This window comes from Polaromonas sp. LjRoot131, assembly GCF_964252805.1.
GTDB lineage: Bacteria > Pseudomonadota > Gammaproteobacteria > Burkholderiales > Burkholderiaceae_C > Polaromonas.
On record NZ_CAXUPF020000001.1, the window covers coordinates 167,855 to 389,484 of the forward strand.

General features: G+C 64.9%; 222 protein-coding genes (2 of these 222 running past the window's edge). 109 read left to right on the top strand and 113 right to left on the bottom strand.

The window, feature by feature from the left end:
• On the top strand, positions 1–396 hold the final stretch of the coding sequence (locus tag ACSQ27_RS00755) for a heme biosynthesis HemY N-terminal domain-containing protein (protein WP_436153573.1). 894 nt of this gene lie to the left of the window's left edge; 396 of the gene's 1,290 nt are visible here — the last part of the coding sequence; its start codon lies beyond the left edge, outside the window; its stop codon occupies positions 394–396.
• Positions 397–430: 34 nt separating this feature from the next.
• On the opposite strand, the gene ACSQ27_RS00760 is transcribed toward ACSQ27_RS00755, so the two are convergent.
• The 10 genes from ACSQ27_RS00760 to ACSQ27_RS00805 form a co-directional block, all read right to left on the bottom strand.
• A complete protein-coding gene (locus tag ACSQ27_RS00760; protein WP_436153574.1) occupies positions 431–973 on the bottom strand; it encodes a DUF805 domain-containing protein in 543 nt (180 codons plus the stop codon).
• 75 nt (positions 974–1,048) lie between these two features.
• The gene (locus ACSQ27_RS00765; protein WP_436153575.1) at positions 1,049–2,416 is read right to left on the bottom strand and encodes a DUF58 domain-containing protein; all 1,368 of its coding nucleotides are present in this window, start codon (positions 2,414–2,416) and stop codon (positions 1,049–1,051) included.
• A 12-nt stretch (positions 2,417–2,428) separates the two neighbouring features.
• The gene (locus ACSQ27_RS00770) at positions 2,429–3,424 is read right to left on the bottom strand and encodes an AAA family ATPase (RefSeq protein WP_436153576.1); all 996 of its coding nucleotides are present in this window, start codon (positions 3,422–3,424) and stop codon (positions 2,429–2,431) included.
• 15 nt (positions 3,425–3,439) lie between these two features.
• Complete coding sequence (locus tag ACSQ27_RS00775; protein ID WP_436153577.1) at positions 3,440–4,654, bottom strand: DUF4350 domain-containing protein; 1,215 nt, start codon at positions 4,652–4,654, stop codon at positions 3,440–3,442.
• Complete coding sequence (locus ACSQ27_RS00780; RefSeq protein ID WP_436153578.1) at positions 4,651–5,418, bottom strand: DUF4129 domain-containing protein; 768 nt, start codon at positions 5,416–5,418, stop codon at positions 4,651–4,653. Before ACSQ27_RS00780 ends, ACSQ27_RS00775 begins: the two co-directional genes overlap by 4 nt.
• On the bottom strand, positions 5,415–6,170 hold the full coding sequence (locus tag ACSQ27_RS00785) for a hypothetical protein (protein ID WP_436153579.1): 756 nt from the start codon (positions 6,168–6,170) through the stop codon (positions 5,415–5,417). The genes ACSQ27_RS00780 and ACSQ27_RS00785 overlap by 4 nt, the downstream gene beginning before the upstream one ends.
• The gene (locus ACSQ27_RS00790; RefSeq protein WP_436153580.1) at positions 6,160–7,158 is read right to left on the bottom strand and encodes a stage II sporulation protein M; all 999 of its coding nucleotides are present in this window, start codon (positions 7,156–7,158) and stop codon (positions 6,160–6,162) included. The genes ACSQ27_RS00785 and ACSQ27_RS00790 overlap by 11 nt, the downstream gene beginning before the upstream one ends.
• The gene (locus ACSQ27_RS00795) at positions 7,155–7,871 is read right to left on the bottom strand and encodes an RDD family protein (protein WP_436153581.1); all 717 of its coding nucleotides are present in this window, start codon (positions 7,869–7,871) and stop codon (positions 7,155–7,157) included. Before ACSQ27_RS00795 ends, ACSQ27_RS00790 begins: the two co-directional genes overlap by 4 nt.
• A gap of 11 nt (positions 7,872–7,882) precedes the next feature.
• The gene (locus ACSQ27_RS00800; protein ID WP_436153582.1) at positions 7,883–8,392 is read right to left on the bottom strand and encodes an RDD family protein; all 510 of its coding nucleotides are present in this window, start codon (positions 8,390–8,392) and stop codon (positions 7,883–7,885) included.
• Between the two features lie 113 nt (positions 8,393–8,505).
• The gene (locus ACSQ27_RS00805) at positions 8,506–11,649 is read right to left on the bottom strand and encodes an Rne/Rng family ribonuclease (protein ID WP_436153583.1); all 3,144 of its coding nucleotides are present in this window, start codon (positions 11,647–11,649) and stop codon (positions 8,506–8,508) included.
• 625 nt (positions 11,650–12,274) lie between these two features.
• On the opposite strand from ACSQ27_RS00805, the gene ACSQ27_RS00810 reads away from it, so the two are divergent.
• The 5 genes from ACSQ27_RS00810 (at position 12,275) to ACSQ27_RS00830 (ending at position 16,230) form a co-directional block, all read left to right on the top strand.
• Complete coding sequence (locus tag ACSQ27_RS00810; RefSeq protein ID WP_436153584.1) at positions 12,275–13,432, top strand: RluA family pseudouridine synthase; 1,158 nt, start codon at positions 12,275–12,277, stop codon at positions 13,430–13,432.
• On the top strand, positions 13,429–14,043 hold the full coding sequence (locus tag ACSQ27_RS00815; protein WP_436153585.1) for a hypothetical protein: 615 nt from the start codon (positions 13,429–13,431) through the stop codon (positions 14,041–14,043). Before ACSQ27_RS00810 ends, ACSQ27_RS00815 begins: the two co-directional genes overlap by 4 nt.
• A gap of 64 nt (positions 14,044–14,107) precedes the next feature.
• Positions 14,108–14,767, top strand: a complete 660-nt coding sequence (locus ACSQ27_RS00820) for an HAD family hydrolase (protein WP_436153586.1) — start codon at positions 14,108–14,110, stop codon at positions 14,765–14,767.
• Positions 14,768–14,784: 17 nt separating this feature from the next.
• Positions 14,785–15,150 carry a Rieske (2Fe-2S) protein gene (locus tag ACSQ27_RS00825; protein WP_436153587.1) on the top strand — a complete coding sequence of 122 codons (366 nt, stop codon included), beginning with the start codon at positions 14,785–14,787 and terminating at the stop codon, positions 15,148–15,150.
• Positions 15,151–15,171: 21 nt separating this feature from the next.
• Complete coding sequence (locus ACSQ27_RS00830; RefSeq protein ID WP_436153588.1) at positions 15,172–16,230, top strand: S49 family peptidase; 1,059 nt, start codon at positions 15,172–15,174, stop codon at positions 16,228–16,230.
• Positions 16,231–16,289: 59 nt separating this feature from the next.
• On the opposite strand, the gene ACSQ27_RS00835 is transcribed toward ACSQ27_RS00830, so the two are convergent.
• Positions 16,290–17,057 (bottom strand): SAM-dependent methyltransferase, encoded by a 768-nt coding sequence (locus ACSQ27_RS00835; protein ID WP_436153589.1) that lies wholly within the window; start codon positions 17,055–17,057, stop codon positions 16,290–16,292.
• The gene (locus ACSQ27_RS00840; RefSeq protein WP_436153590.1) at positions 17,054–17,677 is read right to left on the bottom strand and encodes a Maf family nucleotide pyrophosphatase; all 624 of its coding nucleotides are present in this window, start codon (positions 17,675–17,677) and stop codon (positions 17,054–17,056) included. Before ACSQ27_RS00840 ends, ACSQ27_RS00835 begins: the two co-directional genes overlap by 4 nt.
• A 26-nt stretch (positions 17,678–17,703) precedes the next feature.
• Here ACSQ27_RS00840 and ACSQ27_RS00845 point away from each other — a divergent pair, with 26 nt between their 5' ends.
• The 24 genes from ACSQ27_RS00845 (at position 17,704) to nagZ (ending at position 39,717) form a co-directional block, all read left to right on the top strand.
• Complete coding sequence (locus tag ACSQ27_RS00845) at positions 17,704–18,255, top strand: YceD family protein (RefSeq protein ID WP_436153591.1); 552 nt, start codon at positions 17,704–17,706, stop codon at positions 18,253–18,255.
• A gap of 239 nt (positions 18,256–18,494) precedes the next feature.
• On the top strand, positions 18,495–18,677 hold the full coding sequence (gene rpmF, locus ACSQ27_RS00850) for a 50S ribosomal protein L32 (protein ID WP_007873878.1): 183 nt from the start codon (positions 18,495–18,497) through the stop codon (positions 18,675–18,677).
• An 85-nt stretch (positions 18,678–18,762) separates the two neighbouring features.
• On the top strand, positions 18,763–19,878 hold the full coding sequence (gene plsX, locus ACSQ27_RS00855) for a phosphate acyltransferase PlsX (protein ID WP_436153592.1): 1,116 nt from the start codon (positions 18,763–18,765) through the stop codon (positions 19,876–19,878).
• Positions 19,878–20,855 carry a beta-ketoacyl-ACP synthase III gene (locus ACSQ27_RS00860; RefSeq protein WP_436153593.1) on the top strand — a complete coding sequence of 326 codons (978 nt, stop codon included), beginning with the start codon at positions 19,878–19,880 and terminating at the stop codon, positions 20,853–20,855. Before plsX ends, ACSQ27_RS00860 begins: the two co-directional genes overlap by 1 nt.
• A gap of 45 nt (positions 20,856–20,900) precedes the next feature.
• Positions 20,901–22,247 (top strand): sialidase family protein, encoded by a 1,347-nt coding sequence (locus tag ACSQ27_RS00865; protein ID WP_436153594.1) that lies wholly within the window; start codon positions 20,901–20,903, stop codon positions 22,245–22,247.
• Positions 22,228–22,869, top strand: coding sequence for a hypothetical protein (locus ACSQ27_RS00870; protein WP_436153595.1), 642 nt, complete (start codon positions 22,228–22,230; stop codon positions 22,867–22,869). The genes ACSQ27_RS00865 and ACSQ27_RS00870 overlap by 20 nt, the downstream gene beginning before the upstream one ends.
• A gap of 92 nt (positions 22,870–22,961) precedes the next feature.
• Positions 22,962–23,912: an ACP S-malonyltransferase gene (fabD, locus tag ACSQ27_RS00875; protein WP_436153596.1), complete on the top strand. Its 951-nt coding sequence runs from the start codon at positions 22,962–22,964 to the stop codon at positions 23,910–23,912.
• Positions 23,909–24,655, top strand: a complete 747-nt coding sequence (gene fabG, locus ACSQ27_RS00880) for a 3-oxoacyl-ACP reductase FabG (protein WP_436153597.1) — start codon at positions 23,909–23,911, stop codon at positions 24,653–24,655. Before fabD ends, fabG begins: the two co-directional genes overlap by 4 nt.
• A gap of 159 nt (positions 24,656–24,814) precedes the next feature.
• Positions 24,815–25,054, top strand: coding sequence for an acyl carrier protein (gene acpP, locus ACSQ27_RS00885; RefSeq protein ID WP_007873885.1), 240 nt, complete (start codon positions 24,815–24,817; stop codon positions 25,052–25,054).
• Positions 25,055–25,138: 84 nt separating this feature from the next.
• Positions 25,139–26,383 carry a beta-ketoacyl-ACP synthase II gene (gene fabF / locus ACSQ27_RS00890; RefSeq protein ID WP_436153598.1) on the top strand — a complete coding sequence of 415 codons (1,245 nt, stop codon included), beginning with the start codon at positions 25,139–25,141 and terminating at the stop codon, positions 26,381–26,383.
• 35 nt (positions 26,384–26,418) lie between these two features.
• Entirely contained in the window at positions 26,419–26,961 is a 543-nt protein-coding gene (locus tag ACSQ27_RS00895; protein ID WP_436153599.1) for a hypothetical protein, read from the top strand.
• Entirely contained in the window at positions 26,958–27,602 is a 645-nt protein-coding gene (gene rpoE / locus ACSQ27_RS00900; protein WP_436153600.1) for an RNA polymerase sigma factor RpoE, read from the top strand. Before ACSQ27_RS00895 ends, rpoE begins: the two co-directional genes overlap by 4 nt.
• Before the next feature lie 103 nt (positions 27,603–27,705).
• Positions 27,706–28,320, top strand: coding sequence for a sigma-E factor negative regulatory protein (locus ACSQ27_RS00905; RefSeq protein ID WP_436153601.1), 615 nt, complete (start codon positions 27,706–27,708; stop codon positions 28,318–28,320).
• A gap of 36 nt (positions 28,321–28,356) precedes the next feature.
• On the top strand, positions 28,357–29,367 hold the full coding sequence (locus ACSQ27_RS00910) for a MucB/RseB C-terminal domain-containing protein (protein WP_436153602.1): 1,011 nt from the start codon (positions 28,357–28,359) through the stop codon (positions 29,365–29,367).
• Positions 29,368–29,449: 82 nt separating this feature from the next.
• Positions 29,450–30,907 carry a DegQ family serine endoprotease gene (locus ACSQ27_RS00915; RefSeq protein ID WP_436155377.1) on the top strand — a complete coding sequence of 486 codons (1,458 nt, stop codon included), beginning with the start codon at positions 29,450–29,452 and terminating at the stop codon, positions 30,905–30,907.
• Positions 30,908–31,481: 574 nt separating this feature from the next.
• Positions 31,482–33,293, top strand: a complete 1,812-nt coding sequence (lepA, locus tag ACSQ27_RS00920; protein ID WP_436153603.1) for a translation elongation factor 4 — start codon at positions 31,482–31,484, stop codon at positions 33,291–33,293.
• An 11-nt stretch (positions 33,294–33,304) separates the two neighbouring features.
• Positions 33,305–34,279 carry a signal peptidase I gene (lepB, locus tag ACSQ27_RS00925; protein ID WP_436153604.1) on the top strand — a complete coding sequence of 325 codons (975 nt, stop codon included), beginning with the start codon at positions 33,305–33,307 and terminating at the stop codon, positions 34,277–34,279.
• 66 nt (positions 34,280–34,345) lie between these two features.
• Positions 34,346–34,687: a DUF4845 domain-containing protein gene (locus tag ACSQ27_RS00930; protein ID WP_436153605.1), complete on the top strand. Its 342-nt coding sequence runs from the start codon at positions 34,346–34,348 to the stop codon at positions 34,685–34,687.
• Positions 34,688–35,389 (top strand): ribonuclease III, encoded by a 702-nt coding sequence (rnc, locus tag ACSQ27_RS00935; RefSeq protein WP_436153606.1) that lies wholly within the window; start codon positions 34,688–34,690, stop codon positions 35,387–35,389.
• A 173-nt stretch (positions 35,390–35,562) separates the two neighbouring features.
• The gene (gene era / locus ACSQ27_RS00940) at positions 35,563–36,522 is read left to right on the top strand and encodes a GTPase Era (protein ID WP_436155378.1); all 960 of its coding nucleotides are present in this window, start codon (positions 35,563–35,565) and stop codon (positions 36,520–36,522) included.
• A 153-nt stretch (positions 36,523–36,675) separates the two neighbouring features.
• Positions 36,676–37,425, top strand: coding sequence for a DNA repair protein RecO (gene recO / locus ACSQ27_RS00945; protein ID WP_436153607.1), 750 nt, complete (start codon positions 36,676–36,678; stop codon positions 37,423–37,425).
• Positions 37,426–37,437: 12 nt separating this feature from the next.
• Complete coding sequence (locus ACSQ27_RS00950; RefSeq protein WP_436153608.1) at positions 37,438–38,244, top strand: pyridoxine 5'-phosphate synthase; 807 nt, start codon at positions 37,438–37,440, stop codon at positions 38,242–38,244.
• Positions 38,241–38,636, top strand: a complete 396-nt coding sequence (gene acpS / locus ACSQ27_RS00955) for a holo-ACP synthase (RefSeq protein WP_436153609.1) — start codon at positions 38,241–38,243, stop codon at positions 38,634–38,636. Before ACSQ27_RS00950 ends, acpS begins: the two co-directional genes overlap by 4 nt.
• 22 nt (positions 38,637–38,658) lie before the next feature.
• Positions 38,659–39,717, top strand: a complete 1,059-nt coding sequence (gene nagZ / locus ACSQ27_RS00960; RefSeq protein WP_436153610.1) for a beta-N-acetylhexosaminidase — start codon at positions 38,659–38,661, stop codon at positions 39,715–39,717.
• Between the two features lie 629 nt (positions 39,718–40,346).
• On the opposite strand, the gene ACSQ27_RS00965 is transcribed toward nagZ, so the two are convergent.
• The 22 genes from ACSQ27_RS00965 to ACSQ27_RS01070 form a co-directional block, all read right to left on the bottom strand.
• Positions 40,347–40,859, bottom strand: a complete 513-nt coding sequence (locus tag ACSQ27_RS00965) for a YgjP-like metallopeptidase domain-containing protein (protein ID WP_436153611.1) — start codon at positions 40,857–40,859, stop codon at positions 40,347–40,349.
• Positions 40,860–40,989: 130 nt separating this feature from the next.
• Positions 40,990–42,537 carry a lysine--tRNA ligase gene (lysS, locus tag ACSQ27_RS00970; protein WP_436153612.1) on the bottom strand — a complete coding sequence of 516 codons (1,548 nt, stop codon included), beginning with the start codon at positions 42,535–42,537 and terminating at the stop codon, positions 40,990–40,992.
• A 152-nt stretch (positions 42,538–42,689) separates the two neighbouring features.
• Positions 42,690–43,358, bottom strand: a complete 669-nt coding sequence (locus ACSQ27_RS00975) for an LON peptidase substrate-binding domain-containing protein (protein ID WP_436153613.1) — start codon at positions 43,356–43,358, stop codon at positions 42,690–42,692.
• Between the two features lie 123 nt (positions 43,359–43,481).
• Entirely contained in the window at positions 43,482–44,354 is an 873-nt protein-coding gene (gene accD, locus ACSQ27_RS00980) for an acetyl-CoA carboxylase, carboxyltransferase subunit beta (RefSeq protein ID WP_436153614.1), read from the bottom strand.
• Positions 44,355–44,462: 108 nt separating this feature from the next.
• On the bottom strand, positions 44,463–45,281 hold the full coding sequence (gene trpA, locus ACSQ27_RS00985) for a tryptophan synthase subunit alpha (protein WP_436153615.1): 819 nt from the start codon (positions 45,279–45,281) through the stop codon (positions 44,463–44,465).
• The gene (gene trpB, locus ACSQ27_RS00990; RefSeq protein WP_436153616.1) at positions 45,278–46,579 is read right to left on the bottom strand and encodes a tryptophan synthase subunit beta; all 1,302 of its coding nucleotides are present in this window, start codon (positions 46,577–46,579) and stop codon (positions 45,278–45,280) included. The genes trpA and trpB overlap by 4 nt, the downstream gene beginning before the upstream one ends.
• On the bottom strand, positions 46,557–47,288 hold the full coding sequence (locus tag ACSQ27_RS00995; RefSeq protein ID WP_436153617.1) for a phosphoribosylanthranilate isomerase: 732 nt from the start codon (positions 47,286–47,288) through the stop codon (positions 46,557–46,559). The genes trpB and ACSQ27_RS00995 overlap by 23 nt, the downstream gene beginning before the upstream one ends.
• Positions 47,285–48,079: a tRNA pseudouridine(38-40) synthase TruA gene (gene truA / locus ACSQ27_RS01000; protein WP_436153618.1), complete on the bottom strand. Its 795-nt coding sequence runs from the start codon at positions 48,077–48,079 to the stop codon at positions 47,285–47,287. The genes ACSQ27_RS00995 and truA overlap by 4 nt, the downstream gene beginning before the upstream one ends.
• Positions 48,080–48,118: 39 nt before the next feature.
• Positions 48,119–50,857, bottom strand: a complete 2,739-nt coding sequence (locus ACSQ27_RS01005; RefSeq protein ID WP_436153619.1) for a FimV/HubP family polar landmark protein — start codon at positions 50,855–50,857, stop codon at positions 48,119–48,121.
• 253 nt (positions 50,858–51,110) lie between these two features.
• The gene (gene asd, locus ACSQ27_RS01010) at positions 51,111–52,250 is read right to left on the bottom strand and encodes an aspartate-semialdehyde dehydrogenase (RefSeq protein ID WP_436153620.1); all 1,140 of its coding nucleotides are present in this window, start codon (positions 52,248–52,250) and stop codon (positions 51,111–51,113) included.
• Between the two features lie 276 nt (positions 52,251–52,526).
• Positions 52,527–53,597, bottom strand: a complete 1,071-nt coding sequence (gene leuB, locus ACSQ27_RS01015) for a 3-isopropylmalate dehydrogenase (RefSeq protein WP_436153621.1) — start codon at positions 53,595–53,597, stop codon at positions 52,527–52,529.
• A gap of 66 nt (positions 53,598–53,663) precedes the next feature.
• Positions 53,664–54,314, bottom strand: coding sequence for a 3-isopropylmalate dehydratase small subunit (gene leuD, locus ACSQ27_RS01020; protein ID WP_436153622.1), 651 nt, complete (start codon positions 54,312–54,314; stop codon positions 53,664–53,666).
• The gene (locus ACSQ27_RS01025; RefSeq protein ID WP_436153623.1) at positions 54,315–54,452 is read right to left on the bottom strand and encodes an entericidin A/B family lipoprotein; all 138 of its coding nucleotides are present in this window, start codon (positions 54,450–54,452) and stop codon (positions 54,315–54,317) included.
• A gap of 24 nt (positions 54,453–54,476) precedes the next feature.
• The gene (leuC, locus tag ACSQ27_RS01030) at positions 54,477–55,898 is read right to left on the bottom strand and encodes a 3-isopropylmalate dehydratase large subunit (RefSeq protein WP_436153624.1); all 1,422 of its coding nucleotides are present in this window, start codon (positions 55,896–55,898) and stop codon (positions 54,477–54,479) included.
• A 45-nt stretch (positions 55,899–55,943) separates the two neighbouring features.
• Complete coding sequence (locus tag ACSQ27_RS01035) at positions 55,944–56,918, bottom strand: LysR family transcriptional regulator (RefSeq protein WP_436153625.1); 975 nt, start codon at positions 56,916–56,918, stop codon at positions 55,944–55,946.
• A gap of 185 nt (positions 56,919–57,103) precedes the next feature.
• The gene (gene gltA / locus ACSQ27_RS01040; protein WP_436153626.1) at positions 57,104–58,414 is read right to left on the bottom strand and encodes a citrate synthase; all 1,311 of its coding nucleotides are present in this window, start codon (positions 58,412–58,414) and stop codon (positions 57,104–57,106) included.
• Positions 58,415–58,463: 49 nt separating this feature from the next.
• On the bottom strand, positions 58,464–58,772 hold the full coding sequence (locus ACSQ27_RS01045) for a succinate dehydrogenase assembly factor 2 (protein WP_436153627.1): 309 nt from the start codon (positions 58,770–58,772) through the stop codon (positions 58,464–58,466).
• A gap of 19 nt (positions 58,773–58,791) precedes the next feature.
• Positions 58,792–59,496: a succinate dehydrogenase iron-sulfur subunit gene (locus ACSQ27_RS01050; RefSeq protein ID WP_436153628.1), complete on the bottom strand. Its 705-nt coding sequence runs from the start codon at positions 59,494–59,496 to the stop codon at positions 58,792–58,794.
• A 57-nt stretch (positions 59,497–59,553) separates the two neighbouring features.
• On the bottom strand, positions 59,554–61,347 hold the full coding sequence (gene sdhA / locus ACSQ27_RS01055; protein ID WP_436153629.1) for a succinate dehydrogenase flavoprotein subunit: 1,794 nt from the start codon (positions 61,345–61,347) through the stop codon (positions 59,554–59,556).
• Positions 61,348–61,399: 52 nt separating this feature from the next.
• A complete protein-coding gene (sdhD, locus tag ACSQ27_RS01060) occupies positions 61,400–61,765 on the bottom strand; it encodes a succinate dehydrogenase, hydrophobic membrane anchor protein (RefSeq protein WP_436153630.1) in 366 nt (121 codons plus the stop codon).
• A gap of 18 nt (positions 61,766–61,783) precedes the next feature.
• A complete protein-coding gene (gene sdhC / locus ACSQ27_RS01065) occupies positions 61,784–62,230 on the bottom strand; it encodes a succinate dehydrogenase, cytochrome b556 subunit (RefSeq protein WP_436153631.1) in 447 nt (148 codons plus the stop codon).
• Between the two features lie 121 nt (positions 62,231–62,351).
• The gene (locus ACSQ27_RS01070) at positions 62,352–63,149 is read right to left on the bottom strand and encodes a GntR family transcriptional regulator (protein WP_436153632.1); all 798 of its coding nucleotides are present in this window, start codon (positions 63,147–63,149) and stop codon (positions 62,352–62,354) included.
• Positions 63,150–63,475: 326 nt separating this feature from the next.
• Here ACSQ27_RS01070 and ACSQ27_RS01075 point away from each other — a divergent pair, with 326 nt between their 5' ends.
• The 6 genes from ACSQ27_RS01075 to ACSQ27_RS01100 all read left to right on the top strand — a co-directional run bounded on the left by ACSQ27_RS01075 (position 63,476) and on the right by ACSQ27_RS01100 (position 70,314).
• A complete protein-coding gene (locus tag ACSQ27_RS01075) occupies positions 63,476–64,462 on the top strand; it encodes a malate dehydrogenase (protein ID WP_436153633.1) in 987 nt (328 codons plus the stop codon).
• Between the two features lie 55 nt (positions 64,463–64,517).
• Complete coding sequence (gene tam / locus ACSQ27_RS01080) at positions 64,518–65,297, top strand: trans-aconitate 2-methyltransferase (protein WP_436153634.1); 780 nt, start codon at positions 64,518–64,520, stop codon at positions 65,295–65,297.
• A gap of 106 nt (positions 65,298–65,403) precedes the next feature.
• On the top strand, positions 65,404–66,390 hold the full coding sequence (locus ACSQ27_RS01085) for an HpcH/HpaI aldolase/citrate lyase family protein (protein ID WP_436153635.1): 987 nt from the start codon (positions 65,404–65,406) through the stop codon (positions 66,388–66,390).
• 42 nt (positions 66,391–66,432) lie between these two features.
• On the top strand, positions 66,433–67,089 hold the full coding sequence (locus ACSQ27_RS01090; RefSeq protein ID WP_436153636.1) for a hypothetical protein: 657 nt from the start codon (positions 66,433–66,435) through the stop codon (positions 67,087–67,089).
• Positions 67,090–67,142: 53 nt separating this feature from the next.
• Complete coding sequence (gene acnB / locus ACSQ27_RS01095; protein WP_436153637.1) at positions 67,143–69,758, top strand: bifunctional aconitate hydratase 2/2-methylisocitrate dehydratase; 2,616 nt, start codon at positions 67,143–67,145, stop codon at positions 69,756–69,758.
• A gap of 55 nt (positions 69,759–69,813) precedes the next feature.
• Positions 69,814–70,314 (top strand): BON domain-containing protein, encoded by a 501-nt coding sequence (locus ACSQ27_RS01100; protein ID WP_436153638.1) that lies wholly within the window; start codon positions 69,814–69,816, stop codon positions 70,312–70,314.
• A 64-nt stretch (positions 70,315–70,378) separates the two neighbouring features.
• Here ACSQ27_RS01100 and ACSQ27_RS01105 read toward each other — a convergent pair whose 3' ends face one another.
• Entirely contained in the window at positions 70,379–70,762 is a 384-nt protein-coding gene (locus ACSQ27_RS01105; protein WP_436153639.1) for a hypothetical protein, read from the bottom strand.
• An 18-nt stretch (positions 70,763–70,780) separates the two neighbouring features.
• Entirely contained in the window at positions 70,781–71,284 is a 504-nt protein-coding gene (locus tag ACSQ27_RS01110; protein ID WP_436153640.1) for a pyridoxamine 5'-phosphate oxidase family protein, read from the bottom strand.
• A 264-nt stretch (positions 71,285–71,548) separates the two neighbouring features.
• On the opposite strand from ACSQ27_RS01110, the gene ACSQ27_RS01115 reads away from it, so the two are divergent.
• From ACSQ27_RS01115 to ACSQ27_RS01130, 4 genes are all read left to right on the top strand, one after another.
• Positions 71,549–72,574 (top strand): iron ABC transporter substrate-binding protein, encoded by a 1,026-nt coding sequence (locus tag ACSQ27_RS01115; RefSeq protein ID WP_436153641.1) that lies wholly within the window; start codon positions 71,549–71,551, stop codon positions 72,572–72,574.
• Positions 72,575–72,648: 74 nt separating this feature from the next.
• Entirely contained in the window at positions 72,649–74,250 is a 1,602-nt protein-coding gene (locus ACSQ27_RS01120) for an ABC transporter permease (RefSeq protein WP_436153642.1), read from the top strand.
• A gap of 4 nt (positions 74,251–74,254) precedes the next feature.
• Positions 74,255–75,355: an ABC transporter ATP-binding protein gene (locus tag ACSQ27_RS01125; protein ID WP_436153643.1), complete on the top strand. Its 1,101-nt coding sequence runs from the start codon at positions 74,255–74,257 to the stop codon at positions 75,353–75,355.
• A gap of 197 nt (positions 75,356–75,552) precedes the next feature.
• Entirely contained in the window at positions 75,553–75,915 is a 363-nt protein-coding gene (locus ACSQ27_RS01130; RefSeq protein WP_436153644.1) for a DUF1428 domain-containing protein, read from the top strand.
• 13 nt (positions 75,916–75,928) lie between these two features.
• Here the strand turns inward: ACSQ27_RS01130 and ACSQ27_RS01135 are convergent, their stop codons facing one another.
• Positions 75,929–76,765 (bottom strand): helix-turn-helix domain-containing protein, encoded by an 837-nt coding sequence (locus ACSQ27_RS01135; RefSeq protein ID WP_436153645.1) that lies wholly within the window; start codon positions 76,763–76,765, stop codon positions 75,929–75,931.
• 155 nt (positions 76,766–76,920) lie between these two features.
• Between ACSQ27_RS01135 and ACSQ27_RS01140 the strand changes: the two genes are divergently transcribed.
• From ACSQ27_RS01140 to ACSQ27_RS01150, 3 genes are all read left to right on the top strand, one after another.
• On the top strand, positions 76,921–77,334 hold the full coding sequence (locus ACSQ27_RS01140; RefSeq protein ID WP_436153646.1) for a hypothetical protein: 414 nt from the start codon (positions 76,921–76,923) through the stop codon (positions 77,332–77,334).
• Positions 77,335–77,439: 105 nt separating this feature from the next.
• On the top strand, positions 77,440–80,331 hold the full coding sequence (locus ACSQ27_RS01145; RefSeq protein ID WP_436153647.1) for an aconitate hydratase: 2,892 nt from the start codon (positions 77,440–77,442) through the stop codon (positions 80,329–80,331).
• 70 nt (positions 80,332–80,401) lie between these two features.
• Positions 80,402–81,592 (top strand): FAD-dependent monooxygenase, encoded by a 1,191-nt coding sequence (locus tag ACSQ27_RS01150; protein WP_436153648.1) that lies wholly within the window; start codon positions 80,402–80,404, stop codon positions 81,590–81,592.
• A 640-nt stretch (positions 81,593–82,232) separates the two neighbouring features.
• On the opposite strand, the gene ACSQ27_RS01155 is transcribed toward ACSQ27_RS01150, so the two are convergent.
• From ACSQ27_RS01155 to kynB, 7 genes are all read right to left on the bottom strand, one after another.
• The gene (locus tag ACSQ27_RS01155; RefSeq protein ID WP_436153649.1) at positions 82,233–83,948 is read right to left on the bottom strand and encodes a flotillin family protein; all 1,716 of its coding nucleotides are present in this window, start codon (positions 83,946–83,948) and stop codon (positions 82,233–82,235) included.
• Positions 83,949–84,038: 90 nt separating this feature from the next.
• Positions 84,039–84,659, bottom strand: a complete 621-nt coding sequence (locus tag ACSQ27_RS01160) for a YqiJ family protein (protein ID WP_436153650.1) — start codon at positions 84,657–84,659, stop codon at positions 84,039–84,041.
• Between the two features lie 10 nt (positions 84,660–84,669).
• Positions 84,670–85,335: a PspA/IM30 family protein gene (locus ACSQ27_RS01165; protein WP_436153651.1), complete on the bottom strand. Its 666-nt coding sequence runs from the start codon at positions 85,333–85,335 to the stop codon at positions 84,670–84,672.
• A 13-nt stretch (positions 85,336–85,348) separates the two neighbouring features.
• A complete protein-coding gene (locus ACSQ27_RS01170) occupies positions 85,349–85,825 on the bottom strand; it encodes a hypothetical protein (protein WP_436153652.1) in 477 nt (158 codons plus the stop codon).
• Positions 85,826–85,893: 68 nt separating this feature from the next.
• Complete coding sequence (gene kynA / locus ACSQ27_RS01175; RefSeq protein WP_436153653.1) at positions 85,894–86,757, bottom strand: tryptophan 2,3-dioxygenase; 864 nt, start codon at positions 86,755–86,757, stop codon at positions 85,894–85,896.
• Complete coding sequence (gene kynU / locus ACSQ27_RS01180; protein ID WP_436153654.1) at positions 86,757–88,037, bottom strand: kynureninase; 1,281 nt, start codon at positions 88,035–88,037, stop codon at positions 86,757–86,759. Before kynU ends, kynA begins: the two co-directional genes overlap by 1 nt.
• Positions 88,038–88,047: 10 nt before the next feature.
• Complete coding sequence (kynB, locus tag ACSQ27_RS01185; protein WP_436153655.1) at positions 88,048–88,707, bottom strand: arylformamidase; 660 nt, start codon at positions 88,705–88,707, stop codon at positions 88,048–88,050.
• A 225-nt stretch (positions 88,708–88,932) separates the two neighbouring features.
• Between kynB and ACSQ27_RS01190 the strand changes: the two genes are divergently transcribed.
• Positions 88,933–89,697: an SDR family oxidoreductase gene (locus tag ACSQ27_RS01190; RefSeq protein WP_436153656.1), complete on the top strand. Its 765-nt coding sequence runs from the start codon at positions 88,933–88,935 to the stop codon at positions 89,695–89,697.
• 24 nt (positions 89,698–89,721) lie between these two features.
• On the top strand, positions 89,722–90,354 hold the full coding sequence (locus ACSQ27_RS01195) for a hypothetical protein (RefSeq protein WP_436153657.1): 633 nt from the start codon (positions 89,722–89,724) through the stop codon (positions 90,352–90,354).
• A 130-nt stretch (positions 90,355–90,484) separates the two neighbouring features.
• Here the strand turns inward: ACSQ27_RS01195 and argF are convergent, their stop codons facing one another.
• Together argF and ACSQ27_RS01205 are read right to left on the bottom strand one after the other, a co-directional pair.
• Positions 90,485–91,429: an ornithine carbamoyltransferase gene (gene argF / locus ACSQ27_RS01200; RefSeq protein ID WP_436153658.1), complete on the bottom strand. Its 945-nt coding sequence runs from the start codon at positions 91,427–91,429 to the stop codon at positions 90,485–90,487.
• Positions 91,426–92,643 (bottom strand): aspartate aminotransferase family protein, encoded by a 1,218-nt coding sequence (locus ACSQ27_RS01205; RefSeq protein ID WP_436153659.1) that lies wholly within the window; start codon positions 92,641–92,643, stop codon positions 91,426–91,428. The genes argF and ACSQ27_RS01205 overlap by 4 nt, the downstream gene beginning before the upstream one ends.
• Positions 92,644–92,925: 282 nt before the next feature.
• Here ACSQ27_RS01205 and ACSQ27_RS01210 point away from each other — a divergent pair, with 282 nt between their 5' ends.
• Positions 92,926–93,237, top strand: coding sequence for a DUF3579 domain-containing protein (locus tag ACSQ27_RS01210; protein ID WP_436153660.1), 312 nt, complete (start codon positions 92,926–92,928; stop codon positions 93,235–93,237).
• 258 nt (positions 93,238–93,495) lie between these two features.
• On the opposite strand, the gene rpsT is transcribed toward ACSQ27_RS01210, so the two are convergent.
• A complete protein-coding gene (gene rpsT, locus ACSQ27_RS01215) occupies positions 93,496–93,807 on the bottom strand; it encodes a 30S ribosomal protein S20 (RefSeq protein WP_007864125.1) in 312 nt (103 codons plus the stop codon).
• A 223-nt stretch (positions 93,808–94,030) separates the two neighbouring features.
• Between rpsT and murJ the strand changes: the two genes are divergently transcribed.
• Together murJ and ACSQ27_RS01225 are read left to right on the top strand one after the other, a co-directional pair.
• The gene (gene murJ, locus ACSQ27_RS01220; RefSeq protein ID WP_436153661.1) at positions 94,031–95,590 is read left to right on the top strand and encodes a murein biosynthesis integral membrane protein MurJ; all 1,560 of its coding nucleotides are present in this window, start codon (positions 94,031–94,033) and stop codon (positions 95,588–95,590) included.
• Between the two features lie 75 nt (positions 95,591–95,665).
• Positions 95,666–96,520 (top strand): SirB1 family protein, encoded by an 855-nt coding sequence (locus ACSQ27_RS01225; RefSeq protein WP_436153662.1) that lies wholly within the window; start codon positions 95,666–95,668, stop codon positions 96,518–96,520.
• Between the two features lie 30 nt (positions 96,521–96,550).
• Here ACSQ27_RS01225 and ACSQ27_RS01230 read toward each other — a convergent pair whose 3' ends face one another.
• Entirely contained in the window at positions 96,551–97,474 is a 924-nt protein-coding gene (locus tag ACSQ27_RS01230) for a LysR substrate-binding domain-containing protein (RefSeq protein ID WP_436153663.1), read from the bottom strand.
• Between the two features lie 122 nt (positions 97,475–97,596).
• Here ACSQ27_RS01230 and metE point away from each other — a divergent pair, with 122 nt between their 5' ends.
• Positions 97,597–99,948: a 5-methyltetrahydropteroyltriglutamate--homocysteine S-methyltransferase gene (gene metE, locus ACSQ27_RS01235; protein ID WP_436153664.1), complete on the top strand. Its 2,352-nt coding sequence runs from the start codon at positions 97,597–97,599 to the stop codon at positions 99,946–99,948.
• Positions 99,949–99,958: 10 nt separating this feature from the next.
• Here metE and ACSQ27_RS01240 read toward each other — a convergent pair whose 3' ends face one another.
• Positions 99,959–100,939 carry a division plane positioning ATPase MipZ gene (locus tag ACSQ27_RS01240; protein ID WP_436153665.1) on the bottom strand — a complete coding sequence of 327 codons (981 nt, stop codon included), beginning with the start codon at positions 100,937–100,939 and terminating at the stop codon, positions 99,959–99,961.
• A gap of 86 nt (positions 100,940–101,025) precedes the next feature.
• On the bottom strand, positions 101,026–101,952 hold the full coding sequence (locus ACSQ27_RS01245; RefSeq protein ID WP_436153666.1) for a LysR family transcriptional regulator: 927 nt from the start codon (positions 101,950–101,952) through the stop codon (positions 101,026–101,028).
• A 119-nt stretch (positions 101,953–102,071) separates the two neighbouring features.
• Between ACSQ27_RS01245 and ACSQ27_RS01250 the strand changes: the two genes are divergently transcribed.
• Together ACSQ27_RS01250 and ACSQ27_RS01255 are read left to right on the top strand one after the other, a co-directional pair.
• On the top strand, positions 102,072–102,587 hold the full coding sequence (locus ACSQ27_RS01250; RefSeq protein ID WP_436153667.1) for a hypothetical protein: 516 nt from the start codon (positions 102,072–102,074) through the stop codon (positions 102,585–102,587).
• Positions 102,584–103,453 carry a DMT family transporter gene (locus tag ACSQ27_RS01255; protein WP_436153668.1) on the top strand — a complete coding sequence of 290 codons (870 nt, stop codon included), beginning with the start codon at positions 102,584–102,586 and terminating at the stop codon, positions 103,451–103,453. The genes ACSQ27_RS01250 and ACSQ27_RS01255 overlap by 4 nt, the downstream gene beginning before the upstream one ends.
• 4 nt (positions 103,454–103,457) lie before the next feature.
• Here the strand turns inward: ACSQ27_RS01255 and purM are convergent, their stop codons facing one another.
• Positions 103,458–104,498, bottom strand: coding sequence for a phosphoribosylformylglycinamidine cyclo-ligase (purM, locus tag ACSQ27_RS01260; RefSeq protein WP_436153669.1), 1,041 nt, complete (start codon positions 104,496–104,498; stop codon positions 103,458–103,460).
• 192 nt (positions 104,499–104,690) lie between these two features.
• Here purM and ACSQ27_RS01265 point away from each other — a divergent pair, with 192 nt between their 5' ends.
• From ACSQ27_RS01265 to ACSQ27_RS01290, 6 genes are read left to right on the top strand one after another with little or no spacing between them, the layout of a single operon-like run.
• The gene (locus ACSQ27_RS01265; RefSeq protein ID WP_436153670.1) at positions 104,691–105,764 is read left to right on the top strand and encodes an AI-2E family transporter; all 1,074 of its coding nucleotides are present in this window, start codon (positions 104,691–104,693) and stop codon (positions 105,762–105,764) included.
• Between the two features lie 33 nt (positions 105,765–105,797).
• Positions 105,798–106,484, top strand: coding sequence for a DnaA regulatory inactivator Hda (gene hda / locus ACSQ27_RS01270; RefSeq protein WP_436155379.1), 687 nt, complete (start codon positions 105,798–105,800; stop codon positions 106,482–106,484).
• Positions 106,481–107,158: an HAD family hydrolase gene (locus ACSQ27_RS01275; protein ID WP_436153671.1), complete on the top strand. Its 678-nt coding sequence runs from the start codon at positions 106,481–106,483 to the stop codon at positions 107,156–107,158. Before hda ends, ACSQ27_RS01275 begins: the two co-directional genes overlap by 4 nt.
• A gap of 6 nt (positions 107,159–107,164) precedes the next feature.
• Complete coding sequence (gene pcnB / locus ACSQ27_RS01280; RefSeq protein ID WP_436153672.1) at positions 107,165–108,784, top strand: polynucleotide adenylyltransferase PcnB; 1,620 nt, start codon at positions 107,165–107,167, stop codon at positions 108,782–108,784.
• Positions 108,785–108,792: 8 nt separating this feature from the next.
• On the top strand, positions 108,793–109,290 hold the full coding sequence (folK, locus tag ACSQ27_RS01285; RefSeq protein WP_436153673.1) for a 2-amino-4-hydroxy-6-hydroxymethyldihydropteridine diphosphokinase: 498 nt from the start codon (positions 108,793–108,795) through the stop codon (positions 109,288–109,290).
• A gap of 9 nt (positions 109,291–109,299) precedes the next feature.
• Positions 109,300–109,788 (top strand): hypothetical protein, encoded by a 489-nt coding sequence (locus ACSQ27_RS01290; protein WP_436153674.1) that lies wholly within the window; start codon positions 109,300–109,302, stop codon positions 109,786–109,788.
• 544 nt (positions 109,789–110,332) lie between these two features.
• Here ACSQ27_RS01290 and pdxH read toward each other — a convergent pair.
• Entirely contained in the window at positions 110,333–110,983 is a 651-nt protein-coding gene (gene pdxH, locus ACSQ27_RS01295; protein ID WP_436153675.1) for a pyridoxamine 5'-phosphate oxidase, read from the bottom strand.
• Positions 110,984–111,106: 123 nt separating this feature from the next.
• On the opposite strand from pdxH, the gene ACSQ27_RS01300 reads away from it, so the two are divergent.
• The 4 genes from ACSQ27_RS01300 to ACSQ27_RS01315 all read left to right on the top strand — a co-directional run bounded on the left by ACSQ27_RS01300 (position 111,107) and on the right by ACSQ27_RS01315 (position 115,171).
• Entirely contained in the window at positions 111,107–111,679 is a 573-nt protein-coding gene (locus tag ACSQ27_RS01300; protein ID WP_436153676.1) for a TetR/AcrR family transcriptional regulator, read from the top strand.
• A 179-nt stretch (positions 111,680–111,858) separates the two neighbouring features.
• On the top strand, positions 111,859–112,317 hold the full coding sequence (locus ACSQ27_RS01305) for a (2Fe-2S)-binding protein (RefSeq protein WP_436153677.1): 459 nt from the start codon (positions 111,859–111,861) through the stop codon (positions 112,315–112,317).
• Positions 112,318–112,328: 11 nt separating this feature from the next.
• Positions 112,329–114,623 carry a molybdopterin cofactor-binding domain-containing protein gene (locus tag ACSQ27_RS01310; RefSeq protein ID WP_436153678.1) on the top strand — a complete coding sequence of 765 codons (2,295 nt, stop codon included), beginning with the start codon at positions 112,329–112,331 and terminating at the stop codon, positions 114,621–114,623.
• Entirely contained in the window at positions 114,623–115,171 is a 549-nt protein-coding gene (locus tag ACSQ27_RS01315; protein ID WP_436153679.1) for a nucleotidyltransferase family protein, read from the top strand. The genes ACSQ27_RS01310 and ACSQ27_RS01315 overlap by 1 nt, the downstream gene beginning before the upstream one ends.
• On the opposite strand, the gene ACSQ27_RS01320 is transcribed toward ACSQ27_RS01315, so the two are convergent.
• Complete coding sequence (locus ACSQ27_RS01320; RefSeq protein ID WP_436153680.1) at positions 115,168–115,683, bottom strand: superoxide dismutase family protein; 516 nt, start codon at positions 115,681–115,683, stop codon at positions 115,168–115,170. The genes ACSQ27_RS01315 and ACSQ27_RS01320 overlap by 4 nt on opposite strands.
• A gap of 193 nt (positions 115,684–115,876) precedes the next feature.
• A complete protein-coding gene (locus ACSQ27_RS01325; RefSeq protein WP_436153681.1) occupies positions 115,877–116,425 on the bottom strand; it encodes a gamma-glutamylcyclotransferase in 549 nt (182 codons plus the stop codon).
• Positions 116,426–116,534: 109 nt separating this feature from the next.
• Here ACSQ27_RS01325 and ACSQ27_RS01330 point away from each other — a divergent pair, with 109 nt between their 5' ends.
• From ACSQ27_RS01330 to ACSQ27_RS01345, 4 genes are all read left to right on the top strand, one after another.
• Entirely contained in the window at positions 116,535–117,131 is a 597-nt protein-coding gene (locus ACSQ27_RS01330; RefSeq protein WP_436153682.1) for an OmpA family protein, read from the top strand.
• Positions 117,132–117,348: 217 nt separating this feature from the next.
• Complete coding sequence (edd, locus tag ACSQ27_RS01335; protein ID WP_436153683.1) at positions 117,349–119,166, top strand: phosphogluconate dehydratase; 1,818 nt, start codon at positions 117,349–117,351, stop codon at positions 119,164–119,166.
• A complete protein-coding gene (gene eda, locus ACSQ27_RS01340) occupies positions 119,157–119,819 on the top strand; it encodes a bifunctional 4-hydroxy-2-oxoglutarate aldolase/2-dehydro-3-deoxy-phosphogluconate aldolase (RefSeq protein WP_436153684.1) in 663 nt (220 codons plus the stop codon). Before edd ends, eda begins: the two co-directional genes overlap by 10 nt.
• 102 nt (positions 119,820–119,921) lie before the next feature.
• A complete protein-coding gene (locus ACSQ27_RS01345) occupies positions 119,922–125,690 on the top strand; it encodes an MG2 domain-containing protein (RefSeq protein ID WP_436153685.1) in 5,769 nt (1,922 codons plus the stop codon).
• Positions 125,691–125,727: 37 nt separating this feature from the next.
• Here ACSQ27_RS01345 and gloA read toward each other — a convergent pair whose 3' ends face one another.
• From gloA to ACSQ27_RS01370, 5 genes are all read right to left on the bottom strand, one after another.
• Positions 125,728–126,138 carry a lactoylglutathione lyase gene (gene gloA / locus ACSQ27_RS01350; protein ID WP_436153686.1) on the bottom strand — a complete coding sequence of 137 codons (411 nt, stop codon included), beginning with the start codon at positions 126,136–126,138 and terminating at the stop codon, positions 125,728–125,730.
• Between the two features lie 142 nt (positions 126,139–126,280).
• Entirely contained in the window at positions 126,281–127,996 is a 1,716-nt protein-coding gene (locus ACSQ27_RS01355) for a hybrid sensor histidine kinase/response regulator (protein WP_436153687.1), read from the bottom strand.
• 99 nt (positions 127,997–128,095) lie between these two features.
• Positions 128,096–128,506 carry an N-acyl amino acid synthase FeeM domain-containing protein gene (locus ACSQ27_RS01360; RefSeq protein WP_436153688.1) on the bottom strand — a complete coding sequence of 137 codons (411 nt, stop codon included), beginning with the start codon at positions 128,504–128,506 and terminating at the stop codon, positions 128,096–128,098.
• Positions 128,467–128,766, bottom strand: a complete 300-nt coding sequence (locus ACSQ27_RS01365) for a hypothetical protein (RefSeq protein ID WP_436153689.1) — start codon at positions 128,764–128,766, stop codon at positions 128,467–128,469. The genes ACSQ27_RS01360 and ACSQ27_RS01365 overlap by 40 nt, the downstream gene beginning before the upstream one ends.
• 359 nt (positions 128,767–129,125) lie before the next feature.
• Positions 129,126–129,674 (bottom strand): PaaI family thioesterase, encoded by a 549-nt coding sequence (locus tag ACSQ27_RS01370; protein WP_436153690.1) that lies wholly within the window; start codon positions 129,672–129,674, stop codon positions 129,126–129,128.
• 48 nt (positions 129,675–129,722) lie between these two features.
• On the opposite strand from ACSQ27_RS01370, the gene ACSQ27_RS01375 reads away from it, so the two are divergent.
• From ACSQ27_RS01375 to ACSQ27_RS01390, 4 genes are all read left to right on the top strand, one after another.
• Positions 129,723–130,202 carry a MarR family winged helix-turn-helix transcriptional regulator gene (locus tag ACSQ27_RS01375; RefSeq protein WP_436153691.1) on the top strand — a complete coding sequence of 160 codons (480 nt, stop codon included), beginning with the start codon at positions 129,723–129,725 and terminating at the stop codon, positions 130,200–130,202.
• Positions 130,195–131,472, top strand: coding sequence for an MFS transporter (locus tag ACSQ27_RS01380; RefSeq protein WP_436153692.1), 1,278 nt, complete (start codon positions 130,195–130,197; stop codon positions 131,470–131,472). The genes ACSQ27_RS01375 and ACSQ27_RS01380 overlap by 8 nt, the downstream gene beginning before the upstream one ends.
• 28 nt (positions 131,473–131,500) lie before the next feature.
• The gene (locus ACSQ27_RS01385) at positions 131,501–131,977 is read left to right on the top strand and encodes a MaoC family dehydratase (protein WP_436153693.1); all 477 of its coding nucleotides are present in this window, start codon (positions 131,501–131,503) and stop codon (positions 131,975–131,977) included.
• A 189-nt stretch (positions 131,978–132,166) separates the two neighbouring features.
• A complete protein-coding gene (locus ACSQ27_RS01390; RefSeq protein WP_436153694.1) occupies positions 132,167–133,141 on the top strand; it encodes a magnesium and cobalt transport protein CorA in 975 nt (324 codons plus the stop codon).
• Position 133,142: 1 nt separating this feature from the next.
• Here the strand turns inward: ACSQ27_RS01390 and ACSQ27_RS01395 are convergent, their stop codons facing one another.
• Positions 133,143–133,823 carry a DNA-3-methyladenine glycosylase I gene (locus ACSQ27_RS01395; RefSeq protein ID WP_436153695.1) on the bottom strand — a complete coding sequence of 227 codons (681 nt, stop codon included), beginning with the start codon at positions 133,821–133,823 and terminating at the stop codon, positions 133,143–133,145.
• Positions 133,824–133,912: 89 nt separating this feature from the next.
• On the opposite strand from ACSQ27_RS01395, the gene ACSQ27_RS01400 reads away from it, so the two are divergent.
• Entirely contained in the window at positions 133,913–134,539 is a 627-nt protein-coding gene (locus ACSQ27_RS01400; protein WP_436153696.1) for a LysE family translocator, read from the top strand.
• Between the two features lie 660 nt (positions 134,540–135,199).
• On the opposite strand, the gene ACSQ27_RS01405 is transcribed toward ACSQ27_RS01400, so the two are convergent.
• The 6 genes from ACSQ27_RS01405 to ACSQ27_RS01430 form a co-directional block, all read right to left on the bottom strand.
• Positions 135,200–135,613 (bottom strand): SRPBCC family protein, encoded by a 414-nt coding sequence (locus tag ACSQ27_RS01405; protein ID WP_436153697.1) that lies wholly within the window; start codon positions 135,611–135,613, stop codon positions 135,200–135,202.
• Positions 135,614–135,695: 82 nt separating this feature from the next.
• Positions 135,696–136,487: an SDR family NAD(P)-dependent oxidoreductase gene (locus ACSQ27_RS01410; protein WP_436153698.1), complete on the bottom strand. Its 792-nt coding sequence runs from the start codon at positions 136,485–136,487 to the stop codon at positions 135,696–135,698.
• Complete coding sequence (locus ACSQ27_RS01415; RefSeq protein WP_436153699.1) at positions 136,484–137,125, bottom strand: 2-dehydro-3-deoxy-6-phosphogalactonate aldolase; 642 nt, start codon at positions 137,123–137,125, stop codon at positions 136,484–136,486. Before ACSQ27_RS01415 ends, ACSQ27_RS01410 begins: the two co-directional genes overlap by 4 nt.
• Before the next feature lie 26 nt (positions 137,126–137,151).
• Positions 137,152–138,033: a 2-dehydro-3-deoxygalactonokinase gene (locus tag ACSQ27_RS01420; protein WP_436153700.1), complete on the bottom strand. Its 882-nt coding sequence runs from the start codon at positions 138,031–138,033 to the stop codon at positions 137,152–137,154.
• On the bottom strand, positions 138,030–138,962 hold the full coding sequence (locus tag ACSQ27_RS01425) for a sugar kinase (protein ID WP_436153701.1): 933 nt from the start codon (positions 138,960–138,962) through the stop codon (positions 138,030–138,032). The genes ACSQ27_RS01420 and ACSQ27_RS01425 overlap by 4 nt, the downstream gene beginning before the upstream one ends.
• A gap of 136 nt (positions 138,963–139,098) precedes the next feature.
• Complete coding sequence (locus ACSQ27_RS01430) at positions 139,099–140,838, bottom strand: IlvD/Edd family dehydratase (protein WP_436153702.1); 1,740 nt, start codon at positions 140,836–140,838, stop codon at positions 139,099–139,101.
• A 90-nt stretch (positions 140,839–140,928) separates the two neighbouring features.
• Here ACSQ27_RS01430 and ACSQ27_RS01435 point away from each other — a divergent pair, with 90 nt between their 5' ends.
• The 9 genes from ACSQ27_RS01435 to ACSQ27_RS01475 all read left to right on the top strand — a co-directional run bounded on the left by ACSQ27_RS01435 (position 140,929) and on the right by ACSQ27_RS01475 (position 149,321).
• Positions 140,929–141,891, top strand: a complete 963-nt coding sequence (locus ACSQ27_RS01435; RefSeq protein WP_436153703.1) for a 2-hydroxyacid dehydrogenase — start codon at positions 140,929–140,931, stop codon at positions 141,889–141,891.
• 131 nt (positions 141,892–142,022) lie between these two features.
• Positions 142,023–143,399: an ABC transporter substrate-binding protein gene (locus ACSQ27_RS01440; protein ID WP_436153704.1), complete on the top strand. Its 1,377-nt coding sequence runs from the start codon at positions 142,023–142,025 to the stop codon at positions 143,397–143,399.
• Between the two features lie 74 nt (positions 143,400–143,473).
• On the top strand, positions 143,474–144,346 hold the full coding sequence (locus ACSQ27_RS01445) for a carbohydrate ABC transporter permease (protein ID WP_436153705.1): 873 nt from the start codon (positions 143,474–143,476) through the stop codon (positions 144,344–144,346).
• Entirely contained in the window at positions 144,343–145,194 is an 852-nt protein-coding gene (locus tag ACSQ27_RS01450) for a carbohydrate ABC transporter permease (RefSeq protein ID WP_436153706.1), read from the top strand. Before ACSQ27_RS01445 ends, ACSQ27_RS01450 begins: the two co-directional genes overlap by 4 nt.
• An 18-nt stretch (positions 145,195–145,212) precedes the next feature.
• Positions 145,213–146,283 carry an ABC transporter ATP-binding protein gene (locus ACSQ27_RS01455; protein WP_436153707.1) on the top strand — a complete coding sequence of 357 codons (1,071 nt, stop codon included), beginning with the start codon at positions 145,213–145,215 and terminating at the stop codon, positions 146,281–146,283.
• An 8-nt stretch (positions 146,284–146,291) separates the two neighbouring features.
• The gene (locus tag ACSQ27_RS01460; RefSeq protein ID WP_436153708.1) at positions 146,292–147,059 is read left to right on the top strand and encodes an SDR family oxidoreductase; all 768 of its coding nucleotides are present in this window, start codon (positions 146,292–146,294) and stop codon (positions 147,057–147,059) included.
• A gap of 35 nt (positions 147,060–147,094) precedes the next feature.
• A complete protein-coding gene (locus ACSQ27_RS01465) occupies positions 147,095–148,138 on the top strand; it encodes an L-idonate 5-dehydrogenase (RefSeq protein WP_436153709.1) in 1,044 nt (347 codons plus the stop codon).
• Positions 148,139–148,178: 40 nt separating this feature from the next.
• The gene (locus ACSQ27_RS01470; RefSeq protein WP_436153710.1) at positions 148,179–148,562 is read left to right on the top strand and encodes a hypothetical protein; all 384 of its coding nucleotides are present in this window, start codon (positions 148,179–148,181) and stop codon (positions 148,560–148,562) included.
• A gap of 9 nt (positions 148,563–148,571) precedes the next feature.
• Positions 148,572–149,321 (top strand): FadR/GntR family transcriptional regulator, encoded by a 750-nt coding sequence (locus ACSQ27_RS01475; RefSeq protein ID WP_436153711.1) that lies wholly within the window; start codon positions 148,572–148,574, stop codon positions 149,319–149,321.
• Between the two features lie 64 nt (positions 149,322–149,385).
• On the opposite strand, the gene ACSQ27_RS01480 is transcribed toward ACSQ27_RS01475, so the two are convergent.
• The gene (locus ACSQ27_RS01480; RefSeq protein ID WP_436153712.1) at positions 149,386–151,116 is read right to left on the bottom strand and encodes a DEAD/DEAH box helicase; all 1,731 of its coding nucleotides are present in this window, start codon (positions 151,114–151,116) and stop codon (positions 149,386–149,388) included.
• Between the two features lie 367 nt (positions 151,117–151,483).
• Here ACSQ27_RS01480 and ettA point away from each other — a divergent pair, with 367 nt between their 5' ends.
• Together ettA and ACSQ27_RS01490 are read left to right on the top strand one after the other, a co-directional pair.
• Positions 151,484–153,145, top strand: a complete 1,662-nt coding sequence (gene ettA, locus ACSQ27_RS01485; RefSeq protein WP_436153713.1) for an energy-dependent translational throttle protein EttA — start codon at positions 151,484–151,486, stop codon at positions 153,143–153,145.
• A gap of 186 nt (positions 153,146–153,331) precedes the next feature.
• A complete protein-coding gene (locus tag ACSQ27_RS01490) occupies positions 153,332–153,868 on the top strand; it encodes a DUF1415 domain-containing protein (RefSeq protein WP_436153714.1) in 537 nt (178 codons plus the stop codon).
• Between the two features lie 15 nt (positions 153,869–153,883).
• Here ACSQ27_RS01490 and ACSQ27_RS01495 read toward each other — a convergent pair whose 3' ends face one another.
• The 18 genes from ACSQ27_RS01495 to ACSQ27_RS01580 all read right to left on the bottom strand — a co-directional run bounded on the left by ACSQ27_RS01495 (position 153,884) and on the right by ACSQ27_RS01580 (position 171,363).
• Positions 153,884–154,249 (bottom strand): response regulator, encoded by a 366-nt coding sequence (locus tag ACSQ27_RS01495; protein WP_436153715.1) that lies wholly within the window; start codon positions 154,247–154,249, stop codon positions 153,884–153,886.
• Between the two features lie 129 nt (positions 154,250–154,378).
• Positions 154,379–156,142, bottom strand: coding sequence for an ATP-binding protein (locus tag ACSQ27_RS01500; RefSeq protein WP_436153716.1), 1,764 nt, complete (start codon positions 156,140–156,142; stop codon positions 154,379–154,381).
• Between the two features lie 47 nt (positions 156,143–156,189).
• Positions 156,190–157,287: a M14 family metallopeptidase gene (locus ACSQ27_RS01505; protein ID WP_436153717.1), complete on the bottom strand. Its 1,098-nt coding sequence runs from the start codon at positions 157,285–157,287 to the stop codon at positions 156,190–156,192.
• 16 nt (positions 157,288–157,303) lie between these two features.
• Positions 157,304–158,518 carry a M20 aminoacylase family protein gene (locus ACSQ27_RS01510; protein WP_436153718.1) on the bottom strand — a complete coding sequence of 405 codons (1,215 nt, stop codon included), beginning with the start codon at positions 158,516–158,518 and terminating at the stop codon, positions 157,304–157,306.
• Between the two features lie 79 nt (positions 158,519–158,597).
• The gene (locus ACSQ27_RS01515) at positions 158,598–159,629 is read right to left on the bottom strand and encodes an ABC transporter ATP-binding protein (protein ID WP_436153719.1); all 1,032 of its coding nucleotides are present in this window, start codon (positions 159,627–159,629) and stop codon (positions 158,598–158,600) included.
• Entirely contained in the window at positions 159,626–160,603 is a 978-nt protein-coding gene (locus ACSQ27_RS01520) for an ABC transporter ATP-binding protein (RefSeq protein WP_436153720.1), read from the bottom strand. Before ACSQ27_RS01520 ends, ACSQ27_RS01515 begins: the two co-directional genes overlap by 4 nt.
• A gap of 14 nt (positions 160,604–160,617) precedes the next feature.
• Positions 160,618–161,535: an ABC transporter permease gene (locus ACSQ27_RS01525; RefSeq protein ID WP_436153721.1), complete on the bottom strand. Its 918-nt coding sequence runs from the start codon at positions 161,533–161,535 to the stop codon at positions 160,618–160,620.
• Positions 161,536–161,683: 148 nt separating this feature from the next.
• Positions 161,684–163,267: an ABC transporter substrate-binding protein gene (locus ACSQ27_RS01530; protein WP_436153722.1), complete on the bottom strand. Its 1,584-nt coding sequence runs from the start codon at positions 163,265–163,267 to the stop codon at positions 161,684–161,686.
• Positions 163,268–163,350: 83 nt separating this feature from the next.
• Positions 163,351–164,331, bottom strand: a complete 981-nt coding sequence (locus ACSQ27_RS01535) for an ABC transporter permease (protein WP_436153723.1) — start codon at positions 164,329–164,331, stop codon at positions 163,351–163,353.
• Positions 164,332–164,495: 164 nt separating this feature from the next.
• Positions 164,496–165,896: a TAXI family TRAP transporter solute-binding subunit gene (locus ACSQ27_RS01540; protein WP_436153724.1), complete on the bottom strand. Its 1,401-nt coding sequence runs from the start codon at positions 165,894–165,896 to the stop codon at positions 164,496–164,498.
• 33 nt (positions 165,897–165,929) lie between these two features.
• Positions 165,930–166,232: a copper-binding protein gene (locus tag ACSQ27_RS01545; RefSeq protein WP_436153725.1), complete on the bottom strand. Its 303-nt coding sequence runs from the start codon at positions 166,230–166,232 to the stop codon at positions 165,930–165,932.
• A 12-nt stretch (positions 166,233–166,244) separates the two neighbouring features.
• Complete coding sequence (locus tag ACSQ27_RS01550; RefSeq protein WP_436153726.1) at positions 166,245–166,721, bottom strand: DUF411 domain-containing protein; 477 nt, start codon at positions 166,719–166,721, stop codon at positions 166,245–166,247.
• A 42-nt stretch (positions 166,722–166,763) separates the two neighbouring features.
• Complete coding sequence (locus ACSQ27_RS01555; protein WP_436153727.1) at positions 166,764–167,267, bottom strand: cupredoxin domain-containing protein; 504 nt, start codon at positions 167,265–167,267, stop codon at positions 166,764–166,766.
• A 25-nt stretch (positions 167,268–167,292) separates the two neighbouring features.
• The gene (locus ACSQ27_RS01560; RefSeq protein WP_436153728.1) at positions 167,293–167,886 is read right to left on the bottom strand and encodes a hypothetical protein; all 594 of its coding nucleotides are present in this window, start codon (positions 167,884–167,886) and stop codon (positions 167,293–167,295) included.
• Between the two features lie 12 nt (positions 167,887–167,898).
• Positions 167,899–169,305, bottom strand: a complete 1,407-nt coding sequence (locus ACSQ27_RS01565; protein WP_436153729.1) for a multicopper oxidase family protein — start codon at positions 169,303–169,305, stop codon at positions 167,899–167,901.
• A gap of 35 nt (positions 169,306–169,340) precedes the next feature.
• Positions 169,341–170,501, bottom strand: coding sequence for a TolC family protein (locus ACSQ27_RS01570; protein WP_436153730.1), 1,161 nt, complete (start codon positions 170,499–170,501; stop codon positions 169,341–169,343).
• An 8-nt stretch (positions 170,502–170,509) separates the two neighbouring features.
• Entirely contained in the window at positions 170,510–170,839 is a 330-nt protein-coding gene (locus ACSQ27_RS01575) for a hypothetical protein (RefSeq protein WP_436153731.1), read from the bottom strand.
• A gap of 113 nt (positions 170,840–170,952) precedes the next feature.
• Positions 170,953–171,363, bottom strand: coding sequence for a hypothetical protein (locus ACSQ27_RS01580; RefSeq protein WP_436153732.1), 411 nt, complete (start codon positions 171,361–171,363; stop codon positions 170,953–170,955).
• Positions 171,364–171,528: 165 nt separating this feature from the next.
• On the opposite strand from ACSQ27_RS01580, the gene ACSQ27_RS01585 reads away from it, so the two are divergent.
• Positions 171,529–172,599: an EamA family transporter gene (locus ACSQ27_RS01585; RefSeq protein ID WP_436153733.1), complete on the top strand. Its 1,071-nt coding sequence runs from the start codon at positions 171,529–171,531 to the stop codon at positions 172,597–172,599.
• 27 nt (positions 172,600–172,626) lie between these two features.
• On the opposite strand, the gene ACSQ27_RS01590 is transcribed toward ACSQ27_RS01585, so the two are convergent.
• The 9 genes from ACSQ27_RS01590 to ACSQ27_RS01630 form a co-directional block, all read right to left on the bottom strand.
• Positions 172,627–172,905, bottom strand: a complete 279-nt coding sequence (locus tag ACSQ27_RS01590) for a hypothetical protein (RefSeq protein ID WP_436153734.1) — start codon at positions 172,903–172,905, stop codon at positions 172,627–172,629.
• Positions 172,906–172,921: 16 nt separating this feature from the next.
• Complete coding sequence (locus tag ACSQ27_RS01595; protein ID WP_436153735.1) at positions 172,922–174,088, bottom strand: MFS transporter; 1,167 nt, start codon at positions 174,086–174,088, stop codon at positions 172,922–172,924.
• A 142-nt stretch (positions 174,089–174,230) separates the two neighbouring features.
• Positions 174,231–174,899, bottom strand: coding sequence for a DUF1989 domain-containing protein (locus ACSQ27_RS01600; protein ID WP_436153736.1), 669 nt, complete (start codon positions 174,897–174,899; stop codon positions 174,231–174,233).
• Positions 174,900–174,903: 4 nt separating this feature from the next.
• Positions 174,904–175,647 carry an amino acid ABC transporter ATP-binding protein gene (locus ACSQ27_RS01605; RefSeq protein WP_436153737.1) on the bottom strand — a complete coding sequence of 248 codons (744 nt, stop codon included), beginning with the start codon at positions 175,645–175,647 and terminating at the stop codon, positions 174,904–174,906.
• Positions 175,648–175,747: 100 nt separating this feature from the next.
• On the bottom strand, positions 175,748–176,428 hold the full coding sequence (locus ACSQ27_RS01610; RefSeq protein WP_436153738.1) for an amino acid ABC transporter permease: 681 nt from the start codon (positions 176,426–176,428) through the stop codon (positions 175,748–175,750).
• A 151-nt stretch (positions 176,429–176,579) separates the two neighbouring features.
• The gene (locus ACSQ27_RS01615; RefSeq protein ID WP_436153739.1) at positions 176,580–177,242 is read right to left on the bottom strand and encodes an amino acid ABC transporter permease; all 663 of its coding nucleotides are present in this window, start codon (positions 177,240–177,242) and stop codon (positions 176,580–176,582) included.
• A gap of 149 nt (positions 177,243–177,391) precedes the next feature.
• Entirely contained in the window at positions 177,392–178,180 is a 789-nt protein-coding gene (locus ACSQ27_RS01620) for a transporter substrate-binding domain-containing protein (protein WP_436153740.1), read from the bottom strand.
• The gene (locus ACSQ27_RS01625; protein WP_436153741.1) at positions 178,177–178,962 is read right to left on the bottom strand and encodes a GntR family transcriptional regulator; all 786 of its coding nucleotides are present in this window, start codon (positions 178,960–178,962) and stop codon (positions 178,177–178,179) included. The genes ACSQ27_RS01620 and ACSQ27_RS01625 overlap by 4 nt, the downstream gene beginning before the upstream one ends.
• A gap of 154 nt (positions 178,963–179,116) precedes the next feature.
• Positions 179,117–180,022, bottom strand: a complete 906-nt coding sequence (locus ACSQ27_RS01630) for a Bug family tripartite tricarboxylate transporter substrate binding protein (RefSeq protein WP_436155380.1) — start codon at positions 180,020–180,022, stop codon at positions 179,117–179,119.
• 239 nt (positions 180,023–180,261) lie between these two features.
• Here ACSQ27_RS01630 and ACSQ27_RS01635 point away from each other — a divergent pair, with 239 nt between their 5' ends.
• From ACSQ27_RS01635 to ACSQ27_RS01645, 3 genes are read left to right on the top strand one after another with little or no spacing between them, the layout of a single operon-like run.
• Positions 180,262–182,004, top strand: a complete 1,743-nt coding sequence (locus ACSQ27_RS01635) for a long-chain fatty acid--CoA ligase (RefSeq protein ID WP_436153742.1) — start codon at positions 180,262–180,264, stop codon at positions 182,002–182,004.
• A 38-nt stretch (positions 182,005–182,042) separates the two neighbouring features.
• Positions 182,043–183,155, top strand: a complete 1,113-nt coding sequence (locus tag ACSQ27_RS01640; protein WP_436153743.1) for a mandelate racemase/muconate lactonizing enzyme family protein — start codon at positions 182,043–182,045, stop codon at positions 183,153–183,155.
• 18 nt (positions 183,156–183,173) lie between these two features.
• Positions 183,174–184,094 (top strand): ion transporter, encoded by a 921-nt coding sequence (locus ACSQ27_RS01645; protein WP_436153744.1) that lies wholly within the window; start codon positions 183,174–183,176, stop codon positions 184,092–184,094.
• A gap of 3 nt (positions 184,095–184,097) precedes the next feature.
• Here the strand turns inward: ACSQ27_RS01645 and ACSQ27_RS01650 are convergent, their stop codons facing one another.
• A complete protein-coding gene (locus ACSQ27_RS01650) occupies positions 184,098–184,655 on the bottom strand; it encodes a YaeQ family protein (protein WP_436153745.1) in 558 nt (185 codons plus the stop codon).
• 109 nt (positions 184,656–184,764) lie between these two features.
• Here ACSQ27_RS01650 and ACSQ27_RS01655 point away from each other — a divergent pair, with 109 nt between their 5' ends.
• On the top strand, positions 184,765–185,763 hold the full coding sequence (locus ACSQ27_RS01655; RefSeq protein ID WP_436155381.1) for an LLM class flavin-dependent oxidoreductase: 999 nt from the start codon (positions 184,765–184,767) through the stop codon (positions 185,761–185,763).
• A 54-nt stretch (positions 185,764–185,817) separates the two neighbouring features.
• Complete coding sequence (locus tag ACSQ27_RS01660) at positions 185,818–186,861, top strand: methionine synthase (protein WP_436153746.1); 1,044 nt, start codon at positions 185,818–185,820, stop codon at positions 186,859–186,861.
• A 3-nt stretch (positions 186,862–186,864) separates the two neighbouring features.
• Here the strand turns inward: ACSQ27_RS01660 and ACSQ27_RS01665 are convergent, their stop codons facing one another.
• Entirely contained in the window at positions 186,865–187,512 is a 648-nt protein-coding gene (locus ACSQ27_RS01665) for a TetR/AcrR family transcriptional regulator (RefSeq protein WP_436153747.1), read from the bottom strand.
• 47 nt (positions 187,513–187,559) lie between these two features.
• Between ACSQ27_RS01665 and ACSQ27_RS01670 the strand changes: the two genes are divergently transcribed.
• From ACSQ27_RS01670 to ppk2, 9 genes are all read left to right on the top strand, one after another.
• Entirely contained in the window at positions 187,560–188,663 is a 1,104-nt protein-coding gene (locus ACSQ27_RS01670) for a DUF2855 family protein (protein WP_436153748.1), read from the top strand.
• Between the two features lie 28 nt (positions 188,664–188,691).
• Positions 188,692–189,246 carry a cupin domain-containing protein gene (locus tag ACSQ27_RS01675; RefSeq protein WP_436153749.1) on the top strand — a complete coding sequence of 185 codons (555 nt, stop codon included), beginning with the start codon at positions 188,692–188,694 and terminating at the stop codon, positions 189,244–189,246.
• Positions 189,247–189,412: 166 nt separating this feature from the next.
• A complete protein-coding gene (locus tag ACSQ27_RS01680) occupies positions 189,413–190,057 on the top strand; it encodes a glycine zipper 2TM domain-containing protein (RefSeq protein ID WP_436153750.1) in 645 nt (214 codons plus the stop codon).
• A gap of 293 nt (positions 190,058–190,350) precedes the next feature.
• A complete protein-coding gene (locus tag ACSQ27_RS01685) occupies positions 190,351–190,632 on the top strand; it encodes a DUF427 domain-containing protein (RefSeq protein WP_092127063.1) in 282 nt (93 codons plus the stop codon).
• A gap of 156 nt (positions 190,633–190,788) precedes the next feature.
• Positions 190,789–191,505 (top strand): class II aldolase/adducin family protein, encoded by a 717-nt coding sequence (locus tag ACSQ27_RS01690; RefSeq protein ID WP_436153751.1) that lies wholly within the window; start codon positions 190,789–190,791, stop codon positions 191,503–191,505.
• Between the two features lie 31 nt (positions 191,506–191,536).
• On the top strand, positions 191,537–192,511 hold the full coding sequence (locus ACSQ27_RS01695; protein WP_436153752.1) for a Bug family tripartite tricarboxylate transporter substrate binding protein: 975 nt from the start codon (positions 191,537–191,539) through the stop codon (positions 192,509–192,511).
• A 159-nt stretch (positions 192,512–192,670) separates the two neighbouring features.
• Entirely contained in the window at positions 192,671–193,108 is a 438-nt protein-coding gene (locus ACSQ27_RS01700; RefSeq protein ID WP_436153753.1) for a universal stress protein, read from the top strand.
• A gap of 62 nt (positions 193,109–193,170) precedes the next feature.
• The gene (locus ACSQ27_RS01705; protein ID WP_436153754.1) at positions 193,171–193,410 is read left to right on the top strand and encodes a YdcH family protein; all 240 of its coding nucleotides are present in this window, start codon (positions 193,171–193,173) and stop codon (positions 193,408–193,410) included.
• A gap of 134 nt (positions 193,411–193,544) precedes the next feature.
• A complete protein-coding gene (gene ppk2 / locus ACSQ27_RS01710; protein ID WP_436155382.1) occupies positions 193,545–194,447 on the top strand; it encodes a polyphosphate kinase 2 in 903 nt (300 codons plus the stop codon).
• A 130-nt stretch (positions 194,448–194,577) separates the two neighbouring features.
• On the opposite strand, the gene ACSQ27_RS01715 is transcribed toward ppk2, so the two are convergent.
• Together ACSQ27_RS01715 and ACSQ27_RS01720 are read right to left on the bottom strand one after the other, a co-directional pair.
• Complete coding sequence (locus ACSQ27_RS01715; protein ID WP_436153755.1) at positions 194,578–195,333, bottom strand: SDR family NAD(P)-dependent oxidoreductase; 756 nt, start codon at positions 195,331–195,333, stop codon at positions 194,578–194,580.
• A 51-nt stretch (positions 195,334–195,384) separates the two neighbouring features.
• The gene (locus tag ACSQ27_RS01720) at positions 195,385–196,083 is read right to left on the bottom strand and encodes a pseudouridine synthase (RefSeq protein WP_436153756.1); all 699 of its coding nucleotides are present in this window, start codon (positions 196,081–196,083) and stop codon (positions 195,385–195,387) included.
• Positions 196,084–196,124: 41 nt separating this feature from the next.
• Between ACSQ27_RS01720 and atpE the strand changes: the two genes are divergently transcribed.
• Complete coding sequence (gene atpE / locus ACSQ27_RS01725) at positions 196,125–196,361, top strand: F0F1 ATP synthase subunit C (protein WP_436153757.1); 237 nt, start codon at positions 196,125–196,127, stop codon at positions 196,359–196,361.
• Here the strand turns inward: atpE and ACSQ27_RS01730 are convergent.
• The 3 genes from ACSQ27_RS01730 to ACSQ27_RS01740 are packed head-to-tail and all read right to left on the bottom strand — an operon-like array spanning position 196,358 to position 198,191.
• Positions 196,358–196,678, bottom strand: a complete 321-nt coding sequence (locus ACSQ27_RS01730) for a VF530 family DNA-binding protein (RefSeq protein ID WP_436155383.1) — start codon at positions 196,676–196,678, stop codon at positions 196,358–196,360. The genes atpE and ACSQ27_RS01730 overlap by 4 nt on opposite strands.
• A 6-nt stretch (positions 196,679–196,684) precedes the next feature.
• Positions 196,685–196,828, bottom strand: coding sequence for a hypothetical protein (locus ACSQ27_RS01735; RefSeq protein ID WP_164483755.1), 144 nt, complete (start codon positions 196,826–196,828; stop codon positions 196,685–196,687).
• 40 nt (positions 196,829–196,868) lie between these two features.
• The gene (locus ACSQ27_RS01740; protein ID WP_436153758.1) at positions 196,869–198,191 is read right to left on the bottom strand and encodes an NAD(P)/FAD-dependent oxidoreductase; all 1,323 of its coding nucleotides are present in this window, start codon (positions 198,189–198,191) and stop codon (positions 196,869–196,871) included.
• 257 nt (positions 198,192–198,448) lie between these two features.
• Between ACSQ27_RS01740 and ACSQ27_RS01745 the strand changes: the two genes are divergently transcribed.
• Positions 198,449–199,684, top strand: a complete 1,236-nt coding sequence (locus ACSQ27_RS01745) for an MFS transporter (protein WP_436153759.1) — start codon at positions 198,449–198,451, stop codon at positions 199,682–199,684.
• A gap of 81 nt (positions 199,685–199,765) precedes the next feature.
• On the opposite strand, the gene ACSQ27_RS01750 is transcribed toward ACSQ27_RS01745, so the two are convergent.
• The 3 genes from ACSQ27_RS01750 to ACSQ27_RS01760 all read right to left on the bottom strand — a co-directional run bounded on the left by ACSQ27_RS01750 (position 199,766) and on the right by ACSQ27_RS01760 (position 202,369).
• Complete coding sequence (locus tag ACSQ27_RS01750) at positions 199,766–200,188, bottom strand: lysozyme inhibitor LprI family protein (RefSeq protein WP_436153760.1); 423 nt, start codon at positions 200,186–200,188, stop codon at positions 199,766–199,768.
• Between the two features lie 41 nt (positions 200,189–200,229).
• Entirely contained in the window at positions 200,230–201,516 is a 1,287-nt protein-coding gene (locus ACSQ27_RS01755; protein ID WP_436153761.1) for a c-type cytochrome, read from the bottom strand.
• 79 nt (positions 201,517–201,595) lie between these two features.
• On the bottom strand, positions 201,596–202,369 hold the full coding sequence (locus ACSQ27_RS01760) for a c-type cytochrome (RefSeq protein ID WP_436153762.1): 774 nt from the start codon (positions 202,367–202,369) through the stop codon (positions 201,596–201,598).
• Positions 202,370–202,477: 108 nt separating this feature from the next.
• Here ACSQ27_RS01760 and ACSQ27_RS01765 point away from each other — a divergent pair, with 108 nt between their 5' ends.
• Complete coding sequence (locus ACSQ27_RS01765; RefSeq protein WP_436153763.1) at positions 202,478–203,926, top strand: PLP-dependent aminotransferase family protein; 1,449 nt, start codon at positions 202,478–202,480, stop codon at positions 203,924–203,926.
• Between the two features lie 7 nt (positions 203,927–203,933).
• On the opposite strand, the gene ACSQ27_RS01770 is transcribed toward ACSQ27_RS01765, so the two are convergent.
• The 4 genes from ACSQ27_RS01770 to ACSQ27_RS01785 all read right to left on the bottom strand — a co-directional run bounded on the left by ACSQ27_RS01770 (position 203,934) and on the right by ACSQ27_RS01785 (position 207,288).
• Positions 203,934–204,332 carry a hypothetical protein gene (locus ACSQ27_RS01770; RefSeq protein WP_436153764.1) on the bottom strand — a complete coding sequence of 133 codons (399 nt, stop codon included), beginning with the start codon at positions 204,330–204,332 and terminating at the stop codon, positions 203,934–203,936.
• A 127-nt stretch (positions 204,333–204,459) separates the two neighbouring features.
• Positions 204,460–205,221 (bottom strand): alpha/beta fold hydrolase, encoded by a 762-nt coding sequence (locus tag ACSQ27_RS01775; protein WP_436153765.1) that lies wholly within the window; start codon positions 205,219–205,221, stop codon positions 204,460–204,462.
• A complete protein-coding gene (locus ACSQ27_RS01780) occupies positions 205,221–206,318 on the bottom strand; it encodes a M14 family zinc carboxypeptidase (protein WP_436153766.1) in 1,098 nt (365 codons plus the stop codon). Before ACSQ27_RS01780 ends, ACSQ27_RS01775 begins: the two co-directional genes overlap by 1 nt.
• An 85-nt stretch (positions 206,319–206,403) precedes the next feature.
• Entirely contained in the window at positions 206,404–207,288 is an 885-nt protein-coding gene (locus tag ACSQ27_RS01785) for a LysR family transcriptional regulator (protein ID WP_436153767.1), read from the bottom strand.
• 49 nt (positions 207,289–207,337) lie between these two features.
• On the opposite strand from ACSQ27_RS01785, the gene ACSQ27_RS01790 reads away from it, so the two are divergent.
• Entirely contained in the window at positions 207,338–207,952 is a 615-nt protein-coding gene (locus ACSQ27_RS01790; protein WP_436153768.1) for an N-acetyltransferase family protein, read from the top strand.
• On the opposite strand, the gene ACSQ27_RS01795 is transcribed toward ACSQ27_RS01790, so the two are convergent.
• Positions 207,949–208,260, bottom strand: a complete 312-nt coding sequence (locus ACSQ27_RS01795; RefSeq protein WP_436153769.1) for a 2Fe-2S iron-sulfur cluster-binding protein — start codon at positions 208,258–208,260, stop codon at positions 207,949–207,951. The genes ACSQ27_RS01790 and ACSQ27_RS01795 overlap by 4 nt on opposite strands.
• A gap of 29 nt (positions 208,261–208,289) precedes the next feature.
• On the bottom strand, positions 208,290–208,886 hold the full coding sequence (locus tag ACSQ27_RS01800; protein ID WP_436153770.1) for a hypothetical protein: 597 nt from the start codon (positions 208,884–208,886) through the stop codon (positions 208,290–208,292).
• 184 nt (positions 208,887–209,070) lie between these two features.
• On the opposite strand from ACSQ27_RS01800, the gene ACSQ27_RS01805 reads away from it, so the two are divergent.
• Positions 209,071–209,592, top strand: coding sequence for an N-acetyltransferase family protein (locus ACSQ27_RS01805; RefSeq protein ID WP_436153771.1), 522 nt, complete (start codon positions 209,071–209,073; stop codon positions 209,590–209,592).
• A gap of 639 nt (positions 209,593–210,231) precedes the next feature.
• On the opposite strand, the gene ACSQ27_RS01810 is transcribed toward ACSQ27_RS01805, so the two are convergent.
• Positions 210,232–211,221, bottom strand: a complete 990-nt coding sequence (locus ACSQ27_RS01810; RefSeq protein WP_436153772.1) for an LLM class flavin-dependent oxidoreductase — start codon at positions 211,219–211,221, stop codon at positions 210,232–210,234.
• A gap of 435 nt (positions 211,222–211,656) precedes the next feature.
• Between ACSQ27_RS01810 and ACSQ27_RS01815 the strand changes: the two genes are divergently transcribed.
• Complete coding sequence (locus ACSQ27_RS01815; protein WP_436153773.1) at positions 211,657–212,532, top strand: alpha/beta fold hydrolase; 876 nt, start codon at positions 211,657–211,659, stop codon at positions 212,530–212,532.
• A 3-nt stretch (positions 212,533–212,535) separates the two neighbouring features.
• Here the strand turns inward: ACSQ27_RS01815 and ACSQ27_RS01820 are convergent, their stop codons facing one another.
• A complete protein-coding gene (locus ACSQ27_RS01820; RefSeq protein WP_436153774.1) occupies positions 212,536–212,946 on the bottom strand; it encodes an FKBP-type peptidyl-prolyl cis-trans isomerase in 411 nt (136 codons plus the stop codon).
• 230 nt (positions 212,947–213,176) lie between these two features.
• On the opposite strand from ACSQ27_RS01820, the gene ACSQ27_RS01825 reads away from it, so the two are divergent.
• The 7 genes from ACSQ27_RS01825 to ACSQ27_RS01855 all read left to right on the top strand — a co-directional run bounded on the left by ACSQ27_RS01825 (position 213,177) and on the right by ACSQ27_RS01855 (position 221,214).
• Entirely contained in the window at positions 213,177–213,884 is a 708-nt protein-coding gene (locus tag ACSQ27_RS01825) for a FadR/GntR family transcriptional regulator (RefSeq protein WP_436153775.1), read from the top strand.
• A 497-nt stretch (positions 213,885–214,381) separates the two neighbouring features.
• The gene (locus tag ACSQ27_RS01830; protein WP_436155384.1) at positions 214,382–215,956 is read left to right on the top strand and encodes a sugar ABC transporter ATP-binding protein; all 1,575 of its coding nucleotides are present in this window, start codon (positions 214,382–214,384) and stop codon (positions 215,954–215,956) included.
• A 31-nt stretch (positions 215,957–215,987) separates the two neighbouring features.
• Positions 215,988–216,971: an ABC transporter permease gene (locus tag ACSQ27_RS01835; RefSeq protein WP_436153776.1), complete on the top strand. Its 984-nt coding sequence runs from the start codon at positions 215,988–215,990 to the stop codon at positions 216,969–216,971.
• Between the two features lie 67 nt (positions 216,972–217,038).
• Entirely contained in the window at positions 217,039–217,983 is a 945-nt protein-coding gene (locus ACSQ27_RS01840) for an ABC transporter substrate-binding protein (protein ID WP_436153777.1), read from the top strand.
• A gap of 50 nt (positions 217,984–218,033) precedes the next feature.
• Positions 218,034–219,044: a zinc-binding alcohol dehydrogenase family protein gene (locus ACSQ27_RS01845; protein ID WP_436153778.1), complete on the top strand. Its 1,011-nt coding sequence runs from the start codon at positions 218,034–218,036 to the stop codon at positions 219,042–219,044.
• Between the two features lie 13 nt (positions 219,045–219,057).
• Positions 219,058–220,170 (top strand): mannitol dehydrogenase family protein, encoded by a 1,113-nt coding sequence (locus ACSQ27_RS01850; protein WP_436153779.1) that lies wholly within the window; start codon positions 219,058–219,060, stop codon positions 220,168–220,170.
• 273 nt (positions 220,171–220,443) lie between these two features.
• Complete coding sequence (locus ACSQ27_RS01855) at positions 220,444–221,214, top strand: transglutaminase-like domain-containing protein (protein ID WP_436153780.1); 771 nt, start codon at positions 220,444–220,446, stop codon at positions 221,212–221,214.
• Between the two features lie 15 nt (positions 221,215–221,229).
• On the opposite strand, the gene ACSQ27_RS01860 is transcribed toward ACSQ27_RS01855, so the two are convergent.
• On the bottom strand, positions 221,230–221,630 hold the 3' portion of the coding sequence (locus tag ACSQ27_RS01860) for a sulfite exporter TauE/SafE family protein (RefSeq protein WP_436153781.1). 355 nt of this gene lie beyond the right edge of the window; the window shows 401 of its 756 coding nt (coding positions 356–756); its start codon lies off the right edge, out of view; the stop codon is at positions 221,230–221,232.

Genomic DNA, 221,630 nt, shown 5'->3' on the forward strand with positions numbered 1-221,630 from the left:
GCGCTGCACGGCGAGCCGGAACTGGCGCGCGCCTGGCTGCTGCAGGTCTGGGACAGCATGATGCAGCCGCGCTCGGACATCGGCGACAACCTGCGCATCAAGCTGATCAGCGTGCTCGAAACCGGCCTGGATTCGCTGGACGCGGCCTGGCTGGCGCGCATAGAGGCGGCGCAACTGAGCCGCCCGCGCGACGCCAACCTGCAGTACCTGGCGGGCATGGCCTGCCTGAACCGCCAGCTCTGGGGCAAGGCCCGCCAACTGCTGTCGCAGGCGGCCCCGGCCCTGCAGGACGTCACGCTGCACCGCAATGCCTGGCGCGCGCTGGCCTTGCTGGCCGAGCAGCGCGAGGACGAAGCCGCCGCAGCGCAGGCCTACAAGCGCGCCGCGCAGATCTGAAAAACAGTTTCCGCGGCGCGCGCTTGCGGCAGGTTTAAGGCTTGACCACCTGGGCCGCCTTGGCCCGTTTCGTGTAGTCCTGGTAAGCCGGCAGGGCGATGGCGGCGATGATGCCGACGACTGCGATGCCGGGAATAATCAGCGCGCCAATCTTGACCATCGTGGTGTTCGGCGGCGGAGGCCCGCCGAAGCGGTTGCCGCCCTTGGTTCCAGGGTTCAAAAGCCAGACCAGCCCGACCAGGGGGATGAAGGCCAGGATCGCCGTCCATCCGGTCCATCCCATGTCGTGGCTGCGCTGTATGGTCAGCAGCACAATGAAGATGAGGTAGGGAATGACCGCCAGCACGCCGATCACGCCGGCCGCCTTGCCGAAACCGATGGCGCCGGCGATAAAGCCCAGCACGGCGGCTGCCACTGCCATGAGCAGGTAGCCGCCCACGTTGTAAGACAGGTAGCGCAGCCGGCCGACCCGCCCTTTGGCCGAAAACAGCTTGACGGGCTGCACGCCCGCTTCATCGTCATAAACGTCGGCCACCACGGCCTTGGGCGCTGCATACGGATTCACTGCTTCAGTCATCTCATCCCTCCTGTTGTTGAGAACCGAAGGATAACCGTTGCCGGGGCCTGTGTGGAGCCCCCTTGGAGCGTGTTCTTAAAGCAGCCCGGCGCGCTTGACCGCGTGGTAGCGGTTGACCAGCGAGACGGCCAGTTGCGCCGGCTCCACGTCCATCGAAAGCGGGTCCTGGCCGACCACACGCGCGAAGGCGTCGCGCCGCGACTGCGCGAACAGGTGGGCGGCCGCCACGTCCACCGCATCCGCGGGGGTGGACAGGGCCTGGCCGGCGATGCGGCCCAGCACGCGCTCGCGCAGGCTGGCCACCAGCACCAGGTGCTGGCGGCGCAGCAGCTTGATGGCGGGGCGCAGCTCGGCCGAATCTTCGTCGCGAAAGTTGGTGAGCACTATCACCAGCGCGCGACGGCGCTGCACGCGCAGGAGGTCCTGCGCGGCCAGCAGGTAGTCCGAATGCATGGCGCCGGGCTGGATGTCGTGCAGCCGGTTCATCAGGGCATTGAGCGTGGCTGCGCCCTTGCGCGGCGCGAAGTCGCGGCGCTGCCCGGGCACGCCGCCGAAGGTCATGGCGCCGACCTCGTCGCCTTCCTTGAGGGCAACGTAGCTCAGCAGCATCAGCGCGTTGAGGGCCTCGTCGAAATGGCTGCTGCCCTGGCCGTCCTGGTCGGGCCCGCCTTCATCGGCGCGCATGCGGCGGCCGCAGTCGAGCAGGAAGAACACGCACTGGTCGCGATCGTCCTGGAACTCGCGCACGATGGGCCGCTGGTGGCGCAGCGTGGCTTTCCAGTCGATGTGGCGCAGCGAATCGCCGGTCTTGTAGTCGGCGAGCTGGCGAAAATCCGTGCCCAGCCCGCGCTGCACGTAGGTCTTGATGCCGATCTGGGCCAGCCGCCGGTCGCCGGATAGCCAGGCGTAGCGCGCCAGCGCGGCGAAGTTGGGGTACACGCGCAGCTTGCCGGGCTGGCCCAGCGGCTGCTGCACTTCAAAGCAGCCGCCGCGGCTGCGCCAGCGCAACTGGGTGATGCCGAAAAGGGCCACGCCGCGCTCGCGCGCGGTCACCGTGTAGCGCAGTTCCGCGCGCGAAGCCGGCGGCACGCTCAGGGATTGCGGCAGGCCTTCAAAGGCAAAGCGCGGGTCGACCTCGTCAAACACGGTGACGGCCCAGGCCCGCGGGCTTTCGTTGACCAACACCAGCGTGAGCACGGTCGGCACGCCCAGCGAAAAAGCGCCGGGCAAGGTGCGTTCGATGCGCAGGGGCGCCTGCCGCCACAGGCGCAGGCTGCGCCAGAGGTCGAACAGCGCCCAGGCCAGCGCCGGCAGCAGCACGGCGCCGGCCAGCAGGGCCACCGTCTCCACCGGCAGGCCGGCGAGCAGGGCCAGGGAAGCGGCCAGGGCCATGCCGGCCAGTGCCTGGACCGTGCCTGCCGTGGGAATCACCAGCCAGCGCATGCGGTGCGGCCTTTAGAGGCGGGGCGCCTGCACGCTGCCCTGGGCGCTGCGCAGCAGGTCGTCCACGCTGAGGCCTTCGAGCTGCGCGTCGGGGGAAATCATCACGCGGTGGCGCAGCGCCGGCAGGGTCTGGCGCGCCACGTCGTCGGGGGTGATGAAGTCGCGCCCGTCCATCAGCGCGCCGGCGCGCGCGGCGCGCACCAGCGCCATGGTGCCGCGCGGGCCGGCGCCGGACGAGAGGCCGGGCCAGTCGCGCGTGGCGCGGGCGATGCGCACCGCGTAGTCGATCACCTGTTCATGCGCCTGCACCAGGCTGGCCAGGCGCTGCAGTTCCAGCACCTGGGTGTCGTCCAGGCAGGGCCTGACGGCGTCCAGCGGCAGCTGGTTCCCGGCGCGCTGGCCGGTGGTGAGCTGCACCACGGCTTTTTCTTCGGCATGGCTGGGGAAGGCGATGTTGATCTTGAGCAGGAAGCGGTCCAGCTGCGCCTCGGGCAGGGGGTAGGTGCCTTCGGTGTCTATCGGGTTCTGCGTGGCCATCACCATGAAGGGGCGCGGCAGCGGCATGGCCCGGCCTTCCAGCGTGACCTGGTATTCCTGCATCACCTCGAGCAGCGCGCTCTGGGTCTTGGCCGGCGCGCGGTTGATTTCATCGGCCAGCAGCAAGTGGGTGAAGACCGGCCCCTGGTGCACGCGCAGCGTGCCTATGCCGGACTCGCCGCGGGTCGACGGGTCCAGCACCGAGTGGCCGGTGATGTCCGAGGGCATCAGGTCGGGCGTGAACTGCACGCGCGCATAACGCAGGCTCATGGCCTGCGCCAGCGCGCGCGCCAGCAGCGTCTTGCCGAGCCCGGGCACGCCCTCGATCAGCACGTGGCCGGACGCGACCAGCGCCACCAGGGTCTGGTCGACGGCTTCCTTCTGGCCGACCACGGCCTTGCCGACTTCGTGGCGCAGGGTCTGCAGCCATTCGGCCGCGCGTATCAGTTCTTCGTTGGGAATTGATGACATGGTGGTTTCTCGGGTTCAGGGTGAAGAGGCGGATGAAGGAGCCGGTGACGCGGCGGGTTCGCGCGCATCGAGCCGCCGGCGGGCGGTTTCTATCAGTTCGAGGTCGGCGGCCAGCGCGCCGCGGTTGCGCGCCTTGTCGGCCTGCGCGCGTTCGAGCACGCGCGTATCCAGGCCAGTGGCGCGCGCGATCTCCTGGGTGCGGCGTGCCGGGTCCAGCTGCGAAAAGCGCGGCAACTGCCGTGCGGCCGAGGCGTGCAGCGCGCGAAGCTGGGCCGTGTGCAGGGCTTTGGGCCCGTGCATGTGCAGGAAGCGCGCGGTGCCGCGCACCTGCTCGGCCATGGAGCGCCGGTGGGCGGGGGCGGACGGTGCCAGCGGCCCGAAGCGCACGCCGGCGCGCCACAGGGCCAGCGCCAGGGCCAGCAGGCCCAGCAGCAGCGCCGCCCAGGCCTGGTGCCAGAGCCAGGGCGCGAAGGGCTCCCGGGCCTCTTCGGCGACAAACCAGAACTCGGCGCCGGCGCGCGCCTGCAGCGCCGCGGCCGCCAGCAGGGCGTTGTCGGCGCGCAGCAGGTTGCTGTTGTTCAGCAGGCCCCAGCCGCCGAGCACGGTGACCGTGCCCTGGCCGACCTGCACGCGCACGGCCTCGGTGCCGGCCGTGCCCTGCAGCGCCCATAGCGGCGCGGCCTGCCGGTTCACCGGCAGGTACTGGGAGCTGAAGTACGCGCCGCAGGCGCGAAACACCCGGCTGTCGCCGTAACTGGGCGTGACGTCGGCGGGTTCCTCCAGCGCGCGGCAATCCATGTCCTTGGCGGGCTTGCCTAGGAGGCGCGGCGGGATCGCGGGCGGCTCGAACTTGAGGGGGCGTTGCTCCGTAACGGGCAGCCAGCCCTTCAGCGATTCGTGGCCGGCCAGGAAGCCGGGGATGACCAGGTGCCCGCCCTGCGCCACCCAGGCGCGCAGGCGTTGCTTGCGCTCGGGGAACAGGTCCCAGTTGCGCGAGACCAGCACCAGACGCGCCTGCGGTGGCGGCATGGCGTCCAGGCTTTTGTGGCGCACGACTTTCGCCCCCAGGGCGCCCAGCAGTTTTTCGGTCGCGTACAGCGGGTTGGTGAGGGCCTCGCCCTTGGCCGGCGTGGGGACGTCGACGTCGACCCATTCGGTGGCCGACACCAGCCAGGCGCCGCCGGCCAGCAGCAGCACCGCGAGCAGGATGAGGAAGAGCCGGTCCCTCATGGCGACGCCTTTGCCGGCCCGGCCGGCGCGCCCAGCCGCGCGTCAAATTCGTCGCACAGTGCCAGCACGCCGGCCGTGGGCGGCAGGCGCCCGCCGTAGGCCGCCAGCTGCCACGCGGCCACCAGCCGCGAAAAGAATTCCAGCGACATGGGCGCCAGCCGGCCCTGGCTGAGCGCCACGCATTCGCCTTCGGTGCTGGCATGGCGGATGGGCACCTCGTGCAGGTGCACCAGGCGCGACAGCGCGCCGCGGTACAGCAGCGACAGCGCGGGCCGGCGCTGGCCGCGCTGCCAGAGCGAGGCGACGGCGGAGCCCACGTCGTCGGGCAGGCTTTCGGGGCGTATGTCCAGGCTGCCGATGTGGCTGGGCAGCGGCGCCATGCGGTGGCGGCCGCCGCCGGCCCGCACCTTCACCCAGCGCCGTATGCCCACCACCAGCCAGGCCACGGCCAGCGCGCCCAGCGCCCACACCAGCAGGCGCGCGCCTTCGGACACCCGGGTCACAAAATCCTTGAGCCAGCCGAAGCTGTCGCGCTCCTTCTTTTTGTCCTCGGGCTTTTTTTCCTGGTCCTTGAAGCTCAGGGATTTTTCGCTCTTGCTGCCGGGCAGGTTGGGGTCGGCGCGAACCCGCTCGGCGGCCGACTGCACCTGCTGGCGCGAGGGCGCTTCGCCCGGCGCGGCGGCGGCCGGGTTGGCCCACAAGGGCATGCCCATCGCACAGGCAGCCAGCAGGATGCAGGCCGCGGCAGCGTGGCGCGCCGTCATGGGCTGCTCCTGGCCGGCACGGGCTTGAAGGCGCGGCGGAATTCCTGCTCGATGTCCCAGGCTTCGAGTTCGACGCGGCGGTTCAGGTACATCGCGAAGCCGGCCGCCACGAAGAAGGGCTCGACCAGGCCGACGGCGAAGGCGTAGACCAGGGCCAGGCAGAGGCTTTGCAGCGTGGATTCGGAAGCGATCAGCCAACGCCAGAGTTCCGAGAGGGTGCCGTCGGGCGCGAACCAGAACAGGATGGACAGGATGGCGAATTCCAGCGCGATCTCGACATTGGAAAAAATCAGCTGCATGCCGGCGCCCGCGCCGCGCCGCCCGCGCAGCAGCTGGTCGCGCCGCTTGCGCCGGGCGCCGCCGCGCTGGCCTTCGAGCTGGTCGACGGCCTGCGTGTAGGAGCGCCAGGGCGACAGCCGCCGCCACAGCAGGGTGCGCAGCAGCTGCCCGCCCCACACCTGGGCGCGATGCTCCCAGAGGTCTTTCCAGCGCGTGGACTGGCCGAACACCGCGCGCGACAGGATGAACAGCAGGCTGCGGTCAAACCAGGGCTTGAGGCAGAAAATCAGCAGGCCGGGCAGCCAGTAGGCGAACTCGATGGTGCACAGCACCAGCGCGATGACCACCACATACAGGGGCAGGAAGGTGCGCCAGATGGAGCCGGCATGGCGGCGCACCAGCGCGACGCCCAGGTCGGCGGCCTCGGCCATGGGCCGCGGCCGCAGCGCGACGGCCAGCGCATCAACCTGCATGGCGCTGCCCTTCGCCCGTGGGCGCGGCGCCGGCACGCGGCCGGCCCTGCCAGCCCAGGTAGGCGAACACCAGGGCCCAGCAGGCCGCGCCGGCGCCGTATTTCACGGCCGGGGTGACCCAGCGCGCCGAGGACCAGAAGGCTTCGACGGCGGCGGCGATCAGCAGCAGGCCGATGACGCCGTAGACCACCACGATGGCGTGGCGTGCCGCCAGCCGCAGCGCCTCCAGCCGCGTGTGCCGGCCGGGCGCGATCAGCGCGTAGCCCAGGCGCAGCCCCGCCGCGCCGGCGAGCACGATGGCGGTCAACTCGAAGGCGCCGTGGGTGATGACGAAAGAGCAGAAATTCTGTCCGTGGCCGGAGGCGATCAGGTAGCCGCCGACGGCGCCTATCTGTACGCCGTTGAACAGCAGCACGGCCGCGCTGCCGATGCCGCCGAAGATGCCGGCCGCGAAGCAGCGAAAACCGATGCCGATGTTGTGCATGACGTAAAAGCCAAACATCTGCCAGTCGCCGCTGGCGTCGCGGTTGCGCCCGAAGGACTTGGCGCTGTCGCTGTACATGCTGTCGAAGTTCTGCACCTGGGCCGCGTCCAGCAGGTGCAGGATGAAGCCCGGGTCGCGGTAGGTGGCAAGGCCCGCGGCCAGCAGCGGCACCACGAACAACAGGGCCGACACCAGCAGGTAGGCGCGGTGCGCGCGCACCGCCTGCGGAAAGTCGACCAGCACCAGCCAGCCCAGGCGCGCCAGGCCGTAGTCGTGGCGCCGGTAGATCAGCCGGTGGGCGCTTTGCGTCAGGGTCTCCAGCCGCTGCGTCAGGTGCACCGGGTAGGCGCGGGCCTGCGCCAGCGCCAGGTGTTCGCAGACGCGGCGGTACAGCGTGGCCAGCCGCGCGCCGTCGAACTTGCGCTCGGTCTCGGCGATGCCGATGACGGTTTCGAGTTCGGTCCAGAGCGGCGCGTAGGCCGCTTCAAATTGCAGGGGTGTCATCGCCGCGCTTCCCCTTCGCGCCGGCCCATCAGCCACTGCGCCACGCCCAGCAGGCGCTGCGTGGCGCTGCTGCCGGGCACGCCTGTGCCCAGCACCGGCTCGGCCAGGGCGGCGAGTTCGCCGAGGCGTTCGGGCGTCAGCCGCGTGGCCCGGCCGGCCCAGGCCAGCACCGAGGCCTGCTCGGCGGCGGACAGCGGCCGCGCGGGCGCTTGCGGCGTCGCCAGCGGTACCTCGCCATGCAGCTTGACGGCATCGGTGAAGACCACCAGCGTGCCGGCGGCCAGGTCGCCCAGGCGTTTGCTGTCGTCGCGCCAGAGCATGGACACCAGGCCGGCGCCGAACAGCGCGGGCATGAAATCGGCGGCGCGCAGCAGGTTGCGGGTCAGCGAGGCTGCGGGCGTCACCGGCAGGCCGGAATCCATCACCACGCGCAGGCCCAGGGCCCGCTTGCCGGGGGTGGCGGCCGAGCGGGTCAGCTCGAACACCACGGGATAAAACCATTCGAGGGCGAAATACGCCAGCAGCAGCACGGCCACGCCGGCCTTGCCCATCACGCCGACCGCGATGGCCACGGCGATGAACAGGCAGCCGCGTATGGCCAGGTCTATCAGGTAGGCCAGCCCGCGCGCGACGATGCCGGCGGGCCGCAGGGACAGGGTGATGCCTTCCGGCGTTTCGGCCGTGTACAGCGTGTCAAGGCGCGTGGTGGCCACAGGCTGGGGTCTCAGGCCTTGACGACGATGGTGTCGGCGATCTCGTCGTGCAGGGTGCGGCGGGATTTGCGAAAGATCATCAGGCAGTCGATCAGCGAATACACCCAGACCACGGCCATGACGAGGCCGGCCACAAAGCCCGCGCCGTAGCGCAAGGCCAGGCGCGTGGGGGAAACGGCTTCGCCCGAGGGCCGGACAATGCGTATCTTGAGCAGGACCTTGCCGATGGTCTGGCCCCGCGTCGCGAGCAGGTAGCCGTTGAGCAGGATGAAGATCAAGGCGCCGATGGCCATGCTCAACGGGTTGAAGGACCATGGGCCGCCTGCTTGCGGGACCCAGGGGTTGTAGGGGGTCACCAGCGACACCAGCCAGAGCACCAGGCTCTGGAAGACCGTGTCGAGGATCACGGCGCCAAGCCGTTCGACGCGGCCGGCCAGCTGCGGGCCCTGGTTCGCGTCGGCCACGTCTTCCACAACGGCCTGCGGCGGCGCGTAGCGCGCATCGTGCGTTGGATTGTCCATCGTCATCCCCCCTTGTCCTGTTTTGTTGGCCTGATTCTAGGGCCAGTTTTCAAGGCATAAAAAAAGCCCGCAGATGCGGGCTTTTCAGGGGGCGGCGGCCGAGGCCGGGGCGTTTACTGGCCCGCCGACTTCTCAAAGGGCAGGGACATCGCGCCCAGGTCGCGCTTGGTTTCAACCAGCACCAGCGGGCCTTCGTCGGCCACGACCAGCGGCGGGCGCTCGCGCGGCACGTGCATGGGCTTGGTTTCGGCGGCGATGGCGGCCTTGACCTCGGCGATCTTGGCTGCGTCGGAATTCACCCACTGCAGGCCGGAAGACTGGGCCACCTGGGCCAGCTCATCGAGGGGCAGTGCATAGGACTGGACCTTGGGCAGGCTGATGCCCACGGCCGGTGCCGCGGCCTGGACCGGCGCGGGCGCCGGGGCTGCCACGACAGGTGCTGGCGCGGGCGCCGGTGCGGCAACGGCCACGGGTGCCGTGTAGGCGGGGGCAGGGGCAGGTGCCGCATAGTCGGCGACTGCCGGGGCGCGCTCTTCAGGGGCTTGCGGCTGCTGGCGCGGCTCGGCAAAACCGGCCGGGGCTGCGTCCACGCCGCCTTCGGCGGGCTGCTGCTCGGTGCGCTCGCCGTTTTCACCGCGTTCGCGGCGATCACGGTCACGGCCGTAGCGGTCGCGGCTGCGGCGCTCGCGTGGCTGGCGCTGTTCGTCGCCCTGGCCGTTGGCCGTGGGGGCGATCACATTGCCGGCTTCGTCGAGCACAGGTGCTGCTGCGGGAGCGTCGGGGTTGAAGCCCACCGCGCCTTCGGCGGGGGCGTTCTGGCCTTCGACGCCTTCAGGGCGGTCTGCACCGCGGCGGTCGCCACGGCGGCCGTTGCGGTCACCGCGTTCACGGCGGCCTTCACCGCGTTCTCCGCGGTCAGCACGCGGTTCACGGTTGCCCTGGCGGTCGCCGTCCTGGGGTGCGCGTTCCTGGCGTGCTTCGCCGGTGTCACCGCCCATGGCAGCTGCCATGGCGGCCAGGTTGGCCAGTGCGAGGTCCTGCTCGACGGCGTCGCGCTGGATGCGTTCACCGCGCTCACCACGTTCTCCGCTGCGTTCACCACCGCGCTCGCCGCGTTCACGGCGGTTGCGGCCGCCTTCGCGGCCTTCACGGTTGGGGGTGTCGCTGCGCGGCTGGTCGGCTGCGCCCTCGGCGCGGGCTTCACCGGCCGGACGCTCCTGGCGGCCTTCGGCATTGCGTTCTCGGCGTTCGCCGCCGCGGCCTTCACCACGTTCACCACGGCCTTCGGGGCGCGCTTCGCTACGGCCTTCAGCGCCGCGGCCCTCGCCACGTCCTTCGCTGCGGCCGCGGCCACCGCGCCGGCCGTCACGGCCGCCGCGCTCGCCACCACGGTCCGAACGCTCGCCGCGCTCGCCGCCGCGGCCTTCAGCGCCACGGCCGTCACGCCGGCCTTCGCCGCGCTCGTCTTTTTTCACTTCCCTGGCGGCAGGTGCCGGGGCCGGCGCTTCGGCGCCACCGAACAGGCCCTTGATCCAGCCGAAGAAACCTTTTTCAGCAGCGGGTGCAGCTGCAGCAGCCACGGGTGCGGGGCGGGCGGCAGCCTTGGGCGCCACGTGCGGCACGACTTCGGGCTTGGGCGGGGCCACGGGGGCGGGCGCATCGGGCAGCACGCCCTTGATGATGGGCTCCTGCTTGTTGTGCTTTTCCTGGCTGCGGCGCGTGACGGTGGTCGGGTCCTCGATTTCGTCGGCCATCTTGTAGCTGGCGGCGATGTTGTCCAGGCGCGGGTCGTCGTGCTTCAGGCGTTCCAGGCGGTAGTTGGGGGTTTCCAGCGTCTTGTTGGGCACCAGCAGCACGTTGATGCGCTGCTTGACCTCGATCTTGGCGATTTCGGAGCGCTTTTCATTGAGCAGGAAGGAGGCCACGTCGACCGGGACCTGGCACAGCACGGAGGCCGTGCTGTCCTTGAGGGATTCTTCCTGGATGATGCGCAGGATCTGCAGCGCCGAGCTTTCGGTGTCGCGGATGTGGCCGGAGCCGCCGCAACGCGGGCAGGGGATCGATGCGCCTTCGGACAGAGCCGGGCGCAGGCGCTGGCGGCTCATTTCCATGAGGCCGAACTTGCTGATGGTGCCGAACTGCACGCGGGCGCGGTCCTGGCGCAGCGCGTCGCGCAGGCGGTTTTCGACGTCGCGGCGGTTGCGCGACTCTTCCATGTCGATAAAGTCGATGACGATCAGGCCGCCGAGGTCGCGCAAGCGCATCTGGCGCGCGACTTCGTCGGCGGCTTCCAGGTTGGTGCGGGTGGCGGTTTCCTCGATGTCGCCGCCTTTGATGGCGCGGGCCGAGTTGACGTCGACCGACACCAGGGCTTCGGTGTGGTCGATCACGATGGCGCCGCCGGAAGGCAGCTGCACGGTGCGGGCATAGGCCGACTCGATCTGGTGCTCGATCTGGAAGCGGCTGAACAGCGGCGCGTCGTCGCGGTAGCGCTTGACGCGGTGCTCATGCTCGGGCATCACGTGGGCCATGAACTGCTTGGCCTGCTCGTAGACGTCGTCGGTGTCGAACAGGATGTCGCCGATGTCGCTGTTGAAGTAATCGCGGATGGCGCGGATCACGAGGCTGGATTCCTGGTAAATCAGGTAAGCGCCCTTGCCGCCCTTGCCGGCGCCGTCGATGGCGGTCCAGAGCTTGAGCAGGTAGTTCAGGTCCCACTGGAGCTCGGGCGCGCTGCGGCCGATGCCGGCGGTGCGGGCGATGATGCTCATGCCGTTGGGGTACTCGAGCTGGTCCATCGCTTCTTTGAGCTCGGCCCGGTCGTCGCCCTCGATGCGCCGGCTCACGCCGCCGCCGCGCGGGTTGTTGGGCATCAGGACCACGTAGCGGCCGGCCAGGGAAACGAAGGTGGTGAGGGCCGCGCCCTTGTTGCCGCGTTCTTCCTTCTCGACCTGGACCAGCAGTTCCTGGCCTTCCTTGATGACGTCGTTGATGCGTGCCTGGCTGACCGGCACGCCCTGGGCGAAGTACTGCTTGGAGATTTCCTTGAACGGCAGGAAGCCGTGGCGGTCTTCGCCGTAGTCGACGAAGCAGGCTTCCAGCGAGGGCTCGACGCGCGTGACGACGGCCTTGTAGATGTTGCCCTTGCGCTGTTCGCGCCCTTCGATTTCAATTTCGTAGTCGAGGAGTTTTTGTCCGTCGACGATCGCCAGGCGGCGTTCTTCAGCCTGAGTGGCGTTTACCAGCATCCGTTTCATGGGTAGCCTTCCTTATCGTTCTTCGTTTTGATGTCATGTCAGAAACATCAATCACATGCCCAAAATGGGCCAACGACGCCGGAGGGACGCAGTGCGAACGTGGAGGAATTGCCGGAGAGCTTTTGACGGCGCGCGGCCGACCGAAATGAATCGGTCAGCGACGTGGTCTGGGCGTAGGCGCGTGGATGGAGCGAGCAGGGGTCAAACGGGTGGGTGCCGCGCAAAGCGAGGCTGCTTGCGCCCACTGGACAAGGGCCGGCGGCTGATTCATGCCGAATGCGGGGCCCACGAATGTCGTGAAGCGCCGCAGGCATATATAAATCAGACTGACCAGTGTTGTCATCAGAGGGCTACCCGTTAAAGGACTTGTTCTCGGCTGGATCCGCGTGCAGCCTGTTGTTCGTGACTTGGGCTGCACACATGGTATTCCGTAGTTGTGTTCGCAAAACGTCGACTCGTCTACCGTGCAAAGACGCTCGCCGCGAGGTGCCTGGCACTCGTCGCTTGCGGGCAATTGCCGGCGTGGGCATCGACCTTCCAGCGAGGCTGCTTGCTTGCCTTTTCAGGGCCGGGGACTTGCGTGGACTAAACTCCAGGCAAATCAACCACTTACAGCGCATCGCTAGTGAAACACATTATAGGGTCAGCAAAGGGCTTGGCAAGGAAACCCGGGAAAACACCGGTATGGGCGTCCGCGGCCGTGTCTGCACCTGCCACCCCGGCGGCGCCCATTCCCCAGGCGGCAGCCCCCGCAGTGCCCCAGGCCACGCTGGTGACGGTGGATGAAGACTACGCCGGCCAGCGGCTGGACAACTTCCTGATCCGCCAGCTCAAGGGCGTGCCCAAAACCCATGTTTACCGCATCATCCGCAGCGGCGAGGTCCGGGTGAACAAGGGCAGGGCGCAGGCCGACACGCGCGTGGAGGCCGGCGACATCGTTCGCCTGCCGCCGGTGCGTACTTCGGAGCGGGCCGGGCAGAAGGCCGAGGCCATGGCGCAGGAAATCGCCCGACACGGCGCCACTTCCACCACGGGCGGCTATGCGCCGTCCCGCGAATTCCCCATCCTGTTTGAAGACGACTTCGTGCTGGCCATCGACAAACCGGCCGGCGTGGCGGTGCACGGCGGCAGCGGCGTAAGTTTCGGCGTGATCGAGCAGCTGCGCATGGCGCGGCCGGAGGCCGACTTCCTGGAGCTGGTGCACCGGCTGGACCGCGAAACCAGCGGCATTCTGCTGATCGCCAAGCGGCGCATGGCCCTCAAGCTGCTGCAGGAACAGTTCCGCGAGCGCGAAACCGACAAGGTCTACCTGGCGCTGGCCGGCGGCGCATGGCCCGCCAACCACCGCGTGATCGACAAGGCACTGCACAAATACCTGCTGCCCGACGGCGAGCGGCGCGTGAAGGTGGTGGACAACGACCATCCCGACGGCATGCGCTCGGTGACGCTGGTCAAGGTCAAGGCGGCGGTTCCGGCCAGCCCGCTGGCCCCGGCCACGCCCTTCACCTTGCTGGAAGTGACCATCAAGACCGGCCGCACGCACCAGATCCGCGTGCACCTGGCCAACGAAGGCCACCCGATCGCCGGCGACGACAAATACGGCGATTTCGAGCTGAACCGGGCGCTGCAGAAAACCGCGGCCGGCGCGGTGCCGCTCAAACGCATGTTCCTGCATGCCTGGAGCCTGAAGTTCAACCATCCCAAGCTGCGTAAAGTGGTGCACCTTCAGGCACCCCTGCCGCCCGAGCTGCAGCAGTTTTTGCCGGCGTCGGTTTCCTCATGATTCACGATGCTCCTGAAGCGCTTGGTTCAAAGAGTGCGGCCAGGCTTACAAAGGGGAAGTTCAGCGGTCTGGCCGGGACGCTGCTGATGTTCGTCCTTGCCGGTCCCGCTCTGTACGGTGTGGCCTACTACCTGGTGACGGGTGGCCTGGAGCGCGGCGAATTCCGTTGGGGTGAGGCGCCCTCGCTGATGTTCTGGCCGCTTCTGATGGAATTCCTGTTCTGGGTGTCGTTCGGGAATCTTGAATCCTTGTTCCAGGTTCCGCTCCCTACTGTGCTGGCCGCCGTGGCTTTCTGGCTGCTGAACAAGAAGCTGATGCCTTCCTTGAACGCCATGTCCGCCTTCCGTTTTGTGTTGTCCAGCTCGGCCGCCTGCCTGGTGGTGTGTGTGTGCGCTTTTGTGGTCTTGAATCCGTCGACAGTGACGCAAGGGTGGGACGCGCTGTATTTTTACAACCCCCGTATCCGGTCTCCGTACGAAGACTCGGAATGGGGATTTCTTGACAGCTTTGGGCCGCTCTTCCACCTGACGCTGCTCAGCCTGGCAGCTGCCTTGCTCGGCGCGATTCACGGGCTCGGGTCCTGGTACTTCCGCAAAAGCGGGGACAACTGAGGCCTGCGCTTCGACTTTTGCCCATGTGCGCGCACAGGCCGGCCTTCCCTAAGACAATATCCCCATGCAAACCCGAAATTTCGACCTGATCGCCTTTGACTGGGACGGCACGCTGTTTGATTCGACCAGCATCATCGTGCGCTGCATCCAGGCCGCGGTGCGCGACGTGGGCGGCACGGTGCCGACCGACAAGGAGGCCGGTTACGTCATAGGCCTGGGCCTGATGCAGGCCCTGGCCCATGCCGCGCCCGACGTGCCGCCTGAAAAATACCCGCAGCTCGGCGAGCGCTACCGCCACCACTACGCCGCGCACTACGACGACCTGAGCCTGTTTGCCGGTGTGCTGCCCCTGCTCGACGCGTTGAAGGCGCGCGGCCACCTGCTCGCGGTGGCCACCGGCAAGTCGCGCCGCGGCCTCGACGAGGTGCTGCGCACAGTGGAACTCAAGGGCATGTTCGACGGCTCGCGCACGGCCGACGAGACTGCCGGTAAACCCGACCCGCTGATGCTGCACGAACTGATGGCAGAGTTCGGCGTCGCGCCCGAGCGCGTGCTGATGGTGGGCGACACCACCCACGACCTGCAGATGGCGCTCAATGCCGGCTGCCCCAGCGTGGGCGTGAGCTACGGCGCGCACGAGCCCGACACCTTCGCGGTGCTGGCGCCGCGCCATGTGGCGCATTCGGTGCCGGAGCTGCACGACTGGCTGCTGGTCCATGGTTGATTTCAGGCGTTAAGGCCATGGACGAACGGCTCGCCCTGTGCAACAGCCGGGACCTGCTCGAAGGCGGGCTGGCGGTTCCCTTCGACGTGGTCTACGCGGGGCAGACCTGCCGCGCCTTCGCCGTGCGTTTTGAAGGCGTGGTCCATGCCTACCTCAATCGTTGCAGCCACGTCGCGATGGAGCTGGACTGGCAGCCCAACCGGGTGTTCGACGACCAGGGCCAGTGGCTGCTGTGCGCCAGCCACGGCGCCGCCTACCGTCCCGACACCGGCCAATGCGCGGGCGGGCCCTGCCAGGGCGGCCTGATCAAAATCCAGCTTTCCGAAGCGCAGGGGGTTGTTTATTGGCATTCTGCTTACAACCTTAAACCGTTACAGTTCTAATACCTCTCTAAACTAACGCCCATGAACGACCCCCATCGCCCCGACCCTCCCATGGACTCTGATTCGCTGCGCGAATCGGATTTCCGGCCCCACCAGCCGGATTCCATTCCACCCCAGGCTTCAATGAAAAAATCCGCAGTAGACGCGTCCAGCAGCCCCGGCTGGGAGCGCGCCACACTGGAAAAATTGGCTTTCGCCGCGCTCAACGAGCAAAAGGCCACGCGGCGCTGGAAGACTTTTGTGCGCCTGGCCTGGCTGGCCTTTTTTGTCGCGCTGGTCTGGATGGCGCTGCACCGCGGCACGCCCGCCAGCGACGCGACGGTTCCGCACACGGCCGTGGTGGAAATCAAGGGCGAGATCGCCGCGGGCGCCGACGCCAGCGCCGAGTTCGTCAATGCGGCCCTGCGCGCGGCCTTTGAAGACGAGGGCGCCAAGGCCGTCGTGTTGCTGATCAACTCCCCCGGCGGCAGCCCTGTGCAGGCCGGCATGATGAACGACGAGATCCTGCGCCTGAAGGCCAAGCACAAGAAGCCGGTCTACGCCGTGGTCGAAGAAACCTGTGCTTCCGCCGCTTATTACATTGCCGTCTCGGCCGACAAGATTTACGTCGACAAGGCCAGCATCGTCGGCAGCATAGGCGTGCTGATGGACGGCTTCGGCTTCACCGGCCTGATGGACAAGCTGGGCGTGGAGCGCCGCTTGCTGACCGCCGGCGAGAACAAGGGTTTCCTGGACCCGTTCAGCCCGCAAAATGAAAAGCAGCGCGTGTTTGCCCAAGCCATGCTGGACCAGATTCACCAGCAGTTCATCGCGGTGGTGAAAGCCGGCCGCGGCAAGCGCCTGAAAGAAACGCCCGAAATGTTCAGCGGCCTGTTCTGGAGCGGCCAGCAGGCCGTGGAACTGGGCCTGGCCGACCAGCTCGGCAACCTCGACTATGTCGCGCGCGAAGTGGTCAAGACCGACGAGATCATCGACTACACGCGCCGCGACAACGTCGCCGAGCGCCTGGCCAAGAAGTTCGGCGCCGCCATGGGCGAGGGCGCGATGAAGGCCTTCAAGGCGATTCCCGCGCTGCGCTGAGCTATCGAGACCCCGTAAAAAGCCCGCACATGCGGGCTTTTTTATGGGCGCGGGGCTTTTTAACGGCCTATGGCGAACACGGTCGGCAAATCCAGCGGCGCCTGGGGTTTGTCGCGTTTCCAGGTGCTGACCTGCGCGCTGCGCGACCAGCCGGCGCCCAGGGTCAGGCCGCAGCTCAGTGCCAGCCGGGTGTTGCTCTGCAAAGTTTGCAGCAACGCCTGGAGCAGCGCGGCGTTGCGATAAGGCGTCTCGATGAAGAGCTGGGTCTGGCCGGATTTCAGGGCCAGCGATTCCAGCTCACGTATGCGTTGCACGCGCTCGGCCGGCGTTTGCGGTACGTAGCCGGCAAAGGCGAAGCTCTGGCCGTTGAGTCCGCTGGCGGCCAGCGCCAGCATCAGCGACATCGGGCCCGTGAGTGGCACGACTTCCAGCCCCAGGTCATGCGCGGCGCGCACCACCGACGAGCCCGGGTCGGCGATGGCCGGCATGCCGGCTTCGCTGACCAGGCCCATGTCGCGGCCTTCCAGGGCAGCCGCCAGCAGTGGGCGCGCGTCGAAGTTGCCGCCGTGGTCGCCTTTTTTATGGACCTCGCGCGGCAGTTCCTGGATCTGCTGCGACTGCAGCGGCGCGCTGAGCGGATGCAGCGCGTCGATGCGCTTGAGGTAGGCTCGCGTGCTTTTGGCGTTCTCGCAGATCCAGCAGGTCAGTTGAGACGCTGTCTGCAGCGTCTGCAGCGGCATGACGTCCTGCAGCGGCGCCTGTATGTCGCAGCCGAAATCGAGCGGCGCGGGCACCAGGTAGAGCTTGCCCTTTGCGGCGGCGCTCATGGCCGGGCTCCCGACAGCAGCAGCTTGACGCCGGCTGCCTGGATCATCCGGCAGGTGCGTATCAGCGGCAGGCCGACCAGGGCCGTCGGGTCGTCGTTGTCGATGGACTCCAGCAGCGCGATGCCCAGGCCTTCGCTTTTGGCGCTGCCCGCGCAGTCGTAGGGTTGTTCGATGCGCAGGTAGTTTTCGATCTCGTCGTCACTGAGATCGCGGAATTTGACTTTTACAGGGGCCAGGCTTTGTGCCTCATAGCCGCTTTCGAGGCAAACCACGGCCACGGCGGTCTGGAAGATCACGGTGTGCCCGCGCATGCGGCGCAGCTGCGCGACGGCGTTTTCGTGGGTCCCCGGTTTGCCCAGCGGCTCGCCGGCCAGGTCGGCCACCTGGTCGGAGCCGATGACGACGGCGCCCGGGAAGGCCGCGGCCACCGCGCGGGCTTTGGCCAAGGCCAGGCGCTCGGCCAGCGCGCGCGGCGCTTCGCCGGGCCTTGGGGTTTCGTCCACGTCCGGCGCGGCGACTTCAAACGGGATGTGTAGCCGTTCCAGCAATTCGCGGCGGTAGCGTGAGGTGGAACCGAGGACGAGAGGGCGGTTTGTGGCGGGAGCGGAGGCAAGGGTCATGCCCCCGATTCTCTTACACTGCATCCATGTCCAGATCCCTTCAGCCCAGCCGGCTCAACATGAAAGCGTTTGCCCAGGAGGGCGTGGCGCTCGCTGAAACCACTCCGCTACAAAATATGGAGCGCCTTGCCGAAGAAACGCAAGGGCTGCAGGCCGATTCGACGGTGCAATGGCAGGCGCTAGGCGAATTGCGCCCACGCACCGGCGCCGACGACGAGGTGTGGCTGCACCTGCAGGCCCAGGCTACCGTCCCGCTGACCTGCCAACGCTGCATGGGCGTAGTGGAGACGCCGGTGGAGGTCGACCAGTGGTACCGTTTTGTCGCCAGCGAAGAGATCGCCATGGCCGAAGACGACCAGTCCGAAGAGGATTTGCTGGTGATGGAGCCCCAGTTCAACCTGCTCGCCGTGCTGGAAGACGAATTGTTGATGGCCTTGCCCCTGGTGCCCATGCATGAGGAATGCCCGGTCGCGCCAAAGCTACAGGCGGGTGATATTTCGGAGCCGGATGAAGCGGGCGAGCCCGGGGAAAAACCCAACCCGTTTGCCGTGCTGGCACAGCTTAAAACCAAAAAATAGTAATTTGGTATTACATATCCGAGCGATAAAACCCTTGAATAGGCCGACATTTCACACGCAACAAGGTGGCGTAGTGAAAATGACGCCGCATCAAGCTATAATCAAAGGCTTCGCGTACCAATGCGGTGAATACGGTGACATGGCGCCCAGGCTGCCATCGGCCGATATTCAGGTCCAGCTGTCTGAACTCGGAATTTGGTGCGTAATTTACCAACCTTACACCCCATCAGGAGCGGATCATGGCCGTCCAGCAGAACAAAAAGTCACCTTCCAAGCGCGGTATGCACCGCTCGCACAACGCACTCACCGTGCCAGGCATTGCCGTGGAATCCACCACCGGCGAAACCCACCTGCGCCACCACATCAGCCCCACCGGTTTCTACCGTGGCCGCAAGGTGCTGAAAACCAAATCCGAAGCGTAACTCCACGCTTTGAGCATGGGCCCGCACTCATCCTGCGGGCCTTTCTTTTGCCTGAATTCCACCTCTTGACTGCACCGGTCGCCCCATGATCAGGATCGCTGTCGATGCCATGGGCGGCGATATCGGCCCCGCCGTGACGCTGCCGGCCAGCCTGGCGTTTCTGGACGGCCACCCGGACTCCGCCGTGGTGCTGGTGGGCCAGCCCGAAACACTGGCGGCGCACCCGCTGCACGCACGGCTCCTGGCCCATCCACGCTGCCAGATCGTCCCGGCCAGCGAGATCGTCACCATGGACGATCCCATCGAAATCGCCCTGCGGCGCAAGAAGAATTCCTCGATGCGGGTCGCGATCAACGAGGTCAAGGACGGCGTGGCCCAGGCGGCCGTGTCGGCCGGCAATACCGGCGCCCTGATGGCGATTGCCCGCTATGTCCTCAAAACCCTTGAAGGCATAGACCGCCCGGCCATCGCCACCCAGCTGCCCAATGCCCTGGGCGGCGCTACCACGGTGCTGGACCTGGGCGCCAATGTCGACTGCACCGAAGACCACCTGCTGCAGTTTGCCGTGATGGGTTCTGCCCTGGTGGCCGCCATCACCACCAACCCCACGCCCAGCGTCGGGCTGCTCAATATCGGCGAAGAGGCGATAAAGGGCAGTGAAATGATCAAAAAAGCTGGTGAATTGCTGCGATCCGCTTCTAATTCCGGCGATCTGAATTTTTATGGAAATGTCGAGGGAAACGATATTTTCAAGGGAACGACGGACATCGTCGTCTGTGACGGTTTTGTGGGAAATGTGGCGCTCAAGGCCAGTGAAGGCTTGGCCAGCATGATTGGCGGCTTTATGAAGGCCGAGTTCTCTCGCAATATCTTCACGAAAATTTCCGCCATCATTGCCTATCCGGTGCTAAATGCATTTAAAAATCGGGTTGACCACAGACGGTACAACGGTGCGGCACTGCTGGGCCTGCAAGGCCTCGTCTTCAAGAGCCACGGCTCAGCGGACGCCTTCGCGTTCGAGAGGGCGCTGAATCGGGCTTATGATGCGGCTCGGAACAATTTGCTTGAGAGAGTCCGCGAACGTATTGCCCATGCGGCCCCTTTGCTGGTTGCGGCGCAGGTGGCACCTTCCGCCGATACGCCGACCGAGGCCTTCTCAATGCCAGTTGACTCAGCAGTTTCAACACCGGCCACTCATTAATGACCCGTTACTCACGCATCACCGGCACCGGTAGCTATTTGCCGCCGCGCCGACTGACCAACGCCGAACTGGCCGCCGACCTGGCCACCCGAGGCGTGGAAACTTCCGACGAATGGATTGTGGAGCGCACCGGCATCCGGGCCCGCCACTTTGCCGCACCCGACGTGACCAGCAGCGACCTGGGCGTGGAAGCGGCCAAAAATGCTTTGCAGGCCGCGGGCCTTCAGGCCTCCGACATCGACCTCATCATCGTGGCGACTTCGACGCCCGACATGGTGTTTCCGTCCGCCGCCTGCATTTTGCAGAACAAGCTCGGTATCGCCGGCTGCGCGGCCTTTGACGTGCAGGCCGTCTGCAGCGGCTTCGTCTATGCGCTGACCGTGGCCGACGCCATGATACGCACCGGTTCGGCCAGCAAGGCCCTGGTGATAGGCGCGGAAGTGTTCTCGCGCATCCTGGACTTTTCGGACCGCACCACCTGCGTGCTGTTCGGCGACGGCGCCGGCGCCGTGGTGCTTGAAGCATCCGACACGCCCGGCATTCTGGCCAGCGACCTGCATGCCGACGGCAAGCACGTCGGCATCCTCTGCGTGCCCGGCAATGTTTCGGGTGGCCAGATTCTCGGCGACCCCCTGCTCAAGATGGACGGCCAGGCGGTGTTCAAGCTCGCCGTGGGCGTGCTCGAAAGCGCCGCGCGCGCCACGCTGGCCAAGGCCAACATGACCGACGCCGACATCGACTGGCTGATCCCGCACCAGGCCAATATCCGCATCATGCAGAGCACGGCCAAAAAACTGAAGATGCCGCTCGAGAAGCTGGTCGTCACCGTCGACCAGCACGGCAACACCTCCGCCGCCTCCATCCCGCTCGCGCTGGATGTGGCCGTGCGCAGCGGCAAGATCCAAAAAGGCGACACCCTCATGCTCGAAGGCGTGGGCGGTGGCTTTACCTGGGGTGCGGTGCTTCTCAACTACTGAGCGGCTCCCCACCCATCCGCCAGGCTTTCACAGACAGGTGGGCAATTGAATTTCAAACCGTCCGGTGCATTGGAGCGCCTTGCAGCTGCCTTGCTGGTGCTGGCCTTCGCCCTGGCCGGATGGAAAATCCTGCAGCGACCGCCGGCTTCGCCGTTCTTGTCGGCCCAGGCGATCCAACCCCTGCCACGCACAGTCCCGCCGGCGCAGCAACGCTCGCCGGACGGCCGCTTCCGTTTTGATGCGCAGTTCGTTTCCTCTTCCCCCGGCCAGGCCGTGCATGCGGCTTCCCTGGTGGAACTGCGCGACGGGCGCTTGCGGGCGGTCTGGTTCTCGGGCTCGCGCGAGGGCGCCGGGGACGTCACCGTCCAGAGCGCCGTCACGGACGCCACCGGTTTGCGCTGGAGCGCGGAAAGCACCCTGTTCGACCGGCAAACCCTCCAGCAAGGCCTGTGGCGCTACGTCAAGAAGCTGGGCAACCCGGTGATCGCCCGCGCGCCCGACGGCTCGCTCATGTTGTGGATGGTCAATGTCTCGCTGGGCGGGTGGGCCGGCAGCTCCATCACCTGGGCGCGCTCCACTGACGAAGGCGCAAGTTGGAGCGTGCCGCGCCGTCTGGTGACCTCGCCCTTCCTGAACATCAGCACGCTGGTCAAGGGCGCGCCCGTCAGCTTCGAGAACGGCGAAACCGGTTTGCCGGTGTATCACGAGTTCATCACCAAATTCGGCGAAGTCCTGCGTGTCAACACCATGGGGCAAGTGATCGACAAAATTCGCATTCCCGGCAGCCGCACCAGCCTGCAGCCGGTTGTCCTGGTTTCAGGGCCGCAAAACGCCCAGGTCTATATGCGTTCAGGCAATGCCAGGGCGCTGATGGCTTCAGACACCACCGATGCCGGCAAGACCTGGTCACCGACCCATGCCAGCGCCTGGCCCAATCCTGACTCCGCGTTGGCTGGCGCCGTGACGAACACCGGAACGCAATGGCTGGCCTTGAACCCGGCGCCCCGGAATCGCGAAATCCTGGCCTTGCTGCAAACGGGGACGGGTGGCTCGTTTGACGGCGTGGCGCCATGGGTCGTGGAGTCATCCGCCAATCCGCAGGTTCGCACGTCTATCGGTGACTACGAGCGCCTGCTGACACAGGAGCTTAAGGCCCGCGGCGCCCGTGACGATGAAGCCCAAGCCTATGTGGCCAGCGCCCGGCGCCAGCTGTGCGGCGGCCAAAGCTGCTCCCAGGAGTTTTCCTATCCTTACCTGCTGCAAAGCCGCGACGGCTACCTGCACCTGGTCTACACCTGGCACCGCACGCGCATCAAGCATGTGCGGCTGGACCCCCTGCAAACCCTTGAGGCCGCGCAAGCGGCGCCCGGCCATGTTCCCTCCGGCAAATGATTTGATCGCCATGCTCGGCATCAACCTGGTGCTCAGTGCCGCTTGCCTGCGCCTGCTGAGCTGGCGGTGCGGCGTCACGCCGTGGACCAAAGTTGTGACCGCCGCGGTGTTTGTGCTGCTGTGGTGCCCGGTGGGCGCCGCCCGTTTGCCGCTCGTGGCCTATGTGCGCGGCATCAGTTCGGACCTGAGCATTTCCCTCGTGGCCATCGCCTGCCTGGGTATGTACCAGCGCCTGCGCGGCCTCCCGCTGGTGGCGCAGCGTGAGCGCACGTCGGTGAACCTGGCCTTCGCGGTCGGCGCCTTGTTCCTGTATCCGCTGGCCCTGGGCTGGGGTGACTGGGATGCCTACCGGCTAGGCTGGGGTTCGTGGGCGCTCTGGGTGGTGCTTCTGGTACTGTCGCTGGCTTGCTGGGCCAAGGGTTTCCGGCTGTTGCCCGCCTTGCTGGCCCTGGCTTTGCTGGCCTGGGTGGCGGGCGCGCTGGAGTCGACCAACCTGTGGGATTACCTTATCGACCCCTGGTTGGCCATTGCAGCGATTTACCAATGCATCAAATCGCTGGTCGGCTGGGGGCTGGCGCGGCTGCGGGGCACACACCATGGCGCCATGCCATCCTCGGCCTGACGGGCCGCGCTTTAAAAAATGGCTGTTCATCTTCTTAAAATGCAGGCGGGTGCTTTTCAGCGATCCAAGAATTCGACCCATGGAGTAATCATTTGAAATCGTTTGCTATTGTTTTTCCCGGCCAGGGCTCGCAGTCGGTCGGCATGCTGGACGCCTGGGGCGATCATCCGGTGGTCGCGCAGACGCTGGCCGAAGCCTCCGAGGCACTCGGCGAGGACGTCGGCCGCCTGATCAAGGAAGGCCCCAAGGAGGCGCTGGCGCTGACCACCAACACGCAGCCCGTGATGCTGGTTGCCGGTGTGGCGGCTTACCGCGCCTGGATGGCCGAGACCGGCGCCGCGCCGGCCGCCGTGGCGGGCCACTCGCTGGGCGAATACTCCGCCCTGGTGGCTTCCGGCGTGCTGACGCTCGCGCAGGCCGCGCCGCTGGTGCGCTTTCGCGCGCAGGCCATGCAGGACGCCGTGCCGGTTGGCGTGGGCGCGATGGCGGCCATCCTGGGCATGGAAGCCTCCAAGGTGATCGAAGGCTGCGCCGAAGCCGCGCGCAGCTTCGGCGCCAACACCTCCGAGGTGGTGGAAGCCGTCAATTTCAACGACCCGATGCAAACCGTCATCGCGGGCAGCAAGGCCGGGGTCGAAAAAGCCTGCGAAGTGCTCAAGGCCAACGGCGCCAAGCGCGCCTTGCCCCTGCCGGTGTCGGCACCCTTTCACTCCAGCCTGATGAAGCCCGCGGCCGAGAAACTGCGAGAAAAGCTGGCCGCCGTCGATTTCGCGGCGCCGCAAATTCCGGTCATCAACAACATCGAAGTGACCGTCGAGACCGACGCGGACCGCATACGCGCGGCGCTCTACGGCCAGGCCTTCGGCCCGGTGCGTTGGGTGGAGTGTGTCCAGGCCATCAAGGCGCGTGGCCTTACGACGCTGGTCGAGTGCGGGCCGGGCAAAGTGCTGGCCGGCATGGCCAAAAGAATCGACCCCGAATTGACCGGCGTCGCCCTGTTTGATCCCGCCTCGCTGGCGGAAGTGAAGGAGTTACTGGCATGAGCGAAGTCAAGTTTGAAGGCCAGGTCGCGCTGGTCACGGGGGCCTCGCGCGGAATCGGCGCGGCCATCGCACTCGAATTGGCCCAGAAGGGCCTCAAGGTCATCGGCACCGCGACCAGCGACGAAGGCGCGGCCAAGATCGGCCAAGCCCTCGCGGCTTTCCCCGGCTGCGGCGGCAAAAACCTGAACGTGAACGATGTCACCGCCGCCGAAGCGCTGATCGAGGCCATCGTCAAGGAGCACGGCGGCCTGCAGGTGCTGGTCAACAACGCCGGCATCACGCGCGACATGCTGGCCATGCGTCTCAAGGACGACGACTGGGATGCGGTGCTGGACACCAACCTCAAGGCTGTGTTTCGCATGAGTCGCGCGGTCATGCGCACCATGATGAAGCAGCGCTACGGCCGCATCATCAGCATCACCTCGGTGGTTGGCGCCTCGGGCAACGCGGGCCAGTCCAATTACGCGGCCGCCAAGGCCGGCGTGGCCGGCATGACGCGCGCGCTGGCGCGCGAACTCGGTTCGCGCAACATCACGGTCAATTGTGTGGCGCCCGGCTTTATCGAGACCGACATGACGGCGGGTTTGCCCGAAGAGCAGCAAAAAGCGTTGCTGGGGCAGATTCCGCTGGGCCATCTCGGCAAGCCGCAAGACATTGCGCACGCTGTGGCCTTTGTGGCCAGCCCGCAGGCGGCTTACATTACCGGCCAGGAGATTCACGTCAACGGCGGCATGTATATGTAGGCCTTGAGGCCGTCAACCTGGGGTTTCATGAAAACCGCGGGTTGACAGTGGTAAAACACGGGAAATCGAAGCCGGTTTTTATCCGTCCGGCGCGGTGCTTAGGGAAACGACTCTAACGCGGTAAAATCACGGATTAATTTACAACCCTCAGAGGGAACTATGAGCGATATCGAAGCACGTGTTAAGAAAATCATTGCCGAACAACTCGGCGTGGAAGAAGGCCAGGTCACCAATGAAAAAGCCTTTGTGGCCGATCTGGGCGCTGACTCCCTTGACACCGTAGAACTGGTTATGGCTCTGGAAGACGAGTTCGGCATTGAGATTCCCGACGAAGACGCCGAGAAGATCACCACCGTCCAGAACGCGATTGACTACGCGAACACCCATCAAAAGGCCTGAGGCCGCAGGTTTTCGCCTGTGACTCTGCCGTCATCAAGCCTGAAAAGCCACAGGGCCTTTTCAGGTTCTTTTCAGGATTTCTGAATGAGCCGTCGTCGTGTCGTCGTGACAGGTCTGGGTTGCGTCAGCCCGGTAGGTAATACCGTGGCCGAGTCCTGGGCCAATCTTCTTGCCGGCAATCCCGGCATTGATCTGGTCACCGGGTTTGATGCCAGCAACCTCGCCTGCAAATTCGCCGGCGAGGTCAAGGGTTTCAACATCGCGGACTACATCCCCGAAAAAGAAGCCCGGCACATGGACCGCTTCATCCACCTGGGTCTGGCTGCGGCCTTCCAGGCGGTGGCCGACAGCGGTTTGCCGACCGGCGAGGCGCTGGGCGACGAAATGGCCACGCGCATCGGCTGCAATATCGGCTCGGGCATTGGCGGTCTGCCCATGATCGAGCAGATGCATACCGAGCTGGTCAATCGCGGCCCGCGCCGGATTTCACCGTTTTTTGTCCCTGCCTCGATCATCAACATGATCTCCGGGCATGTGTCCATCAAATTCGGCTTCAAGGGCCCCAACATCGCGGTCGTCACGGCCTGCACCACTGGTCTCCACGCGATCGGCCTGTCGGCCCGCATGATCGAGTACGGTGATTGCGACGTCATGGTGGCCGGCGGTGCGGAGTCCTGCGTGTCTCCCCTGGGCATAGGCGGTTTCGCGGCCGCCCGCGCCTTGTCCACCCGCAACGAAGACCCGAAAACAGCCTCACGCCCCTGGGACAAAGACCGTGATGGTTTTGTGCTGGGTGAGGGCGGCGGCGTGCTGGTGCTCGAAGAGTATGAACACGCCAAGGCGCGCGGCGCCAGAATTTACGCCGAGCTGACCGGCTTCGGCATGAGCGCCGACGCGTACCACATGACCGCCCCCGACGTCGACGGCCCGCGCCGCTCGATGGTGATGGCCCTGAAGAACGCCGGCGTCAACGCCGATGAGGTCCAGTACCTCAACGCGCATGGCACGTCCACGCCGCTGGGTGACCTGAACGAAACCAATGCGATCAAGGCAGCCTTCGGCGGCCACGCCAAGGACCTGGTGGTCAGCTCCACCAAGTCCATGACCGGCCACCTGCTGGGCGGGGCGGGCGGCATCGAATCGGTGTTCACCGTGCTCTCGCTGTATCACCAGAAGATTCCGCCGACCATCAATATCTTCAACCAGGATCCCGAGTGCGATCTCGACTACTGCGCCAATACCGCGCGTGACGCCAAAATCGAGCTCGCCGTCAAAAACAACTTCGGTTTTGGCGGCACCAACGGCACGTTGGTTTTCAAGCGCGCCTGATTTTTGCCCGCACGCCTCGCAAGCCAAGCAAACCCTTGACCACACACAACGCCCCTCCGGTTGTTTATCCGTTGGGGCGTTCGCGTTTCCTGGGTGCGCTTTTGCTGTGCCTGTGGCTTTGCGGCCTGCTGCTGGCGCTGGCCTGGTTTTTCCTGGGGGCCGGGCAGCTCGATTGGCGCATTGCGTTGGCGCTCGCCTGTGTGCTTGGCGCCGGCGCCGCGGCCTATGCCGGCTGGCGCAACGCCCCGGCAGGCCAACTCGCCTGGGACGGCGAGGTCTGGCGCTGGGAAAGCCCCGGCTACCAGGCCGGTGTCGCCGAATACGGGCTGTCGGTCCTCGCTGACTTCCAGCATGCGCTGCTGCTGCGGCTCGAAAACCAGGCCCATGCCTGTTTGTGGCTCTGGATGGAGCGGCGCAGCATGCCCGAGCGCTGGCTGGACTTGCGCAGGGCGGTTTTTTCGCCGCACAAGGCGGCCGCCATGCCATGGCAGCACGATTCGCTGCGCATGGATGGGGCGCCGGCTGTGGCAGTATCGGGGGCTATGCACCCCAATGACGGCACGCCAAACCCTCCATGAGCGCTGACTTGCCACCACTGCCGGCTGAAAAAGCCACCGACAGCGATGCCATGCTGGTTGAGCGCACCGTTGCGGGTGACCAGAAAGCCTATGAGCTTCTGGTCATCAAGTACCAGCGGCGTATCCAGCGCCTGATAGGCCGCATGGTTCGCGACGTGGACCTGGTGGAAGACATCGCCCAGGAGACGTTTATCCGGGCCTACCGGGCCCTGGCGCAATTCAGGGGCGAGGCCCAGTTCTACACCTGGCTGTACCGGATCGCCGTGAATACCGCGAAAAAAGCCCTGATGGACCTCAAACGGGACCCGACCGTTTCCGAAAACGCCTTCAAATCGGGCCAAAGCGAGGAAAACGATGAAACTTCCCCGCTGGAAAACGAACTAACAAGCTCGGAAACGCCGGATGCCGTGCTGGCCAGCAAGGAAATCGCGGAAATCATCAACGCCGCCATGGAAGCCTTGCCGGAGGAGCTCCGCCAGGCCATCACCCTGCGTGAAATCGAAGGCTTGAGCTATGAAGAGATCTCGGAGGCCATGGATTGCCCCATAGGCACGGTGCGGTCCCGGATTTTCAGGGCGCGTGAAGCGATTTCGCAGAAGGTGAAACCCCTGCTGGAAAACCAGAGCGGCAAGCGCTGGTGAGGCCGCAGCACCCAGGAGCCACCATGAAGCCACGAATCAGTATTTTCAACCTCCCGCCACGGCAGTCCCCCTATCCGCGAACACCACGAGCAGCACGAACATCATGAAACCGTCTATGCAAACCAGCGAACTCATGTCCGCCCTGGCCGATGGCCAGCTGGACGGGGAAGATTTTGCGGCCGCACTCCACGCCAGCCGGCACGATGATTCGGCCCTTGCGTGCTGGGACACTTATCATCTGATCGGCGATGCGCTGCGGTCCCCTGCGCAGGGCGCGCACGGCGCGGATACGGCATTTCTGAGCCGCCTGAACCAGCGCCTGGCGCAGGAAGCCTCGCCGGGTGCGCCGTCCCGCCCCGCCCAGCCCGCTGTCCAGGATGTGCCCCTTGCCCTGCCTCCCCACCGCAGCCAGGCGTCCAACGACGGCGAATTCCGCTGGAAGCTGGTGGCGGGTTTCGCCTCGCTCGCGGCGGTGTCGGCCATTGCGTGGAACGCCGCCAGCCTGCTGTCACCCGCCGCCGCGCCGCAACTGGCCCAGGCACCAGCCTCCCCCCAGCAGGTGGTGGTCGCTTCGCCGCAAGGCCCCATGGTGCGCGATGCGCGGCTTGAGGAGCTGCTGGCCGCGCACAAGCAGCTGGGCGGCACCTCGGCCCTGCAGGAGCCCTCGGGTTTTCTGCGCAATGCCACTTTCGAGACCCCTCGCAATGCAGGGCGCTAAGTGCGCGCTGCGCCGCGACCGGGCATTGGCGACACCATGAACCTCAAGCTTCTCCGTCTTCTCGCGCTGGCTGGATGCACGCTGCCGGCCATGGGCTATGTGGCGGCGCAGGCCACGCCTGCCGCGGCATCGGCCGTGGAGTCCCGCGGCATCAACGACTGGCTGATGCGCATGCACGAGGCCTCCCGCAAGCGCTCCTATATCGGCACCTTCGTGGTCTCGTCGGGCGGTGCCATGTCCAGCGCCAAGATCTGGCATGTCTGCGAGGGCGACCAGCAGATGGAACGGGTCGAAACGCTCACCGGCGCGCCGCGCTCCATCTTCCGGCACAACGACCAGGTGGTCACCTTCATGCCCGACCACAAGGTGGTCCGCAGTGAAAAACGCGAGTCGCTGGGCATGTTCCCGCAACTGCTGCAATCGACCGACGGCCGCATCGCCGATTTCTACAAGGTCAAACAGGAGGGTACCGATCGCGTGGCCGGCGTTGAAGCCGACATCGTGCTGCTGGTGCCCAAGGACAGCATGCGCTTCGGCTACCGCGTCTGGACCGAGCAGAAAAAAGGCCTGGTCGTGAAGCTGCAGACGCTGGACACCGACGGCAAGGTGCTGGAGCAGGCGGCATTCTCTGAACTGCAACTCGATGCCCCCGTCAAGATGGACAAGCTGCTGCAGATGATGGGCAAGGTCGAGGGCTACCGCGTGGAAAAACCGGTCCTGGTGAAGACCACCGCGAGCGCCGAAGGCTGGGTGCTGAAGGCGCCGGTGGCCGGCTTCAAGCCCATGAGCTGCTACAAGCGGCCGGTGACGGCCAACCCGGCGCCCGGCGAGGAGCCCCTGCAGTGGATTTTTTCCGACGGCCTGGCTTCGGTGTCCATCTTTGTGGAGCCCTTCGACCGGCAGCGCCATGAGCGGGAATCCAGCCTGTCGATGGGTGCCACGCAGACCATCACCCGGCAACTGGACGCCTACTGGGTCACCGTCATGGGCGAAGTCCCCATGGCCACGCTGAAGCTCTTTGCCAACGGCCTGGAGCGCAGGAAATAATATGCCCCTGGCGCTCCGGCGGCCGGCGCTTTCCGGCGGCGGCCTGGGTGGCCTGATGACCAAATTTTTGACGAGGCTGACGATGCTTGAACTGAACTGGAAACCCCTGCGCTCCTGCCTGACCGCCGGCCTGATGGCCGCCACTGCCGTCGCCACGCTGGTGCCGGCAGCGCCTGCCTGGGCGCAAAACCGCACATTGCCCGACTTCACCGATCTGGTGGAGCAGGTGGGCCCGTCGGTGGTCAACATCCGCACCCTGGAAAAAGCCAAACCCTCCGCCGGCGGAAGCGCCGACGAGCAGATGCTGGAGTTCTTCAAGCGCTTCGGCATCCCGGTTCCGCCCAACATGCCGCGCGCCCCCCGGCCCGACCGCGGCCAGCCCGACGAAGACCAGCCGCGCGGCGTGGGCTCCGGTTTCATCCTGACGGCGGACGGCTTCGTCATGACCAATGCCCACGTGGTGGAGGGCGCCGACGAGGTCCTCGTCACCCTGACGGACAAGCGCGAATTCAAGGCCAAGATCATCGGCGCCGACAAGCGCAGCGACGTCGCCGTGGTCAAGATCGAGGCGACGGGCCTGCCGGCCGTCAAGATCGGCGACATCAACCGTCTCAAGGTGGGCGAATGGGTGATGGCCATCGGCTCGCCCTTCGGCCTTGAAAACACCGTGACCGCCGGCATCGTGAGCGCCAAGCAGCGCGACACCGGCGACTACCTACCCTTCATCCAGACCGACGTGGCCATCAACCCCGGCAATTCGGGCGGGCCCCTTATCAACATGCGCGGCGAGGTCGTCGGCATCAACAGCCAGATCTACTCGCGCTCCGGCGGCTTCCAGGGCATTTCCTTTTCGATCCCCATCGACGAGGCCGCGCGTGTGTCCGACCAGCTGCGCAGCACCGGCAAGGTGACGCGGGGCCGTATCGGTGTGCAGATCGACCAGGTCACCAAGGAGGTGGCGGAATCCATAGGCCTGGGCAAGGCGCAGGGCGCCTTGGTCCGCGGTGTCGAAAGCGGTGCGCCGGCGGAAAAAGCCGGCATCGAGGCCGGCGACATCATCATCAAGTTCGACGGCAAGGCCATCGAGAAATCCAGCGACCTGCCGCGCATGGTCGGCAACGTGAAGCCCGGCACCAAGGCCGTGGTGACCGTCTTCCGGCGCGGCGCCAGCAAGGACCTCTCGGTCACCATCGGCGAAGTCGAGCCTGAAAAGCCGGCGCGAAAAGCATCGGGCCCCGAGCCCAAGCCGCCTGTCGCCGGCGCCGCCCAGGCGCTGGGCCTGGTGGTCAGCGAAGTGAGCGACGCGCAGAAGAAAGAACTGAAGATCAAGGGCGGCGTCAAGGTGGACACGGCCGAAGCCGCGGCCTCACGCGCCGGACTGAAGGAGGGGGACGTGATCGTGGCGATTGCCAATTCCGAAGTCACCAGCGTCAAGGAGTTTGAGGCTGCGCTCGCGAAAATTGACAAGACCAAGGCCATCAACGTGCTGTTCCGCCGCGGTGAATGGGCGCAGTACGCCTTGATCCGGCCCTCACGCTAAACCGCAAAACAAGCCCGGGTGAGGCCCCGGCATGGGTGTCGGGGGAGGCCGGGACGGGCCTTCAAGGCCCCCATACCCTGCTGGGGTTTGTGGGTTTTGCCGGGGTTCAGGCCTTTTTTGGCCCCCTGAAAAATATATTTTTGGGAGGCCTCCCACCTGCCTTTTGTTGGTGACCACTAACAACGAAATGGGTCAAGGACGGTTTTCGGTAGAATACCGGCTTGCCTCTGCGTCTTTTGGATATATCGGGAAGCCCAAAGTCCCACTTTCGATCTTAATTTTGGGTAATACCCATCGCTCCACAGATCACCCACAAGTTGTCCAGAGACAAGCAGTTTAAAATTGTGAATAAGTTGTGTATAAGATTCCTGTTGCTAGCCTGCAACGACAAAAATATGGCAATTTCGGGACTGTTCGGCTCTGGCTTTTTGCCTACAATGAAGTTCCAACTATCGCAGTTGCCATAGATTGTTGGTTCAGGGCGCGTCGCAATCGACGCGCCCTTTTTTATGGCCCCTCGCGAATTGAGTTCAATCTCTTCGCAATACTTTCAAGTACTTAGGCGTTCTCGTTGATGAATCACATCAGAAATTTTTCGATCATTGCGCACATCGATCACGGCAAGTCCACCTTGGCCGACCGACTCATCCAGCGCTGCGGTGGTTTGCAGGACCGCGAGATGAGCGCGCAGGTTCTGGATTCGATGGACATCGAAAAAGAGCGTGGGATAACCATCAAGGCACAGACCGCCGCGCTCAAATACAAGGCACTCAACGGCGAGGTTTACAACCTCAACCTGATCGACACGCCGGGCCACGTCGACTTCTCATATGAAGTGAGCCGCTCGCTGTCCGCATGCGAGGGCGCGCTGCTGGTGGTGGACGCGAGCCAGGGCGTGGAAGCGCAGACCGTCGCCAACTGCTACACCGCGCTGGACCTCGGCGTCGAAGTCGTGCCGGTGCTCAACAAGATGGACTTGCCGCAGGCCGACCCCGAGAACGCCAAGCAGGAAATCGAGGAAGTGATCGGCATCGACGCGACCAACGCGATCCCCTGCAGCGCCAAGACCGGCATGGGCATCGATGAAATCCTGGAGGCCGTCGTCGCCAGGATTCCGCCGCCCAAGGGCAACCCCGACGGCCCGCTGCGCGCCATGATCATCGACAGCTGGTACGACGCCTACGTGGGCGTGGTTATGCTGGTGCGCGTGGTGGACGGCCGGCTTGCCAAGGGCGACCGCATCAAGCTGATGGCCAGCGAGGCGATGTACAACGCCGAGCAACTGGGGGTCTTCACCCCGCACACCGAGCCGCGCCAGGCGCTCGAGCCCGGCGAAGTGGGCTTCGTGATTGCCGGCATCAAGGAGTTGCAGGCCGCCCGCGTGGGCGACACCGTGACCCTGATCAAGCCCGGCACCGGCGGCGCGGCTTTCACCGCCACCGAGGCGTTGCCCGGCTTCAAGGAAATCCAGCCCGCCGTCTTTGCCGGCCTCTACCCCTCCGAGGCCAGCGAGTACGAGTCCCTGCGCGACGCGCTGGAAAAGCTCAAGCTCAACGACGCCTCCCTGCACTATGAGCCGGAAGTCAGCGAAGCCCTGGGTTTCGGCTTTCGCTGCGGCTTTCTGGGCCTGCTGCACATGGAGATCGTCCAGGAGCGGCTGGAGCGCGAATTCGACCAGGACCTGATCACGACGGCGCCCAGCGTGGTCTATGAGGTGCTCAGGTCCGACGGCGAGACCATCAAGGTCGAGAACCCGTCCAAAATCCCGGACGCCGGGAAAGTCAACGAGATCCGCGAACCCATCGTCACCGTGCACTTATATATGCCGCAGGACTATGTGGGCGCCGTCATGACGCTGGCCAACCAGAAACGCGGCATCCAGCTGAACATGGCCTACCACGGCAAGCAGGTCATGCTGACCTACGAAATGCCGCTGGGCGAGATCGTCCTGGACTTTTTCGACAAGCTGAAATCCGTCTCCCGCGGCTACGCGTCCATGGACTACGAATTCAAGGAATTCCGGGCTTCCGACGTGGTGAAGGTCGACATCCTGCTCAACGGCGAGAAGGTGGACGCGCTGTCCATCATCGTCCACCGCAGCCAGTCTGCCTACCGCGGGCGGGCGGTGGTGGCCAAGATGCGCGAGATCATTTCTCGCCAGCAATTCGACGTCGCGATCCAGGCCGCCATCGGGGCCAATATTATTGCGCGTGAGACAATCAAGGCGCTGCGCAAAAACGTGATCGCCAAATGCTACGGCGGCGATATTTCACGCAAGCGCAAGCTCCTAGAGAAACAAAAAGCGGGTAAAAAACGCATGAAACAAATCGGTTCCGTTGAAGTACCCCAGGAGGCCTTCCTGGCCATTTTGCAGGTGGAAGACTGATGCGCGGCGCAATGAGCACGATCACCGCCGTGGTGCTGGCGGCCTTTGTGGGCTACGGCGCCGCCTGGTACTTCGGCGCGGTCGAAGGCAACTTCTCCCTGCTGCTGTTCCTGGCCTCCGTGGTCACCGGCATTTACTGGCTGGCCGAACGCTTTTATTTCCTGCCGCAGCGCTACAAGGCCGCCGCGGCGCTTGAGGAAAGCGCCGCCAGCCGGCAGGCCGAACTGGCCAAAAAAGGCATCACCCAGGTCGACAACATCAACTTCGGCGAAGCCCGGGCCCGGCTCATCATGCAGCCTTGGTGGCTGGACTGGACGGCGGGCCTTTTCCCGGTAATCGTGGTGGTCTTCCTGCTGCGCTCCTTCCTGTTCGAGCCCTTCAAGATCCCCTCAGGCTCGATGATCCCGACCCTGCTCGTCAACGACCTGATCCTGGTCAACAAATTCCACTACGGCGTACGCCTGCCGGTGCTGAACATCAAGGTCATCAACAACCAGAGCCCGCAGCGCGGCGACGTGATGGTGTTCCGCTACCCGCCCAAACCCAGCCTGGACTACATCAAGCGCGTGGTCGGCGTGCCGGGGGACGAGGTGGCCTACCTCAACAAGAAGCTGACCATCAACGGCAAGCCCTTGCCCAAGACGCCGCTGCCGGATTTCTTCGACGAGGACGTGCTGCGCTACGCCAAGCAGTTCGAGGAGGTCAACGGCGCCCGCAAGTACCGCCTGCTGAATGACGACACACGGCGCGCCGGGCTGGATGAGCGTGAGGTCATGGACTTTCCTTTCAAGCAAAATTGCCGTTACAGTAGCGAGGGCATGGTCTGCAAGGTGCCTGAGGGGCAGTACTTCATGATGGGCGACAACCGCGATAATTCGCAGGATTCGCGCTATTGGGGCTTTGTCCCGGAGGCCAATATCGTGGGCAAGGCCTTTTTTGTCTGGATGAATTTCGGCAACCTCAAACGTATCGGCTCTTTCGAATAAGGTCACGGGCGGCGTCGCTGTCCCGATGGTGAGCCGGAAGATTTTTTTAGTCGGAGCGGAGAAAAAATGAAACATCAGCAACGCGGCATTTCCTTCATCGGCCTTCTGTTTTTCTGCGTCATCCTGGTCTGCGCGGGCATCCTGGCCGCCCAGGTGTTCCCGACGCTGGTGGAGCTCCAGGCCATCAACAAGGCCGTCAACAAGGCCAGGGACGGCAATACCGTTGTCGAAGTCCGGACCATCTTCGACAAGGCGGCCCAGATTGACGACATCAAATCGATCGCCGGCAAGGACCTGGAAGTGACCAAGGACGGCGATAAAATCGTCGTGGCTTTCGCCTACACCAAGGAAATCCACATGGCCGGCCCCGCCTTCTTGCTGCTCAAGTACAACGGCAAATCCAAATAAGTGCGAGCCAGCGCCACATCGAGCCCGGGCCTGCCGGCGCTGCAAAAGCGCCTGGAGCATGAGTTCTCCAATCCCAAACTGCTGCTGCAGGCGCTGACGCACCGCAGTTTTTCGTCCGACCACAACGAGCGCATCGAATTCCTGGGCGATTCCGTCCTGAACCTGGCGGTGGCCGGCCTGCTCTATGAGCAGTTGAGCGAGCTTCCCGAAGGCGACCTGTCCCGCGTGCGCGCCAACCTGGTCAAACAGGACACCCTGCACAAGCTGGCGGTGGTGCTGGGCCTGCCCGACCTGGTGCGCCTGGGCGAGGGCGAGGCCAAGTCCGGCGGCCACAAGCGGCCCTCCATCCTCGCCGACGCGCTGGAGGCCGTGATCGGCGCGGTCTACCTGGATGCGGGCTTTGAAACCGCCAACCAGCTGGTGCGCCGCCTTTTCAAGGATGTCGAGATCAATCCCCAGATGCAGGCCATCGGCAAGGATCCCAAGACCGAATTGCAGGAGTGGCTGCAAGGGCGCAAAATGAACCTGCCCATCTACCGCGTGGTGGGCACCATGGGCGCCGCCCACAAGCAGACATTTGACGTCGAATGTGAAATCGCCGAATTCGGGCGGGCCGAGCGCGGCATAGGCGGTTCCCGCCGCGCCGGGGAGCAGGCTGCCGCCGCGGCCATGCTGATGTTTGTCAAGACGCTGGAATCCTGACTCCGCGCCCGCGGCCGCCCAGAGGCGCTGGCCAACACACCAAGATTATGAGTACAGGTAAAAAAGAAGCCAAAAAACCCGCGACCGCCTCGGCTGTCGCCCCGGCCGCCAAGCCCAAAGCGAGGCAGGCCAAAGCCCTGGAGGCCGTGCAGCCGCCCGATGCGCTCGAAGCCATGCTGGCGCAGGCTTTGTCCTCGCGCGGCGCGGCTGTGCCCGCCCCCGCCCCCGACGCCGCACCCGCGCCGCCCGCCGGCGAGCAGCGCTGCGGCCTGATCGCCATTGTCGGCAAGCCCAATGTGGGCAAGTCCACCCTGCTCAATGCCCTCGTAGGGCAAAAAATCAGCATCACCTCCCGCAAGGCCCAGACCACGCGCCACCGCATCACCGGCATGCGCACGGTCAAGGGAACGCAGTACGTGTTCGTGGACACGCCGGGCTTCCAGACCCGGCACGGCAACGCGCTGAACCGCTCGCTGAACCGCACCGTGGTCGGCGCGGTCAACGACGTGGACCTGATCGTTTTTGTGGTCGAGGCCGGGCAGTTCAACCAGGCCGACGCCAAGGTGCTGGCCCTGCTGCCTGAAAAAACGCCCGCGATCCTGCTGGCCAATAAATTCGACCTGATACACCGGCGTGCCGAGATCGCCCCCTGGCTCAAGGAGATGCAGGAGCGGCACAATTTCGCCGAATTCGTGCCCATGTCGGCCAACAACGCCAAGGACATCGAGCGCCTGTTCGGCATCTGCGAAAAATACCTGCCGGTCCAGCCCTGGATGTACGGCGCCGACGAGCTGACCGACCGCAGCGACCGCTTCATGGCCGCCGAGATCATTCGCGAAAAGCTGTTCCGCCTGACCGGCGACGAGCTGCCCTACACCTCCACCGTCATCATCGACCAGTATGAGGAGGAGGGTGCCCTGCGCAAGATCGCTGCCACCATCGTGGTCGAGCGCGACGGCCACAAGGGCATGATCATTGGCGAGAAGGGCGAAAAGCTCAAACGCATAGGTACAGAAGCCCGGCATGAGCTTGAGACCCTTACGGGCGGAAAAGTCTTCCTGGAGATCTGGGTCAAGGTCCGCTCGGGCTGGGCGGACGACGAAGCCCGGGTCAAAACGTTCGGCTACGAGTAAATGGAGTTGCGGTGCGCCTAGAAATTCGATGGCCGGGATGCAGGGCAAGGCGCACGGAGCGCAGGACACCGGAATGCACTTGGGTGCATGAGGATTCCGAGCACCGTGCAACGCCGCCATGCGCCCGGCCTTCGGATTTATAGGTGCACCGCCATGGCTACCAAACGCATAGGTGATGAGCCGGCCTACGTCCTGCACCGCTACGACTGGAGCGAGTCCAGCCTGATCCTGGAGGTGTTCACCCGCAAGTACGGCCGCGTGGCGCTGGTGGCGCGGGGGGCGAAAAAGCCGAGTTCCAGTTTCCGGCCGATCTTGCTGCCTTTGCAGCCGCTGCACATCGCTTTCGGCGGCGATGCCGAAATCCGCACCCTCAAGAGCGCCGAATGGCAGGGCGGCCACGTGATGCCGACCGGCGATGCGCTGCTGTCGGGTTATTACCTCAACGAACTGCTGATGCGCCTGATGGCCCGTGACGACCCGCATCCCGTGCTGTTTGACGCCTATGCGGCCACGGTGCAACTGATCGCCGCGCAGAGCGCCGAAACCCTGCAGCTGGCGCTGCGCGCCTTCGAGTTGCGGCTGCTGCGCGACATCGGCCTGTTGCCCCTGCTGGATCTTGAGACCGCCACGCTGGCGCCGCTGGAGCCGGACACCCGCTACGTGCTGGTGCCCGAGGCGGGCCTGCGCCAGGCGCACGACGACGACCGCGTCAGCCTGCCCGGCGGGCAGTGGCAGGCGCTGCAGCAGGCGCTGGGCGACGAGGCCTTGTTCTCGGACACCGTGCGGGCCTGTATCCCCGGCTTCAATGAGCTTAAAACCCAGTTGCGCGCCTTGCTGCACTACCATTGCGGCGTGAAGGTCCTGAAAACCCGGCAAATGATGATGGACCTGCAAGCTTTTTAACGAGCCACCGCCATGAAACTCCTTTCGCCTGTTCCTGTCGTTTCCCATGCCTATGGCAAGACCGCACTGTCGGTCAACGTCAACAAGGTCGCGCTGCTGCGCAACACCCGCCACCTGGACATCCCCAGCGTGCGCCGCGCCGCCGAACTGTGCCTGGAGGCCGGTGCCCAGGGCATCACGGTGCACCCGCGGCCCGACGAGCGCCACATCCGCCCGGACGACGTCTTTGAGCTCGCGGCACTCATGAAGGACTGGCCCGACCGCGAATTCAATATTGAAGGCAATCCCTTCCAGAACCTCATGGGTTTTGTGCACGACCTGGCCGCCCGGGGCCTGCCGCTGCACCAGTGCACCTTTGTGCCCGACAGCGAAGACCAGTTCACCAGCGACCACGGCTGGAATTTCCCCGAAGACGCCGCGCGCCTGCAGCCTTTGATCCAGCAGGTGCATGACCGCCGCGTGCGCGTCAGCCTCTTCATGGACCCGGTGCCGGAAGCCATGGCAGCCGCCAAAGCCGTGGGCGCCGACCGCGTGGAGTTCTATACGGAAACCTATGCGCGCGCCTGGGGAGGTCCCGAAAAAGCACAAGTCCTGGCCCGCTTCACCGAGGCCGGGAAGGCGGCCGCCGCCGCCGGCCTGGGCATCAACGCCGGCCACGACCTGAACCGCGACAACCTCACGGAGTTTGTGCGTGAGGTGCCCGGCGTGCTGGAGGTGTCCATAGGCCACGCCCTGGTCGCCGACGCGCTGGAGCTGGGTTACGCCGCCACCGTCAGGAGCTACCTGGCCTGCATAGACCGGGCGTTTGCACCGGCATGATCTACGGGATCGGTACTGATATTTGTGACGTGCGCCGCATCCGCGCCAGCCTGGAAAAGCACGGCGAGCGCTTTGCCAAAAAAATCCTGGCCGACGGTGAGCTGGCCACCTGGAAAGAGCGCAGCGCCCGCTGGCCGGACCGCGGCGTCAGCTACCTGGCCACGCGTTTTTCCGCCAAGGAGGCCTTCAGCAAGGCCATCGGCATGGGCATGCGCATGCCCATGACCTGGCGCTCCTGCGAAATCGCCAAGGCCGCCAGCGGCAAACCCGAAATCGTGCTGCACGGGGCCCTCAAAACATGGTTCGATGCACGCCAGCTCACGGCCCACGTTACCGTGACCGACGAGACCGACTACGCCGCCAGCTTTTGCGTGGTGGAAAAACGCGCCTGACCCCAACCTCCCGGACTTCCTTATGACCCAGCACGCCCCCCTCATCATCGACATCGACGGTTTGTCGCTCACCAAAGCCGATCGCCGGCGCCTCAAACACCCGCTGACCGGCGGCATCATTTTGTTTGCCCGCAACTGGAAAGACCGCCGGCAGCTGTCCGACCTGTGCACCGAGATCAAGGACATCCGTGAGGATTTGCTGATCTGCGTCGACCACGAAGGCGGCCGCGTGCAGCGCTTCAAGACCGACGGCTTCACCCACCTGCCGCCCATGCGCGAGCTGGGCCTGCTGTGGATGAAAGACCAACTGGTCGCCACCAATGCCGCGACCGCTTGCGGTTATGTGCTGGGCGCTGAACTGCGCGCCTGCGGCGTCGACTTCAGTTTCACGCCGGTGCTCGACCTGGACTATGGTGAAAGCAGCGTGATCGGCGACCGCGCCTTCGGCCGCGACCCGCGCGTCGTCACGCTGCTGGCCAAAAGCCTGATGCACGGCCTGCTGCAGGCCGGCGTCGCCAACTGCGGCAAACACTTCCCCGGCCATGGTTTCGTCAAGGCCGACTCCCACACCGACATCCCGGTCGACAAGCGCAGCCTCAAAGCCATCCTGGCCGACGACGCCGCGCCTTACGGCTGGCTCAACACCACGCTCAGCAGCGTGATGCCCGCCCATGTGATCTACCCCAAGGTCGACGCCAGGCCTGCCGGCTTCTCCAGCCAGTGGCTGAACTTCATCCTGCGCAGCCAGCTGGGTTTCGGCGGTGCGATTTTCAGCGACGACCTCAGCATGGCCGGCGCCCGCCTGATAGACGGCAAAGAGGTGAGCTACACCGAAGCCGCGGTGACGGCGCTCAACGCCGGCTGCGACATGGTGCTGCTGTGCAACCAGTCCGTGGGAGAGGGTCAGCCCGTTGATGAACTCCTCGACGGCATGGCCGAAGCCCTGCTCAAGGGCCAGTGGGAAGCCATGGAGGCCAGCGAGTTGCGGCGGCTGGCGCTGCTGCCGCAGGGGAAGGGGTTTGGGTGGGATGAGTTGATGGTGCAGCCGGCGTATATGCATGCTTTGGGGTTGATTCCTTAAGTCGGTTCTTGTTCCGACGGGCGCTTTCTTTGCTGAGGGCGGTTGGCCGGGGGTTGCCCGGCAGCAAGTAACTTTCTTTTGCTTCGCCAAAAGAAAGTCACCAAAGAAAAGGCGACCCGCAGTCTGGGTCCCTCCGCTTCGCTGCGGGCAACCTGCGGTGCTCGACTACGGCGGGGTCTCGCGCAAACTCGCTTCGCTCAGACAAGCGCGATCCCTGATCCGCCTACGTCTGCGCTCCTCGGCCCAGCCAGGACGGGGCAAGCGGGAGCGGGGACAAAACACAAAGAACAAACCAAGACAAACAAGGACTCGCCACGGCGAGTCCTTGTTTCGTCAAGTATTTGGTATTTGGATTTGGTACTCCTTCCCCACCCCTTGTGGATGCGCCGAGGAGCGCAGGTTCAGACGGATCAGGGCTGGCGTTGTCTGAGCGAAGCGAGTTTAGCCAGACCCCGTCTGGACCGAGCACCGCAGGTTGCCCGCAGCGAAGCGGAGGGACGCAGCAACCAGGGTCGCCTTTTCTTTTGCTTACTTTTCTTTTGGCGAAGCAAAAGAAAAGTGAGTAGCCGCCGGGCTACCCCCGGCCAGCAGAACCAGAAGAGCGCACACCGCCGGAGCAAGAACCGGCCCTAACTCCCTGGCCAGGCCAGCTTCCCCACCAGCTCCAGGTGGGTGAGATAAACCCGCAAATCAAACTCATACTGGTGATACTGCGGTTCCATATGCGTGCACAACTGGTAGAACGCCTTGTCATGGGCTCTCTCCTTGATGTGAGCCAACTCATGCACAGTGATCATGCGCAAAAACTCCGCGGGCACATCCTTGAACAGCGTGGCGACGCGGATCTCGCGTTTGGCTTTGAGCTTGTTGCCCTGCACGCGTGACACGGTGGTGTGGGTGCCCAGCGCGTGCGCGATGACATGGAGCTTGCTGTCGAAGGCCACCTTGGACAGCGGCTCGGAACTGCGCAGGAAATCGTTCTTGAGATCCATCACGTAGTCGTAGAGCGCCTTGTCAGTCCGCACGCCGTGGCCCTGGGGGTACTTGGTGAGCAGCACCTCGCCCAGCCGGCCCTGATCCAGCAATTGCTGCACCTGGACCTGCAGGTTTTCGGGATAACCGGCGAGATATTTCAAGGACATAGGTTCGCCCCCGTCCAGGCTCACTGCGTGTAGCCTGTTCCCCCCTCGAGGGGGCGGCGCCTGCGGTCTGGCAAAGCCAGTCCCGCGGCCCCTGCTGGTGTTGAATCGGGTATGACGGCTGACGTTTGGGCTAGACCTCGCGTCGCAGCGCGGGGAAGAGAATGACGTCGCGAATGCTGGGGCTGTCGGTCAGCAGCATCATGAGGCGGTCAATCCCCACGCCGCAGCCACCGGTGGGGGGCATGCCGTACTCGAGGGCGCGCACGAAGTCGTGGTCGAAGAACATCGCTTCGTCGTCGCCGCTGTCCTTGGCCGCGACCTGGGCGTTGAAGCGGGCGGCCTGTTCTTCGGCGTCGTTGAGTTCGCTGAAGCCGTTGCCGAATTCGCGGCCGGTGATGTAGAGCTCAAAACGCTCGGTGACCTCGGGCCGGCTGTCGTTGGCGCGTGCCAGCGGCGAGATTTCCGTCGGGTGCTCCATGATGAAGGTCGGCTGCCAGAGTTTTTCTTCGACCAGTTCCTCGAAGTACAGCACCTGCAGGCTGGCCAGCGAGCGGGTCGAGAGGCGGTCTTTTTCCTCGTTCATGCCCAGCTTCTTGAGGGCGTTGGTCAGCCACACGGTGTCGTCCACGTGCTCGCCGGCTTCGGTGTGCTTGAGGATGGCTTCGCGAATGGTCAGGCGTTCAAAGGGTTTGGCCAGGTCGACTTTTTCCTCCTTGCCGCCGTAGCTCAGCTGCAGTGTGCCCGCAGCCTTCTGCGCCGCGTCGCGAATCAGCGCCTCGGTGAAATCCATCAGGTCGTTGTAGTCCCAGTAGGCCGCATAGAACTCCATCATGGTGAATTCGGGGTTGTGCCGCACCGAGATGCCCTCGTTGCGGTAGCTACGGTTGATCTCGAAGACGCGGTCAAAGCCGCCGACGATCAGGCGCTTGAGGTAAAGCTCGGGGGCGATGCGCAGGAACATCTCCTGGTCCAGCGCATTGTGGTGCGTCTTGAAAGGCCTGGCATTGGCGCCGCCTGGAATAGGGTGCAGCATCGGGGTCTCGACCTCGAGGAAGTCGTGGCTGACCATGAATTCGCGGATCGAACTGACGGCCTTGCTGCGCGCGGTGAAACGCTTGCGTGCCTGTTCGTCGGTGATCAGGTCCACATAACGCTGGCGGTATTTCTGTTCCTGGTCGGCCATGCCGTAAAAATCGCCGGGCAAGGGCCGCAGGCTCTTGGTCAGCAGGCGCACCCTGGTGGCATGGATGGACAGCTCGCCGGTTTTGGTCTTGAAGACCTTGCCTTCCGCCGCCACGATGTCACCGAGGTCCCAGTGCTTGAAGGCGGCATAAAGCTCTTCGCCGATCTCGTCGCGCGTGAGGAAAATCTGGATACGCCCGGTGCTGTCCTGCAGGGTGGCAAAGCTCGCCTTGCCCATCACGCGCTTGAGCATCATGCGGCCGGCGATCTTGGCGGGAATCGCCTCGGCGGCCAGTGCCTCGCCATCCTTGCTTCCGTGCGCGGCGTGGAGCTTGCCGGCATGGTCGGACGGCTTGAAGTCGTTCGGGAAGGCCACGCCTTTGCCGTCCGCCTGGTCTTTGCGCAAGGCCTTGAGCTTTTCGCGGCGCTCGACGATCAACTTGTTGTCGTCTTGCGGGGCGGGGGCGGCGGTGGGCGTGTTCGGCTGGTTGGACATAAGGTCAAGGTTCCGGAAAGAGGTCGAAAAGTGTCGGGCGCCCTGCCTTCAGGAGAAGAAGGCCCGAAAAGCGCCGAATTGTCGATTTTAAGTTTTAACAGGGGCGTTTTGGCACGGCCGCCTGAAAAGGCGTTGAGATCGTCAACAGGTCCTTAAAGCGCGATGCCGGTGCGCTCCAGGATGTCGCTCACCAGCTCCAGCCGCATCAAGGGATTGTCCAACTGCATCAGGCGCTGTTTGAGCTCCAGCGGTATCGGCAGCAGCTCGCACCAGCGGTTGGAGACCCAGCCGCAATCGTCCAGCTGGTAGGGCGACTGCAGCGGCATCTGGGCCTGCGGCACCTCGCGCTCCTGCAGGCTTTTGATCAGCTTGCCGAGTGCGTCGGCCGTGCCTTGCAGGTCAGGCGGGACTTGCACGGCCTGGTCGTCTTCCAGCCGGGTGACGTCTGCAATCCACAGGCCGTGCTTGAGTTTTTCACGGCGCGAGATTTCAAAGCGCTGCGCGCCCACGCAGCGTATGACCATGAGGCCCGGTTGCGGGATGGAAAATTCGGTGATGGTGGCCAGGGTGCCGACGGCGCTGAAGGTCTCGTGCGCGAAACCGTCGCCGCCGGGGCCGCTGGATCCGGTATCGGCGGGACGCCGCACTTCCGAGCCTTCGATCAGCGACACCACGCCAAACGGGGCGCCTGCCTTGTGGCATTTACCGATCATGTCCAGGTAGCGCACTTCAAAGATGCGCAGCGGCAAGACACCGCCCGGAAACAGCACCGCGCCCAGCGGAAACAGGGGAAGGGAGCTCAGCGTCAGGGCTTCGGACATGGTCTCATCGTGCTTTGGATTGCAGTGAGCCACATCATCCCACGCTCCCCCGGGGTCGCGAACTTTTCATGCGTCTAACACGCCGGGCTCAAGGGGCTTTGCAGGAGGCCGGGCCGGCCGGTCTCAGCTGACGGCGTCGGCCGGCTGCCTGAGCAGCATGGCCAGCGAACTGGCCACGGTCTTGCGCAGTTCGCGGCGGTCGCAGATGAAGTCGATCGCGCCTTTGGTCTGCAGGAATTCGGCGCGCTGGAAGCCTTCCGGCAAGGTCACGCGCACGGTGGATTCAATCACGCGCGGGCCGGCAAAACCGATCAGGGCCTTGGGCTCGGCGATGACCACATCACCAACAAAAGCGAAGCCGGCGCTCACCCCGCCCATGGTCGGGTCGGTCAGCACGCTGATGTAGGGCAGGCCTTTTTTGGCCAGGCGGGTCAGCGCAGCATTGGTTTTGGCCATCTGCATGAGGCTCAAAAGCCCTTCCTGCATGCGCGCGCCGCCGGTGGCGGTAAAGCAGATGAAGGGTACTTTCTGCTCGATGGCGGCGTGCACGCCGCGCACAAAACGCTCGCCCACCACGCTGCCCATGCTGCCGCCCATGAAGTCGAACTCAAAGCAGGCCACCACCACGCCTATGCTGTGCACCGCGCCGCCCATGACGACGAGCGCATCGGTTTCCTGGGTGTTTTCCAGCGCTTCTTTCAGGCGTTCGGGGTATTTGCGGCTGTCTTTGAACTTGAGGGCGTCGACCGGCAGCACTTCCTGGCCCAGTTCGTAGCGGCCCTCCGGGTCCAGAAAGGCGTCCAGCCGGGCGCGGGCGCCTATGCGGTGGTGGTGGCTGCATTGCGGGCAGACGTTCTGGTTTTTTTCCAGGTCGGTCTTGTAGAGCACCGCTTCACAGCTGGGGCATTTGATCCACAGGCCCTCGGGCACCTGGCGGCGTTCCGTCGGGTCGGTGGGGCTGATTTTGGGGGGAAGCAGTTTTTCTAGCCAAGACATGAAGTCAGTCCTTGTGGTGTCGGGCGGGGCCTGGGGCCCTGCCGGGCGAAAAGCGCAATTATGCGCCGGTTTGCCCGGGCTTCAACCCGGTACCGGCCGGCGCAAAAGTCAGTCCAAAGCGGTACGGATTTCCGTCAAAAATGCCTGTGCGACGGCCGCCACCTTGTCGCGCGGCTGGTTTTCGATCAGCTGGATGATCTTGCTGCCGATGACCACGGCGTCGGCCACCTTGCCGATGGCCTTGGCCGTGGCCGCGTCGCGGATGCCGAAGCCCACGCCCACGGGCACGTTCACATGTTTGCGTATGCGCGGCAGCATGGCCTCGACGGCGTCCACGTCCAGCGTGCCGGCACCGGTCACGCCCTTGAGCGAGACGTAGTAGACATAACCGCTGGCGACTTCGGCCACCTGGGCCATGCGTGCGTCCGTGCTGGTGGGTGCCAGCAGAAAGATCAGGTCCATGCCATGCGCGCGCAGCCGGGCGGCGAACTCCACGCATTCCTCGGGCGGGTAGTCGACGATCAGCACGCCGTCCACGCCGGCCTGGGCGGCATCGCGGATGAAGGCGCTTTCGGTTTTGCTGCCGCCGTGCTTGATGTCGTAGCGCTCCACCGGGTTGGCGTAGCCCATCAGGACCACCGGCGTTGTGCCGTCCTTGGCGCGGAACTGGCGCACCATGTCCAGCACCTGGGCCAGGCCGGTGCCGAAGGACAGGGCCTTGTCGCCGGCTTTCTGGATCACGGGGCCGTCGGCGCTGGGGTCGGAAAAGGGCACGCCCAGCTCGATCACGTCGGCGCCGCCGGCCACCATGGCGTGCATCAGCTCGGGCGTGACGTCGGCAAACGGGAAACCCGCGGTGACATAGGGGATCAAGGCCTTGCGGCCCTGGCTTTTCAGCGTGGAGAAGGTGGAGGCAATGCGGCTCATGACTGCACCCCGCTTCCCTTGGCGCCGCTGGCGTCGAAAGACACCGGCGAAGCCGCGCCGCCCTTGACGGACAGGCCGCGCATGGACGGCCGGTCGTAGAAGTCGGCCCCCGAGAGGTCGGCCACCGTGCCGATGTCCTTGTCGCCCCGGCCCGAGAGGCAGACGAGCAGGCTCTGGTCGCTGCGCATGCTGCGGGCCATTTTCATGGCGCAGGCCACGGCATGGCTGGATTCGAGCGCCGGAATGATGCCTTCGGTGCGGCACAGGTAGTGGAAGGCCTCCAGGGCTTCCTTGTCGGTGATGCCGACGTATTCGGCGCGGCCTATGTCCTTGAGGAAGGCGTGTTCAGGGCCCACGCCGGGGTAGTCGAGCCCGGCGCTGATGCTGTGGGTTTCGGTGACCTGGCCGTCCTCGTTTTGCAGCACATAGGTGCGGTTGCCGTGCAGCACGCCCGGCAGGCCGCGCTGCAGCGAGGCCGAGTGCTTGCCGCTTTCCAGGCCTTCGCCGGCCGCTTCCACGCCGATCAGGCGGGTTTTGGCGTGCTGGATGTAGGGGTGGAAGATGCCCATGGCATTGCTGCCGCCGCCCACGCAGGCGATCACCGCGTCGGGCTGTTTGTTGCCGATGAATTCCGGCATCTGCTGCAGGCATTCGGCGCCGATCACGCTCTGGAAATCGCGGACCATCATGGGGTAGGGATGCGGGCCCGCCACCGTGCCGATGATGTAGAAGGTGTTGTCGACGTTGGCGACCCAGTCGCGCATGGCCTCGTTGAGCGCGTCTTTCAGCGTCTTGCTGCCGCTTTCGACCGGCACCACCGTGGCGCCCAGCAAATTCATGCGGTAGACGTTCGGGCTCTGGCGCTTGACGTCCTCGCTGCCCATGTAGACCACGCATTCCAGGCCGTAGCGCGCGCAGATCGTGGCGGTGGCCACGCCGTGCTGGCCGGCGCCGGTTTCGGCGATGACGCGCGGCTTGCCCATGCGGCGCGCCAGCATGGCCTGGCCTATGGTGTTGTTGATCTTGTGCGCGCCGGTGTGGTTGAGGTCTTCGCGCTTGAGGTAGATTTGCGCGCCGCCCTGTTCGCGGCTCATGCGCGCGGCGTGGTAGATCGGGGAGGGGCGGCCCACGAAATGCGCCAGCTCGTACTGGAATTCGGCGATGAACTCCGGGTCGTGCTGGTATTTCGCGTAAGCGTCTTTCAGCTCGTTGATCGCGTGGGTCAGCGTTTCCGAAACGAAACTGCCGCCGTAAATTCCGAAATGGCCTGAAACGTCAGGCTGGTGGTACTCGTACATGATGGGGACTCTTTGCAAGTAATTCGTCGGCGGCGCGCACGGCCGCGACGAACTGGTTGATTTTGTCGGCGCTTTTGATTCCCTTGGAAATCTCGACGCCGGAACTGACATCAACGGCCAGCGTTGTGCAACGCGGCCTGACTTGCGAAATGCCATCGATCACGTTTGCAGGCGTCAATCCACCAGACAAAACGAGGTGAGCGCTGACGTTTGGAGGAAGAAGTGACCAATTGAATGTTTTCCCGCCGCCGCCATAACCTTCGACATGAGCGTCGAGGAGGATGGCTTGTGCGGCCTTGAAGTCCTGGGCGTATTTTACGAGATCAAAGCCGCCTGGGAAACCCGGGGTGTTTTCGGCTGATTTTTCGCCCAATGGAATGCGTGCCGCACGCATGAAGGGCCGGCCGGCCTGCAGGCAGGCTTCAGGCGTCTCGTCTCCATGGAATTGCAGAAAGGCCGTGGGGATGAGGGCGCAGGCGGCGCTGATTTGGGCCGTGGGCGCGTTGACGAAGAGCAGCACCGGCGTGATGAAGGGCGGCAGGCGGCGGGCCAGTTCGGCGGCACGTTCGGCCGTCACGTAACGCGGGCTGGCCTCGTACATCACAAAACCGACCGCATCCGCGCCGGCCGCCACGGCGGCATCCACGTCTTCTTCGCGGGTCAGGCCGCATATCTTGATGCGGGTACGGGTGCTGGGTGCGGGCGTCATGGCAACCAATCATAGGCTGGTGCGCGCGCCGGGAGGCCGTAGTGGTCTTCATAGACCGGCCCCAGAAAGTACAAGCCGTCCGGCGAAAACGTCGGCGCGGCGGCATCGCGGCTACGTGCGGCCATCACCTCGGCCAGCCAGCCGGGCGGGTAGTTGCCTTGTCCAATGGCGACCAGGCAGCCCATGATGTTGCGGATCATGTGGTGCAAAAAGGCGTTGGCCTCGAACTCGAAGCGCCAATACCGGGCACCTGGATCACCGCGGTGCGAAATCTCGATGCGGCTGATGGTTTTGACGGGGGACTTGGCCTGGCATTGGGCGGCCCGGAAGGAGCTGAAGTCGTGTTCGCCGACCAGGTAGGTGGTGGCCTGCCGCATGGCCGACTCATCCAGCGGCCGGTAGACCCAGCCGACGCGCCCGGCTTCCACGCTGGGACGCACCGGCGACTCCAGCACCACATAGGCGTAGCGGCGCGCGATGGCGCTGCCGCGGCAATGGAATTGGTCGGGGACTTCGCGCGCCCACTGCACCGCGATGTCGGACGGCAAAAAGGCGTTGGTGCCGCGCACCCAGGAGGCGATGTCGCGCTGCAGGGGAGTGTCGAAGTGCACGACCTGCATCAGGCCGTGCACGCCGGCATCGGTGCGGCCGGCGCACAGGGTGCGGATGGGCTGGGCGGCGAACTTGCCCAGCGCCAGTTCCAGCTTGTCCTGCACCGTGTTGCCCGAAAGCTGGCTTTGCCAGCCTTCGTAGCCGCTGCCGCTGTAGCTGACGCCGAGTGCAATCCTCACGGAAAGGGACGCAGTGAACGCAGCGCGTTCAGGCTGCGCTCACGACAGGGCGTTCAGGAAGGCCTGTGCCTTGACCTTCAGCGGGCCCTTGGCTTCGGCCATCACCTCTTCGGCCAGGGACCTTGCGCCATCCGAATCGCCCAGCGAACGGAATTCTTCGGCCAGCAGGAATTTGGTTTCCAGCGGGTCGTCGGACGTGACTTCCATCGGGTGGGCCGGGCTTTCCGTCGTCGGGCCGTTCAGGTCCAGTGACAGCGATCCGAGGTCGAACTCCAGCATGCCGTTGTCAGCCGCCGGCGCCGGCGCCGGGGCCGGGGCTGCCGCCGCTTTGGCGGGGGCTGGCGCCGGTTTGGGCGGCGGTGTGAACGGTTCGGGCGTGAAGTTCAGGCCTTCGTCGAGGAAAGATACTTCGGGCGCGGCCTCGGCGGGTTTGGCGGCCGGCGCCGGTGGCTTGGCCGTGGGCAGGGCCACCGTGGCGCTGCTGAAATCCATGTTCAGCGGGGCCGGTTCCTGCGGTTTCATGGCCACTGTGGGCTCAACACGAACGGGAGCGGGCGGCGGAGGAGGCGAGGCCGAGATCACGGCCGGCGTGGTGGCCGCAATGGGTTCGTCATCGAGCGAAAAGTCCAGGTCAAGGTCGACATCCATCGAAGGCGCGGGTGCCGGAACATGCACCGGCTGCGCCACCATGGCCACGGTGCCGCCTGGGCTGAACGCCGAGGTGCCGCCGGCATGGGCGCTGCCCGCGGGCTGGCCGCCCGGTTGGTACATCGGGTTGGCGGGGTCCAGTTCACGGCCCATCTCGGTGATGTAGGCCCATTCAGGGCCGCTGCCGTGGGTCAGGTTGAAGGCCTCGATGGCGACGGTTTCAAAGGCCTTGCTGTCGCGGCGCTTGGCGTAGATTTCCATCAGCTTGGCATGGATGGCGACGCGCATCGGGCTGGTGCGCATGGCTTCTTTGAGGATTTCCTCGGCCTGCAGGTCGCGTCCATAGGCCAGGTACACATCGGCTTCGGCTACCGGGTCGACGTCGCCAGCGGCATCCAATTGACTGGGCGAATACACCAGGGACGAACCCGTGGCGTTGCCTTCATTCGTGTCAATTCTTTGGCCGCCGCTGGCGCCGAAAAAAGAATCTGGCTGCAGCCTGCTCTCTAGGAAGGAACTGTCGACCTGGGCCGCGCCGCCACGCTGGCGGTAGCGGTAAAAACCGAAACCGGCCAGCAGCAGCAGCAAGCCGCCGGCGATGGGCAGGATCAGCGGGTTGTCGAGGATTTCGTCGACCAGACTGGGTTCAGGCGGGGGCGGTGGTACGGCCACGGGCTTTTTGGTGACGGTCGCAGGCGGGGTGACCGCGGCACTGGCGGCTGGTGCGGGCTCGGAGGCCGCAGCCACTGGAGCCGTACTGGTGGCCGCCTCGGATGTTGCCGCTGCGGGAGCGGAGGCGGCCGCAGCCGGCGCGCTGCTGGCGGTGGCCGGCGATGGCGTGACAGGGGCAACGGCCGGGGCCGGAGCAGGCGTTACGCCCGGGGCGGCTACCGAAGATGCCGCCGGGGCTGGCGTAGCGGCCGGGGCGGGTGGCGCCAGGCTTGGCACGCTGGCGGGCGCGGGAACGGCGACACCAGGGGCTTTTGCCGCGCTGGCTGCAGGTGCCGCCGCAGGGGCACCGCCCAGCTTGTTCAACTCGCTGATGTTCTTGGACAGTTCGGCCACCCGTGTGGAGGCTTCCTTGGCCTGGCGTTCCTTGGCGATCTTGTCTTCGGCCGCCGTGGGGGCTGCCTTGCCCTGGACTGCGCCCTTGGAGAGGGTCAGCTTGTCGGGTGTGCTGCTGGCGGGCGCGCGGTCTTCGACCTTGGCCTGCACCTTGCCGCCGGCCTGGCGGTCGGCGCTGGCCATCTGGGTGGCCGGCACGCCTTCGGCGAGCTTGCGGCGGAAGCTGTTGAAGTCCTTGCTTTGCGCGACGATGGTCTGGGTGGCTTCACCGGCGGAAATCGCGCTGGCGGTTTCGGCGCTCGGGATGTCCAGCACGGCGCCCGACTTGACGCGGTTCACGTTGCCGCCGATGAAGGCGTCCGGGTTGCTGCGCAGCAGGGCGACCAGCATCTGGTCCAGCGACACGCTGGCGGGCTTGTTCTGGGCGGCGATCTTGCCGGCGGTGTCACCGGCTTTGACGGTGACCTGTTTGTCGCCGCCGGCGGGCACTTTTTCGAGGGGGGCGGCAGGGGCCTTGGCGACCGGTGCGGACCGGCTGCTGGGGCCTGCCGGTGCTGAATAAGGAATGGCGGCTATGCCCTTGGCGGAAGGCGCCGCGGGGCGGGAAGACAGCACGGGGGCCGTGGGCGCGACCGCTGTGCCCGAGCGCAGGGCCGGCGGGTCGAACAGCATGGTGTAGTCGCGCGTGATGCGGCCGTTGGCCCAGCTGGCTTCCAGGATCAGGTCGACAAAAGGCTCGGTGACGGGGCGGTTGCTGCTCAGGCGCAGAAAGGAGCGCCCGTCCGCGCGGCGCTGCAGGGTGACTTCGACGCCCGAGACCACGCTGCCATATTCAAGCCCGGCGGCCTTGAAGGTGTCGGGTGGCGCCACACCGGCCTTGAGGCTGGAGGCTTCCTCGGGTTTGATGTCGGGAATCTCGATTTCGGCGCGCAGGGGCTCACCCAATGCCGATTGAACCGTGATACGGCCCAGCGCGAGCGCGTGGGCTTCCAGACTTGCCAGGCTGCCCAGCAGTGCAATGGCACTTGCCAGGGCGCCGATACGCCAACGACCGCGATTATTCATGGGGTTGTGAGCCTCCAGTGCTCGGTCTGCATGTAACTTTATTCTGCTTAAGCGCACAAAAACCTCGATGCGAATTTTCGAAAAACAACCTTAACATCAAGGCATTAGGCTGACAAGCTAAGACACCACTTAAGTTTTGACACAGCGAGTTAGCAGCAACTTACAAGTTTCGGATGTTGTCTGACGACAACGTCCTGTGACATGTAGTTACGGATGGGCGGCCGTATGTTGGCAGCCGCTCACCTCAATTAATTCAGGCCTGCAGCAGGATCCGCAGCATGCGGCGCAGCGGTTCGGCGGCACCCCACAGCAGCTGGTCGCCCACGGTGAAGGCGCCCAGGTAGTCGGGGCCCATGGCCAGCTTGCGCAGGCGGCCCACCGGGATCTGCATGGTGCCGGTGACGGCCACAGGCGTGAGGTCCTTGATGGAGGCTTCGCGCGTGTTGGGCACAACTTTGACCCACTCGTTGTCGGCCGCGATCATGGCCTCGATGTCGGCCAGCGGCACGTCCTTCTTGAGCTTGAAGGTCAGCGCCTGGCTGTGGCAGCGCATCGCGCCTATGCGCACGCAGAAGCCGTCGACCGGGGTTTCGGCGGTGCCGAAGCTCGCGCCCTGGCCGAGGATCTTGTTGGTCTCGGCGCCGCCCTTCCACTCTTCCTTGCTCATGCCGTTGCCCAGGTCCTTGTCGATCCAGGGGATCAGCGAGCCGCCCAGCGGCACGCCGAAGTTGGCGGTTTCAGCGGCGCCCAGGCCCTGCTGCTTGGCCAGGATGCGGCGGTCGATTTCGAGGATGGCGGACTTGGGGTCGTCCAGCAGCGTGCGGACTTCGCTGTTGAGCGTGCCGAACTGCGTCAGCAGCTCGCGCATGTGCTGCGCGCCGCCGCCGGAGGCCGCCTGGTAGGTCATGCTGGTCATCCACTCGACCAGGCCGGCCTTGTAGAGGGCACCCACGCCCATCAGCATGCAGCTGACCGTGCAGTTGCCGCCTATCCAGTTGGTACCGCCCTTGGCCAGGGCGTTCTGGATGACGGGCAGGTTGACCGGGTCCAGGATGATGACGGCGTCGTCGTTCATGCGCAGCGTGGAGGCCGCGTCGATCCAGTGGCCCTTCCAGCCGGCCGCGCGCAGCTTGGGGAAGACCTCGGAGGTGTAGTCGCCGCCCTGGGCCGTGATGATGACGTCGCACTTCTTGAGCGCTTCAATGTCAAAGGCGTTTTTCAGCGTGGTCTCGTTCTTCGCCTGGGCGGGGGCTTTGCCGCCCGCGTTGGAGGTCGAGAAGAACACCGGCTCGATCAGCTCGAAGTCGCCTTCGGCCTGCATGCGATCGATCAGGACCGAGCCGACCATGCCGCGCCAGCCGACGAGTCCGGTGAGATTGCCTTTGAGTTTCATTGGAACTGCCCCTTCAAAAAGTACATAAAAATGGCTTTTTGGCCCGGCTCATCGAGCCGGCAGGGCACGACGAACCAGGCTTGCTAGCCTTTAATGGTGGTCGTTTTGGTGATCTGGGCAAAAACCGGCGCCGCACGTCCCGCGCGCAGGGCGGCGGGGCAGTGGGTGAAAGCGGGGTTTTTGCGCATAGGTGTCGATTGTAGCCAGGCTTGGCTTTGCCGAGGCTGACAGCCGCCGCAAACCAGCGGTAAAGCGCTGGTTTGCGGCGAAAAAACGTCAGGCCAAGGCTTTTACGACCGCGTCGCCCATCTCCACCGTGCCGACCTTCGTCGTGCCTTCGCTGTAGATGTCGGGCGTGCGCAGGCCCTGGCTCAGCACGGCATCCACGGCTTTTTCGATGCGGGCGGCGGCTTCGGGCTGGTTCAGGCTGAAGCGCAGCATCATGGCCGCGCTCAAGATCGTTGCCAACGGATTCGCCACGCCCTTGCCGGCGATGTCGGGTGCGCTGCCGTGGCTGGGCTCGTAGAGGCCCTGGTTCTTGTCGTTCAGGCTGGCCGAAGGCAGCATGCCGATGGAGCCGGTCAGCATGGCGGCGGCGTCGCTCAGGATGTCGCCGAACATATTGCCGGTGACGACCACGTCAAACTTCTTGGGCGCCTTGACCAACTGCATGGCCGCGTTGTCCACGTACATGTGGTCCAGCGCGACGTCGGGGTACTCCTTGCCGACCTCGGTGACCACGTCTTTCCAGAGCTGGAAGGTTTCCAGCACGTTGGCCTTGTCGACGCTGGTCACACGTTTGTCGCGTTTGCGGGCCGCCTGGAAGGCGACGTGGGCGATGCGTTCGATTTCGGGGCGCGAATAGCGCATGGTGTCGAAGGCTTCTTCAGAGCCGGGGAAGTGGCCGTCGGGCGAGACGCGGCGGCCGCGCGGCTGGCCGAAGTAGATGTCGCCGGTCAGCTCGCGGATGATGAGGATGTCCAGGCCGGACACCAGTTCGCGCTTGAGGCTGGAGGCGTCCACCAGTTGGGCGTAGCAGATCGCGGGGCGGAAGTTGGCGAACAGGCCCAGGTTCTTGCGCAGGCCCAGGATGGCCTGCTCGGGGCGCAGCGGCCGGTCAAGCTTGTCGTATTTCCAGTCGCCGACGGCGCCGAACAGCACGGCGTCGGCGTCCTTGGCCAGCTTGAGCGTGGCTTCGGGCAGCGGATGGCCGTGGGCCTCATAGGCGGCGCCGCCGACCAGCGCGCTTTCGGTCTCAAATTTCAGGTCCAGCGCCTTCAGGACTTTGACGGCTTCCGCGACGATTTCGGTGCCGATGCCGTCACCCGGCAGGATTGCGATTTTCATTTGCTGTCTTTGTGATGGCCGCGCGCGCCCTTGGGGCGGCCCGCGGTGGATTCTTGGGAAAGGTGTTCAGCCCGCGGCAGTGTGGTTCAACCACGGCTTGGTCGCCAGGCGCTCGGCTTCAAAGGCCTTGATCTTGTCGCTCTGGCGCAAGGTCAGGCCGATGTCGTCCAGGCCGTTGAGCAGGCAGTACTTGCGGAAGGCCTGCACCTCGAAGGGGAGCTCCTCGCCTTGCGGCTTGACGACGACCTGGCGCTCCAGGTCCACCGTGAGCTGGTAGCCGGGGAAGGCCAGCGCTTCGTCGAACAGCTGGGCCACCTGCGCCTCGGGCAGTACGATGGGCAGCAGGCCGTTCTTGAAGCTGTTGTTGAAAAAGATATCGGCGTAGCTGGGCGCGATGATGGCGCGAAAGCCGTACTGGTCCAGCGCCCAGGGCGCGTGTTCGCGCGAGGAGCCGCAGCCGAAGTTCTTGCGCGCCAGCAGGACGGACGCGCCGGCGTAGCGCGGCTGGTTCAGCACGAAGTCGGGGTTGGGTTTGCGCGTGGCCGGATCCTGGCCGGGAAAGCCCGCGTCCAGGTAGCGCCATTCGTCAAACAGGTTGGGCCCGAAGCCGGTCTTGCGGATGGATTTGAGGAACTGCTTGGGGATGATGGCGTCGGTGTCGACGTTCTCGCGGTCCATCGGGGCCACGAGGCCCTTGTGTACGGTGAATTTTTTCATTTACTTCTTTGCGGCGTTTTCGATTTTTTCGCCGACCTTCTGGACGTCTTGCCCGACACCCCGGAAGGTGTTGCAGCCGGCCAGCAGGACGGCCGCGCAGGCCAGTGACAGCGCAAGCAGGGTTTTGATTTTTTTCATGGAAGTTCCTCCTGGGGCTGGTGGTTAGACAAATTTCCGGATATCGACAAAGTGGCCGTGCACGGCCGCCGCCGCCGCCATCGCGGGGCTGACCAGGTGGGTGCGCCCGCCGGCGCCCTGGCGGCCTTCGAAGTTGCGGTTGCTGGTGGAGGCGCAGCGCTCGCCCGGTTCCAGCCGGTCGGCGTTCATGGCCAGGCACATGGAGCAGCCCGGTTCGCGCCATTCAAAGCCGGCGGCCACAAAAATCTTGTCCAGGCCTTCGCGCTCGGCCTGTTCCTTGACCAGGCCGGAGCCCGGCACCACCAGCGCGAGCTTCACATTTTTGGCAACCTTCTGGCCAATCTTCTTGATCACGGCCGCGGCTTCGCGCATGTCCTCGATGCGGCTGTTGGTGCAGGAGCCGATGAATACCTTGTCGACGTAGAGGTCGTTCAGCGCCTTGCCGGGCTCCAGGCCCATGTATTTCAGGGCGCGCTCGATGGCATCGCGCTTGTTGGCGTCTTTTTCCTTGTCGGGGTCGGGCACGCGGTCGTCGATGGACAGCACCATTTCGGGCGAGGTGCCCCAGGTGACCTGGGGCAGGATCTGGCTGGCGTCAAGCTCGACCACGGCGTCGAACTTCGCGTCGGGATCGGAGTGCAGCGTGTTCCAGTATTTGGCGGCCATGTCCCATTCGACGCCGGTGGGCGAGAGCAGGCGGCCTTTGACGTAATCGATGGTCTTCTGGTCCACCGCCACCAGGCCGGCGCGCGCGCCGGCTTCAATCGCCATGTTGCAGACCGTCATGCGGCCTTCCATGCTGAGCGCGCGTATCGCCGAGCCGGCGAATTCGATCGTGTAGCCGGTGCCTCCTGCTGTTCCGATCTTTCCAATGATCGCCAGCACGATGTCCTTGCCGGTCAGGCCGGGCGCGAGCTTGCCCTCGACCTTCACGAGCATGTTCTTGGCCTTCTTGGCCAGCAGGGTCTGCGTGGCCATCACGTGCTCGACTTCGCTGGTGCCTATGCCGTGCGCCAGCGCGCCGAAGGCGCCGTGGGTGGAGGTGTGCGAGTCGCCGCAGACCACCGTCATGCCGGGCAGGGTGGCGCCGCTTTCGGGGCCGATCACATGCACGATGCCCTGGCGCTTGGACAGAAAGGGGAAGAAGGCGGCTGCGCCGAATTCCTTGATGTTGCTGTCCAGCGTGGTGATCTGTTCCTTGCTGACCAGGTCGGTGATGCCGTCGTAGCCCAGCTCCCAGCCGGTGGTGGGCGTGTTGTGGTCGGCGGTGGCGACGATGGAGCTGATGCGCCAGACCTTGCGGCCGGCCTCGCGCAGGCCTTCAAAGGCCTGCGGGCTGGTGACTTCGTGCACCAGGTGGCGGTCGATGTAGAGGATGGCCGTGCCGTCTTCTTCGGTATGGACGACGTGTTCGTCCCAGATCTTGTCGTAGAGGGTGCGTCCCATGGGTTTCCTTCGTGGTCTCTTGTTGTCGTCTGTCGTTGAGTGATTTTAGGCGGCTGCGTGAGCCGGGGCTGCCGCGTTTTTCGCGGCTTTCAGGCTGCCGTGTTGGGGCGCGGGCAGCGTCAGGTGGTCCACCAGCAGCCGCGCCGTCAGCGGCAGCGTGGAAAAGTCGCGCGCCACCAGCTGGATCTGGCGCTCCGCCCAGCTGTCCAGCAGCGGGATGGATTCAAGTTCGCCGACGCCGTGCGTCAGTTCAAAGGCGCGCTGCGGCATCACGCCCACGCCCAGGCCGTTGTGGATCATGCGGCACATGGCGTCCAGGCCGGTCACGTGGATGCGCAGCTTGATGGTGCGCCCGAGCCGCGCGGCAGCCTCGCGCATGGCCAGGTAGATCGAGCTGTTGGAATGCAGGCCGACCTGGTCGTAGTCCAGCGCGGTTTCGAAGCGGATGGCACCCTGCGCGCACAGCGGGTGGCCGCGCGGGACGATGAGCACGAGTCTGTCGGTGCGGTAGGGCAGGGTCTGCAGGTCCCCCGTGCCGTCGGCGGTGTTGCAGATGCCCAGGTCGGCCGCGCCCTCCTGCACGGCGCGGACGACTTCGGTGCTCAGGTGCTCTTCGAGGTCGATCTTGATGCCCGAATGCTCGCGCGTGAAAGCGCCCAGGTCCTCGGGCAAAAACTGCACGATGGCCGAGATGCTGGCATGCACGCGCACATGGCCGCGCACGCCGTCGGCGTATTCGCTGAGTTCGCTCTGCATTTTCTCGAGGCTGAACAGCACCGAGCGCGCATGGTGCAGCAGGCTTTCACCGGCCGGCGTCAGGTCGACGCCGCGGGTGTGGCGGTACAGCAGCGGGGTGTCCAGCGTGGCCTCGAGATCGGAGAGGCGCTTGCTGACGGCGGAGGCCGCGATGAATTCGCGTTCGGCCGCCTTGCCGATGCTGCCCAGCTCGCACACGGCCACAAAGAGCTGAAGCGAGGTCAGGTCGATGCGGCGGGCAAAGTTGCGTTCTGAGCTTTTCATGGGGGCTTGTCGCGTGACGTCATCGCGTTCGACGACGGTGGATCGCTATTTTGCCGCTAAGAACCGTGTTTTGTCATCGTAATACGCGATGACCCGCTTGCCGATGGGCGTTTTCCTCTGATTCGGGCGTAAAAAAGCCCGCCGATGCTGCCATCAGGCGGGCTTTGCGCCAGGGCGCGGGCGGCTTAGCGCTTGGCCAGCGGCAGGACCTGGCGGGTCGTGGAGCCGGTGAACAGCTGGCGTGGGCGGCCGATCTTGTACTCGGGGTCGCCGATCATTTCATTGAGCTGGGCGATCCAGCCGACCGTGCGGGCCAGGGCGAAGACAGCGGTGAACAGCGGCACGGGGATGCCGATGGCGCGCTGCACGATGCCGGAGTAGAAGTCGACGTTGGGGTAGAGCTTGCGCGAGACGAAGTAGTCGTCTTCGAGGGCGATCTTTTCCAGGGCCATGGCCAGCTTGAACAGCGGGTCGTTTTCCAGGCCCATTTCTTTCAGGACTTCCTTGCAGGTTTCCTGCATGAGCTTGGCGCGCGGGTCGTAGTTTTTGTAAACGCGGTGGCCGAAGCCCATCAGCTTGACGCCGGAGCTCTTGTCCTTGACCTGCTTGATGAATTCGCCGATCTTCTCGACGCCGCCCTGCTTCTGGATGTCGCCCAGCATGTTGAGGGCCGCTTCGTTGGCGCCGCCGTGGGCCGGTCCCCAGAGGCAGGCCACGCCGGCCGCGATGGCGGCAAACGGGTTGGTGCCGGAGGAGCCGCACAGGCGCACGGTGGAGGTCGAGGCATTCTGCTCGTGGTCGGCGTGCAGGATGAAGATGCGGTCCAGCGCGCGTTCAAGCACCGGGTTGACCTTGTACTCTTCGCACGGCGTGGCGAACATCATGTGCAGGAAGTTGCCGGCGTAGCTCAGGTTGTTCTTGGGGTACATGTAGGGCTGGCCCACGGTGTACTTGTAGGCCATGGAGACCAGGGTCGGCATCTTGGCGATCAGGCGGATGGCCGAGATGTCGCGGTGTTCCGGGTTGGTGATGTCGGTGCTGTCGTGGTAGAAGGCCGACAGGGCGCCGACCAGGCCGGTCATGATGGCCATCGGGTGCGCGTCGCGGCGGAAACCGCGCAGGAAGAACTGCATCTGCTCGTTGACCATGGTGTGGTTGGTCACGCGGTGCACGAAGTCGGTCTTCTGCGCCACGTTGGGCAGCTCTCCGTACAGCAGCAGGTGGCAGGTTTCCATGTAGTCGCAGTTGGTGGCCAGCTGCTCGATGGGGTAGCCGCGGTACAGCAATTCGCCTTTGTCGCCGTCGATGTAGGTGATGGCCGACTGGCAGGACGCGGTGGAAAGGAAACCGGGGTCATAGGTGAACATGCCGGTCTGCGCGTACAGCTTGCGGATGTCGACGACGTCCGGGCCGACATTGCCCTGGTACACCGGCAACTCGATGCTGGGGCTGCCGTTGCTGAAGGACAGGGTGGCTTTGTTGTCAGCTAGCTTCATTTCTTGCTTCTTTCTTTCGTATCAGTGTCAATGAGGGACGGGCGGGTAATCAGGGGGCCGGCGCCGCGGGCTGCAGCAACTTTAAAACCTCGTGGGCTTCAGAAGTAGAGGCGCTTGCCTTGGCGGCTTCATCGGGCAGCTGGCCGGCTTCTTTTCGTTTTAACAGCAGGTCCAGCAAATCGTTGTCGGACAACTCCATTAAATCATTCAACCCTTTAGCCTGCCTGACGGTGAGGGTGGCCTCGTGGCCCTGGAAGAAGCGCTCTATCAACAGGTCGTTTTCGAGCAGGCCGCGCCGGCAGCGCCACTTGAGCTTGCTCAGGGCGCGCTCGTCTAGCAGGGCGTCGGCGGTTTCCATATTTTCGGCCAGCGGACGGTCAAACTGTCCTCATCACCATCATTTCCTTGATCTTGCCGATGGCTTTCGTCGGGTTCAGGCCCTTGGGGCAGACGTCGACGCAGTTCATGATGGTGTGGCAGCGGAACAGGCGGTAGGGATCTTCAAGGTTGTCCAGGCGCTCGGCGGTGGCTTCATCGCGGCTGTCGGCGATGAAACGGTAGGCCTGCAGCAGGCCGGCCGGGCCGACGAACTTGTCGGGGTTCCACCAGAAGCTGGGGCAGGAGGTCGAGCAGCTGGCGCACAGGATGCACTCGTAGAGGCCGTTGAGCTCTTCGCGCTCTTCGGGGCTCTGCAGGCGCTCTTTCTCGGGCGGCACGTTGTCGTTGATCAGGTAGGGCTTGATCGAGTTGTACTGCTTGAAGAACTGCGTCATGTCGACGATCAGGTCACGCACCACGGGCAGGCCCGGCAGCGGCTTGAGGATGATGACCTCGGGCAGCGTGCGCATGTTGGTCAGGCAGGCCAGGCCGTTCTTGCCGTTGATGTTCATCGCGTCCGAGCCGCAGACGCCTTCGCGGCAGGAGCGGCGAAAGCTGATGGACGGATCCTGCGCCTTGAGTTTCATCAGCGCGTCCAGCAGCATGCGCTCATGGCCGTCGAGTTCCACCTCGATGGTCTGCATGTAGGGCTTGGCATCGGTGTCCGGGTCGTAGCGGTAGATCTTGAAGGTGCGTTTGGTCATGGGGTTCTCGCTTCTTGTGGGGTCGCAGGCCGTCTGTCGTGTGTCGTGTCTGTTCTATTAGAACGTGCGCGTCTTCAGCGGCACGGACTCGACGGTCAGGGGCTTCATCTGCACCGGCTTGTAGGCCAGGCGGCTGCCTTCGCTGTACCACAGCGTGTGCTTGTGCCATTCGGTGTCGTTGCGGCCGTTCGGGTGTTCGGGCGTGTCGCCGTAGTCATCAACCGAATGCGCACCGCGGCTTTCCCGGCGGGCGGCGGCCGACACGATGGTGGCTTGCGCGGCCTCGATCAGGTTCTCGACTTCCAGCGCCTCGATGCGCGCGGTGTTGAAGATCTTGGACTTGTCTTTCAGGCCGATGCTGTTGACGCGGTCGCGCAGGGCGGCGATCTTGGTCACGCCTTCGTCCATGATGGCCTGGGTGCGGAACACGCCGGCGTGCTGCTGCATGGCGGCGCGCAGGTCGTTGGCCACGTCCTGGGCGTATTCGCCGTCGGTCGCGTTGTCCAGGCGCGCAATGCGGGCCAGCGTCTTGTCGGCGGCGTCGGCCGGCAGCGGCTTGTGCGTGGTGGTCTTGGCGAACTCGACGATGTGGTTGCCGGCGGCCTTGCCGAAGACCAGCAGGTCCAGCAGCGAGTTGGTGCCCAGGCGGTTGGCGCCGTGCACGCTGACGCAGGAGCATTCGCCCACCGCGTAGAGGCCGTTGACGACCTGGCTCTGGTTGTTGGCGTCCTGGGTGACGACCTGGCCGTGGATGTTGGTCGGGATGCCGCCCATCTGGTAGTGGATGGTGGGCACCACGGGAATCGGTTCCTTGGTGATGTCGACGTTGGCGAAGTTGTGGCCGATCTCGAACACCGAGGGCAGGCGCTTCATGATGGCATCCACGCCCAGGTGGGTCATGTCCAGCAGGATGTAGTCCTTGTTGGGGCCGCAGCCGCGGCCCTCCTTGATTTCCTGGTCCATGGAGCGCGAGACGAAGTCGCGCGGCGCCAGGTCTTTCAGCGTGGGCGCGTAGCGCTCCATGAAACGCTCGCCGTTGCTGTTGCGCAAGATCGCGCCTTCCCCGCGACAGCCTTCGGTCAGCAGCACGCCGGCACCGGCCACGCCGGTCGGGTGGAACTGCCAGAACTCCATGTCTTCCAGCGGGATGCCGGCGCGTGCCGCCATGCCCAGGCCGTCGCCGGTGTTGATGAAGGCGTTGGTCGACGCGGCAAAGATGCGGCCGGCGCCGCCGGTGGCCAGCAGCGTGGTCTTGGCTTCAAAAATGTGGACGTCGCCGGTTTCCATTTCGAGGGCGGTTACGCCCACCACGTCGCCCGCGGCATCGCGGATCAGGTCCAGCGCCATCCACTCGACGAAGAAACTGGTCTTTTCCTTGACGTTTTGCTGGTACAGCGTGTGCAGCATGGCGTGGCCGGTACGGTCGGCCGCGGCGCAGGCGCGCTGCACCGGTTTTTCGCCGTAGTTGGCGGTGTGGCCGCCGAAGGGACGCTGGTAAATCGTGCCGTCGGGATTGCGGTCGAAAGGCATGCCCATGTGCTCGAGGTCGTAGACGACCTTGGGCGCTTCGCGGCACATGTATTCGATCGCGTCCTGGTCGCCGAGCCAATCGGAACCCTTGACGGTGTCGTAGAAGTGGTAGTGCCAGTTGTCTTCGCTCATGTTGCCGAGCGAGGCGCCGATGCCGCCCTGGGCCGCGACGGTGTGCGAGCGCGTGGGGAACACTTTGGAAAGCACGGCGACGTTGAGGCCGGCGCGCGCCAGCTGCAGCGAGGCGCGCATGCCAGAGCCGCCGGCACCGACGATGACGACGTCAAATTTGCGCTTGGGGAGTTTGGAGGTTGCTGTCATGATTTTTGTGGGGTGTCGGTCTTCTTGTCGGGTCTGCGGGGTCGGTGGCGGCTCAGAGGCGCCACAGGACCTGGATGCCCCAGCCGGCGCAGGCCACCAGCCAGACGATGGTGAACACATTCAGCACGAGCTTGAGGGACGCCGCCTTGAGGTAGTCCATCCCGATCTCGCGCATGCCGACCCACACGTGGTAGAGCAGGGCGATGATGACCGTGAAGGTCAGCACTTTCATCCACTGCGCCGAGAAAATGCCGGCCCATTTGTCGTAGCCGATGGGGCCTTTGCTGAAGATGACCTGGGCCAGCAGCAGCACGGTGAAGAGGGCCATCAGGACGGCCGTGACGCGTTGCGCGAGCCAGTCGCGCAAGCCGTAGTGGGCACCGACAACGATGCGTTTGGAGCCGTAGTTAACTGCCATTTTTTGTGCTCCTTGTGATCAGTAGAGGCCGAACAGCTTGGCGCCGAGGGCCAGTGTCAGGGCGATGCTCACGACCAGCGTGAAGATGGCGGAGGACTTGCCGAACTCCTTGCTCACGGCGGCGTGGCTGACGTCCATCCAGAGATGGCGCAGGCCGGCGATGAAGTGGTGCAGGTAGGCCCAGATCAGGGCCAGCGCCACGAGCTTCCAGATGATGCCGGGCAGGCCCAGCATGCCGATGTTGAAAGCCGCCTTGAATTTCTCGAACGAAATCTCGGAGGAAATCGAGGTGTCGAACATCCAGATGATGAAAGGCAGCAGCAGGAACATGATGCCCCCGCTGATGCGGTGCAGGATGGAAATGATGCTTGCGACGGGGAAGCGGTAGGTGGGGAGGTCGGTGAGCGCGTTGATGTTGCGGAACTCGGGCCGCTTGGGACGCTGTTTGGAGGCCAGCTCTGTCATTTTTAGGCTTTCGTGGGTGTAACTGGGTGGTAACCGGGTCTGCAATTACAGCTAAACAGCCGAATTCTATTGCAACGCAACAATCAGCTTACAAACGTTTGCAGCTTCCTGAGGGTTCCCGTCAACTAAGGTCGTTTTTGTAGTGATGGGTGTCGGTGCGGTACAGGCCCCGGCGCAATTCCATGGGCAGGTCGTTGTAGGTATAGGCGGTGCGCTCCACGCTGAGCAGCGGCGCGCCCACCGGCACGCTGAGCAGCGCGGCGGAGGCTTCATCGGCCGCGACGGCGCGGATTTTTTCCTCGGCGCGCACCATGCGCACGCCGAACTCGGTTTCAAACAGCGCGTACATGGGGCCGCGGTGCGTGGCCAGCCGCTCAGCGGTCAAGCCCTTGAACGGGCCGCCCGGCAACCAGACGTCTTCGAGAATGGTCGGCGTGCCCTGGAAGGCCAGCACGCGGCGCAACTGCAGCACGGCGTCGCCGGTGCGCAGCGAGAGCGGGCGCGCGATGTCGGCCGGTGCGCGCAGGCGCTTGCAATCGATGATCTGCCGCTCGGCCGGGCCTTCGCTGGTGGTGTCGCCGCTGTCGGGCATGAGGCGCAGGAAGCGGTACTGCACATGCTGCTCGGCATGTGTGGCCACGAAAGTGCCCTTGCCCTGGCGGCGCACCACGAGGTTCTCGGCCGCCAGTTCGTCGATCGCCTTGCGCACCGTGCCCTGGCTCACGCGAAAACGCGCGGCGAGGTCCATCTCGCTGGGAATGGCCTCGCCCGGCTTCCATTCGCCGGCCTGCAGGCTTTGCAGGATCAGCACCTTGATCTGCTGGTACAGGGGGCTGAAGGCCGGTGCCACGCCGGTAACCACGCCGGCATCGCCGGCGAGAGCGGCGGAATCGGTCAATGAGGACGGGTTGATGGCCATGGGGCAGCAGGTTAGCAGCAGTAAGTGGCGGTTGGCGGCGGGTTAAAGCGGCTTGTGGGGGAGGCCGCAACAGGCACGCGGCAATCCCGGAAATAAAGTCCGAAACAAGGCTGAATCATATCTTATATAAGACATAAGACAAATTGACGCCCGTCACTTTTCAAGCGTAAAATCTTGGGCTGAGCCAGTGCATGGCCTGCCATTTTGCGGTGATTTTGAGGGGCGAAAACCCTGAACAAGCATCCCCGAATATCCCAGGCTCGCGCCAGACATCTCACGTCACATCCTCATTCAACCGATTCTTAACTTTCCTGGAGCCCTCGATCATGAGCAAAAAACCCGTCCGTGTTGCAGTCACCGGTGCAGCTGGCCAAATCGGTTACGCATTGCTGTTTCGCATTGCCTCCGGCGAGATGCTCGGCAAGGACCAGCCCGTCATTCTGCAACTGCTCGAAGTGCCTGTTGAGGGCCCGCAGAAGGCGCTCAAGGGCGTGATGATGGAACTCGACGACTGCGCCTTCCCGCTGCTGGTCGGCATGGAGGCCTATGACGACCCCATGAAAGCCTTCAAGGACGCCGACTACGCGCTGCTGGTTGGCTCGCGCCCGCGCGGCCCCGGCATGGAACGCGCCGAACTGCTGGCCGTCAACGGCGCCATCTTCACGGCGCAGGGCAAGGCGCTCAACGCCGTCGCCAGCCGCAACGTCAAGGTGCTGGTGGTCGGCAATCCCGCCAATACCAACGCCTACATTGCCATGAAGAGCGCTCCCGACCTGCCGCGCAAGAACTTCACCGCCATGCTGCGCCTGGACCACAACCGCGCCGCCAGCCAGATCGCCGCCAAGACCGGCAAGGCCGTGGCCGACATCGAAAAGCTCACCGTCTGGGGCAACCACTCGCCCACGATGTACGCCGACTACCGTTTCGCCACCATCAAGGGCGAAAGCGTCGCCAAGATGATCAACGACCAGGAATGGAACGCCAACGTGTTCCTGCCCACCGTCGGCAAGCGCGGCGCCGCCATCATTGAAGCGCGCGGCCTGTCCTCGGCAGCATCGGCCGCCAACGCCGCTATCGACCACATGCGCGACTGGGCGCTGGGCACCAACGGCAAGTGGGTCACCATGGGCATCCCGTCGGACGGCCAGTACGGCATCCCCAAGGACGTCATGTTCGGTTTCCCCGTGACCTGCGAAAACGGCGAGTACAAACTCGTCGAAGGCCTGGAAATCGACGCCTTCAGCCAGGAACGCATCAACAAGACGCTGGACGAGCTCAAGGGTGAGCAGGACGGCGTCAAGCACCTCCTGTAAATTAGTACGCAGTACGAGGCCGCCAGCACTTGCCCGCACACCGCCGCCCTCATCCATGAGCGACTGGAATCCCGCACTCTACAGCCGCTATGAGGATGAGCGCACGCGCCCGGCCCAGGAGCTGCTGGCGCGGGTTCCGCTGGCGCAGGCGGCCCGGGTGTTCGACCTCGGCTGCGGGCCGGGCAACTCCACCGAGTTGCTGGTCCGCCGCTTTCCGGGCGCCGTGGTCACGGGCACCGACAATTCCGAAGCCATGCTGGCCAGTGCGCGCAAGCGCCTGCCGGCCGCGCATTTCGAACTGAGCGACATCGCCGATTGGCAGGCCGCATCCGGCGATGCCGCACCCCAGCTCATTTACGCGAATGCGGCCCTGCAATGGGTGCCCGACCACGCCAGGCTGGTCCCGCGGCTGTTCGCCGCGCTGGCGCCCGGCGGCGTGCTGGCCATCCAGATGCCCGACAACCGCGACGAGCCTACGCATCGCCTGATGCGCGAGCTGGCTTCCGAGGCGCCGTGGACCGAAGCGATCGGCGATTATTCAAAGCTGCGCACCGAGCTGTTTTCCATAGACCGCTATTACGACCTACTGGCCGCCGAGGCGGCGCATGTCGATGTCTGGCGCACGGCCTACCAGCATCCCATGGCTTCGGCCGCCGCGATCGTGGAATGGGTGCGCGCGACAGGCCTCAAACCTTTCGTGGACCGCCTCCCGCCGGATTTACAAGCGAGTTACCTCGCCGAATACGAGCGGCGCGTCGATAAAGCCTATACGCCGCGCAGTGATGGAAAACGGCTGCTGGCCTTTCCCCGCATGTTTATCGTCGCCCAAAAATGAGCCCCCACGCTTGTCACTCCGTGTACTGCGCTGCCCCCCGAGGGGGCGCTGCGCCTGCGGCCCGGCAAAGCCGGTTCCGCGGCCCCTGCTTGAGAGGGACGTGCGCATGAACCCGCGTGAAGTACTTCTGGGTGCACAAGCCGGTGCGATTGTGTTGCCGGTCTGCGACCACTACAGCGGCGTCGAAGCGCGCATGCGCAAAAGCCTGCAGCTGCAGGCCGAGATGACCGAGGAGTTCGGTGCCTGCGTGTTTGACGTGACGCTGGACTGCGAAGACGGCGCGCCTGTGGGCGGCGAGGCCGAGCATGCGGCCATGGTGGTGGCGCTGGCGGCACTGGCCGGTGACAAGGCCCGCGTCGCCGTGCGCGTGCACGCGGTGGACCATCCGGCTTTTGATGCCGACATGGCGGTGATCGCCGGCAAGCTGGCACGCCATCTCTCGCACATCATGGTGCCCAAGGTCGAATCGCTGGCCGACGTGCTGCGCGCCGAGCAGGCGCTGCTGGCCGCTACCGCCGGTGATTTGCCGCTGCACGTGCTGATCGAATCGCCGCTCGCGGTGCGCAACGCCTTTGAGATCGCGGCGCACCCGCGCGTGCAGTCGCTGAGCTTCGGGCTCATGGATTTTGTGTCGGCCCATGCGGGCGCGATTCCCGCCGACGGCATGAGCAGCCGCGGCCAGTTCACGCACCCGCTGGTGCTGCGCGCCAAGCTTGAGATCGCCTCGGCCTGCCACGCCCACGGCAAGGTGCCTTCACATTGTGTTGTCACGGAATTCAGCGACATTGAGGCCATGACCGCCGCCGCACGCCATGCCGCCCGCGAACTGGGTTACACCCGGATGTGGAGCATCCACCCGAACCAGATCCGCCCCATCCTGGAGGCTTTCGCACCCGGCGAAGGCGAGATTGAGGACGCCACCAAAATAATCACCGCCGCCGCCCTTGCCGACTGGGCGCCCATCAACTTTGAAGGAAAGCTGCACGACCGCGCGAGCTACCGCTACTTCTGGCAGGTTCTGGAGCGCGCGCACCAGACCGGCCGGGCGCTTCCCCCCGAGGCGCAAGCTTATTTCAAGACCGCGTTCCATTGAGCGCCCACCTCCCATCACAACACATCACTGCACGAAAGCCCCATGAAAAAACTCCACACCCCTTGCGTTGTCAATGCACTGGCCGCCGCTGTCTTGCTGGCCGCTTCCGGCCTGGCCATGGCCCAGACGGCGCCTGCCGCCAAGCCCGTGGCAAAACCCGCCGCCAAGAAGCAGCCCGTCGTCAACCCGTCGAACCGCACCAATCTCAAAAGCGCGGCCAAGAACGTGGCCGCCGGCATTGAGGCCGCCGAAGCCGCGCTGACGCCGGCCGAGCTGGCCATCGCCGAGCGCGTGCACGTGGGCAAGCTGCCCTGCGAACTGGGCGCCGCGGTCGACCTGGCGCCCGATGCCAAGGCGCCCGGCTATTTCAACGTGAGCGGCAAGAACTTCAAGTACCGCATGTTCCCGGTGGCCACCACCACCGGCGCGATCCGCCTGGAGGACCAGAGGGCCGGCGCCGTCTGGCTGCAGCTGGCCAACAAGTCCATGCTGATGAACCAGAAGCTGGGCATACGCCTGGCCGACGAATGCATGAGCCCGGCGCAGATGGCGGTGGCCGAAGCCATCAAGCTGAACCCGCCCGTCAGCGTGCTGGATGCGCCCAAGCCCGCCGTGGCCGTAGCCCCTGTCGCCGCCGCACCGGTGGCCTCCGACGCGCAGCCCGCCGCAGCAGCACAGCCCGCCTCGGCCGCCAAATAAGCAAAAACCGCTTTCTTTTACACACCACGATTTCGATTACAGGAGAAACCAGCATGTCGTCCGAGTTCTTGCAAACCTACCGCGCCCACGTCGCCGAGCGCGCCGTCACCGGCATCCCGCCGCTGCCGCTGTCCGCCAAGCAGACCGGCGAAGTCATCGAACTGCTGAAGAACCCGCCCAAGGGCGAGGAAGCCTTCCTGGTCGAACTCATCACCCACCGCGTTCCGGCCGGCGTTGACGACGCCGCCAAGGTCAAGGCCAGCTACCTGGCGGCCGTGGCCCACGGCACGGAAAAATGCGCGCTGATCTCGCGTGAAAAAGCCACGCAGCTGCTGGGCACCATGCTGGGCGGCTACAACATCAGCCCCATGGTCGCGCTGCTCGACGACGCGGAAGACAGCGTCGCCACGCAGGCCGCCAGCGGCCTGAAAAATACCCTGCTGATGTTCGACCAGTTCCACGACGTCCAGGAAAAGGCCGACAAGGGCAACAAGTACGCCAAGGCCGTGCTGCAAAGCTGGGCCGATGCCGAGTGGTTCACCAGCCGGCCCGAAGTGCCCGAGTCCATCAAGCTGACGGTCTTCAAGGTGGCCGGTGAAATCAACACCGATGACCTCTCGCCCGCGCCCGACGCCTGGAGCCGCCCCGACATCCCGCTGCATGCCATCGCCATGCACAAGAACGCGCGCCCCGGCGTTACGCCCGAGGAAGACGGCAAGCGCGGCCCGGTCAAGTTCATTGAAGAGCTCAAGGCCAAGGGCAATCTCGTGGCCTATGTGGGCGACGTGGTCGGCACCGGTTCCTCGCGCAAGTCGGCTACCAACTCGGTGCTGTGGTGGACGGGCCAGGACATTCCCTTTGTGCCCAACAAGCGCTTCGGCGGCGTCTGCCTGGGCGGCAAGATCGCCCCGATTTTTTACAACACCATGGAAGACTCCGGCGCGCTGCCGATCGAACTCGACGTGAGCCAGATGGCCATGGGCGACGTGATCGAGCTGCGTCCCTACGAAGGCAAGGCGCTCAAGGACGGCAAGGTGATCGCCGAGTTCAAGCTCAAGAGCGACGTGCTGTTCGACGAAGTGCGCGCCGGCGGCCGGATTCCGCTGATCGTCGGCCGCGGCCTCACGGCCAAGGCACGCTTCGCGCTGGGCCTGCCCGTGTCCACCCAGTTCCGCCTGCCGCAGAACCCGGCCGACAACGGCCGCGGCTTCACGCTGGCGCAAAAAATGGTCGGCCGCGCGGTCGGCCTGCCGGAAGGCCAGGGCGTGCGCCCCGGCACCTATTGCGAACCCAAGATGACCTCGGTCGGCTCGCAGGACACCACCGGCCCGATGACGCGCGACGAACTGAAAGACCTGGCCTGCCTGGGTTTCAGCTCCGACCTGGTCATGCAGTCCTTCTGCCACACGGCGGCTTATCCCAAGCCCGTCGACGTGAAGATGCACCACGAACTGCCTGACTTCATCAGCACGCGCGGCGGCATCTCGCTGCGTCCCGGCGACGGCATCATCCACAGCTGGCTCAACCGCATGCTGCTGCCCGACACCGTCGGCACCGGCGGCGACAGCCACACGCGTTTCCCCATCGGCATCAGCTTCCCCGCGGGCTCCGGCCTGGTGGCTTTCGGCGCCGCCACCGGCGTGATGCCGCTGGACATGCCTGAGTCGGTGCTGGTGCGTTTCAAGGGCGAAATGCAGCCCGGCATCACGCTGCGCGACTTGGTCAATGCGATCCCGCTGTACGCCATCAAGGCCGGCCTGCTGACGGTCGCCAAGCAGGGCAAGAAGAACATCTTCTCGGGTCGCATCCTGGAAATCGAAGGCCTGCCCGACCTCAAGGTGGAACAGGCGTTCGAACTCTCCGATGCCTCCGCCGAGCGTTCCGCCGGCGGTTGCACGGTGCACCTGAACAAGGAACCCATCATCGAGTACATCAACAGCAACATCACGATGCTGAAGTGGATGATCGCGACGGGCTACTCGGACGTGCGCACCATCAAGCGCCGCATCGCCGCCATGGAAGCCTGGCTGGCCGACCCGCAGTTGCTCAAGGGCGATGCGGATGCCGAATACGCCGCCGTCATCGAAATCGATCTGGCCGACATCCACGAGCCCATCGTGGCCTGCCCGAACGACCCCGACGACGTGAAAACGCTCAGCGAAGTGGCCGGCAGCAAGATCGACGAAGTCTTCATCGGCAGCTGCATGACCAACATCGGCCATTTCCGCGCGGCTTCCAAGCTGCTCGAAAACAAGCGCGACATCCCCGTCAAGCTGTGGATGGCGCCGCCGACCAAGATGGACGCCAAGCAGCTCACGGAAGAAGGCCACTACGGCGTGCTCGGCTCGGCCGGCGCGCGCATGGAAATGCCGGGCTGCAGCCTGTGCATGGGCAACCAGGCGCAGGTGAAAGAGGGCGCGACGGTGTTCTCCACCTCCACCCGCAACTTCCCGAACCGCCTGGGCAAGAACTCCAACGTCTACCTCGGCTCGGCCGAGCTGGCCGCGATCTGCTCCAAGCTGGGCCGCATCCCCACCAAGGCCGAATACATGGCCGACATGGGCGTGCTGACGGCTGCCAGCGACACGGTTTACCAGTACCTCAACTTCGACAAGGTCAAGGACTACACCGACATGGCCGACACCGTGAAGGACGGCGTGCCCGCCTAAGTGGACACCCTGCCGGCGGCTTGACAGCCGCAAGGTGAAATGGAAGGATGAAGTGATGAAGAAACCATCACTTCTTTCCTTCCTTTTTTTTGTCCTTTTTTCAGCCACCGGTGCAGGCGCCCAGGAAGCGCGCAGCAACGCCTTCAACGACCCCTTCCTCCAGGTCACCTCGGCGATCACCCAATGCCCGGTTCCTGAAGGGCCGCTATACACCGAGCAGGAAGTGCGCGACGTGGCCCATGTGCGGGCGCAGCACGGTGGCAGCTGTTATCGCGTGGGGCGCTGCCGGCTGGCCAACTCCTACCTGTACGACGCCGAAATCATTCCGCGCGTCTCGCAGTACATCAAGCTGGACGGCCGCTTCGACGACACCAGTGTCTGGGTGCAGGGCGAGCGCCGGCTGGTGTTTCTCAAAGGCTGCGTCAAGACGCGTGAGCAATCCGAGGCGCTGGAAAAAGCCGTCTGGCTGGTCGACGACGTGATGGGCGTGGTGAACTACCTGCGTGTGGGCGATGAGCCTGTGCGTTATGTGCCTGCTCAACCGGCCTCGAAGTAAAGCCGTTTTTAATAAAAAAGCCCTGCTGTTTCAGCAGGGCTTTTCTTTTGGCGATGCGGGTGCGCTACAGCCCCGACGGCAGCGGGTCCACCACCCGCAATTCCGAACCATCAACAAATTTCAAATACCAGAACTCCGGCGCCAGCGGGAGGTTGGGGCGCATGTGGCTGATATTGGCCGGCAGGACATAGACCGTGCTTGCACCGTCGTCGGGCGGGGGCGCCAGGTAATGGCGTTTGACCGCCACTAACCCGCCTATGGAAGAGACCACCGTGCCTATCGACTCGGTGACGGCATTCACCGTGGTGCCCTGGCCCAGCATATGGATGGTGGTCTCACCGACCAGGTCGGGCCGCGAGGCCTCTACATACAACACCGCGGTGCTGTTGATACGCAGGTCGTCCGGCGCGGCCGGTTCGGTGGATTTGTTGAATGAGATGAAGGGCATGGGATTTCGCGCCGGTTCTCAGGACAGGTGCAGTTCTTTGTGCTCACCCAGCCTGGGAGGCGTGTCTCCGGTGAGCGCGGCCTTGGCCATCTTGGCCAACTGAACCATCTTGCTTTCCTTCACGTCCCAGTATTCGGCATGGTGGATACGCACCGCCAGCAATGCCAGGTCCGGGTCGTTCACGCCGGCCGGAAACCAGGCCCGTGCCGCCGGCGACCAGAGCTCTTCTTTTTTGGCCTGGTCTTCGGCGATCACCGCCTGGCCTGACAGCGACACATAGCTGTCGTCACCGGGATCCGCATACGACACATTGACGTTGCCGTCCTGCTGCAGGCGCTGGGCCAGTTCGCTTTTGTGCGAAATGAAGAAGTACAGGTGCGCTTCCGCATCCAGTGACTGGTTCTGCGTGGTTAGCGGGTGCGCGTGCAACATGCCATTGGCGTGGCGGTGCGTCAACATGCCGAACTTGATGCCCTTGATCAATTCCCAAAGGGTGTCGTGGTCTGATTTCGCTGCGCTCATGAGAACTCCAATGGGTGGTTGCCGATGAGCCGATGCTAGGCCGGGCGCCGCCTGGCGCTCATCAGCGGGCGGCGCGGGCAGCTGTCAGCAAGTGCCGATAGCTCCGCCCGCAGGCTGCAGCTTGTGTAAACCATCGCCCTACAGGGGAACCAAATGCAGAAGCGGTTACCATACAGATGCAAGTAATTCGCATTTGTATTACGGCTTGCTTACGGACGTGGCCCGTCCGCAGCGCCCGTCCTTTTCCCTCCCCAAAGGTATTTCATGAAACTGTGCCTCCCATCCTTTGCCGCCGCCGCACTGGCCGCCGGCCTGCTGGCCGCGCCCCTGGCCGCCACCGCCCAGGGCGTCAAGCCCACGCCGGAAGGCATCGTGGTCTACAACGCCCAGCACGCCAGCCTGACCAAGGCCTGGGCCGATGCTTTCAGCAAGGAAACCGGCATCAAGGTCACGCTGCGCAACGGCAGCGACACCGAACTGGGCAACCAGATCGTGCAGGAGGGCGCCGCATCGCGCGCCGACGTGTTCCTGACCGAGAACTCGCCCGCCATGGCGCTGGTCGACACGGTGGGGCTGTTTGCCCCGCTGGATGCGGCCACCTTGTCTGAAGTGCCTGCCAACTTCCGTCCCGAGCATGGCCGCTGGATCGGCATCGCCGCGCGCAGCACGGTGTTTGTCTACAACAAGGCCAAGCTCACGCCGGCGCAGCTGCCCAAGTCCATGCTGGACCTGGCCACGCCCGCATGGAAGGGCCGTTGGGCCGCGTCGCCTTCCGGCGCCGACTTCCAGGCCATCGTGAGTGCGCTGCTGGAGCTCAAGGGCGAAGCCGCCACCACCGCCTGGCTCAAGGCCATGAAGGAAAACGCGACGCCTTACAAAGGCAACGGCACCGTGCTCAAGGCCGTCAACGGCGGCCAGATCGAGGGCGGGATCATCTACCACTATTACTACTACGGCGACCAGGCCAAGACCGGCGAGAACAGCAACAACGCCCAGCTGCATTACTTCCGCAACCAGGACCCGGGCGCTTTCGTGAGCATTTCCGGCGGCGGCGTGCTGGCCTCGAGCAAGCACCAGCCCGAAGCCCAGGCTTTTGTGAAATGGATCGCTGGCAAGGGTGGCCAGGAAATTTTGAAGACTGGCGATGCCTATGAGTACGCCGTCGGTACCGGCGCGCAGTCCAACCCCAAGCTGGTACCGCTGGCCGAACTGCAGGCGCCCAAGGTCGAGCCGTCCAAACTCAACAGCAAAAAAGTCACCGACCTGATGACCCAGGCCGGGCTGCTGTAAACCACCTCCAACCCAACTTCAACCCCTTCAACCCCTTCAACCACCCCCCAGGTCCACGGATCTGACACTTCCCTTTGAGTGCCTTGCCCCTTGATGCCGGTGCCGAAGCCGCCCTGAACCCGGCGGTTGCGGTGCGCCTGCCTTCGCCCGCGGCCGGCCGTGGCGGCTGGCGGCTGTCCTGGGTGGGCGGCGCGGCTCTGGTGGTGTCGCTGCTGGCCTTGCTGCCGCTGGGCTTTGTCCTCTGGGTTGGCATACAGACTGGCTGGGAAACGGCCTCTGCCCTGATCTTCCGGCCGCGTGTCGGAGAGCTGCTCATCAACACTGCGCTGCTGGTCGTGCTCACAGTGCCCTTGTGCGCCGTGCTGGCCGTGGCCCTGGCCTGGCTCACGGAGCGCAGCGACTTGCCCGGTGCGCGCACCTGGGCCTGGCTGCTGGTCGCGCCGCTGGCGGTGCCGGCCTTTGTGCACAGCTATGCCTGGATGACGGTGGCGCCCGGCCTGCATGGCCTGGTGGCTGGCGTGATGGTCTCGGTGATCGCCTATTTCCCTTTTCTGTACTTGCCGGTGGCCGCGGCCCTGCGGCGCCTCGACCCGGGCATGGAAGACAGCGCCGCCTCGCTGGGGTTGAGTCCGTGGGCGGTCTTCTTTCGTGTGGTGCTGCCGCAGCTGCGGCTGGCGGTGTGCGGCGGCTCGCTGCTGGTGGGGCTGCACCTGCTGGCCGAATACGGCCTTTACGTGATGATCCGTTTCGACACCTTCACTACGGCCATCGTCGACCAGTTCCAGTCCACCTACAACGGGCCCGCCGCCAACATGCTGTCGGGCGTGCTGGTGGTCTGCTGCTTCGCGCTGCTCGGCCTCGAATCGGCCGCGCGCGGCAAGGAGCGTTATGCGCGCGTCGGCTCCGGCGCGGCGCGCATGCCTTTCAAGCGCCGCCTGGGCCGCTTCACCGCGCTATGCCTGCTGTTGCCCGCGCTGCTCAGCGTGCTGGCGCTGGGCGTGCCGCTGGTCACGCTGGGACGCTGGTTGGTGGCGGGTGGTGCGGCCGTCTGGCGCCTCGATGAAATCGGCCCGTCGATTGCGCAGACCCTGGCGCTCGCGCTGGCCGGTGCGCTGCTGACCACCGTGGCAGCCGTTCCCATGGCCTGGCTGTCCATCCGCTCGCCGGGCCGGCTGCAGCGTGTGCTCGAGGCCTGCAACTACATGGTCGGCTCGCTGCCCGGTGTGGTGGTGGCGCTGGCCCTGGTCACAGTTACGGTGCGCTTGCCGATTTACCAGACCGCGTTCACGGTGCTGCTGGCCTATCTGCTGATGTTTTTGCCGCGCGCCCTGATCAGCCTGCGCGCCGGCATCGCGCAGGCGCCGATTGAATTGGAGCAGGCGGCGCGCAGCCTGGGCCGCACGCCCGCGCAGGCGCTGTGGGCCATCACCCTGCGGCTGGCCGCGCCCAGCGCGGCGGCCGGCGCGGCGCTGGTGGGCCTGGGCATCACCAATGAACTCACCGCCACGCTGATGCTCGCGCCCAACGGCACGCGCACCCTGGCGACCTCCTTCTGGGCCTACAGCAGCGAGATCGACTACGCCGCCGCCGCGCCCTATGCGCTCATCATGGTGCTGCTCTCGCTGCCCATGACCTGGCTGCTATACCACCAATCCAAACGCACGGCGGGACGATGACGCGATGACGACTTCTCTGGAACTGCAAGCCATCCGCAAACACTACGGCGCTGTCCGGGCGCTGGGCGGCGTGGACCTGAGCGTCGCGCCCGGCAGCCGCACCGCCATCGTCGGCCCTTCGGGTTCGGGCAAAACCACGCTGCTGCGCATCATCGCGGGCTTTGAAGCGCCCGATGCGGGCCGCGTCACGCTCGGCGGCAGGCAACTGGCCGACGGGCCGGACGCCGTACCCGCGCACGAACGCGGCATAGGCTACGTGCCGCAGGATGGCGCGCTGTTTCCGCACCTGACGATTGAAGGCAACGTCGGCTTCGGACTGCCGCGCAACACGCCGCAGCGCGCTGAACGCATCGCCGAGTTGATGGACATGGTCGCGCTGGACACGGCCATGCTGGCCCGCCGCCCGCATGAGCTGTCGGGCGGCCAGCAGCAGCGTGTGGCGCTGGCGCGGGCACTGGCGCAGCGGCCGAAGCTGATGTTGCTCGACGAGCCCTTCTCGGCACTCGACACAGGCCTGCGCGCCAGCACCCGCAAGGCGGTGGCGCAATTGCTGGGCGCGGCCGGCATTACCACCATCCTCGTCACGCACGACCAGGCGGAAGCCTTGTCATTCGCCGACCAGGTGGCAGTGATGCGCGGCGGGCTGCTGGTGCAGGCCGGCCGCCCGCTGGACCTGTATTTGCGGCCGCGCGATGCGGCCGTGGCCGGTTTCCTGGGCGACAGCATCGTGCTGCCTGCGCAACTGGCCTGCGGCTGGGCCGACTGCGCACTGGGGCGCATCGCCGTCAACGACAGCGGGCGCCAGGGGGCAGCGCAGATCATGCTGCGGCCCGAGCAATTGCAGGTAGCGGAAGTGCCGGCCGAAGCCGCAGCGCAGGGTTCACGAGGCGATGCCTGCTACGGCGCGGTCACCGACACCGATTTCGGCGGCTCGGTCTGCGTGCTGTCGGTGCGCCTGCTGCGCGGCACCGGCGCGGCTGCGGCTGCGCCGGCAGCCGGCTGGGATGAGCCGCTGCTGGTGCACAGCGCGGGCATGCATGCGCCGGCGCTGGGCGCCATGGTGCGCATCACGGTGGTCGGCCAGGCCCACGTCTTCAGCGCCTGAAACCCGACCCTGGTGGCGCTTCGCGGGCGGCGCCGTCCCGCCCGGAAGGCAACAAGCTTTGTTACTTTTTCCAGAGAGGGATTTGCTGTTTTTGGGTATATTGTGTACGGTGTACACAAGAGTTGGCGAGTTCTGGACTTGGCTGCTTCGCTGTGCCGCATCCGCCTTTCACCGACCCCTAAACCAGGAGATTTCCCATGGCCCGTTACGTAGATGGATTCATCGTCGCCGTCCCCACCAAAAAAGTGGAGGCCTACCGCAAGCTGTCCCGCAAGGCCGGCAAGATCTGGAAGGAGTACGGTGCACTCGAATACACCGAATGCATCGCCGACGACGTGAAGCCGGGCAAGCTCACGTCCTTTCCGCAAAGCGTCAAGCTCAAGAAGGATGAAGTGGTGGTGTTCTCATGGATCACCTACAAGTCGCGCAAGCAGCGCGACAGCGTCAACAAAAAGGTCATGTCCGACCCTCGCCTTGAAGCCATGATGGACCCGAAGAATCTCCCCTTCGACGGAAAGCGGATGATCTTTGGCGGCTTCAAGACAATCGTCGAGTTGTGAAGGCTGCTGACGTCTAAGCCTGCGCCGCTAGCGCCTGCAACGCCTGGCGCGTGAAATCATCCGCCGGGAAAAACGTTTCCATCGCGAGTTCCTGCAGCGTCACGTCCACCGGCGTGCCGAAGATGGTGGTGGTGCTGATAAAGCTCAGCATGCCGGCGGGTGTCTTGAACAGGAAAGGCATGAGCACGCCCGGGTGCTCGCCGTCGAGGTGTTCGTTTTTCGCTTCCTCTGGCACGGGGTAGGCCTTGAGTTCCTCGAGCAAGGCGGCCAGCACCGTATCGGCCGTGGCCGCGACCTGCTGGCGCAGGCGCTCAAATATATGCGCGCGCCACTGCAACAGGTTGGCGATGCGCGGTGCCAGGCCCTTGGGATGCAGGCTCAGGCGCAACACGTTCACCGGCCCCTGCAGCAGCGAGGCATCGGCGCCCTCCATCAGGTGCGGCACCATGCGGTTGGCGGCCACCAGGTTCCAGTGCCGGTCCACCGCCAGGGCCGGGTAGGGCTCGTGGCTTTTGAGCAGCAGCTCCACGGCCTGCCGCGCCGAGGCCAGGGCAGGGTCGTCCAGCGGCCGTTCGCGGTACATGGGCGCATAGCCGGCCGCCACCAGCAGCGCGTTGCGCTCGCGCAGCGGAATGTCCAGCCGCTCCGACAGCCGCAGCACCATCTCGCGGCTGGGCACCGAGCGCCCGGTTTCCACAAAACTCAGGTGGCGCGTCGAAATGTCGGCCTCATGGGCCAGGTCCAGCTGGCTCAGGCGCCGGTGCTGGCGCCAGTGGCGCAGGTGGTCGCCAAAAGGCTGGGGCGCACTGCGCGGCGCCGGGCGGCTGGGGTGGTGGGTGCTGGCGGTCATGGTGCCATCGTAAAGCCATGCGGGTGGGTTTCCATTACCTGCCAGGTTATCGACGGGCGGCCGGTGCGCGGGAATGATGACCCCCATGCGCACCGACACGGCGGCCCGGCGCGCTGGCCAACATCATCGGCTGCTACTTGTTCAGGAGTTTTGCCATGTCTTCGAGTTCCATCCTGTCTTCCCCCAACTTTCTGCGCAATGTGCTGCGTGTGGACGCACTGTCGTGCATTGCCTGTGGCGCGCTGCAAGTAGCCTTCCCGGCCGCGATGGCCCGCCTCTTGAACCTGCCCGAGGCCCTCATCGCCTACACCGGCGAGTTCCTGCTGGCTTATGCGGCGGCCGTTGCTTTTGTTTCAACGCGTAATCCCTTGCCGCGCGGCGTCATCTGGGCCTTGGTGGCGGGCAATCTCGGCTGGGCGCTGGCCTGCGTGCTGTTGCTGGTCGGTGGGGGCGTATCGCCCTCCATGCTGGGCGTGGCTTATGTGGTGATGCAAGCGCTGACGGTGGCGGTGCTGGCCGAACTGCAGTACTTCGGCCTGCGCCGCACGGCGCCCCAGCCGGCCTGGTAAGAAGGCACAAGACTGGGTAGGAGGGCAGGGTATGCAGGCGCGGCCCCCCACGGGGCCGCGGTGCCTGCCAGAATGGGGGCTGCCGTCAATAAAAAGGAGTCCGCCATGGCCAAACCGCCTCCCCACGCTTTTTCGTCCACGCTCAAAAGCTTCAAGACCGCCTCCGGCAAAACCGGCAAGTTCTATTCCTTGCCGGAACTTGCCAAACAATTCCCCAAAGTCGCCCGCCTGCCGGTGTCCATGCGCATCGTGCTCGAATCCGTGCTGCGCAACTGCGACGGCAAAAAAGTCACGGCCGAACACGTGGCCCAGCTGGCCAACTGGCTGCCCCAGGCCGAACGCAGCGAAGAAATCCCCTTTGTCGTCTCGCGCGTGGTGCTGCAGGACTTCACCGGCGTGCCGCTGCTGGCCGACCTGGCCGCCATGCGCAGCGTGGCGCTGAAACTGGGCAAGAACCCCAAGGCCATCGAGCCGCTGGTGCCGGTCGACCTGGTGGTCGACCACTCCATCATGGTCGACTACTACGGCAAGAAAAATTCGCTGGACCTCAACATGAAGCTGGAGTTCCAGCGCAACCGCGAGCGCTACGAATTCATGAAGTGGGGCATGCAGGCCTTCGACACCTTCGGCGTCGTGCCGCCGGGCTTCGGCATCGTGCACCAGGTCAACCTTGAATACCTGTCGCGCGGCGTGCACAAGACCCAGGACAACGTGTATTACCCCGACTCGCTGGTGGGTACCGACAGCCACACCACCATGATCAACGGCATCGGCGTGGTGGCCTGGGGCTGCGGCGGCATCGAGGCCGAGGCCGCCATGCTGGGCCAGCCGGTGTACTTCCTCACGCCCGACGTGGTGGGCTTTGAGCTGACCGGCCGTCTGCGCGAAGGCGTCACCGCCACCGACCTGGTGCTGCGCGTGACCGAGCAATTGCGTAAAGAGAAGGTCGTCGGCAAATTCGTCGAATTTTTCGGCGAAGGCACACGCACCCTGGCCCTGCCCGACCGCGCCACCATCGGCAACATGGCGCCCGAGTACGGCGCCACCATGGGCTTCTTCCCGGTCGACGAAAAAACCATTGACTACTTCAAGGGCACGGGCCGCACCAAGGAGGAGATCGAAGCCTTCGAGGCCTACTTCAAGGCGCAGGGCCTGTTCGGCGTGGCCAAAGCCGGCCAGATCGATTACTCGCACGTGGTCAAACTCGACCTGGGCGACGTCACGCCCAGTCTGGCCGGCCCCAAGCGCCCGCAGGACCGCATCGAGCTCGGCAACGTCGCCGGCCAGTTCAAGTCGCTGTTCAGCAAGCCGATTGCCGAGAACGGTTTCAACCAGCCGCCGGCCATGCTCAACACGCGCCACCTGGTGCGCCGCACCGACGAAGGACGGCTGGACACCTTGCCCTCCGCACCGCCGACACCCGCGGGTGCCGCCCGCCCCGTGATGGAGATGGAGGGCAACCGCCCCACCTTGGCGCACGCCCGCGCCAGCAACACCACCGACGCACCCGCCAAGGCGCAGACCGAGGTTGTGCATTCGCCGCCCGGCATCACAGTCGGCAACGGCGACGTGCTGATCGCCGCCATCACCAGCTGCACCAACACCTCCAACCCCAGCGTGCTGCTGGCCGCGGGCCTGCTGGCCAAGAAGGCGGTGGAAGCCGGCCTCAAGGTGCAGCCGCACATCAAGACCTCGCTGGCGCCCGGCTCGCGCATCGTGACCGAGTACCTGACCGAGACCGGCCTGCTGCCTTACCTTGAAAAGCTGGGCTTCGCGCTGGCCGGCTACGGCTGCACTACCTGCATCGGCAACGCCGGCGACCTGACGCCCGAGCTCAACGAAGCCATCAGCAAAAGCGACCTGGTGTGCGCGGCCGTGCTCTCGGGTAACCGCAACTTCGAGGCGCGTATCCATCCCAACCTCAAAGCCAACTTTTTGGCCAGCCCGCCACTGGTGGTGGCCTACGCAATTGCCGGCACGGTGATGCGCGACCTGATGACCGAGCCCGTCGGCAAAGGCAAGGGCGGCAAGGATGTCTACCTCGGCGACATCTGGCCGACCAGCGACGAGATCTACAAGCTCATGAAGTACGCCATGAACGGCAAGGCCTTCCGCGCCAATTACGCCAAGGTCAAGACCGAACCCGGCAAGCTCTGGGAAAACATCAAGGGTGTCAAAGGCACGTCCTACACCTGGCCGGCCAGCACCTACATCGCCGAGCCGCCTTTCTTCAAGGACTTCAGCATGGATGCCGGTGAGGCCGGCAGCGTGTCGGTCAAGGGCGCGCGCATCATGGCGCTGTTCGCCGACTCCATCACCACCGACCACATCTCGCCGGCCGGTTCGATCAAGGCCAGTTCGCCCGCGGGCTTGTGGCTGCAGGCCAACGGCGTGCAGAAGGCCGACTTCAACAGCTACGGCGCGCGGCGCGGCAACCATGACGTGATGATGCGCGGGACGTTTGCCAACGTGCGCATCAAGAACCTGATGATCCCGGCCGACGCCGAAGGCTCGCGCGAAGAAGGCGGCGTGACGCTGTTCCAGCCCGGCGGCGAGAAGATGTTCATCTACGACGCCGCCATGAAGTACATGGAACAGGGCACGCCCACGGTGATCTTCGCCGGCGAGGAATACGGCACGGGCTCGTCGCGCGACTGGGCGGCCAAGGGCACGCAACTGCTGGGCATCAAGGCCGTGGTGGCGCGCAGCTTTGAACGCATTCACCGCAGCAACCTGGTGGGCATGGGTGTGCTGCCCCTGCAGTTCAAGCCGGGCGAATCATGGCAGACCCTCAAGCTCACCGGCACCGAGGTCATCGACGTGATTCCGCACGCCGAACTCAAGCCGCAAAGCGAAGCCAAGCTGGTGATTACGCGCGCCGACGGTTCTCGCGAGGAAGTCACCGTGATCCTGCGCGTGGACACACCTATTGAGGTCGACTACTACCGCAACGGCGGAATTTTGCCTTTTGTGCTCAGGCAGCTGTTGGCTGCATGAGCACGAAAGGCATTTCGTTGGAAATCGCCACGCGGCCGCGTGGCGAGGTGCTGCGACAGTTGCTCGCTTGATGCTCCGGCAGGCTCTTATCGCCGGCGGCGGCATCGGCGGATTGGCGGCGGCGCTCGCGGTATCGCGCGCCGGCTGGGACGTCCGCCTGTTTGAACGCGCCAGCGCCTTCAGCGAAGTCGGCGCCGGCATCCAGCTCGGCCCCAATGTGGTCAAGGTGCTGCACGGCTGGGGCCTGGCAGACGCGCTGCAGGCCGTGGCTGCGTTTCCAGAACGCCTGCAGGTGCGAAGTGCCATATCAGGCCAGTTGCTGGGCGAGTTGCCGCTGGGCGCCGCCATGGCCCAGCGTTATGGCGCGCCTTACCTCTCCATTCATCGCGCCGACCTTCACGGCGTGCTGCTGCAGGCCGTGCAACAGCAGGCCGACGTCAAGCTGCACCTGAGCCGGCCGCTGCAGTCCTTCAGCCAGACCGCGCAAGCCGTTACCGTGCAAGCCGACGACGGCCCCGGCATTGAAGGCGACGCGCTGATAGGCGCAGACGGCATCTGGAGCACGGTGCGCCAGGAATTGCTGGGTGACGGCCTGCCGCGCCGCACCGGCCATCTGGCCTACCGCGCTTTGGTGCGGCAGTCCGATCTACCTGAATTGCTCAGAAGCCAACAAATCACCGCCTGGCTGGGGCCGCGCATGCATGTGGTGCAGTATCCGGTGCGCAGCGGTGAATTTCTCAACGTGGTGGCCGTCGTGCATGGCGAAGTTGCGGCCGAAGCCGACCTTTGGGATCACAGCGCCAATGCCGCCGACCTGGCGTCAGCAACGGCCGGCTGCTGCGCCGCCCTGCGCGAAGTGATGGACGCGATCGAAGGCTGGCGCCTGTGGGTGTTGCACGACCGCGCACCCATGCAGGGCGCCCACCAGCACGCCGTGGGCCGCGTCGCCTTGCTGGGCGACGCCGCCCATCCCATGCGACCCTACCTGGCGCAGGGCGCCGGCATGGCGATTGAAGACGCCGCCGAACTGGGCCACGCCCTGGCCCAGGCGCTGGACCCGGCCCTGGATGTGCCGACCATGCTGCAGCGCTATGCGCTTAACCGCTGGCAGCGTAATGCGCGGGTTCAGGCGAGGGCTTTGCGCAACGGGCAGGTCTTCCATGCGGGTGGAGTGGTTCGGTGGGGGCGGGATTTTGCTATGAAGGTGTTGGGGGAGAGGGTGTTGGATATGCCTTGGTTGTATGGGGGTGGAGGTTCTTAGCCGGGTCTTGCTCCGGCGGCGCGCCCTCGTCTGAGGACTGCTGGCCGGGGTCGCCCGGCATGCGACTCACTTTTTTTGCTTCGCCAAAAAAAGTAAGCAAAAAAAGGCGACCCGCAGTCTGGGTCCCTACGCTTCGCTTCGGGCAACCTGCGGTGCTCGAGCCAAGCGGGGTCCGGCTAAACTCGCCTTCGGCTCAGACAACGCCGGCCCTGATCCGCTTGTCTCTGCGCTCCTCGGCCCAGCCAGGACGGGGCAATCGGGAGCGGGGACAAAAGACAAAGAACAAACCAAGACAAACAAGGACTCGCCACGGCGAGTCCTTGTTTCTTCAGGTATTGGTATTCCTTCCCACCCCTTGTGGATGCGCCGAGGAGCGCAGGGCCAGACGGATCAGGGATCGCGTTGTTTGAGCGAAGCGCAGCGTAGCGAGTTTAGCGAGACCCCGGCCGGACCGAGCACCGCAGGTTGCCCGAAGCGCAGCGGAGGGACGCAGCAACCAGGGTCGCCTTTTCTTTTGCTTACTTTTCTTTTGGCGAAGCAAAAGAAAAGTGAGTTGCCGCCGGGCAACCCCCGGCCAACCGCCCTCAGCAAAGAGCATAGAGGGAGCGCGCCCGCCGGCGCAAGACCCGGCCGGCAAGCCTCAGGACTTTGGCTCAGCGTGAGGCGCAGCCACCACCACAGGCACCTGCGGCATCGCCACCATGGCCGCCACGGATTCGGCAATCCCCGTCAGCGAGGGATTGCTGAGTCCGGCGTCTTTCATGATGGCATCGACAATCGGTTTGGCGACCTGGTACTGAAGCGCGGAGTTGACGACCTGCTCGGGCAAGGTGCCTGCACCGCCGGAACCGCCGGCCTGACCCGCGCCGCCGGCGCCATTGCCTGTGGGCATGCCGTTGACCTGGAACAGGCGAATCGACTCGATTTTCTCGAGAGGCTTGACCGACTGCTGGATGATCAGCGGCAGCGACTGGATCAGCTGCAGGCGAACGGCCAGGTCGATCTGCGCCGCACCCAGGCGGTTTTTGGCTTCGTTGATGGCGCTGATACCTTCGGCTTCGGCCAGGGCCGCGGCTTTCTTGGCATCCGCTTCGACCCGCAATGCCAGCGCGCGATTCTCTGCGGCTTCGCGTTCGGCTGCTGCGGCCACAGTGATGGAAATCGCCTGCTGCTCTGCTTCACGCGCGGCGTCAATCAGCTGGATGGATTTGCCGCGTTCGGCAATCGCCACTTCACGGGCCGTGTTGACCAGTTCTTCGGACTTGACGGCTTCAGCGCGTGCCGTGTTGGCGGCCGCATCGGCCTGGGATTGTTCCTGGGACTTTTGCGCGATGGCGATGGCTGCGCCCTGGTTGGCGAGCTCGATGGACTGGCGCTGCTCCGCCTGCTTGACCTTGGTTTCGCGGTCGGCTTCGATCTGCTTTTTCTGCACCGAAAGGTTTTTGTCGATCTCTGCGCTGTTGACGGTGCGGTCGGCTTCGATGCGCCTTTCCTTCACCAAGCGGTCGGCGTTGATGCGGACCTCCTCGGCTTCGCGATGGCGTTCGGCTTCGATCTTGGCGATGGCGGTGGTCTGGTCGGCCTTGGCATTGGAGATTTCCTGCTGCTGGGTCAAGGTCGCGAATTCCTGCTCCTTGGAGATGGTCAGCTTCAGGCGTTCGGCTTCGAGGTTTTTGGTGCGCACCTGGACTTCGGTGTCCTGCTCGATGTCGTTGCGCTGTTTGCGGCGGCTTTCGGTTTCTTCGGTCAGCCGGGTCAAGCCTTCGGCGTCAAAGGCGTTGCTGGGGTTGAAGAACTCCTTGGCGGTCTGGTCCATGCTGGTGAGCGAGACCGATTCGAGTTCCAGGCCGTTTTTCTCGAGATCTTCGGCCACGGCGTTTTGCACGGCCTGGACAAACTCCCGGCGCTTGTCCTGCAACTCGCGCATCGACATGGTGGCCGCGGTGGCACGCAAGGCATCGACGAACTTGTCTTCGACCAGAACCTTGAGCGCCGCCGGCTCCATGGTTTTGCGCCCCAGGGTCTGGGCCGCCGTGCTGACCGATTCCGCGGTCTGCTTGACGCGCACGAAGAAGGCGGCCGCCACGTCCACACGCATGCGGTCCAGCGCGATCAGGCTCTGCTCCTCGCGCCGCGAGACCTCAAGCTTGAGCGTGTTCATGTTCACGGGAATGGTTTCATGGAAGATCGGCAGCACGATGGCGCCCCCATCCATGATGACTTTCTGGCCTCCGAGGCCGGTGCGCACAAAAGCGGTCTCCTTGGTGGCGCGGTGGTAAAGCCGCGCGAAGATGATGCCGATGAGCAGCAGCGGGAAAAATACCAGCGCTGCGGGAACCGCTATGTTGATAAGCATGTCAATCACGATCTACTTCCTCCGGTTGTTGTTTTTGGCCGGCCGTGAGGGCCGTTTTGTGCCATTCAATTTCAGTTCTTTTGGCTCGTCTCACAAAAGCTCAGGGTGCGGGTTGCGTATGCACTTGAAGCGGGCGCCGGCTTTGCGCACCAGCACGATGGCAGTGCCTTCGTCCAGCGTCTGCTCCGCGATGTCGGGTTCGACCATCACATAGTGCGCGCGGCCATTCGCATCGCGGACCTTGGCCTCTGCGGCCACGCCGTCGCGCGCGTGGCCTTTGACGATGACGCCGGCGCGGCCTATCAGGGTCTGCTCGCTCACCGCGCTGGTTTCATCGCCGGGCACGATCTTGGCCAGCAGTCCGCCCACGCCGTTGACCGTGGAGATACCCGCGAGGAAAGCCGGGATGCTGGCCAGCCAGGCGGGAAGCAGGGAGCCGGCCAAGCCGTGGGCGACAGACTGGATCACATAACCGGAGACGGTAAATCCCGCCAGGAACAATATCAGCAGTACCAGCAAGGGTACCTTGCCGACATGCAGCCAGCCCAGCGGGCCGTCGGCGCCGTCGGGCATCTCGGGCAGCAGGTTGTCAAGAATGTGCGAAGGGCTGTGCGCCAGCATCAGGCCCGCTCCCTCCACAATGCTCAAGCCGACCATCACCGCCAGCGCGGCGCCAAAAGGCCAGGTTTCCGGTGCGGTGAAGATGATCATCGCGGCGGCCTCAATGGCTCGCCTTGAGCTCGGCCAGGCGTTCGCTGATCTTGTTGTCGCGCACCAGCTGGTTGAGTTCGTTGAGTTTGGCGGCCTGCTCCAGCCCGCCGCTGCCGGCGCCGTTCAGGCCGGTCTGGCGCCGGAAGGTGCGGTCAAACGCCGACTGGGCGGAATTCATCCTGGCCTCGGCGGTGGCGGCGGGGTTTTTGCGCAGGTTGCTGGTTTCGGCGAGGCGGCGCGATGCCTCGAAGTCCTGGATGGTTTTCTCCATCTCGCGCTTCTTGCCCATCAGCGCATCCACGAAACCGGACAGCTCTTTGTCCTGCTGGCTCATTTCACTGAGGCTGGTCTCGAGGATGGGCAACTGCGCCTCGATGTCGAGCTGGCGGGCGATTGCCTGTTTGGCCAGGTCTTCGCGGCTCTCCGCAATCGCCGTGGTCACGGAGGCGGACAAGGCATCGTGCTCCTTGTTGAGCTGCAGGTGTTGCTGCTGGGCGAGGTGCCGGTTCGCGACAATGCGGCCGAGTTCGGCCCTGACCTCGTCGGTGATCTGCTCGACCTCGCGCACCGATTGCTCGAGCACGGCGACAGGCGCGGCATCCTCAATTTTGTCGAGCAGCGCATGTGCGCCGCCCGCAATCACGCGGGTAACCCGGGTACGTAAGCTATCGGCCATAAAACCTCCCTTTTTAGCGTGGTGACGAAATCAGGCGCGCCAACTCGAGCACACGAGTTGAATTATCAATGATGACTTTTTCATCATAGGCGGCGGCGCGGGTGGTGACCGCCTGCCTCAGCAGCGTTTCCGCCAGCTGCATGGTGCGTTTGACCAAGACGGCTTCCAGTTCCCGGGCGCTGTTGGGAGAGGAGGCCTGGCTGGCATGCAGCATGGCGATCAAGGCCGGGAGATGTTCCATGAACGCCGCCAGCACTTCGGAGTGCTGGCCGGTCTGGCGCTCAAGCTGGGCGATCTGCTCGCGCGTGTTGCGGCCCAGGTCGCGGTACATCGACAGGGCGCCCAAATAATCGGCGTCGCCATCGTGCATGCGTTTGAGGTGGAGTACGGCGACGCGGAGCTTGTCGCTGAGGGTGGTCGCGTCTTCCATCGGAAGCGTCGACAACCACTCGTAAAGATCGTCGGGGAGTCGGGCGGAAATAGGTACCATGTCGACGATTGTATTCAAATGAATACGTTCGTCAACAATTAAATAAATGCCCGGTCTTTAGAGATTCTTTAGAGGTCGGTGCGCAGTTTCCAGATTTCCGGGAACAGCACCACATCGAGCATCTTGCGCAGGTAGCTGACGCCGCCGGTACCGCCGGTGCCGCGCTTGAAGCCGATGACGCGCTCCACCGTGGTCACATGCCGGAACCGCCAAAGCCGGAAAGCGTCTTCCAGGTCGGTCAGTTCCTCGCCGAGCTGGTAGAGGTCCCAGTACTTCTTCGGGTCGCGGTAGACCACCAGCCAGGCCTGCTCAACCTCGTCGCTTTCGACATAGCCCTGGGTCCAGTCGCGCTGGGTATGGCTGGCCGGCACGGCCAGGCCGCGGCGGGCCAGCAGGCGCAGGGCTTCGTCGTAGAGCGACGGGGCTTCGTAAGCGGCCTGCACCTGCGCCAGCAGGTCGGGGCGGTGCGCGTGGGGCTTGAGCATGGCGGCGTTCTTGTTGCCGAGTGCAAATTCGATGCAGCGGTATTGCGCGCTCTGGAATCCGCTGGAGTTGGCGAGGTAGGGGCGGATCGCGCTGTACTCGGGCGGCGTCATGGTGGCCAGCACGTCCCAGGCGTGCACCAGCTGCTCCATGATGCGACTCACCCGGGCCAGCATCTTGAAGGCGCCGCCCAGCTCGTCTTTCGCGACGTTGGCAATTGCGGCGCGCAGCTCGTGCAGCATCAGCTTCATCCAGAGTTCGCTGGTCTGGTGCTGGATGATGAACAGCATTTCGTTGTGGTCGGGCGAGAGCGGCTTTTGCGCGCCCAGGATGGCGTCGAGCTGCAGGTAGTCGCCGTAGCTCATGGATTTGCTGAAGTCGAGCTGCGCTTTTTCGTCGCGCACGATGTCTGCGGGCGCTTGGGGCTTGTTGTCGTTGTCGTTGTTCATCAGGTGACCGCGTGTTTCTGGTTGAACTCGGGTTTTTGCCATTCGGCGGTTTCGAGCACTTGCTTCAGATGTTCGACGGCGTTCCAGACGTCTTCAAAGCCGATGTAGAGCGGTGTGAAGCCGAAGCGCAGGATGTCCAGATGCTTGCCGGTTTTGCCGTCGCCGGCGCGGAAGTCGCCGATCACGCCGCGTGCGATGAGGGCCTGTACGATGGCGTAGGCACCTTCTGTTTTGGTGAGGCACACCTGTGAGCCACGCATTGCATGTTCGCGCGGTGTGGCCAAGCCCAGGCCGTGACCTGCGCAGCGGTCTTCGACGAGCTGGATAAAGAGGTCGGTGAGCGCCAGTGATTTTTTGCGCAAGGCCTGCATACCGCCCAAGGGTTCTACGGCCAGTACCGTGTCCAGCCCGCACTCCAGCGCGGTCATGCTCAGGATGGGCTGGGTGCCGCAAAGGTAGCGTGAGATACCTGCGGCAGGCCGGTAGTCGGGTGTGAACTCGAAGGGCGCTGCGTGGCCCCACCAGCCGGCCAGCGGTTGCCAGAAGCGGTCGGCGTGTTTCGGGTTGACCCAGACAAAGGCCGGCGCGCCGGGGCCACCGTTGAGGTATTTGTAGCCGCAGCCAATCGAGAAGTCGGCCTTCGCCGCGTTCAGGTCCACCGGCACGGCACCGGCGCTGTGTGCAAGGTCCCAGACGGTGAGCACGCCGGCGGCATGCGCGGCGGCGGTGAGGGCGGCCATGTCGTGCATGGCACCGGTGCGATAGTTCACATGCGTCAGCATCAGCACGGCGACTTCATTCGTGAGCGCGGCGGCGATCTCGTCGGGCTCGACCAGTTGCAGGCGAAAACCGCGCTCCCGGCACAGCGCTTCGGCGATGTAGAGGTCGGTCGGGAAGTTGCTGCGTTCGCTGACGATGAGTTTGCGTTGGGGCTCGTCCTGGGCCGCGATGTGCAGCGCGGCGCTCAGCACCTTGTAGAGGTTGATGGAGGTGCTGTCGGTAGCCACTACCTCACCGGGGGCCGCGCCTATCAGCCGGGCAATCTTGTTGCCCAGGCGCTGCGGCAGCTCAAACCAGCCGGCGCTGTTCCAGGAACGGATCAGGCCCTGGCCCCATTCGGCCGTCACGGCCTCGGCGACGCGGGCGGCTGCGGTGTTGGGCAGCACGCCCAGCGAGTTGCCGTCGAGGTAGATCACGCCTTCGGGCAAGGTGAATTGGTCGCGCAGTTTGCGCAGCGGGTCTTGCGCATCAAGGGCGCGGCAGTCTTGCAGAGTGGTCATCATTTTTTCTTCAGGGAAGTTCGCGCAGGATGGCGCGCACGGGAGAGGCATCGGCCTGGGTGAGCTTGAGCGGCAGGGCAATCAGCTCGTAGTCGCCTTCGGCGACCTCATCGAGCACCAGGTTTTCCAGCACGCGCAGGCCGTGTGCCAGCAACTGGTGGTGGCTGGGCAGGTCCTGGCTGGTGGCGGGGTCCACGCTGGGCGTGTCTATGCCGACCAGGGTGATGTTTTTGCCCGCCAGTAATTCGAGTGTTTCCGGCGCGATGGCGGTGAAGGCGTCCCAGGCCTGGCTGGCCTTGCGTGCGGTGCGTAGCAGCACGCGCGCCGGCAGGTCTTGCAGCGCGTGGGCGACGTGCCCGGGCAGGACCAGCGGGCCGCAGTCGAAGCAGTGGATCACGCGGCAGGGGCCGAGGTAGGGGGCGAGGTCAAGCTCACCGACGCTGGCTTCGCCGTTGGCATAGTGCAGCGGCGCATCGGCATGCGCACCGGTGTGCGGCGACAGCGTGATGCTGTTGACGTTGACCGGGCAGCCCGGCGCCAGCGAAAAATGCAGCTGCTGCGAATAGGCCGTGTCACCGGGAAACACCGCGGCGTTTTCATCGACCGATGGCGAGATGTCCCAGATTTTGAGCGGTGGTGATGCGCCTGTAGCGCGTGTGCGGGCTGTCATGGGTGCAAAGGTAGCACCGGCAAAAAAACCGTGGTGTCGGTTATTTCCAACAATGTCAAAAATAGTTGAAACCTAAAGTATTGAGCGGCGATGGCCTGCGGCGAGGCCCAGGCGCGGCCTGTGCAATTGCGCAGGCTGGGGCACAATCCAGACCTGCGGCGCTTGTTGCTGCATCGATTTACCGAACCCCTCCTGCAACCCCTTCAAGAGAGACAAAGGCACACCATGAATCCCGACAACAAGTCCAACGGCAAAGTCGCACTCGTTACCGGCGCGGGCACCGGCATCGGCAAGGCCGTGGCGCTGGCTCTGCTGCGTGAAGGCTATAGCGTGGCCTTGGTCGGGCGCCGCGTGGAGCCGCTCAACGAAGTCGCCAAGGAGGGCGGCACCGATCGAGCACTGGCCTTGCCGACCGACGTGAGCAAGCCCGAGTCCGTGGCGGCGGCGTTTGCCAAGGTGAAAGAAAAATTCGGCCGCCTCGACCTGCTGTTCAACAACGCCGGCGTGGGCGCGCCGCCCGTGAACCTCGAGGACATCACCTTTGAGCAATGGACCAATGTGGTCGACATCAACCTGACCGGCTCCTTCCTCTGCGCGCAAGCCGCCATCAGGCTGATGAAAGACCAGTTGCCCCAGGGCGGCCGCATCATCAACAACGGCTCGATCTCGGCCCACGCGCCGCGGCCCAATTCGGCGCCTTACACCTCCACCAAGCATGCGATCACGGGGCTGACCAAATCCATCTCGCTGGACGGCCGCAAGTACAACATCGCCTGCGGCCAGATCGACATCGGCAATGCCATGACGGAACTCGCGGCCCGCATGGCCAAGGGCGTGCCCCAGGCCAACGGCGAGATCGCCATCGAACCCATGATGGACGCGAAGGAAGTGGCCGACGCGGTGGTGCACATGGCATCGCTGCCACTGTCGACCAATGTGCAGTTCATGACCATCATGGCCACGAAGATGCCGTTTGTGGGGCGCGGCTGATGCTTTTGCGGGTCAGGCTTGCGCATGGCAAAGTTTCCACGTTGCTGTCCTGTCGGCCTTTGGGGCATAGCAATGCGGAGTCTTAAAGAGCCGCTCAATTCAACCCTTAGGCATGCATTCGTCGTCAGTGCATTTTTCGTGGGACTGCTTGGGCTTGCTGCGCTGGCTGGTTGCGCGGTGTCCCGCGACATTTTTCTTCCCGTCGACACTGCACACCGATATGAAGGAAAAACGTGTGGCAGCGTGCCGTATGGTGGCTGGCGGCAGGCTCTTCCAAATGCAAGTTCGATGTCTGTTCATGCTTCCCGCGCCGACGGTATGGTGTGGATTGGTATGACCTTCGGCCTGACGCCGGGGACTTCGGTCAGGTTTTTAACATCTGACATCAGCGTGGATGTGCCGGCAACAGGCCCGCACATAAGCTTGCCCTTCTCCAAGGACTCTGGGTTGCCGTATCGGTCATTGGACGCATCAATGGAGTTGAAAGGTTCACAGCCCATACGCGAGTTTTGGCTGAACGTGAAGACCGCTGCAGTTGTGTCCGAGTCGTTTCAGGTCACGCCTCCGCGCTTGCTCGTAAATGGCGAAGTAGTTGCCGTTGCGCCAATTGAGCTCACTCTTGTTCGACGCACAGGCGTGATGACATGTGTTCAATAGAGTGGGTCAGTATGCATGGTCGACTCAAATCGTGCAGTTCATGACCATCATGGCCACGAAGATGCCGTTTGTGGGGCGCGGTTAAGGACTTTGCCTCTGGCGCCTGCGCTATCGCGCCGACGCTCGCGTCTTACGCGAGCTGACCCAGCAAAAGGAACTCCATAAGTGCCTTTTGCGCGTGCATCCGGTTCTCTGCCTCGTCCCAGACCACCGATTGCGGGCCGTCGATAACGTCGGCTTCGACTTCCTCGCCGCGGTGCGCGGGCAGGCAGTGCATGAACAGTGCGTCGGGCTTGGCCGCGCGCATCATGTCGGTGTCCACGCACCAGTCGGCAAAGGCCTTTTTGCGCGTTTCGTTCTCGGCCTCATAGCCCATGCTGGTCCAAACGTCGGTGGTGACCAGGTCGGCGCCGGCGCAGGCCTGCATCGGGTCCTTGAAGACCTTGTAGCTGTCGGCCGAGCGTATGCCGGCGATGGACTGGTCCACCTCGTAGCCGCCCGGCGTGCTCAGGTGCACCTTGAAGCCCAGGATTTCGCTGGCCTGCAGCCAGGTGTTGGCCATGTTGTTGCCGTCACCCACCCAGGCGACCGTCTTGCCCTTGATGGAGCCTCGGTGCTCTATGTAGGTGAAGATGTCCGCCAGGATCTGGCAGGGATGGAACTCATTGGTCAGGCCGTTGATGACCGGTACGCGCGAATGCTCGGCGAAGCGGTCTATCTTGGTCTGCTCAAAGGTGCGGATCATCACCAGGTCGACCATGCGGCTGATGACCTTGGCGCTGTCCTCGATGGGCTCGGCCCGGCCCAGCTGGCTGTCGCCGGTGGTCAGGTGCACCACGCTGCCGCCCAGCTGGTACATGCCGGCCTCGAAGCTCACACGGGTACGCGTCGAGGCTTTTTCGAAAATCATGGCCAGGGTGCGATCGACCAGCGGCTGGTGTTTTTCGTAGGTCTTGAATTTCTTCTTGATGATGGCGGCGCGCTCGAACAGGTAAGCGTATTCGGCGGCATTCAGGTCGCTGAACTGCAGGTAGTGCCGCACAGGGGCGGGGGTAGCGGGGATCGCAGTGGTCACGCGTTTTTCTCTTTCAGCAATTGCTTGATCAGCGGCACCAGGATGGCCACCGCTTCGTCGGCCTCGGCCGTGGTCATGGTGAGCGAGGGCACCAAGCGGATCACGGTGTCGGCGGTCACGCTCAGCAGCAGGCCATTCTCGGCGGCGCGGCCCAGCAGCTCGCCGCAGGGCACCGTCAGTTCAATGCCCAGCATCAGGCCGCGGCCTCGGATTTCTTTCAGGCCTTTCTCACCGGCCAGGCCGCTCGCCAGCGCCGCGCGCAGGTGGTCGCCCACCTTCACGGCATTGGCCAGCAGGCCTTCTTCTTCCATGATGCGCAGGGTTTCCACGCCGGCCCGCATGGCCAGCGGGTTGCCGCCGAAGGTGCTGCCGTGGTTGCCGGGGCTGAAAATGCGGGCGGCCTTGGGGCCGGCCACGACGGCGCCGACCGGCACGCCCGAGCCCAGGCCCTTGGCCAGCGGCATCACGTCGGGCTTGATACCGGCCCACTGGTGGGCAAACCATTTGCCGGTGCGGCCCATGCCGCACTGCACTTCGTCGATCATCAGCAGCCAGTCGCGCTCGTCGCAGAGCGCCCGTACCTCGCGCAGGTACTCGTCCTTCATGCTGTTGATGCCGCCTTCGCCCTGGATGGCCTCAAAGAACACGGCGACCACATTGGGGTTGTTGGCGGTGGCGGCCTTGAGCGCGTCCATGTTATTGAGCGGCACGCGGATAAAACCCTCGACCAGCGGGCCGAAGCCGGCTTGCACCTTGGGGTTGCCGGTGGCGCTCAGGGTGGCGATGCTGCGGCCGTGGAAGGCTTTTTCATAGACCACGATTTCCGGGCGTTCAATGCCCTTGTCGTGGCCGAACTTGCGCGCCAGCTTGAGCGCGGCCTCATTGGCTTCCAGGCCGGTGGAGCAGAAAAACACGTTTTCCAGGCCCGACAGCTCCACCAGTTTGGCGGCCAGGGCTTCCTGCAGCGGCACATGGTAGTAGTTGGAGGTGTGGATGAGTTTGGTGATCTGCTCCTGCAGGGCCGGCACCAGCTTGGGGTGGTTGTGGCCGAGGGTGTTGACGGCGATGCCGCCCAGCGCGTCAAGGTAGGCCTTGCCGTTGACGTCCCAGACGCGGCAGCCCTGGCCATGGTCCAGCGCGATGGGCAGGCGGCCGTAGGTGTTCATCACGTGGGGGGAGGCGGCTTCGATGTGCTTGGGCAGGGCTGCGGTCATGGAAAACTCCGGAACAAGGGCTGTGACAGTGCGGAAAATCCGAGGCCCGCAGCGATTGATGCGGGCCTAGGCTGATTTTAGGCGCAGACTTTGCGGGCTTTTGTGACGTTTGCGCATTGCTGCAATGCAGGCGCGCGGCGCTCCCCGCTATGGGCGCCATTGAAAATTTGTCTATCAAGTCTTATATAAGAGTCCGAGTTAAGCTAGAATTGTTGTGCGCTGCAGCATGGGGTGAATCCCATCCTTTTCCCATGCCGGGCGGCGCAAAAAACCCTCCACCCGATGGTCTCCAACACCGCCAAAGAAGTCTTCATCCAGGGTATTACCCGCGACGGCAAAACCTTCCGGCCCAGCGACTGGGCCGACAGGCTGTGCGGCGTGATGAGCCATTTCCGCCCGGGCGGTCCGCAGCCCGGCAGCCACCTGACCTATTCCCCCTGGTGCGTGCCCACCGTCATCAACGGCGTGAAATGTGTGGTCGTCAACTCGGAACTGCGCGAGGCCGAACCCATGGCCTGGGATTTCGCGATTAACTTCGCCAAGGACAATGACCTGCAAATGGCCGAAGCTTGCCTGATTCCGGATAAGCCATAAAGCTACTGCGCGGGCACGATGCGGCGTTGCGCGGTGCTCGCAATCCTCATGTACCTGGGTACATTCCGGTTGCTGTGCTCCGGGCGCCTTGCCTCGTACCCGCTCGCTACGCTTTCTGGCTCATCCGGGTCTCGAAATTGAAGCGCCAACAAAAAAGCCGTCTTTCGACGGCTTTTTTGCTTTGCTGCAGCGCACCCTACAAAACGGCGGACGGTATTTTCGTTAAGAAGATGCCGTCCGGGCGATTTGCCTAATTACTTAGGCGGCCTTTGCGGGGGCCAGTGCCAGGGCTTTCACCTTGGCGGACAGGCGGCTCTTGTCGCGCGCTGCCTTGTTCTTGTGGAAGATGCCTTTGTCGGCAACCGTGTCCACAATGCTCTGGGCCTTGGCGAACAGGTCCTTGGCTTTGTCTTTGTCACCAGCTGCAACGGCTTTTTCGACGTTTTTCACAGCGGTGCGGTATTTGGAGCGCAGCGAGGTGTTCGCGGCGTTGAGTTTGACGTCCTGGCGGACGCGTTTGCGGCCCGACGCAAGGCGTGGGTTCTTTTTCTTGGGTTTGGCGGTAGCCATATATAAATTCCTTTAATCCTGGGGAGGAGTCTGTGGATGTTGCAGCAAAGCCTTGGATTATACGACGGCCGAGGTTTATGCCAAAAATGGTGGTTTTAGCCAGGAAGGACTTACACCAGCAGGGGCCGCGGAACCGGCTTTGCCGGGCCGCAGGCGCAGCGGCCCCCTCGGGGGGCAGGGAGTTACACGAAGTGAACGACCGTGGGGGCTATAAACTCCCGGAGTGTCACTTTTTAAAGCCGCCTCCACCGTCTCCCTGCTGACCCTGGCCTCGCGTGTCACGGGCCTTGTCCGGGACCTGCTGATGGCTTCGGTGTTTGGCGTCAGCGCCATGACCGACGCCTTTAACGTCGCCTTCCGGATACCCAACCTGTTCCGCCGGGTACTCGGCGAGGGGGCTTTCAGCCAGGCTTTTGTGCCGGTGCTGGCGGCCTGCAAGGCGGAAAAAGGTGAAGAAGGCGCAAAACAGCTGATTGACCACGTCGCGACCCTGCTGACCTGGACGCTGGTGTTGCTTTGCGTGGCCGGCGTGCTGGCCGCTCCGCTGATGGTATGGGCCATGGCGAGCGGCCTGAAGCCGCAGGGCTACAACGCCGCCGTGGTGATGACCCGGTGGATGTTCCCTTACATCGGCTTCATGTCGCTGGTCGCGCTGGCCGGCGGCATCCTCAACACCTGGCGCCGGTTTGCCGTGCCCGCCGCCTCGCCCGTATTGCTGAATGTGGCGCTGATAGGCTCCATCACCCTGGGTGCGCCCTGGTTTGCCAGGCATGGCATCGAACCGATCTATGCCCAATGTGTGGGGGTGATGGTGGGCGGCCTGCTGCAACTGGGCCTGCAACTGCCCGCGCTGCGAAGTTTGGGTTTGTTGCCGCGGATAGGCGCCAGTTTCACGGCCTTGCGCCAGTCCTGGAATGATCCGGGCACACGCAAGGTGCTGAGCCTGATGTTACCGGCCTTGCTGGGTGTGAGCGTTGCGCAGATATCGCTGCTCATCAACACACAGATCGCCTCGCACCTGGCCGTCGGCAGCGTGAGCTGGATCACCTATGCCGACCGCCTCATGGAATTTCCCACCGCCATGCTGGGCGTCGCTCTGGGGGTGGTGCTGATGCCGCAACTGGCCGCGGCGCGCGGCAGCCAGGACGACGAGCGCTACTCGGCCATGCTCGACTGGGGTCTGCGCCTGGTGGTCCTGCTCTCGGTGCCCTGTGCCGTGGCTTTGCTGGTGTTCTCGCAGCCGCTGGTCGCCGTGCTGTACCACTACGGTGCGTTCAGCGACCTCGACGTCCAGCGTACGACGGTGGCGCTCAGCAACTACGGCGTGGGGCTGATGGGCATCGTGGCCGTCAAGGTGCTGGCGCCGGGCTTTTATGCCCGGCACGACATGCGCACGCCGATGTATATCGCCGTGTGCGTGCTGGTGTTCACGCAGGTGCTGAATTATTTTCTGGTGCCGGTGCTGCAGCATGCAGCCCTGACGCTGTCGATCGCCATCGGCGCCCTGGTCAACGCCTTGTGGCTGTTGCTGGGGCTTTTGAAACGCGGAAGTTACAAACCGGTGCCCGGCTGGGGCAAGTTTGCACTGCAGGTGGGGGGCGCCAGCGCCCTGCTGGCGGCCTTTTTGCTGTGGGCCGCCGGGGCGGTGAGCTGGGTCGCCCTGAAAAGCCATTCCCTGGAGCGTATCGGCTGGCTGGCTTTGGTCATGCTGGCGTCGGCGCTGCTGTATTTTGCGGCGCTGTGGCTGTCCGGGCTCAAGGTGACAAAGCTGCTGAGACATTGACGGGCGGCATGCTCCAGGCCCCGAGCGGCATTTCCCGGATGCCTTTTTGCGCCGGATTATGAGAAAGTAGGGGTCATGCAATTAAATCTGGCTGTACCGTCACCATTGCAATATTTCTCCAGCCTGGTGGAAAGCGACGAGCATTTCCCCCTCCTGGAAGCCGCCATCAGCCTGGCGCAGGACGAATATCCCGACCTGGACGTGCAACAGGTGCTGGGCGACGTCGACCAGCTGCTGGCCCGCCTCAAGCGCCGCCTGCCGGCCGACGCACCGGCGCTGCAGCGGCTGCGCGCGCTGAACCAGTTCTTTTTCCACGACCTGAACTTTGGCGGCAACGTCAATGACTACTACGACCCCGACAACAGCTACCTGAACGCCGTGCTGCGCACGCGCCGCGGCATCCCGATCACGCTGGCGGTGCTGTGGCTGGAACTGGCCCTGGGCCTGGGGCTCAATGCGCGCGGCGTGGCCTTTCCGGGGCACTTCATGGTCAAGGTCAATCTGCCCAAGGGCCAGGTGGTGATAGACCCGTTCAGCGGCCAGTCGCTGAGCCGCGAGGAGCTGTCCGAGCGGCTCGAGCCCTTCCGGCAGCACGGCGGCAGCCCGGGTGATGAATTCGAGGTGCCCATGGGCCTGTACCTGCAGTCGGCGCCGCCGCGCGAGATCATCAGCCGCATGCTGCGCAACCTCAAGGAAATCCACAAGACCCAGGAAGACTGGCAGCGCCTGATCCCGGTGCAGGACCGCCTCATCGTGCTGCAGCCCGAAGCCTGGACGGAATACCGCGACCGCGGCCTGGCCTGGGCCGCCCACGGCGAGCCCGAACGCGCGGTGGCCGACCTGGAAACCTACCTGGCCAACGCCGAAGACGCGCTCGACATCGACGCCATGGCCGAGCGCCTGGCCCAGTTGCGCCAGGGCCGGCACTGAGCTTCACAGCTTATTGACTGGGTTTATTTCCTAAAGCAACTCGATCTCACTGAGCGTGAGAAAACAGCTCTCACGCGTGATCGCCACAAAATCACCCAGCCAGGGCCGGCTTGACGTGGCTTCGGTGCAGGCCACATACAGGCGCCCCATCAGTCCTTTTTTTCCTATGGGCCTGGCGCTCACATAACCGCGGTCCAGGTAGCTCTGCACCGCCCACTTGGGCAGCGCCGCCACGCCGCGGCCGCTCGCCACCAGTTGCAGCATGGCAATCGTCAGTTCGGTGGTGCGGCGCGCGGGCTTGACGCCCGCCGGCTCCAGCACCTGGCGCACCACGTCCAGCATTTCATCCGGAACCGGGTAGGTGATCAGCGTTTCGTTGGCGAAGTCCTTGGCCGTCAGGTGTGTCTTGGCGGCCAGCGCGTGGTGGTTGGCCATCAGCGCCATGATTTCAAAACGGAACAGCGGGTGGAAGTCCACCGTTTCATCGGCGTCGGCCTCCGACACGATGGCGATGTCGGCGCGGTCCTGCAGCACCAGCGCGATCGGGTCGGGGTGAAAGCCCGAGACGATGTCCAGTTCCACCTCAGGCCAGCGGGTGCGAAACGCATCCATGGCCGGCATCAGCCAGTCAAAACAGGTATGGCATTCAACCGCGATGCGCAATTGGCCGGAGCGCCCGGTAGCCAGCCGCGCCACGTCACGCTCGGCTTCCTCGATCTGCGGCAGCACCGCGTCGGCCAGCGCCAGAAGGCGCAGGCCCGTGGTGCTGAACTGCGGCGGCACGGATTTGCGCTCGAACAGCGGCGTGGCATAGCGCTCTTCCAACAGCTTGACCTGGTGCGACAGCGCCGACTGCGTGAGGTTGAGCAGCTGCGCCGCGCGCACCAGGCTGCCGCTGTCGCGCAGGGCGGTCAGGGTGCGCAGGTGGCGCAATTCAAGGATGGAAAGCGTCATGACGGGTGTGCGGGTGAATCAATTATTTTCACGTTAAGAGGCAATATCTTTCGTTTGAATAATAGTTGAATCTGGCCGACCATTGCCTTCTTTGTTTGATTTGCAATCGGGAGATAGCCGGCATGGTCCATACACACACCCTGGGTTTTCCGCGCATGGGCGCGCACCGGGAATTGAAGTTCGCGCTTGAAAAACACTGGCGCGGCGACATCGGCCCGGCCGCGCTGGAAGCGGCCGGCGCCGAACTGCGCGAGCGCCATTGGGCCGTGCAGAAAGAAGCCGGACTGGACTTCGTGACGGTGGGCGACTTCGCTTTTTACGACCACGTGGCCAACCACATCCAGATGCTGGGCTGCGAGCCGGCGCGCTTCGGCTTCACCGGGCAGGAGCCGGCACTGAGCCGTTATTTCGCGATGGCGCGCGGCGTGATTGCCGAGGGCGGCGATACCCACTGCCTGGACTGCGGCTGCGACTGCGGCAATGGCAAAGAAAAAGACCAGGCTGAGGGCGGAACATTCGCCCTGGAGATGACCAAATGGTTCGACACCAACTACCACTACCTGGTGCCGGAATTTGGCCCCAATACCGAATTCAGCCTGGCCTCGGAGCGCCTGTTTGACGAAGTCGCGCAGGCCCGGCTGGCCGGCCATGCCGTCAAGGCGGTGCTGCTGGGGCCGCTGAGTTTCCTCTGGCTGGGCAAGGAAAAGACGCCGGGCTTTGACCGCTTCAGCCTGCTGGGCCAGCTGCTGCCGGTGTACGAAAAAATCCTGGCCCGCCTCAAGGCCCAGGGCGTGGAATGGGTGCAGATCGACGAACCCATCCTGGGCCTGGACCTGCCGGCGGCCTGGAGTCAGGCTTTTGAATCGAGCTACTGGCAGCTCTCGCGCAGCGGCGCCAAGCTGTTGCTGGCGACCTATTTTTCACCGCTGCAGGAAAACCTGCGCATGGCCTGCCAGCTGCCGGTGGCCGGCCTGCATGTGGATGCGGTGCGCGCGCCTGAAGAGCTGGTGGGCGTTGCCGACTGGCTACCCAGCCACAAGGTGCTGTCGGTGGGCATCGTCGACGGCCGCAACATCTGGCGCACCGACCCCGACGCCGCCCTGGCCAGACTGAGGCCTGTGGCCGAGAAGCACCAGGGCGAGCTCTGGCTGGCGCCGTCCTGCTCACTGTTGCACGTTCCTTACAGCCTGGAAGCCGAGGACAGGCTGGACACCGAACTCAAGTCCTGGCTGGCCTTCGCGGTCGAGAAACTGTTTGAGCTGCGCATGCTGAAGGCCGTGCTCGAGGGCCGCGAAAACTCCGTGCAGCCCGAACTGGCCGCCGCCCGCCTGGCCGCCCATGCGCGCCGCAGCAGCCCGCGTGTGCACCGCGCCACCGTGGCGGCGCGGCTGGCCCAGGCTGCCGCGGGCGCCGACCAGCGGCCGTCGCCTTTCAGCCGGCGCCAGCAGCTGCAGCGCGCGCGTTTTGCCTTGCCCTTATTCCCGACCACCTCGATAGGCTCGTTTCCGCAGACCGCCGAGATACGTGCCGCGCGCGCGGCCTTCAAGCGCGGCGAAATCGGCAAGTCGCAGTACGCCGAAAAAATGCAGGCCGAGATCCGGCTGGCGGTGCGCAAGCAGGAAGCGCTGGGCCTGGACGTGCTGGTACACGGCGAGGCCGAGCGCAACGACATGGTCGAATATTTCGGCGAGCAGCTCGACGGTTTTGCCTTCACCGCCAACGGCTGGGTGCAGTCCTACGGCTCGCGCTGCGTCAAGCCGCCGGTGATCTACGGCGACGTGGCGCGTCCTGTCGCCATGACGGTGGCCTGGACGGTGTATGCGCAAAGCCTCACCAAGCGGCCCATGAAGGGCATGCTGACCGGGCCCATCACTATCCTGCAATGGTCTTTTGTGCGCGACGACCAGCCGCGCAGCCAGACTACGGCGCAGATCGCCTGGGCAATACGCGACGAGGTGGTGGACCTGGAGGGCGCGGGCATAGGCATCATCCAGATCGACGAGCCGGCGATACGCGAAGGCCTGCCGCTGCGCCGCGCCGGCTGGAAGCCCTACCTGGAATGGGCCACGCGCGCCTTCCGCATCAGCGCCAGCGGCGTGGCCGATGAAACCCAGATCCACACCCACATGTGTTATTCGGAGTTCAACGACATCCTGCCGGAAATCGCCGCCATGGACGCCGACGTGATCACGATTGAAACCAGCCGCTCCGATATGGAACTGCTGCGCGGCTTTGGCGACTTCAAGTACCCCAACGAGATAGGCCCCGGCGTCTACGACATCCACTCGCCGCGCGTGCCCACGGTGGACGAGATGGTGCGGCTGCTGCGCAAGGCGGCTGCGGTGATTCCGGCGGAAAACCTCTGGATCAATCCCGACTGCGGCCTGAAAACCCGGGGCTGGCCCGAGACCGAGGCGGCGCTGGGCAATATGGTGCAGGCCGCGCGCGAGGTCAGGCTTGAACTGACGGTGTGAGGGGCGGCCGTCAGGTGCCGCGCTTGAGGAACTGCGGGATCTGCTGGCCGTCGGGCGAATTCACATTGCGTGACATGGCCGGCGCACTGCTGACCTGGATGGGCCGGCCCACCGCGCGGGCCGTGCTCTGGGCGGACATGCGGGCGCCGTGCACCAGCGACTCCTGCGCGGGCATCAGGCTACCGGGCAGGGAACTGCCCAGACGTGGCGCTGCCGCCGCTTTTTGCTCAGGTGCCGGGTTGAGTGGCCTGGCGCCCAGCGTGGCCGCAACCGAAGGCCGGGGGGCGATCACCCGGGCCGGGGCCTTGGCCACTGTCCTGGCCTGCGCGTGTTCCGGCGCGTCGTTGGCCGCCTGCGGCGGGTACAGCGTGGGCCTGAGCCAATTGAGGATGGGCTGCCATTGGGCGAGGTCGGGCGCGGCGGCGCTGGCCGGCAAATCGAACATCGTCATGCCGCGCTCCAGGCTGCGTACATACAGCTGGGTTTCGCGCAACGCGCCCAGAAAGGGCATGCCCAGGGTTTCCGACCATTCCTCCAGGACTTTCGCGGCGCTGGTGCGCCCGTCGATGCGCATGCCCACGGTGGCGAGGCGGCAGCGGCCGCTGGCCACACGCGGCAGTGCCATCAGGTCGGCGTGGCACTGCGCGGCGGACTCGCGGTCGAACATGGAATTGCACACCGGCATGATGATGGCGTCGGCGAACATCACGACGCGCGCGAGCTCGAAACCGTGCATGCCGCCCGGCGTGTCGAGCACCACATGGGTGATGCCGGTGGGCACGCGCAGCATGTTTTTCTGGTCCACGGCCCAGGGGGCGATGGCCGGCAAGCCGGCGTCGCGGCGCTTGAGCCAGCTGCGCGCCGACTGCTGCCGGTCCACGTCGCCGAGCATGACAGAGCTGCCGTTGCGCGCGCACCAGGCGGCGATGTGCGCGGCCAGTGTGCTTTTGCCACTGCCTCCCTTGCGGTTGACGACTGCGATGACCGGCATGCGTGCTCCAAAGACGGATCAGAGGAACAGTTTGATACAGAAATAACAAAAAGTCCAGTGAAGCCAGTCGGCATCGGTCCCCGCAGCTAGTGTTTTTGTAGCGCAGGCGACTCGCTTTCCGGCGCCTCCCTGAGCCAGCCCTTGAGCCAGCGGCAAAACGCCCGGCCTGTTTCGGGGACGGTGCTGCGCGGGTTGATATAGGCGGAGTAGCTGGCGTCGCCGCGGATCACGGCCGGCGTGGCATGCAGCAGGTGGCCACGGCGCAAGGGCTCGGCCACCAGCAGTTCGGGCACCACCAGGTGGCCCATGCCGCCTGTCGCGGCCGCGATCGCCAGGAAGTAGTGGTCGAAGCTGGCGCTGACGTGGATGCCGGCTGCCTGCAGGCCTGACTGGGCGGACCAGGCGGCCAGTGCGTCGGGCCGCGACTGCGCGGCGAGAAACTGCCACTGGCTGACGGGCTGGTTCGCGAACTCGCGGCAGCGCGCCGGGGACGCCACGCACACCAGGTTTTCGGCGGCCAGCAGCCAGTGCTCGGCGCCGGCGACGGCCAGGTCGCGCGTGATCAGTACGTCGTAGCTGTCACCCGGGCCCGGCGGCGACAGCGAGGTGACCAGGTCCACCGCCACCGGGGCTGCGGGCTGGAAGCCGGGCAGGGCGGGAATCAGCGTCGTCATCGCAAAGGTGGGCAGCGAGGTGCGCACGATGAGGCGGGCGCCAGCCTGGCTTTGCGCCAACTGGCGGGTGGCCAGTTCTATGGTCGACAGCGCTTCCTGCACCGTGTCGAAATACAGGCGCCCGGCGTCGGTCAGGCGCACCGAGGTGCCGCTGCGCGCGAACAGGGGCTGGCCGAAGTAACGCTCCAGCGTGGCGACATGGCGGCTGACACCGCCCTGGCTCATGCCCAGCATGCGGCCGGCGCGGCTGAAATTGAGCTGGCGGGCGGCTTCCACGAACACCCGCACGGCATTCAGCGGCAAGGCCTGGAGGTTGGAGTCATCTGTTTTACTCATCATTGATGCTCATTTTTCGGATGGATTGTGGTGCTATTTCGAATGAATTCATGGATTATGGCGTTTGGCCAGATCATCACTTGATGATGCCTGCTCATCATCTCATTGCCAAAGGCTCCCCCATGCCCCTTGTTTTGCACAGCTGCCCCGGCGGCACCCTGCTTCTCCCCGACGCCCTTTTGTGCGACCGCCGCGATGGCGGCCACCTGGTGGTCAACCCGCCGCGGCCGGTCTGGGAGCGCAGCGAACTGGCCCCGCTGGAACTGGCGCAATGGTCCTGCCTGGTAGCCGCCACCGGCCGCGCCATGCTGGACGTGCTGCCTGCCCTGCATGACGGCTGCCTCAATTACTGGGAGGCCGGCAACTGGGCGCTCAACGACCAGGCCCCGCCCACCGGACCCAAGGACGTCCAGGCGCATCGCAGCGTGCACCTGCATGTGCTGGGGCGCAACCGGCAGGCGGTCAATCCCGACTGGCGCTGGGGCGAGTCGCCCAAATTTCCGCGCTGGGCGGACATGGCGGCCTGGGCGTCGGGGTTCGCGCCGCTCAGCCCGATGGAGTGCGAAGCCGTGGCGGGTCGCGTCAAGGCCTTGCTGGACAGCCGCTTCCGCCTGCCCGAGCCCGGCGCGCCGGCATGAACGCCCACACGCTGGCCCTGGTGCTCGCGGGGGCGGTCTGCCATGCGCTCTGGAATATCGTGGCCAAGCGTGCTGCCGGCGGCACGCTGTTTGTCTGGCTGTTCGGCTGCGTCAGCGTGGCGGCCGCGGCGCCGGTCGCCCTGGTGGCCTGGCAGTTGCACCCGCAGGCCTTTGACCGCTGGATGTGGCTGGCCGTGCTGGCCAGTGCACTGGTGCACGTGATTTATCTATTGGTGCTGCAAAAAGGCTACCGGGCGGGCGACTTCGCCGTGGTCTATCCCATGGCAAGGGGCACCGGGCCGCTGCTCGCGGTGCTGGGGGCTGTGGTGCTGCTCGGTGAGCTGCCCAGCGCGCTGGGCTGGCTCGGTGTGGCCCTGGTGCTGGCCGGCGTCTTCATGACGGCGGGTGGGGCCACGGGGGCCGCCGGCGGTGATGCGCAGCGGCGTCGGCGCGGCGTGCTCTGGGGTGCGCTGACCGGCGTGTGCATCGCCGGCTATACCGTGATCGACGGCTGGGCCGTGAAATCGCTGGGCATGGCGCCGGTGCTGTTCTACGCCACGGGCCTGGCGTTTCGCACGGTGCTGCTCGCGCCCTGGGCCATGCACCAGCGCGGCGCACTGCGCGGGCAGTGGCGGCAGCACCGCGCGGCGATAGTGCTGGTCGGCGTGCTGTCGCCGCTGGCCTATTGCCTGGTGCTGTTCGCCGTGCAGTCCGCGCCGCTCAGCTATGTGGCCCCGGTGCGCGAGATGTCCATGCTGATAGGCACGTTGGTGGGCGCCCGGCTGCTCAAGGAATCGCTGAAGCCCTCGCAGGTGCTGGGCGCGGCGCTGATGTTGCTGGGTGTGGCGGGGCTGGCGCTGGCCTGACTGGTTAGTTGACGGTAACCGCGGCGCCGTCGCCCTTGGGGGCAATCACGCCGATCTCATACACCTGCTCACCCGCGTCGCGCAGGGTCTTGGCCGTGGCCTGCGCGTTGGCGGCGTCCACCACCACCACCATGCCGATGCCGTTGTTGAAGGTGCGGTTCATCTCGAAGTCGTCGATGCCGGCGGTTTTTTGCAGCCAGGCGAACAGTTCGGTTTGCGGCCAACTGCCCTTTTTGAGTTGCGCGGCCGTGCCTTCGGGTAGCACGCGCGGGATGTTTTCGAGCAGGCCGCCGCCGGTGATGTGGGCCAGCGCCTTGATCGGGTGGGCGGCCAGCGCGGCCAGCACATTCTTCACGTAAAGGCGGGTGGGCTCCATCAGGGCCTCTTTGAAGGGCTTGCCGTCCAGCGTTGCGGGCGCATGGCCGGCCGCGCGCTCTATGCATTTGCGCACCAGGCTGAAACCGTTGGAATGCACGCCGCTGCTGGCCAGGCCCAGCACCACGTCACCGGGCTTGACGTCCTTGCCGGTCAGGATCTTGGATTTTTCGACCGCGCCCACGGCAAAACCGGCCAGGTCGTATTCGCCGGCGGGGTACATGCCGGGCATTTCGGCGGTTTCGCCGCCTATCAGGGCGCAGCCGCTCAGTTCACAGCCCCTGGCGATGCCGCCGACCACGGCTGCGGCCGTGTCCACGTCCAGCTTGCCGCAGGCGAAGTAATCGAGGAAAAACAGCGGTTCGGCGCCCTGCACCAGCACGTCGTTGACGCTCATGGCCACCAGGTCTATGCCTACGGTGTCGTGCATCTGCCATTCAAAGGCCAGCTTGAGCTTGGTGCCCACGCCGTCGGTGCCGCTGACCAGCACGGGCTCCTTGTAACGCTTGGGCACTTCGAACAGCGCGCCGAAGCCGCCGATGCCGGCCAGCACGCCTTCGCGCATGGTTTTTTTGGCCAGGGGCTTGATGCGCTCGACCAGCGCGTCGCCCGCGTCGATGTCGACGCCCGCGTCTTTGTAGCTCAGGGGGGAGGGGGAAGAGGTGGTCATGGTGTCGGCTTTGCTACGGGTTGGGTGCGGTAGGGAAGGGCGAGGGTCTGTGAGGCGGGTTTGTGGCCCGGAAAGGGCCTGCAAGCCCGATAGAATTCAGCCTGAGATTCTAAAGGCTACCCATTCGGGCCACGTTCGGCCTTCCTCAGTCCCTTTTCGGGGCTTCTTCCGGCAAGCTCAACCCAAGGCTTTATGCAATTCACCACCGCCCAAAAACGCGCCGCCGCCTGGTGCCTGATCGCCGCCCTGGTCGTTCTCGCGCTGTGGCTGCTGGGGCCGGTGCTCACGCCCTTTGTGGTGGCCGCCGTGCTGGCCTATGCGCTGACGCCGCTGGTCAACCGGCTGGACGACATGGGCAAGGGCCGCCTGCCGCGCGTGGTGGCGGTGGTCATCGTCGAATTTCTCTTCATCGTGGTGCTGCTGAGCCTGTTCCTGCTGATCGTGCCCATCATGGCCAAGGAGCTGCCGGTGCTGCGCGAGCAGGTGCCGCTGCTGGCCGACCGGCTCAACACCAGCCTGGCGCCCTGGCTGGCGCAGTTCGGCATTCATGTGGCGCTGGACGTGGGCAGCATCAAGGCCTTTGTGCTCAAGTACCTCAATGCCAATTTCGAGGACCTGTTCACTTCGCTGATGTCCTCGCTCAAGCTGGGCGGCAGCGTGGCGCTGGCCATCATCGGCAATGCCGTGCTGATCCCGGTGGCGCTGTTTTACCTGCTGATGGATTGGGACAAGTTTGTCGCCCGCGTGCTCGAACTGGTGCCGCCCCATCTGCGCGGCGGCTTCGACAGCTTCACTGAAGAAGCCGACGCGGTGCTGGGCCAGTACCTGCGCGGCCAGCTGCTGGTCATGCTGATCATGGCGGTGTTTTACGCTGTGGGCCTGGCCCTGTTCGGCCTGGACCTGGCCGTGCCGATCGGTGTGTTTACCGGCCTGGCGATGTTCATCCCCTACCTCGGCTTCGGCCTGGGCCTGATGCTGGCCGTGCTGGCCGGCCTGCTGGAATTTGCCTCGCTCAAGGCGCTGGTCATGGTGGCCGTGGTCTACGGCATCGGCCAAGTGGTGGAAAGCCTGTATTTCACGCCGCGCCTGGTGGGTGAGCGCATAGGCCTGCACCCGCTGGCGGTGATTTTTGCCTTGCTGGCGTTCGGCCAGATGTTCGGTTTTGTCGGCGTGCTGGTGGCCCTGCCGGCCAGCGCCGTGCTGCTGGTGGGCATACGCCGCGTCAAGGCCAGCTACATGGCCAGCCGGCTTTACAAGGCTGGGTGACAGCGATGAGGCTGGAATAGACACATGGCGGGCATGAAACAGATTGCGCTGGACATCGGGCTGGCCTCGGCGCCCTCGTTCGCCAATTTTTTTGGCGGGCCGAACGAGGCCGCGCTCAAGCACCTGGAGCTCTGGGCCGGCAATATGCTGCGTTCGCCCGTGCCCACCTACCTCTGGGGTGAAACCGCCAGCGGCAAGACCCATCTGCTCAAGGCCGTGCGCGAGGCGCTGCGCGAGCAGGGCGCCGCCAGCGGCTGGATGGATGCCTCGCTGCTGGAGCCGCCCGAATTCAACGACGCCTGGGCCGCCGTTATCCTGGACGACTGCCACCTGTACACCGCAGTGCAGCAGCAGGCGGCCTTCAACTGGTTCGTCAACGCGCTCAGCGCCCCCGACGGCCGGCCGCGCTGGGTGCTGGCCGCCGGCAACGTGCCGCCCGCCGACCTGGCGCTGCGCGAGGATTTGCGCACCCGCCTGGGCTGGGGCCATGTGTTCGCGCTGCAGGCCCTGACCGAGCCCGAGCGGCGCGCCGTGCTGCGGCGCGAGGCCGACGCGCGCGGCGTGTTCCTGAGCGACGAGGCCATGGATTTCATGCTGACCCGCTTTTCCCGCGACCTCGGCAGCCTGATGCAGCTGCTGGACCAGCTCGACGGCTACGCCCTGCAGACCCAGCGCGCCATCACCATCCCCTTGATCAAGTCCATGCTGGAGAGTGAATGACGGGCAAGAAAAAGATTGCGTTGTTCGACCTGGATCACACGCTGATCCCCATCGATTCCGATTACGAATGGGGCGAGTTCACGATTGCGCTGGGCTGGTGCGACAGCACCGAGTTCAAGCGCCGCAATGCCGAATTCTTCGAGCATTACCGCGCCGGCACCCTGGACATCCACGACTACGTGCGCTTCGCCACGCAAGCCATCCGCGAGCAGGGCGCCGCCAATTCGGCCGCCGCCCATGCCCGTTTCATGCGGGAAGTCGTGCAAAAAGCCATCACCCCCCAGGCCCTGGCCCTGGTGGACGGGCACCGCGCGGCCGGCGACGAGCTGGTCATCGTCACCGCCACCAATGAATTCGTCACGCGCCCCATCGCCGGCGCTTTCGGCGTCAAGGAGCTGATCGCGGTGGAGCTGGAGCGCGACGCCCAGGGCTGGGTGACCGGTGAAATCCGGGGCACGCCCTCGGCCCGCGAGGGCAAGGTCACGCGCATGGAACAATGGCTGGCCTCCCGCCGGCTGTCCTGGGATGACGTGGAAACCACGTTTTATACCGATTCCCTGAACGACCTGGCCCTGATGGAGAAGGCGGCCCACCCCGTGGCCACCAACCCGGACGAGCGCCTGCGGGCGCTGGCGGTGGAGCGCGGATGGCGCATACTTGAGCTGTTTACCTAGTATTTCATGATCAAAAAATTCATCGACAAGCTGTTCGGCAAGTCCGACAGCACGGAGCCCGGTGCCAAACGGGCCAAAAAATCCCCCTTCGGGCAGCGCCAGGACGTCGGCGTCAAGGAACACGGCATTGACGTCAAGCTGGTGGACGACCGCGCCATGGACGTGGTGCACACGCTCAAGGACGCCGGTTATGAGGCCTACATCGTCGGCGGCGCGGTGCGCGACCTGCTGGTGGGCCTGCGGCCCAAGGACTTCGACGTCGCCACCGACGCCACGCCGGAGCAGGTCAAGTCCCTGTTCCGCCGTGCTTTCATCATCGGCCGGCGCTTTCGCATCGTCCACGTCATCTACGGCCGCGGCCGCGAACACGAGGTCATCGAGGTTTCGACCTTCCGCGCCCATCTCGACAGCAGCCTGGCCGAGCAGGTCGGCGGCAACGAGCGCACCAGCAAGAGCGAGTTGGCCGGCATGAAACATGCCGTCGACGCCTCCGGGCGGGTGCTGCGCGACAACGTCTGGGGCCCGATCGAGCAGGACGCCGCGCGCCGCGACTTCACCATCAACGCGATGTACTACGACCCTGAAACCCAGGTGGTGGTCGACTACCACAACGGCATCAAGGACGCCAAGAAAAAAATCATCCGCATGATCGGCAGCCCGGCCGTGCGCTACCGCGAAGACCCGGTGCGCATCATCCGCGCCGTGCGTTTCGCGGCCAAGCTCAGTGCGCTGGGCTTCAAGTTCGAAGACAAGACCGTTGCCCCGCTGCGCGAGATGAAGGGACTGCTGGCCGACGTGCCGCAGTCGCGCCTCTTCGACGAAATGCTCAAGCTGCTGCAGACCGGCCATGCGCTGGCCAGCATCGCCCAGCTCAAGTTCCTGGGCCTGGGCACCGGCATCTACCCGCTGCTCGACGTGGTGGTCGAAAACGCCGACGAGCCTTTCCTCAAGCTGGCCCTGCAGGACACTGACCGCCGCGTCGGCGAAGGCAAGCCGGTGGCGCCCAGCTTTTTGCTGTCCTGCGTGTTGTGGGCCGACGTGCGCGAAGGCTGGGAGCAGCGCAAAAAGCGCGGCGAGCACCTCATGCCCGCGCTGCAGGACGCGATCGACGATGCCTTCAACGCCAAGATCGGCGACGTGTCGGGCCGCGGCAAGCTGGGCACCGACATGCGCGAGATCTGGACCATGCAGCCTCGCTTTGAAAAGCGTACGGGCAGCGCGCCCTATTCGCTGCTGGACCAGCCGCGTTTTCGCGCCGGCTTCGACTTTTTGCGCCTGCGCGCGCAGACCGGCGAGATCGACATGGAGCTGGCCGAGTGGTGGGAGAAGTTCAGCACCGCCTACGACGACGAACGCCACGCGATGATCGAAGAAGCGCGCCAGGCGCAGCAGCACAAACCGCAGGCACCGCGGGTTCGCATCAAGCGTCCCGATGCTGAAGCCGGATCAGGTCATGCCGAACGCCCCGCAAGCGATGAGGTCGACGTGCCAGGCGAACAGGGCGATGCCCCACCCGCCAAAAAACGCCGCCGGCGCCGCAAGCCGGCCAATCGCGGCGCTGCGGGCGGAGAAGGCGCGGGCGGCGATGCGCCTTCGCCATCGGCGGACACGGCTTCCAACTCCTGAGCGTCCTTATGGTTCGCGCCTACGTTGCCCTGGGTGCCAATCTGGGTGATGCGGCTGCGGCCCTGCGCCGGGCGGTTGAGACTATGGGCAAGCTGCCGAAAACGCAGGTTCTTCAATCTTCCAGCCTCTATAAAACAGCGCCGTTGGATACCGACTCAGGCGGGGAATTGCCCGCACCGGGCGAGGACTACTTCAACGCCGTGGTCGAACTCGACACCGGCTTGACCGCTCCCGATTTGCTAACCCATCTGCAGAAGATCGAGCAGCAAGCCGGCCGCGAAAGACCGTACCGCAACGCGCCACGCACGCTGGACCTGGATCTGCTGCTCTACGGCAGCGCCCGTATTGATTCTGTCCGCTTGATCCTGCCGCATCCACGTATGTGGCAGCGCGCTTTTGTGCTGTTACCTTTGGCAGAGATTGCGCCGGGGTTGGTCAGTAGCTTGCGGCTAGCGGCCGTTGAACATCAGCGGATCGAGAGGCTTTCAGAGCCATTTTTACGTTAGGCTTCACTTATGCGCGCACTTATATCGTTGTCTGTCGCCCTCATGTTGAGCAGCCAAGGTATCGCCCAAACGCAACCACCGCCTATCGTCTTTATGGATGAAACAGTAATGTCGGAGGTGCGCGCACTCGAAGTAGCCGAAGTCACGCGTCAGAAATTTTGGGGAAAAGTACCTGGCTTTGACGGCAAGCCTATGGAGCCATCGTCAGAGCAAGAGAAGAATTCGATCCCCTTGCCGAAGTGGGACCTCTTGTATATTGCCGCGAGTGCCAGCTATGCCGGGGATGCGGCACGCTGCAAGGTAAGCACGGCAGGATCTCACTTGTTCCGGCTCCAGAATCAATTCCGGCCGAAGTATATGGATGAGAAGCGGACTCAGTTTGCCTTCGCCTACAGTATTCTGATTTACCAGGATGTCATCGCGCGGATGAAGGACGCTAAATGCTCCCCCGAAAGGGCTGAGGCCCTTCGAGAGGGAATTGATTTCACAGCGAGGTGACGATGCCCGGCATGATTCACTGGTTCCAGCCAGGCCGCTTTCTTCTCGTAAGGGCGAGTTCATTTTGAGCCTTGGTATGTCGGCCCATGCATCACGGCCTTTTCAATGCTGATCCGGTTCGCCACGCTTGCTCGAGATGTCGACTCCGGTCACGCCTCTGGCATCTTGGTGGCTGCGCACACATTGAGAGATGAAGGCGACATTTCGATAGAAGAGCACGCGGAACTGCGACAGGCACTGGCCTGGTTCACCGAGAATCTCCCTGTTCCGAGTGTCCTGGTAGATGTCGAGCACCGAAGAGCAATATCCTGGTTTAGGCCAACCGCACGCCAGGCGATTCAAAAGATGTGGGGGCTCAAGCTCCTTTTAGAGAGCCATGGATACCATGTGAATGTCTTGCAAACGCGAGACCCGGGCGTGGTCGTGTACCAAGACGAATGGCAGGTTGTAGCCAAGCCTCCCAAAGGAGGGTCGCTTTGAAGCACCTTTGTCAGCTCACCGTCAAGCGCCAGATCACGTCACGCCTTCCTGAGGCTTTCCAACCCTAAGGCGCCAGCCGCTCGCGCAGCCAGTCCCCGCCCTCCTGCAGCGTATACCGCAACCGGTCGTGCAGCCGGCTCTTGCGGCCCTGCCAGAACTGCCAGTTGTCGGGCTTGAGGCGGTAGCCGCCCCAGTGCGGTGGGCGGGGGGGCTGCAGCAAAAATTTCGCGCCGTACTTGGCCGCATTGGCCACCAGCACGCCGCGCCCGGCGATCACCTCGCTTTGGGGGCTGGCCCAAGCGCCTATGCGGGAATCCAGCGGCCGGGTGTTGAAGTAGGCGTCGCTTTCCTCGGCGGAAACCTTTTCGACCACGCCCTCGATGCGCACCACGCGCTCCAGCTCCACCCAGTGGAACTGCAGCGCCGCATAAGGATTGCCGGCCAGCTCCCGGCCCTTGCGGCTGTCGTAATTGGTGAACCAGGTGATGCCGCGCTCGTCATAGCCCTTGATCAGCACGATGCGGGTGGAGGGGCGCAGGTCGCTGGCTACGGTGGCCAGTGTCATGGCATTGGGTTCGGGCACCTCGGCTGCGATGGCTTCCTGCAGCCATTGCTCGAACTGCTTGAGCGGGTCCGCCTGCGAGGCGTCTTCGTTGAGTTCGGCGCGCTCGTAGCTTTTGCGCAGGTCGGCAATGGAGAGGGTGGGCTGGCTCATGCCCATGATTGTGCCCGCTCGGCCCATGCCCCTGTCCGCAACCGGCCTTGCCTATCAGGATGGGTCGTGTTTTGAGAGGCGCTTGATAGCGAATTAATATTCGCTTATATTCACGGCTTCCCCATGAAGCCCAAAGACGACGAAAAGCAGCGCGCGATTGCCGAGGCCACCTTCAACCTGGTGGCCCAGACCGGCCTGAGCGGCTTGACCATGGCCGACATCGCGCGCACGGCCGGCATCGCCACCAGCACGCTGTACGTCTATTACCCGTCCAAGGACGAGCTGATCAGCCAGCTCTACGAAGAAGCCAAGACCGCGACCATGCAGCGCCTGATGGACGGCGTGCTTCCCGGCGCCCCTTTGCGCAGCCGGGTGCGGCGCATCTGGTGCAACCTGCTGCGGCACCGGCTGGAGCGCCACGCCGAGGTGGTGTTCCAGGAGCAGTACTACAACTCCCCCTGGTTCACGCAAGGCAACCGTGAGCTGTCGACCCGGCTGGCGGCAAGCTTCCTGGCGCTGATGGAAGAAGGCCAGCAGCAGGAAATCTTCAAGCCCGTGCCGCTGCCCCTGCTGACGGCCAGCGTGGTGGGCTCGGTGCGGGAGACCGCCAACCTGATACGCACGCAGGTGCTGCCCGATGACGAGGCCGTGCGCCAGGCGGCTTTCGGCCTGTGCTGGGATGCCATCAAGGCCTGAGTTTTTGAACCGCGCCTGAAAGGGCAATACCCCTCATTTCTGCATGCCCAAGTTTTTACGGATAAAACCCTGATTTAAGCGAATATAAATTCGACAAGCAGCTTCCAAATTTCTCCGTCGACCCGTTTTTCCCGCTTTTCCCGCCTTCCCCTTACTAACAACTGCAAGGAGTTCCCACGATGCCCACCCTCAACATCAACGGCAAGGACACCGCCGTCAACGCCGATGGATCCACCCCCATACTCTGGGCCCTGCGCGACACGCTGGGCATGACGGGCACCAAGTTCGGCTGCGGCGCCGCGTTGTGCGGCGCCTGCACCGTGCACCTCAACGGCGCGGCCATACGTTCCTGCATCACGCCGATTTCGGCCGCTGCCGGCCAGAAAATCACCACCATCGAAGCCGTGGCCACCGACCGGGTTGGCAAGGCGGTGCAAGACGCCTGGGTCAAGCACGACGTGGCGCAATGCGGCTACTGCCAGAGCGGCCAGGTGATGAGCGCCACCGCCTTGCTCAAGGCCAACGCCAAGCCCAGCGACGCCGACATCGACGGCGCCATGGCCGGCAACATCTGCCGCTGCGGCACCTATGTGCGCATACGCGCGGCCATCAAAGACGCCGCCCAAACCCTGGCTTGAAGGAGAACACCATGTATTCCAATTCCACAGACACCCTCGACATCGTCGGCCAACTGCCCAAAGGCCTGCAAGCCCTCATGCACAAGACGCAAGATGTCGCGCAAAGCCTCGTCGACGCGGCCCTGCAGCGCCGCAGCTTCCTCAAGGTCGCGACCACCAGCGGTTTTGCGCTGGGCGCCTTTCCGCTGCTCACGCAAGCGCAAACCATGGCGACGGCCGGGACACCCGCCGCATCCAGCCTCAAGCCGACCCAGCAACCTTCGGCCTTTGTTCGCATAGACCGGGACGGCACGGTGACCGTCACCATCAACCGGCTCGACTTCGGGCAGGGCGTGCAGACCGGCCTGCCCATGATCCTGGCCGAAGAGCTTGACGCCGACTGGGCCCTGGTCAAAAGCCAGCACGGCAATGCCGACCCCGCCTATGTGGACCCGGCTTTCGGCATGCACCTCACGGGCGGCTCGGGCTCGATCAAGAACTCCTACACGCAGTACCGCGAACTCGGCGCGCGCACCCGCGCCATGCTGGTGTCCGCCGCCGCCGCGCAATGGGGCGTCGACGCCGGCAGCCTGCGCACCCAGCAGGGCGTGGTGATAGGTCCCGGCGGCAAGCGCCTCACCTATGGGGAACTGGCCGAAGCGGCCATGAAGCTGCCGGTGCCCGAGGCGGTCACGCTCAAGGATCCGAAACAATTCCGCATCATCGGCAAGCCCACGGGCCGGCTCGATGCGCGCGCCAAATCCACTGGCGGCCAGAGCTATGGCATCGACGTTCGCCTGCCCGGCATGCTGACGGCCGTGGTGGCGCACCCACCGGTGTTCGCCGGCAAGCTCAAGTCGCTGGATGACGGCGCGGCCAAGGCCGTTCCCGGCGTGAAGGCCGTGCTGCGCGTGCCGCTGGACCGCGGCGGTGAGGGCGTGGCCGTGGTGGCCGATGGCTACTGGGCCGCCAAGCAGGGCCGCGATGCGCTCAAGGTGGAATGGGATACCAGCGGCGTCGAGAAGGTCGACAGCGCGCAGCAGCTCGCGAGCTACCGCGCGCTGGCGCAAAAGACCGGTGCGCTCAAGTACAACGACAACATCGGCAAGCTGGCTTCGGCCCCTAAAAAAATCAGCGCCGAGTTTGTTTTCCCCTATCTGGCACATGCGCCCATGGAACCTCTGAACTGCACGGTGCAGCTCAGCGGCCAGGGCGCGGATGCCAAAGCCGAACTCTGGCTGGGCACGCAGATGCCGGGCCTGGACACGCTGGCCGCGTCCAAGGCATTGGGCGTCGCGCCGCAGAACGTCAAGATGAATGTGCAGATGGCCGGCGGCGGTTTCGGCCGTCGCGCGATCGCCACCAGCGACTACGTCGTTGAGGCCTGCAACGTCGCCAGGGCCGCGCGCGGCGCCGGGCTGACGGCCGCGGTGCGCACCCTGTGGAGCCGCGAGGACGACATCAAAGGCGGCTACTACCGTCCCATGCATGTGCACCGCGCCGAAATCGGCTTCGACGAAAAGGGCGAGATCCTGGGCTGGGACCACGTCATCGTCGGGCAGTCCATCGTCGGCGGCACGCCGTTTGAGGGTTTTATGGTCAAGGACGGCGTGGACGGCACCATGGTCGAAGGCATGAAAGAGCCTTACGAGATCCCGATGCGGCTGTCGGTGCACCACCCAAAGCTCAACGTGCCGGTGCTCTGGTGGCGCAGCGTGGGTTCCACCCACACGGCCTACGTGATGGAAACGCTGATCGACGAGATCGCGCGCGGCAGCGGGCAGGACCCGGTGGCCTATCGCCTCAAGCAGTTCGGCGCCAAACATCCGCGCCATACGGCCGCGCTGCAGCTGGCGGTCGACAAATCCGGCTACGGCAAACGCACGCTGGCCCCGGGCCGCGCCTGGGGCGTGGCGGTGCATGAATCGTTCAACACCGTGGTGGCCTATGTGGTCGAAGCCTCGGTCAAGGACAACACGCCGGTGCTGCACGGCATCACCGCGGGCGTGCACTGCAACCTCGCGATCAACCCGACCAGCATCGAGGCGCAGGTCCAGGGCGCGGCGCTGATGGGGCTGTCGATGTGCCTGCCGGGTGCCGCCATCACGTTGAAAGACGGTGTGGTGGAGCAAAGCAACTTCGGCGACTTCCCGGTGCCGCGCATCACCGACATGCCCACGGTGGCGGTGTTCATCGTACCCAGTGCCGATGCGCCCACCGGCCTGGGCGAGCCCGGCCTGCCGCCGCTGGCCCCGGCTTTTGCCAATGCCATCGCCAAACTCACAGGAAAACCGGCGCCGCGCGAGCTGCCCTTTAAACTGGCTTGATGGAAAAGAGCGTGCCCACGGTGCTGGTGCTGGCCTCGGGCCGGGGGGAGCGCTTTGCCGCGTCGGGCGGCGACGTGCCCAAGTTGCAGGCCTTGCTCGCCGGCAAGCCGGTGCTGCGCCACACCCTGGACGCCGTGGCCGCCAGCGGGCTGCCCTGGCACCTGGAGGATGCGGGCCATCCCGGCATGGGTGACTGCATCGCGGCGGCCGTACGGGCCACGCCTGAAGCCTCGGGATGGCTGGTTTTACCGGGCGATCTGCCGCTGGTGCAAGCCGCCACGCTGCGGATGATGGCCGATGCGCTGGCGCGGCATGTGGTGGTGGTGCCCGTGTTCCAGGGGACACGCGGCCACCCGGTGGGTTTTTCGGCCGCTTGCCGCGAGGCGCTGCTGGCCTTGACGGGAAACCGGGGCGCGTCCCCGGTGGTCCAGGCGCAGGCTGCGCTGAATACGGTCGGTCTTATCGACGTCGCCGATGAGGGCGCGGTGACCGACATCGATACGCTGCAAGACCTGCAGCGCGCCGAAGCCTTGCTGGCTCAGCGCTAGACCAGCGCGATCACTGCGCAGGCCAGCCGCGGGCCGGCGTTGCCGGTGGGCTGGGTTTTGTAGTCGTCGGGGTCGCGGTGCACGATCAGGCCCTTGCCCACGATGTTGTTCGTGCCGCTGCCGATGGCAATGGTTTTCGATTCAAAGCTGAATTTCGCCACGCCTGAGGCGTCGGCCTTGAGGCTGGGCAGGTCGCCGGTATGGTGGGCCATGTCCGAGTGGTTGCCGTGCGGCTGGCCGCCGGGGTTGAAGTGGCCGCCGGTGCTCATGCCGTCGCCGCTGGAGCAATCGCCTTTTTCATGCACATGAAAGCCATGCTCGGCATTCGGCTTGAGGCCGCGAATCTCGCCCGAGACCTTTACCTTGTCGCCGCTCTGGGTGAAGTTCACGGTGCCGGCCGCGCTGTTGCCGGTGGTGCTTTGCAGCTGGGCCACGGCGCGTGGCCCGCCCATGGTGGATGCGCAGGCGCTGAGCACAAGGGCGGCGGCGAGTGGCGCCAGACGGTAGATCATGATGCGGTCTCCTGAAGAGTTGGTGGGAAGCTGAAAAAACAAAGGCCCACTGTAGGCTGCATGGCCCGCGCTGGCAAGGCCGGAGCCGATCACAAAACCCTCCTGGCGTTGTTGTGCCGCCTTGCCGTGCTGTAGCACTGTCTGCGGCGGCGCGCCTAGCCAGGACCGCTTCGCTGGGTTTTGTGAACGGCTCCTAGCTGCTAACTAGAGCCAACAGCCTGCCCAGCGCATGGTCGTGAATGCCCAAGGTCTTCAGCTTGTCATAGGTGAGCTGCGCGTATTCGCGTGTGGTGCCGTAGCGCCCGCAGGAGTCTGAAAAAATCCGCCGGTAAACATCCTCGCTGAGCACGCCGGTGTGGCTGGGGCTGCGCTTGGACAGCGTGAAAGCCAGCGCCCGCAGGTCGCCCTGTGTGGTCTGGCAGCGCAGCCACTTGGGGTCGTAGACGCCGTTGGGCATCTCGCGCGCCCACAGGGCGGGCAGGGCGCCGGCCACCTGCGCGCGCGGGATGCGAAAGGCCATGCCCTTGCAGCTGCCGCCGTGCAGCAGGCCGAAGACCAGTCCCGGGCATTCCGGCGTGCCGCGGTTCACGCGGCTCCACATCTTCAGCGCGCGGTGGTAGCCGTGGATGGTGGCAAAACGCTCTTCCGCATGCTCGAACTCCGGGCGCCAGATCAGCGAGGCGTAGGCGAAGACCCAGAGGTCCTTCTTGCCGCCCCATTCGCGCATGACGGTTTCCAGCATGTGGTCGGGACTTCGGGGAACGGAAAGGCCAGGGCCGGCCAGTTGCTTTGCTGAATTTTCCACAGACGCACTTTACAATGGCCCGAGTTTTTGTGACGGGAGTCGGGCAATGTTTTCTCAGGACGATGATGGCCAGCAGGGCCTGGTGTTGGCGGTCGTTCTTGGCCTGATGGTTTTTGTCATGACGCTGGTCATAGGCATCAGCCTGCACCGGCTGCATCGCGCCAAGCCTTCGGGCGCTCCGCCTGTTCCCGCCATCGCGGTCGCCGCGGCGGCTCCTGCCCCCGTGGCTTCGGCACCTGCCGCTGCTGCCTCCGCCATCCTTCCCGACGTCGCCCAGGCCATCCAGGCTTCCCAGGCCTCACAAGCCGCGGCCGATGCCGCCAGCGTGAAGGTCGAGCAAAGCGTGGTGCGCTTTTATTTCGCCTCCGGCAGTGCCGACCTGGCCGCCGGCGCAGGGGATGCCATGGCCGACCTGGTCAAGGCCGCCAAGGCGGGCGGCCGTACGCTGGTGATCTCGGGCTTTCACGACGCAACAGGAGACGCCGCCAAAAATGCGGCCCTGGCAAAACAACGCGCCGTGGCGGTGCGCGATGCGCTCAAGGCTGCGGGTGTTCCCGAACGGCAGATCGAACTGAAGAAGCCCGAGCAGCTGACCGGGAGCAGCGATGCCGAGGCGCGCCGCGTTGAAATCTCGCTGCAGTAAACGCAGGCGACCGGCGGGCGTAGTGCATCGCTGACAAGGGCAAGGGCAGGGAACCGACGCCGGGCCGGCCGCCTTGGCGGCAGACTGGGTTTGGTAACCGTACCGTAACCACATTCGCTTCAAATGGGCCGGTAACCCGTTACCATAGAGTCAGTAATAAAGTTACATCGCTCCCGGCAGCCCCTGTAGCCCCCGCCACCAGACCTAAAGCTCCACCATGGCACTTCATCCCAAAGTCTCAGACATCACCGCCCGCATCGCGGCGCGCAGCCGTCCCACACGCGAGGCCTACCTCGCCCAGTTGCACGCGGCTTCCACGCGCGACCCCGGCATGGACCGCATGGGCTGTGCCAACGTGGCCCACGCCTTCGCAGGCATGCCGCTCGATGACCGCTTCAAGGTCGTGACGCAGCGCGCGCCCAACATCGGCATCGTTACCGCCTACAACGACATGCTGTCGGCGCACACGCCTTTGCAGGCTTACCCGGCCTTCATCAAGGACGAAGCCCGCAAGCTGGGTGCCACGGCCCAGGTGGCCGGCGGCGTGCCTGCCATGTGCGACGGTGTGACCCAGGGCACCAGCGGCATGGAACTCAGCCTGTTCAGCCGCGACGTGATTGCCATGGGTACGGCGATAGCGCTTTCGCACGACATGTTCGACGCGGCGCTGATGCTGGGCGTGTGCGACAAAATCGTTCCGGGCCTGCTGATAGGTGCCCTGCAGTTCGGACACCTGCCCACAGTCTTCGTGCCGGCCGGGCCCATGACTTCCGGCATCCCGAACAAGGAAAAAGCCCATGTGCGGGAGCAGGCCGCACAGGGTCTGGTCGGCCGCGATGCCTTGCTGGATTCCGAGTTCAAGTCCTACCACAGCCCCGGCACTTGTACCTTCTACGGCACGGCCAACAGCAACCAGCTGCTGCTCGAAGCCATGGGCCTGCATGTGCCCGGTACCGCCTTTGTGAATCCGGGCAACGCTCTGCGCGAGGAACTCACGCGCGAAGCGGCGCGCACCGTACTGAGCATCGTCAAAGCGAAACGTTTCGCGCCCATCGGCCTCATCGTCGATGAGAAAGCCATCGTGAATGCCATGGTCGCGCTGCTGGCCACGGGCGGCTCGACCAACCATTTGATCCATTGGGTGGCTGTGGCGCATTCGGCCGGCATCGTGATCGACTGGAACGATTTTTCCGACCTTTCCGACCTCGTGCCCACGCTGGCCCACGTCTACCCCAACGGCAGCGCCGATGTGAACCAGTTCCAGGCCGCGGGCGGCCCGGGCCTCGTCATCCGTGAATTGCTGGACGCGGGCTTCATGCATGAAGACGTGCTCACGGTGCGCGAAGGCGGCATACGCGAGTACACACGCGAGCCGGCGCTGGCCGGTGCCGCATTGGCCTGGCACGATGTTGGCGCGTCCAAGGACGAAGCCATCGTGCGGCCCGCCGCCAAACCTTTCAGCGCCACCGGCGGGCTCAAGCTGCTGCAGGGCAATCTGGGCCGCAGCGTGATCAAGGTATCCGCCGTGCCGGACGACCGCCACGTCATCGAGGCGCCGGCCCGTGTGTTTGATTCGCAGGAGGCCCTGCACCTGGCCTTTAACGCCGGCGAACTCGACCGCGACGTGGTCTGTGTGGTGCGCTGGCAGGGGCCGCAGGCCAACGGCATGCCCGAGCTGCACAAGCTCACGCCGCCGCTGGCGGTGCTGCAGGGCAAGGGCTTCAAGGTCGCGCTGGTCACCGACGGCCGCATGAGCGGCGCCTCGGGCAAGGTACCGGCTGCCATCCATGTGTCGCCTGAAGCGGCCGCCGGCGGCCCGCTGGCCAGGGTGCGCGACGGCGACCTGGTCCGTGTCGACGCCGTCACCGGTGTACTTAACGTATTGGTGGCCGAAGTGGAGTGGGCCGCCAGGCCTGTGGAAACCATGCCCGCCGATTTGCGCGCAGGCAATGCCGTCGGCATGGGCCGTGAACTGTTTACCGGCATGCGCCGCCACGCGCTGACGGCTGAAGAAGGAGCGTTATCGTGGATGTGAACATCAATCCCAGCGGCAAGCTGACGGCCCTGCAGGTGATGCAGGATGCGCCGGTGATTCCCGTCATCGTGCTCAGCGACGCGAAGCAGGCCGTGTTGCTGGCGCGCGCGCTGGTGGCCGGCGGCATCCGCATGCTCGAAGTCACGCTGCGCACGCCGCAGGCACTGGCCTGCATCGAAGCCATCGCGCGCGATGTGCCGGAGGCCGTGGTGGGCGCGGGCACGGTGCGCAGCGCCGCCGACGCCCAGGCCTGCGCCATGGCCGGCGCGCGTTTTGCCGTGAGCCCGGGTTACACCCACGCCGTGGGTCAGGCCTGCCGCGATGCCGGTTTGCCGCTGTTGCCCGGCGTTGCCACCGGCAGCGAAATCATGATGGCCCAGGAAGACGGCCTGACCGAACTGAAGTTTTTCCCCGCCATGCAGGCCGGCGGCCCGGCCATGCTCAAGGCCTGGAGCGGCCCCTTCGGCGACGTGCGCTTTTGCCCCACGGGCGGTGTCTCCACGGCCAACGCCGCGGAATTTTTAAGCCTGCCCAATGTAGTCTGCGTGGGCGGCTCCTGGCTCACACCGTCCGATGTGCTGGCGCGCGGCGACTGGGCGCAGGTAACGGCGCTGGCGCAGCAAGCCTGCCGCCTGCAGCGCAACGACGGCTGAGCGGCTGCAAGGTTTTGCCGCAGTCCGGTGGCCTGCCGCCGATGAAAGAGGCGGCGAGCGGCGGGAATTGGTTAGTATCCATCGACTACCAAGGACCTCCGCATGTTTGCTTCCGCGATGCGCCATGGCGCTGTGTTTGTGTGCCTGGCCCTTGCCGCCGTGGCGGCTCCCGCCCAGACGGAGACTTCTCCTTTCGTTGAAAGCTTCAGCCCGCAGGGCGAAATACGCTCGCTTCAGCAGGTAGCGGTGCGCTTCAGCCAGGACATGGTGAAGCTGGGCGAGGCCGACGCGAGCCCGCCCCTTGTCCTCAGTTGCGAAGGCACGTCGCTGCCGGCCCTCACCATGCGCTGGGTGGATACGCGGCGCTGGGTGGCCGAGTTCAAGACGCCCCTGCCGGCAGGCGTACGCTGCCAGGCGCAATTGCGCGAAGGCCTGCAATCGCTGGCCGGGGCGGCGCTGCGCCAGCCGCGGCAAGCCTGGCACTTCAGCACCGGCGGGCCCAAGGTGGACTGGTCTGAACCGGCCGAGGGCGCCCGCATCAAGGAGGACCAGGTTTTCCTGCTGCATGCCAGCGCCGCGACAAGCCGTGATGCTGTGGCGCAGGGCCTGCGCTGTGTCGTCGGTACCGTGCAGCATCCGGTCAAAGTGCTTCCAGTCGAACGGGCACGCGAGGAATACCAGTCGGCCGCCCAGCGGCGGCGCTACCAGGTCCCGCGTTTTTCGGAAGCCGACACGTTTGCGGTCAGTTGCGCGCAGCCGCTGCCCAACGGCGCAGCGGTGCGGCTCTTGTGGGGCAAGGAGATTGCCTCGCCGCAGGGCGTGAGCAGCCGCGACGATCAATCGCTGGGCAACTACACGGTGCGGCCGCTGCTGCGTGCGGAGCTGCGCTGCGTGCAGCTCGATGCGACCGAAGGCTGTGACCCGCGGCAGCCCATCCGGCTCGAGTTCACCGAAGAGGTGGCGCTGTCCTGGCTGAACCAGGTCGTGGTCCGGGATGCCGCCGGTGCGGCACTGCCGGTCAAGGTGGAGCGTGGCTGGTACAACCCGGACACCGGCCGCTCACTGGCCACAGAACGCTCGCCCTCCATTCCGGTGCCGGCGGAAAACTCGGTGCTGGTGGTGACCCTGCCCGAGGGCCTGGCCGACGTCGACGGCCGGAGCCTGTCGAATCGGGACGCATTTCCCTGGCGCGCGAAAACCTCCACGCTACCGCCCTATGTGGGTTTTGCGCAAAGCAGCGGCGTGCTGCCCTTCGAAACCGGCAAATCCTCGCTATGGCCGCTGGCGGTGCGGCGCACCGAGAAGGCCGTGCCGGTGAAGCTGATGCGCATTGGCGGCGAGAGCCTGGACGGCAAGGCGCCGGGCGATGCGCTGGCGGTGCGGGCGGCAAGTTCGGCAAGTGCCCTGGCACTCTGGCGGAGCATGCAGGACTGGCCGCAGGCTTATGAGACGCCGCCGCGGCCGTATCCCGTCAGCGCGCAGCAGTCCCGGGACTGGGCGGGCAGCAGCCTGCAGCAGGTTCCCACGCAGGGCGCCGCCATGGAATTTGTGCCGCTGGCCCTGGCCGAGCCCGGCTTGTACCTGGCGGAGGCTCACAGCAGCGCCTTCGCCGGGCAGATGGCCGGCGCGGCGGGCGCGCCCGGTTCTGAGCAGCGGGGGCCCCAGCAGCGCGCGGCCCTGGTTGTTGTGACCAACCTCAACATCAGCACGCGCATAGGCCACGGCGGCGAGTCCCTGGTCTGGGTTACCGCGCTGGACAGCGGACTGCCGGTGGCCGGCGTGTCGGTCGACGTGATGAGCTGCAAGGGGCGCGCGCTGGCCCAGGGCGACACCGATGCGAACGGCTTGTTCAGGATCAGCCAGTCCCTGACCGGATTGCCCCAGGCCGGCACCTGCGCCGACCGCTATGGGCAGGGCCGGGACCGGGTGCTCGTGGTTGCGCGCAAGGGCAAGGACCTTGCCTTGCTGGTCGATGACAGCGGCAGCTACCGCTACAACTATGGCAGCCTGTCGAGCATAGGCCACACCATCCTGGACCGCATGCTTTTCAAGGCCGGCGATACGGTCCATATGCAGCACCTGGTGCGAAAGCGGCTTGCCACCGGCTTTGGAAACTTCCCGGCCGGGACGGGCAAGGTCGACCTGCATTTTGAGCGCGAGCTGGTGGCGTCCCTGCCGCTGGCCTGGGATGCGGCGGGCCAGGCCCTCAGCCAATGGACGGTACCGGCCAATGCCAGGCTGGGCACCTACAGGGCCACTGTGACCGGTCCGGATGGCTCCACCTACGGCATGTATTTTGTGGTGGAAGAATTCCGCGCCCCGGTGTTCGAAGCCGCGCTCACGGGCAAGGCCGCCTGGCGCGCCGGGAAACAAAGCCTGCCGGCGACGCTGAGCCTGGCTTTCATGGCCGGCGGTGCGGCGGTGCAGCACAAGGTCGAGCTTCAGGGCCGCTATGTCTTGAATGCGACCGTACCCGTGCAGGGCTACAGCTTTGCCGACGTGCTGTTGCCGAGGGCGCAGGAGCCGCCTTTCAAGTCCATCACATCGCGCCTCGACGCCAAGGGGAAAAGCCTGCTGCTTGTCGAGTTGCCGGTGTTCGACCGTCCCGCCACGCTGCTCGCCGAGATGAAGTTCGCCGACCCCAGCGGCGAGGTGCAGACCATCGCGCAGCGCTTTGTCCTCTGGCATTCGGACACCCGGCTGGGCGTGCGTGTGCTGCCCCGCACCGATGCGGCGAAAGGCACGCCCGTCGCGGTCGTGGGCGGCCTGGTCCTGGATGCCGACGACAAGCCGCTGGCCGGGCGCAAAGTCGCCGTGTCCGTGCGGCCTGCCTGGCGGATCTATGAGGGCGGCTACAGGATTGAGCTGGCCGGTAACGAGCAGGCGGTCTGCGCGGCGCAGACGGATCTCAAGGGTCAGATCGAATGCGAGGCGGCCGCGATGCCTGCCTTGCCCGAGCCGCGCGAACGCGCAAGTCCCGGCTGGCTGTTCCGCATACAGGGCAGCGACAGCGCCGGCAAGGCGATCAGCAGCAGCGTGTTTGTGAACGAGTACGAATTGCATCCGCGCAACGAGCAGTTGCTGGCGCTGGCCGGCACGCAGCCGGTGGATGCGGCGCGGCCGGTGCAGATCTCGGTGCGCGCGCCCTTTCTGCCCGCGACGCTGTTGCTGACGGTCGAGCGCGAAAGCGTGCTGGACACGGCCATCTACACGCTGACCCAGCCGGTCACCACGCTGCCGATTACCCTGCGGCCTGAGCAGGCCCCGAATGTGCAGGTCCACGCGCGTTTCATGCGCGGCCTGGCCGGCTTGCCCGATCCGGTGGAAGGCAAGCCGCAGGCGCTTGCCAACAACGCGGTACTGAGCGTCGGCATTCAACCCACGGTGTTCGCGCTGGACGTCAAGGTCGAACCCGAGAAAACCGTGCTGCCGCCGCGCACGGCGGTGAGCGTGAAGGTCAGCGCCGTGCAGCGCAAGGACCAAAGCCCGGCGGCGGGCGCGAAGCTCACACTGGTGGCGGTCGACGAAGCCCTTCTGGCGCTGTCCCCCAACCCCAGCTGGAACCTGCTGGGGGCCATGATGCGCCAGCGCGGCATCCAGGTGCATGGGTCGGGACTGGAAGGCCAGCTGGCGCGTTCGCTGGTGTTTGGCGCCCAGCCCGGCTTCTGGCCCCAGGACGATCGGGGCCGTTTTGTGACCCCGGCCAATGCGCCGGTTGCCGCTCCTCCGGCCGCAATGATGCGCAACTCGGACGGATCGGAAAGCGCGGAAGGTGCGGCGGTACGCAACCAGTTCAGCACGCTGGCGTTCTGGAGCACCGAGCTGGCGCTGGATGCGCAGGGCCAGGCGCTGGTGACGGTGCCTTTCAACGACAGCCTGACACGCTGGCGCATTGTCGCCGTCGTGCAGCAGGGCGCGCAGCAGTTCGGCACCGGCGAGGCCGGTGTGCAAACCACGCAACCGGTGCAGATTTTTTCGGGACTGCCGCCGGTGGTGCGCAGCGGCGACCGGCTGGTCCAGCAGGTGACGGTCCGCAACGGCGGACCTGCAGCGGTGTCCCTGCTACTCAAGGCCCGGGTCGCGGTGAAGACCGGCGCCGTGGCGGTGCAAGCCACAACCATTGCCGCGGAGCGCACGGTCCGCCTGGCGCCGGGGCAGTCGCAGCCGGTCTCCTGGAGCATCGCGGTGCCGCAGGGCGCCGGCGCGCTGGCCTGGCGCATCTCGGCCACCACGCCGGACGGCCGCGTGGCCGACTCCCTGGACGTCGAGCAGGCCGTGCTGCCGGCGCTTCCCGTCACCGTACGGCAGGCCACGCTGCTGCAGGTCAAGGGCCAGGCCAGCCTGCCCGTGGTGATGCCGTCCAATGCGCAGCCCCAATCGGCCGTGGTCGGCGTGGCCTTGCAGGACAGCCTGGTCGATGCGTCGCTGGCCGAAGTGCGGCAATGGATGGCCGCCTACCCCTATGCCTGCCTGGAGCAGGACAGCAGCAAGGCCGTGGTGGCCGGCGACGTGAAAGCCTGGGATGCGCTCATGGCCGACCTCCCGCGCTACCTGGACGCTAACGGGCTGGCCCGGTATTTCCCCGAAAACAGCCTGGCCGGCAGCGAGACGCTGACCGCGCACCTGCTGGACGTGGCCGCGGCCAAGGGCTGGGCCATCCCGGCCGCGTCGCGTACGCGCATGCTGGCGGGCTTGCAGCAAATCCTTCAGGGCCAGTTGCCCGGCCAGGACTGGATGCCCAGTGGCAGCGACCCGGTCGCCCGGAAGCTGTCCCTGCAGGCCACGCTGATCGAACAGCGTACGCTGAGCAACACGGCGGCGCTGCCGGTGCGGCCGGAAGACCCGGGCAGCCTGCCCACGGTCGCGCTCACCGACTGGGTGCGTGCCCTGCTGGCGCAGGCGCCTGGATCGCGCTCCGCCGCCGACCTGGATGCCGCCGCGGCGTTGTTGCGCAGCCGCTATGACGTGCAGGGGACACGCCTGAACTGGCGCAATGAAGAGCGCGAGAACTGGTGGTGGTTTATGTGGAGCGGCGACCTGGCCGCCGCGCGCACGGCGCTGGTGCTGCAGCAGTGGCAAGCGATAGACCCGGGCTGGAAAGACGATGTGCCGCTCGTCATCACGGGCCTGACAGGCCGCCAGCAGCAGGGGCGGTGGTCGACCACGGCGGCGAACGCCTGGGCCACGATTGCCTTGCAGCGCTTTGCCGCAGGCACCGAGAAAGGCCCGGTCAGCGGAAGCACACAACTGAGCCTGGCGGGCGAACCGAAATCGGCCCGGACAGTGGTGTGGCCCAAGCCGCCGGAGGCGCTGCTGCGGCTGGAGCCGCAACCCGGTGGCGACACGCTGCTCATCACGCACCAGGGCAGCGGCGCGCCGTGGGCGACGGTGAGCATCAAGGCTGCGGTGCGCCTGGACAAACCCCACAACGCCGGCATGCGGGTCGAAAAAACCATCACGGCCGTGGAGCAGAAAATCAAAGGCCAGTGGTCGGTGGGCGATGTGGCGCGGATACGGCTCACCATGCATTCGCAGGCCGACCTGACCTGGGTCGTAGTGCATGACCCCGTGCCTTCGGGTGCCACGATACTGGGCCGCGGCCTGGGGCGCGAAAGCGCGCTGGCCCAGCGAGGCCAGCAAAACGCCGGCGCCGTCTGGCCTTCTTATGTCGAACGCGCCGCAGACAGCTACAAAGGCTACTACCGGTGGGTTCCCCGCGGAAGCTGGAGCACGGAGTATTCGGTCCGCATCAACAATGCCGGCGAATTCAGGTTTCCCGCAACACGGCTCGAGGCCATGTATGCGCCTGAAATTTTCGCGGAGACGCCGAATGCGGAGTGGGTCGTTAAAGAGGGGCCTGCGCGCCGCTGATACGCAGGCCTGCCAGTTACAGCACCAGGTTGAGCGCTTAGCGCAGACCGCCGCCCGCGGCGTTCTCGGCGCGCTGGATCAATTCGATCTTGTAGCCGTCCGGGTCCGTCACAAAAGCGATCACGGTGGTGCCGCCCTTGACCGGGCCGGCTTCACGCGTGACATTGCCGCCCGCGGCCTTGATCTTCTCGCAGGCTGCGTACGCATCCGGCACGCCCAGCGCGATATGGCCGAAGGCCGTACCCATGTCGTAGCTTTCGGTGCCCCAGTTGTAGGTCAGCTCGATCTCGGCATGCTCGGGGTTGTTGCCGTAGCCGACAAAGGCCAGGCTGTATTTGTACTCGGGGTTTTCCGAGGTGCGCAGCAGTTTCATGCCCAGCACCTGGGTGTAGAAGTCAATGGAGCGCTGGAGATTGCCAACGCGCAGCATGGTGTGTAGGAGTCTCATGGATGTATAGGGTGGGAGTCGTGGATGGCCCGATTGTCGCCAAACTTCGCTTTCTGTGCAGGCCACTTCGTGTAGGGACGCAAAGGCTGTGGCGATGCGCGCCGCGGCCATTGCCGGTGAGGGCTCCGCGGTGTCCCCTGGCTTATTCCGTTCCGGCCAGGGCTTCGAGCATTTTTCCTTGCAGCAACTTCATGTCGCCATTCTTCAGGATGTAGCCATTCATGCCCGCTTTCAAGGCTGTCCTGACATCAAGCTCTTCGGAGTTCCCGGAAAGTGCGAGGATAAAAATGCCCCGGTGCTCCCAATCCCGCGAGCGGATGGCCTGAGTCGTTTGCACGCCGTTCAAGCCGGGCATGTTCATGTCCATCAGGATCAAATCGACACTTGGCGTGTTGTTCAAATGGGCCAGAACCTGGCGCCCTCCTTCGGCCTCCAGTACATTCAGGCCCCAGCTTTTCAGACAGTCCCCCACCATCAGGCGATTCAGTTCGTCATCTTCGGCCAGTATGACGGTTCGGCCTTCCAGGATATCGCTGGAGATCACCGGCCTGGCGGGCAGCATTGGAGTCTGCAAGGGCGTGGCGACTTCGCCGATTTCGGTTTGCGGCAATAGGGGAAAGGTCAGTGTGAACTGCGTAAATTCACCCACCACGGAGTCGCAATGAATGTCGCCGCCGAAGCTTTGCATGGTCCGTTTGCAATACGACAGCCCGAGGCCTGTCCCTTCGGCTTTTCCGGAAGTCATGAAGGACTCAAACAGGTGGGCCAAAACCTCCCTGTCGATGCCGGGCCCCGTGTCCCTGACGATCACCTTGTGATCGTCTACCGTCAACACGATGGTTGCGTCGGCCTTCTGCCCGAGGTAATAGAGTGCATTCTTGATCAAGTTGAAGAGCACAAAAACGTAGGGAGTTTCGTCCCCATAAAAAGCGAAATCTTTGACGACTCGCACTGTGACGCGGTCGCGTAAATTGCCGCGGTCGTCGCGAACGTCCCGCTCGACAAAACTGTATTCATCCACTGCCTTCTGGGTGGCCTTTGCGGCGGACAGGTAGGCAAACTTGCTGCGATCCACCGTGCTGGATTTGAGAGACCCCAGGATCAGGTCGATCACCTGATGGCCCCTGTGCACCGCGATTTCCCCTATGTTGACAAACTGGCGCATGCGGGAAATGTCTTCAGCCGGGATTGCGTTGCCGTTGGCCGGCAACATCTCCCCGATGCTCTCCAGGCTCATTTTGGCCTGCCCCAACGGGTTGCGCATTTCATGGGCAATGGAGCCGGCAAGAGCGTTTGCAAGGCGCAATTTTTCGGCATCGATTTGCCTTTCCGAGAGTTTGAATGCGGCACCGCCGATAAGAATCAGCAGGTAGGCGGGGAGTTGGGCCACCATATCCATGGGTATTGCGGGATGAGGGGTGATGGCCACATAAAGCAGTGCCGCGCTACCGCAACCGATCAGGAGCATGGCAATCGTGTTGCGCCAGTCCGCAATCATGACCAGAAAACTGAGCGCGATAAAACAATTGGAAATCGCAGGGATACCTCCGTGCCGTTTCAGCGAAAGAAATACATTGAAAAACGGCAGGCAATAGATCAATGCCCAATAGGAGTAGGAAAAGTAGTATTTTTTGAGTTTCTGGGGCCAGTGATTTTTCATGGCCAGCACGGTAAAGAGAATTACGACCAGCACCCGCATTCCCAGGTCATCGTAGGGACGAGGATTGGGTTTCGTGAACCGTATCAGGTAAAACACCACATAGGTCAGGGCACCGACGATGCCAATGTACTTGAGCAGCGGCCTGCCGTGCGCGTGGTAAGCCTCATAGTGGCCAAAGAGTCTTTTCAACCAGCCCATATATTTTTCAATGCTGTTTGCGCGGGGAAATTACCAATAGAAAACTCTTTAGATCCACGCCGAAGTGCGCGGCTGCGATACGAAATATTCCCGCATGAGTTACTGGCACGCAGTCGATTTGAGAATATCCGGTACATGTCCATGTATCAAGGCATACGATTCGTCCGCCCCATCCACCCGTAAATTGTTGGCAATGGTGGAGAACCCGAAACGCCTGTAAAGCCGGCTCAGCACGGGCGTGCAGGATGCAAAAAGATTTCGCCCATCAGTATGCTGGGCGAGGTACGAAACCCCAAGGAATATGCATCTCTTCACGAGATCGGGACCGCTTCTGTAGTCGGGATTCAATACAAGGCGCCCGATTTCCCAGCTGTTTTGGCAGATGGCCGATTCGATCAATTGTTTTTCCGCCAACAGCTTTTCAAGTGATGTCAGACCCCTGTGCATGGGAACCAGCCTCAAGGTTCCAATCACGACGCGGTGGAACTCAAACGCAAACACAAACCCCATTTCGTCTCTTTTTTTTCTTGTTCAAAGAACTGCGCGTCCCGGCATCCGGAGGGCAGGTTGATGTGCTCGCGCAGGGCCTGGACTTTCTCCAGCTTTGGCGGGGCATCCAGGTGGCAAAGCGTGATTTCGTCGATGAAATTTTCCTGCTGGCGCGGAATGAAGGGGACTCCCCTGGCGGGAAAAATGGCTGCAGAAGCATCCATCGCGCCGTGCAGGGCTTGAAAGGGGGGCTGCGCATGGTTGTTCAGATAGGTCATCATTGCGGTGCATCTCCAGGTTAGACGGTTGGTTTCGCCAAGTGTTTTTTGTTCTGCTTTCTTCCAGGTAGATGGATGCCCGGATTTTTTGCGTTCCCACGTGCTTCTTCATCCCACAAGCGTCACTTCTTCTTGATGTCTGCGCAGTCTATGCGCCGAGCAAGGCTGAATCAACCTTTACCCTGTCAGATATGACAGGGGATTCCCTGCTTATTTCGCTTGAACCTCGGTTCGAGCCCAAAAATAAAACAAAAATTGCCCGCGTGCGGACAATGTCTGGTTTCGATGTGGGGCCGGTTTTTACCGAAACCGGCAGTTCGTCCAATTGGCGCCCTGGGCCATGCTGGCAGCCTTCGCCGGGCTTACTTCTGCGCCGGCACCTCAAACACCAAACAAGTCGTGGTCGCATGGGCATACAGCTTGCCGTCCGGCCCGACGATGCGGCCCTCGGCGGTGGCCAGCTGGCGGCCGCAGTGGATCACGGTGCCTATGGCGCGCAGCGGCCCGGTCTTGTGCGAGGCGGCGCGCACGATGTTGATACTCAGTTCGGCCGTGGTGTAGGCGCGGCCCGCGGGCATCATGGTGTGCACCGCGCAGCCCACGGCTGAGTCGAGCAAGGTGGCGTACCAGCCGCCGTGCACCGTTCCCAACGGGTTGTAGTGCTTGAGCTGCGGCGTGCCCTGGAATACGGCCTTGCCGGGCTCGACCTCGATCAGCGCGAAGTCCAGGGTTTCGGCGATGTGGGGGTAGGGCAGCTTGCCGGCCAGCATGGCGCTCATCACTTCCATGCCGGTTTTGCCGGCCACGTCCTCCGGCCGCGCCAGGCCCGGCCGGCCGCCGCCTTTTTCCATGCGGTCGCGCACCGCGGCGCTCTGTTCCATCCACTGAGCCAATGTGTCTTGTGGGGTCATGCTGTCCATAAAAGTTGCATATGCAATAGTTGTAGCTACAATCAAATTATGAGCGAGAAAACCCGCCTGTCAACCCAGGCCGAACTCAAGGTGCAGGGCTGCACCAACCTGAAGCTGCGTCAGCTGATGCGCCGCGTCGCCCATCACTACGACCTTGAGATGGCCAAGGCGGGGCTGAAGACCACGCAGTATTCGCTGCTGAGTTATGTGCTCAAGCTCGGCCCCATGCGGCCCGGTGAGCTGGCGCGCGGCATGAAGATGAGCGCCTCCACCCTGACGCGCAACCTCAAGCCGCTGATCGACGCCGGTTGGATAGAACTCACCGCGGGCAGCGATGCGCGCAGCCGCACCGTGGTGCTGACTGACGCGGGCCGCGCCAAGCGCGAAGAAGCCCGCTCGCGCTGGAAGGTGGCGCAAGAGCAGCTCAACGCGCTGCTGGGCACCGGGCGCGTGCTGGCCTTGCACAACCTGATCAATGAATCTTTAGAGCTTTTGTCCCCCATCGAATCTGGAGCTGATGATGAGTAATCCCGAGCCTTCCAATCCCAGCGCGCCTTCTACCGCATTGCCAGCGCGCCATATCGCCATGTGGCTGGTGCTGCTGGCCGCCGGCGGCACCTTTGCCCTGACCATGGGCGTGCGCCAGACCATGGGCCTGTTCCTCTCGGCGCTCAACACTTCGACCGCGCTGGGCATAGGCAGCATCAGCCTGGCCTTCGCCTTCGGCCAGCTCTGGTGGGGGCTGACGCAGCCCTTTGCCGGCGCGGTGGCCGACCGCATAGGAACCGGCCGCGTGATTTTTTTCGGTGTGCTGCTGGTGGCCGTGGGCACCATCATCACGCCGCTGATGACCAGCACGGCCGGGTTGATTTTTGCTATTGGCGTGCTGGCCGCGGGCGGCGCCGGCATGGCCGGCCCCTCGGTGCTGATGGCTGCCAGCACGCGCCTGGTGGCGCCGGAAAAGCGCGGCCTGGCCACGGGCATCGTCAACGCGGGTGGCTCCTTCGGCCAGTTCGCGATGGCGCCGATTGCCATCGGCCTGACCGCCGCGGTAGGCTGGGCCAGCGCGATGCAGTGGCTGGGCGCGCTGGTGCTGCTGGCTGTGCCGGCGGTGCTGGTGCTCAAGGGCAATTCAAAAGCGCTGGCGGCGCAGGCCGCTGCGGCCTCAGGCACCAAGGCGCTCAGTGCGCGCCAGGCCATCAGCCAGGCGATCGCCACGCCCAGCTACCGCTACCTGGCTGCCGGCTTCCTGGTCTGCGGTTTCCACGTGGCGTTTCTGGCCACCCACCTGCCGGGCGTGGTGGCGGCCTGCGGCCTGCCGCCTGAAATCGGCGGATGGTCGCTTGCGATGATCGGCCTGTTCAACATCGTCGGCAGCCTGGCCATGGGCTGGGCCGTGGGGCGGTGGCGCATGAAGTCGCTGCTGGCCCTGTTGTACGCGACGCGCGGACTTGCCGTGCTCATCTTCCTGCTGGCACCCAAGACACCGGCGGTGATGCTGATTTTTGCCGCCGTCATGGGCGTGACCTTCCTGTCGACCGTTCCGCCCACAGTGGGCCTGGTGGCGAAGATGTTCGGCACGGCCAACATGGCCATGCTGTTCGGCGTGGTCATGCTGTCGCATCAGGTGGGCGGCTTCCTGGGCGCCTACCTGGGCGGCTATGTGTTCCAGGCCACGGGCAGCTACGACTGGGTCTGGTACATCGACATCGTGCTGGCCGCGGGCGCCGCGCTGGTGAACCTGCCGATACGCGAGGCGCTGCTGCCGAGGCGGATGGCCGCCAAGGCCGCGGCATGAGTCGGCGACCTCACATCAAGGACACCCCATGAATACCACGACGCAAGCGCCCGGCGCCGCCACGTTGCACTACCTCGATGACCTGAGGGTGGGCGGCCGCTTTGTGAGCGGCGAGCACGCGCTGGACGAAGCGCAAATCACTTCGTTCGCGGCACAGTTCGATCCCCAGCCTTTCCATCTGGACCACGAAGCCGCCAAGGCCACGCTGTTCGGCGGCCTGGCCGCCAGCGGCTGGCACACGGCGGCCATCACCATGCGCCTGCTGGTGGGCGGCGGCCTGCCGCTGGCCGGCGGCATCATAGGCGCGGGCGGTGAAATCAGCTGGCCCAAGCCGACACGGCCCGGCGACGTGCTGCATGTGGAAACCGAGGTGGTCAGCGTGACCCCCTCGGTGTCGCGGCCCGACCGGGGCAGGGTGGTGGTGCGCAGCCAGACGCTCAACCAGCACGGCGACGTGCTGCAGCAGTCGACCTACAAGCTGGTGGTGCCGCGCAAGGCAGCCTGAACCCAAAAACTTGGCAAAAAGGCAGGGTCGAGAGCCACTCACAAACCCAGCGAAGCGGTCCTGGCTAGGCGTGCCGCCGGTAGACAGTGCTACAGCACGGCAAGGCGGCGCAACAACACCAGGAGGGTTTGTGAGTGGCTCTCGCTGTGACAGAATCCACGCAGGCAGGCAACTTGCGGGATATAAAAAATGCTTATCAATTGCGTGGTTTACCAGAACGGCACCAAGTTGGCCGACATCCCGGTCAGCGAGATCAGCGACTACATCTGCCGGCCCGATGCTTTTGTCTGGGTGGCGCTGCAAGATGCCACGCCGGAAGAGCTTGAGGAAATGCAGCACGAGTTCGGCCTGCATGAACTGGCGGTCGAAGACGCCCGGCACGGCCACCAGCGGCCCAAGATCGAAGAATACGGCGCCTCGTTGTTTTCAGTGCTGCACCTGGTGGAGCCTTCCACCGACAAGCCGGGCGAACTTCACGTCGGCGAGGTCGACGTGTTCACCGGCAAGAACTATGTGCTTTCGGTACGCAACCGCAGCAACAAGGGTTTCCTGGGTGTGCGTGAACGCTGCGAGCGCGAGCCGGAGCTGCTGCGCCACGGCTCGGGCTTCGTGCTGTACGCCCTGATGGACGCGGTGGTGGATCGCTACTTTCCCGTTCTTGACGAACTCGAAACCGAACTGGAACTGATAGAGAAAGAAATCTTCACGCCCGGCGCCGCGCGCAAGAACATCGAGCGGCTCTACGAACTCAAGGGCAGCGTGATGGTGCTCAAGCATGCGGTTGCGCCGCTGCTCGAAGGTGCCAGCAAGCTTTACGGCGGCCGCGTGCCGCAGATCTGCGCCGGCGTGCAGGATTATTTCCGCGATGTCGTCGACCATTTGACACGCATCAATGCGCTGATCGAGAACATGCGCGACACGATTGGCACGGCCATCCAGGTGAATCTGGCGATGGTGACCATTGAGGAGAGCGAGGTGACCAAAAAGCTCGCGGCCTGGGCCAGTATCTTTGCGGTCTGCACGGCGTTCGCCGGCATATGGGGCATGAACTTCGAAGCCATGCCCGAGCTCAAGTGGCGCTACGGCTATCTCATGGCCATCAGCATGATTGTGGTGGCGTGCTCGCTTCTTTATTGGCGCTTCAAGCGCGCACGCTGGCTATAACTTACGACACCTTGGGCGAGGTGAAGGCCTTGCGCGCCGCGAGCGTGGCCTTGCGGCTCGCGCAGCCCTCGATGTGGTCGTTGACCAGGCCCATGGCTTGCATGAAGGCATACATCGTGGTCGGTCCCACAAAACTCCATCCGCGTTTTTTCAGGTCTTTGGACAGCGCGATGGATGCCGGTGAAGTCGGCATGGCTTTGACGGCCTCGTGCGTGATGCGCGCGGGCCGGCTTTTGGCTTCGGGCTCCAGCCGCCAGACAAAGGCGCCCAGCGAGCCGAACTCTTTGCGCAGTTCGATCACACGCTGTGCATTGTTGATGGTCGAGGCGATCTTGCCCGCATGGCGGACGATGCCTGCGTCGTTGACCAGGCGCTTGATGTCGCGCGCATCGAAGCGGGCTACCTGCTCGGCATCGAAGTTGGCAAAGGCGCTGCGAAAGGATTCGCGCTTGTTCAAAATGGTCAACCAGCTCAGGCCGGCCTGGAAGCCTTCGAGGCAGATCTTCTCGAACAGCCGGCGTTCGTCGTCGACCGGAAACCCCCATTCGCTGTCGTGGTAGTTGCGGTAAAGCGGCGTCGCCTGGCACCAGGCGCAGCGCGTGGTGCGGCTGTCGTCGGTAAAAAGGCCCGCGGCGGGCGACACGGCTACTGTGAGAGGCTTGGGTGGGGCGGCGGAAGGCATGGGCGATTTTAGGCAGATGCGGGCGACCGGCGTTATCATGAAACCCAATCCCCGCAGCTTCTCAGCCCCGCAACTTCGGAACACGCACCATGTCCCTTCAGCTTTGGCTCGCTTTTGTCGCCGCAACCGCCGTCCTGCTCATCATTCCCGGCCCCACTATCCTCACCGTCATCAGCTATTCGATGGCGCATGGCCGGCGCGCGAATATTCCGCTGGTCGCTGCTGTGGCGTTAGGCGACTCGACGGCGTTGGTTGTGTCGCTGTTCGGCCTGGGGGCTTTACTGGCTGCTTCGGCCTTCTGGTTCACGGTGGTCAAATGGGCCGGCGGCCTGTACCTGCTCTATCTCGGCATCAAGCTCTTGCGCGCCGGTATTTCGCCCATGCAGGCCGCGGCGCCCGAAGCGCCAGGCTCCTTGTGGAAGCTGTTCGGCAACACTTATCTGGTCACCGCGCTCAACCCCAAAGGGATTGTGTTTTTTGTGGCCTTCCTGCCGCAGTTCCTCAACCCGGCCGCTGACGTGACACGGCAGCTGTGGGTGCTTGCTACGACCTTTGTGGTGATGGCCAGTTTGAACGCCACGCTTTACGCGGTGTTTGCCGCCTCGGCTCGCAGTTTGCTGGCTTCGCCGCGTGCGCAGCGGAGGTTTCATTTTGCGGGTGGGGCGTTGTTGTCTATGGCTGGGGTTTGGGCTTTGTTGGCTCGGCGGCCGGTCTAATGCCGGGTCTTGCTCCGGCTGTGCGCCCTCTGCTGAGGGTTACTGGCCGGGGGTAGCCCGGCGGCTACTCACTTTTCTTTTGCTTCGCCAAAAGAAAAGTAAGCAAAAGAAAAGGCGACCCTGGTTGCTGCGTCCCTCCGCTTCGCTGCGGGCAACCTGCGGTGCTCGGTTCAGGCGGGGTCTCGCTAAACTCGCCTTCGGCTCAAACAACGCGATCCCTGATCCGCCTGAACCTCCGCTCCTCGGCGCATCCACAAGGGGTGGGGACAGGAATACCGAACAGCCGAATACCAATAACGAATACCTGAAGAAACAAGGACTCGCCTTGGCGAGTCCTTGTTGTATTTGTCTTCTTTGTTCTTTGTATTTCTGTCTTCTGTCCCCGCTCCAGATTGCCCCGTCCTGGCTGGGCCGAGGAGCGCAGACGTAGGCGGATCAGGGATCGCGCTTGTCTGAGCGAAGCGAGTTTGCGCGAGACCCCGCCGTAGTCGAGCACCGCAGGTTGCCCGAAGCGAAGCGTAGGGACCCAGACTGCGGGTCGCCTTTCTTTTGCTTACTTTTCTTTGGCGAAGCAAAGAAAAGTGAGTCGCATGCCGGGCGACCCCGGCCCCGGAACTCAACCCAACACCAGCGTACAAAACAGCAAAGAAGCTTCGACGCCTAGCCCGCAGGCTTTTCCGAAGAACCACCCAGCGCCCGCTGCATAACCACCACCCCCTGCGTCATCATCGCGTCAATGTAGTCCCCCAGCGAATCAGGAAGCACATCGGTGATCCAGACAAAACGCGTGCGTTTGTCGCCCTCGGCGAGCAGCTGCGCCGAAGCCATGTGGTGGCTGGCCTTGCCGCCGGCGATGGTGTAGCTGAGCCGGTGCATCCCTTCGTGGATACCCACCAGCAATTCCTGCGCTGTCGCACCGTTGGCAAAGGTCACGGTGCGGCCGCCCTCGCTGGGCTTGCAGTCCACCACAAAGCCGGGTGCCAGGCGCCGGTGTACCGCATTGAAATCGCGCAGCGCGTCCCAGACGCTGTCTATGCCCGCGTCGACGGTGAATTCCTTGTAGATCGTGGCCATGGTGCCTCCAGTCTTCTGGCTGGCGCCGGAGTGGCGCCTTGCCAGCACAGGCTAGCAGTCAAAGCGGCCAAAGTCAGCCCGATTAAACCGGGACTGTGTAATTGAGTGTCATCCGCCCGCCATCCACCACCACGATTTCACCCGTGATGTAGCTGGCCGCGTCACTGGCCAGGTAAGCCGCCGTATCGGCAATCTCGGAAGGCTCTCCAAGGCGCCTCATGGGAGTACGGCTCATGATCTTGGCCTTGGCTTCGTCACTGGTGAGCACGGCCTTGGCGGCGAGTTCGGTGGCGATGGTGCCGGGCGCGACGGCATTGACGCGCACGCCCTGGCCGGCCAGCGACAACGCCATCACACGCGTGAGCTGGTTGATGCCGCCCTTGCTGACGTTGTAGCTGGCAATCGTGGGAATGGCGAGAACGCCGTTGACCGAACTCATGTTGACGATGCTGCCTTTGCCGGCGGCGGCCATGACGCGCGCGACAGCCTGGCCTACCAGGAAGGAACCTTTGAGGTTGATGCGCAGCACGGCGTCAAAGTCGGCTTCGGTCACGTCGAGGAATTCGGCGGCCCTGAAGATGCCGGCGTTGTTGACCAGCACGTCGATGCGGCCGTGCGCGGCCAGGGTTTGCGCGACCAGCGCATCGACCTGGGCCTTGTCGCCGACGTCGCAATGCACATACAGCCCCCCCAGCTCCTGGGCCAATGCCGCGCCAGGCGCGTCGGCGATGTCGGCAATCACCACGAGGGCTTGTTCGCGCGCGAAGCGGCGCGCGCAGGCCTCGCCTATGCCTTGCGCCCCGCCGGTGACGATGCAGACGCGGCCGGCCAGGCCGAAGGAGATGGTGGGTGCTGGCGCCGGAGAAGTGTTCATGCCCGCATGGTACCCGTGTAGGCGGCGACGAAGTTCTTCGCGCTGTCGGCCACCTGGGCTGCCGTCATGCCGGGTTTGTACAGCGCCGAGCCTATGCCGAAGCCGTTGGCGCCGGCCGCGAGGTAGGCGCCCATGTTGTCCGGCGTGACACCGCCCACGGGCATCACCGGGGCCTGCTTCGGCAGCACGGCGCGCAGGGCTTTCACCACCGCCGGCGTGATCATCTCGGCCGGGAAAATCTTGAGGCCGGTGGCGCCCGCTTCGAGCGCGCCAAAGGCCTCGCTGGCGGTCATCACGCCGGGCAGGCAGACCATGCCGAGGCGCACGGCTTCACGTACCACTGCCGGGTTGAAGTTGGGCGAGACGATGAGCTGGCCGCCTGCGGCCTGCACATTGCGCACGTCTTCGGTGGTGAGCACGGTGCCCGCGCCTATCAAGGCTTCGGGGTAGGCGCCGGCCATGGCGGCGATGCTGTCCAGCGGCTGCGGCGAATTGAGCGGAATCTCGATCAGCGTCCAGCCCGTGGAGACCAGCGCCTGGCCGACGGGCAGGGCTTCGGCGGGGGTGAGCCCGCGCAGAATGGCTACCAGGGGGAGGGTGGTGAGGGCCTGGGTGAATTTTTGGTGTGCGTGGTTCATGGTGTTCTATCGACGGGGTGGCGTGCTCAGCCCAGTGTGTCGGCAATGGCACGCAGGCCGCGCCAGGTGGCGCCCGCGCCAACACGCTGGACCGGCACGCCGAGCTGGGCCAGCGCCTGTTCGTAACGGGCCGTGAGCGCCTCTGCGCCCATGACCACCACAGGCTCGCCGCGCGGCAGCGTCTGTGACTTGAGCTCTTCGCCTATGACCAGGCCCGACAAATAGCTTGGCAGTGCCTCAGTCTTCATCCGGTTGAACAGCGACAGCGTGCGCGTGCTGAAGGCGGTGTTCAGCAGGCCGGGGCCGGCCAGCGCATGGGCCACACCCTGGTCGAAGGCGGCGGTATCCAGCGCGGGTTCGTCCTCGGGCAGCATGCGCGCCAGGATGGAGTGGCGGCGCAGCAGCGCATAGAACTCGCCGGTCATCCAGGTTGAGAAGTCCGTCACCTTGCGATCACTCACGGTGGCCCATTTGCTGTGCGTGCCTGGCAGCACCAGCCGCGCATGCTCCAGGCCCAGCAGCTGCAGCGCGCCGAAGATCTGGGTTTCCTCGCCGCGCATCACGTCGGGAACACCGGCCTTGTCGATGCTCAGGCCGGGCACGATGGCGATGCGGCCGGGCTCCACCCATTCGAGCGCGGCGGCAATCGCGTCAAAGCCCGCAGGGCAGGCGCAGTAGGGCGCCTCGCGCCAGCCTTGTTTGCTGCCGGCCATGCCGGAGATCAGGCACAACGTGCCGGGTGTCATCCAGTCGCCGAAGCAGCTTTGAAAAACATCGGGAAAGCCGCCGGCCTCCACCGTCAGGATGCCGCGTGGGAAGGCGCGTTCATCGAGTGCCGCACCGTCGGCATCGAGCAGCGCGCCGCGCAGCGACGAGCTGCCCCAGTCGACCGCGAGCAGCCGGCTCACAGCAAAGCCCTGACCTGTTCGGGCCGCGGCAGCGGCGCCACGGCGCCATAGCCCTGCACCGTGAGGGCCGCGGCTGCGTTGGCATAACGCGTGGCGTCGAACACCGAGTCGCCCTGGGCAATGCGCGCCAGCAGGTTGCCGCAGAAGCAGTCGCCCGCGCCGGTGGCATCCACCAGTTTCACGCGGTGCACCGGCACACGTTCGCGCCGCGTGCCGTCGCTGACCAGCGCGCCGTCGCCGCCCAGCTTGAGCACCACGGTTTTGGCGCCCAGGGCATGGCCCCAGTCCACCACCGCGTCGGGATCGGTCATGCCGTTGAGGGCGGTGATGTCTTCCAGGCTGGGCAGGAAGATGTCGCACAGCGAAACGGCATGGCGGGTGCAGGCCAGTGCGCGGTCCAGCGGCCAGAGCTTGAGCCGCAGGTTGGAATCAAAGGACACCAGGGTGCCGGCCTCTTTGGCAATCTTCATTGCGGCGAAGGCCGTGTCGCACGCGCTCGCGGAAATCGCCAGCGAGATGCCTGACACGTGCAGGACCTTGGCCTGGCGCACGGCATCGGCCGCGCCGGCCTGCTGCAGCCAGGCCGGTGTCATGCGGCTGGCCGCAGAGCCAGCGCGCAGGTAGCTGAACTCATGCCCCTTGGGGCCGTGGGTGACGAAATAAAGGCCTGTGCTGGCTTCGGTGTCCTGCTGCACGGCGGCTGTGGAGACGTTTTCCGCGTCCCACAAGGCCATCAAGGACTGGCCGAAAGTGTCGCCGCCGAGGCGAGTCAGATACGCAGTGCTGGCGCCGGCGCGCGCGGCGGCGATCACGGCATTGCTGGTGTCGCCGCCAAAGCCCTGCAGGTAGTTGGGCTGGCCGGCGGTGGTCTGGTTGAATTCCACCATGGCTTCGCCGAGCGCGATGACATCGAATTTTCTGGCTTGCATTGGGTTTCCTGGCTTCTTGCGGCATCCCGGGGCGGGCCTTTTTCAGGGAAGAAAGCCGGAAAAAAAGCACGCCGCGCCTCAAACCCCAATGGTACCCGCGAGCCGGGTGCCGCCCCGTACCCGCGCTGTACCCGGCTCAGTGGTTGTCGCGCGGCACAAAAGAGCCGCGTTTGCCCACCAGGAAATCCAGGTCCACGCCTTCGTCGGCCTGCAGCACGTGGTCGATGTACAGTTTCCAGTACCCTGAAGACAGCGGGGGTTCGGGCGCTTTCCAGCTGGTCATTCGCCGCGCAAGCTCTTCATCGCTGACGTGCAGGTGCAGGCGGCGATTGGGGACGTCAAGTTCGATGATGTCGCCGTTTTGCACCAATGCCAGCGGGCCGCCCGCTGCCGCTTCGGGTGCGGTATGCAGGATCACGGTGCCGTAGGCCGTGCCGCTCATGCGGGCATCGCTGATGCGCACCATGTCGGTGATGCCTTTGCGCAGCACCTTGGGCGGCAGCGGCATATTGCCGACCTCGGCCATGCCGGGGTAGCCCTTGGGCCCGCAGTTCTTCAGCACCATCACGCAGTTTTCGTCGATGTCCAGGTTCTCGTCGTCGATGCGCGCGTGGAAGTCTTCAATGGTCTCAAACACCACGGCCCGGCCCTTGTGCACCATGAGTGCCGGCGTGGCGGCGCTGGGTTTGATGACCGCGCCGCGCGGCGAGAGGTTGCCGCGCAGCACGGCGATGCCGGCCTTGTCCTTGAAGGGCGCGGACAGCGGCTTGATGACGTCGGTGTTGTAGTTCTCCGCGTCGGCGATGTTTTCGCCTATGGTTTTGCCGTTGGCGGTGATGGCGCCGGTGTGCAGGTGCTGCGCGATCTCCTTCATGACCACCGGCAGGCCGCCGGCGTAGCAGAAGTCTTCCATCAGGTATTTTCCCGAGGGCTGCAGGTTGACCAAGCAGGGCAGTTCGCTGGCCAGCCGGTCGAAGTCGTCCACCGTGAGCTTTACGCCGATGCGCCCGGCCATCGCGATCAGGTGAATCACGGCATTGGTTGAGCCGCCGATCGCGGCCAGCGTCTTGATGGCGTTTTCAAATGCTTCGCGCGTGAGGATTTTCGACAGCGTGAGGTCTTCGTGCACCATTTCGACGGCGCGGCGGCCGGCCATGCGGGCCAGCACGTTGCGCCGGCCGTCCACCGCGGGGTAGGCGGCGTTGCCGGGCAGGCCGATGCCCAGCGCTTCGACCATGCTGGCCATGGTCGAGGCCGTGCCCATGGTCATGCAATGGCCGTGGCTGCGGTGCATGCAGCTCTCGGCTTCGAAAAAGTCCTGGAGTTTCAGGGTGCCGGCGCGCACCTGCTCGCTCATGCTCCAGACGCCGGTGCCCGAGCCCAGTTCCTGGCCGCGCCATTTGCCGCTCAGCATGGGCCCGCCGCTGACGCCCACCGTGGGCAGGTCGACGCTGGCCGCGCCCATCACCAGCGAGGGTGTGGTCTTGTCGCAGCCCATCAGCAGCACCACGCCGTCGATGGGGTTGCCGCGTATGCTTTCTTCAACGTCCATGCTGGCCAGGTTGCGGTACAGCATGGCGGTGGGGCGCAGCAGGGTTTCGCCCAGCGACATCACCGGGAATTCGAGCGGGAAGCCGCCGGCCTCATAGACGCCTATCTTGACCTGCTCGGCGATCGTGCGGAAATGCGAGTTGCAGGGCGTCAGTTCGCTGAAGGTGTTGCAGATGCCGATGACCGGCCGACCGTCGAACTGGTCGTGCGGGACGCCCTTGCCCTTGACCCAGCTGCGGTAGGCAAAGCCGTCGCGGTCCTGGCGGCCGAACCATTGCTGGCTGCGAAGTTCGTGGGCGGGTTTTTTCTTGGGTGGTGTGCTCATGCGGGAAAATCCTTAAATCGTCAAACATATTATCGTCATACCATTGACCCCATTATCTTAGTGAAAACCATGACCGCAGGAGTCCGCCCTTTGTCCGCCCCGTCCAACCGCCCGCACATCCTTACCGTCGCCAAGCTTCCGCCCTTCCTGATGGAGCCGCTGCAGGCGGCTTATGAAGTCCATGACAGGCTGCATGAAAGCGACCCGGCGGCTTTCGCCAGGGTGGCGCCGCTGATCCGGGGAATCGCCGGGGGCGGGGAGTCCAAGGTGCCGCGTTCCCTGATGGAACAATTGCCCGCGCTGGAAATTGTTTCCATCATGGGCGTGGGCTACGACGGTGTGGACGTCGCCGCCGCGCTGGAAAAACGCGTTCCGGTCACGCATACGCCCGGCGTGCTCAACGACGAGGTGGCGGACCTGGCCATAGGCCTGATGCTGTCGGTGGCGCGCCGCATTCCGCTGGCGGACCGCTATGTGCGTGCCGGCCGCTGGGCCAAAGAAGGGCCCATGCCCCTGGCGCGCAAGGTCTCGGGCGCGCGCCTGGGCATCGTCGGCCTGGGCCGCATAGGCCAGGCCATCGCGAGCCGCGCGGAAGCCTTCGGCATGTCGATTGCCTACACCGGGCGCGGCGCGAAAGCCGAACTCGCTTACACCTTTTACCCCACGGCGCAGGCGCTGGCCGCGCAGGTGGATTTCCTGATCGTGATCACGCCCGGTGGCGCCGGAACGCGCCACATGATCAACGCCGAGGTGCTCAAGGCGCTGGGCCCCGAGGGCTACCTGATCAACGTGGCGCGCGGTTCGGTGGTCGATGAGGCTGCCCTGGTTGATGCGCTGCAGCAAGGCGTGATCGCCGGCGCGGCGCTGGATGTGTTCGAGAAAGAGCCGCACCCCACCGAGGCGCTCTGGTCCATGGACAACGTGGTGCTGACGCCGCACATGGCCAGCGGCACGGTGCAGACGCGCCATGCCATGGCGAAGCTGGCCGTCGACAACCTGAGTGCCCATTTTGCCGGGCAAGCCCTCTTTACCCCCGTGCCGGAATGGCATTGAATCAGGGGCGGGATGCTTCGGGTTTTCCATAGAAGACTCGGGGTTTAATCATCATATGATAACAACGCGTCAATGAACCCCTCCCGAGTTTTTTGCCGTTCAACAACCCACCCGCAGAGGAGACAAACCCAATGAAACTCAAGACAATTCTGGCCGCCGCGATGGTCGCGGCTGGCCTCATCACGGCGGGGCAGGCCGCCGCCCAGGAAAAGCTCACCGTCTGGTGGGTCAAGGGCTTTTACAAAGCCGAAGACGACGCGCTGTTCGCCGCGATCAAGAAGTACGAAGAAAAACACAAGGGCGTCAAGATCGAGCTCTCGCAATACCCCGTGCAGGACATGATTCCGAAAACCGTCGCGGCCCTGGATTCCGGCAGCCCGCCCGATGTGGCCTATGCCGACGTCTATGACTTCCAGGTCGCCGGCAAGTGGGCCTTCGACGGCAAGCTTGAAGACATCAGCAGCGTGATCAACCCCATGCGCGCGCGTTTCGCGCCCAACACGGTGGAAACCGCTTTCCTCTATAACGACGTCGCCAAGACCCGGGCCTATTACGCCTTTCCGATGAAGCAGCAGACCATGCACATCCAGTACTGGGTGGACATGCTCAATGAAGCCGGCTTCAAGGAGTCCGACATCCCCACCGGGTGGAAAGACTACTGGTCCTTCTGGTGTGACAAGGTGCAGCCCGCCCACCGTCAGAAGACCGGTAACCGCACCTTTGGTATCGGCCAGCCCCTGGGCGTGGATTCGAGCGACTCGTTCTACTCCTTCCTGACCTTTATGGACGCCTACAACGTGACCCTGGTCAGCGACAGCGGCAAGCTGCTGGTCGATGATCCCAAGGTTCGCGCCGGCCTGATCGGTGCGTTGACGGATTACACCCAGCCTTACGCCAAGGGCTGCACGCCACCGTCGTCCACCAGCTGGAAGGATCCGGACAACAACGTCGCCTTCCACAACAAGACCACCATCCTGACCCATAACGCCACGATCTCCATCGCTGCGAAGTGGCTGGACGACATGAACAACGCGGCCCTGAAACCGGAGGAGCGCGAGCTTGCGAAAAAGAATTACACCGAGCGTATTCGCACTGCGGGCTTCCCGAACAAGCCTGATGGCAGCAAGATGGTTTACCGTGCCGCCGTCAAAGTGGGTGTGGTGTTCAACCAGGCCAAGAACAAGGCCCGCGCCAAGGAGTTTGTATCCTTCCTGATGCAGGAAGAAAACCTCACGCCGTATGTGGAAGGCTCGTTGGGCCGGTGGTTCCCGGTGACCAAGGCGGGGCAGCAGCGGCCGTTCTGGAAAGCCGATTCTCATCGCACAGCCGTGTACAACCAGTTCATGAACGGCACGGTCAACTTCGAGTTCACCAAGAACTACAAGTTCACCATCCTGAACAACGAGAACGTCTGGGCCAAGGCGGCCAATCGCGTGATCAATGAAAAGGTGCCCGTGGACAAGGCCGTTGACGAAATGATCGCCCGCATCAAGACCGTGGCGAACTAAACGGTATCGACTGAAGAAAGCCGCGCCGCCTGCCTGGGATCCCGGGCAGGCGGCGCGCGTCAACAAAGCAAAGCATGAGCACTGCAAGCATCCAACAGGCCGCCCCTTCCGTGCGCGCCGAACGCGCCGCCATGACTTCGTGGGAGAAGTGGGGGCTCGCGCTGGTCGTTCCCTACCTGCTGATCTTCCTGGTTTTTGTCATCTACCCGGTGGGCTACGGCCTGTGGCTGGCACGCCATCCGGAGAGTTATGTCAGGCTGTTCGCCGACCCGATTTTTTTCCGTTCGCTGGTCAACACGGTGGTGTTCATCGTCGTGGCGGTGAACATCAAGATGATGGTCGCTCTGTTCCTGTCGGGATTTTTCCTGAACACGCGCTGGTGGATCAAGGCGCTGTCGGTGATTTTCATCCTGCCTTGGGCGGTGCCGTCCATCCCGACCATTTTGTCGATGCGCTTCATGCTCAACCCCGAGTGGGGCGTCATCAACACCCTGATTTTCAAGTTGACGGGCATAGACGGGCCGAACTGGCTCAATGACCCGACGCTGGCCCTGTCTTTCTCCATGCTGGCCCACATCTGGAAGTCCCTGCCGTTCTGGACGCTGATCCTGCTGGCCGGCCGCATGGCCATCCCGGCCGAACAATACGAGGCTGCGTCGGTCGACGGCGCCACGATCTGGCAGAAATTCCGCTTCATCACCTGGCCGTCGATGCGCTCGCTGTACCTGACCTCGACCATCCTGTCGATGATCTGGACGCTGGGCGACTTCAACAGCGTTTACCTGCTCACGGGCGGCGGGCCGGCCGACCTCACCCACGTGCTGGCCACGCTGGGTATCCGTTACCTGCGGCTGGACCAGGTCGACCTGTCCCTGGCCTCCATCGTCGTGGCTCTGCCCCTGGTGCTGCCGCTGGTGTATTTCATGATGAAAAGGTTGTCCAAATGAGCCGCGTCACATTGCGTACCGTGAGCCGGGAGGCCAGGCTGCTGCTGATCGGCATCCCGGTCCTGCTGTGGACGCTGATCCCGATCTACCACATGGTGCTGTTCGCGATCTCGCCCCGCAACGAAGCTACCACCGGGCGGCTCTGGCCCAAAAAGCCCACGCTGGACAACTTCGAGACGGTGTTCTGGCAAAAGCATTTTTACCTCGACCACTTCTGGGTGCAACTGGGCAACTCGCTGGTGATTGCGCTGTCGGTGGGTGTGCTGACGCTGGTGGTCTCCACCACCGCGGCCTTTGCCATCAGCCGCCTCAAGGTGCGCGGTGGCCGCACGGTGATGAACATGGCGCTCTTCACCTACTTCATTCCCGCCGCCTTCCTGGCCGTTCCCATGTACAAGACCATGGGCAACTACGGCTTGCTCAATCACCAGTGGTCGCTGATCCTGGCCATGGTGACCATCGCCTCGCCTTATTGCATCTGGGTGCTCAAGCAGGCCTCTGACAAGTTGCCCTACGAGCTCGACGAAGCGGCCAAGATGGACGGCGCCACGGCCATGCAGCTGTTCCGGCTGGTCTACCTGCCGCTCATGGTGCCCTCGCTGGTGGCGGTCGGCACCTATGCGCTGCTGCTGGCCTGGAATGAATACCTCTACGCCTTCCTGCTGCTGTCCAGGGACACCAGCGTGACCTTGGCGGTGGCCCTGGGCAACTTCCTCGCCGCCGACGACTCGCCGTGGGAACTGCTGATGGCCACGGGCCTGATTTACGCGCTGCCTCCGGCGGCAATTTATTACGCTTTCAAGCGCTACATGGTGTCGGGCCTGACGGCCGGCGCCGTAAAAAGCTGACCCCGGGAAATACCAAACATGGCTTCTGTATCGTTTCGCAATATTGAAAAGGCCTTCGGCAAGGTCAAGATCATCCACGGCATCAGCTTTGACATCTCCGATGGAGAGTTCGTGGTGCTGGTGGGACCATCGGGCTGCGGCAAGTCGACGCTGTTGCGCATGCTGGCCGGCCTCGAGGAAATCAGCGGTGGTGAAATGTCGATTGACGGCAAGGTCATCAACGAGCTCGATTCCAAGGACCGCGACATCGCGATGGTGTTCCAGAGCTACGCCCTGTACCCGCACATGACGGTGCGCGACAACATGGCCTTCAGCCTGAAGCTGCGCAAGGCCGACGCCGAACTCACCAACAAGCGCGTCGGCGACGCGGCCCGCATCCTGAACCTGGACCCGCTGCTGGACCGCTTCCCGCGCGAACTCTCGGGCGGGCAGCGCCAGCGCGTGGCCATGGGCCGCGCCATCGTGCGCGACCCCAAGGTCTTCCTGTTCGACGAGCCGCTGTCCAACCTGGACGCCAAGCTGCGCGTGGCCATGCGCGCCGAGATCAAGGCCCTGCACCAGCGCCTGAAGACCACCACGGTGTACGTCACGCACGACCAGATCGAAGCCATGACCATGGCCGATCGCATCGTGGTGATGCATGACGGCATCATCGAGCAGATCGGCACGCCGCTGGAACTGTTCGACCGGCCCGGCAACCTGTTCGTCGCGCAATTCATCGGCTCGCCCGCCATGAACGTCTTCAAGGGCGTTTTGCGCAAGGACGGCGGCCGCGCCTGGGTTGAAGCCCAGGGCCACCAGTGGCCCATAGGCGCGATCGCGCAGGCGCAGGACGGGCAACCCGTGCACTACGGCGTGCGGCCCGGCGACCTGTCGCTGTCCGCGACGGGGCAGGGCATACCGGCCAAAGTCATCGTGGTGGAACCCACCGGCGCCGAGACGGAGCTGCTGCTCGACGTGAACGGCGCCAAGGTCATTCTGGTGATGCACGGCCGCACGGCCGTGCGCCCCGACGAGGTCGTGCACCTCGAAATCGCCGCCGGCAAAACCCATGTGTTTGACGATGCCAGCGGCGCCCGGATGGACTGAGGAAGCCCATGGTCGTGGACACTTTCAGGCTTGACAGGCGTCTGGCGCTGGTGACCGGCTCTTCGGGCGGCATTGGTTTTGCGCTGGCGCGCGGCCTGGGGCAGGCGGGAGCCATTCTGGTGCTCAACGGCCGCGACAAGGCCCGGCTTGAGCATGCGGCCCGTGTGTTGCGCGATGAGGGGCTCACAGTCCATACGCGCTGCTTTGACGTGACCGATGCCGCCGCGGTGCAGGCGGCGGTGGAGGACATTGAAGCGAGCCTGGGCGGTATCGACATCCTCGTTAACAACGCCGGCATGCAAAGGCGCATGGCCCTGCAGGATTTCCCGGCGCAGGACTGGCACGAGCTGATGCGCACCAATGTCGACAGCGTCTTTTTTGTCGGCCAGGCGGTCGCCCGGAAAATGATAGGGCGCGGCAAGGGCAAGATCATCAACATCTGCTCGGTGCAGAGCGAGCTGGGGCGTCCCAACATCGCCCCCTATATGGCCAGCAAGGGCGCGGTGAAGATGCTGACCAAGGGCATGGCGATCGACTGGGGGCCTTACGGCATCCAGGTCAACGGCTTGGGCCCGGGCTACTTCAAGACCGAGCTCACCGAAAAGCTGGTGGCCGACGAACAGTTCAGCGCCTGGCTCACGGGCCGCACGCCCAGCAGGCGCTGGGGCGAGGTAGCCGAGCTGGCCGGCGCGGCCGTGTTCCTGGCCAGCGATGCCTCGAGCTTTGTCAACGGCCATGTTTTATATGTCGACGGCGGGGTGACGGCGACGCTGTGAAGCCGCCGCCGCCCGCGCAACCAGGGAGAAACATCATGCGTGGACTTGTCTGTCATGCGCCCCTAGACCTGCGCCTTGACGCGCTGGATACCGAACACCTGGGCCCGCAGCAGCTGCGCGTGCGGGTGGCCTATGGCGGCATCTGCGGCTCCGACCTGCACTACTTCCAGCACGGCGGCTTCGGCACCGTGCGCATCAAGGAGCCCATGGTGCTGGGCCACGAGGTGTCGGGTGTGGTCGAGGCCGTGGGCAGCGAGGTCAGCGGCCTGCGCACCGGCCAGCGGATCGCGATTTCGCCCTCGCGGCCCTGCGGCGCCTGCCGTTTCTGCCAGCAAGGCCTGCACAACCACTGCATGGACATGCGCTTTTACGGCAGCGCGATGCGTTTCCCGCACATCCAGGGCGCTTTCCGCGAAACCCTGGTCATCGAAGCGGCCCAGGCGCACCCCGTGGCCGACGACCTTCCCTTGTCCGAGGCCGCGCTGGCCGAGCCGCTGTCGGTCGGCCTGCACGCGATTTCGCGGGCCGGCTCGGTGTTCGGCAAACAGGTGCTGGTGACCGGCTGCGGCCCCATAGGCGCCTTGCTGATCGCCGGCCTGCGCCGCGCGGGCGCGGCCCGCATCGTCGCGGCCGACATTGCCGAGCTCCCCCTGGCCTGCGCCAAAAAAATGGGCGCCGACCAGACCATCAACCTGGCCCAGGAACCCGACGGCCTGGCGGCCTTTGCCGCCGGCAAGGGGCAGTTCGATGTGATGTTCGAGGCTTCGGGCAATGAGAAGGCCCTGGTGGCGGGCCTTGACGTGGTGGCGCCGCGCGGCGTCGTCGTGACGGTGGGCCTGGGTGGCAACGTCTCCCTGCCGCTCAACACCCTGGTCGCCAAGGAGCTGGAGTTGCGCGGTACCTTTCGTTTCCACCCCGAATTCGCCGTGGCGGTAGCCTTCCTGAACCAGCGGCTCATCGATGGCCGGCCCGTCATCACCGACATCGTCGCTTTCGACCAGGCCACGCATGCCTTTACACTCGCCGGCGACAAACGCCAATCCATGAAGGTGCAAATCGCCTTTGGCGGCGAAACCTGATGGGGCGCCTGCTTTTTATATCCCTTCACCGGAGTCCCTTGTGACCGTTTTCTCCAAAGTCATTCTTTACACCGATACCGACGGCCGGGCCAAATTCCGGGAAGAGGCGGTCCCGCTGGGCGAAGGCTCGCCGCAGGCCATGCTGTCGGAACTGTTCGCCTCGGGCGGCTACCAGTTGCGCCACAGCCCGCCGGGCTTTCGCAGCCAGTTCCATTGCACGCCGAGCCCGCAGTGGGTGTTCATCCTGGGCGGCGAGATGGAAATCGGCCTGCAGGGCGGCGTCTCCCGCGTTTTCAAGCCGGGCCAGCATTTCTATTCCGCCGACGTCCTGCCGGCCGGCGCCACCTTCGACCCGGCCCTGCACGGCCACTGGAGCCGCCAGGTCGGGCCGGATCCGCTGGTCACGCTGTTTGTGCGAGGCTAAGGCGACACCATGGCCACCATGAAAAACGTCCACGGCAACACGGTTGACCATATCGGGGAAGCCATCGTCGCGGGTCGTTATACCGCCGGTATGTCCATGCCGCCGGAGCCGGTGCTTTGCGAGGAACTGGGCGTGAGCCGCACGGTGGTGCGCGAAGCGGTCAAGTCGCTGATCGCCAAGGGCCTGGTCACCACCGGGCCCAAAGTGGGCACCCGCGTACTGACCGAGGAGCACTGGAACTGGTTCGACCCCGACGTCATCGCCTGGAAGGCCAAGGCCGGCATCACGCCTGAATTTTTACGCGACCTGCTGGAGCTGCGGCGCCTGGTGGAGCCTGCCGCCGTGCGCATGGCCGCCGAGCGCGCCACCGCGGAAGAAATCGCCGGGATCGAGGATGCCTATGCCGGCATGAAGCGTGCCGTGGAGGGCGGCGGCGACTACGTCACCTACGACCTGCGTTTTCACCAGGGCCTGCTGCGTGCCGCGCACAACCGCATGCTGGTCCAGATGAGCAAGGCGCTCAGCGCCCTGCTGCGCACCAGCTTTGAAATCTCCACTGTCCGCAAGGATGGCCCGAAGCGCTCGCTGCCGCTGCACCGGGCGGTGCTGGACGCGGTGATCGCGCGCAACCCGGCCAAGGCCGAAAAAGCGATCCTGGTGCTGATTGACGGCGCGCACGAGGATATCGAGCTGGTGCTCGGTTCGCGGCGCCGTTTGCCCAAACTGAGCAATCCGGCCAAGCAGCTCAAGGCCGCTTGAATTTGAGGCCGAATGCCGGGCCGGTGCTGCGCGGCGATCCACGCAGTGGACCGCCGGATAGCGCTTAGCGGCCGGTAAACGAGCCGGGACCGCCGGGCCGACGAGGCCCGTTGCCCCGGCCGCCACCACCACCACCACCGCCGCCACCGGAGCGATTGCCGCCCCGGTAATTGCCGCGGTTGCCGCCTGTGGGCTGGCCGGACGACGGGAAGCCCGAAGAAGCGTGGCTGGCGGGTTGCTGGTTGTCGAAGTCATTGCGCGGCTCCCTCGGCTCGCTGCGGGGTGCGCGCGGCTGCTGGTCGTCGCGCGGCGGGCGCTGCGCCTGCTGGCGTGGCGGCTGGCCGTTCTGTGAGTAGCCCGAAGCCTGGCGTGGCTGGCCGGGGTTGGGTGTGCGGGGACCGCGGCCGCTACCGCCGCCACCTCCGTTGCCTCCGCCGGCGGGGCCGCGTCCGCGCGCGCCGCCATTGCCGCCACCGTTGCCGCCGCCTGCACCGCGTGCGGGCTGTGCGCCCTTGGTGTCGCGGATGCGCTGCATCATCTCGGTGCGGGCGGCCTTGGCCGCTGCCTGCATCACGTCGCGGCTAGGCGGTTTGCCCAGGCCGCCCCAGATGGTCTGGCGGCCCATGGCCAGCGGCTCGGCGCGTTCGCCGGGCTCGGCTTCAAAGCCGGGGACCAGGACTTTTTCGATGTTTTGCTTGGTGAAGCGCTCGATGTCCTGCATGAAGCCTTCTTCATCGAGGCAGACCAGGCTGACGGCTTCACCGCTGTTGCCGGCGCGGCCGGTGCGGCCGATGCGGTGCACATAGTCTTCGCTGACGTTGGGGATTTCGTAGTTGACCACGTGCGGCAGCTCGTCGATGTCGATGCCGCGGGCGGCGATGTCGGTGGCTACCAGGGCGCGAATCGTGCCGCTCTTGAAATCGGCCAGCGCCTGGGTGCGGGCGGTCTGGCTCTTGTTGCCGTGCAGCGCCATGGCGGGAATGCCGTTTTTGGTCAGGTGCTCGGCCACGTTGTTGGCGCCGAACTTGGTGCGGGTGAACACCAGCACCTGGCTCCAGTTGTGCTCATTGATGATGTGGGTCAGCAGCGCTTTCTTCTTGCTGCGGCCGACAGGGTGGATGGTCTGCGTGATGCGCTGCACCGTGGTGTTGCGCGGCGTGACCTGGATGGATTCGGGGTTTTTGAGCAGGCCGTTGGCCAGTTCGCGGATTTCGTCGCTGAAGGTCGCGCTGAACAGCAGCGATTGCTTCTGCTTGGGCACCAGGGCCAGCACCTTCTTGATGTCATGGATGAAGCCCATGTCCAGCATGCGGTCGGCTTCGTCCAGCACCAGGATCTGCACCTGGCTCAGGTCCAGCGTGCCCTGGCTTGCGTGGTCCAGCAGGCGGCCGGGGGTGGCGACCAGGATGTCGACGCCGCGGCGCAGCTTTTCAATCTGGGCGCCCATGCCGACGCCGCCGAACATCACCATGGAGGTGAGGTCGGTGTATTTGCCGTAGGTGCGCACGCTTTCTTCGACCTGGGCCGCGAGTTCGCGGGTCGGGGTCATGATCAGGGCCCGCACGGCGTTGACGCCGCGGCGGTTGGTCAGGCGCGCTTCGGTGGACAGGCGCTGCAGCAGGGGGAGGGTAAAGGCAGCGGTCTTGCCGGTGCCGGTCTGGGCGCCGCCCAGCAGGTCCACGCCCTTGAGCACGGCGGGGATGGCCTGGGCCTGGATGGGGGTAGGGGTGTCGTAGCCCTGCTCGAGCACGGCCTTCAGAATGGCCGGGGCCAAATTCAATTCTTCAAATGTCATGATGTTGCGCCGTATGGCGCTTTAGATCGGCCTGTTGGGCGCCTTGCTGGAAGGCAACCCGCCAGTCAAAGGCAGATGGGGTCAGAAAGTGGGCCGAAAACATCGTAAGCAGCCACTTGAAGCGGTACCCGGATGTGCCCAAATGTTGTAGGCAACTGGAGCCAGCAACCCCTGCATTGTCGCACAGCAACGATAATGGGGGCATTCACGCATAAAACACGCTTTGCCAAAAGGCGTTTGCGCCCAGGCGCAGCGTGTCGTTCCAGCCCGCAAGAAAGCCTGCTGACAGCCTGCAAAAATAGTATTTACAGGCGGCAAGCAGCCCGTTTTCCTGCATTGTTTTTCATTTTTACCAAAGTTAATCCTGATGGCTCAGTACGTTTTCACCATGAACAAGGTCGGCAAGATCGTGCCGCCCAAGCGCCACATCCTCAAGGAGGTGTCGCTCAGCTTCTTCCCGGGCGCCAAGATCGGCGTACTGGGTACCAACGGCTCCGGCAAGTCCACGCTGCTCAAGATCATGGCCGGCCTGGACACGGAAATCGAGGGTGAAGCCACCCCCATGCCGGGCCTGAACATCGGCTACCTGCCGCAGGAACCCAAGCTGGACCCCGAGCACACGGTGCGCGAAAGCGTGGAAGCCGGCATGGGCGCGGTGTTTGCCGCCAAGGCCCAGCTCGAAGCCGTGTACACGGCCTATGGCGAGCCCGATGCCGATTTCGACGCACTGGCCGCCGAGCAGGCCCGCCTGGAAGCCATCATCGCGACCGCCGGCACCGATTCCGAACACCAGCTTGAAATCGCCGCCGACGCGCTGCGCCTGCCGCCCTGGGACGCCAAGATCGGCGTGTTGTCGGGCGGCGAAAAACGCCGAGTCGCCCTTTGCGCCTTGCTGCTGTCCCGGCCCGACATGCTGCTGCTCGACGAACCCACCAATCACCTGGACGCCGAATCGGTGGACTGGCTGGAGCAGTTCCTGCAGCGTTTCTCGGGCACCGTGGTGGCCATCACCCACGACCGCTACTTCCTGGACAACGCCGCCGAGTGGATCCTGGAGCTGGACCGCGGCCACGGCATCCCCTGGAAGGGCAACTACAGCAGCTGGCTGGACCAGAAGGGTGAGCGCCTGGCGCAGGAGCAAAAGGGCGAGGAAGCCCGCGCCAAGGCCCTGAAGAAGGAACTTGAATGGTCGCGCCAGAACCCCAAGGCGCGCCAGGCCAAGAGCAAGTCGCGCCTGGCCCGCTTTGAGGAACTCTCCGACTTCGAATACCAGCAGCGCAACGAAACCCAGGAAATCTTCATTCCCGTGGCCGAGCGCCTGGGCAATGAGGTCATCGAATTCAAGAACGTCAGCAAGTCCTTCGGCGACCGCCTGCTGATCGACAACCTGAGCTTCCAGGTGCCCGCGGGCGCCATCGTCGGCATCATCGGCCCCAACGGCGCGGGTAAATCCACGCTGTTCAAGCTGATCGCCGGCAAGGAAACGCCGGACAGCGGCGAAGTCGCCATCGGCAAGACCGCGCGCATGGCCTTCGTCGACCAGCACCGTGACGACCTGGCCAATGAAAAAACCGTCTGGGAAGACATCTCGGGCGGCCTGGACATGCTGACCGTCGGCAAGTTCACCATGCCCAGCCGCGCCTATGCCGGCCGCTTCAACTTCAACGGCGCCGACCAGCAAAAACGCGTCGGCATGCTGTCGGGCGGCGAACGCGGGCGCCTGCACCTGGCCAAGACCCTGATCGCGGGCGGCAACGTGCTGATGCTTGACGAACCCTCGAACGACCTGGACGTGGAAACCCTGCGCGCGCTCGAAGACGCGCTGCTGGAGTTCGCCGGCTCGGTGCTGGTGATCAGCCATGACCGCTGGTTCCTGGACCGTATCGCCACCCACATCCTGGCCGCCGAAGGCGACAGCCAGTGGACCTTCTTCAACGGCAACTACCAGGAGTACGAAGCCGACAAGAAGAAGCGATTGGGTGAAGAGGGTGCAAAACCCAAGCGTGTCCGCTTTAAGGCATTGCATTAAGTTTTTGCGCTCGCGCTACCCGTGAGCGGCAGTCCACTCCTTCCCCCGCTGGGGGAGGGTTGGGATGGGGGCCGGCGGCGTCTGATGCTGCGCTGTGCCTGGTAGAAGGCCGCCAGCCCTCACCCCCGCCCTCTCCCAGAGGGAGAGGGGGTAATGCCGATGCGGGCAATTCCTGTGGAGATACTGATGACCGACGATGAAGTCCTGACCCAAACCCGCCACTGGCTTGAAAAAGCCGTGATCGGGCTCAACCTGTGCCCGTTCGCCAAGGCGGTCTACGTCAAGAACCAGGTGCGCCTGGTGGTGAGCCATGCCCGGCATGCGGACGGCCTGCTCGAAGAGCTGGACCGCGAACTGGACCTGCTGGGGGCCACGCCGGCCGAAGAGGTCGACACTACGCTGCTGATCCATCCCACGCTGTTCGAGGATTTCCTGGACTTCAATGACTTCCTGGAGATTGCCGAAGGCGTGGTGGACGAGCACGGCCTGGAAGGCGTGATCCAGCTGGCCAGCTTTCACCCGCAGTTCCAGTTTGACGGCACCGAGCCCGACGACATCGGCAACTACACCAACCGCGCGCCCTTTGCCATCCTGCATTTGCTGCGCGAGGAAAGCGTGGAAAAGGCCGTGGAGGCATTCCCCGAGGCCGAGGCCATCTTCGAGCAGAACATCGCGACGCTCGAAAAACTCGGCCACACCGGCTGGAAGGCGCTGGGCCTTTAGCCGCGGGTGCCGGCTCTATTTGGGCAAATACTGCTTGAGCACTGCCTGCAGCTGCGCGAAGTTGAAAGGCTTGGTCACATAGCCGCTGGCGCCCAGGCGCAGGGCCTCTTCGAGCCGTTCCGACTCCGCGCTGGCCGACAGGAAAACCAGGGGCACCTGCTTCAGGGCGGCATCGGCCTGCAGCGCGGCCAGCACTTCCAGGCCGTTCATCTGCGGCATCATCACGTCGCAAAAAATCAGGTCCGGTGGCTGCTCCCGGGCCAGTTGCAGGCCGGCGTGGCCGTCCGCGGCGGACAGGCCTTCATGGCCCTCCAGCCGGACAAAGCGCAGCAGATTGTCCCGGATGTGGGATTCGTCTTCAATCACCAGAATGCGCGCCATGGTTCTTTCGCATTGAAGGCCCCTGCTGTGATTGTCGGCGGGGCGGACATTCCCTGAGTCGCCAGGCCGCCGGCTGTGCCGCCGCGCTGGTCTGGTGGCCCATCTTATAGCGTTGCCGGGCGTGAATGTTCAAATCGTGACGGTAAAGCGTGTGCCCTGGCCCACAGTGCTGGCGACTTCGATGCGGCCGCCGTGCAGGTCGACGGAGTTCTTGACGATGGCCAGGCCCAGGCCGGTACCCTGGATCTCGCCGACGTTGCTGGCCCGGTGGAACCATTCGAACAGGTGGGGAAGTTCTTCGGCCGGAACCCCTATGCCCTGGTCCGAGACCTCAAAGGCCACCCGCCCCTCCGAGGAAAACACGCGGAACAGGACTTTCCCGCCCTGTGGCGAATATTTGATGGCGTTGGACAGCAGGTTGCCGAAAATATGCCGCAGCAGCTTTTCATCGAAGAGCCCGACCGCCGGACCGGCCTCGAATTCCAGGGCCAGCTCGCAGCCTCCCTGCGCATGCTGGATGCGGGCATCCTCGACCAGGTCCTGGCACAGCGTTTGCAGGTTGAGCTCGGCCGGCTGGAACTCCAGCATCTGCGCCTCCACCTTGCCCAGCAGCAGCACGCGGTCCAGCATCTGGGTCATGCGTTGCACGCCGATCTCTATGGTGTTGATGACCTCGGTTTTTTCGGGTTCGGGCATGCGGTCGCCGTAGTGCTTGAGCAGCTCCGCGGACGACAGGATAAAGGCCAGCGGCGTGCGGAATTCATGCGAAGCCACCGAGATGAAGCGCGACTTCATGTCGTTGAGCTCGGTCTGCCGCTGCAGGGTCTGGCGCTGCGTCAGTTCGGCCTGCAGGCGGGCCGTGGCATCCACCACAAAGATCAGCGTCGCCTCGCGCTTGCCCCATTCGATCTGCACCGCGGAAAGCTCCAGCGAGCGCACCTCACCGGCCTGGGTGATCACGCGAAAGCCGTACATGGACTCGACCTCGTCGCCGCGCAGCCGGCGTTCATGGCGCTCGCGCATGACCGGCAGGTCGTCGGGGTGAACGGTCGCCGTGTAGTGCTGCGACAGCAGGTATTCCCGCGGATGGCCCACGATGCGCTCCAGGCTGGGGTTGGCGAACACCATGCGGCCGTCCTGCACCACCACCACGCCGACGCCGACGTTTTCAATCACCGTGCGGTAGCGTTCTTCCGACTTGCGCAGCTCGTCGAGCGCCTGGTAGCGCTCGATGGCGCTGCTGACGTGGTTGGCGACAAAGGACAGGATGTCGGCGTCCGTGTCGCTGTAGGCCACGCCCGGCTCATAACCCTGCACCGCCAGCACGCCGCCTATGCTGCCGCGTATGTGCATGGGAACGCCCAGCCAGGAACTGAAGGTCATGTCGCCGCTGCCTTCCGTCACCTGGCCGCCGGCTTCGAGCAGCTTGAGCCGCGCGGCGTCGATGATCTGCGGCCGGCCGGTGGCCAGCACAAACTCGGTCAAGCCGCGGCGGTAGGGCACGTTGCTGCGCTGCAGGGTGTCGCCGTCGCGCTCGTCCACGTAATAGGGGAAATCCTTGCGCTGCTTTTGCGCGTCATAAAGGCACACGTAGCAGTTCTTGGCGTACAGCAGCTCACCCAGCAGGCCGTGCACCGACTGCAGGAAATCGTAAAAGGAAAGGTCGGCCGCCGCCCGTTCGGCGATGCGGTAGAACACGCGCTGCAGCGTTTCGGCCTTTTTCTGCTCCAGCGCCTCGGCTTGCAGCTCGCGGGTGCGCTGCTCCAGCCACAGCGCGGCCGAGGTCTCCTGCTTCTGCTTTTCAAGCTGCAGCTCGCGGTAGTCGGCTTGCAGCGCCCGGTGCTGCTGTTGCAACTGCTTGAGCTGGAGCTTAAGGTCGGCGTCGGGCGGCATGGTGCGGCTTTCGTGCTCGGGTGGAGTGGCGGGCCGCCGTGCCGGCATCAGGGGCTGCCCAGTCCGTCCACCGTCTGGAACAGGGCCTCGCGCGCCTGCGCGACGATCTGCGTGCGCCATTCATCGGTGTCGACGTAGAACGCGTCCATCATCTGGCGCCTGACCGCCGCGTGCGTCTCGGGTGGCATGTCGGGGTGTTTGTGCAGCCAGTGGTCGGCGCGCAGGGCGGAGATCATGTCGAGTATCGGCAGTGTGCCGTACTCCATCGCCATGCCGGTGTATTCGGCCTGCGGGCATTCATCGGAGATGGCGGTCCACAGCAGGCCTGTCAGGTGGGCCGAGCTGGAGGAGCCGTCGTAGAACGAGGTCACGGGCGTGGCGCCGCCGCCGTCCCACCAGGCGCGCGCCCGCGCCAGGGCCTTGGCGTCGTTTTCACCGGCAAAGATGCGCTCGCCCAGGCCGCTGGGTCCCAGGCCGGTGTGCAGGTCCATCCAGGCGATGCGCCTGGCCCGCCGCCCGAAGGTGCGCAGCACTTCGCGCAGGGTGTGGTTGTTCCAGGTCGGCTCGGTGCCGCCAAAAAACATGCCGTCGGCGTATTCATGCTGCCCTTGCGAGACGGCCGCCTGGTAGCGCGTCACGCCGTGGGTGTCGATGTAGGCCGCGATGGCGGCTTCGTTCTCATGCGTGGGCGGCCACTGCGCGGGCAGCAGCAGATCGTGGACCTCGCGGTAAGCCTCGTTGACGGGCAGGGGCCGGCTGAAGTCGTGGAAGTTGCGGTTCAGGTCCACGTTTTCATGCGTGGTGCGCCGCGCGTACGAGAAACCATAGGGATTGAGCGCATGGATGTAGAGCACCGCCACGCCGCCCGCGCGCGCCTTGGCGCGCCATTCGGCGTCGCGCGCTGCATACACCTGCACGCCCGAGCCGCAGTAGCCTTCCACGCCGTGGCAAGCGCTGCTGACGATAAAAAGGTTCGCGGCATCGGGCGAGCCGTCCAGGGCCACGTCCATGGCCAGGGTTTCGCCGTCGCGGCCTTTGAGCGGATGTTCGTAGGAGCGAAGCGCCATGCCGGCGGCGCCGGCCGCCTCGAGAAATTTGGCGCGCGCAGCTGCGTAGCTGGCCGAAAAAGCCGCGTGTGTGTTCATGGTGAGCTTGGCGTTGTCAGGATCGCGCCCCAGGAGCCGTGCCCAGCCAGCGCGTGGCCAGCTGGACCCAGTAGGTCCCGCCCAGGGGGATCAGGTCGTCGTTGAAGTCGTAACTCGGGTTGTGCAGCGTGCAGGGCCCTTCGCCATGGCCCATTGCGCGGTGCGCGCCGTCGCCGTTGAAGATAAAGCAGTAGGCGCCGGGTTTGGCCTGCAGCATGTAGGCGAAGTCTTCGGCGCCCATGGTGGGCTCCTGTGCCAGCACGTTGGCCGGCCCCACGATGTCGCTCATCACCCGGCGCGCGAAGTCGGCCTCGGCGGCGCTGTTGATGGTGGGCGGGTAATTGCGTATGAAGCTGAACTCGCAGCGCGCTTCAAACGCGGCGCAAGTGTGTTCGGCGACTTCTTTCATGCGTTTTTCGATCAGGTCCAGCACCTCGATGCTGAAGGTGCGCACCGTGCCCTGCAGCTCGCAGAAGTCGGGTATCACATTGGTGGCCTCGCCGGCGTGGATCATGGTGACCGAGATGACGCCCGCATCCACGGGCTTCTTGTTGCGGCTGATGATGTTCTGGAAGCCCTGCACCATCTGGCAGGCCACCGGCACCGGGTCTATGCCGAAGTGCGGCATCGCGGCGTGGCCGCCCTTGCCGCGTATGGTGATCCTGAATTCGTTGCTCGATGCCATCACCGGCCCCGCGCTGACGGCGAAAGTGCCGACAGCCGCGCCGGGCCAGTTGTGCATGCCGAAGACGGCTTCCACGGGAAATTTTTCGAAGAGGCCGTCCTTGATCATCTCGCGCGCGCCGCCGCCGCCTTCCTCGGCCGGCTGGAAGATCAGGTAGACCGTGCCGTCAAAGTCCCGGTTCTGCGAGAAATGCCGCGCCGCGGCCAGCAGCATGGCGGTGTGGCCGTCATGGCCGCAGGCGTGCATCTTGCCCGGCTGGGTGCTGGCATGGGGGAATTTGTTGAACTCCTGCATGGGCAGCGCATCCATGTCGGCGCGCAGGCCCACGGCGCGGCCGCAGGCGCCGCCGTCGCGGCCTTGCACGATGCCCACCACGCCGGTGGTCCCCATGCCGCGGTGAATCGGGATGCCCCAGGATTCGAGTTTTTGCGCGACCAGGTCGGCGGTGCGCACTTCCTGGAAACACAGTTCAGGGTTGGCGTGGATGTCGCGGCGCACGGCCGCGATGTCGGCCGCTCCGGACAGGATGGATTCAATGATTTTCATGACGATGTCCCCTAAGAGTGCATATTACCCAAGCCGGTTCCGCTTTGCATGACCGTGCCTGGGTTCCTGGCATTAATGCCTAAATCCGGCCCTCTTCGACCGCATGGCAGGCCACGCGCACGCCTTCGAGCTGCAGGAACTCCGGCCTCTCGCTCCGGCAGCGCGCATTTGCGTGCGGGCAGCGCGGGTGGAAGGTGCAGCCGCCGGGCGGGTTCAGCGGATTGGGCACCTCGCCCGACACCGGGGTGCGGGCGCGGCCGGTGTCGTGCATCTTGGGGATGGCGTCCAGCAGCATGCGCGTGTAGGGATGGCGCGGCCTGTCGAACAGGCTGTGCTTGTCGGCCAGCTCCACCAGGCGGCCCAGGTACATCACGCCGACCTGGTCGCTGACGTGGCGCACCACCGCGAGGTTGTGCGAGATGAAGAGGTAGGTCAGGCCGCGCGTGCGCTGCAGGTCCTTCATGATGTTGAGCACCTGCGCCTGCACGCTCACGTCGAGCGCCGAAGTGGGCTCGTCGCAGACCAGGAATTCAGGCTCGGTCGCCAGCGCGCGCGCGATGGAAATGCGCTGGCGCTGCCCGCCCGAGAACTGGTGCGGGTACTTGGGCATGTCCAGCTGCGACAGGCCGACCGACTTGAGCAGCTCGCCCACGCGCGCCTTGAGTTCAGCGCCACCCTCCAGGATGCCGTGCTCGCGCAGCGGCTCGGCGATGATGTCTTCAATCGTCCAGCGCGGGTTCAGGCTCGCGTAGGGATCCTGGAAGATCATCTGGATACGGCTGCGCAGCTGCCGGCCGGCCGGTGTCTTGAACACCGCATGCGCGTCCTGGCCGTCAAAGGTCAGGCCGCCGCGCGTGGGCTCATACAGGCCCACCAGCAGGCGCGCCACGGTGCTCTTGCCGCAGCCCGATTCGCCGACCAGCGCCAGCGTCTTGCCTTTTTCAATCTCGAAACTCACACCGTCGACCGCCTTGAGCAGCAGCCGGGGCTTGCGTTCCAGCACGCGGTTGAGCCAGGGCGGCGATACGTCGAAAGTCTTGGCCAGATCATGGGCCTGGACCAGGGGTGCGCCGGTGCTTGCCGGGTTTTGCGTATTGAGGGGTTCACTCATGCCGCCACCCCCGCATGCGCATCGTGCAGCCAGCAGGCCGCCCGCGTGTCGCCGGCCGGCATGAGGTCGGGCCGATCCTGGCGGCAGCGGTCAAAGGCTTTGGGGCAGCGCGGGTTGAAGGCGCAGCCCTGGGGGATGGCGTTCAGGCGCGGCATGGCGCCGTCGATCTGGTAGAGGCGCTCGCGTTCCACCGCGATGTCGGGAATTGCGGCCATCAGGCCCGCGGTATAGGGGTGTGAGGGGTGGTTGATCACCTGGTGCACCGGGCCGATCTCGGCGATGCGCCCGGCATACATCACGGCCACGCGGTCGCAGGTCTCGGCGATCACGCCCATGTCGTGGGTGATCAGCATCACGGCGGCGCCGCGCTGTTTGCAGATGTTTTTGAGCAGGGTGATGATCTGCGCCTGGATGGACACGTCGAGCGCGGTGGTTGGTTCGTCGGCCACGATGAGCTTGGGCTCGGCCGCGAGTGCCAGGGCAATCACCACGCGCTGGCGCATGCCGCCCGAGAACTGGTGCGGGTAGTGGTCTATGCGCTGCGCCGCCGCCGGGATGCCGGTGTCGTTGAGCAGCTCGATGGCACGCGCCCTGGCTTCCCGCGCCGTCACCGGCAGGTGGGCCTGGATGGTTTCCACCAGCTGCCGGCCTATGGTGTAGAGCGGGTTCAGCGAGGTCAGCGGGTCCTGGAAGATTGCCCCAATCTTGCGCCCGCGGATGTGGCGCATGCGCTCGTGCGGCAGGTTGTCGATGCGCTCGCCTTCGAGCAGCACCTGGCCGCCGGCCACACGGCCCGGCGGCTCCAGCAGGCCGATGATGGCAGCGCCGGTCAGCGACTTGCCCGCACCCGATTCGCCCACCACGCCGAGGATTTCGCCGGGCGCGATGTCGAACGAGATGTCGTCCAGCGCACGCAGCGTGCCGCGCCGGCCGGGGAACTCGACCACCAGGTTCTTGATTTGTAAAAGACTCATTGTGCGATTCGCTTTTACCGGAGACGGGGGTTGAGGGCATCACGCAGCCAGTCGCCCAGCAGGTTCACACTCAGCGCGATCAGCACCAGCATCAGGCCCGGGAACACAGTGATCCACCACTCGCCCGAAAACAGGTAGTCATTGCCCACGCGGATCAGCGTGCCCAGCGAGGGCGAGGTGGGCGGTGCGCCCACGCCCAGGAAGGAGAGGGTGGCCTCGGTGATGATGGCGGTGGCGACCTGGATGGTCGCCAGCACCAGCACCGGCCCCATCACATTGGGCAGTACATGGCGGCGCATGATGCGCAGCGGCGCCACGCCGGTCACGCGGGCGGCCTGCACGTATTCCTTGCCGCGCTCCACCATGGTCGAGCCGCGCACCGTGCGCGCGTACTGGACCCAGCCCGATTGCCCCATGGAGATCGACAAGATCAGCACGCCCATGGCCAGCAGCTGGCTGGCGTCGGGAAACACCGCGCGTCCCACGCCCGCGATCAGCAGCGCCACCAGGATGGGCGGAAACGAGGACATCACGTCGCAGACGCGCATCAGGGCCGAGTCAATCCAGCCGCCGCGAAAGCCCGCGAGCAGGCCCAGTGAAACGCCGGCCAGCATGGACAGGATGACGGAGGCGAAGCCCACCACCAGCGAGATGCGCGCGCCATACATCAGCGCCGACAGAATGTCGCGCCCCTGGTCGTCGGTGCCCAGCAGGTACTTGGAACTGCCCTGCGCACTCCACGCCGGCGGCAGGCGGGCATCGCTGAGTTCCAGCGTGCTCAGGTTGAAAGGGTCGTGCGGTGCCACCCAGCCGGCGAACACCGAGCAGAAAATGCAGACCAGCGCAATGGCGGCCGCCACCATCGCCACCGGAGAAGTGCGAAAGCTGTGGCCCACATCACTGTCAAGCCAGCGCGCAAGGGTTTTTTTCATCAAGAGGAGCGTGCAGTCAGTGTCATCAGGAGCGAGTGAAGCGAGACCCGTGCCAGCCAGCAACAGCATGGAACCGGCTTTGCCGGGCCATAGCTGTTGTCCCCTTGTAGGGGAGAGGCCGTTACGCGAAGCGAAAAGGCAACAGGGGTTACTTTTTAACTGTCATCCACTTGAAGAACATGAAGTTGTCAGCCAGCTGGACCAGCTCGACCTTCTTGCTCGTGCCCCAGGCCAGGGACTGTTGGTGCAGCGGCAGATGGCCGACGTCGGCATTGTGAATGTCAAAGGCCTCCTTGATCATCGCGTTGCGTTTGGTCTTGTCGGTTTCGGACTGGATCTTCTTGGTCAGCTCGTCGACCTTGGGATTGCAATACGCGCCCAGGTTGAACTGGCCGGCGCCCTTGTCGTCGACGCAGGCGACCAGCGCATTCAGCGCATTGTGGGCGTCATAGGTGGCCGGCGTCCAGCCCAGCATGTAAAAGCTGGTGTCGCGGCGCAGCACCTTGGGGAAGTAGGTGCCCTTGGTTTCAGCCTGCAGGTTGATCTTGACGTTGATGCGCGACAGGTTGGCCGCCACGGCCTGGCAGATGCGGCTGTCGTTCACATAACGGTCGTTCGGGCAGTTCATGGCGACTTCGAAGCCGTTCGGGTAGCCGGCTTCGGCCATCAGCTTTTTCGCGGCTTCCGGGTCGTAAGGCAGGCGCTTGTTCTGCTCCTGCTGGAAGCCGTTGATGCCGGGGCCAATCAGCAACGCGGTCGGTCCCGAGGCGCCGCGCATCACGGTCTTCTTGATGCCGTCGATGTCGATGGCCTGGTAAAAGGCCTGGCGCACGCGCTTGTCCTTGAACGGGTTCTTGCCCTTGATGTTCGAGTACAGCAGCTCGTCGCGTTTCTGGTCCATGCCCAGGAAAATGGTGCGCAGCTCGGGGCCGACCAGCACCTTGGTGCCGGCGTTGCCGTTGACGCGGTCGATGTCCTGCACCGGCACGGGTTCCATCACGTCGACCTCGCCTGAAAGCAGGGCGGCCACGCGGGTCGCGTCGTTGCCGATGGGGGTATAGATCACTTCCTGGACGTTGCCTTCGATCTTGCCCCAGTAAGTACCGTTGCGGACGAAGGTGGTGCGCACATTGGGCTGGCGCTCGCGCACGCGGTAAGGGCCGGTGCCGTTGGCGCGGAAGGAAGCCGCGTTTTCAATGCCTTTGCGGCGGTCCACCGGCCGGGTCGCCTGGTTGGTCTCGCACCACTTCTTGCTCATCATGTAGACCAGCGAGATGACGTCGGGCAGGATGGGGAAGGGCGTCTTGGTTTCGATCTCAACCACATGGTCGTTGATCTTGCGCACTTCCTTGAAATCGTTGGTGTAGCTCTTCATGTCCGAGCCGTCGGCCTGGGTGCGGTTGAAGCTGAACACCACGTCGTCGGCCGTGAACGGCGTGCCGTCATGGAACTGCACGCCCTTGCGCAATTCAAAGCGCCAGACGGTCGGCGAGGTCTGCTTCCACGAGGTGGCCAGGCCGGGGGCCAGGCTCAGGTCCTTGTTGCGGATCACCAGGCCCTCGTAGGCATTGCCGGTCACGCTGAGCTGCAGCGATTCGTTGAGCGAGTGCGGGTCCATGGACAGCGAGTCGCCCTGGTTGGCGACCCTCAGGGTCTGCGCGGATGCGACAAAGCTGGTGGCCGCGAAGGCGCACAGCAGGCTGGCCGAGAGCAGTTTGGACTTGAATTTCATCGGGAACTCCTTGTGGAAGGGATGAGGGCTTGCGGGTAAAAACGGGACGAACAACAATGGAAAAAAGGGTGCGGCCTGCGGTGTCAATGGCCCGCCGCGTTGCCGACGCGCAGCCTGGGGTCCACCGCGAAATACAGCAGGTCGACGACCAGGTTGATGATGACAAAAATCAGCGCGATCAGGCACAGGTAGGCCGCCATCACCGGGATGTCGGCAAAGGTCACCGCCTGGATGAACAAGAGGCCCATGCCGGGCCACTGGAACACGGTCTCGGTGATGATGGCGAAGGCGATCAGGCCGCCCAGCTGCAGCCCGGTGATGGTCATCACCGGCACCAGCGTGTTCCTGAGCGCGTGGCCGAAATGGATCACGCGGTCGGGCAGGCCGCGGGCGCGCGCGAACTTGATGTAGTCGGTGCGCAGCACCTCCAGCATTTCCGCGCGCACCAGCCGCATGATCAGCGTGAGCTGGAACACCGCCAGCGTCACGGCCGGCAGCACGATGTGGTGCCAGCCCTTGGCCTTGAGCAGACCGGTGGTCCACCAGCCGATCTGCACGGTTTCGCCGCGGCCGAAACTCGGGAACCAGCCCAGGCCCACGGCGAACACCAGGATCAGCAGGATGCCGATCAGGAAGGTCGGCAGCGACACGCCCAGCAGCGAAATCGTCATGAACACCTGGCTCAGGAAGCTGCCGCGGCGCAGCGCCGAATACACGCCCATAGGGATGCCGATCAGCAGCGCCATCAGGGCCGCCACCAGGGCCAGCTCCAGCGTCGCGGGAAAGCGTTCCGCTATCAGGCGCGAGACCTTGGCGCCCTGGCGCAGGCTCAAGCCGAATTCGCCCTGCGCGGCATTCACGAGGAAATGCCAGAACTGCACGATGAAGGGCCGGTCCAGGCCGAGGTCGGCGCGCAGCTGGGTGATCTGGGCGGGCGATGCATCCTGGCCCAGCAGGAACACCACCGGATCGCCGACATACTGGAACAGCATGAAGGCGATCAGGGCGACCACGACCATCACGATCACGGCCTGTATCAGGCGGCGCAGAATAAAAGCAAGCATCGGCCAAAGAAAAAGTATCGGGGGATACTAGCAGAGCAATTGCTATGCCGACACAGGGGTTTACTTTAGGGTTAAAGAAACCGGGTGGCCCCGGCAACTGCCCTGAATCGGGCCTTTTACTGCCTTTTTAAGGTGCCGCGCTCCCCTTTGCGGCGCGGCGGGCGCTAAAGCCGCTGCAGCTTTTTTCGCACCAGGTGAATATTCCCGCGCAGCGCGTAGAGCTCGTCGGTATAGGACAGCGGCACCGTGATCTTTTCGGCCCGGCGTTCCAGGTCGTTGAGCTCCTCCAGCAGGGCCTGGTTTTTGCTGCTGTTGCGGTCGCCGTCGCCGCTGCCGTCCACCCGGTTTTCGATGTCGCGCAGCCGGCCGTACCAGCGGAAGATGCGCGAACGCACGCGAAAGGCGTAAAGCGGCGGGATGATGCGCGACAGCGGCAGCATGACGGCGATGATGATGCCCATCACCAGCCACATGCGCTCGACCAGGTTGGCCACCCAGAAGGGCAGGTAGCGCTGCAGCACCGGCGTGCCGTTCTTGATGGCGCGTTCGGCTTCCTTGGAAATCGGCAGTTCGCTGTTGTCGCGGTTGGGGTATTCGCGGGCGTTCTTGAACCAGCCGGCCCCGCCGTGGATGTCGTTGCCCGCCTGGGCCAGCAATTGCTGCAGGGCGGGGTGGGTGCCGGTGCGCGTGATCAGCGAGGTGGTGGATGCCACCAGCCGCACGTCATCGGGCGGGATGTTGCCGGCCAGGTCCACCACACCGCGCGGCAGGCGCGTGGGCGTCAGGAAGGCGAAACGCCGGGAATAGGCCTCGCTCTGGGCGAAGTTCATCAGCTTCACGCCGGGCGTCTGCAGCAGCATCTGCACCATCAGCGATTCGGGTGCTGACGCGAACACGATGGCGTCCAGCTCGCCGCCCAGGAAGGCCACGGTGGCGGGCGTCTGCTCCAGCCGGGAGAGTTTCAGCGTCGCGGCGTCAATGCGGTTGCTGTCCAGCAGTTTGGCCATCAGGCTGGGAACGCCGCTGCCGGGCGTGCCCACGTTGACGCGCAGGCCTTGCAACTGGGTGAGCGATGCCAGGCTGGCGTCTTCCGCCGGGTCGGCCTTGGCGGCAGCGCGGCCGCCCGGGTTGCTGGCGGCTCGCGCCGCGGCGGCCACCTTGCGCGCGGCGTCCTCGCGGTAGAACAGCCAGAGCGGCTCCACAAACAGGCTGCCCAGCGAGGCCAGGTCTTCCTCGTCCTGCTCGGTGTAGTCGCTGGTGCCGCCCTGGACAAAACCCACGTCGACCTTGCCCTCGCGCAGCAACTGCAGGTTGGCCGCCGAGCCCTCCGAGGGCTGCAGGACCACCTGGATGCCTTCGGCCGCCAGGGCCCTGGCGTAGCGCTTGCCGAACTCCTCATACGCGCTTTGCGCCGGGCCGGTGGCCAGCGTCACGCGCTTGGGCGGGTTCGGGTCCAGCCACCAGTAGGCCAGCGCCAGCAATGCGACGGCCAGCAGGATGAACGGGCCGGCGGAGACGGCCAGGTCGCGCAGCGACAGCAGGGTGTAGCGTATGGTTTTGGGCATGCGGGCAACCTTATCACGCTGCCGCCATTGTGCTTACTTCGCCCTTTTTTCAATCACGGTCACTATGAACTGGCCGTCCACCTTTTCGGCGTGGAAGCCAACCTGGTCCCCCGCGTCGAGCGACTCCAGCAGTTTGGGGTCGCTGGCGCGGAACACCATGGTCATGGGCGGCATCTCCAGGTTTTTGATCTCGCCGTGTTTGATTGTGAGCTTGCCGGCCTCCTTGTCGACTTTGCGGATTTCGCCTTCGGTCAATGGTGCGGCGGTTTGCGCCAGGGCTGCCGAAGCGGCCAGCGCGGCGAACAGGGTGAACAGGGCTTGTTTCAGATGTTTCATGGTGAATCCTTGTCAAACGCGGTGATAGCTTTGGTAAACACGATTGCTGCCGTCCTGGAGGACCAGCAGTACGTCATAAGGGTCCTTGCGCCCGCCATAGAGTGGCGCATCCATGCCGGGCGAACCCACCGGCATGCCGGGCACGGCCAGGCCGATGGCTTTGGGCGCTTCCTTGAGCAGGCGATGCACCTCGCGGGCCGGCACATGGCCTTCCAGGGCGTAGCGCCTGCCTTTCTCGCTGACTTCTGCCGTATGGCAGGAGCCGAGCTTGTCGGGAATGCCCAGGCGCTTGCGCGCGGCCGTGTTGCCGCTGTCATGCACGCGCACCGCGAAGCCATTGGCCTCGAGGTGCGCCACCCAGTCCTTGCAGCAGCCGCAATCGGGGTCTTTCCAGACCTCGACCTGGGGCAGGGTCTGCGCCAGCAGCGCCGGCGCGATGGCGGGGCCGGCGATCACAGCCATGGCTTGAATGAGTTGTCGTCTTTGCATCGTGTGCTCCTTGTGTCGGATGAAAAAGCGGAGGGCCCCGGATCAGCGCGTCACGGTGATCTTGCCCACCATGCCGGCCTGGTAGTGGCCGGCGATCAGGCAGGCGAAGTCAAACTCGCCGGCGCGGTTAAAGGTCCAGACCAGCTCGCCCGACTTGCTGGCGGGCACATGCGCCATATAGGGCTCGTCGTGTTCCATGCCGGGAAATTTCACCATCATCGCGGCGTGTGCGTCGAGGTCCGGTTTGGTTCCGATCACCAGCTCGTGCAGAAGTTTCCCCTGGTTGCGGATCACAAAGCGCACGGTCTCGCCTTGCTTGAAGGCCAGTTTGTCGGGTGTGAAGCGCATGGCGTCGCTCATGGACAGCGTCACGGTGCGCGTCACCGATTTGGCATCACCGGCAATGCCCCAGTCCTTTTGTTCTTTTTTGGCGGCGGCGGGCGGCTTGCCCGCATGGTCTTCGTTGCCGTGGGCGAAAGCTGACGCTGGGGCAAGGGTAAATGTGATGGCTGCGGTAGCTGCGAGGGAGGCGATGAAAATTTTCATGATGTGTATGTTCCAGATGCTTGAGTCAGTGAGAAGGGTTTGAATGCTGTGCGGGCGCGGCGGTGCCGGGCGTCCCGGTGTAGCCGCGCAGCTCCGCGTAAAGGGCCACCTGTGGCGCCGTCAGCAGACGGGTTTGCTGCAGGTGCGTGCGCAGGTGTGAAGCGCGCAATTCAGCCTGAAGCAGGCCAATCTGCCGCGTCAACAGTTCGAGCTGCGCCGTGTCAATCTGTTTGCCGGCAAAAGCCGCATCCAGCCTGCGTTCAGCCTCTACCAGCCGGGCCCCCAGAGCGCGGGCCTCCGCCTTGTGGGCCGCCAGCAATGCTTCGCTGTCCCGTAACTGCGTTGTGCTCAGTGCCAGCCGCTCCGCCAGCTCCAGCACATGCATGGGTCCCGGGTAGCCGTTCAGTTCGGCCGCTTTCGCCTGCTCCATGCCTTTGCCTTCGAGCAGGTCGGCGGTCTGCGTCGGCGACAGGGCCTTGACTTCGCGTGCCTGCTGGCCTGCGTAGGGACTCGGCGCGGAGCTTGCGGGGGCGTGTCCCGTGTGCTGGGCGAATGCCGCCCCGATGCTTGCGAGCAAGGCGAATGCAGCGATGCCTTGGAAAATGTTCATGTGTTTCATGGTGTGTCCTGTTTAATGGCTGCTATGGCCTGACGGTTTGCGGATGTTGACTTCAGCGCCGGTGCCGGGAATGGCCGCAGGTGCGGCTGCGCTGCCGGTCCCGGCGCGCGCGGGCTCGGGTACTGCCCCCTTCCACTCAAAAGCCTGCGTGCCGGGCGGCTGGCGGTACCAGCCCGGGTCTTTATAGTCACCGGGTTTCTGGCCGCTGCGCACCTTGAGCATGCTGAACATGCCGCCCATCTCCACGCCGCCATAGGGTCCCTTGCCCGTCATCATGGGCGCGGTGTTGTCGGGAATCGGCATTTCCATGCTGCCCATGTCGGCCATGCCGCGCTCGCCCATCACCATGTAGTCGGGGGCAGCCTTTTGGATTTTTTGCACCAAGCCGCGGTGGTCCACCCCCAGCATGGTCGGCACGTTGTGGCCCATGGCGTTCATGGTGTGGTGGCTTTTGTGGCAGTGAAAGGCCCAGTCGCCTTCCTCGTCGGCCAGGAACTCCAGCTGCCGCATCTGGCCCACGGCCACGTCGGTGGTCACTTCGGGCCAGCGGGCCGGTTTCGGCGTGGGCCCGCCGTCGGTGCCGGTCACCGTGAACTCATGGCCGTGCAGGTGGATCGGGTGGTTGGTCATGGTCAGGTTGCCCACGCGGATGCGCACCTTGTCATTTTTGCGCACCACCAGCGGGTCTATGCCGGGGAAGATGCGGCTGTTCCAGCTCCACAGGTTGAAGTCCAGCATGGTCATGATTTTCGGCGTCATGCTGCCGGGCTCGATGTCGTAGGCATTGAGCAGAAAGACGAAGTCGCGGTCCACGGTCTCGATGAGTGGATGCTTTTCCTTGGGATGGGTTACCCAGAAACCCATCATGCCCATGGCCATCTGCGTCATCTCGTCGGCATGCGGGTGGTACATAAAAGTGCCGGGCCGCCGCGCGATGAACTCGTAGACAAAAGTCTTGCCCACCGGGATGGCCGGTTGGTTCAGGCCGGCCACCCCGTCCATGCCATTGGGCAGGCGCTGGCCGTGCCAGTGGATGGTGGTGTGTTCCGGAAGCCTGTTGGTCACGAAGACCCGCACGCGGTCGCCTTCCACCACTTCGATGGTCGGGCCGGGGCTCTGCCCGTTGTAGCCCCACATATGGGCCTTGAAGCCGGGCGCCATTTCGCGCACCACGGGTTCGGCTACCAGGTGGAACTCCTTGACGCCGCCGTTCATGCGCCAGGGCAGGGTCCAGCCGTTGAGCGTGACCACCGGGTTGTAGGGCCGGCCATTCGGCGGAGCCAGTGGCGCGGCGGTGTTGGCATGTGCCATCGTGGCCGGCTCGGGCAGGGCGGCCATGGCCACCTTGCTGACGGAGGCGGCGGCCACGGCTGTCATGCCTGCCGTGGCGGCGCGGTTGAAAAAATGTCGTCGGTTCATGAATGTCCTTGGTATTCGGTGAGTGGGCGCCGGCCTCAGTGCGCGGCTGCGCCAGGAGGCGTGCGCTGCGTTGGTGTATCGGGAGCCCCGTCGTAGGGGGCACCGGCCAGCACGGTGCGCAGCGCGATGTCGGCCAGCCAGAAGTCACGCTGGGCCTGGATTGCTTCGCCCGCGGCCTGCGCTTGCGCGCGCGCCTCGGCCAGCAGCTCGAAGACGCTGGCCAGCATGCCGTTGTAGCGCAGCAGTGTTTCTTCGCTCGTGAAGCGCGACAGGGGCAGGATTTCCTTCTCGTAGTGCTTCGCCAGGTCCCAGGCCGTGCGATAGCCGTGGTAGGCCTCGCGCGCTTCGCTGCGGGCTTTGACCGCCAGTTCACGCACACGGGCCGCATTGCCCATCGCGTCCCACAGCGCGTCGGCGCCCGGTTCGCGCCGGCTTGCGCGTTGCCGTGCCCACTGCGCCGCCGCCAGTTGCAGGTCCAGCCGCTGTTGCAGCACGCGGCTTTCCACGTCGGGCAATTCCTGGGGCTGTGCCGGCAGTTCGGGCAGGCGGTCCGGGAGTTCAAAGCCGGTTTGCACGCCCCACAGGCCCAGTACCACGATCAGCTTTTCGCGTTCGCTGAAAGCCGCTTGTCGGGCGCGAGCGAGTTGCGCCGCCGCATCGGCCAGCAGCAGTTGTTCGCGCGCCTGCTGCAGCTTGCTCCAGTTGCCGGCGCGTGCCATGCGGCGGGCCAGCTCGCCGCCGGCGTCGGCGCTGTCTTTGGCTTCAGCGGCCAGCCGCGCGATCTGCGCGGCCGCCACGGCACGTGTCCAGGCCTGGCGCGCCTGGGCCGCCAGCAGAACAATGTCCTGGCCGGCCTGGCGCCTGACCGGGCTGGCGGGGAGCGCGGCATCCGAGATATTCACGCCTTGCGCAGCCAGCGAGACCTGCAGGCCCGGGTTGTTGAGCAGGGCAATGCGCACGGCGGTGTCGGCGCTCAGCGGGCCGGCCGACAGCAAGGGCGCGATGGCCGCGCCGGAATCCGTGCCCGGCCGCGCGATGGCGACGGGGCTGGAGGTCTGCTCCTGGGCCAGTGCCTCCAGGCCACTGACGCCGCCATCGAAAGGCACAGCGGCGCGAGCCGTGAGCGTGAGAAGCAGCAAAGCCAGCGCGATAGCTTGCCGCTGGCTGGGCCGGCGATGAAGAGAGGCGCTGTTCATGGTCGGCCTCATGGTTTTTGGCCGGCGGGCGCCGCAGGCTTGCCGTCCTGGGCCTGCTCCCACTTCAGCAGGTCGGCATGGCCCCGCGGGAACTGGCCCACGGCGGCGTTGGCTTTTTTCCAGTCATCGGCGGCGGTTTCCACGCCGGTGGCGAGGCCCGCAAAAGCCGATGTGTAGCGGGCTGCCGGGACCGGTGAGGCCGGATCGGCCGCTTGCTCGGTGGGCTTGGGATCCAGCCGGGGGTAGGGGGTAGTGATCTGCGCCTTGGCGGCAGCCGCTGCGGACAGCAGCAGAACCGGCAACCAGGCGTGCGGGTTTGAAATGACACGGATGTTCACAAAAATCTCCTGAAATACAAGCGGGTGCGATGCCGGGCATCGCAGGGCCCAGCACGTTCAGCCGCAAGGGACTGTGCTGGGGGGCAAGTACAGACCCACTACGGGCCTGGAGATCAGGAAATGGGTGGTTTTTGGCGCAGCGCGGCGTCGGCGCTGGCGAAGGGATCTGCCGCCGGAAGCGGCAAGGTGGATGCGCTGTAATAAGGCAGCAGGTCGGGTGCCGCAGGCGTCAGTGCCACCGTGTGGCAGGCCTGGCAGGCGGCGCAGGTTTCGCAGTGGCCGTCGGCTGAGTGGCTGTTGCCGCCATCCGCGGCTTGCTCCGCGCAGTCGTGCAGGGCCGGCGCCTCTGTCGCGTGGCCGGTGTGGGCCATCTCCACGTCGTCATGAAGGTGGCCGGCCTCGGCGGCCACTTGCGTCGCTTGATGCTGAATCTGGCCTGCCGCCATTTGCGTGGCCATCGCGTCGCCCACCCAGCCGCGCAAGGGCAGCAGGGCGATCAGGACGGCGAAGAGCAAATGGCGCATCGGTGAATGATAGGGGATGTGCCCGGAAAGTTCCGTATCCAGTGCATTCGATTTTCACATGCCCATGTCGTACCCTTTGAACTGGAAGCCGGCAGTGGATGCTATCGTGGCCGAAAATGGTGGATTGGAGGGGAGCGCTTTCTCATCTTCAGAGGAGTCAGGCATTTGAAGCTCTTGGCAAATTCTTTGAGCCCGGGTGTTGCGGCCGCGCTGGCATCGGCCTTGCTGTTCGGCGCGGGGACGCCGCTGGCCAAATGGCTGCTCGGCGAGATGAGTCCCTGGATGCTGGCCGGGCTTTTGTACCTGGGCTCCGGCCTGGGCCTGTTCGTGTATCGCCGGGTGCGGCGCGCCGCCCGGCCGCGCCTGGACCCCGGCGAGATGCGCTGGCTGGCTGCCGCGGTGCTGTGCGGCGGGGGCATCGCGCCGGTGCTGTTGATGTACGGGCTGTCGGCCATGCCTTCCAGCCACGCCGCCTTGCTGCTCAATGCCGAAGCAGTGTTGACCGCCGTGCTGGCATGGATGGTGTTCAAGGAAAACGTTGACCGGCGGATCGTGCTGGGGATGGCCGCCATCGTGGCGGGCGCGCTGCTGCTCAGCTGGCCGCAGCCTGGCCAATCCGCGTCCACATTCGCCATGCTGTGGCCGGCATTCGCGGTATTGCTGGCGTGTTTTTTCTGGGCCCTGGACAACAACTTCACGCGAAAGGTGTCGCTGGTCGATGCGTCATGGATTGCCTGCGTGAAAGGGCTGGCCGCGGGCGTCACGAACCTGTTGCTCGCTTTCCTGGTGGGAGCGGCGCTGCCGGGCCCGGGAGCAACGGCCATCGCCATGGGGGTTGGCCTGCTGGCCTACGGGGTGAGCCTGGCGCTCTTTGTTGTCGGCCTGCGGCATTTGGGGACGTCACGGGCCGGCGCTTATTTTTCGACCGCGCCCTTTGTCGGGGCGCTGTTTTCCGTGGTGTTTCTGGCGGAGCCCGTCAGCTGGAAACTGCTGGCGGCCGCTGCGCTGATGGCATACGGTATCTGGCTGCACCTGACCGAACACCACGCGCATGTGCACACGCATGACGTCCTGGAGCATGAACACCCGCACACGCACGACGAGCACCATCCGCATGACCATGCGCCCGCGGTTGCAGGAGCGCATTCACATCCCCATAAGCATGAGCCCGTGACCCACAGCCATGCGCATTACCCGGATGCCCATCATCGCCACGGCCATGGTGACGGCGGTTGACGGACGGAGCTGGATTGCCCGGCGGCGTCAGGATTTTTGAAGCTGCAGGCGGGCCTTGTCCAGCCACAGCTGCAGGCTGTCCAGCAACTCCTTCTGGCTGAAGGAGCAGCTTTCTTCGGTGAACAGCGCGCTGGACTCGAGCCGGTTCAGCAACTGCGACAGCACCTCGCCAAAACGGTCGGGCAGGGCGGCCGCCAGGCTTGCCTGCTGCATCGCGAGTTGCGAAAAGGCGGCCACGCCCAAAGTGTCATCGCGCAATTGCTGCAGGGCGGTTTGCAAGGCTTCGAGCTGGTCTTGGGCTGTCATGGTGCGAGTATAAAAATCAGGCGGTCGCCGAGGCCGTCACACGTGCCGGCATGCGGTCAAACACCAGGGTCAGCATGGCCAGCAGGCCGAAGGGCACACCCACCCAGCCCAGCTGCGCAAAGCCCACCTGTTCCAGCAGCGCGCCGCTGATCACCGCGCCCAGCGCCGTGCCCACGTAGAGCATGGAGCCGTTGAGGCTCAGCAGCAGCGGCGCCTGCGCCGGCGAGAGACTGGCCAGCCGGCTTTGCTGCGGCGCCATCAGGCCGAAACCGGCGATGCCCCAGGCCACCAGCACGGCCATGGTGGCCGGCACATTCCCGCGCGTGAGCGGCAGCAGGCACATCATCGCGACCAGCACGGCGAGCTGCACGCGCAGGGTGCGCAGCGCGCCGAAGCGGTCGGTGGCCCAGCCGCCCATCAGCGTGCCGCCGACACCGGCCAGGCCGAAGACGGCCAGCGTGGCCGAGAGCTGTGCCGAGTTCATGGGGTTGAGCGCCTGCAGCACCGGCCCGACATAGGCAAAGACGCTGAAGATGGCGATGAAGTACAGCAGGGTGCGGCCCCACACGCGCAGCACCGCGCCCTGGCGCGCGGCGGCCTGGAAGCCCGCGAAGCTGGTGCCGGCGCTGGCCATGTTGGCGGGAATCAGCCAACTGGCCGCGACCAGCGCCGCGCCGCTCGCGATCGCCGACAGCCACACCGGCACGCGCCAGCCGAATTCAAAGCCCAGCCAGGCGCCTATGGGCAGGCCCACGGCATAGCTGATGCTCATGCCCAGGAATGTGATGGACAGCGCCCGGCCGCGCAGCGCGGGCACCACCATGCTGACGGCCAGCGCCGAGGCGGCCGCGGTGAACATGGCGCCCGCGCCCATCAGCACGCGGCCCAGCAACAGCAGGGGCAGATTGGGCGCAAGGGCGCACACCAGGCAGCCCGCGGTGAACAGCGCGAGCGCCAGTTGCACGGCGCGTTTGCGCGGCCACCGGGCCGTGAGGATGATGAGCAGCGGCGCCAGCACGGCGGTGGCCACGGCATAGGCCGTCATGGCCTGGCCGGCGGCCGCCACGCTGATGCCCAGCGAGAGGCTCATGGGCTGCAGGATGCCGCCCAGCACAAAGGCGCCGCTGCCTATGACCAGGTTGCACAGGGCGAAAAAATACAGGATGGGAGGCATGGTGTTCATGAAGGCGGCGTCGGGTCGGCGGGACAGCGCAAGCCGCCCAGGGGTGGCGGGCGCAAGCAGCTGTCAAATCAGGATCGGGTAAGTCTGCCCCCGCCATTGTGCGGGAAGCCGCGCGGCCCTGCAGGGCCGGGGGAAAATCGCGCTAAGCCTGCGGAACCCAGGGCCCTTTGACGGGCAGGCCGCTCGCGCTGTGCAATATTTCCAGGTCGGCCGGCTTGGGCGTGTTGTCGCCCGCGCCCTGGATTTTCACGATGTCCTGCGGGCAGGCGGAGAAGGCCACGAAGCAGTCCATCTCGGCGCGCAGCGTGATGGCATCGCCGGCCTTGGTGACGGTGGGCAGGGTCTTGAGCGTGATGCCGTCCGGCTGCACCTGGATGTTCATGAAGATGTTGAAGGAGGCCAGGATGGCGCGCGGCGGTGTGAGGCCCAGCGCGAACATGCCTTCGAACATGTTGTCGCAGCAGTTGCGGTGGTAGCCCTTGACGCCCAGCAGCTCATAGCGGCGGCGGTCGCAGGCGGCCATGAAGGTGTCGTGCACGCCGGGCGAAGTGTCCTCGACCACGGTGAGGATGGAGTGGCGCTGGTTGGTGACGAAGGAGTCGCCGACGATAGGGTTCAGGCGCTGGTTCCACACGCGGGTGGTTTCCATGCACATGAATTCGTTCAGGTCGTAGGCGTTAAAGGCCCAGCAATCGACCACCTGCGTGCCGTGGGTGTTGATGACCTTCACGGCCTGGCCGGCCTGCAGGCGAACGGCCTTGCCGTGGCCGGCCGGAATGTTGAGCGTGCGGGGCGAAACGGCTGCGGTCATAGGCTTACTGGATCATGCCGAGAAACTGCTTGAGCTCGGCGGTCTGCGGGTTGGAGAACACCTCGTCGGGCGGCCCGATCTCGTGCACGCGGCCCTGGTGCATAAACACCACGCGGTCACAGACCTTGCGCGCGAAGCTCATCTCGTGCGTCACCATCAGCAGCGTCATGCCCTCGGCGGCCAGGCTTTCCACCACCTGCAGCACCTCGCCCACCAGTTCCGGGTCCAGCGCCGAGGTGATCTCGTCGCACAGCAGCACCGAAGGCTGCATGGCCAGCGCGCGCGCGATCGCCACGCGCTGCTGCTGCCCGCCCGAAAGCTGGTCGGGCCAGGACTCGAATTTTTCGGCCAGACCCACGCGCTGCAGCAGCGCGCGCGCATGTTCGGCGGCGGGCGCACCGGCCGTCTTCTTGACCAGCGTAGGCGCCAGCATGATGTTTTTGCCGACGGTCAGGTGCGGAAACAGGTTGAAGCTCTGGAAGATCATGCCCACGCGCTGGCGCAGTTCGCGCATGACCTGCGGGTTGTCGTGCAGCAGGTGTTTGCCGTCCACGCGCAGCGTGCCGCTCTGGAAGACTTCCAGGCCGTTGATGCAGCGCAGCAGCGTGCTTTTGCCCGAACCGCTTTTGCCGATGATGGCGATCACTTCGCCGGCCTTGACTTCGAGGTCTATGCCCTTAAGCACCTCATTGGTGCCGAAGCTTTTCCGCAACTGGTTGATCTCGACCAATGTTCTTGGAGCCCCCACGCTTGCCACTTCGTGTGTTTCGCTGCCCCCCGAGGGGGCTAATTTTCCTTGGGGCGGCCCGGCGGAAAATCTGTCGGCCGTTGCAGGGGATGGGATGGCATTAACGTCCATTGCGGGCTTTCCTCTCAAGCTTGCGGGCATACAGGGATACGGGGAAACACAGCGCGAAGTACATCAGCGCGACGCAGCTGTACACCACAAACGGTTTGAAGGTGGCGTTGGTGATCATGGTGCCGGCCTTGGTCAGCTCGATGAAACCTATCACCGAGGCCAGCGCCGTGCCTTTGACCACCTGCACCAGGAAGCCCACCGTGGGCGGCACGGCGATGCGCACGGCCTGCGGCAGCACGATGTAGCGCAGCTGTTCACCGAAGCTGAGCGCCAGGCTTTGCGCGGCCTCCCACTGGCCCTTGGGAATCGCGTCGACGCAGCCGCGCCAGATTTCGGCCAGGTAGGCGCTGGTGTACAGCGTGAGCGCCACCGCGGCCGCCACCCAGGCCGGCACGTTGATGCCGAAGAGCGCCAGGCCGAAGTAGGCCAGGAAGAGCTGCATCAGCAGCGGCGTGCCCTGGAACAGCAGCACATAGCCGTCCAGCGCGCGGCGCGCGATGCGCGCTGCCTTCTGCGCGCCCGGCACCGCGCGCGTAGCCGACAGGCGGCCCACCAGCAACAGCGCGCCGACAATACCGCCGCCTATGAAAGCGACCAGCGAGAGAACGATGGTCCAGCGCGCTGCGAGCAGCAGGTTCCGGAAGATATCCCAGACGGTGAATTCGATCATCGCAATTCCTTTGGATGTAGCGACGGGTAATGAGTGGCCATGGGGGCTTTCCATTCAGCAGGGGCCGCGGAACCGGCTTTGCCGGGCCGCAGGCGCAGCGCCCCCTCGGGGGGCAGAGAGCTACACGCAGTGAGCGAACGTGGGGGCATATTTAGCGGCCGAAGAGAAATCTTGGGCCAGCCCAATTAAGGAGCTTGCGCACTGCAACCGACAGCACCAGGTAAATCACCGTGGCAATGATGAAAGCCTCAAAGGCCCGGAAGTTGCGGCCCTGGATCAGGTTGGCGGCATACGACAGTTCCTGTGTCGAAATCTGCCCGCAGACGGCCGAGCCCAGCATCACGATGATGATCTGGCTCACCATGGCCGGCCAGACTTTCTTGAGCGCGGGCGGCAGCACCACACGGGTGTAGATCTGCACGCGGTTGAGCGCCAGGCTTTCGGCTGCCTCGATCTGCCCGCGCGGCGTGGCTTCAACGCCGGCGCGGATGATCTCGGTGGCATAGGCCGACAGGTTGATCACCATGGCCAGCACCGAGGCGGTTTCGGGCGAGAGCTTGAAGCCTGCGGCGGGCAGGCCGAAGAAGATGAAAAACAGCTGCACGATAAAAGGCGTGTTGCGGATCAGTTCGACGTAAGCGCCCACCACCCAGCGCAGCCAGGTCGGCCCGCTGGCCCGTGCCCAGGCAAAGCCCATGCCCATGAATACACCCAGCACCGACGAGATCGCCGTCAGGCCCAGCGTCCAGGCGACGCCGATGGCCAGCAGCGGCCATTGGCTGAGTACAGCCATGAAGTCCAACTCAATACGCATGGGTCACATCCTGTTGAAAGATCGCCGTCGCTTGTTTCCCCTGCCAGCGGCCGCAGCGGAACCGGCTTTGCCGGGCCGCAAGCGGCGCCCCCTGCAAGGGGGGAGGCGGTTACGCGAAGCGAACCGCAACGGGGGTGTACAGCAATTTTTCAGGGGAGATTGCCTGCCGGGCGGCCCAGCCACTTCATGGCGATCTTGTCGAGATCGCCGTTTTTCTTGGCTTCGGCGATCACTTCATTGACCTTCAGGCGCAGCTTGTCTTCACCCTTGGCCACGCCGATGAAGTTGGGGCTGTCGCTGAGCAGCAGCTTGTACTCGGTGTTCAGCTGAGGATTTTTGGCAATCATGTTGCCGGCCACCGAGGCGCCCGTGGCGATCAGTTGCACCTGGCCGGCGGTGTAGGCCGACACGGTGGTGTTGTTGTCTTCAAAGCGCTTGATGTCGGTGCCGGCCGGCGCGATCTTGGTCAGTTCCTGGTCTTCCAGGGCGGCGCGCGTCACGCTGATGGTCTTGCCGGACAGGTCGGCGGCGGACTTCACCGTCATGCTCTTGGGGCCGAAGACGGCCTGGAAGAAGGGCGAGTAGGCGGCTGTGAAGTCGATGACTTTTTCGCGGTCGGGGTTTTTGCCCAGTGTGGAGATCACCAGGTCGGCCTTCTTGGTCTGCAGGTAGGCGATGCGGTTGGCGCTGGTCACGGGCACGAGTTCAATCTTGACGCCGAGTTTTTGCGCGATGTAGCCGGCCATCTCCACGTCCAGGCCCTGGGGCTTGAGGTCGGTGCCGACCATGCCGTAGGGCGGGAAGTCGGTCGGGATGGCGATCTTGATTTCCTTGGCCTTCATGATGTCGTCCAGCGCGGTCTGCGCATGGGCGCCGGTGGCGGCCAGCACGGCGGCTGCGGCGAGGGCGAAGGAAAAAACGCGTTTGCTGGACTTCATAGCAGGGCTCCAAGGTAGGTTGAGGAATCGTCTGTGGTTTTGGCCGCGGTACGGCCGGCTTTGCGAACACGGGAAGGCGGGGAGGATGCCGGTTTGTCGGCAGGGGCTTGCGCATCCAGCGGGCTCAGCGCGCTGCGCAGTTGCGCCAGCGGGTCGCCGCCGCCGGCCTGGAGTTTGAGCGCGGCCTGCACGCTGCCGATATGCGCCTGCATGAGTTTTTCGGCTTTCGCCAGGTCGCCTTTTTCCAGCGCCTGCACGATGAGCACATGCTCTTCGCAGGACTGCGCCGCGTCGTGGGACGATTGGTAGAGCATGGCGATCAGCGTGGTGCGCGCGGTGAAGTCGCGCAGGGTGTCGGCCAGCAGGCTGTTGCCCAGGCATTCGGCCAGGCACACATGGAAGTCGCCCAGCAAAAAGCTGCGCAGGCCCACGTCATCGCCCTTGATGGCGGCTTTCTCGCGGGTCAGGTGGCTTTTGAGCTGCTTGATGGCGGCCTTGCTGACGTCGGTGGTGCAGCGGATCAGGCCCATCTCGATCACGCGGCGCGCCTCAAAGGCCTCGCGCGCTTCTTCCTGGGAAGGCTCGATCACGTACCAGCCGCGCCGGCTGCTGACGGTGACGATGCCGCGCACCGCCAGCCGGGTCAGGGCCTCGCGCACGATGGTGCGGCTGCAATCAAACAACAGCGCCAGCTGCTGCTCTCCCAGGCGCGAGCCGGGCGCAAGCTTTTGCGCCATCACGGCTTCGATGATGCGGTTGCTGATGTCGGGGGCGGTGGCCATGCACAAGGCAGTGCATATCCCGTGCCAGCCATTTCGGCTGGTTCAGCTAACTGGTATACAAGTTTTGCGCACCTGACTGGCGTGCCGCCGCACCGGCTTGCGGCTTTCCGGCGGCCGGGCGCACCAGAACGGGGATTTCCGTGGCAGGACCCCGTCAGTCCATCTTGGCGCCGGAAGCCTTGACGGCTTGCGCCCAGCGCGGCATTTCCGTGGCCAGGAATTGGGTGAACTCCTCGCTGCCCATAAAGGCCGGATCGGCGCCCTGGGTCACCATGCGGTTACGGATCTCGGGGTTGTTCATCACCTGCTTGAAGGCGTCGCTGAGCTTGGCGGTCACGTCCTTGGGCAAGCCGGCCGGCGCGAGGAAACCGTAGAAGCCGACCACCTCAAAACCCTTGATGCCCGATTCAATGACGGTTGGGATGTCCGGCAGGGCGGGATTGCGCTCCTTGCTGGTCACGGCCAGCGCGCGCACTTTGCCCTGCTTATGGTAGTTGGCGGCCTGTGGGATGGATTCGCCCATGAACTGCACCTGGCCGGCCATCAAATCGGTGAACGCCGGCGCGCTGCCGCGATAGGGAATGTGCACCATGAAAAGCCCGGTGGCGTTCTTGAACATCTCGGGGACAAGGTGGCTGATGCCGCCGTTGCCGGCCGAGCCGTAGTTGACCTGGCCCGGCCTGGCCTTGGCGTAGGCGATGAATTCCTGCAGGTTGGTGACCGGCAGCTTGGGATTGACCAGCAGGGCCAGCGGCTGCATGGCGGTGCGCGCGATCGGCGTGAAGTCCTTCAGCGTGGCATAGGGCAGCTTGCTGTAGAGGGCGGGGTTGATCACCATCACGCCGGTGTTGGCCAGCATCAGGGTGTAGCCGTCGGGCGCGGCCTTCATCACGTCCTGCGCGCCCACGGTGCCGCCGGCGCCCGACTTGTAGTCGATCACGATGGGCTGGCCCAGCACGGCCTGCAGGCGTTCGGTCAGCAGGCGCGCATGTTGGTCCAGCGGGCCGCCGGCCGGAAACCCGATGACGACGCGGATGGGCTTGTCGGGAAAGGCGGCCATGGCCGCGGAGGAGGCCAGGGCGGCCGCGGCCAATGCCGTGAGGACTTTGCGGGGCAGGGCGAAGAAGCGATTCATGAAGTCTCCTGTTGTGCTTGTTTCCGCGTGTAAGCGGTGCTGGTTCATCATAGTGAGCAGCGGTCGCCCAAGCGACAGTGTTTTATCGGGAGCTTCCCGGATGTGGCCGGCGCGGACTCGGGTTAGGCTGGGGCCCCAAGTCCGCACTTGCCTGGAGCCCTTTCTTGACCCTTGATTCCGATACCGGCCAGGCCGCCCCTGCCGCGACCTCGCACACGCTGCACCACCAGGTCTGGCCCAAACGCCTGCCGCACAGCATCACGCCGCCGGCCACCTCGCTGTGGCACAACCTCGCGGTCAGCGCGCTGCGTTTTCCCGACAAGCCCGCGCTGGTTTTCTTCAACCGCGTGTTCACTTATGCCGAGGTCCTGCGCCAGGCCGAGCGCCTGGCCGCAACGCTGCACAGCCTGGGCGTGCGCAGCGGCGACCGCGTGGTGCTCAATATGCAGAACTGCCCGCAGTGGGTGATCGCGCACTTTGCCATCCTGCGCGCCAACGCCGTGGTGGTGCCCGTCAACCCGATGAACCGGGCCGAGGAGCTCAAGCACTACATCACCGACCCCGATGCGAAAGTCGCCATCATCGCGGCCGACCTGGCCGGCGAACTGGCGAAGGCCAATGCGCAACTGGAACCCGGCGAGCGGCTGGCACACATGGTGGTGACGCACTACAGCGACGCCTTCGACATCGCCGCGGAAGGCGAGGGCGACGCAGCCATGCCGTCGGCCTGGCGCGACTGGCTGGGCACGCGCCATGCGCCGCCGGTGCTGGCAGACGGCAGCGTGATGGACTGGGCCGAGGCGATTGCGGGCACGGGAGACCTGCCCCCGCACACCGCCACGCCGCAAGACCTGGCGGTGCTGCCCTACACCAGCGGCACCACCGGCTTGCCCAAGGGCTGCATGCACCCCCATGCCAGCATCATGCACAACGCGGTGGCCAGTTGTTTGTGGGGCGGCAGCACCTTCGAGAACGTGACGCTGTCCGTGGTGCCCATGTTCCACATCACGGGCATGGTGTCCGTGATGCATGCGTCGATTTACGGCAGCGCGACGCTGGTCATCATGCCGCGCTGGGACCGCGAACTGGCTGGGCGGCTGATCTCGCGCTGGCGCGTGACGCACTGGACCAACATCCCGACCATGGTGATAGACCTGTTGGCCAGCCCCAACTTCGCCGAATTCGACCTCAGCAGCCTGGTCTACATAGGCGGTGGCGGCGCGGCCATGCCGCAGGCCGTGGCCCAGCGCCTGTGGGAGCAATACGGCCTGCGCTTTGCCGAAGGCTACGGCCTCACAGAGACCGCCGCGCCCTCGCACAGCAACCCCTATGACGCCACCAAGCAGCAATGCCTGGGCGTGCCCTTCATGAGCTGCGACGCGCGCGTGATCGACCCGCTCACGCTCAAGGAAGTGCCGCAGGGCGAGCAGGGTGAAATCGTCATGAGCGGGCCGCAGGTGTTCCAGGGCTACTGGAAGCGCCCGGACGCGACGGAGCAGGCCTTTATCGAACTTGACGGCAAACGCTTTTTCCGCTCCGGCGACCTGGGCCGCGTGGACGAGCAGGGCTACTTCTTCATCACCGACCGGCTCAAACGCATGATCAACGCCTCGGGCTTCAAGGTCTGGCCGGCCGAGGTCGAGGCCTTGATGTTCAAGCACCCGGCCATCCAGGAAGCCTGCGTGATCTCGACCCGCGACGCCTACCGCGGAGAAACCGTCAAGGCCGTGGTGGTGCTGCGCCCCGCTGCGAAGGGAAATACCAGCGAGGAAGACATCATCAGCTGGTGCCGGGATAACATGGCGGCTTATAAATACCCGCGCGTGGTGCAGTTTGTCGATGCGCTGCCCAAAAGCGGCTCGGGCAAGGTCATGTGGCGCGCGCTGCAGGAAGCCGAGAAGCCCTGAACCTCCCGGCCGCCGTGCCCTGTTTCCGGAGAGCCCGTTTGAAAATCACCTCGGTCAAGCCTTTTATCCTGCATGTGCCTGTGACGGGCTCCCAGATCGCCGACAGCACGCACACCATCTCGCACTGGGGCGTGGTGGGCGCGCAGATAGACACCGACACCGGCCTCAGTGGCTACGGTTTTACCGGCACCCATGCGCACCTGCCCAGCGACCAGCTGATCACGCGCTGCATTGAAACCTGCCACGCGCCGCTGCTGATCGGCGAGGACGCGCTGGACACGAACCGCCTCTGGCTCAAGCTCGCGCGCAACCCGGCGCTGCAATGGGTGGGGCGCGCCGGCATCACCACGCTGTCGCAGGCCGCGATCGACATCGCGCTGTGGGACCTCAAGGCCAAGGCTGCGGGTGTGCCGCTGTGGAAGCTGCTGGGCGGCCAGGTACGCGACAAGGTACGGGCCTACAACACCGACATCGGCTGGCTCAGCATCCCAGACGATCAACTCGTGGCCGGGGCGAAGCGCGCGGTGGACGAGGGTTTTACCGGCATCAAGGTCAAGATAGGCTCCAGCGTGGACCGCGACCTCAAGCGCCTGGAGGCCGTGCGCCGCGCCATAGGCCCGTCCATCACCATGGCCACCGACGGCAACGGCAAATGGGACTTGCCCACCTGCCAGCGCTTTTGCCGCGCGGCCGAGGCTTTTGACCTGTACTGGATTGAAGAGCCGCTCTGGTACGACGACGTCAAGGGCCACGCGCAGCTGGCGCGCGGCACCAGCATCCCGGTGGCGCTGGGCGAGCAGCTCTATACGCATGACGCGTTCGCCGAATTTTTCCACCAGGAGGCCATCCACTGGGTGCAGCCCGACGTGACGCGCATGGGCGGCATCACCGAAGTGCTGCGGGTCTGCGATACCGCGCATGCCTTCCGGCTGCCGGTGGCACCGCATGCGGGCGACATGAGCCAGGTGCACGTGCACCTGAACCACGCGCACCCGGCCTGCGCGGTGCTGGAATACATCCCCTGGATCAAGGACTGCTTCCTCGAGCCCGCGCAGGTGGTGGACGGCCACTTCAGCCTGCCGCAGCAGCCTGGTGCCAGCACCACGCCGACACCGGCCGCCTGGGCGAAGTACCGCCAGGCCACGGCCTGAGCGCGGGCGCTAGCACCCATGGCCAAACCCGCTCCCCCCACACCGCAAGACTTCGACGACAAGCCGCTGGCCGGCTGGCGGCTGCGCCTGTACACGATTATTTTTGAGGCCGACACCCGCGCGGGGCGCTGGTTCGACAAGGCGCTGATCGCCCTGATCCTGGTCAGCATCGCCGTGGTCATGGCCGACAGCGTGCAGGCCATCCATGCCTCGCACGGTCGCGCCTTCGCGGTGGTCGAATGGATCTTCACGTTGCTGTTCACCGCCGAGTACATCGCGCGCCTGGTCTGCGTGCGCAAGCCGCTGCAGTACGCGACCAGCTTTTTCGGCATCATCGACCTGGTCGCCGTGCTGCCGACCTACCTGGCGCTGTTCTTTCCGGAACTGCACGCCCTCATCGACGTGCGTGTGCTGCGGCTGCTGCGCGTGTTCCGGATCTTCAAGCTCGCGGCTTATGTGGCCGAATACCAGTCCCTGGGCCGGGCCCTGGCCGCCAGCGGCCGCAAGATCCTGGTGTTCCTGTCGGCCGTGGTCATGATGGTGCTGGTCATGGGCACGGTGATGTATGTGGTCGAAGGGCCGTCCAACGGTTTTACCAGCATCCCGACCTCGGTCTACTGGGCCATCAGCACCGTCACCACCGTGGGCTTTGGCGACATCACGCCCAAGACCGACCTGGGCCGGCTGATCTCGTCGTTCATGATGCTGCTGGGCTGGGGCATCCTGGCCGTGCCCACCGGCATCGTGACGGCTGAAATGGCGGCGGAGCGGCGCCTGCAGCACCTGGCCCTGCCCACCACGCGCACCTGCCATGAGTGCCTGACCGAAGGCCATCTGCCCGAGGCGGACTTCTGCTTTCATTGCGGTGCGAAGCTGCCGCCCTACCAGCATCAAGGCCAGCACCAGGATGGCAAGACTGAGCCTTCCCAGGCGCCCTAGTTTTTATTCGCCGGCCGTCAGCCGCCGCGGTGTGATCTCCACCGATCCGAGCCCGGTGCTCATCCACACCGTCCCGTCCTGCACCGTCACCTGCAGCTGCATGCTGCGTTCGGCGAGCTTGGCCAGGGCCTGGCTTTCGGCCGCGTCGATCTGCCAGACCACGAGGTTGGAAGCGCGCGTGAGTTTGGATGCAATGTTTTTCCACCAGACCGGTGTGCTGCTGGCAAAGCTGTAGACGCTGACACGTTCAGCCCGGCCCGCGGCTTTCATCAGGCGCTTGTCGTCGGGCTGGCCGACGTCGATCCAGTGCAGGATCTGCTCGGTGTAGTCCTTGTGCCAGAGTGCGGCCTCGTCCACGTCCCACAAGTCCTTGGCGAATTCAAGGTTGCCCTTTTTGTCGTCGGCCGGCACGTTGAGCGCGAAGGCCAGCAGGCGGATCATCATGCGCTCGTCGGCCTCCGACGGATGGCGCGCAATCGTCACGCTGTGGTCGGCATAGATGTTGCGGTCCATGTCGGATAACGCCAATTGAGCTTTGTAGATGGTGGCTTTGAGTGCCATAGGTGTCCGGGACCCTAATCAGTTGTAAACCCTCTATTGGAACAGAGCGGCGGCCGGTAACCCTGGCCGAGCGGGATTTAAGCGGTCTGGCTATAGTCATCCGACCATGATCAGCCTCTCCGTTCTCGACCAGTCCGTCGCCGTCACCGGCCGTACGGAAGACGCCTCCATCCGTGAAACCCTGCAGCTGGCGCGCCACTGCGAGGCGCTGGGCTATCGCCGCTTCTGGGTCAGCGAACACCACAGCCACCCCAGCATCGTGGGCTCGGCGCCCGAGGTGCTGATGGCGGCGATTGCCGCCACCACCAGCCGTATCCGTGTGGGCAGCGCGGGTGTCATGCTGCCGCACTACGCGGCGCTCAAGGTGGCCGAGCAGTTCCGTGTGCTGGAAGCCATCGCGCCGGGCCGCATAGACCTGGGCGTGGGCCGCGCGCCGGGCTCGGACATGCGCACGGCGCGGCTGCTGAGCAGCGACCCGCGCCAGTCGGCCGAGAATTTTCCGATCCAGGTGCGTGAGTTGCAGGCCTGGCTGGCCGGTATTGATCTGCCCGAAGGCCATCCGGGCCGCGGCGTGACGGCCAACCCCATGGGCCCGACCACACCCGAGATGTGGATGCTGGGCAGCTCGGACTATGGCGCGCAACTGGCCGCGCACTACGGCCTGCCATATGCGTTCGCTTGGTTCATCACCGACGGGCAGGGCGCGGAGCAGGCGCTGGAACTCTACCGCGCCAACTACCGGCCCAGCCCGCGCCACCCGGCGCCGCAGGCTGTGCTCTGTGTCTGGGCGCTGGCGGCCGACACCGAGGCGGAGGCCTGGCACCATTTCTCGGGCCGCGAGCGCTGGAAGATAGACCGCAACCGCGGCGCACTGGCGGCCCTGCCGTCCCCCGAAGAAGTGGCGCGGCGCCCCTACACGCCGGCCGAGCAGCCGGAGGTCGACAAACTCAGGGCCAATGCGCTGGTCGGCAGCGGCCCGCAGGTCGCCGCCAAATTGCGAGCCCTGGCTAATACACTGGAGGTTGAAGAGCTGGTGGTGATCACCTGGGCCCACGACCCCGTCGCCCGCCGCCGCTCTTACGAACTGCTGGCCCGCGAGTTTTTCTGATTTTCCGAAACAGCGCGCGATGAACAACAAATTTTGAGACAAGGAAAGAATCCCATGACCACGCCCTCCGCACGGCCGCTTTTCAGCGCCACCATCGCCGGCAGCCTGCCCAAACCCGCCTGGCTGTCCGAAACCAACAAGCTCTGGCCGCAGTGGAAGGCCGAAGGCGACGAACTCAAGCAGGCCAAGGCCGACGCCACGCTGCTGTGGATCAAGGCGCAGGAAGACGCGGGCCTGGATGTGATCGGCGACGGCGAGCAGTCGCGCCAGCATTTTGTGCACGGCTTTCTCGAGCAGGTCGAAGGCATTGACTTCGAGCACAAGGTCAAGATGGGCATACGCAACAACCGCTACGACGCCATGGTGCCGCAGGTGGTGTCCGCGCTCAAGCTCAAGGGCCGCGTGCATGCGGCCGAGGCGCGCCTGCTGCGCGCGCACACCGACAAAAAAATCAAGTTCACCCTGCCCGGGCCTATGACGATTGTCGACACCGTGGCCGACCAGTTCTATGGCGACAAGGTCAAGATGGCCATGGCTTTTGCCGAGCTGCTGAACCAGGAAGCGCTGGCCCTGCAGGCCGACGGCGTGGACATCATCCAGTTTGACGAGCCGGCCTTCAATGTCTACATGAAGGAGGCCGCCGACTGGGGTGTGAAGGCGCTGGAGCGCGCGGCGCAGGACCTGACTTGCACGACCGCCGTGCACATCTGCTACGGCTACGGCATCAAGGCCAACACCGACTGGAAGGCTTCGCTGGGCGAGGAGTGGCGGCAATATGAAACCGTGTTTCCGGCGCTGGCCAAAAGCACCATCCGGCAGGTGAGCCTGGAGTGTTACCACTCGCACGTGCCGCCGCACCTGATGGCGCTGCTCGACGGCAAGGACGTGATGGTCGGCGTGATCGACGTGGCCAGCGACGAGATTGAAACGCCCGAGCAGGTGGCCGACACCATCGGCAAGGCGCTGCAGTACGTGCCCAAAAACCGCTTGCTGCCTTGCACCAATTGCGGCCTGGCGCCCATGGACCGTGAAGTGGCGCTCAAGAAACTGCAGGCTTTGGCCCAGGGCGCTGCGCTGGCGCGCGAGCGCTACAAGTAAGCCTTATTCCGCTTTGGTGAGCGCCAGGCACAGCCGTTCCATCTCGCGCGCCCAAGCGGCGCTTTCGGGCTCGCTGAGGCCAATCAGCAAGCCGTAGCGCCGTCCGCCCCACACCGCCAGGTGCATGGCCTGGATCGCGTCGGCGGATGGCCGCTGCGGCAGGTCGGTGCAGGCGTCAAGCACCCGCGTCCAGGCGGCCAGCAATTCCTCATGCACACGCCGGTGGTGCTTGCCCTCGGCAATGCCGGCTTCGAGTGCGAGCATGCCGGCGTCAAACCAGGGAAGCTCGGGTGTGTCGGCGCCGCAGGCCAGGCGCACCAGCGTACGCAGCCGCTGCTCGGCCCTGAGCCCGGGCGGCGTGACCGCCTGTTGTTCAATCGCCTGCAGCAGTTGCTCCATGCAATGCCGCACATAGCCCGACAGCAGCGCGGCCTTGTTGGGGAAATAGTCGTACAGCGTGCCGATGGCCACGCCGGTTTCCAGCGCCACCGCACGTGTACTCACGCCGTCCCAGCCGTCCCGCTGCCAAATCCGAACAAAGGCGTCGTAAATCGCCTGCACGGTGAACACCGCCCTGGCTTGCGTGGGGCGTTTGAGGGGTTTGGCGGCCGGCGGTTTTCCGAACCCGGCAGGAGGGCGGTGGCTATACATTGGTTGTCACTGACCGATTAATTTTCCAAAGAAGGAAAGAAGGCACCATGAACAATCCGGCCCTGCTGACGCGGCTGCTCACGCGCAAAAATGCATTGAATCACACCCGGGTGGACCAGCAACATCCCGCAGGCGACACGCCGGGCGAGGCCGTGCTGAAAATCCGCCGCGCGGCCATCACCACCAACAACATCACCTACGCGGCCTTTGGTGATGCCATGCAGTACTGGGATTTTTTCCCGACCGGCGATGCGGATTGGGGCCATATGCCGGTGTGGGGATTTGCCGACGTGGAAAGCTCCAGCGTGCCGGGCGTGGAAGTGGGCGAGCGCTTTTACGGCTACTTCCCCATCGCCAGCCACTTGCGTGTGCAGCCCGAGCGTGTGACGGAACGCGGCTTTTACGACGGCGCCGTGCACCGCAAGGCCCTGACCTCGGCCTACAACCAGTACATGCGCTGCAGTGCCGACGCGGCTTACCGCCTGGAAGACGAGAACTACCAGATGCTGGTGCGGCCCTTGTTCATCACCTCCTTCATGCTGGCGGATTTTTTGCAGGACAACGCTTTCTTCGGTGCGCGGCAACTGGTGTTCTCCAGTGCTTCGAGCAAGACCGCCTACGGCACGGCTTTTTGCCTGGAGGCCTTTCCTCAGATCAAACGCATCGCGCTGACCTCGGCGCGCAACAAGGGCTTTGTCGAGGCGCTGGGCTGTTATGGCGAAGTGGCAAGTTATGAGGAGTTGCCGAAGCTGGACCGCGGCACACCCACGCTGTATGTGGATTTTTCGGGCGACGAGGGTTTGCGCATCGCGGTGCACACACATTTCGGCGAATCGCTGGTCTATGACTGTTATTCGGGTTCGGCGCAGAACACGCAGTTCCTGCGACCGCTGGACATGCCGGGCCCCGAGCCGAAGTTTTACTTCGCGCCGGTGCAGATCCGCAAGCGCAACGCAGACTGGGGCCATGCCGTGGTCAACCAGCGTTTTAACGAAGCGCAGCTGGCGTTTATCCGCCGCGTCAGCGATGCGGACCGGCCCTGGATGCAACTGCGCGAGCACCATGGTTTTGAAGCGGCGCAGGCCTTGATCGACGACATGCACGGCGGGCGCATGGACCCGCAACAGGGGCATGTGGTGGTCCTGGACTGAATGCGCGCGGCTGGTGTACGCTGGCGGCATGAGCAACGATCCCACGCTTCCGCATCACCCGCACGACCACGACCATTCCCACGGCCCCGGGCATACCCATCCCCACGCCCAGGGCCAGGCCGACCCGCCCTGGAAACATGACGGCGTGCGCGTGATCGCGGGCAACCAGCTCGACGGCAACACGGCGCAGACGCCCGGCATGGACAGGCGCGCCGCGATCAACTTTGCCCGGGTGGGCGCGCAAAAACTGTGGGCCGGCACCGTCACCATCCATGCCGATGCCAAGACCGGTGCCCACCACCACGGCCACCTGGAAAGCGTGATCTATGTGATTCGTGGAAAAGCCCGCATGCGCTGGGGCGAGCGCCTGGAGTTCACCGCCGAAGCCGGGCCGGGCGATTTCATTTATGTGCCGCCTTATGTGCCGCACCAGGAAATCAACGCCAGCCCGACCGAGGTGCTGGAGTGTGTGCTGTGCCGCAGTGACGGCGAAGCGGTGGCCGTCAACCTCGACATCGAGCCGGTCGAAAAACCCGATACCGTGCTCTGGGTGGACCCGACACACCCCCAGGGAGGCGTGTAAAGCGCCGGTCAAGCGCTGGTGAGGCAGGCATAAAGCCGCGTGGATGTGCGGAAAATTGCACGCTTTTAGCAAGACGCGGAAAGCTTTCCTTACGAATGTCACCTCGTCCTACAGGATGTATCAAACGGCTTGGTTACAACTGGGGCTCACACAGAAGGAGTCCATCATGGATACCAACAACCAAGTTGTTAATGCTTCCCAACCGGGTTTTGCCCAGCGCCTGCAGCACAGCAAGGCCCTCGTCGCCATCATCGCGGTGCTCGGCGTGACCGTCATGGCGCTGGCCGCCGCGCTGGTCGTCAACCGCTCCGACGCGCAGCCGGGTGTGTCGGGTTACGCCCCCGCCAATGAACCCGCCAAGGTTGCCAAGCTGGCAGATTCGCCCAAACCGCAAGCCGCCAAGCCGCACAGCACCCCGACCGTGGTGGCGCAAGCCCAACCGCGCGCCAATGTCTGCGCGGCCTGCGGCACGGTGGAAGCCGTGACGCCGGTGCAGCGCCAGGGCAAGGTCAATGGCGTGGACGTCGGCAACACCACCATCGGCCTGGGTACCGTGGCCGGCGGTGTGGTCGGCGGCCTGCTGGGCAACCAGGTGGGCGGCGGCAACGGCAAGACCGCCATGACCGTCCTCGGTGTTGCCGGCGGCGCCTTTGCCGGCAACCAGATCGAAAAGAACATGAAGAAGGTCACCGTCTATGAAGTGCGCGTGCGCATGGACGACGGCACGGTGCGCAACATGGAGCTGTCCAGCGCGGTGGCCGTGGGTTCCAAAGTGATCGTCGAAGGCAAGAATCTCCGCATGGCTGCTTGAAGAGGCCCCCACGCTCCCCCACTTCGTGTGGGTCGCTGCCCCCCGAGGGGGCGCTGCGCCTGCGGTCTGGCGAAGCCAGTCCCGCGGCCCCGACTGATAAAGAGAGGTCTCAACCTCATCTACCCAAAAAAGCCGGTTTCGTCACCGGCTTTTTTTCGCCTGCTTCCGGCGTAATGCACGCCGGCGGTGACAATATCCCCGGACAGGAGGGCCCTCGTTTGGGGGGCGTAGCATTGGCGCCTGTCCCCCCCGATCCGAATCCGACACCCTCGCATCCGCAGAAAGACATTCCCATGAAAGCCATCTGGAACGGCGCAGTGATTGCGCAAAGCGACGACACCGTGGTGGTGGAAGGCAACCACTACTTCCCTGAGAGTTCGCTCAACCGCGACTACGTCACCTTCAGCAACCACCACACCATGTGCTCCTGGAAAGGGCAGGCCAGCTATTACTCGCTGCTGGTCAACGGCGAAATGAACACCGACGCCGCCTGGTACTACCCCGATCCCAAGCCCGAGGCCGACAACATCAAGGGCCACATCGCCTTCTGGAAGGGCGTCAAGATCGAGCCTTGAGGCGGGCGCGCCGGCGCGGCCACAGCCCGCGGGCCGGCGATTCATTGAAGAGGGCGGGTTTACCCTTTGTTTTCAGCCGTTTGCCTGGAAAACTCCGAATGTAATATGTATACTTATTAAAAACACCCTCCCGGTCGTTGCCAATAAGGAGACTCCATGACGCTTCCCGCACCCGATTCCGCCCTCGTCGAAAAACTCGTGATGGCCAACCGCATCCTCTATGCCCAGGGTGTGGTGGACGGCTTCGGCCATGTGAGCGTGCGCCATGACAAGTCCCCAGACCATTTCCTGCTGTCCTGCAACCGGGCGCCGGGCCTGGTCAAAAAAGCCGACATCCTGACCTACGACCTCAACGGCGACCTGGTGGGCGAGTCGACGCTGCGCTCCTACCTCGAGCGTTTCATCCACGGCGAGATCTACCGCGCGCGGCCCGACGTCATGGCCGTGGTGCACAGCCATTCGCCCAGCGTGATTCCCTTCGGCGTGACCGGCCAGCGCCTGCGCCCCATCTTTCACATGAGCGGTTTCCTGGGCAGCGGCTCGTCGCTGTATGAAATCCGCGAATCCAACGGCAACACCGATCTGCTGATCCGCGACATGGGCCTGGGCAAGGACCTGGCCAAGGCGCTGGGCCAGCACACCTGCGTGCTGATGCGCGGCCACGGCTCCACCGTGGTGGCGCCCTCGCTGGAACGCGCGGTCTACCGCGCCGTGTACGCCGAGGAAAATGCCAAGCTGCAGCTCACCGCCAACGCGCTGGGCCCCATCGAATTCCTGACGCCCGAAGAAGCCGACAAAGCCATGAACACCAACGAGGGCCAGGTCATGCGGCCCTGGGAGCTGTGGAGCAGGGCGATCGGGGCCGTTGAGTAAGCTCTTCACTACCGCAACGAAAAGGCAAACCATGAAATTCCCCAGACTGCTGGCGCTGGCCGCCGTGATGTCCCTGAGCTGCCTGGGCGCGACCCCCGCGCTGGCGCAGGACTACCCCTCGCGCGCCGTGCGCGTCATCGTGCCTTACGGCACGGGCGGCGGCTCCGACATACTGGCGCGCCAGATAGGCGCGCGCCTGCAGGCCATCTGGGGCCAGGGCGTCGCGGTGGACAACCGCGCGGGCGCCTCAGGCAACATCGGCACCGAGGCCGTGGTGCATGCGCCGCCGGACGGCTACACGCTGCTGCTGCAGAACAGCACCATGGTGGTCAACCCGGCCGTCAACGGCAAGCTCAACTACGACCCGGAAAAAGACCTGACGCCCATCATGCTGCTGGGCCTCACGCCGATCGCGCTGGTGTCGCACCAGAGCACCAACATCAAGAACCTCAAGGAACTGGTCGCTTATTCCAAGGCCAACCCGACGGCGCTGAACTACGGCTCCTGCGGTGTCGGCACGCCCCAGCACTTCGTGATGGAGCTGGTCAAGCAGAAGTCCGGTGTCGCCGCCACCAACGTGGGCTACAAGGGCTGTGCGCCGGCACTCACCGACGTGGTGGGCGGCCAGGTGCAACTGGCCATCCTGAGCGCCAACCTCGCAGCGCCCCATCTCAAGACCGGCAAGCTCAACGCCATCGGCGTGTCGACGGCTGCGCGCTACCAACTGATGCCCCAGGTGCCGACCTTTGAAGAGCAGGGCCTCAAGCCGCTGGATTTCTCCATCTGGTACGCGCTCATGGGTCCGGCCAAGATGAAGCCTGAAGTGGTGGCCAAGATTTATGCCGACGTGCAAAAAGTGCTGGCCGAACCCGCCGTGAAAGAAAACCTTTCGGGCGCCGGCGTCGAGCCGCTGTCCGGCAATGGTGTCGCGCTGTCCAAGCTCATCAAGGCCGACCTCGCGCGCTACGCGCAGCTGGCGAAATCCGCCAATATCAAAGGCGAATAAGCAAGGGCGCCGTTTTCGGCGTCTTGTCTGACGGCGCCCCCGGGGCGCTCTGGTCTATAAATGATGCAAGGCCGGTCCTTCCGCGGGCCGGCTGCTGCCGGCATTGACCCGAGTGGGGCTGGTGCCTGAGAATCTATCCAGGGTTTCAAGGAGCGCATCATGTACAAGCACATTCTCGTTCCCGTGGATGGCTCGGACACCTCACAAAAAGCCATCACAAACGCCTTGGCCGTCGCGCAGGCGTTCAAGACTGAAGTGACGGTCATCTACGTCATCGACCCATATGCCTTCACCGGGGTCGGCACAGACTTCGCCTACGGCCAGGCCGAGTACCTGAGCGCCGCCACCGCCGAGGCCAACGAGGCCATCAAGGGCGCCAAGCAGGCCTTCGAAGGAATAGGCATCACCGCGACTGGCTCGGTGGTCGAAGGCCATGCGATTTACCGCGGCATCCTGGACACCGCCGAATCGATAGGCGCCGACCTCATCGTGATGGGTTCGCACGGCCGGCGCGGGCTGGAAAAACTGGTGCTGGGCAGCGTCACGGCCCAGGTGCTCTCGCATGCCCACTTGCCGGTGCTGGTGGTTCGGGACTAAGCTGTTCCTTCCTTTCCCGAGAGATTCCCACCGCATTCACCGGCCATACAAGGAGCTTCCCCATGGACTTGCTGAATCACGACCTGGCACACGAGTTTCCGGAATACCTGCAGAAAATGCGCAGCCTCAAGGTGTCCGACCCGCACTTTGCCAGCCTCTTCACCCAGTACGACAGCGACAACCACGCCATCACGCGCTACGAGCAGGGCGTGGGCGCCATCACCGACGAGGGGCTGGAAGACCTCAAGAAAAGGCGGCTCAAGGTCAAGGACGAGATCTACGAAATACTCAAAAAATCCTGACGCGATCCGCCGGGCTTGCCGCGGCAAAGCCTGCGGGGCTTTTTCATCAAACTGCCATGGAGGTCCGGTACGCTGGGGTGCGACCGGCTTTCGGTTTTTGGGAGAAACCCTTGGATTCAAGTGACGAAGAACTGATGCGGCGTATCCGCAATGACCTGATCGACAGCTTCGACGAAGAGCTGGAGATGGAAATCGAAGACCGCACCGTAGCCGAACTGACAGGCGAGGACGATGCGCTCAGCCCGCAGGAAGTGCTCAAGGACAAGGAATACCGCCGCCAGTATTTCCGCGAGCTGTTCCGCCTGCAGGCCGAGCTGGTGAAACTGCAGGACTGGGTGGTCGCCACCGGCCACAAGGTCGTCATCCTGTTTGAAGGCCGCGATGCCGCCGGCAAGGGCGGCGTCATCAAACGCATCACCCAGCGGCTCAACCCGCGCGTCTGCCGCGTGGCGGCGCTACCGGCTCCCAACGACCGCGAACGCACGCAGTGGTACTTCCAGCGCTACGTGTCGCACCTGCCGGCGGCCGGCGAGATCGTGCTCTTCGACCGCAGCTGGTACAACCGCGCCGGCGTGGAGCGCGTCATGGGCTTTTGCACCGACGAGCAGTACGAGGAATTTTTCCGCACCGTGCCCGAATTTGAAAAAATGCTGGGCCGCTCGGGCATACAGCTGATCAAGTACTGGTTCTCCATCTCCGACGAAGAGCAGCACCTGCGTTTCCTGGGCCGCATCCACGACCCGCTCAAGCAGTGGAAGCTCAGCCCCATGGACCTCGAATCGCGCCGGCGCTGGGAGGAATACACCAAGGCCAAGGAAATCATGCTGGAGCGCACCCATATTCCCGAAGCTCCGTGGTGGGTGGTGCAGGCCGTCGACAAGAAAAAAGCGCGCCTGAACTGCATACACCACCTGCTGCAGCAGATGCCCTACCAGGAAACCGAACATCCGGCCATCGTGCTGCCGGAGCGTGTGCGCCACGAAGACTATGTGCGCAACCCTGTCCCGCAGGACATCGTGGTGCCCGAAATCTATTGAACACCCCCGCCCGGGCTCACTGCGTGTAGCCCGTCCCCCCCCCTTGCAGGGGGCGGCGCCTGGGGCCGGCAAAGCCGGACCCGCGGCCCCCGCTTGGTCGCCAGAACTCTTCAATCGTGCGCGTAGTTAGTTAATCGCGGACATCGGCGACGGGGTTCGCGCCGAAGTCGGGGCGGGCCAGAAACGCGATGATGCGCGCCGCCGCATCGTCGGGCGAGGTCAGCGAGCCGCCGGTTTTTAGGCCCACAAACGAAGCCCGGTCGGGGAAGGCCTCGGCCGGCGCCGCGCGCAGCTGTTCCTGCATGCCGGTGTCTATCACGCCCGGTGCGAGTGAGCAGACCTTGGCGCCCTGGGGTTTCAGGGCTTCTTCCAGCGCCAGGCAGCGCGTGAAATGGTCCATGCCGGCCTTGGCCGCGCAGTAGGCGGCCTGCGAGGCCATGGCCTTGCGGCCCAGGCCCGATGAAATATTGAGGACCTTGCGCGGCGCCTTCCAGTCCCCGGTGGCGCGAAGGAATGCGGCCGTGATCTCCATGGGGGCTTCCAGCCCGACGCGCAGCGCCCGCGCCAGGTCGCCGGCACCGATATCACTCAGCGGGGCGATCTGCGGGATCACGCCCGCATTGTTGATCAGCGTGGCGCTGGCCCAGGGGCCTTCCGCCTGCGAATCTTTGAGCCAGCTTTCCAGCTTGCCGTTGAGGGCGCCGCTGTCGGCCAGGTCATGCTCCCATTGCAGCAGCGTGGCGCCCACATGCCTGGCGTGCGCGTCGAGGTCGGGCACCGAAGTGCGGGAGATGCATAGCACCGTGTGGCCGGCGCTGAGCAACTGGCGTGCCATGGACAAGCCCATGCCGCGCGAGGCGCCTGTGAGGAGGGTGAGGTGTTTCATGGCTGCATGTTAGCGCCGTAGCGCCAGGGCTGCTTGCGCCGCCGCCGAGCGCTAAAAGCCGGGACTGCTTTCAAACGACAAGGCCAGGCCGCTGGCCGGATGCGTGAACTGCAGCGCCGCGGCATGCAGCAGCAGGCGCGCTGCTTTGGCCTGCACTTCGGCGGGGGCATACAGGGCATCGCCCAGGATGGGGTGGCCCAGCGCCTGCAGATGCACACGCAGCTGGTGTGAGCGGCCGGTGACCGGTTCGAGTTCCACGCGCGTGGTGTTCGCCGCGGCATCGAAGGCCAGCACACGCCAGCGGGTCTGGCTGGGTTTTCCGTGCTCGGCATCGATGATGCGCAGCGGCCGGCGCGGCCAGTCCACGATGATGGGCAGGTCGATGAGGCCCCAGGCCTGCGCATCGGCCGGCGAGGGCAGGCGACCCTCCACCACGGCCACGTAGCGCTTGCCGACTTCGCGGTTTTCAAAAGCCTGGCTTAGCGCCCGCTGCATGGCCGTACCGCGCGCCATCAGCATCAGGCCCGAGGTGGCCTGGTCCAGCCGGTGCACCACCAGCGCATCGGGGTAAACCGCCTGTACGCGCGCGCTCAGGCAATCCTGTTTGTCTTCGCCGCGCCCGGGCACCGCGAGCAGGCCCGCGGGTTTGTCCAGCACCAGCAGGCTGTCGTCGGCATGCAGCAGGACCAGGCCACCGGTAGCGACGCCATTACCTGCAAGGTCATTGTTCTGCGGCGGGCCGGCCTTCATGATTCAGTCATCAACAAAGTTTTTAACCAAGGAGAGAAACCATGACTGACGCAGGTGCCATTGCCATTGCATGTGGATTGATCATAGGCCTGGGTGCCATAGGCGCCTGCCTGGGCATAGGCGCGATGGGCGGGCGCTTCCTGGAGGGCGCCGTGCGCCAGCCCGAACTGATGGAGCCGCTGCAGGTCAAGATGTTTTTGCTGGCCGGGCTGATTGATGCCAACTTCCTGATCGGCGTTGGTATCGCCATGATGCTCTTGTTCGCCAATCCCCTCTAGGGCTGGGGCTTGACTTTAGGCGGCGGGAAATTGTGAACCGGCGGGCTGCTGCGTTTGACTTCGCGCAGCATGAAGAGATACAGGCTTTCAACCTTCTCGCGCGCCCACGGCGTTTTTCGCAAAAACTTCAGGCTGGACGCCACACTGGGCTCGCTGGTGAAGCAGCGGATGTTGATGCGCTGGCCGAGCTCCTCCCAGCCGTAATGCTCGGCCAGGGCCGTGACGATGGCCTCCAGGGTGACGCCGTGCAGCGGATTACCCGGCTGCTGATCAGGAGCAGCCGGGGTCTTCGCGGACAGGTCGCCAGTGCCGGCCATCAAGGCTTATTTGTTCTTCAGCTTGCCGCGCAGCGGCACCTGGGTCACGATGGTCGGGCGCACCGCGTCGGGCGACACCGTCTTGGGCGGCGAGGTGTCCTTTTTGGGTTTCTTGACCATCTTGTTGTTGTTCTGCTGTCCTTTTGCCATGGTTTTCTCCGGTGGATTGATAAAGGGGGATGCTTGATTATCAGTGCAACTTGATGCGCGGGCGATAGGTCCGGTCCAGCATTTCAGACAAGGTGATCAGCGCGGTTTTCTTGAAACCGCCCAGTGCCAGCTGGTGCTGCTTGTGCAGCCCCCAGTACATCATTTTCGCCAGCTGGCCTTCGATGAAGAAGCTGCCCTTGGTGAGGCTGCCCATCAGGCTGCCGACCGAGGAATACTCGGACAGCGAGACCAGCGAACCCTGGTCCTTGAACACAAAGGGCGCGACCGGCTTGCCGGCGATCAGTTCGGACAGCGAACGCGCCAGGTACATGGCCTGCTGGTAGGCGGCCTGCGCGCGCGGCGGCACCCAGGTGCCGTCGGGCTGCTGGCAGGCGGCGCAGTCGCCGAAGGCGTAAATGTTGGCGTCGCGTGTGGTCTGCAGGTTGCCGTTGACCAGCAGCTGGTTGAGCTTGCTGGTCTCCAGGACTTCGCCGCTTTCAGGTGTGCCGCCCAGGGTGCGCAGGAAGTCCGCCGCCTTCACGCCGGCGGCCCACACCGTGATGCTGGAGGAGACCACCTTGCCGCTGGCCATCTTCAGGCCCTCGGCGGTCACCTCGACCACTTTCTCATTGGTGTGCACCTCGATGGCCAGCTTGCGCAGCTCGCGCATGGCCGATTCGCTGAGTCGCTCGGGCAGCTGGGCCAGCAGGCGCGGCGCGGCCTCCACCAGCACGATCTGCAGGTCTTTTTCGGGGTGAATGTGGTCGAAGCCGTAGTTGGCCAGCACGCGCGCCGCGGCGTGCAGCTCGGCGGCCAGTTCCACGCCGGTGGCGCCGCCACCCACGATGGCCACCGTCAGGCGCCCGCTGCCGGCCACGCGCGGCACGGTCTGCGCGCGTATGCAGGCGTTGATCAGCCGGTCGTTAAAGCGTTTGGCCGCCTGCGGGCTGTCCAGCTTGATGGTGTGCTCGGCCGCGCCGGGCGTGCCGAAATCATTGGTCTGGCTGCCCACGGCGACCACCAGGGTGTCGTAGCCCAGCTGCTGGGCCGGCGTGATCTCGCGGCCGGCCTCGTCGTGGCTGGCGGCCAGTTGCACGGTTTTGTTCTGCCGGTCCACGCCGGTCAGGCTGCCCAGACGGAACTTGAAGTGGTTCCAGCGCGCCTGCGCCAGGTATTCGATTTCTTCGGCATGCGTGTCGTAGCTGCCGGCGGCCAACTGGTGCAGCAGCGGTTTCCAGACATGGGTGCGGGCGGCGTCCACCAGGGTGATTTCGGCCAGGCCTTTTTTGCCCAGGCGCTTGCCCAGCTGCGTAGCCAGCGCCAGCCCTCCGGCGCCCCCTCCAACGATGACGATGCGGTGCATAGAAAAACCTCCTGGGGTTTGCTGTAGTTATGCCGCCATGTTAACTGCCGGGCAGGGGCGCTGGAGCCGCTCAAAAACCCTCCTGGCGTTGTTGCGCCGCCTTGCCGTGCTGTAGCACTGTCTGCGGCAACGCGCCTAGCCAGGACCGCTGCGCTGGGTTTTGTGAGCAGCTCTTGAACAGATCGTCTCATTCGCCCATCGTGGCAATACCCCTGGGGGTCCGGCGTTGACATGGCGCTGTTAAGCTTCACGCCCGCATGCCGACACACACTTTCAAGGAATTGACCCGCCAGCGCGCCTATATGCGCATGTGGTTCGCGCGGATTTTCGGCACCACGGGCAACCAGATGCTGATGGTGGCGGTGGGCTGGCAGATGTACGAGCTGACTGGCAGCGCCTGGGACCTGGGCCTGGTGGGGCTCTACCAGTTCATGCCGGCGCTGCTGCTCACGCTGGTGGCTGGGCACGTGGCCGACCGCGTGCACCGCGGCCGTATCATCGCGGGCTGCCTGGTCACGCAGGCCGCGGTGGCGATGATCCTGGTGTCGGCCACGCAGGGCTGGGGCACCCACCACAGCTGGGCCTCGCGCGAACTGCTGCTTGCGGTGTCGGTGTTGCTGGGCGTGGCCCGCGCCTTCCAGATGCCGGCGCAGCAGGCGCTCACCCCGGTACTGGTGCCGCCCGCCATGCTGCCGCGTGCCATGGCGTTCAGCTCGGCCGGCATGCAGGCGGCCGTGATCGGCGGGCCGGCCCTGGGCGGCGTGATTTTTGTGGCCGGCGCCACGGCGGTCTATGCCACCTGCGCTTTCCTGTTTGCCACCGGCTGCGTGTTGATTGCGGTGTTGCGCTACGACCACGCACCGCCGCCGCGCGAACCGGTGACCTTGCGCACGCTGCTGGCCGGCGTGGAATTTGTCTGGCAGCGCAAAGCCCTGCTGGGCGCCGTGTCGCTGGACCTGTTTGCCGTGCTGCTGGGCGGCGCCACGGCGCTGTTGCCCATGTTCGCCAAAGACATCCTGCACGTCGGGCCCTGGGGCCTGGGCCTGCTGCGCGGCGCGCCGGCGGCGGGCGCCTTGTTGATGTCCGCGCTGCTCACGCGCTGGCCGCTGGAGCGCCGCGTCGGGCCGACCATGCTGTCGGCGGTGGCGCTTTACGGCGTCTGCATGGTGGTGTTCGGCCTGTCGACCAGCTTTGTGCTGTCGCTCATCGTGCTGGCGATTTCGGGCGGGGCCGACATGGTCAGCGTGGTGGTGCGCCAGACCCTGGTGCAGATCGAGACGCCCAACGAGATGCGCGGCCGCGTCAGCGCCGTCAATTCGGTCTTCATAGGCGCTTCCAACCAGCTTGGCGAGTTTGAGTCCGGCGCCACGGCGGCGCTGCTGGGGCCGGTGGGCTCGGTGGTGGCCGGCGGGGTGGGGACCTTGTTAGTGGCGGCTGCCTGGTTCAGGATGTTTCCCTCGCTGTCGCGGCGGGACCGCATGGTGACCAAATAGCTCGCAGCCTTTTGACCACGCTACTGCTTTGAACGGTTATCGCTTCCGCTCAGCTTCACTCAATTCGGGCTGGGTTCTGACTCATTGAAGACTCGCTGCAATTTGCTCTGTGCGTTTTTCGGTCATGCCCTTTCGACATAGTGCAAGCGCTGTTGGGCGAAAGCTTCCGTCTTCCCAGGTGCTTGTCTCGAAGTCGCAACTCGCGTCGCGCCATGCCACCCATGCACGTTGGGCCTTTGTCAGCCTGTCGCGCGCTGTTGCCTCTTTGAGCCGGGAATGAAGAGAGCGGTACTGCTCGTTGAGCGCGGCGTCAGCGACGTAGTACCCATAGAGAGAACAGATGTTCATATATAGCTGTACCCCGCTTGCGCACCCGGATTCCCGATGTTCGCGAATCTCCGCCTCTGTCAGATGGGTCTGCCTGGCCATCTCGCGGACTATCTTGTCGTTTGCGGAGACGGACAGGGGCAGTAGAAGGCAAACAAACCATGTGGCGAGGCGCATGGATGAATCCTAGCGTAATAAACGCGGGGCGAGCCCTCCGCCTACCGCCCTGTACTCGCCCGTATCCGGTTTACGTCCAGCGGCGTAATCTCACTCGCCCGGTTGCCCCAGGACTGGCGGATGTGCGTGAGCACCAACGCCATGTCGGCGTCATTGAGCACCAGCACGAAAGGCGGCATGCCGAAGGGCCGCGGGTTGCCGGCCGTGGACGGCGCGTAGCCGCCGTTGAGAACGATCTGCACCAGGTTGACGGCCTGGCCCATGGTCACGGCGCGGTTGCCTGCCAGTGCCGGGTAGGCGTTGGCGATGCCTTCGCCTTTGGCGCCGTGGCATTGCGCGCAGTGCTGCTCATAAAGCCTGGCGGCGCGTTCCACCGACTCGCCTGCGGTCCTGATGGCGGCAGGTTCCGGCGGCGCGGTGTGCGAGGCGGGGAGTTCTTTGAGGAACTGCGCCATCGCGCCCAGGTCGGCGTCGCTTAAATACTGGGTGCTGCGCTGCACGACTTCGGCCATGGGGCCGGTGACCGAGGCGCGCGGCGAGACACCGTTCCTCAGCAGGCTCACGATGTGCTGTTTGTCCCAGTCGCTGACGCCCGCCTCATAGGGCGAGGCCAGCGAGGGCGCATACCAGTTCTGCATGGGGATCAGGCCGCCGGCCAGGTCCAGGCCCTGGTCGCTGGCGCCCAGCGCGTTGCGCGCCGTGTGGCAGGCCGCGCAGTGGCCCAGGCCCTTGACGAGGTAGGCGCCGCGGTTCCACTCGGCGCCTCGCGCGGCGTCGGCCTCGTACACGCCGGGGCTGAAGAAGAGCGCGCGCCACACCGCCAGCGCCGCCTGCGACTGGTAGGGAAAGCGCAGCGCGTGCGGCAGGTTGGGCGCCACAGCGGGGGGCAGGCTGCCCAGGTAGGCGAACAGCGCGTCCGAGTCCTCGCGGGTGACCTGGGTGTAGCTGGTGTAGGGAAAGGCGGGATACAGCAGCCGGCCGTTCTTGGAGCGGCCGTTGTGCATGGCGCGCCAGAAATGGGCCGACGACCAGGTGCCCAGGCCGGTCTTGTCGTCGGGCGTGAGGTTGGAGGTAAAGACGGTGCCGAAGGGTGTGGCGATGCCGCGCCCGCCCGCATAGGCCTGCCCGCCCGGCGCGGTGTGGCAGGCCTGGCAGTTGCCGGCACGTGCCAGGTAGGCGCCGCGCGCGATCAGGCTGTCGCTGGGCGCGGCGTTGGCCACGGGCGCCTTCACGTCGATCTCGTCGCGCACATTGAGGGCCCAGACCAGCGCGCCGGCGCCCACCGCCAGGACCGCCAGGGCCAGCACGGTTTTGAAGAGTTTTTTCATCGCCGGGCCGCCCCAAGATGAAAAGCGCCCCCTCGGGGGGCAGCGACCACACGTAGTGAGGGAGCGTGGGGGTTATTTTTCATTTTTGCGCCTTCACGGGGACCGCGGGTGCGGGCGCGCTGCCGCAGGTGATGGCGGTCGCGCCGGCTGGCAATGCCGGCAGGCTGGTGGCCGGCTTGGTGCTGGCGGGCAAGGGCTGCGCGGCGGCCCAGCTGGCCACGGCGTTGATGTCTTCCAGGGTGAGGCGGGCCACCACTTCCTTCATGCAGTCGGGCGCGTGCGCACGGCGCGTGCCGGCCTTCCAGGCGCCCAGCTGCGCATTGAGGTAGTCGCGCGGCAGGCCCAGCAGGCCGGGAATGCCGGGTGCCACGCCGGTCATGGCCTGGCCGTGGCATTGCACGCAGGCCGGCAGCTGGCGCGCGGCGTCGCCTTCCAGCACAAGCTGCCGGCCGTGGCGCAGCGCCTCGGGCGCGGCGGCGGCGGGCAGGGGGGCCGGGTAGGGCAGCTCCAGCTGCGAGAAATAGGTGGCGATCTCCATCAGATAGGCGTCGCTGAGCGGCGCAATGAGCTGCGTCATGAGGCCGTAGTGGCGGCGCCCGTCGCGAAAGTTGAGCAGCTGGTTGTAGAGGTAACCGGCCGGCTTGCCGGCCAGGCGCGGGTAATAGCCGTCAGGCGCGGCACGGCCCTGCTGCCCATGGCAGGCGGTGCAGGCCATGGCGCGCTGGGCGATGCTGTCTTCAAAAGGGGGAGGCGCCGCCGCCGCGGGGCCGGCCGCCGCCCAGGCCAGGGCGGCCGGCAGCGCCAGCAGGCGTAGGGGGCGCAGCAAAAGGCGTCCAAAACAGGTCTGTTCCATGCGGCCATCATGCCGCACATGGGCCATCGGCGTAAGCATCAGTTGCCGCCGAAAAAAGCGTATCAGATGAAAAACAGCGGAAAATTGCGATATCAGATGACCCCGCCCATGAAACGCTACGAACAACTGGTCGAATTGCTGGCCGCCGATATCCGCAGCGGGCGCCTGGCGCCGGGCACACGCCTGCCGTCGATACGCACGATCACGGCGCAGCACGGCCTGAGCGCCTCCACCGCCTTCAAGGCCTATTACCGGCTGGAAGAAAAAGGCCTGGTGCGCGCGCAGCCGCGCTCGGGCTATTACGTGACGGCCTCGGCCATGCAGCAGCTGGCGGCGCCGGCGCGCGGGGCCGCCGATGGCAAGGCCGGCAAGGCGGCCCGGGTGGCGCCGCGGCCGGACGTCAGCGAACTGGTGTTCGCCGTGCTGGGTGCGGCGCAGGACCCGGCCATCGTCCCCCTGGGCTCGGCTTTCCCGGCGCCGGCGCTGTTCCCGCTGCAGCGCCTGGGCAAGTCGCTGGCCCGCAGTTCGCGTTTTATCCAGGGGCCGGACACCGTGGCCAGCCTGCCGCGCGGCGACGAGGGCCTGCGCCGGCAGATCGCGTTGCGCTACCTCGGCATGGGCATGGCGCAGCCGGCCGAAGAGATCATCGTCACGCACGGCGCGCTGGAGGCGCTGAACCTGTGCCTGACGGCCGTGGCCCAGCCCGGCGACCTGGTCGCGGTCGAGTCGCCGGGTTTTTACGCCAGCCTGCAGGCGCTGGAGCGGCTGAAGATGAAGGCGCTGGAAATCCCGGTGCACCCGCAGGACGGCCTGGACCTGGCGGCGCTGGCCGACGCGCTGCAGCGCCATCCGGTCAAGGCCTGCTGGTTCATGACGTCTTTCCAGAACCCCACGGGCGCCAGCCTGTCGCTCGAGAAAAAGAAAGCGCTGGTCGCGCTGCTGGCGGCCCGCGACATCCCGCTGATCGAAGACGACGTGTATGCCGAGCTGTATTTCGGCCAGCGCGGCTTCCTGCCCGCCAAGGCCTTTGACCGCAAGGGCCTGGTGATGCACTGCAGCTCTTTCAGCAAGACGCTGGCGCCTGGTTACCGTGTGGGCTGGGTGTCGCCCGGGCGCTTCGGCCAGCAGATCGAGCGGCTCAGGCTCATGACCACGCTGTCGGCCAGCCTGCCCGCGCAGCTGGCGATCGCCGACTACCTGCAGCACGGCGGCTATGACAAGCATTTGCGCAAGCTGCGGCATGCGATGGAGTCGCAGCTCTCCAGCCTGCTGGCCGCGCTGGCCCGCCATTTCCCGCCGGACGTGCGTGTGTCGCGTCCCGCGGGCGGCTATTTTGTGTGGGTGGAATTCGCCGAGGGCTTTGACGCGCTGGCCTTGCACCAGGCGGCGCTGGAGCACGGCATCGGCGTGGCGCCGGGGCCGGTGTTTTCAGCGCGCCGCAATTTCCGCAACTGCCTGCGGCTCAATTACGGGCATCCGTGGAGCGAACGTTTTGAGGCGGCGATGCAGGCTTTGGGTGCGCTGGCGCACCGGCAAATTCCCTACGCCGCGCGCTGAGCGGCGCCTACCTGTGCTTGTCCGGCAAGGCGCGCACGCAGGCGACAAAGTGCTCCCAGCTGGCTTCGACTTCCTTGACGCGCACGCCCTTGTCGAGCACCGCGCCGCAAGCGGCTTCGGCGCGCCGCACGACCTTGGTCAGCGCGCTGGCCGGCATTGGCGGGATCTTCGCGCGCAGGCTGTCGGCCTTGCTGCGCATCTGGGCGATGGCGTCCTTGGCCAGGGTCTTGTTGCCGGCGCAGGCAATCATGCCGATCATCTCGGCCATTTCGCCGAAGGCCGGGTCCAGGTTCCAGAGCGCCGCCGTGCCCAGCGCCAGCGCCCACATGCGCTTGTTGCGCACCGGTACGGCGGTTTGGCCGCCATCGGCCGCTGGCAGGGGTTCGGGTGGGGTGGGGTTCTTCATGGAAGGCGTGTCTTGTATAGACAAGGGATGATTTTGCCTGAGTCGGCTTGCGGCGCCGCCCCACCCGGCCAAAACCCGGTTTCGCGCCCAGGAAACCCTTGACAGCCCACGATGCGAAAAAAGCGGGTCAGCCGCCCTCGGCCCAGCCGGCTATGCGCCGGCAAACCCAGTCCGCGTCGTCATGCGGCAGGTCGTGCCCGGCCCAGGGATGCTCATGGTGGGCGGCCTGCCAGGCCTGGGCCAGCCGGGCCGAGCAGCGCGGATGCACCAGGTGGTCGGCTGCCGACGACAGCACCAGGACCGGGCAGGCGGGCGGCGCGGCCATGGTGAAGGCCGCCGCGGCCTTGAGCTGGCGCCAGGCATTGGCGGCGCTGACGGGCGCATCCTGGCGAATACGGATCCACGCGGCGAGGTCTTGCTCCAGCGAGGTGCTGCGGTTGCAGGTGATGCGGTGGATCACGCGCTCGGCATGGTCGGCGTCTTGCCAGCGCGCGGCCACCAGCGCCAGCGGCAGCCAGTTGGCGGGGCGCAGGCGTTCGCTGGCGCGGCCCAGCGGCCGCATGCTGGTGTTGATGAGCACCAGCCCGTCCACTTCCTGTGGATGGCGCAGCGCCCAGTCGGCGGCCACCATGCCGCCCAGCGACATCGCCACCAGGCGGTAGGGCGGCGCAAGGCCGCGGCTGCGCAACTGCTCGCGCGCGAAGTCCGCCATGGCGCGCACCGTGGCCGGCGAGTCTTCACGGCAAAACACTCCGTTGCCCGGCAGGTCCAGCGCCAGCACCCGGGTGGCCGCGCTGGCCGAGCCCGGCAAGGCGCGCGCCAGCCGTTCCGCGAAGTCGCCCCAATGCCGCGCCTCGCGGGTCAGGCCCCGGAGCAAAACCCAGGTCATCAGAGCACCCGCCTGGGCCGCCAGTGCGCCGTGGCCAGCTGCGTGAGCTGCGCGCGCCGCTCGCCCGAGGGCAGCCAGTTCGGCGCGGCGAAGGCGGCGCGCGTGAGGAAGTCCAGCAGATCCGCATGGCGGCGCAGCACGCGCTTGGTGCGGTGCGCCTTCATCGGGTTGAAGATGCCGTGCCGCGAAAACAGCTGGCGTGGGTTCTTGCGAATCCACAGCCAGGAGCCCAGCTCCAGCGTCATCGGCAGGAACACGTGGCGCGGCGGCGCGTGGTCGTAGGCATGGTCCCAGAGGTCGCCGTGCAGCAGGTACTGGTTGCTCTGCGGCTCGAAACTGTAGGCATGGTGCGGGTGCGATTGCTCCAGCATGGTCCGCAGCGCGAACATCTCGGGCAGGTGCGGCATCAGCCGGCGCGTCTTGGCATAGGGAAACCACAGGCTGTCGTCAAAGCCGTAGCCCGAGTGGCAGTCCAGCGCCAGGCTGAAGGGGCGGCTGGCGAGCTGCTCGTGCACCACGCGCAGCAGGGCGGCGCTTTCTGCCTCCATGGGCATGCCCGGCCGGCCGCAGTACCAGGGCAGCGAAGGGCTGATGCTCTGCCCGCCGGCCAGGAAGGGAACATGGCCCTCGGCGCGCTGCGGCGCGTTGCGCATCAGGTCCACGCCCTGCGGGTTGGCGCGCTTGTGCGCCCACATACCGCCGGGATTGACGATGGGCATGAAGACCAGCCGGATTTTTTCGAGCTGGCGGTGCAGCAGCTCGTCCCACTCCAGGCGAAACAGCAGCGCTCGCAGGTAGTGCAGGATCAGCTGCGTGCCTATGCGCTCCAGCCCGTGGATGCCGCCGAAGAAACCGACGGCCGGCGCCTGCGGGTCGCGCGAGCCTATGCTGGCGGTGTAGAGCGGAAACGAGGGGCCGGCCGTGTGCGCCTCGGCCACGACGTCGACTTCAAAGTGCGCGCTGCCCGCCAGCAAAATCGCCTTGAGCTCCTCAAGTTCCGCAAAACTCGCGGCCGCGTCGCGCGCCGGCGTCAGGCTGTAGGGGCTGTGAAGGCTGCGGGGGCTTTCCACGGCGGCGGTCGGCGGCAGGATTTCCATCCTGACAATGCTGGCACAGTTGTTTGACAGCGCGCTACATGGCGGGCGGGTTTTTTGTGTCGAATGTCGATGGGGCAGGGAACGTTCAGTTCCCCGTCCGCTGCTCGATCGCGGAAATCACCTGGCGCATGGCCTTGTTGACCGGCTTGTCGCTGCGCATGACCAGCGCCAGCGTTCTTTGCAGCCGCGGGTACAGCGGGTGGACGGCGAGCTCGGGGTGCTGCCCGGGGCCGGTCACGGCCATGGCCGGCAGGATGCTGCAACCCAGGCCCGCGGCCACCATCTCCTTGATGGCCTCGACGCTGCCCAGCTCCATGATGGGCCTGGGAACCTGGCCCGCATCCCGGAACCACTGGTCGATGATCACGCGGGTATTGGCCGCCGGCTCGAACAGCACGAGTTCGCGCCTGGCCAGGAAAGCCGGCGTGATGCGGGCAGGCAGCCCCGCCTCCCGCCTGGGGATGACCGCCACAAATTCGTCGTTCAGCATCGGCGTGGTGACCAATGCGCGGCGCTTGACGGGCAGGGTCACCAGCGCCATGTCCATGCTGTTGCCTTCAACGGCCTTGACGAAGTCGGCGGTGTTGCCGGTGCTGACCAGCACGCTGAGGTTGGGAAAGCGGACCCGCAGCGAACGCAGGATGTGCGGCAGCAGGTAGAGGCAGGCCGTGGCGCCGGTTCCCAGCGTCACGCGGCCGGTGACGTCGGCCGAATGCGAGGCCATGGCCGTCATCACGCCTTCCACCGCCGCATCCACGTGCCGGATCTGCGCCAGGAGGTCCAGGCCCGCCGGCGTGGGCGAGGCCCGGCGCGCCACGCGCTCGACCAGGCGCACGCCCAGGCGCTGCTCCAGCTGCCGGATCTGCAGGCTGACGGCCGGCTGCGACAGGCCCAGCCTTTCGGCCGCCCCCGAGAAGCTGCCGGTTTCGACGATGAGCGCATAGGTGCGCAGGTGGTCCAGGTTGAGCATGCAAAGAAATTCTAATCAAAACCATAAGTTTCCATATATTTACTTATGCATGGCCTTGCGCAACCATGGCGGCATGCAGCATCTTTCACAAGCTCTTCCTGCGCCGCCCGCGCCTGACGCGGCCGGCGTGCTTTCCATCCACCCTTGCGCCGAGAGCGACATTGAGGCGATACAGGCCATCTATGCGCACTACGTGGCGACCAACCTGGCCACCTTCGAGCTCGAGCCGCCCAGTGCGGCCCAGATGCTCGCGCGCCGCGCCGACATCCTGCAGGGCGGCTATCCCTACCTGGTGGCGCGCCGCGGCGGGGTGCTGGCGGGTTATGCCTATGGCAGCGCTTACCGCTCGCGGCCGGCCTACCGGCATACGGTGGAGGACTCGATTTATGTCGCGCCCGGCATGCGCCAGGCCGGCGTCGGCAGCGCCTTGCTGCGTGCCTTGATCATCCAGTGCGAGCAGCGCGGCTTCCGGCAGATGGTGGCGGTGGTCGGCAACAGCGCCAACACCGGCTCGCTGCGGGTGCATGAGGCGCAAGGCTTTACGCGCGTCGGCACGCTGGGCTGCGTCGGCTACAAATTCGGCCAGTGGGTGGACACGGTGCTGATGCAGCGCGCGCTGGGCGAGGGCGCTTCGTCGCCCGGGGACCTGCCGGTGGTGCCCTAGTCCGCCGCTGCGATCACCAGATCCGACAGCGGGTATGCCACGCAGGGCAGGATGTAGCCCGCCTGTTTTTCCTCGGCGCTCAGGCCCGGCCACTCGATGCGGTAGGCCACCTGTCCGCTGGCCAATTTGCGGATGCAGGTGCGGCAAGTGCCGTTGCGGCAGGAGCTGTCCATCGCCACTCCGGCCAACGCCGCCGATTGCAGGATGGGCAGGGACGGCGAGGCACTGAAATGCGCGCCCTCCGCGTCCAGCCGAATGCTGAACGCGGGTGTGGCGACGCGGTTGCCGGGCTGGGTGTCGTCGTCCATGGCCGTACGTCTGTGCGACTGTGCCTGCCTTAGCCGCGCGTGCGCTCCAGCAGGAGCACGGTCATCAACGACAACAACAACTGCTGTTCTTCGCGTTCATTGACGGGAGCCATCTGTTCGGCGGTGAAGAGTCCCTCAAACAGGGCCGGCCTCTTGGTGAGTTCGGCCACCAGCGTGCCGTCGGGCCGCGTCACCTGGTAGGCAGGATGGAAGATGTAGCCTGACAACAGCCCAATCAGGGGAATTTCGCTAAAGAGGCCGTCGAGAAAACGCGTCATCACGCTTTTTTCGTTGATGCTGAATTGCGTGACGCCGTTGTCCAGCACCTCAAAACCGGCCCGCCAGATGGAGCGCATGCCGCGCCGCTTGATGCCGCCCAGCGCCACGCCCTGATGATCGGTGAAGTGGTACAGCGCCGAAAAATCGATAACCCGGTCGGCCTTGATCTCATACAGCAACTGGTCCTGCTTCTCATTGGCAAAAACCGAGATGGCTTCCTTGAGCCTGAAGAGTTTTTGCTTCACATAGGCCACCGGCTGGTTGCGCGCGTCCTTGACCAGGAACTGCGGCGCAACGGCCATGAGCTTGAAGGACATTTGCAGGGGAAACTGGAGACGTTGGGCCATGGTGTGCGAGCGCTTGTAAGGGTTATGGTGCGCCGAATGTACCCGACACCCGTGTCGCTTCCCGGCGCCAGCCCGCCGTTCGGCGGCTTGGGTGCGAATGTATTGCCGCCTGGGCGGCAATTTGGGCGACAATTCCGCTCCGCCGGATATTTTCCAACCTCCAGAACAACCCCCCCGATTTTTCATGTCCAGCTATTCCGTTCGACCCGCTACGCCCCGCGATGCCAAAACCATCGCCGAGATTCATGTTGCCACCTGGCAAGTCGCCTACAAAGACCTCATGCCCGAGGACTACCTCGCCAAGATCACCGTCGAAAAGCGCCAGGCCTACTGGCGCGAAGCCATCGAGTTCAGCGAACCGCAACTGCTGGTAGCCACCGAAGGCGACCAGGTGGTCGGCTTTGTCGGCTTTGACCGCTCACGCGACGCCGGCACCAAATCCACCGTCGGCGAAATCTGGGCCCTGTACGTGCTGCCCGAACACTGGGGCAAGGGCGCGGGCCTGGCCCTCTGGGACGGCGCGCGCGAAGGCCTGAAGGAAGAGGGTTGCACGCAGGTCACGCTGTGGGTGTTGTTGCGCAATGAACGAGCGCTTCGGTTTTATGAACAGGCGGCGGGGTTCAAGAGGGAGATGCCATCCCTCAAATCTGTGGCGTTTGGCAGTGCCAAGCTGGAAGAGATTCGGCTTAAACGATCGGTTGATTGAGGCCGGTCTTGCTCCGGCCTGAGCGCTCCCTTCCTCTGTGCTCTCTTCTAAGTTTTGCTGGCCGGGGTCGCCCGGCGGCGACTCACTTTTCTTTGCTTCGCCAAAGAAAAGTAAGCAAAAGAAAGGCGACCCGCAGTCTGGGTCCCTACGCTTCGCTTCGGGCAACCTGCGGTGCTCGACTACGGCGGGGTCTCGCTAAACTCGCTACGCTGCGCTTCGCTCAGACAACGCGATCCCTGATCCGCCTACGTCTGCGCTCCTCGGCCCAGCCAGGACGGGGCAAGCGGGAGCGGGAACCAAAGACAAAAATATCAAGAAGACAAATACAACAAGGACTCGCCACGGCGAGTCCTTGTTTCTTCAGGTATTGGTATTCCTTTCCCCACCCCTTGTGGATGCGCCGAGGAGCGCAGGTTCAGGCGGATCAGGGATCGCGTTGTTTGAGCCGAAGGCGAGTTTAGCGAGACCCCGCCTGAACCGAGCACCGCAGGTTGCCCGTAGCGAAGCGGAGGGACGCAGCAACCAGGGTCGCCTTTTCTTTTGCTTACTTTTCTTTTGGCGAAGCAAAAGAAAAGTGAGTAGCTGCCGGGCTACCCCCGGCCAGCAGAACCAAGCAGAGACCACCACCGCCGGAGGCAACTACAAACTATCCCTTACCCCAGCAGTAATCTCCAACGACCTACGCGCAATAGCCGGATCAAAAATATGCGTAGTCACCATCAACTCATCGGCCCGCGTATCGGCGATAAAAGACCGCAATCCTTCCCGAACAGTCGCAGGCGCCCCCGCCACCGCATACCGCAGCATGCGTTGCGCACCGGCCTTCTCGGCGGGTGACCAGTACGCTTCAATGTCGTCGATCGGCGGCGGCATGGGGCCGGGGGTGCCGCGCAGCAGGTTGGTCATGGCCTGCTGGACCGAGGTGAGCTGGTAGCGTGCCGCTTCGTCGGTGTCGGCGGCCACCACGTTGGCTGCCACCATGGCATAAGGTTTGTCCAGCTGCGCCGAGGGCTCGAAGCGGTCGCGATAAAGCTCCAGGGCCTGCATCAGCATGTCGGGTGCGAAATGCGAGGCAAAGGCAAAGGGCAGGCCCAGCGCGGCGGCCAGTTGGGCGCCGAAGAGGCTGGAGCCCAAAATCCACAGCGGCACCTTCAGGCCCGCGCCCGGCACGGCGCGGATTCTCTGGCCGGGTTCGATGTCTTCAAAGTAATAGCGCAGTTCCTGCACATCCTGCGGAAAAGTGTCGGCATTGTTCTGGTGGTCGCGCCGCAGCGCGCGGGCGGTCAGCTGGTCGGTGCCGGGGGCGCGGCCCAGGCCCAGGTCTATGCGGCCGGGGTAGAGCGAGGCCAGCGTGCCGAACTGCTCGGCGATCACCAGCGGCGAATGGTTGGGCAGCATCACGCCGCCGGATCCGACACGAATCGTGTTCGTGCCGCCAGCCACATGGCCGATGACGACCGCGGTGGCGGCGCTCGCGATGCCGGGGTTGTTGTGGTGTTCGGCCAGCCAGAAGCGCTTGAAGCCCAGCTGTTCGGCATGCCGGGCCAGGGCCAGGGTGTTGCGAAAGGCGTCGGCGGCGGTGGCGCCCGTGACGATGGGGGACAGGTCGAGGACTGAAAAGGGGATCATGTTTTTGATCCTTCTCCCAGCGGGAGAGGGAGTGAAGATGGGTACCGGGTCAGTTTAGGAGCTTCACGATGGCCGCACGGAGGGCAGGGTATAAGAACCTGTTTACGGTCTAAACGAGGCCGCGCAAGCACCTTCTCGGGATGGGATGCAAGGCGCGGTGCGACGCCCATAGCACAGCTATGGGTTAGCATCGCAACGCCGCAGACCACCCGAGAAGGGGCTTGCCCTTCGGGTTGGGGTGACGCAAACGCGGTCGCGTTTGCATCCCCATTGGGGCAGCTGCACGACGCCCAGCCGGCCGGCTGGGCGGTCGGGCGATTGAGCCACCCAGGCCCTTGCATGGGCATTAGCCCATGCGGCGTTCCTGGTCGGCCCACTCATCCCGATTGCATCCCAACGCGGCCCCGTTTAGACCGTAAATAGGTTCTATCCCCCATGACAGATTCGGCAAACATTGAGCTGCCTCCCGAGGCACAGGCGATGCTGCGCACGGCCAGCCGTGTTGAAACCCCCTGCGGCGACGGCGCCATGGTCTGGCACGCCTGGGGCCAGGCCACGCGCCGGCCTGGGCTCGCGCCGCTGGTGCTCTTGCATGGCGGCAGCGGCAGCTGGATGCACTGGCTGCGCAACATCCCCGCGCTGGCCGCCTCGGGCCGCTGGGTGCTGGTGCCCGACCTTCCCGGTTTCGGTGATTCGGCCGCGCCGCGGCAAGGCACCGATGCCGACGTGCTGCCCGAGCCGGTCGAGCAGGGGCTGGCCCTGCTGGCGGGCGAGGCGGCCTGCGACCTCGTGGGATTTTCTTTTGGCGGCATGGTGGCCGGGTTCCTGGCAGAGCGCTTTCCCGCCCGAGCGGCGCGTGTGGTGCTGGTGGGCGCGCCCGGCCTGGGTGTGGCGCCCGAAAAAGCCATACGCCTGCGCGCCTGGCGGCATATCACCGATGCCGGCCAGCGCGACGCGATACACAGGCACAACCTCGCAGCCCTGATGCTGTACCGCGAGGACGCGATCGACGAACTGGCCCTGCGCCTGCACATCGCCAACGTGCTGCGCGACCGCATGAAGGGCCGCAGCCTGGCGCGCACCGATGCGCTGGCGCAGTCACTGGCGCGGCTGCGCTGCCCGGTGTGGGCGATTTACGGGGAAGAGGATGCGCTGTACCGCGGCAAGCTGGATGCGCTGGGTGCTGCCCTGGCGCAAGCCGCGGATTTCAGGGGCCTGGCCCTGGTCGAGGGCGCCGGCCACTGGCTGCAGTTCCAGCGCGCGGCGGCCTTTGACAAAGCCCTCCTCACGACGCTGGAAGCGGCTCTCTAGCGTTTACTTCTCGATCGCGAGCAATTCGATGTCGAAGGTCAGCGTGGCATTGGGCGGCACCACGCCGCCGGCGCCGCGGTCGCCATAGGCCGTGGCGGGCGGGCAGGTCAGTGTGGCCTTGCCGCCGACCTTGATCTTCTGCACGCCTTCGGTCCAGCAGGGCACGACGCGGTTCAACGGAAAGGTGGCGGGCGCGCCGCGCTTGTAGGAGCTGTCGAATTCCTTGCCGTCGGCCAGCGTGCCGCGGTAGTGCACCTTGACGGTGTCGGTCGCCTTGGGCTGCGCGCCGGTGCCGTCGGCCGTGTGCACGATCTTCACGCCGTTGGGCAGGGTCTCGGCTGGGGCGGCGGCAAGGGCGGCGCTGGAGAGGGTAATAGAGGCCAGGGCAATAAGCGCGGCGGTCAAGGTCTTCATGGAGGTCATGCTTTCATGGCTAAGGGGAATCGGAAAGGCTGGCCTGGATTATCGTCCCGGCGCTCCACTTGCCCTGGTGGCGCCGGCTCGCCTGGGCTACTCCGGATCATCCAAATTGCTCCAAAATTGGTAAGGCCGGGTGCAAAGGCATTGAATTGGCCTTACCCTTCGAGTCATCACCCGATCGCAAAACCCGCCGTCGCATAAACTGCACTCCACGCGGAGGATTCATGCTGGACCAACTCAAACAGGTCGACAACCGTCGGCTCTACCAACAAATTGCCGAGCAGATCCGCACTTTCATTGACAAGGGCAACTACACGGCGGGTGCGCGGCTGCCGCCTGAGCGCGATCTGGCCCAGCAACTGGGCGTCTCGCGCCCCTCGGTGCGCGAGGCGCTGATTGCGCTGGAAATCGAGGGTAGCGTGGAAGTGCGCATGGGCGCCGGCGTGTATGTCTGCAACGCGGCCCAGCGCAAGCCGCAGTCCCTGGCCAGCATGGGCGAAAGCCCGATCGAACTGATGCAGGCACGCGCCGCCATTGAGGGCACCATCGTGCTGCAGGCCTGCGCCAAAGCCACGCCCGCAGCGCTGTTGGCGTTGCGCCAGATTCTGGACAACATGCTGTCGGCCATGGCCCAAAACCGCTCGCCCCTGGCCTTTGACCGGCAGTTTCACCAGACGATTGCCGCCATGACAGGCAACTCCGTGCTGGAGCGGCTGGTGGGTGAGCTGTTTGACGAGCGCCACAGCCCGATTGCCGCGCGCCTGAGCGCGCATTCCGAATCCGGCCAAAGCTGGGCCACTGCGCTGCAGGAGCATGAAACCATCCTGCGCGCCCTGGAGAACCGGGACGTACTGGCCGCACAGAACGCCATGCGCATGCATCTGCAAGCCTCCGAACAGCGCTGGGTCGAAAACCGCCGCGAATGGTCATGAGCCAGGGCCTGTTAACGCTATTTATGCAAGATGCGTTGCGAGTCAAAAAGGCCTTGAGCAAGGCGCAAAACGCAGGCGGGGTGAACCCCGTCAAGGCTTTGCAACGCCGCGCAAGGCCTTTTTGATCGCAACCCGGAGGGAATGGGGTGAAAACGGCGCCACTCGGCGTTGCACTCCTCACCCAGACTCCCGGTCTGGGATTCGTCGCGCGCCTTGATTGGCACCGTTTTCACCCCATTCGCATTTGCATAAATAGCGTTAACAGGCCCTCCGCGCCGTCAACCTTCACCCGTGGTCAGGCCTGTGCAATTTGCGCAGGCTTTTTTTTCGTCTTTTCACCCCGATTTTGACCCTCGACAAGGGGTAAACACCAGTACACACGCACTTCTTGGTAAGGCCAAATACCCCGATTCATGTCAGGTGGCCTTACCAATTTGCGGGCCGGCAAATTCATCCCTCCCCGGTCCCCCCTGACCCACCAAGAGGAGTTCGCATTGCTGTCATCCGTGTCCGATCCCGTCCGTCCCGACGCGCCGAGTCCCGCCGGGGCCGGCGTACTGTTGCGCCTGGAAGGGATTACCAAACGCTTCCCGGGGGTGCTGGCACTGGATGGTGTGAGCTTTGAGGTGCGAAGTGGCGAGGTGCACGCGGTGTGCGGCGAAAACGGCGCAGGCAAATCGACGCTGATGAAGGTGATCAGCGGCCAGTACCTGCCCGATGCGGGGGCCCTGTACTACCGCGGCGAGGCCTGCCGGTTCCAATCCACCGCCGACTCCGAGGCCGTCGGCATCGCCATCATTCACCAGGAGCTGAACCTGGCTCCGCACCTCACGGTGGCCGAAAACATTTACCTGGCCCGTGAGCCGCGCAAAGGCTGGCTGATTGACCGGGCGGCGCTGCGCCGGCAGGCGCAGCAATGCCTGGACCGGTTGGGGCTGGACATTGCACCGGGCGCCCTGGTCAAAACCCTGTCGGTAGCCCAGCAGCAGATGGTGGAAATTGCCAAGGCGCTGTCGCTCAACGCCGAGGTGCTCATCATGGACGAACCCACCTCGTCCCTCACGGAGTCGGAGACCGAGAAGCTGTTTGCCATCATCCACGAGCTCAAGCGTACGGGGGTGGGGATTGTCTACATCTCCCACCGCCTCGACGAACTGGCGCTCATCGTGGACCGGGTCACGGTCTTGCGCGACGGACGCTATGTGTCCACCGAACGCCTGGCCGACACCAGCGTGGAAGAGATCGTGGCCAAGATGGTGGGGCGCTCGCTGGACGATGTATTCCCCAAGAGAACATCCGTGCCCACGACCGACGTGTTGTTGCGCGTGCAGGGCCTGACACGCCAGGGCGTGTTTCACGACGTGAACTTTGAGCTGCGCCGCGGCGAAATCCTGGGCTTTGCGGGGCTCATGGGGGCCGGCCGCACCGAAGTGGCTCGCGCCATTTTTGGTGCCGACCCCATCGATGCCGGCGAGGTGTTTCTGGCCGGGGAGCGTCTTACCATTCACTCGCCACGGGATGCCGTGCGCCAGGGGCTGGCCTACCTGTCAGAGGACCGCAAGCACGACGGGCTGGCATTGAAGATGAATGTGGCGCAGAACATCACGCTGGCCAACATGGAGGCCGTGTCCAACCGTGCGGGCATGATCCAGTTCGCCAAAGAGCAGGATGCCGTACGCCACTACATCGGCGCACTCGACATCCGCACGCCCGGCAGCAGCCAGGTCGTGCGCCTGCTCTCGGGCGGCAACCAGCAGAAACTCGTGATCAGCAAATGGCTGTTCCGCCAATCACGCGTGCTGTTCTTTGACGAGCCCACGCGCGGCATCGATGTGGGCGCCAAGTACGCGATCTACCAGTTGCTGGACCAGCTCGCGGGGCAGGGCATCGGCGTTGTGATGATCAGCTCCGAGCTGCCCGAAATCATGGGGATGACCGACCGTGTCGCGGTCTTCCATGAAGGCCGCCTGGTCACCATCCTCCCCACCCGCGAGACCGATCAGGAGGCGGTCATGCACTACGCCTCCGGGCGCAGCGTGCCGCCTCTGCCGGCCGACCAGCCGACCCACTGAACCCTCCAAGACTCTTTTCCCGAAGCACACCATGACCGAACAACAACAAGACCTGTTTCAGAAATTTGCCGCGCTGGCCAGCCTGCTGGGACTCATCGCCATTTTCTCGTTCACCAGCAACGCCTTCTTCAGCGTGGGCAACGGCATGACCGTGGCGCTCCAGGTGACGTCTATTGCCTACCTCGGCATCGCCGCGACCTGCGTGATCATCACCGGCGGTATCGACCTCTCGGTAGGTGCCATCCTGGCACTGTCCGGCGTCGTGGCCGCCATGCTGGTCAAGGCGGGCGCGCCCGTGCCGATCGGCATGTTTGCCGGCCTGCTGGTCGGCGCCCTGTGCGGGCTGATCAACGGTCTGTGCGTGACGGTGCTCAAACTGCCGCCCTTCATTGCCACCCTGGGAATGATGCTGGTGGCACGCGGCGTGGCTTTGCAGCTGACCGATGCCCGCGCCATCAGCGGCCTGGGCGACAGCTTTGCGGAACTGGGCAACGGCGCCTTGTTCCGCATCGTCAATATCGGTGCCGACGGTTTCCCCGATGTGGTGTTCGTCGGCATCCCTTACCCCGTGGTGCTCATGATCGTGTTGGCGCTGGCCGTCTCCATCCTGCTGAACCGTGCCACGCTGGGCCGCCATCTGTACGCCATCGGCTCCAACCTCGAAGCCGCCCGGCTCTCGGGCGTGAACGTGAAGGGCGTGACGCTGTTTGCCTATGTGCTTTCCGGCCTGCTGGCCGGGCTGACCGGCTGCGTGCTGATGTCACGCCTGGTCACGGCCCAGCCCAGTGAGGGCCTGATGTACGAACTTGATGCCATTGCCGCCGCGGTGATAGGCGGCACCTCGCTCACGGGCGGTGTGGGCACGGTGTCGGGCACCGTCATCGGCGCGTTCGTGATCGGCATCCTGCGCAACGGTTTGAACATGAGCGGCGTGTCCGCTTTCACCCAGCAAATTCTGATTGGCGTCGTCATCCTGCTGGCCGTATGGATCGACCAGATGCGCCATCGCAAGTGATCCCTACCGGCAGGGCTTACCGGGACTTCGAGAGACAACCTCCACAACCATACCCATGAGGAAAGAAATGAAAAAATTTATCCACACACTGATCGCAGCCGCCCTGGTGGCTGCGTCGTCGATGGCCCTGGCCGCCGACAAGGAAATTGCCGTCATCGTGAAGACCGCCAACTCGGACTTCTGGCAAAACGTGAAGAAAGGCTCCAACGCTGCCGTGGGCAACCTCAAGGGCTACACCGCCACCTTCCAGGGCGCGGCGTCCGACACCGACCTGGCCGGGCAGGTGGCCCTGGTGGAAAACGCCGTGAACCGCAAGGTCGCCGGCATTGTGCTGGCCCCTTCGGATCCGGATGCCCTGATCCCCGCCATCAAAAAAGCCTGGGAAGCCAAGATTCCTGTGGTGTTGATTGACTCCGCCGCATCGGACGCCGGCAAGGCCTACTACCAGTCCTTCCTGGCCACCGACAACAAGGCTGCCGGAGAAATGTCCGCCAAGACGCTGATCGAAAAGATCGGCACCACCGGCAAGATTGCCATCATGTCCTACACCGCGGGCTCGGGCTCCGAAATCGGCCGCGTGGGAGGTTTCACCGACTACATCAAGAAGCACTCCAAGCTGCAGATCGTGGGCCCGTTCTACTCCAACTCGCAGATGGGCACCGCACTGAACCAGACCACCGACGTACTGGCCGCCAATCCCGACCTCAAGGGCATATTCGGCGCCAACGAACCCACCGCCATCGGCATGGGCCGCGCACTGGTTCAATCGGGCAAGGCCGGCAAAGTGGTGGCCATCGGCTTTGACGGCAACGCCGACCTGCAGGGCTTTGTGAAAGACGGCACCATCGAGGCGATTGCCGTGCAAAGCGCCTTCGAGATGGGCAACCTGGGCGTCAAGACCGTGGCGGAAATCGTGGCAGGCAAGAAAGTGCCCGCCTTCCGCGATACCGGTGTGTTGATGGTGAACAAGAAAAACATCGACACGCCCGCCGCCAAGAACGTTCTCTACTAACCCAACCCAAGGACACCTCCGGCACCGGCTGCCGGAGGCCAAGGATATCTATGCTGACAGTCATTTGCGAAACTCCCGGCGTGCTGCGCACGGTCGAAGGGGCCATGCCCCTCCGCAGTGAAGGCGATGTGCTGCTGCGCATCCGCCGCGTGGGCGTGTGCGGCACCGACCTGCACATCTTCACCGGCAAACAACCCTTCCTGGCCTATCCGCGCGTCATGGGCCACGAAATCGCGGGCACCGTAGAGGAAGCTCCAGCGGACAGCGCCCTTCAGGCCGGCGACAACGTCTTCGTCATGCCTTACCTGTCGTGCGGCCGGTGTGTAGCCTGCCGCCAGGGCAAGACCAACTGCTGCGTCAACATCCAGGTGCTGGGCGTGCACCGAGACGGCGCCTTTACCGAATATCTCAACGTACCCGCGCAGTTTGTGCGCAAGGCGGAAGGTGTCTCACTGGACCAGGCCGCCATGCTGGAATTTCTGGCGATTGGCGCCCACGCCGTACGCCGCGCCGACGTGCAGCCCGGCCAGCGTGTACTGGTGGTAGGGACGGGCCCCATCGGCATGGCCGCCCTGCTGTTCGCCGGCCTGCGTGGCGGCCAGGTCACGGCGCTGGACACGCGAAAGGAGAGGGTGGAATTCTGCAAACAACACCTGGGTGCGCATGCGGGTGTCCTGATAGGTGACAAGGACGTGGAGGAGTTGCGCGCACTGACCGACGGCGATTTTTACGATGTCGTTTTTGACGCCACAGGCAACGCAAAGGCCATGGAGCGCGGCTTCCAGTTCATTGCCCATGGCGGCAAGTATGTGCTGGTGTCGATCGTGCTGGACAACATTACCTTCGCTGATCCGGAGTTTCACAAACGCGAAGCGATGCTGCTGGGCAGCCGCAATGCCACCATGGAAGACTTCGAAACGGTGCTGGAGGCGATGCGGGGCGGCAAAATCCCCACCGCGGCACTCAACACCCATCGCATGGCCCTGGCCGACGTACCTGCCCAGTTCGCCACCCTGCTGGACCCCACGCAGGGCGTGGTCAAGGCACTGATCGAATGCTGACAGGAGCCTCCGTGTGAGCACGCCCATCCTCCAGTTCGGCACCGGGCGTTTTCTGCAGGCGCATGCTGACCTGTTTGTGTCCCAGGCCCTGGCCCAAGGCCAGGCACTCGGCGGCATTACCGTCGTGCAGAGCACAGACAGCCCGCAGAGCAGTGCACGCGCCGCGGCACTGGCCCATGGCTACCGCGTCGAATTGCGCGGCATGCTACAGGGCCAGCGCATCGAGGAAACCGTGCATGTGAACGCAGTACAGTCCGTCTGGCATGCCCGCCGCGACTGGGCACAGTTACGCGATGCCATGGCCACCACCGTGCAGGTCATCATCTCCAACACCGCAGATAGGGGTTATGCACTGGACGACGCCGACACCGCGGCGCTGCTGGGTAACCCCACGACGGCGCCGCGCAGCTACCCCGCCAAGCTGGTGGCGCTTCTGCACCACCGCTGGCAGCAGCAGCCGGAGGCTCCCCTGACGCTGTACCCCTGCGAACTGGTCAGCCGCAACGGCGACACGCTGCGCGACCTGGTAGCCACACTGGCACAGAGCTGGGGCGCTACGCCCTCCTTTCTTCGTTATGTGCGGGAGCACTGCGTGTGGGTCAATTCACTGGTGGACCGCATCGTGTCGTCCCCGCTGGAACCCGCCGGCGCGGTAGCCGAGCCCTATGCGCTGTGGGCCATCGAACAGCAGCCGGGCATGGTGCTTCCTTGCAGCCATCCGGCCATGGTGGTGACGGATGCGCTGGCCCCCTTCGAGCAACGCAAGCTCTGGCTGCTGAACCTGGGCCACACGGTATTGGCGGAACACTGGCAGTTGCAGGGCGGTGCCGCGGACATGACTGTGGTGCAGGCCATGCACACCCCGGCGCTGCGCACCCTGCTGGAAGCCGTATGGGCCGACGAGGTGCTGCCGGTATTTGACGCCGAGGGCACAGGCCCCGAAGCCCGCGCCTACCTGGTGGAATTGCGCGACCGGCTGCTCAACCCGTTTCTGGAACACCGCCTGGCCGACATCGCCAAGGACCACGCGCAGAAAAAGCTGCGCCGCCTGGCACCCGTGGTGGAGCGCGCCGCGGCGCTGCAACTGCCCATCGCACAGACCCAGTTGCGTAATGCCTTGGCCTGAGATGTTCTTGCTTCCTCTTCTTCTTCCTCGGGGCGAGGGTTGGGGCTGAGCGCTGCGGCTCTGGATGCGCGCGCCCGCGCGCATCCGGACAGCGCGAAGAAGCCCAGGCTCTGACTGGGTTGCGGTCTGCAAGACAGGGCCAGCGGCTTTTGATACATGCTGCGGCGCAACATTCAACGCTCCCTCTCAGCGCCCGAATGTGGAACTGAAATTCGCCACAATCGCACCTCCCGGGGTTACGATGCGTGAACCATTCACTCCGTTGGTGGTTCCATGGTGGCACTAGCCGCACAACTCGATTCGCCCCGCCGGTTGCATAAGAAGGCCAGCGACCGGCCGCAGGATTGGCTAGGCTCAACGCCGCTGCTGGACCTGGACGACTCCAAGCTGCGCCTGAAGGCTCGCGCGCTTGTCCAGTTGTGCCGCACCGACCGGGACAAGGCACTGGCCATCTATCGTTTCGTCAAGCGCCTGCCCTATACCAAGCGAGTCAAGCTGCAATACCCGACGGCACGCGACGTACTCGAGGCGCGCGGGGGCGACGGCGACGACAAGGCGACCTTGCTGATCGCGCTGATGCGCTCTGCCGGCATCCCGGCGCGGTTGCGCTACATGGAGATGCGCGGCGAGATGCTGCGCGGCCTGATCCCGAGAGCCACGCCGGCGGCGCGCCCGCTGGCGGAAATCTGGCTGGGCCGTTGGGTGCGTACCGACACCTACATTTTTGATGCCGAATACGTGGCCGCCGCCCGTGAACGCCTGCAAGCGAACGGCTGGGAATGCGGCTGGGGCATCCACATCAATGCCCAGCTTTTGTGGGACGGGAAGAACGACGCCTTCCTCGGCGGTGTGCCTACCGACAAGGACCCCATGCTCACGCGCCTTTTATGCGTGGTGAGCGATCCGCTGGAACTGGTGTCCGAGTCCCTGCGGGCCAGCGGGCTGCGATACCGTCGATCGGTACGGGCCTTGCAATGGAATATGCTGGCGCCCACCATGATGCGGGCCATTCGCGAGCTACGGGCCGGCTCCCGTTTTTATTGAAACGCGCTGCGTGGCCTAGCCTATTCGCCGCAACAACTCCGGCACGGATGACACCAGCATCGCCAGACCCGAACAGGTCAGCAGGCTCAGCACCAGCCTGCGAAAAGCCAGGTCGCTGATGCCCATGTAAACCCGTCCACCGAACCAGGCGGGAATCAGCGCAGCAGGCGCCACGATGGCCAGCATGGGAAGCGTCTCGCGGGTGACCAGGCCGGCGGCGGCGTAGCTGGCCATGGTGACTGTCAGCACCGCCAGGTTGAAGTTCTGGATGACGGCACGCTGGGCACTCTTCTCGTAGCCCCGCAGCGTGCACCACAGCGTCGGAATGACACCGCTGAAGCCACCCAAGGCCCCCATAAAACCACCGGCCGCGCCTATCGTGCCGTCGGCGACGCGGCCGCCATGGTGGATGCGCG

Excerpts from the sequence above, each read along its gene's own strand:
- ACSQ27_RS00760 (WP_436153574.1), bottom strand. The coding sequence starts at position 973 with ATGACTGAAGCAGTGAATCCGTATGCAGCGCCCAAGGCCGTGGTGGCC.
- ACSQ27_RS00765 (WP_436153575.1), bottom strand. The coding sequence starts at position 2,416 with ATGCGCTGGCTGGTGATTCCCACGGCAGGCACGGTCCAGGCACTGGCC.
- ACSQ27_RS00770 (WP_436153576.1), bottom strand. The coding sequence starts at position 3,424 with ATGTCATCAATTCCCAACGAAGAACTGATACGCGCGGCCGAATGGCTG.
- ACSQ27_RS00775 (WP_436153577.1), bottom strand. The coding sequence starts at position 4,654 with ATGAGGGACCGGCTCTTCCTCATCCTGCTCGCGGTGCTGCTGCTGGCC.
- ACSQ27_RS00780 (WP_436153578.1), bottom strand. The coding sequence starts at position 5,418 with ATGACGGCGCGCCACGCTGCCGCGGCCTGCATCCTGCTGGCTGCCTGT.
- ACSQ27_RS00785 (WP_436153579.1), bottom strand. The coding sequence starts at position 6,170 with ATGCAGGTTGATGCGCTGGCCGTCGCGCTGCGGCCGCGGCCCATGGCC.
- ACSQ27_RS00790 (WP_436153580.1), bottom strand. The coding sequence starts at position 7,158 with ATGACACCCCTGCAATTTGAAGCGGCCTACGCGCCGCTCTGGACCGAA.
- ACSQ27_RS00800 (WP_436153582.1), bottom strand. The coding sequence starts at position 8,392 with ATGGACAATCCAACGCACGATGCGCGCTACGCGCCGCCGCAGGCCGTT.
- ACSQ27_RS00805 (WP_436153583.1), bottom strand. The coding sequence starts at position 11,649 with ATGAAACGGATGCTGGTAAACGCCACTCAGGCTGAAGAACGCCGCCTG.
- ACSQ27_RS00815 (WP_436153585.1), top strand. The coding sequence starts at position 13,429 with ATGATTCACGATGCTCCTGAAGCGCTTGGTTCAAAGAGTGCGGCCAGG.
- ACSQ27_RS00820 (WP_436153586.1), top strand. The coding sequence starts at position 14,108 with ATGCAAACCCGAAATTTCGACCTGATCGCCTTTGACTGGGACGGCACG.
- ACSQ27_RS00825 (WP_436153587.1), top strand. The coding sequence starts at position 14,785 with ATGGACGAACGGCTCGCCCTGTGCAACAGCCGGGACCTGCTCGAAGGC.
- ACSQ27_RS00830 (WP_436153588.1), top strand. The coding sequence starts at position 15,172 with ATGAACGACCCCCATCGCCCCGACCCTCCCATGGACTCTGATTCGCTG.
- ACSQ27_RS00835 (WP_436153589.1), bottom strand. The coding sequence starts at position 17,057 with ATGAGCGCCGCCGCAAAGGGCAAGCTCTACCTGGTGCCCGCGCCGCTC.
- ACSQ27_RS00840 (WP_436153590.1), bottom strand. The coding sequence starts at position 17,677 with ATGACCCTTGCCTCCGCTCCCGCCACAAACCGCCCTCTCGTCCTCGGT.
- ACSQ27_RS00845 (WP_436153591.1), top strand. The coding sequence starts at position 17,704 with ATGTCCAGATCCCTTCAGCCCAGCCGGCTCAACATGAAAGCGTTTGCC.
- rpmF (WP_007873878.1), top strand. The coding sequence starts at position 18,495 with ATGGCCGTCCAGCAGAACAAAAAGTCACCTTCCAAGCGCGGTATGCAC.
- plsX (WP_436153592.1), top strand. The coding sequence starts at position 18,763 with ATGATCAGGATCGCTGTCGATGCCATGGGCGGCGATATCGGCCCCGCC.
- ACSQ27_RS00860 (WP_436153593.1), top strand. The coding sequence starts at position 19,878 with ATGACCCGTTACTCACGCATCACCGGCACCGGTAGCTATTTGCCGCCG.
- ACSQ27_RS00870 (WP_436153595.1), top strand. The coding sequence starts at position 22,228 with ATGTTCCCTCCGGCAAATGATTTGATCGCCATGCTCGGCATCAACCTG.
- fabG (WP_436153597.1), top strand. The coding sequence starts at position 23,909 with ATGAGCGAAGTCAAGTTTGAAGGCCAGGTCGCGCTGGTCACGGGGGCC.
- acpP (WP_007873885.1), top strand. The coding sequence starts at position 24,815 with ATGAGCGATATCGAAGCACGTGTTAAGAAAATCATTGCCGAACAACTC.
- fabF (WP_436153598.1), top strand. The coding sequence starts at position 25,139 with ATGAGCCGTCGTCGTGTCGTCGTGACAGGTCTGGGTTGCGTCAGCCCG.
- rpoE (WP_436153600.1), top strand. The coding sequence starts at position 26,958 with ATGAGCGCTGACTTGCCACCACTGCCGGCTGAAAAAGCCACCGACAGC.
- ACSQ27_RS00905 (WP_436153601.1), top strand. The coding sequence starts at position 27,706 with ATGAAACCGTCTATGCAAACCAGCGAACTCATGTCCGCCCTGGCCGAT.
- ACSQ27_RS00910 (WP_436153602.1), top strand. The coding sequence starts at position 28,357 with ATGAACCTCAAGCTTCTCCGTCTTCTCGCGCTGGCTGGATGCACGCTG.
- ACSQ27_RS00915 (WP_436155377.1), top strand. The coding sequence starts at position 29,450 with ATGCTTGAACTGAACTGGAAACCCCTGCGCTCCTGCCTGACCGCCGGC.
- lepA (WP_436153603.1), top strand. The coding sequence starts at position 31,482 with ATGAATCACATCAGAAATTTTTCGATCATTGCGCACATCGATCACGGC.
- lepB (WP_436153604.1), top strand. The coding sequence starts at position 33,305 with ATGAGCACGATCACCGCCGTGGTGCTGGCGGCCTTTGTGGGCTACGGC.
- ACSQ27_RS00930 (WP_436153605.1), top strand. The coding sequence starts at position 34,346 with ATGAAACATCAGCAACGCGGCATTTCCTTCATCGGCCTTCTGTTTTTC.
- era (WP_436155378.1), top strand. The coding sequence starts at position 35,563 with ATGCTGGCGCAGGCTTTGTCCTCGCGCGGCGCGGCTGTGCCCGCCCCC.
- recO (WP_436153607.1), top strand. The coding sequence starts at position 36,676 with ATGGCTACCAAACGCATAGGTGATGAGCCGGCCTACGTCCTGCACCGC.
- ACSQ27_RS00950 (WP_436153608.1), top strand. The coding sequence starts at position 37,438 with ATGAAACTCCTTTCGCCTGTTCCTGTCGTTTCCCATGCCTATGGCAAG.
- acpS (WP_436153609.1), top strand. The coding sequence starts at position 38,241 with ATGATCTACGGGATCGGTACTGATATTTGTGACGTGCGCCGCATCCGC.
- nagZ (WP_436153610.1), top strand. The coding sequence starts at position 38,659 with ATGACCCAGCACGCCCCCCTCATCATCGACATCGACGGTTTGTCGCTC.
- ACSQ27_RS00965 (WP_436153611.1), bottom strand. The coding sequence starts at position 40,859 with ATGTCCTTGAAATATCTCGCCGGTTATCCCGAAAACCTGCAGGTCCAG.
- lysS (WP_436153612.1), bottom strand. The coding sequence starts at position 42,537 with ATGTCCAACCAGCCGAACACGCCCACCGCCGCCCCCGCCCCGCAAGAC.
- ACSQ27_RS00975 (WP_436153613.1), bottom strand. The coding sequence starts at position 43,358 with ATGTCCGAAGCCCTGACGCTGAGCTCCCTTCCCCTGTTTCCGCTGGGC.
- accD (WP_436153614.1), bottom strand. The coding sequence starts at position 44,354 with ATGTCTTGGCTAGAAAAACTGCTTCCCCCCAAAATCAGCCCCACCGAC.
- trpA (WP_436153615.1), bottom strand. The coding sequence starts at position 45,281 with ATGAGCCGCATTGCCTCCACCTTCTCCACGCTGAAAAGCCAGGGCCGC.
- trpB (WP_436153616.1), bottom strand. The coding sequence starts at position 46,579 with ATGTACGAGTACCACCAGCCTGACGTTTCAGGCCATTTCGGAATTTAC.
- ACSQ27_RS00995 (WP_436153617.1), bottom strand. The coding sequence starts at position 47,288 with ATGACGCCCGCACCCAGCACCCGTACCCGCATCAAGATATGCGGCCTG.
- ACSQ27_RS01005 (WP_436153619.1), bottom strand. The coding sequence starts at position 50,857 with ATGAATAATCGCGGTCGTTGGCGTATCGGCGCCCTGGCAAGTGCCATT.
- asd (WP_436153620.1), bottom strand. The coding sequence starts at position 52,250 with ATGAAACTCAAAGGCAATCTCACCGGACTCGTCGGCTGGCGCGGCATG.
- leuB (WP_436153621.1), bottom strand. The coding sequence starts at position 53,597 with ATGAAAATCGCAATCCTGCCGGGTGACGGCATCGGCACCGAAATCGTC.
- leuD (WP_436153622.1), bottom strand. The coding sequence starts at position 54,314 with ATGAAAAAATTCACCGTACACAAGGGCCTCGTGGCCCCGATGGACCGC.
- ACSQ27_RS01025 (WP_436153623.1), bottom strand. The coding sequence starts at position 54,452 with ATGAAAAAAATCAAAACCCTGCTTGCGCTGTCACTGGCCTGCGCGGCC.
- leuC (WP_436153624.1), bottom strand. The coding sequence starts at position 55,898 with ATGGGACGCACCCTCTACGACAAGATCTGGGACGAACACGTCGTCCAT.
- ACSQ27_RS01035 (WP_436153625.1), bottom strand. The coding sequence starts at position 56,918 with ATGAAAAGCTCAGAACGCAACTTTGCCCGCCGCATCGACCTGACCTCG.
- gltA (WP_436153626.1), bottom strand. The coding sequence starts at position 58,414 with ATGAAGCTAGCTGACAACAAAGCCACCCTGTCCTTCAGCAACGGCAGC.
- ACSQ27_RS01045 (WP_436153627.1), bottom strand. The coding sequence starts at position 58,772 with ATGGAAACCGCCGACGCCCTGCTAGACGAGCGCGCCCTGAGCAAGCTC.
- ACSQ27_RS01050 (WP_436153628.1), bottom strand. The coding sequence starts at position 59,496 with ATGACCAAACGCACCTTCAAGATCTACCGCTACGACCCGGACACCGAT.
- sdhA (WP_436153629.1), bottom strand. The coding sequence starts at position 61,347 with ATGACAGCAACCTCCAAACTCCCCAAGCGCAAATTTGACGTCGTCATC.
- sdhD (WP_436153630.1), bottom strand. The coding sequence starts at position 61,765 with ATGGCAGTTAACTACGGCTCCAAACGCATCGTTGTCGGTGCCCACTAC.
- sdhC (WP_436153631.1), bottom strand. The coding sequence starts at position 62,230 with ATGACAGAGCTGGCCTCCAAACAGCGTCCCAAGCGGCCCGAGTTCCGC.
- ACSQ27_RS01070 (WP_436153632.1), bottom strand. The coding sequence starts at position 63,149 with ATGGCCATCAACCCGTCCTCATTGACCGATTCCGCCGCTCTCGCCGGC.
- ACSQ27_RS01075 (WP_436153633.1), top strand. The coding sequence starts at position 63,476 with ATGAGCAAAAAACCCGTCCGTGTTGCAGTCACCGGTGCAGCTGGCCAA.
- tam (WP_436153634.1), top strand. The coding sequence starts at position 64,518 with ATGAGCGACTGGAATCCCGCACTCTACAGCCGCTATGAGGATGAGCGC.
- ACSQ27_RS01085 (WP_436153635.1), top strand. The coding sequence starts at position 65,404 with ATGAACCCGCGTGAAGTACTTCTGGGTGCACAAGCCGGTGCGATTGTG.
- ACSQ27_RS01090 (WP_436153636.1), top strand. The coding sequence starts at position 66,433 with ATGAAAAAACTCCACACCCCTTGCGTTGTCAATGCACTGGCCGCCGCT.
- acnB (WP_436153637.1), top strand. The coding sequence starts at position 67,143 with ATGTCGTCCGAGTTCTTGCAAACCTACCGCGCCCACGTCGCCGAGCGC.
- ACSQ27_RS01100 (WP_436153638.1), top strand. The coding sequence starts at position 69,814 with ATGAAGAAACCATCACTTCTTTCCTTCCTTTTTTTTGTCCTTTTTTCA.
- ACSQ27_RS01105 (WP_436153639.1), bottom strand. The coding sequence starts at position 70,762 with ATGCCCTTCATCTCATTCAACAAATCCACCGAACCGGCCGCGCCGGAC.
- ACSQ27_RS01110 (WP_436153640.1), bottom strand. The coding sequence starts at position 71,284 with ATGAGCGCAGCGAAATCAGACCACGACACCCTTTGGGAATTGATCAAG.
- ACSQ27_RS01115 (WP_436153641.1), top strand. The coding sequence starts at position 71,549 with ATGAAACTGTGCCTCCCATCCTTTGCCGCCGCCGCACTGGCCGCCGGC.
- ACSQ27_RS01125 (WP_436153643.1), top strand. The coding sequence starts at position 74,255 with ATGACGACTTCTCTGGAACTGCAAGCCATCCGCAAACACTACGGCGCT.
- ACSQ27_RS01130 (WP_436153644.1), top strand. The coding sequence starts at position 75,553 with ATGGCCCGTTACGTAGATGGATTCATCGTCGCCGTCCCCACCAAAAAA.
- ACSQ27_RS01135 (WP_436153645.1), bottom strand. The coding sequence starts at position 76,765 with ATGACCGCCAGCACCCACCACCCCAGCCGCCCGGCGCCGCGCAGTGCG.
- ACSQ27_RS01140 (WP_436153646.1), top strand. The coding sequence starts at position 76,921 with ATGTCTTCGAGTTCCATCCTGTCTTCCCCCAACTTTCTGCGCAATGTG.
- ACSQ27_RS01145 (WP_436153647.1), top strand. The coding sequence starts at position 77,440 with ATGGCCAAACCGCCTCCCCACGCTTTTTCGTCCACGCTCAAAAGCTTC.
- ACSQ27_RS01150 (WP_436153648.1), top strand. The coding sequence starts at position 80,402 with ATGCTCCGGCAGGCTCTTATCGCCGGCGGCGGCATCGGCGGATTGGCG.
- ACSQ27_RS01155 (WP_436153649.1), bottom strand. The coding sequence starts at position 83,948 with ATGCTTATCAACATAGCGGTTCCCGCAGCGCTGGTATTTTTCCCGCTG.
- ACSQ27_RS01160 (WP_436153650.1), bottom strand. The coding sequence starts at position 84,659 with ATGATCATCTTCACCGCACCGGAAACCTGGCCTTTTGGCGCCGCGCTG.
- ACSQ27_RS01165 (WP_436153651.1), bottom strand. The coding sequence starts at position 85,335 with ATGGCCGATAGCTTACGTACCCGGGTTACCCGCGTGATTGCGGGCGGC.
- ACSQ27_RS01170 (WP_436153652.1), bottom strand. The coding sequence starts at position 85,825 with ATGGTACCTATTTCCGCCCGACTCCCCGACGATCTTTACGAGTGGTTG.
- kynA (WP_436153653.1), bottom strand. The coding sequence starts at position 86,757 with ATGAACAACGACAACGACAACAAGCCCCAAGCGCCCGCAGACATCGTG.
- kynU (WP_436153654.1), bottom strand. The coding sequence starts at position 88,037 with ATGACCACTCTGCAAGACTGCCGCGCCCTTGATGCGCAAGACCCGCTG.
- kynB (WP_436153655.1), bottom strand. The coding sequence starts at position 88,707 with ATGACAGCCCGCACACGCGCTACAGGCGCATCACCACCGCTCAAAATC.
- ACSQ27_RS01190 (WP_436153656.1), top strand. The coding sequence starts at position 88,933 with ATGAATCCCGACAACAAGTCCAACGGCAAAGTCGCACTCGTTACCGGC.
- ACSQ27_RS01195 (WP_436153657.1), top strand. The coding sequence starts at position 89,722 with ATGGCAAAGTTTCCACGTTGCTGTCCTGTCGGCCTTTGGGGCATAGCA.
- ACSQ27_RS01205 (WP_436153659.1), bottom strand. The coding sequence starts at position 92,643 with ATGACCGCAGCCCTGCCCAAGCACATCGAAGCCGCCTCCCCCCACGTG.
- ACSQ27_RS01210 (WP_436153660.1), top strand. The coding sequence starts at position 92,926 with ATGGTCTCCAACACCGCCAAAGAAGTCTTCATCCAGGGTATTACCCGC.
- rpsT (WP_007864125.1), bottom strand. The coding sequence starts at position 93,807 with ATGGCTACCGCCAAACCCAAGAAAAAGAACCCACGCCTTGCGTCGGGC.
- ACSQ27_RS01225 (WP_436153662.1), top strand. The coding sequence starts at position 95,666 with ATGCAATTAAATCTGGCTGTACCGTCACCATTGCAATATTTCTCCAGC.
- ACSQ27_RS01230 (WP_436153663.1), bottom strand. The coding sequence starts at position 97,474 with ATGACGCTTTCCATCCTTGAATTGCGCCACCTGCGCACCCTGACCGCC.
- metE (WP_436153664.1), top strand. The coding sequence starts at position 97,597 with ATGGTCCATACACACACCCTGGGTTTTCCGCGCATGGGCGCGCACCGG.
- ACSQ27_RS01240 (WP_436153665.1), bottom strand. The coding sequence starts at position 100,939 with ATGCCGGTCATCGCAGTCGTCAACCGCAAGGGAGGCAGTGGCAAAAGC.
- ACSQ27_RS01245 (WP_436153666.1), bottom strand. The coding sequence starts at position 101,952 with ATGATGAGTAAAACAGATGACTCCAACCTCCAGGCCTTGCCGCTGAAT.
- ACSQ27_RS01250 (WP_436153667.1), top strand. The coding sequence starts at position 102,072 with ATGCCCCTTGTTTTGCACAGCTGCCCCGGCGGCACCCTGCTTCTCCCC.
- ACSQ27_RS01255 (WP_436153668.1), top strand. The coding sequence starts at position 102,584 with ATGAACGCCCACACGCTGGCCCTGGTGCTCGCGGGGGCGGTCTGCCAT.
- purM (WP_436153669.1), bottom strand. The coding sequence starts at position 104,498 with ATGACCACCTCTTCCCCCTCCCCCCTGAGCTACAAAGACGCGGGCGTC.
- ACSQ27_RS01265 (WP_436153670.1), top strand. The coding sequence starts at position 104,691 with ATGCAATTCACCACCGCCCAAAAACGCGCCGCCGCCTGGTGCCTGATC.
- hda (WP_436155379.1), top strand. The coding sequence starts at position 105,798 with ATGAAACAGATTGCGCTGGACATCGGGCTGGCCTCGGCGCCCTCGTTC.
- ACSQ27_RS01275 (WP_436153671.1), top strand. The coding sequence starts at position 106,481 with ATGACGGGCAAGAAAAAGATTGCGTTGTTCGACCTGGATCACACGCTG.
- pcnB (WP_436153672.1), top strand. The coding sequence starts at position 107,165 with ATGATCAAAAAATTCATCGACAAGCTGTTCGGCAAGTCCGACAGCACG.
- folK (WP_436153673.1), top strand. The coding sequence starts at position 108,793 with ATGGTTCGCGCCTACGTTGCCCTGGGTGCCAATCTGGGTGATGCGGCT.
- ACSQ27_RS01290 (WP_436153674.1), top strand. The coding sequence starts at position 109,300 with ATGCGCGCACTTATATCGTTGTCTGTCGCCCTCATGTTGAGCAGCCAA.
- pdxH (WP_436153675.1), bottom strand. The coding sequence starts at position 110,983 with ATGAGCCAGCCCACCCTCTCCATTGCCGACCTGCGCAAAAGCTACGAG.
- ACSQ27_RS01300 (WP_436153676.1), top strand. The coding sequence starts at position 111,107 with ATGAAGCCCAAAGACGACGAAAAGCAGCGCGCGATTGCCGAGGCCACC.
- ACSQ27_RS01305 (WP_436153677.1), top strand. The coding sequence starts at position 111,859 with ATGCCCACCCTCAACATCAACGGCAAGGACACCGCCGTCAACGCCGAT.
- ACSQ27_RS01310 (WP_436153678.1), top strand. The coding sequence starts at position 112,329 with ATGTATTCCAATTCCACAGACACCCTCGACATCGTCGGCCAACTGCCC.
- ACSQ27_RS01315 (WP_436153679.1), top strand. The coding sequence starts at position 114,623 with ATGGAAAAGAGCGTGCCCACGGTGCTGGTGCTGGCCTCGGGCCGGGGG.
- ACSQ27_RS01320 (WP_436153680.1), bottom strand. The coding sequence starts at position 115,683 with ATGATCTACCGTCTGGCGCCACTCGCCGCCGCCCTTGTGCTCAGCGCC.
- ACSQ27_RS01325 (WP_436153681.1), bottom strand. The coding sequence starts at position 116,425 with ATGCTGGAAACCGTCATGCGCGAATGGGGCGGCAAGAAGGACCTCTGG.
- ACSQ27_RS01330 (WP_436153682.1), top strand. The coding sequence starts at position 116,535 with ATGTTTTCTCAGGACGATGATGGCCAGCAGGGCCTGGTGTTGGCGGTC.
- edd (WP_436153683.1), top strand. The coding sequence starts at position 117,349 with ATGGCACTTCATCCCAAAGTCTCAGACATCACCGCCCGCATCGCGGCG.
- ACSQ27_RS01345 (WP_436153685.1), top strand. The coding sequence starts at position 119,922 with ATGTTTGCTTCCGCGATGCGCCATGGCGCTGTGTTTGTGTGCCTGGCC.
- gloA (WP_436153686.1), bottom strand. The coding sequence starts at position 126,138 with ATGAGACTCCTACACACCATGCTGCGCGTTGGCAATCTCCAGCGCTCC.
- ACSQ27_RS01355 (WP_436153687.1), bottom strand. The coding sequence starts at position 127,996 with ATGGGCTGGTTGAAAAGACTCTTTGGCCACTATGAGGCTTACCACGCG.
- ACSQ27_RS01360 (WP_436153688.1), bottom strand. The coding sequence starts at position 128,506 with ATGGGGTTTGTGTTTGCGTTTGAGTTCCACCGCGTCGTGATTGGAACC.
- ACSQ27_RS01365 (WP_436153689.1), bottom strand. The coding sequence starts at position 128,766 with ATGATGACCTATCTGAACAACCATGCGCAGCCCCCCTTTCAAGCCCTG.
- ACSQ27_RS01370 (WP_436153690.1), bottom strand. The coding sequence starts at position 129,674 with ATGACCCCACAAGACACATTGGCTCAGTGGATGGAACAGAGCGCCGCG.
- ACSQ27_RS01375 (WP_436153691.1), top strand. The coding sequence starts at position 129,723 with ATGAGCGAGAAAACCCGCCTGTCAACCCAGGCCGAACTCAAGGTGCAG.
- ACSQ27_RS01380 (WP_436153692.1), top strand. The coding sequence starts at position 130,195 with ATGAGTAATCCCGAGCCTTCCAATCCCAGCGCGCCTTCTACCGCATTG.
- ACSQ27_RS01385 (WP_436153693.1), top strand. The coding sequence starts at position 131,501 with ATGAATACCACGACGCAAGCGCCCGGCGCCGCCACGTTGCACTACCTC.
- ACSQ27_RS01390 (WP_436153694.1), top strand. The coding sequence starts at position 132,167 with ATGCTTATCAATTGCGTGGTTTACCAGAACGGCACCAAGTTGGCCGAC.
- ACSQ27_RS01395 (WP_436153695.1), bottom strand. The coding sequence starts at position 133,823 with ATGCCTTCCGCCGCCCCACCCAAGCCTCTCACAGTAGCCGTGTCGCCC.
- ACSQ27_RS01400 (WP_436153696.1), top strand. The coding sequence starts at position 133,913 with ATGTCCCTTCAGCTTTGGCTCGCTTTTGTCGCCGCAACCGCCGTCCTG.
- ACSQ27_RS01405 (WP_436153697.1), bottom strand. The coding sequence starts at position 135,613 with ATGGCCACGATCTACAAGGAATTCACCGTCGACGCGGGCATAGACAGC.
- ACSQ27_RS01410 (WP_436153698.1), bottom strand. The coding sequence starts at position 136,487 with ATGAACACTTCTCCGGCGCCAGCACCCACCATCTCCTTCGGCCTGGCC.
- ACSQ27_RS01415 (WP_436153699.1), bottom strand. The coding sequence starts at position 137,125 with ATGAACCACGCACACCAAAAATTCACCCAGGCCCTCACCACCCTCCCC.
- ACSQ27_RS01425 (WP_436153701.1), bottom strand. The coding sequence starts at position 138,962 with ATGCAAGCCAGAAAATTCGATGTCATCGCGCTCGGCGAAGCCATGGTG.
- ACSQ27_RS01430 (WP_436153702.1), bottom strand. The coding sequence starts at position 140,838 with ATGAGCACACCACCCAAGAAAAAACCCGCCCACGAACTTCGCAGCCAG.
- ACSQ27_RS01440 (WP_436153704.1), top strand. The coding sequence starts at position 142,023 with ATGAAACTCAAGACAATTCTGGCCGCCGCGATGGTCGCGGCTGGCCTC.
- ACSQ27_RS01445 (WP_436153705.1), top strand. The coding sequence starts at position 143,474 with ATGAGCACTGCAAGCATCCAACAGGCCGCCCCTTCCGTGCGCGCCGAA.
- ACSQ27_RS01450 (WP_436153706.1), top strand. The coding sequence starts at position 144,343 with ATGAGCCGCGTCACATTGCGTACCGTGAGCCGGGAGGCCAGGCTGCTG.
- ACSQ27_RS01455 (WP_436153707.1), top strand. The coding sequence starts at position 145,213 with ATGGCTTCTGTATCGTTTCGCAATATTGAAAAGGCCTTCGGCAAGGTC.
- ACSQ27_RS01460 (WP_436153708.1), top strand. The coding sequence starts at position 146,292 with ATGGTCGTGGACACTTTCAGGCTTGACAGGCGTCTGGCGCTGGTGACC.
- ACSQ27_RS01465 (WP_436153709.1), top strand. The coding sequence starts at position 147,095 with ATGCGTGGACTTGTCTGTCATGCGCCCCTAGACCTGCGCCTTGACGCG.
- ACSQ27_RS01475 (WP_436153711.1), top strand. The coding sequence starts at position 148,572 with ATGGCCACCATGAAAAACGTCCACGGCAACACGGTTGACCATATCGGG.
- ACSQ27_RS01480 (WP_436153712.1), bottom strand. The coding sequence starts at position 151,116 with ATGACATTTGAAGAATTGAATTTGGCCCCGGCCATTCTGAAGGCCGTG.
- ettA (WP_436153713.1), top strand. The coding sequence starts at position 151,484 with ATGGCTCAGTACGTTTTCACCATGAACAAGGTCGGCAAGATCGTGCCG.
- ACSQ27_RS01490 (WP_436153714.1), top strand. The coding sequence starts at position 153,332 with ATGACCGACGATGAAGTCCTGACCCAAACCCGCCACTGGCTTGAAAAA.
- ACSQ27_RS01495 (WP_436153715.1), bottom strand. The coding sequence starts at position 154,249 with ATGGCGCGCATTCTGGTGATTGAAGACGAATCCCACATCCGGGACAAT.
- ACSQ27_RS01500 (WP_436153716.1), bottom strand. The coding sequence starts at position 156,142 with ATGCCGCCCGACGCCGACCTTAAGCTCCAGCTCAAGCAGTTGCAACAG.
- ACSQ27_RS01505 (WP_436153717.1), bottom strand. The coding sequence starts at position 157,287 with ATGAACACACACGCGGCTTTTTCGGCCAGCTACGCAGCTGCGCGCGCC.
- ACSQ27_RS01510 (WP_436153718.1), bottom strand. The coding sequence starts at position 158,518 with ATGAAAATCATTGAATCCATCCTGTCCGGAGCGGCCGACATCGCGGCC.
- ACSQ27_RS01515 (WP_436153719.1), bottom strand. The coding sequence starts at position 159,629 with ATGAGTGAACCCCTCAATACGCAAAACCCGGCAAGCACCGGCGCACCC.
- ACSQ27_RS01520 (WP_436153720.1), bottom strand. The coding sequence starts at position 160,603 with ATGAGTCTTTTACAAATCAAGAACCTGGTGGTCGAGTTCCCCGGCCGG.
- ACSQ27_RS01525 (WP_436153721.1), bottom strand. The coding sequence starts at position 161,535 with ATGAAAAAAACCCTTGCGCGCTGGCTTGACAGTGATGTGGGCCACAGC.
- ACSQ27_RS01530 (WP_436153722.1), bottom strand. The coding sequence starts at position 163,267 with ATGAAATTCAAGTCCAAACTGCTCTCGGCCAGCCTGCTGTGCGCCTTC.
- ACSQ27_RS01535 (WP_436153723.1), bottom strand. The coding sequence starts at position 164,331 with ATGCTTGCTTTTATTCTGCGCCGCCTGATACAGGCCGTGATCGTGATG.
- ACSQ27_RS01540 (WP_436153724.1), bottom strand. The coding sequence starts at position 165,896 with ATGCCCAAAACCATACGCTACACCCTGCTGTCGCTGCGCGACCTGGCC.
- ACSQ27_RS01545 (WP_436153725.1), bottom strand. The coding sequence starts at position 166,232 with ATGAAACATCTGAAACAAGCCCTGTTCACCCTGTTCGCCGCGCTGGCC.
- ACSQ27_RS01550 (WP_436153726.1), bottom strand. The coding sequence starts at position 166,721 with ATGCAAAGACGACAACTCATTCAAGCCATGGCTGTGATCGCCGGCCCC.
- ACSQ27_RS01555 (WP_436153727.1), bottom strand. The coding sequence starts at position 167,267 with ATGAAAATTTTCATCGCCTCCCTCGCAGCTACCGCAGCCATCACATTT.
- ACSQ27_RS01560 (WP_436153728.1), bottom strand. The coding sequence starts at position 167,886 with ATGAAACACATGAACATTTTCCAAGGCATCGCTGCATTCGCCTTGCTC.
- ACSQ27_RS01565 (WP_436153729.1), bottom strand. The coding sequence starts at position 169,305 with ATGAACCGACGACATTTTTTCAACCGCGCCGCCACGGCAGGCATGACA.
- ACSQ27_RS01570 (WP_436153730.1), bottom strand. The coding sequence starts at position 170,501 with ATGAACAGCGCCTCTCTTCATCGCCGGCCCAGCCAGCGGCAAGCTATC.
- ACSQ27_RS01580 (WP_436153732.1), bottom strand. The coding sequence starts at position 171,363 with ATGCGCCATTTGCTCTTCGCCGTCCTGATCGCCCTGCTGCCCTTGCGC.
- ACSQ27_RS01590 (WP_436153734.1), bottom strand. The coding sequence starts at position 172,905 with ATGACAGCCCAAGACCAGCTCGAAGCCTTGCAAACCGCCCTGCAGCAA.
- ACSQ27_RS01595 (WP_436153735.1), bottom strand. The coding sequence starts at position 174,088 with ATGAACACCATGCCTCCCATCCTGTATTTTTTCGCCCTGTGCAACCTG.
- ACSQ27_RS01600 (WP_436153736.1), bottom strand. The coding sequence starts at position 174,899 with ATGACCGCAGCCGTTTCGCCCCGCACGCTCAACATTCCGGCCGGCCAC.
- ACSQ27_RS01610 (WP_436153738.1), bottom strand. The coding sequence starts at position 176,428 with ATGATCGAATTCACCGTCTGGGATATCTTCCGGAACCTGCTGCTCGCA.
- ACSQ27_RS01615 (WP_436153739.1), bottom strand. The coding sequence starts at position 177,242 with ATGCGTATTGAGTTGGACTTCATGGCTGTACTCAGCCAATGGCCGCTG.
- ACSQ27_RS01620 (WP_436153740.1), bottom strand. The coding sequence starts at position 178,180 with ATGAAGTCCAGCAAACGCGTTTTTTCCTTCGCCCTCGCCGCAGCCGCC.
- ACSQ27_RS01625 (WP_436153741.1), bottom strand. The coding sequence starts at position 178,962 with ATGGCCACCGCCCCCGACATCAGCAACCGCATCATCGAAGCCGTGATG.
- ACSQ27_RS01630 (WP_436155380.1), bottom strand. The coding sequence starts at position 180,022 with ATGGCCGCCTTTCCCGACAAGCCCATCCGCGTCGTCATCGGGTTTCCG.
- ACSQ27_RS01645 (WP_436153744.1), top strand. The coding sequence starts at position 183,174 with ATGGCCAAACCCGCTCCCCCCACACCGCAAGACTTCGACGACAAGCCG.
- ACSQ27_RS01650 (WP_436153745.1), bottom strand. The coding sequence starts at position 184,655 with ATGGCACTCAAAGCCACCATCTACAAAGCTCAATTGGCGTTATCCGAC.
- ACSQ27_RS01660 (WP_436153746.1), top strand. The coding sequence starts at position 185,818 with ATGACCACGCCCTCCGCACGGCCGCTTTTCAGCGCCACCATCGCCGGC.
- ACSQ27_RS01665 (WP_436153747.1), bottom strand. The coding sequence starts at position 187,512 with ATGTATAGCCACCGCCCTCCTGCCGGGTTCGGAAAACCGCCGGCCGCC.
- ACSQ27_RS01670 (WP_436153748.1), top strand. The coding sequence starts at position 187,560 with ATGAACAATCCGGCCCTGCTGACGCGGCTGCTCACGCGCAAAAATGCA.
- ACSQ27_RS01675 (WP_436153749.1), top strand. The coding sequence starts at position 188,692 with ATGAGCAACGATCCCACGCTTCCGCATCACCCGCACGACCACGACCAT.
- ACSQ27_RS01680 (WP_436153750.1), top strand. The coding sequence starts at position 189,413 with ATGGATACCAACAACCAAGTTGTTAATGCTTCCCAACCGGGTTTTGCC.
- ACSQ27_RS01685 (WP_092127063.1), top strand. The coding sequence starts at position 190,351 with ATGAAAGCCATCTGGAACGGCGCAGTGATTGCGCAAAGCGACGACACC.
- ACSQ27_RS01690 (WP_436153751.1), top strand. The coding sequence starts at position 190,789 with ATGACGCTTCCCGCACCCGATTCCGCCCTCGTCGAAAAACTCGTGATG.
- ACSQ27_RS01695 (WP_436153752.1), top strand. The coding sequence starts at position 191,537 with ATGAAATTCCCCAGACTGCTGGCGCTGGCCGCCGTGATGTCCCTGAGC.
- ACSQ27_RS01700 (WP_436153753.1), top strand. The coding sequence starts at position 192,671 with ATGTACAAGCACATTCTCGTTCCCGTGGATGGCTCGGACACCTCACAA.
- ACSQ27_RS01705 (WP_436153754.1), top strand. The coding sequence starts at position 193,171 with ATGGACTTGCTGAATCACGACCTGGCACACGAGTTTCCGGAATACCTG.
- ppk2 (WP_436155382.1), top strand. The coding sequence starts at position 193,545 with ATGCGGCGTATCCGCAATGACCTGATCGACAGCTTCGACGAAGAGCTG.
- ACSQ27_RS01715 (WP_436153755.1), bottom strand. The coding sequence starts at position 195,333 with ATGAAACACCTCACCCTCCTCACAGGCGCCTCGCGCGGCATGGGCTTG.
- ACSQ27_RS01720 (WP_436153756.1), bottom strand. The coding sequence starts at position 196,083 with ATGAAGGCCGGCCCGCCGCAGAACAATGACCTTGCAGGTAATGGCGTC.
- atpE (WP_436153757.1), top strand. The coding sequence starts at position 196,125 with ATGACTGACGCAGGTGCCATTGCCATTGCATGTGGATTGATCATAGGC.
- ACSQ27_RS01730 (WP_436155383.1), bottom strand. The coding sequence starts at position 196,678 with ATGGCCGGCACTGGCGACCTGTCCGCGAAGACCCCGGCTGCTCCTGAT.
- ACSQ27_RS01735 (WP_164483755.1), bottom strand. The coding sequence starts at position 196,828 with ATGGCAAAAGGACAGCAGAACAACAACAAGATGGTCAAGAAACCCAAA.
- ACSQ27_RS01740 (WP_436153758.1), bottom strand. The coding sequence starts at position 198,191 with ATGCACCGCATCGTCATCGTTGGAGGGGGCGCCGGAGGGCTGGCGCTG.
- ACSQ27_RS01745 (WP_436153759.1), top strand. The coding sequence starts at position 198,449 with ATGCCGACACACACTTTCAAGGAATTGACCCGCCAGCGCGCCTATATG.
- ACSQ27_RS01750 (WP_436153760.1), bottom strand. The coding sequence starts at position 200,188 with ATGCGCCTCGCCACATGGTTTGTTTGCCTTCTACTGCCCCTGTCCGTC.
- ACSQ27_RS01755 (WP_436153761.1), bottom strand. The coding sequence starts at position 201,516 with ATGAAAAAACTCTTCAAAACCGTGCTGGCCCTGGCGGTCCTGGCGGTG.
- ACSQ27_RS01760 (WP_436153762.1), bottom strand. The coding sequence starts at position 202,369 with ATGGAACAGACCTGTTTTGGACGCCTTTTGCTGCGCCCCCTACGCCTG.
- ACSQ27_RS01765 (WP_436153763.1), top strand. The coding sequence starts at position 202,478 with ATGAAACGCTACGAACAACTGGTCGAATTGCTGGCCGCCGATATCCGC.
- ACSQ27_RS01770 (WP_436153764.1), bottom strand. The coding sequence starts at position 204,332 with ATGAAGAACCCCACCCCACCCGAACCCCTGCCAGCGGCCGATGGCGGC.
- ACSQ27_RS01775 (WP_436153765.1), bottom strand. The coding sequence starts at position 205,221 with ATGACCTGGGTTTTGCTCCGGGGCCTGACCCGCGAGGCGCGGCATTGG.
- ACSQ27_RS01780 (WP_436153766.1), bottom strand. The coding sequence starts at position 206,318 with ATGGAAATCCTGCCGCCGACCGCCGCCGTGGAAAGCCCCCGCAGCCTT.
- ACSQ27_RS01785 (WP_436153767.1), bottom strand. The coding sequence starts at position 207,288 with ATGCTCAACCTGGACCACCTGCGCACCTATGCGCTCATCGTCGAAACC.
- ACSQ27_RS01790 (WP_436153768.1), top strand. The coding sequence starts at position 207,338 with ATGGCCTTGCGCAACCATGGCGGCATGCAGCATCTTTCACAAGCTCTT.
- ACSQ27_RS01795 (WP_436153769.1), bottom strand. The coding sequence starts at position 208,260 with ATGGACGACGACACCCAGCCCGGCAACCGCGTCGCCACACCCGCGTTC.
- ACSQ27_RS01800 (WP_436153770.1), bottom strand. The coding sequence starts at position 208,886 with ATGGCCCAACGTCTCCAGTTTCCCCTGCAAATGTCCTTCAAGCTCATG.
- ACSQ27_RS01805 (WP_436153771.1), top strand. The coding sequence starts at position 209,071 with ATGTCCAGCTATTCCGTTCGACCCGCTACGCCCCGCGATGCCAAAACC.
- ACSQ27_RS01810 (WP_436153772.1), bottom strand. The coding sequence starts at position 211,221 with ATGATCCCCTTTTCAGTCCTCGACCTGTCCCCCATCGTCACGGGCGCC.
- ACSQ27_RS01815 (WP_436153773.1), top strand. The coding sequence starts at position 211,657 with ATGACAGATTCGGCAAACATTGAGCTGCCTCCCGAGGCACAGGCGATG.
- ACSQ27_RS01820 (WP_436153774.1), bottom strand. The coding sequence starts at position 212,946 with ATGAAGACCTTGACCGCCGCGCTTATTGCCCTGGCCTCTATTACCCTC.
- ACSQ27_RS01825 (WP_436153775.1), top strand. The coding sequence starts at position 213,177 with ATGCTGGACCAACTCAAACAGGTCGACAACCGTCGGCTCTACCAACAA.
- ACSQ27_RS01835 (WP_436153776.1), top strand. The coding sequence starts at position 215,988 with ATGACCGAACAACAACAAGACCTGTTTCAGAAATTTGCCGCGCTGGCC.
- ACSQ27_RS01840 (WP_436153777.1), top strand. The coding sequence starts at position 217,039 with ATGAAAAAATTTATCCACACACTGATCGCAGCCGCCCTGGTGGCTGCG.
- ACSQ27_RS01845 (WP_436153778.1), top strand. The coding sequence starts at position 218,034 with ATGCTGACAGTCATTTGCGAAACTCCCGGCGTGCTGCGCACGGTCGAA.
- ACSQ27_RS01855 (WP_436153780.1), top strand. The coding sequence starts at position 220,444 with ATGGTGGCACTAGCCGCACAACTCGATTCGCCCCGCCGGTTGCATAAG.